Origin of the sequence: Nocardia sp. NPDC052316 (assembly GCF_044547795.1) — a bacterium.
Classification (GTDB): Bacteria; Actinomycetota; Actinomycetes; order Mycobacteriales; family Mycobacteriaceae; genus Nocardia.
Map to the genome: position 1 here is coordinate 114,179 of NZ_JBIUBB010000007.1, position 230,686 is coordinate 344,864.

Below are 230,686 nucleotides of genomic sequence, written 5' to 3' on the forward strand. Positions count from 1 at the left end.
CGCGTGCGTCTGGGGTGGATGGCTCGCCTTCTGCGCTCCCAACCGCCAATACATCGCGAGGGTCCGACGAGAGCAAGGGGTCGAAGCCGCGCTCGGCGGCGAATGGCCCGGTCTCGCAATTCGCCACCTGCCGCCACCGACCAGCGTGAGGTTGCTGGTTGGCTGGACCGGCTCGCCCGCCTCGACCCGCGAGATGGTGGCAGCACGACCCGCATGTCTTGCAAACAGCAAACGGTTTCGCCGATTTCTGGATGCCAGCGCCGCCAATGTCGCCTCGCTGATCGATGCGATCGACACCGACGACTCGGACGCCATTCGCGCGGCGATACACCGTGCTCGGGAACTTTTGGCTGAGCTGGACGCAGTCACCGGGATTGGGATCATGACGTCGGAATTGGGCGCTTTGTGCGCGGCTGCCGACGCAGTCGGCGCCGCCGCCAAACCAGCGGGAGCGGGAGGCGGCGACTGCGGTATAGCCGTTCTCGACAGCAACGCCGAGTATCGCGCTGACGACCTGTATTGCAGATGGGTGGCCGGCGGCATCCACCCGCTACCCCTCCGGATCGGCCCTACCGTCGGGAGCAATCGTGACTATTGCTGATCGCAAGAACGCGCATGTCGAACTTGCTGCAGATCAGCAGCGCCGAGCCGATGCGGTCAACGAGTTCGACGACGTAGGCTTCGTCCACCACGCCTTGGCCGGGATCGACTGTATCGACGTTTCGCTTAGCGTGTCGGTCGCTGGGATGGACTCGCCCGCACCATTTTTCATCAACGCGATGACCGGCGGAAGTGAGCATACCGGACAAATCAATCGCGCCCTTGCCATCGCCGCCAGGGCAACCGGCATACCGATCGCATCCGGATCCATGAGTGCCTATCTGAAAGACGCCTCGGTCGCCGATTCCTTTCGGGTGCTCAGGCTCGAAAACCCGGACGGCATCGTAATGGCTAATATCAACGCCAACGCCACGCTCGAACAAGCCCGGCGCGCAGTCGACCTCGTATCGGCAAACATACTGCAAATTCACGTCAATGCCGTTCAAGAGGTCGTGATGCCAGAAGGCGATCGCCACTTCGCCCACTGGCCGGGGCACATCGAGCACATCGCCTCGAACCTCGATGTCCCGGTCATGGTGAAAGAGGTCGGCTTCGGGCTGAGCAGACAAACGATCTCGCGATTACGTGACTGTGGCGTCGCGGCCGCGGATGTCGGTGGCCGCGGCGGCACCAACTTCGCACGTATCGAGAACGAACGCCGCCCCGGTTCATTGACGGACTATTCGTTCATCCGCCACTGGGGGCAATCCACTGCGGCATGCCTTCTCGATGCTACCGGAGTCTCGGGGATCGATATCACCGCCACCGGCGGCATCCGGTCGCCGTTGGATATCGCTCGGGCACTCGCTCTCGGCGCGACAGCCTGCGGTGTAGCCGGACGGTTCCTACGCGTGCTGCTCGACGAGGACGTCGACGGCCTGATCACCACGATCAACGGTTGGACCGTCCAACTCGGTCAGATCATGGCCGTCCTCGGCGCGCCGACACCAGCAGCACTGACACACAGTGACCTGGTGATCACCGGTGGACTGGCCCAATTCTGCCAAGCACGCGGTATCGCGACAGATACCTACGCGCAACGAACTCAGAAAGGGCGATCAGCACCATGATGGATCCGCATACGAGTCGAACCTCTCACGCAGCAATACCTCTGGAATGGGTGGGACCTATCCGGATCACAACCGAGACCGGCACAGAGGATATCGAGGTTCCACTAGCGACCTATGAGTCGCCACTATGGCCATCGGTGCGGCGGGGTGCGCGGGTCACGACCGATACCGAATACGGGATCGTCGCCACCGTGATCGACGATCGGATGACGCGATCCATTCTGCTCGAGGCAGATGACGCGGCCACTGTTCACCGAACCGTGGTCGATTTGAAATCTGCTCTGCCCCAATTGGAAAACGTCGTCAGACAGAGCAGTCGCCACGCCCGGCTGCTCGACATGCATTACCAGATCGTAGGCAATCTGCTGTATCTGCGGTTCGAGTTCTCCACTGGGGACGCCGCCGGCCACAACATGACCACCCTGGCCGCACAGATGTTGACCGAACATATTCTGCGGACCAGACCGGGGCTACGTTACGAGTCCATATCCGGAAACTACTGCACAGACAAGAAAGCCACCGCCGTCAACGGCATACTAGGCCGAGGCAAGAATGTCGTCACCGAACTTGTCATCCCGAGGCGCGTCATTGAACAACGCCTGCACACCACCGCCGACCGCATCGCCACACTCAACACGCGCAAGAACCTCATCGGCACCCTGCTCGCCGGCGGGATCCGTTCGGCCAACGCGCATTACGCCAACATGCTGCTCGCCGTCTACCTCGCCACTGGCCAAGATGCCGCCAACATCGTCGAAGGCTCCCAGGGCATCACCAGAGCAGAGGACCGCGACGGCGACTTGTACTTCTCCTGCACACTGCCCAACCTGATCGTCGGGACGATCGGCAATGGAAAGCAGCACTCTTTCGTCGAAGCGAACCTGACCCAGCTCGGCTGCCTGGCTCCACGTGCCGCCGGTGAGAATGCCCGGCGTCTGGCCGTGCTCACCGCCGCCGCCGTCGCCTGTGGCGAACTTTCACTGTTAGCGGCGCAGACCAACCCCGGTGAACTCATACGAGCGCACACCCGACTCGAACGAGCGGGTAAATAGAACTGAAGGAGCCCTCCATGATCAATGCCGTATCCATCGGTATCCACGACATCGCCTTCGCTACAACGCATTACGTGCTCGATCTCGACGATCTCGCTCGCCACCGCGGCGTCGACCCCGCCAAGTACCACCTAGGCCTCGGACAGGACGCTATGAGCATCCCCGCCGCCGACGAGGACATCGTAACCATGGCCGCGGCGGCGGCCGCACCGATCCTCCAACTGCACGGCACCGACAATCTCCGCACGGTTCTGCTCGCCACCGAAACCGCCGTCGACCAATCCAAGGCCGCGGCCCTCTACCTGCACCCTTTGCTGAACCTGCCCTCCACTACGCGCATCGTCGAGCTGAAACAGGCCTGCTATGCCGCCACTGCCGCACTGCAATTCGCTATCGGTCTCATCACGCGCAACCCCGCCGACCAAGTACTCATCATCGCCGCCGACATCGCCCGCTACGACCTCGACTCCCCGGGCGAGCCCACTCAGGGCGCCGCCGCGGTCGCAATGCTCGTGACCGCCGATCCGGCTATTCTGCAATTGGATTCTCCCTCCGGGGTCTACTCCGACGACATCATGGACTTCTGGCGGCCCAACCACCGAAGTACCGCTGTCGTCGACGGCGAGTTGTCCGTCCGTACCTACCTCACCGCCACCAGTCAGGCATGGGCCGACTATCGCAACAACGGTGGTAGGCAACTCGATGAGTTCAGCGCCTTCTGCTATCACCTGCCCTACACCGCCATGGCGCGCAAAGCACACAAACACCTTCTCGAGACTCTCGGGATCGAATGGCCGAATGACCGAATTGCCGCCGTTGTCGACGCCGGCACCCGCTATAACCGGACAATCGGCAACAGCTACACGGCCTCACTTTACCTCAGCCTCCTCTCCCTTCTCGACCACTCATCGGAGCTCTCTGGGCGAGCCGTAGCGTTTTTCAGTTACGGCTCCGGCTGCGTCAGCGAATGTTTCAGCGGCACCATCAGGCCCGGCTATCGGCAGCACCTGCGCACTGCTGACAACCAGCACCAGATAGCAGCCCGCACACCCATCAGCTATCCCCGGTACCGCGCTGTCCATACCGAACACGCGAACCCGTGCATTGCCGATTGCTATTTCGACCAGGACACCGCAGGACCATACCGGCTCACTGAAATCGTCAACGATAAACGCAGATATCAGAAAATATAAGCCGACCAGATCGAAATACACCATAATCACCGTACCGCATCGCGATGACACCTTTTCGACTGGACACGGATCGATTGATCGACGGGTATCAGGTTTCAGGCTGCCAAGGGCCTGGATTTAGGGCTAATAGTGGACAGGAAAGGAATGGGCGGGCGAGGCCACATCGACGACGGCGCCAGCTCTCGAACCGATCTGAACGTCGATCAACCGATACGAACCATGCTGCGGTCGGCGTACACACATGGCCGATCTGTCGAACGGAGCGCCGTAAAGCATCCTCGTCCCGACGATGTGATTCGGAGATTCCACGCTCTGCTGGAACCCTCCGGGCGCAACCGGACCGAGGTCGACGAATCGAACAAAGGACGATCCACACGCAGCGGCCTAGTCAGGTGCTGCGGCAAGCTGGATCGTGTCCGGGTTGCGAGATTGACCCGTGCGAGCCGGGGCCGCAGTCCCTTCTCAGGGTGATTGTTCCCCCGCTACGGCGAACAATCGGACTTGTAGCGCTGAAGGTCGCGTTGGGCACCTTCCAGACCCCCCGCTATGGCCATGGCTGCGCGTGCAAGAGGATCAGACGAGGAGAGCCCGTTCAATAGTCGGGTCAGCATGCGGTGATGTCCCTGCTGTTCCTCGGCGATAAACTGAGCGGCCTGCACCGGGCTCATGTAGCGCTCCATGAGGAGGGCCGCATTGCCCGGGTCTTCGGAGCGGCGTTCCTTGGTAATGCTCGCGAGGTCATTGGAGAGCCGTTGCTGGATCCCCAGATGGCGGATAACGCCGGCAACCAGTGGGTCCGCTCGCCGACGAGCGATGCCGAAGCCCCACAGCGAGCTGATTGTCGCCATCACATGCGGAATGTTGATGCTGTCGATGCCATTATCGAGATATTCGGAGTACGACCATGTTCGGCCGTACACGAGGGCGGCGTGGTCAGCAACGCAAGCGTCGTGAAGCGTGCTGTCCCACCAGGCCCGCTCGCACTCCGGGAACCGGGTACCGCCGAGCGCTGTGGACAATCGGGCCACATGATCAGCGAAGGTGAGGCCAGTCCGGGTGACCGCAGAACTGCCCGCCGCGGCATTTGTAGGTCCGCAGGCCTCGATGTGGTCGTTGACCCAGACGAGAAACGTCAGATCCGCGGCAAGTGCGAACAAGTGGTTCGGGCTACCACCCAAACCGTCGACGTGATGGCCATAGGCTTCGCCGCCGTGACAGACATAGTGGGCCATCGTGAGTCCGCCGGTGAGGTGATGGTGGCCGAAGTCCGTGCCCCGAGCCCAACTCTCGAGCCTGGCCAGCACATCGTTATCGAGCGGGATCATCATCCAATCCGTTCGAAGGCCAGCAGGCGGATCTGTAGTCCTCCACACTCCCAGGCAAGACGCATCCGCCGATGGGCGGCGATCGAAGCCCGGAGACGAGCGGCATCACTCCCCGAGACGGCTTCTTGCCTCTCGGTCCAAGCGGCGCCCCATTCCCAGAATGCCTTCGTGGGGAAAGTCAAGTCGACGTTGTCGACGAGCTGGAACCCCGCCCCCGATGCCGCCAGTTCGTAGTCGCGTACCGATCCGACATCGGTCCGCCAGTATTTGTCGAAATCAGACTTCCAGCTCGAGTCGTCCACGAAAACGTCTTCGATCAGGACCCAGCCGGAAGGCTTCAATAACTTGCGTAGTCCGGTGAACCACCGGGCCCGGTCAAAGTAGCAGGCAGCTTCCCAGGCCATCGCGATGTCGTATGGATGTGGGTCGACAAAATCATGCACGTCGTCGACGACCGCGCGCACAGCGGCCAATTCCGAGTGTTGGGCCCACTGGCTGATCAGTCGGGCGTGCTCGGCCACGCAGGTCAGTGCAGTCACCTGACAGCCTAGTTTCTCCGCCCACCAGAGACTCGCACCACCCAGACCGCAACCGGCATCGAGCACTCTGGGTCCGAGTTCAGTGAGCTCCGCCCACCGATCTACAGCTACCGCAATTAGGCGTTCCTGGGCTGCTACGAGGCAGCTTTGGAGCTCCGAAGATCCCATAGCCGGCTCTGGCGAACTAGGCGGATCGAAATAACCGACATGAAAGTGGACTCTGGGACCGGGGCCATATTTCTGGATTATCGCTGCAGTCTTGGCCTCGTAATAGTCGATAACCTCTGCGCCCGAAGCTCTCGCCACCGCGCTGTCGCGCGAGGATGAACTCTCCAATTTTCTCGAATAGTGACACATATCTACCTGCCGAACGGTATTCAAGGTTGACATTCGGATCAGACCAGCATTCCAAAAGATGTTACCGAAAAATAGATGCGTCTATTCTAGCTCATACTCACCGCACTTTCAGGGTACCCCATCCTAAAAGAAACTAGCGACAAAATTTGTTGGCAAAATCGGACAAGAACACTGGCGACGTGACGCAATTGCAGTTGTGCATCCTCCGCCGCCTCCAGCGCTCACCCGTACTGACCGTGTCGGCAGTGACCGTGCAACTCTCAACTCTGCAGTAGTCACCGCCGACCCTCGAGGTCACTTCCACGGAAAATCCCGACCTGAACCTCGATCTCCCGTGGGGCCTGCGGACCGGCGTGAGCGGTTCTGTTGTAGCTTCGCTGTTGGTGACAGGATGAGGGCAAAATCGGGTGGCGCCCCGATCCCCGGGGTCGCTGCCGGTTTCTCGAGCCCGAACCATCGACATCGGCGAACCGCAACTGCACACTCGGGCGCGGGCGCTCCTTCCGGACGATCAACCGGATGCCTTCGGGCCAGCCGTCAGTTCGACCTTATCGGCGATCTCAGCGAACTGCGCCCTGACCGTCGGCATCATAGGCGGGACCCCCACATATGTTGCGGCACTTAATTTATCGCGGCCACAAGGTGTCAGTGAGGGCAAAATCCGGCGAATACTGTGGTCGCCGCTGATGGCAGTAGGCGACGAAGTCGCAGGCGCCGCCGTCAGCGCCGGTGCGAGCCAGCACTTTCCGCCCGCCCCGGAAGTCGGCAGCAAGGCTGCTCCTCGAGGCTGCGGTCAGCATTCGTTTGTGGTCGGGGCGGTGATCGCCCCGGAATTCCCAGGGCCGCAGCAATATCGACGGCGGTTCCCGGTGCCGGGGCCTGCGAAGGTAGACTCCGCACCCCATTTGAATGTCAGGCTGATTTCTCCTCTTTCCGAATGCGCTTCGAGCAGGCTCGCATCCAGATGGATGACCAATGGGCACTCGACGTCGACACCGGGATCAGGCGCGTCGTACCCATCGTGCCTCAAGCCGTCGCCGCCGCGGCTGCATGCGCGGAGCATTGGCGGACAACACTTTCGACGCATGTATGGCCGGCACCGAGATCAGTTGGGACATGGTCGAATTTGATACCACCGAACCGAAAGCACCGGACTGGCAACGCTGGAGCAAGATGCCTGCGGTGCAATCACCCCCGATCGGGACCGCTACCGCCAGATCCAAAACCGCCTTGCCGGGATCGTAAAACGGGCTGGGGTTTGCGGCACGGCGCAACCGCCGCCGACAACTGTTGACCCAACCGGTCTGGTGCGCATGCGCGGCCGCGCGACCGCCCCCGGCCTTGAGCCACAAGGCCATACCTTGCCCATCAACTGTCAGCCACGGAAATCACGACGTGGCCTCGCACGATGAGGAAGGCGCTCCGATCCCCGCATGTTGACCCTCAGCAAGGCTGAACTTCCGCATACCAGAGTACTTTTCGCCCTTCAAGCCTCCCCACGTCAGAGCTTCTCTCCGGCGACTGCTCAAATCCGAAACGTAAGATGTTGCCCCGGAGCATGTTTCACACCGTGCGCGCATCCTCATTCGATTTGACACCGGGTGGTTGGTACCCCTGAGACGTGCCTACCGCCTCCCCTATCATGGATGACTAGACCTCGCATCTCCTCCGAGATGAACACACATTCGCCGTCATCCACCGCGGGCCAGTACTGACACGGCGTCTTGCCTCCAATTCCTTTGTTCGCCAACGCATTCGACGTACTTGTTCACTGTGGGGACAACCGCGTGCACACTGAGGACAGCTAATCCGCATCCCGAACGCTATGCTGATCGTTCATCCATCAGCAACGCGGCTGCCACGCCCGAACAGCCTCACGCGCAAAGCGTTTCGCTGCTCGGCACGAGCCACATGGGTATGGCGGGGTCTGATGAGCGACCGGAAGCATTGTTCGAGCGACACGCAGATATGCATACGCGTTTCGTCCTCAACTCCACCTCCGAAAGTCCACCTTTTCCGCACGACCTCAGCCGCTATTCACCAGCCATGAGAGTCCATAATGCATACGTCGACGTCCACCCCCCTTACCGTGGGACAACGCCTCCAGATCCGACGCAGGCAGCGAGGCCTTCCTCGACGGGTTGTAGCCAATCTTGTGGGCCGAAGTGAGGAGTGGCTGCGACTGATCGAGTCAGGACAACGTCCACTCAACAACATCGAGGCTTTGACCCGGCTGGCCGAGGTACTCCGTGTCGACGATCCAACCGAGCTCATCGACTGGCCGGCAGCCGACCCGATGCCGTCTCAGCCAGGCATGGACGATCTTCACCCGTTACGCCAAGTCCTTCTGCAACATCCGGCCCTCGGTCACCCGAACGACCGGACGGTGGATCACCTCGACCCGGCCACGCTCAGATCGGATATCGATGAATGCCAACAAATCTGGACGTCCTCACGGCAGCGATACTCGCGACTTGCCAGCGAACTACCGGCGGTGATCGACTGCGCCCGCTGGGCACGATGGCTACGCCACGACACCGAGACGGCGAAGCTGCTGTGCGACATCTACCTCCTCACCCGCAGCATGCTGGCTGCCCGTGGCGAGCACACACTCGCCGGTACGGTCGCCGACCGAGCACTGAGCACAGCGGCCCACACTCGGCTGCCGCTACTCGTAGCGGCGAGCGCATGGCACCTGGCCGCTCAGCTGCTACACACGAAGAATCCCGTGGCCAGCCATGATTGTGCGCTCGCTGCGGTGCGGCGAATCATCGACCTCACGGCCACTACCGTCGAAGCCGCCGCATTGTCGGGTGCCCTTTATCTAATGGCAGCGCACGCGGCCGCGGTCGCAGCAGATTTCGGCGAAAGCGTCCAACTGGTCGAGACTGCCCGGCGCGTGGCCGACGAACTCGGGGCCGAACATTGTGTACAGGGCATCGCCTTCGGCCCCTTCGAAGTCTCAGTCACCGAGATCGAGACCGCTCTCGTGCAGCTCAATTCTGCTCGAGCAGTGCAACTAGCGCCGAAAGTCGACCCCGTGGCCGAGCACACGCTCGACCGCCGCGCGACCTACCTCCTGTGCCAAGCACGGGCATATGTGATGCACTCCGATACGACTGCCGCGACACTCGCGCTGATGAAGGCGGCGACGGCATCCCCCGAAGAAGTGCATTACAACGTGGAGGCCCACCGCTGCCTAAGATACGTAGCCCAACGTGACAATCACCTACTCCGTGCCGAGCTTGATCAACTGGTGGAGTTGGCCGGAAATCCAACATCCCTCCCACCGTCTTGAAAGTGTGGACTACGATCGCCGACCACGAACGCACGTGATCATTGCCTACGAGTTGTCGCGAGTGACCTCACGCTCAGATGAAGTCCCACCACCAGCTGATAGCTGACGGCGGATCGACCCGATCATAAATCCGGCGCATCGACACGTCGTGGATAGGTTGCTCTCGCAGGCACCCTGACGACTCCGATTCCCCCGCGTCATTCATATTGTTGGCGTATCGCGGAAGACGACGCTGCCATTCGATGGTCCCGCTGATCATATTCGACAGCTGGTCGAGATAGCGGTTCAGATCAAGAGTGCCTTCGGCGGACAACTTTCCCTTCAAGGTGATGAACAACTCCATGACCTCTTCCAGAAGAGCACACGTCAGGTGCAGCGCCTCCTGCCGAGAGCAACGATTCTGTCCTGCGATGACTTCGACCATGTTCGACTCCAGGCTGCGTTGGTCGCGCTCCCTGGCGAACGATGCGACATCGGTCGGCACCGTCAACAAGACTCCGGCCGCGGCGGTCGCGGCCTGAACCTCGGGACGAATCCGTGTCTCGGTGTCCAACCATGAGCCTTCGGCAGCCTCGATGTGGTAGATCGAGTGCAGAAACCCCCCGTCATGGGGGCGTGCCACCAGGTGCTCGTCTACGCTGCGCAGATACTGGCCGGACCGGTCGGACACGCCGCAGGAGGCACCGAGCCCCCACCCGTAGTACGCGAGGGCGCACAGCATCGTTTGTTCCGCATTCGTTTGCTGACGAAGCCGCGTCATTATGTCCGACAAGCTCGCGGCAAAAGCGTCGAAATCATCGACGCCGAGGGGCTCACGCTGGGGGTACATGCTGTAGCCCATAAGGTTTACAGCCAGATGATTGAATGCTGTTGCGTCCCGGCTGATCGGGCCTTCGTCACAATAGTGGTCATCGAACAACAGTGCCCACATCAGCCAATCACTCAACAGCTGGACGCCCTCGGTGCCCCCTCGCGGTGCCCACATGCGCGCCAGCTCACCTGTGCACATGTCGTGCGCCAACCGCAGGGCATCGTCATCGAACCCCAATCGCCGAAAGAACTCCTCCGAGCGACGTTGGAAATCCACTCCACCGTCGCTGGAATGAAGCGGTAGTGGGCACCAGATCGGCGGTATGTCCAGTGGTTCCTGCGCGCCTTCAGGCCGTAGACGGGATGCCGTATCGCGCACACCGGCAATCGCGCTATCTGTGACGCCCGCAGGGAGGCCTCGGGCGAGGCGTGCATCGGACATACCAAGCCCGGCCGGAGCGCCCGAGAAACTCCAAGCCGTAGCATTCCAAGCAGATGAAGAGCTCAAGACTTCCTCCATATGTCGTTTCCACGAGCGATGCTGCTGCAAACTCGGTGCCGTTGTGATGCAGAGGCTGCGCTAGCGCGTACCATTCTCGACAACTGTTTCCTCGGCCGTGCCGTCGTGGTAGGACGTCATGACAACCCCTTTCACCGCCAGGACACCGCTGAGTACGACCTACCGATCCCGTTTGACCGCCAATCGCGCGAGTGCAATGAGCTCGCCGAATGATCCGTTAGGTAGTTCTGCGATCGCGGAATTCATCCATTGCTCGGCTCGGCGACTCGTTGTCTCTCGCCCACCTGCGGCCTCAATCAGGCCGATGATCTGCATCATGCCGTCGGGGCTCGAATGGCGTGGGGATACAGGCTTGTACAGCGCCGCCAGGTCGTCCCCCGGTCCGGTACCCGACGCCATGGCAGCGACGACCGGCATCGTCATGCGACCCTCGGCGATATCGCTCGCCGGCTTTCCTGCTTGCGCCGGATCCCCCCAGATGCCGATCAGGTCGTCGTTCAACTGAAACGCCACGCCCACTTGACGCCCGAAATCGTCTAGCGCCGCAACGGTTTCGTCGTCAGCATTCGCCGCGAGAGCACCCAGGGCGCAGGCGCAGCCGGCCAGGGCGCCGGTCTTACCCGTAGCCATGACAATGTATTCGTCAATCGTCACCCTGTGGCGATCAACGAAATCACAGTCTTCATATTGGCCACGGCACATTTCTATAACGGCTGCCTCAATCCGACGGACCGCATCGGAGATCCGACGCTCAGCAGCTGGCGGACGCGATTCGGTAAGGACCTCTATAGCAAGGGCATGAAGGGCGTCACCGAGTAGAAGGGCGGCGGACTCGCCCCAGATAGTCCACACTGCAGGCCGTCCCCGTCGTTCCGCGTCCCCGTCGAGGATGTCGTCGTGTATCAACGTAAAGTTGTGTACCAGCTCCACCGCCACCGCACAGTCCTCAGCCATCGGCGCCGCCTCGAACGCTGCCGCGCTGGCCAGCACAAGCGCCCCTCGAAACATCTTCCCGCCGTCACACGCAGCAGGCACGCCATGCGAATCCCGGTAGCCGAAGTGGTATTCCGCCATCAACCGCAGCGGCTCAGGCAACCGGCCCAGTGCACGTTCGAGCCTCGGTAGACAACGTCGCCTGGTACGCAACAAAATCCGGGACATGACGTCCCGTCGCTCGACGTTCGGTGGAGATACCTGTCCGTCGATCGACATGTGCGCTCCTTGTCAGATACCGAGGGCCGCCGCACGGGGCCGGGGCCGCCTCTGCGCTGTGCCCGTACTGATTCTGACCCTGCGGCATTACGGAAAGTGCAAAATAAGATGGGGTTGCAACTCGGTAGTCGATCGGCGCCAACTACTGTTGCGCTCTATACCCCACCCGTTGTTGGCTGATCCCACATACCGGCGCCATCTGCTGCGCTCCGACGCCGACGGGCATCTCCTATTCTGGCTGGACTCGTAACCAGTCCGACACGGAGCGCGTAATGCGTTCTGCCGGCACAGGCTCGGATTTATATGCTCAGGACGGTTGCAGTACAGGTATTGCGGTTGGCGCGGCACCGAGCTGGATGCACGAACTCAGTCGACAGCTATCCGGACGACCGACGCGCAACGGTCGTCTGGCACCACTTCAGTCCGCACAAAAGAGGACAATTTCGGAACGATTTGCCAGAGATTACGTACGCTATCCGAACGAGGACGGTTGATGATCCATCGCTGCCCGCGAATGCATCGGCGATTCCCACAGTGCCCGCTGCCGCCATTCCCGCGGAGTCATACCGACAGCAGCGCGAAAGCGGCGAGAAAAATGCGAAGCACTCTTGAAGCCAATTTCATGAGCGATAAATGCTATCGTCCTGTACTGCTGCGCCCGATCCGCGAGTTTACGACGCGCAATTCGCAGCCGCTCGTCGATGATGCATTGTTCCAGACTGAAGTTCGCCTCAGCGCATAGTTTATAAAGATAGCGCACCGATATGTGATGAGCTGATGCGATGCCGGCTGGCCCGAGATCAGGATCTGCAATATTCAGGCGAATATAATCTCGGACCTGTGCTATCAAGATGTCGGACGGCAATGCGGCGCCGTCACAGTTGCGCGAGGCGTCAGAAATAATCATCGCATGGACCATTTCGACCAGAGCATCGCCCATATAACTGGAGGACGGATCGGTTTCGAGAAGGTCAGCTTCGGACGCCACAACAGCGATGTGGCGTGCGATAATCTTCTGCAATGGGCTGACCGGCAACCGACGTGCGGCCCGGCGAATAGATACCGACGACATTTTTATACTGTCCAGTGGTACCTGCAGTGTCAGCACCTTCCCGCCTTGCCAGTCGGCTCGAAGTGGCCGATTCAGGTCGGCCACGTACACCCGCCCTGGAACGATTTCATCAATGTCGTCATACTGCGACCAACGTATACTACTGCTAGGCGAGACGAATAACATCAGATTCGGTGCCGGGTTGACTCTTATTCGCCTCGCACCTCGGGAAACATTGTATCCCCCGGTACAGATCTGGCCGAGCTCCACGCTTCCAATCTTCCAGACGTCGATCAGACCCGACACCTCAGCTTCCCGATCGACCATAACGATGTCGGACGGAGCACTCATCTGTTGAATGGCAGCGACAACCAGATCCGTACGATTTCCTGGTTCAACTTTCGAAGTATCGAGAACCCTCACCATCTTTACCGTCCCTCGATCCACCAGTCCACACGTTTAATGAGCTAACGAGAACGTGCAAAGCTATATTAGTACACGCAGCGACCGGGCAAGAGCTACTCGCCGCATACCGAGGGTGACTGGATAGCCTGGTCCGCCTCGGCAAACCCAACTCAGTCTTCGTGGCCTGCGCACATCTCAAACCGACGGAGCTCGAGCAACCACAACGCAGCCTCGGTAGACGTTTATGCCGATCGACCCGGCGACCTGAACTCCCCGGCGCGCCTGCTGATTCCGCATGACGCGCCAGCGATGCCAGCCGCGGCACTGCTGACTCTCGGCGGTACTGTGGCCACAAACGTCGATTCACCAGAGCGGTGCGCGGAACTTGCCGTTACACCTAATAGGGCCTTTCACGCCGGTTACGGTAGTAACACCAGCGTCTGCTCGTTGTAGGATTTGATCGGCCGATCGTAAAAAGCTCATGTTTCCGAGCAGTTCCGCCAGGAGTTATTGCTATCTATTCGACGGATGAGCTCACCTTTCACCGTGGGTGCGGTCATTTCGCAGAAAGCGGTATAGCGGTGTGTCTGACGGGCGCACTCGGAGGCGCTGATAGCGTCAGTGCCCGCTATATGCGCTCGGTCGTGTGTTCCTTTGTGGTACTTGACGTTATCCAGCAGCGGGGACGAGACGCGATGTCGGTCCGATGGGCGGCCACGGCGGGGTGGTGGGCGGTTCCTCTCGTTACCTTGATCGTTTCATCGCTCGTAGCAGGAACCACTGCTTCGGCCGAGCCACACAGAGGGTCGCCGCATTCCGTGGCTGCCGACAGCGGCGCGCCACCGGTGGACAACGTGATCGTCGGGGCACTCGGCGCGGGCTACGACGAACTACTGGGAGCAGCGGAGATGGGCTGCGAAAGAGGCAAAGAACATCTGCGGGATGTCGAACCAGCAGATTCGCGCGGTGCCGGAGAGGCAGTGCAGGCGGTTGTCCATCGATGCGATCGAACCGAACAGCATCGCTCCTGGATCCTTTCCCACCACCTACATCGCGTCGAAGCTGCAGGAATGCTCGATCTCGAGACGGGCCTCCTCGATGTGGACCGCTGGCGACCACGACTCTGTGCGTGGTGCCGACGAGAAACGCGAGTCCAAGCGCCAGGGCGCAGCCACCGCGGATGAAGCCTACTCAACAACTCGAAGGTTCGGCCAGCGGACGTCAACTCGGGGATCGTCGGCAGATCGGGCCGTCGCCGGGCCGGCTGTAGAACTCGCGTCGCATGCTAAGTCTGCGACCGACATTGAAAGGCAGTGAGAGATATCGGCGTTCCTACATATCGGCCGCAGAGAGACAGCACGTCAGCAGGCCGGAACTCATCGCTTCGTGCTGTGCACTGTGGATCAATGTCAGTGCACTCACAGCCAACTGCCCGGCTCGGGCCCGCCGTACGGTCTAGGTCGGTCGCATCGCCGAACCCCACCCGGCGATTCGCCCGACCGAGAACGCCCCTGGCAGGGTGTCCCGGTATAGGTATTCTGCTGCATGGCCCGGCATCGATGCTATGGACATGCAGCAGATCCCGATCCACTGGTCCGAAAGATGTTGTACGCGGTGCTATTTCAAACTGCATTGCCGAGTGGCAGGACACGCAGAACGGAGGGACCAGCGATAGATGCGACGGGGCGTCGACGCACGCCCCGACAGCCGCTCGTACCGCGCTCAATCGCGACATCGCCGTGCCGATGTCGCCCAAGCCGACGGCCCTGTGGACGAATCGCTCGCCTGCATGCTCGGCGGTGGCACGTCAGCCAGCAACAGCGCGTGTACGACTGCGAGTAAGGTCGGGACAAGGTCGGGCAGTCGATCGGCGCCATGGGTGAGCAGGTGGCTCGTCAGCAGGCTGACCACCGCACCGACGATTGCTCGTGCAGCGTGTTCGGACAGCTCCGGCGGCAATTCGGGATGCTTCTTCCGCCCTTCACTCACCAACTGCCGCAGCAGGGAAACGGTTCCGGCGAGATATCTTTCGTACTTCGCCCGTACGTCTGCGCCGGCCTGGGGGGCGCAGACGAGAAATACCGTGGCGAGGGCGGGTCTTTTGGCGAGGGCAACGCACAGTGCCCGGTGCCCGCCTTCGATTCGCTGATCTCGGTCGCCGCCAGCCGCCGTCGCCGTGACGACCTCGACAAGCAGTTCGTTCATACCTGAGGAAAACGCGGCGGAGAAACATGCGTCCTTGTCGGCGAAGTGCTCGTAGAAGGTGCGGCGCGAAACCTTCGCCGAGCCGATCACATCAGCGACCGTCGTCGCGCGATAGCCCTTCTCGGCAACTATCGCGATGATCGCATCGAACATGCGCGTCCGTTGCGACTCCTCCACGGCATCGCGTCCCAGTCTGTGCGGTCCCTTCGGCAGCACACCGGAGGAGCAGTCACTGTGCACATCGCTCACCGGTCTACCGTATCCACCCCGCGCTGTGCCCGCAGGTGAGCGGCTGTCGGTCACGGCGGCCGTGGCAACAGTGTGGTCCATCGGACAACTTCACGAATTCTCATCAAGATCGTTGGTCGATTGCTATAAATAGTCAGAGACATTGATGTTTCCCACTTTGGCCTCCAGGCATGGGACTTGCTGTGGCACAGCGAGTTCGGCTTGCCCCAATGTTCGCGTGCGTCGTCCTACTCGCTGTACCACACGAGTACGGCGATGGTGCGCGCCTGCGCAGGAAGTGAGCGGTGTGGACGATCTGGACCTGGCGGTGGAGTTGATCAATACACTCGATATCCGCGCGATGCCTGTCGACCGACTCGACAGCGTCGAGCACTTCCGGGTGATGTTGCGCGGCACAGGTCGAGTTCGACTAGCGGGGCAACTGCATGACTCCGACCTGCCACGGTTGCGCTGGCTACGCCAGCAACTGCGCGCCATCTTCGACACGGCGGAGGTAGCGGATGCAGCACACCGCATGAACACCTTGCTGCGCGAGATCGAGGTCGTGCCACAATTGCACGCTTCTCCCCACCGGGGACTGGCAATAGGCTGGGGCACAAACGAATCGGGTTTCTCCGAATTGGCGGCCAGATTGGTTGGCGCACTTGCCGAACATCTGATCGCCCACGGGACGACTCGGCTCGGTGTCTGTGCCGCCGCGCCGTGTCGGTGCGTGTTCGTGGATCGCACGAGACCGGGAACGCGAAAGTACTGCAAGGACGCCTGCAACGATCGAGTCGCCGCAGCAGCCTACTATTACCGACGGCGCGCGGCGCGCAGCCACGAAGCCCTGGTTCCGCATGAGTTGCGACCACAGCAACGGTGACACAGGCCCGCGTGGCCCACACCCCCGGTGGCGCCCAACAGGCGCGGGAGCCCAACGCGGATTGTCGTCGACACCTACGACAGCGAGCGCCCTCGACGGCGGAATCGCCACATGCGCGCACCACAGATCGGCGCGACTGGTCGCGCCAGTGTGTCCAGCCCATCACCTGCGGTGCGGCGCAGTCCGAGCACGACGGCTTGCACAACCCGACCGTGTCCGGCACCGCTATCTCCGGAGCCGTGACCCGCCATGACCGCATCTGAGGTCAGCCACCGCGCGGCGGCTCGATAGGACGCTGCCGCATGATCGATGCTGGTCAGCGCAGCTCCGAACGATGCACCCGCCGAAGGGCTCGGAGAGACCCAACGCGATCACCTTGCCTTCGGACAGGCCAGGCCGCGATCGCGGTGCCACGGCTGGGCTGGCGGCGCAACCCTCGAGGTTCGCGCCGACACGCCATGGCGGCCATACCGCTACTACCGGGGCACAGACACACTGGGTCCGATAACGAGCAATCCAAGCCGGCAGGGTCTCCGAATCCCCTGATGGTGCAGCGCTCGCACGAGCACGTCGCGATGCACCGGCTCGGATACAAGCGTCGCCGAAACGCAGATTCCCTGCGCCTCGGCGGCGCCCCGACTCCGCATCACCCGAGGCGACTCGCGCTCTCGTGTTCATGTCAACCGTCCCGGTAGCTGCCGGAACGCATGGGTCGCGGAATCGAGGAGGCTTTCTGACTCAACACAAGGGTTATCGATGGTGGCGTGCGTGGTTCAGGTTAAAAATCATCTGGTGTCGGGGGGTGTCACCGGAGAGATGCTCGATGCGGTGCTTTCGGTGGGCGTCGCGCCGCAGGCGATATGGTTTACTCGAGCTGTTACGGGGTGACCTTGACGTCGCTCTGGTGACTAGCGAGCGAGGCTGGGTTGGCCATCGAATCCTCGACGACCCGACCATGCCGCCGCGGTAGCAGCGCTGCGCCGGCTCGTCGTTTGATTGTGGTCCCGATGCTCGACGCGACCGTCGAGCATCCGAATTGCGCCCGTGACCGGGTACTCGACCGCACCCCCGGATACGGCCCACCAACCATTCGATGCCAACAAAATATGGGCCGCACAACATCGGGCAGTAGGTCGACATTCAGGCGTTCGTGCCCAGCCGTAATCTGTTCACCCTCATCGACCACATCCGGCACCAGCGGCAACAATCTTGAACACACCACGGCTGTCGGCATAGGTGACATAACCCAATTCGGAACGGACCGGTTCTCTGGACAGCCCCCGACAGTCGTTCAACTCGAGTATTCCGAATCCCTCGTTACGAGGTCTTGGAGTGGTTCTGGCCGAGTTGTATCGCGAAGTAGGTACTCGCGGACCGGAGAATGTCGTTCTCCCGCTGCAGGTGGGCTACTTGTTCGCGTAGCCGCTCGTTCTCCGCGGCGAGCTCACTGGTCGGCGCTTTAGGTGTCCGGCCGATGTCGGCCCGTCGTAGCCAGTATCGCAGCGCTTCGTGATGCACCCCCAATTGCTGGGCGAGATGGCGAATCGTCGGTTTCGGGTCCATGTCTTGGTAGATCCGGATCGCTTCGGCTTTCAACTCATCCGGATACTTCTTCTGCGCTGCCACGGAAAATTCCTTTCCGGCCGTTGTCGAATACTTCGAGCGCCGCGAGCGGCTGGCGTCGCGGTGGCGGCGTGAGCGAGGGGTCGGACCGCCCGTGGTGCCCTTATGCGCGGGGTGGCCGCGATGGAAGGAGGGAACCACGTCACGGCAGTTCCCTCCTCTCCCCTCCAGGGTCATTTGCGCATCGATCAGTGGATGCCGACGAGGGCGGCCGCATCCTTCGGAATCATGTTGGTGACTTCGACCGGGATCATGTTGACGACTTCGGCCGGGATCACGCCGGTGAAGTCATCTCGGATCAAGGTACTGACCGGGGCGGAGCTCGGGGTGTTCGTCGGCTCGGATGCCGTGGTGGCGGGGTCGAGCCCCGCCACCGAGACAGGGGTGGTGTCGTCGACGCGCGTCGCGACCGAATTAGCTTGTGTGACGCCGACGCGGGAGCTCTGCAGATTTGCCTGGGAGTCCGCAGTGGCGGCACCCGTGGCGGCACCGTTCGATTCGCCGATGGGCCCGCCGACGGCGCCACCGATCACGGCACCGATCCCGGCGCCGACCGCGGCCCCCGCAGCGGTGCCGACGATCGGACCGTAAACGGTTCCGGCCACGCCGACAATGATTCCGCCGATCACAGCACCGGGAAGACATCCGATGAGCAGCGCGGGCGCACCGACAACGCAGCCCAGGGCCATGCCGGTGAGCGCGCCGATGGCGGGTCCGGCGACCAGACCGGCGGCAGCGCCGGTGGCGGCACCGATTCCAGCGCCGATCCCGGCGCCGGTGGCGGCACCAAGGACGGTGCCGTTGACGCCTCCGGTGGCTGCCCCGTCCACGGCGCCGTCATGGACCGCGTCGTCGTGCAGCTGGTTACGAGCCTGATCCTGCTCGGCCTGGGACGGCCGGCTGTTCTGTGTCGCGCGGGGATTGCCCGGCATGGCGGTGCGACCGTCGTCGAGGTTGGTCCACGACGGCGGGGCAACCGGCAGATTCATCGGTGTCGGGATCGGGTTGGCCGGCGTCACTGCAGGGGGCTGCCCGGCGGGGCCGTTGTAGATGATGACATCGGCGTTGGCGTTGACTGCCGGGATAGCCCCGGCCAGAGCCGCAGCCATACACAGGCTACCGGTGGCGACACGCACGCTTGTTTTCATAGCTACTCCTACGCTTGGGCAAATTTTCAGCTATCCAGCTCTATGGATGGCCGTGACAGGTATCGGCTGTTCGCGATCCGCCAACCATCAGAACTTCGCAACCAGGCGTAAAGCAACTTGGAGATCACCCATTTACACAGCTCAACAATGGTTTACTAAGATTTACAGAACGAAAAGGGAGCTCATGGAAACAGGCAATGACGCACATCACATGTTGGTGGAGTACCTCGCCGGGGCACGGCAATCCAGAGGGGCGCCGAGTTTACGAGCAATCGCCGCCAAGACCGTCTACAGCCATACCACGGTCGCCCGGGTCTTCAACCCCGCTGCGCCGCTGCCTGCCTGGCCGATCGTCGAGCAGGTGGCCCGATCACTGGGGGCCGACACCGAGCAGGCACGCCAGTTGTGGAATCTCGCGGCTACGCCTGTTACCCCTTCCCACGCGCCGGGACGGGGGATGGCAGAGGGGGACGGCGGTGAAAGCCCCGCACCGGGGTCAAAAATAGCGTTGCTGCTCCTGGGGTTGGTGCTGTGCGTCGCCATGATCGTGATCGCCGTGACCCAGGCCGTCGACAGCAACGCGGTACACACGACCGCGTTGACCGACCTGTCACAGATCGTGTTCGGCGGCGCGGCAGCCGGGATACTGCTGGTACGTGTGTGGCGCTTCCAGCGACATGGCGATCGGCTCAACACCACCTATTTCGGGCTGCTGGCGGCCGGAGTCACCTCGTGGACCGCCGGACAGGTGGCCTGGTTCGTGGCTCGTTCGATCCATCACCAAACCATCCCCGGCGGGATCATCCACCACATCGGAGACCTCGCGATGCCAGTCTTCGTCGCGCCGGCGCTGTGGATACGCGCCCGGCGACTCGGAATTGCCCGAGTGCGTAACGACGTCGACAACGCCACCACATATTTCTGCCTACTCTGCGGGGCATATGCGGCGATGCTGTGGTTACTCGTCACTCTGCACCACCACGTCGAATCCCCCGCCACACTCCTGTTCGCCGTCTACCCGGCCGCCGACATCACCTTGAGCCTGGCCGCGCTCGGACCACTGATCTGCGGCCGCAGGATCATCGGCTCAGCCTTTCTGTCCACAGCCCTGCTCGCCGCTGGCGCCTCCGACACCGGCTATCTGCTGCTGAGAACCATGCCCGATGCTCACGGCTTCCCACCAGCAGCGGGCTTGGGCTACGTCGCTTTCACCGCGATCCTGTCGGTGTGCGCGCTCATAACCCAGCCGCTACCCCGCACATATCAACCGCCGCGAGCCATCGGCGGTTTGCCCACTCACCCGAGCCTCATAGTCGGCGCCGCCACCGGCGTCGCGGCGACTGTAACCACCACCGCCACAGCCCTCACTCTTCACCACCCCTTACCCACTTCCCTCACGACAACTCTCACGACACTGACCACCCTCTCCACATCGGCCCTGGCACTCGCCTATTGTGCGGGGACCACCCGAAGAGCGGGCCTGTCGCAATTTCGATCATGACGATGACGCACCGACGACAGGATGCGACAGGGTACTGCCCCCACGTTGGTTGACTCCTAGACCTGCTTCGGCTTTAGTTACCTGCCTTGATGTGAATTTCAGGCGGTGATGAGCTGGTTTTAGTTAGCGTAATTCGTGCTCAGTCGGCGTCCCATAGTCGAGCTGGGCGGGGCGGCGTTGCCGGTTGCAGAAGACGCGCTCTGCCCTGCCGCGCACTATCAACCTCGGCGTCCGCGCACGAAAAGCGTTGACCGCCAGCCACATGACGACCCTCGCCGCATAGTGCTCGAGAACGCCGGGCACGAATCCCGAAAAGTCTTACAGCAGTGCGGAATCAAGGCCGGCTGCCACGCCCGCACGCGCATGATCACCGCCCTGCCGTCCACGGGAACATCGGCGACGGTCCGCTCGTGATAGCAGTGCACCCTGACCGACTCCGCATCGCAGCCAGGCTGCATGCCGGACGGTCATCCAGGTCCGCACTCGCACCACGATCGTCGCGCGATCTGCTGCCATATGCTCCGCAATCAGCGTGGACAAATCCCGAAAATACTACTCCGACAACAATATCCACCTCACGCGCCGACGCATCGTGCTACCACCCGCCACTTGGAGGTGAGCTAGGCCGTTGATCAGGCGATCCCGCGCTCAATCAGCGGAGCGTCGCCAATGTGCCGGTCGATGCGCAGTTAGGTTTCTTCGTTCAGGGTTGGAGCAGCACCAATGGCGAAGACATCATGTGCTGGACGTTGAGGAATTTGCGATAGAGATCCGGGTTTTCCGGGATACGCTCGAGCAGATTCAGCATGTACTTGTTAGCAAGTGTAGCGGTGAGGGGTGCTCGACGTGGGTCCCATCCTTGATCGAGACTCGTCGACAGGATCCACGGAATAAGGATCGTCCTGCGTGTTCGTCTCTGGAACCGATGACAGCCTGCGCCGTTCCCGAACTGGTGAAGCGATCTCCCCAGTAGCAATGCCTGCTCGGCGGCGATCGTCATGCCGTGACCGTAGACGGGGTTGAGGCTACACAGCGCGTCCCCTAGGACGGCGAGGCCATCTGGCCAGTCGTGCAATCGGTCGTAGCGGTGCCAATGCCCACCGAGTCCGGCGTAGCGGTAGATGGCACTCGCTGGTGCGGCATCGCGGACGACCTCGGTTATGTAGGGATTTGCCAGGGACTCGGCGTAGGCGGTGAAACCATCGGGTTCTGTGGGTGCCATCTCACCGTCAGCACCGAACAAGCAGACGATCCAGCTGTTGTCTTCGAGCGCGTTGACGACACCACCTCGCCTCGTAGTTGGCGCGAACGTGGACTGTATGGACATGTGCCAGCGGACTCCGGTACTTCGGTGGTACAGGCGAGATGTGTAGGAAAGCCTTCCGTCCACCTGAAGTGTTCTAGGCGTGGACAGTCCCGCATCGACCAGCCAAGTAGGTAGTTGAGAGTGGCGGCCGGTGGCGATGACCACCAGGTCCGCGCTGATCTGGCGATCGCCGTCGAGCTCGACGCCGCTGATTCGAGTGGCGGCGCGAACCAATCCCGTCGTCGGTGTCCGGTCCCGCATGGTCACGTTCGGACGCGCGAGTACGCGTTTACGGATCGACGATTCCAGCAAGGTACGGCTGAAAGTTTGAACCGCGAGTCCGGTTTGGACCGATGGCGACCAGCCGGTGGGAAACCGTAGCGGGAGCCGCCCGAAGTCGGAGATCGGTGCGCCGCGGCTAGCCAGTTCTTCTCTCAGTCCGGGAAAGAGTTGTTCAAGGATCTGTGCACCGCGAGCGAGCAGCCCATGTGGGTGGCGGCACTGTGGCGTACCTCTTCTATACGCCGGGGCATCGGTGATGGCATCTCGCTCGACTATGGTCACGCGCTGACAATGGTCAGCGAGAACCCTGGCCGCGACGAGACCCGCATATCCTCCCCCTACCACCACTGCGTGACCAGTAGGTGTCATGGTCACCCCCGTTGTCGCTGGGTCAGTTCATCCGGTGCGGCTAGGCAGGCCCGGATCGTATGTGGGGTTGTAAGATTGACTCCGTGCGAACGCGGCCGTAGCCGTTCGTCGGCACCCAGGACATCGAAATCTTCGAGCCGCACTGCGGCAGCTAAGGCGAGTCGCATCTCCAATTCGGTCAGCTGCGCGCCCAGGCAATAGTGGGATCCGATACCGAAGGGTAAATACCGCATTGAGGATGGGCGCTGGTTCAGGAATCGCTCGGGCCTGAATTCGGCGTGATCGGGGTAAGTCGGTTCGTGATGGTGGGCCAGGTGTATCGCGACGATGACGTGGGTGCCTTCGGCGAAATGGAAGCCTTCAGCAGTGAATGCGGTGTCCACTCGTCGCGCTGCACTGGTGGGGGTGACAGTGGGGATGCGCAGGGCTTCGGTGCACACTGCGGACAGGTACGGCAGCGATGCGATCTCTCGCGCGGAGGCATCCTTTGGTAGCGCATGCACTTCTTCGGACACGCGTGCGGCGACATCGGGGCGATGGTATAGCCAGTACAGAGCCATGGAGATACCGTTTCCGGCGGTTGTTGTCCCGCCGGTGAGAACGCTGACGATTTGATCGCGGATATCGCGATCATTCAGCGGGCGTGGTGCGGTCAGTAGCGCACTCAGCAGCGAGTCCCCACGCTGGGCGCCTTTCATTCGCGCGCGGGCGATCTCTGCTAGAAGAACGCGATCCAGTTCGCTGCGGTGGTAGTGGTATTGGGTCTCGAGGTGGGCACGCAGCGATAGCGGGGCCGTACGTGCGTCGTGCAGGGCGTTGAGTACGGCGACGAGTTCATCCTCCAGGACATGCTCGGTAGTAGCTGGGAGGTCGTCGGGGAAAATGAAGGAGTTCATGATTCGGGCGGTGATCCTGATCATCGCTCTGGCCAACGGTTGCGGAGGCCGACCCGCAAGCTCGTTCAAGCCTTGTGTGATCAGTGCGTGAACCGTATCTGCCTTTCGCTGTAGCGAGGCGCCCGTAAACAGCGGTGTCACAGTCTGCCGTATTCGACGATGCTCGGCTCCGGCCAGCTTCAACATGCTATGCGGGCCGATCAGGTCGTTGTAAATCGTCGGTCCGAGCGCGGTAAGTTGTTGATCATGCCGTAGCAGAATGCTGCGGAAGTGGCGTGGAGAGCTGAGACATACCCGTGGTGGTTGAGAAGGCCGGTGGAGGGTGAATAGGTCGCCGTAGGAATGCCGGAACTCTTCCAGCATCGCTGGCTCCTGTTCCAACCGCCACATTTCGTCGCGATTCAGGGACGGGCCGGGAGGTAGAAGCTGCGCAGAGGTCATGTCAGGAACTTTCTGGAATAGCTGATCAACGTAGCTCGTCATGCGATTTGTGGGCTTCGCGGTCGTCCAGAGACGCTGCCGCGGTGAGGCCGTAGCGAGCGCTGTCGAGGACAGACCAATTGACTGTGGCAGCGATCCAGTCCTGACAGCCGTCGATCCATCCGGCGAGGTTGGGGCTTGCGACGTGGCGCACTGTTTCGGCCAGTTGCGCGAACGCGGCGATTTCGGCATAGGTCTGATCGGCGGCAAGATCTATTGCCTCCTGCCACGACCGGTCCAGCTCAGCTTCCTTGAGCACCGTGACCAGACTGCGCGCCGATGGCTGCTGCACTTCCACACCAGCGCTCAGCACATCGTTGGACCAGGCGATCACGTTGACCGCAAGTTGCTCCAGGCGGCGGACCTCGGGCGAGTAGAATTCCTCGGCGGTGATTGGCCCTGCGTTGGCTACATCGGCAAGGGCGATGAACGGGCTCAGCCCTGCTGTATACCGGCGATACGACACATACGAACTCGGATTCGATCGGTCAGCGCACACTTGGTCGAAAAGCTGCAGACCCACCGAGAGCAGCCATAGCCGCATCGAATTCGCCCAGCGTTGATAGTTTTCAGTAGCCGGTACCCAAGCCTTCAGCCTGCGGCAGAGATCCCACCATGCCGTTTCGCCACGCACCGGTTGGGTGCCCATTTCATCGAAATCGACCACATCCAGCATTGCGGTCAACTTGCCCACTACCGCAGTTGCGTGCTGCGGACCCTCCGCTAGACCGTCCGTCACGTCATCCAGCATGAAGAACCATTGCAGGAAGTCTGCGGACCACTGCGCGAAAACCCTATCAGCGCGGGGGCAATAACGCGCGGCCAACCACGCGAATCTATGGCTTTCGTACCGATCGCGCTCGAGTTCATTCCGAAATAGCTCGTGCCGCGCTGACCATTCGAATAATTCGGCATGTATCGCATGGACGTCGGGGCGAACAGTGCTGGCCCACGGCAACTGGAACGCCGGCAGCGAGACTTGGTTGAATTCATCGGCGTTGTTTCGCATATTCTCTGCACTTTCCCTATAGACAGCGGCACGACCGACACTTATCTCGGGGAGTTACCCCTTCGGTTGCGCACATGGTAAGGGTGTCGAAAAGCAGTGCTCGCCCTGGACAGTAGGGCACTCTCAGATCCGGCGGCAATCGGGGCCTCGGTCTTGCGTGCGACCATCTCGGACCGTGGTTGAGTTCACCGGCGCGCACGCCGCCTCTTGTTATCGACTTGACGGGCAACGGCGTGCCGAGGCCAATCAGCAACGTCGACCCCCGGAGGTATTTCGTCGCTGTCGATGCCGTCTGGAGCTCAGCGGACGTTGACAACAGACTCGATCTCGTTCGAGATTGCTTCGGTGCCGGTCGACCGTGCTGCGGACAAGATCGCCGCTTTACGGCTGCCGCCAGCAAACGTTTAAGGGTATCGCCGGAACCGTCCCGACGCACAATGCTCCCAGCAAAAGCACCCCGCCTCGGCGTGCGCCGAGCCAGCAATCCGTGGTTTGCCCGCAGCATGACTCTATCGTCGTCACCGACAACGGTCCAGCAGTCTCGGTAATGTGGTCGCAGTTCATTCCGGAGCGGGTCAGAGTTATCATCACCGGCGCCTGCATCGACTCTCCCAGAACAACGGCAATCCGCTCCATGCAATCTTGCGGTAGTACCGAAGAAACTCATACGCATCGCCTTGCAAAGAAGTCCGCCGTGTAGCCTCCATCGAAACCCGACAGGCTTCCGCGCTACCCGAATAAGGAGATATGCACCGCCGGGCCCGAGATGTGAACCAACTGTAATCGATAGCGCCCACCAAGGACCAATGAACCATAATCGTCGTTGTCCGGTACGGATATTTCAAATGAGCGTGCAAGCGAACCTCAGCGGACGGTCGGTACGGTTCCAGTCGGCGCATGTCCCTGACCTGCAGTAATGGCCCCAGCTGTTGTCTCGAACGATCTCATTCCGAGAATAGTGCGCACCCTGAAATCGCGATGCGGACCAGAATGTTATCTCAAGAAAGCGATCCGGTTGCGAGGACTGCCCCCGCTCAGAGAAGTCGGTTGGTCAGCACTGCGGCCGCGGCAGGGACCACCTCGATTGTGCGCGGGCGTGGACGGAGAGGCTCGTGCCGCACATAGCGGATCTCCCAGCGGCCGTGACAGCTTGGTAACCCCGGCTTCCTCCCCGGCGGTGGCGGTGGCGTGATCACTGATCAGTTCATGACCGACAAGCGGATAGCCGCCCACCACGTCGCAGTCGCTGACACCGAATTCCAGAGAGTTGACCAGGACTTCATTAGCGCCAAGCACTCGCGCGACGCCGCACTCGCGCGCTGGTCGCTCACCGGTAACGGGCCCGTGCCCTCGGCACCTCCGCGCCAGCAGATCGAGCCCAGTCCCATCGACGGATCCGCGGCAGCCCGGTCACATCGGCGAAGCGAGCCAGGGGTGAAGGGGCCGAAATCGGTGTCGACACGGAACGCACGGCACCGAGCGACACCGGCATCCGCGGGCCCCATCGGCGAGCAGTTGCGCATCGACCTCTAGATCCCATCGGCTCGGCAGACGCCCGGATGTTATCTGGACGCGTTGACAGCGCAGCAAAACTCTCGACGCGGCGGCGTTACGCAGGCCCCGCGACTACGCACTGCTCGTGATGGCTCTGGTGCCGGGGCTACGGGAATCGGAGCCGGCCGAGCTCGACATCGAGCGTGCAAACCGTCGACGGTGAAAGGGTCGATTCACGCCCACCCCCTTCCAACCACCGACCGAACCACTCCCTGTCCTGATGCCACGATGAACTCCCGACCGGGTCCACCCCGAACGCGTCAGCCTCCCCGAATCTGCCGACCGGCTATCGTCGAACACCATTGACCACCTCCGTGCCATCCCGACTCCAGGATCGCAGGTAGTACCGACGAAACGGGCCACGACGATTAGTAGCGGATCTCAGCGAATCGCGCCGCTACTACCTGGAAGCGGTCAAATCGAGGTTGCGCGCCGGTGAGGCACCACGGTTCCGACTCTACGACATGACCACATGCCTGACCTTGACCGCCCAACCGGTCGCCGGGTAGCGAATTCGTTGCTCCGGCACCAGGATCCGCAGGTGACGGTAGACCGCTGCGAGTGACGCATGCATTGCGCCGATACACTCGCTTGAACAGCAGTCCTGGCGAACAGCGGTATGATGCGTCGGGTGGGGTTGACAGGATCGCCATATCGAATTTTTGTTTGCTGCCGCGATGCTTTCTGGTGCCGGGTGGTGGGCACTCGATAGCCGGGCCGTCGTGAGACTGTTCGACAGTCGGGAATGTCCGCCATGATTGGTTTGCTGATCTACGGTTGTGATCTTGCCATCGCTGGGCACCCTGCCTGACAGGTATTGCACACCGATTTATCGTTCTGGGAAACTTTGCTTACACGGTGCCCGGAAGGAAAATCATGCCGCAGGACATTGGATTTGATCTGCCCTTCCCGCTAAATATCAGCCCGGACCTGGAGCGCGCCCGGAGCAGGAACCTGGATTGGGTTCGTGAACAAGGCCTGGTGGACACCGGTGAGATGTTGGCTTGGTACTCGATGTGGGACATGCCGAAACTCGCGGCGTACGGATTCCCATACGCCACAGGGGACGAACTGGACCTATGTACCGATGCAATGGCCTTCTTCTTCCTCTTCGATGATCAGTTCGACGGCCCGCTGGGCCACAGCCCGGACCGCGTCGCCCACGCTTGCCGGGGGTTTACAGACCTGATCCATGGCAATCGGTCCGGTCGATCCACCAACCCGTTGACTAACGCGTTCGCTGACGTGTGGGATCGGTGCAGGCAATCGGCATCCGCGCGTTGGCAGGCTCGGGCCGCTTGCGACTGGGAATACTACTTCGCCGCACACGCACACGAGGCGATCAACCGAGTCCGCGGAGTACCCTCGCCGATGCCCGAATACGTGGAAGTCCGACGCGGTGTCGCAGCTATGGATATCACGATTTCGCTTGGTGAACGAGCGGCCATGATCGACGTACCGCCCGCCGCCTTTTACAGCCCTCACCTGCGCATCATGCGCCAGATCGCCGTCGAACTCCCCTTCATGTGCAACGATGTGTACTCCCTCGAGAAAGAAGAATCCCGCGGAGACATGGACAACCTCGTCCTCGTCCTCGAACAGGAGCAACACATCTCCCGGACTGAGGCGATTGAACAAGCCAAGGCTGAGATTGCTCGGCGCTCCGCTCGGTTCCTATCTCTCCAGCACGGCGTCGCGGGCATGTGCGCACAGCTCGGACTCAACGACCAGCAACACAGTGAGGTGAACCGATACATCGAAGTCATGTCCGCATTCACCCGGGGCTACCATCAATGGGAAACCGAGACCCGCCGCTACACCGGGGCAGCCGACATCGTCCCCGCTTCGGGCCCCGGCTACTTCCAGGACTTACTCGATCACCAGACATAGACAGCGGCCGAGTCCGGCCGCGGAGCCACCTTGCTGAGGATCCATTGCGGTACTGAGGGTGTTGAACCAGTCTATGAACACGAACCGGCCCGCCGTCCGCGGAGCAGTCAACACACCTACCTCCCGCTGAGAATCGCGCGATGGAAGTCCCGTGCGTCGGCGATGATGTCGGCCAGCTCCGGTCGTTGCGGCTTCCAACCCAGTACACGGTGGACTTTCTCGCTGGAGGCGGTGCACACTGGCGGGTCGCCGGTACTGCGACCTTCGATCGCACCGGTGACTTCGCGGACGGTGTCGAGGACTTGCTGATTCCAATACCTTTGCCCGTTACCGACATTGAAGTTCTCGTGGCGGCCCGGCTCGACGGCGTCGAGGGCGAGCAGGTGCGCGGCGGCGAGATCGCTGACGTGGATGTAGTCGCGGATGCAGGTGCCGTCAGGGGTCGGGTAGTCGGTGCCGAACAGGGTGAAGAGGTCGCGTTGCCCGCCGGCGGTTTGCAGCAGGATAGGGATAAGGTGTGATTCGGGGTCGTGACGTTCGCCGAGATGTGTTCCGTGCGCGGTGCGGACGGCTCCGGCAGCGTTGAAGTAGCGCAACGTCGCCGCACCGAGGCTGGTGGAGGCACCGCATTCACCCGCGATGAATTGATCAACGGTGGCTTTGTTAGCCGCGTAAGGGTTTCTGGGTCGCACTTCCGCGGTTTCATCGAAGGCGGTGGTGCCGTCGCCGGTATACATCGAACCGGTAGAGGAGAAGATCAGCCGCGGCATCTCGGCCGCGCGGATCGCGCGCAAGAGCGCGAGGCTGCCTTCGATGTTGTTGTGCCAATACTTTTCGGGGTTGGTCACCGATTCACAGACTTCGATGCTGGCCGCGAAGTGCAGCACCCTGTCGAACCCGGCGGCCGTGGGGAGGACCTCGGCGACGTCGTGAACCGACATCTGGTGAAGCCGCGACTGCGGGCATATAGTCCGGTCACTGCGAGGCGGTTAGTGTCGACTCGATCCGAATGAAGCTCGGCAAACGTCCAGGTCATCGTCACTGTCAGGTGAAGGGAACGCGGCTGTATGAGCGTCACAACCGAGTCCAGTCAGCACGAAAAACCTCAACGTCACAAGGTCACCGGAGATGTTCATCTGATCATGTGCCGCGGCCACGAAGTGCTCTTCGGTCAGCGACAGCACACCGGATTCGAAGACGGTGCATGGCACCTGCTTTCGGGCCATCTCGAGGCCGGCGAATCGGTCATCGACGCTGTGATCCGCGAAGCCGCAGAGGAAATCGGCGTGACGATCGCACCCGCGGATGTGCGATTCAGTCACATCATGCACAACTCGTCCTCGGGCGGGCGGATGGCGTTCTTCTTCACCGTGCGTAGCTGGCAGGGCGAACCGGTCAACCTGGAGCCGGACAAGTGCAGCGCACTGAAGTGGTTCGCCTCGGATACGCTTCCTGATCACATGATTGGCTACTGCCGCACCGCCATGGACCACATCGCCAGCGGTACGCCATTCTCGATCTACGGCTGGTAGAGCTGTGGCGGCACGCAATGCGGTCCGATCATATGCGTCAGCTACCTCGCCCTGGTCGAACTGTGGAACGTGCCGCAGTATCCGTCCACTGATCACGGCAGCGATGTGTGCGGTACCGAGCTATCGATCGCCGCCGACGGCCCGATGACTGCCGCCACCCTCACGGCACTCGACGTGCCGACGTTACTTATTGCCAACGACATCCGCGTTCCGGTCGTGGGACCGCACCGTAGCCGTTGGCCGCCAGCCGATCCGAGAACATCCGATAGTGCCTGCGGGCTCAGTCGGTCAACGCAACGCCTCTTCGAGTGCTTCTGATGGTGTGCGGAATTCGAGGGTTTGTCGAGGGCGCCCGTTGAGTTCGTCGGCGATCGCATCGAAGTCGGTCTGGCTGTAGGTGCGTAGGTCGAGATGTCGGGGAAGGTATTCGCGCAGGAGTCCGTTGGTGTTTCATTGCTGCCGCGCTGCCAGGACTCTTCGGATCACAGAAATAGACCCGGGACGCCGGTGGCGACGGTGAAGGCGGCGTGTTCGGCCATTTCGTAGCCTTGGTCCGAGGTCAGAGACCGCCGCAACGCATCCGGGAGAGTGCAGATCCGGGCCGCCAAAGCGTCTGCGACCAGATCGGCACGCTTGCCCTCGGGCAGGGCGACCAGCAGCAGAAACCGGGTGGACCGTTCGACCAGGGTGGCGACCGCAGACATGCCGCGCCCGAACAACAGATCGCCTTCCCAATGCCCAGGCACGGCCCGATCGGCGGCCTCGGCAGGGCGTTCAGCGATGTCGAGCACGCCGCGGCGCTGACCGCGGCCGTCGGGGGTGCGCTTGGCCTTGGGCCGGTGCATGGCGCGGTGGGTGCGAAGGTGCTCGCCCCAGGCCGCGGGCGATACCGCGCAGCGAGTCCCGGGCCGCCGGCCCGCGCGAGATCTCTTCTCGTTCAGCCAGATTCAGGCGGAGCCGACCGCGGTGGCGAGGAATCGGCCGGACCCCGCCACAGCGTTCGAGTAGATCACGCACCGTTGACGGGTGCCGGACCGCCACCGCCGCCACACCTCCTCCACCTGAGCCTCGGTCAACGGGGTCCTTTCTCCGACAGTGGGTCTACTCGAAGCCATCGCGCATCACATCCGTTCCTCACCAGGAGATTCCAGTGTGTTGCGCCGACCTATTGAGACCACGTCGATGAGCGCGCGTTGGGCGGGGTTTGATTACGCGCACGCTGGCGCAGTCTGCCAATCGAATTGCGCACTTTTAGCGTCAGCACGTCATAGGCTTGCCTGGCTGTATTAGTGGTGGCTGTTTCCAACGCCCAGCCTGTTTCAACCAGTGCTGGCACACAGAAGGGAAGCCCGTCCGATGCGCATGTTCCACTCGATATCCAGAATCGTCGTGATCACCGGAGCGTGTCCGCGGACTCTTCCAGGGGGTGGGCCGCGCTTCAGCCGATGAGAGCCGTTCGTTGCGTCAGCTCGCCGCCGACCTGAGACGCCGAATGGAAGCAATGAACGTATCCGCACGACCTGGTTCGATTCTGCCAATTCCGCAGCACTCCACAAGGCGCTCGACGACCTCCTAGCCGAACTTTCGCTAGACACTCGTCACGGGCGGAACGTGCACCGCGCGGGCCCCCGTTCGAGCACGTCACGGTTGTCGGGCACGGTCTCGGGGTTGTCGATGTAGTGTGCCTTGGCCACCGCGGTGGTGTCGCGTTCGAACGCGTTTCGCCATACACCTCCGCACCCCAGGTGGCAACGGCGGCTCGGGGAACCGGACGACAAGAAATAGCTTCTACCCGACCCTTCGGTGCCCACGCTGATGAGAGATAGGCCACTCGTCTACCGCGCGAGTTACAACTCTACCCTCACGGGAGGGTAGAGTCTGAGCCGCTGACCGATTGCTGCCTGCTGCCCGGCAATGCTACGGGCCTCTTCTGCGTCGAGTTCCGCTCAGCAGCCGCTACTCACCGCCGACTTTGCTCGTGCGGCCGTGCCACGTGCGCAAAACCCCTCATGAACGGAGTTCGAATGGTGTCGAGTACCAACGGGCCGAGCACCGAAGCGTCGGTTCTGGCCGCTCTGCGCAGCCCGCGAAAGCTGCGGGTCGAGGTGCTGAGCGCTTTGGTGGTGGCGCTCGCCTTGATCCCCGAGGCGATTTCGTTCTCCATCATCGCGGGTGTGGATCCGCGGGTGGGGTTGTTCGCCTCGTTCACCATGGCGGTGACGATCGCCATCGCCGGTGGCCGACCGGCCATGATCTCGGCCGCCACCGGTGCGGTCGCGCTGGTCATCGCGCCCGTCGTACGGGAACACGGCCTCGACTACTTGATCGCGACAGTAATCTTGGCGGGCTTGCTGCAGATCGTTTTGAGCGTGGCCGGGGTGGCGAAGCTGATGCGGTTCATTCCGCGCAGCGTGATGGTCGGGTTCGTCAACGCGCTGGCGATCCTGATCTTCCTGGCTCAACTGCCACATCTGTTCGGGGTGCCGTGGCTGGTGTATCCGATGGTGGCGGTCGGGCTGGTGGTGATGGTGTTGCTGCCGAAACTGACCACGGCGGTGCCCGCGCCGCTCGTAGCTATCGTGGCGTTGACGGCGGTGACGATGGTGTTCGCGTTGAACGTACCGAACGTCGGTGACGAGGGCGATCTCCCGTCCAGTCTGCCGTCACTGCTGATCCCGCATGTGCCACTGACTTTGGACACACTGAAGATCATCGCCCCCTACGCGTTGGCGATGGCGCTGGTCGGCCTGCTGGAATCGTTGATGACGGCGAAACTGGTCGACGACATCACCGACACCCACTCCGACAAGACTCGCGAGGGCTGGGGTCAAGGCCTTGCGAACATCGTGACCGGGTTCTTCGGTGGCATGGGTGGGTGCGCGATGATCGGCCAAACCATGATCAATGTGAAGGTCTCCGGCGCCCGCACCCGCATTTCGACATTCCTGGCCGGTGTGTTCCTGCTGGTCCTCGTGGTGGGGCTGGGGGGACTGGTCGCGCGGATCCCGATGGCCGCGCTGGTGGCGGTGATGATCATGGTGTCGGTGGGCACCATGGACTGGCACTCGATTGCCCCGAAGACGTTGCGGCGCATGCCGATCGCCGAAACTACTGTCATGGCGGTGACCGTTGTGGTCACCGTGGCCAGCCACAATCTCGCCTACGGCGTCATTGCCGGTGTACTGACCGCGATGGTCGCTTTCGCGCACCGGGTGGCGCATTTCACCGAGGTGATCAAGGTGGACGCCGATAAGGACCGGGATATCGAGACCCGCGTGTACAAGGTACGCGGGGAGCTGTTCTTCGCGTCCAGCAATGACCTGGTCTACCAGTTCGACTACGTCGGTGATCCGCGCAATATCGTGATCGACATGTCCGACACGCACATCTGGGACGCCTCTACCGTGGCTGCTCTCGACGCCATCACCACTAAGTACGCGGCCAAAGGCAAGCAGGTCGAGATCATCGGATTGAACCCGGCGTCGGAAGCGCGCCACGAACGGCTGTCCGGGTACCTGGCGGGCGCGCACTGACATGCGCAACGACACCGACGGCTACCTGCAAATCGGGCAGGTAGCCGAGCGAACCGAGTTGTCGCTGAAGACGATTCGCCATTACGACGAAGTCGGGCTGGTGCAACCTTCGGCACGCTCGGCCGGCGGTTTCCGGCTTTACACCGAAGCCGATGTAGCCCGGCTACTGGTGATCCGCCGGATGAAACCGCTCGGATTCACCCTCGCGGAAATGAAACAGCTACTGGAGGCGGTCGACGCGCTCGATGAGCAGGGCACCACGAACGATCAGCGAACAGCGGCGGCCGCCTATCTGCTCGAGTACCGAGACAAAGCCCGCGACAGCGCTGAACGGCTGAGGCGACAGCTGAGCTACGCCGAGGAGTTGACCGAACTGCTCACCGCCCGCACCTCCCTACCCTCGGACTGATCCGTTTCGTCGCCCTCGGTTGACGTACTAGAGCGAGGCGCGGGTTGCGCTGGTCAGCACCACGTGTCAGCGATCGCAGCCGTGGAAGATTCACTATCCCTGCAGGTCGCGTCGGACATAGCCGTACGTTCCGAGCGCTGTCGCGGCGAGGGTTATCGCGATCATCGTGGCGCCGGCCGCCCAACCCGGTGCGGTAGCCGGGACGGCGGCGAGGTGGGCGAAGGGCGAGATAGCGCGGAGCCAGCCGGGTGCGCCGGTGCTCTGGGCCACGACGTCGAGCAGGAACCCGCCGACGACGGGTATCGCACCGATCACACCGACCGCGTCGGGACGCCAGCCCAAGGCCAGTACCGCGGCGCCGAGAGCCAGCAGGGCTACCGGAGCCACGTTGGCGGCACCGGCGAGGGCGTCACCCAGACTCAGCGGCGCACCGGCAAGTACCGCGCCCGCCCACGTCGCGCTCGCCGCGGTTACCAGCAACACCACCAAACCGCCGATGGTGACGGCGATTTCGACTCCCGCCGAGCGATACCGCGACAACGGCAGAGCATGCAGCGCGGTCCACCGGCGTGCCTTCTCGTCCGCGACCATGGCCGAGATACGACTTTCGGCGTAGCCCCCGGCCGGAAGTGCCAGCAGAGCGAACATCGCCGCCGCGAACCCGGTGGCCGATCCGAGGCCGCCGAAGCCGGCTGTCGCGGCGAGCTCGGCGAAACGCGGGTTTTCGTTAATGAATTCGAGGATCGAGGAGATCAGCGCCCCGATGAGCAGGAAGTAGGCGCCGATGCCCACTGCCCATCCGGCGGTGGGCGCTGCGGCACGCCGAACGGCGAAACCGGTCACCGAGCCGAGCAGGCGGATACGCGGAGCGCGAGTGCCGGGCACGACGATCACCGCACCGCCGAGGTCGCGGCGCTGGGCGACGGCCAACGCGCTCGCGGCCGGGACGACAACGAACAGCAACAGCACCAACAGCGGTGCGACACGGTTGTCGGCGTAGGGCGCGACCCTCGCGGCCAGGCCGAACGGGGTAAGCCACGCCACCCAGGCGAACGCGGCAACACCGTCGGCGAGCATCCGCAGCAGCAGACCCACTCCTACTACAGCCGAAGCAAGCCAGGTGGCTGCGGATCGTGTCGAAACCAGTTGCGCCGTCAGCAATCCCACGCCGCCGAAGGTTGCGGTTGTGCCGAACACGCAAGCTGCGTGCAGAAGTGCGCCCAGTGGGTCGGTACCGGCGACAACGAGCGCGGCCCCGACCCCGACCGCGATGACCGCCGCAGCCAGCCACAACGTGCCGGTTACCCGCACCAGTAGATCGCGCGGGCGCAGCCTGCCGCCGAGCAGCAGCTCCCAGTGCCCCGCGTCCTCCGCACCGCGGGTCAAGCGGGTGGCGGCCAGCAGTGCCCACACCCCGCACAGCACCAGGATCGGCGTGCCGGTGCGCCACACGGTGAATCCACCGGGATCCGACAAGGCCAGCGGCGGACCGAAAAGGACTCGGATGGCGGGGTTTTCAGCGAGCGCGTGGATCCCACCGGAGTCGATGGCATCCGCGAAGGTGGTGCGATATTGAAAGGCGACCAGCGCTGACATACCGGCGGCGATCGCCGCGACCAACATGGCGCCGCGCTGGATTTGGCGTCGGGTGAGCCGGGTGAGCGCCCGCCCCGGCGCGGACACACCTGCCAGTCCGGCTGTCGAGGTAGTCATCGTCACGCCTGCCCGTAGTAGTCGAGGAAGATCTCCTCGAGGCTGGGCTCACGCGAGGACAGCGTCGTCACCTTCGCGGCCGACAGCGCGCGCAGCGCAGGCGCCGCCGACCCCGACACAGTGAACCGGAGCCGGCCCGGCTCGGGCGCCTCGACACCCTCGACACCGGATACCCCGCTCAGCACCGGAGCTTGGCCCTCGTAGGTGACCTCGACGATGGTGCGGTGCAACCGGCGCAACTCTGCCAACGTCGCTGTCTGCACCAGCCGACCGGCGCGCAAAATCGCCACTCGATCACACACCGCCTCGACCTCACCGAGCTGGTGCGAACTCAGGAAAACCGTCTGCCCGCGATCTCGGGCCTCACCGACGCACCGCCGAAACTCGTGCTCCATCAACGGGTCCAGCCCACTGGTCGGCTCATCGAGAACCAGCAGCGGAGCCCGCGAGGCGAACGCCGCGATCAGCGCGACCTTCTGCCGATTGCCGGTCGAGTATGCCTTGCCGAGCTTGTCGACCTCGAGGGCGAACCGCTCGATCAACTCGGCGCGATACGCCAGGTCAGTGCCCGCGCCGATCCGGGCGAGCAGCTCCAGCATCTCCGCACCGGTCAACGACGGCCATAAGGCCACATCGGCAGGCACGTAGGCCAAGTGCCGATGCGCACGCCGCACATCGGCGGCATCCGAGCCGAACACCCGAACGTTCCCCGTCGAAGGACGGATCAGCCCGATCAGCATTCGGATTGTGGTCGACTTCCCGGCACCGTTGGGGCCGAGAAACCCGAACACCTCACCGGTGGCGACTGTGAGGCTCAGATCATCGACCGCGACGGTACGGCCGAACCGTTTCGAAAGATGCTCGATCGAGACGGCAGAACAAGTATCGATGGCGTGCACAGGCAACGCCGAAATAGCAGACACGGAAACACCCTCCGAGGTCAGCGAATATGACATGCCGACCAGACTTCCCGGCGCTCCTGACCACAACGCTACGCCGCCACGGCCGGCACCGTGGATTTTTGTCAAGCGCCGCAATCACTTCCCGGCGCCGTCCGGCGACGCCCTCGAGCACCTCGGTTCTTGATTGCCCACGGACCACCCGGCGCAAGCGGGGTCTTCGATGCGGCCACGTGCTGCTTTTGTTCCGCACGCTGCCTGAAGATGCCTCACTCGGGCGGCGTCAAGCGAATCGCTTCGCCACCTCGGCCTGCTTCGCTGTCGTTCAACCATGCGCCCAATGCGCGAATCAGCAGGACGCAACCGATGAACCCGGCCAGGACAGCGACGGCGCACATGGTGAGCTTCTCCTACGCGATGGCACTACCGGTCGGACCGGATTGTCCACGTGTCCGCTTCATGTCCTCGCTTCGGCGTTCCGGTGCGTTTCGTAGTAGCGGGCCATGAGCTCCCAATACCCGAGCAACAACAGCATCAGCGCGCCGATTGCGGCGGCCGCGGCGACCGGACGGCGACGCCACGCACCGAGCACCGCGGCTACCCCCGCACCGGTGGCTGCGGTGTTCACGGCCAATGCGGCATCCATGGGATGGTCGGCAAGCCAAAGTTCCTCCCCGAGAATGGCTTTCGTCGCCCAGGCCCGTTGGTCGGCAGGCGCGGGGAAGATCAACGGGTTCACCGCGAACCACGCGCCGACGGCGGCGGCGTGCGGCCAGCTTCGCTTCCACACCGGAACCAGTAGCAAGGGCGCAGTCGCCCAGCGGGACCACGCGCTCCACGGGTTCGAATGCCTGGCGAAAACCGCGCGGCGAATACCGGCAAAGGTCCTTCCGGACTTCATCTCTCCAGTGTGCTCCTTCCACAGGTGGGGTCAATCCTGTTCGGTGGGATGAGATGTTCCATCGTGGCGGATACCGTGCCGAGCTTGCGGCAATCATCAGCCTGCGCTTCCGGCGAACTGCTGAAGTAGCGCGTCGCCGAGCGTTGGTTCGCTCCCGCTCGGATGGTCGATCAGGGCGCCCGCCGTCTGCCAGAGTTTGCCTCGGTGGCAGCTTTACGGCATCTTTACGGGTGGTGCGCCGGGAAGTCTGGTCGGCAGCATGGTCTGACGTGGCGGATCGTGCTCGACTTGTGGACGGGTGGGGACGATGGCGTTGGTGCTTGCGTTCGGTGTGGTTTTGCTGGTGAGCGTGTCTCTTTCGGGGGTAGCGGCACGCACGGTGTTGTCGACCGCGCTGTTGTTTCTCGTGGCGGGTGCGCTGATCGGCGACGGTGGGCTCGGCCTGGTCGACATTTCGCCGTCGGACCCGCTGGTGGTAGTGCTCGCCGACATCGCGTTGTTCACGGTGCTTTTCACCGACGGGCAGCGAGCCAATGTGCGCGCGTTGCGCGACGGTTGGCAACTTTCCGGGCGCGCGCTGGGTATCGCCATGCCGATCACCATGGTGTTGATCGCGATCCCGGCCCACTTCCTGGCCGGATTGGATTGGCCGACAGCCCTTCTGGTGGGCGCGATCCTCTCCCCTACCGACCCGGTGTTCGCCGCGGCGATCGTCGGGCGCAGCGACATTCCGCTTCGGTTGCGCCGACTGCTCAATGTGGAGTCCGGGCTCAACGACGGACTCGCACTGCCCTTCGTGCTGATCTTCCTGGCGACCGCGCAGCACAAGGACTCCGGGATCGGCTCCATCGCATGGGAACTGGTGTTGGGCCTGGTGTTCGGGATCGCGTTGCCCGCACTGGTGGTACTGGCTTGGCGCACAAGGATTCTCACCATCGAACCACGCCTGCAGGCGTTGGGTCCGCTGGCCATCGCCGTCGCCCTCTATGGTGCTTGCCATCTCACGCACGCCAACCCGTATCTGGCGGCGTTCGCGGCCGGGTCGACCCTGGCGACACTCGACAAGGTCGCAGCCGAGCAGTACGAGCCGTTCGGCGAACTGCTCTCCGAGATAACGAAATTCGCCGCACTGCTGGTCTTCGGCGCACTGATTACACCTGAGCGACTGGGCCACCTCGGCGTCGGCGCTTGGGTTGTCGCAGTCCTCGCCATCGCGCTGGTCCGCCCGGCCGCAATGATGTTGTCGCTGATGCGCACCCCACTCACCACCGTCGAGCGAGCCACCGCCGCCTGGTTCGGCCCCAAGGGCTTCGCCTCGGTGGTCTACGGCTTGTTGGTACTACAGTCCGGAATCCCCAGCAGCGAAAACGTTTTCGATCTCGTCGCGGTCACCATCGCCCTGTCCATCGTCCTGCACTCCTCCACCGACGTCCCGGTCGCGAAAGCACTACGGGTAGAGCCGCCCGACAACCTACCGACCGGCGCCCCGGACCCCAAGCTCGCCGCCGACGACGTCGATCACGCGCCCGAGGCACGCCACGACATGCCCTAGCACGGCCGCTTCACCACCATTGGGTGATCTCACCGATCCGGCGGCCGAGTTCGGGTGCCAGGGAACGAGCGTAGCTGGCGGTGAGATGGTGCTCGTCGCGGTAGATCAACACGTTCCCCTCGACGACAAGACAACGGTCGGGACGGCAGATGGCGTCGGACAGGTCCAGCGGAAAGACGTTGGGATACCGCGAGGCCGGCAGATCGGCGGGGTTCTCCGGATCGAGCGCGGCCGCTCGGTCCATCCCGCAACTGAAGGAGCTCCCCCGGTGCGCCAGGCAGTCCACGGCACGGTAGTGCACCTCGCCACGACGCAGCCAGGGCACATCGCGGATCGCGAGGACGTTGAGTCCGCGGTCGCCCAGTGCGGTCCAGATATCGATGAATTCCGGTGGCACGTGGTCGCCGTCGTCCCAGCGTGGCCGCGTGCCGGTGGTGAAGATCCATTCCGGGCGGTGTTCGGCGAGCGAATCCAGGACCTCGATGGACCATTCGTGGCATTCGGGGAACGGCGCCACGGCATAGGAGGGCTCATCAGCCAGGGTGAGCGGACACCCCTCCTTCAGATAGGTCACGATGCGGAACTCGTGCTCGCGCGCGAGGACTTCCAAGGCCGGCAACCAGTGTTCGGAGTGTGAACCGCCGACCAAGGCGATGGTGCGGGCGGCGTTCACGTCACCGTAGGTGCAGACCCGGACTTCCCGGTTCGGGGTGATGCAGCCGTCGAAAGTCGGGGCAGGCGCGTCGCGCGGACCTTCGAACACAGTCGGCCGCATCGGCTCCGGCGCGACGGCTGCCTCCTCGAAAAGCGCTGCCGCACCGGGATATCGAGAAACGGCCAGCTCAGACGGCGGGTGGGCGGGATTCACTTTGACTACCCCTTGCCAGCTGAGCGCGGCGGCCAGCACACCGATGCCCAGTACCGACACCGCGACACCGACTCCACGCTGGTAACGCCCGGCCATACCGGAGCGGGTAGCGCTAGGGCGCAACCGCAATGGTGTCTCGATCAGCCGCTGCGTCGCCACCGCCAGGGCGAGCGAGACGGCGATGACGAAAAGCCCGCCCTCGATGCCAGGACTACTCTCGCCGTATTCGGCCAGGTAGAAAATCAGCACCGGCCAATGCCACAGATACAGCGAGTAGGCCAATGCGCCTAGTTGCACGAGCAACGGGATCGCCAGCAAACGGTTGACCCACGGGTACGGTGCGTTGCCGGTATTCATACCCGACACGATCAGCGCGGCCGCGCCGAGAACCGGATACAGCGCGGCAGGGCCGGGGAACTCCGTGGCACCATCGATGAGCAGCCCACAGGAGATCACCATCACCACACCGGCCACCGCCAGTATCGCGCGCACCGGCTTCGGAAGCCGAACCCATGGCGCGGCAACGGCCAATACCGCACCGACGAGCAATTCCCAGGCACGGGCGCCGCTGTCGTAATACGTCCACGCCTGATGTTGCGCCGACCCCGACGCCGCATACCAAAACGAGGCCACGCCGAGCCCAGCCAGCCAGACCAGCAACCGCCCACGATGTCGCAGCGTCCACGACCAGCTCCCGACCACCAGCAGCATCAGCAGATAGAACTGCCCCTGTACCGCCATTGACCACAGATGTTGCAGCGGGCTGACCGAGGGATCCGGTGCCAGATAGTCCAGCTCGGCCCCTGCCAAATACCAGTTCTGGTAGTACAACGCCGAAGCGAGCGTCTGGGCCGAGATGTCGGCCCAGCGCGTGTAGGGCTGGGCCAGCACCGTGGCAACCAGCACCGCGGCGAGGACGAGACACAGCGCGGGCAACAACCTGCGCAAGGTCCGGCGCACGGTGTATCCGAGACCGATCGCATCCGTGGTCTCGATGCGGCGCAACAACATTGCGGTGAAGAAGAACCCCGACAGGACCAGAAACACGTCCACCCCGCCGGAGACCCGGCCCATCCACACGTGGAACACCACGACCAGCGCTATCGCCAGACCACGCAGACCGTCGAGGTCGTGCCGATAGCGGGGGTCGGCCGCCGCCGCGTGCCGGTCCCCCACACGGCTGGAATCGTTCGACGCCGACCGCAGGCGCACAGCGCCGTGGACCCAAGTCATCATGCGCCGCCACCTTTTACACCGTCCACCGGCTTCGCCGCCGCCGACCTCAGCGTGAGCACCGTCCGACTCCCACCATCGCTATGACCGACCCGCCGACCGAGCCGGGTTGCCGACCAGACCTCCCGGCACTCCGCCCGCAAACCATGCCGCAGCGGGCATTGTCGAATCAAACCGGCAGCAACACCCAGCACCGCATGTCGTGGATCGGTTGCCCTGGCGCCGAGGATGTTCAAGGCTCTCGATACCTGTCAGGGATTCCATCGCCGTCCTCGTCGCGGGCTTCGTGTTCAGCGATGACGCGGTAAGCCCGGTTGCGGAACCGCAGCACCACGGTGGCCAGCAGCACGGCGGTGAAGGTGCCCAGCAGCACTCCGATTCGCGCGTGGTCACCACGCACCGGGTCCGCACTGAAGGCGAGCTCACCGATGAGCAGTGACACCGTGAAGCCGATGCCACCGAGCAGCGCGACCCCGGCCACGTCGACCCAGTTCAGGTCCGCATCCAGTTGCGCGCGAGTCAGTTTCGCGGTGAGAAAGGTGGTTCCGGTGATACCGAGGGCTTTGCCGCACACCAACCCGACCACGATACCCACTGTCACTCGGTCGCCGAGGGAATCGACCAGCCCCGACACACCACCGATGGTCACTCCCGCGGCGAAGAAAGCGAACACCGGCACCGCGAATCCCGCGGATAATGGGCGAATCCGGTGTTCGAAACGCTCTGCCGACCCGTGATCAGCGATTGCCGGTCCGGCGCCTTTGGCTGCGGCCACCGGGACAGTGAATCCGAGCAACACGCCTGCGACGGTGGAGTGGACGCCGGACTGGTGGATCAGTCCCCAGGTGAGCACCGCCAACGGAACAAGGAGCCACGGTGAGCTGATCCGCTTGCGCACCGCCACCGCGAACACCACCAACGGCACGCCCGCCAGCGCGAGGTAGCCGAGGTCGAGACGTTCGGTGTAGAAGATCGCGATCACCGTCACCGCGAGCAGGTCGTCGACCACGGCGAGGGTCAGCAGGAAGGTACGCAGCGCTGTGGGCAGATGCGAGCTGACAACGGCCAGCACCGCCAGGGCGAACGCGATATCAGTCGCCGTGGGTATGGCCCACCCGTTGAGGGCTCCATCACCGGAGTCAAGGTTGAACCCGATGAAAATGGCGGCCGGGCCGAGCATTCCGCCGACCGCAGCCACTACCGGCAGTGCGGCCCGGCGCGGATCCCGTAGATCGCCTGCGACAAATTCTCGTTTGAGCTCCAATCCGACGACGAAAAAGAAGATCGCCAGCAATCCATCGGCGGCCCACGTGCCGAGCGAGAGGTCCAGGTGCAGACTCGCCGGGCCGATCCGGTAGTCACGCACCGCTTCATACGCGCTCGACCACGGCGTGTTCGCCCACAACAAGCCGAGAGCAGCCGCGCTGATCAGCAGGACACCACCGACGGTTTCCTTCCGCAGGACCGCGGCGATGCGTCGAGTTTCCGGCCACGTACCGGGACCGAACAGTTGCAGCCGAGGCTCGGAAGAGCTCACCGGATGCCACACTCCCCCGAATTCGCCTGCGGCAGTAGGTAATACACGAGCCCATGCTGCGACCTGCGAGCACAGACAGTGCTGCCGTAGCTCTGCGACCGGGGCACTGCAGAAGTCGAACTCGCCTGCTCCGAGCACGCGAACACCCGAGCCGAAGTGTCAGCCCCGGCACACGATGCCAGCAGACTCGAAAACGCCGAAGCGGCGGAAGCGACGCGGAAATACAGGATACGCACCCATCACTGGACCGGCCCGACCCGCTCCGGGCCGGGTTGCCGACCAGACTTCCCGGCACTCCTATCGTAAAGATGCCGTAAAGGGACCCGCCGAAGCAAATTCGACAGCCCTTGCTCGAGCCCAAGGGTTACAGCGATGCGGGCGCCAACGGGCACCGTGACTCAGAAGAGCCCGACGGTGAATCCTTCGTCGCACACGCCCCGATAGCGGGGGCCCGCGAATCTGCGCAGCCCTTCATCGAGTCGCGGAACCAGGGCGTGTGAATCGGGGATGTCTCCGAACGGCAGCCGGTAGCCGTCGCGAACTCGATGGAACTCCCACAGTGGTTCCATCTCGGGGTGCCGCTGCCGGAACCCCTGATCGGCGGGGAACAGGTCGAGCCGCACCATCGCCGAAGGAACAAGCTTCCGCGGATTTCGGTTCACCGTGCGCGACACCGCGACCGCCGCCAGCTCCGGCCAGGCGACTTCCCATGAGCCGCCATGCGGATCGATCCAACGCACGCCAGCCGGTTCGATCACCAACGAACGAGGGCGGGTGATCACCTTCCACAGGAGAACTCCGGCCAACGCGATGAGCAGCAATACGCCACCGATCACTACGGCAGCGGCCGCTACGCCGTCGCCACCGGCGACCTGCCCGGTCAGCCCGGACCAGACCCCGACCGAGCCGAGCGCAGTGGAAACAACAATCGCGGCTGCGGACTTCTTCGCGACGCCTTGAGCCAAGTCGATCACCATCGGTGGTGGCTGCTGCAGATACACGCCAGCAGCGTATGCGGAAAGCGGTCGTGCAGTAGGGTTCTCAGGCTCTCCCCAGCGCGGACATGGTGAACACGAGACGTGCAGCTCGGCAGCTATCCGCGTACGTCTTCGATCGCAAACGGTACCGTTCGAGACTCATCCGTCCGGCATCAAAACAGTGGATACGATGCGTCTGGTCCGTCCATCCGCGGGTTCGTTGGCGGCGAATCGGCCGAGCAGCTGACCCAGTGCCCCCATGAATTCCGTGAGTTCTTCGTCGGAGAGCCACAGCGCGGATTGGCGGAACGCGATGCCGTCGCGCTCTGGTGCGATCTCATCGCGGGACAGGTAGCGGTCCAGGTCGCCGGCCAAGCCCGCGACGAACACGGTGAACATCGTTCGTAGCTGGTCGGGATCGACGCCTTCGCGGCCTTCGTCGCTGGCACCAGGGCCGATCGCGTACGTGCGCTCGACCGTGCCGCGGATTCGGCGCTCGGCAACGACAGTGAGCACGCCCGCGTCCGCCAGGACACCGACATGGCGATACAACGTCGTCGCGGCCACGTCGGGCAGGTGTTCGGCCAGCTCGGCGGTGGTAAGTGTGCGCCCGATCAGTGCTTGCACGATCCGCCACCGCACCGGTTGGTGCAGCAACTCAGCTAGCGAGGGTCGAGACGAGGCCATTGCCATTACTCCCAAAAGTGGTAATAATACTGTTGCTGGGATCATTCTAAGTTTGCTGGAGGAAAAGTGGCTGCAGTGTATGTGGATCGCGACGCGGTACGTATCGAGCTGCGGTGGTGGGAACGCATTTTCGCCGCTCAGCGCAGGCGCCTGGTCATACCGCTCAGCGGGATACTCGACGCCCGGCGTGTCGACCGGCCGACAAGCTGTTCCGCGACACCGGGCGGCCGCGCCGGCTTGCTGGTCACCGGAGTTGCGAAGATCGGACGCTGGGGCATCGGGACGCGCACGGCGTTGTTCGTGAGCGTGCGCCGATCGGTTCCCGCCCTTCGGTTGGCACTCGACAAGGCGACCGCTGAGGAGCTCGGCTATGACGTCATCTTGGTCAGCACACCGCAGGTCGATCAACTCGTCGACGCACTCGCCTCTGTTCCATGACCGGCACAACGCAGCCCCGGACCCGGCCTGTCGACCAGGGCGGGTGGCGTCGGGGGATGGTGGTCCCAGAGACCAGTGCAATATGAAGCATATGCGTTGTAAATCGACGCTTTTTCCGGGTTGAACGAGTCAGATATGAAGTGTTAGCTTGATTTCATGGTTGGTGATGTGGCGGACGATCTGGGTTTGGCCGAGTCACTGCGGTGGGGGGTCTCGCGGCTGTCTTCACGATTGCGCGCTGAACAGCCGGGTAGCGACAGGACGCTGACCCGCCTGGCCGCCTCGGTGCTCGCGAACCTCACGCACAGCGGCCCGTTGACGGCATCGGAGCTGGCGGCGATCGAAGGATTACAGCCCCAGTCACTCACCAGGGTGATCAACGAGCTGCACGACCACGGCCGGATTCGCCGCTCCCGCAACGACACCGACGCCCGCCAGCAGGACATCGCCATTACCGAGGCAGGGCGGGCAGCGTTGCGTGAGCATGTCCGGGACGGCAATCGCTGGCTGGCTGCCGCGCTGCGCCACACGATGACCGACGCCGAACGCGGCGTGCTCGCCATCGCCGCCGACCTGCTGCGCGAGCTGGCCGAAGCCGAGGTGAGCGGAACCGACACAGCGGGACCGCCCCGGAGTGCCCGGCGTGGCGACGGCGCGGCTCCCCCGCTGTGACAACTCCCCCCGCGGCCACCAGGGTCGGCCGCGCGGCGCCGATGCCGGGCGGGCAGCGCGTGCGGCTGCTCGCGGTACTGGCCGGCCTCAGTGGCGCCGCGCCGTTGGCCACCGACATGTATGTGCCGGGCTTGCCGGATCTGGCTGCGTCGCTGAGTTCCGATGCATCCGGCGCGCAGATGTCGCTCACCGGGTTCCTGGCCGGAATCATTGTCGGCCAGCTCATTCTGGGGCCGGTCAGCGACGCGGTCGGTCGCCGCGGTGTTTTGCTGTGGGGCACAGCGTTGTTCACTGTTCTCTCGCTGGCATGTGCGGTCGCGCCCACGATCGCGGTTCTGGATGCGGCCCGCTTCGGGCAGGGGCTCAGCGGCGCTGCCGGGATCGTCGTTGCCCGCGCCGTAGTCGCGGACTTGTTCGCCGATCAAGATCTGGCGCTGATGTTTTCCCGGCTGGGTGCGATCACCGCCGCGGCGCCCGTGCTCGCGCCCCTCGCGGGTGGCGCGTTGCTGCTGGTATTTCCGTGGCGGGCAGTCTTCGTGGTTCTCGCCCTGCTCGGCGGCGTGCTGGTCCTGGGCGTGTGGCGATGGGTCCCGGAATCACATCCACCTCGAGCGCGGCTGTCCGGTGGCGTCGCCGCAGGACTGCGCGCTATCGCAGGGCTGGCCACCCGTCGAGCAGTCGTGGGGCCGGTGCTGACGCTATCGTTCGGTGGCGCAGCCGTATTCACCTATATCGCCGGCACCACCTTTGTCTTCCAAGACATCTATCGCCTCACACCAGCGGCCGCGAGCCTGGTCTACGGAGTCAACGCGGTCGGCAACATGGCGGGCAGCCTCAGTTTCGGATATCTGGTGAACCGGTGGTCGGCAGAGGCCCTTCTCATTCTTGCGTCTGCGTCAGCACTGACGGGCGCGGCGCTGCTGACGCTCCTCACTGTCACAGCCGCTAGCTCGCTAGCCGTCACCTGGCTGTGTCTTCTGTTCTCGCTCACCGCGTTCGGCGTATTCTTCCCCGCCGTGGTCACCGTGGCGCAGCAACGCGGCCGCGCCGCCCCCGGTGCGACGTCCGCCCTACTCGGCGGCGGGCAATTCTTATTCGGTGCGGCGGCCTCCCCGCTGGTGGGTTTGTTCAGCACCCACAGCGCCACACCCATGGCAGCCATCATGACCATCCTCTTGGCCCTGGCCACCATTGCCGCGATCGACACCGCCGTTCATCGCCGTGGCCCGACCGTGTGAAGCTATCCGACCGGGAGAGATAGGCCACTGAACAGCCGCAACGGAGCCCGCGTCCACTGAGACTCAACCACAACGACTCCCCCGAGCGTGACCCGCCCGCGTGACCAGCGGTCGACGCGCAGCCAGGTGATCGAGTCGAGGTGGAACATTCTGATTCTGCGGCAGCGTCATGTCCCATCGCGCGTCTCATGATCGAATTGGTGCATGGACGAGATCATCTTCCGGTCCGCGACGATCGATGACCTTTCCGCGATGGTGACGATGCTCGCCGATGACACACTTGGCAGCACCCGCGAGTCCGCAGACGACCTGAACCTGTACCGCGCGGCCTTTGCCGAGATCGAAGACGATCCGCGACAGGAGTTACTGGTTGCCGAACACCGCGGTGCCGTGGTGGGAACGGCGCAACTGAGCTTCTTGCCCGGACTGGCTCGCAAGGGCGCGGTACGGGCGCAGATCGAGGCGGTGCGGGTGGATCGGGCGATGCGTGGCCTCGGTCTGGGATCACGGCTGATCGAGGAGTGCGTCCGGCGGGCGCGCGAACGCGGTTGCGCCCTGGTGCAATTGACCTCGCACGGTAGTCGGGTGGACGCGCATCGTTTCTACGGCAAGCTCGGATTCGAGGCCAGTCACGCGGGTTTCAAGCTGATGCTGGCCGATCCCTCGGATCGGTGAACGGGCGCAGCGGGCCAGCCACAGAGCTCAGCAGGCTCGGGTTTTCTTCCGTCGGACGGAAATATGGTAAATCGGACATATGCCTCGAAACTCCCCCATCAGTGCATGGAAGGCCCTGCGTGAGGGCAACGACCGATTCGTCAACGGCACACTGCAGCATCCCTGCCAGGGTGCGGCCGACCGGGCCAGGCTCGTCGCCGGGCAACAGCCTTCGGCTATCGTATTCGGCTGCGGCGATTCCCGAGTGGCCGCGGAAATCATCTTCGACCAAGGCCTCGGTGACATGTTCGTCGTCCGCACCGCCGGCCACGTCGTCGACTCCTCGGTCCTCGGCTCCATCGAGTACGGCGTCGAGGTGCTGGGTGTGCCGCTGATCGTGGTGCTCGGCCATGACAGCTGCGGTGCCGTGCGGGCGACCATCGATGCGCTCGATGGCGGCGATGTCCCCGGCGGGTTCATTCGCAGTGTGGTCGAGCGAGTCACCCCGTCGGTCCTGATGGGTCGGCGCGAGGGGCTCACCGGCATCGATGAACTCGAAGCCCGCCACGTCGTGGAAACCGGCCGATTGCTGATGCAGCGGTCGACGATCATCTCCGAACGCGTCTCGGCCGGTAAGTGTGCGATCGCCGGTGTCACTTACAAACTGGCCGAGGGCCGCGCGCAGTTGCGCGGTGTAGTCGGCGACATCGGCGAGGCGACCCTCGGTCTTGTCTCCTGACCCCGTCATGCCGGGCCACGCCCACCGCCAACGGCCCCGCGCATCACTGGCAATGATTTAGCGGGTCCCGACTCCCGGCGGGGTCGATCAGTGGTTCGTCGGCAAGGTAGGGCGGTGCGGGGTCGTATTGGAGGACGCGGCGGACAGCGCGGGCATGGTCGCGGCCGTGCAGCGCGCCGACCAGCCACAGGGCGCTGTCGATACCGGCCGAAACCCCTTGGCTGGTGACGAGATTGCCCGCTACGACGTAGCGGGCGTCGCGCACGACGGTGACCTCGCCGAGCCGCTCGAGGTCGTCCTCGTAGTTCCGGTGGGTGGCCACCCGGCGTCCGCGCGCCACCCCTGCGGCGTGCAGCAGGAACGCGCCGGTGCAGACACCGACCGTCCAGGCGGCGGTCGCGGCGGTGCCGGCTATCCACTCGGTGATCACCGCATTGTGCGGCTGGATCACGCGGGCCCCGTATCCGCCAGGCACCAGTAAAACGTCCAACGCCGGGTGTTCGGTCACGGAGTGATCCGGCAGCACGCGCATGCCCTTGGCGCAACGAACGGCATCCGTCGTCTCCGCTATCAGTACGGCCTTGTCTACGTCGCCACGCAGGCGCGACGAGGCGGTGAAAACCTCCCAGGGGCCTGCGAAGTCCAGCTCCTCGACCTCGTCGAAGATCAGTAGTCCGTAGGTGGTCATCTCAATTCTCCTGTGGCGCAGTGGGTTCAGGCAACTTCAACTCAGTTTTCGGTGCCTACCGAGAAGTACGGATCGTCCAGCACATATCGCCAGGATCCGTCCCTGCCACGGCGGGCGATCTCGGTGGACGCGGACCGGACCGGACCACCCACGCCGGACACGGTGGCATCGTTGGCGATCAGCGCGAGTTCGCCGGCGACATGGATCCGGCGGGAGCGCAGCTCGATCTTCGCCCCCGAGACGATCATTGCTTCCAGCGACGCCCGGATCGCCGCGGTACCGGATCGCCGCTCACCCGGACCGGCGAACAGCACTGCCGCGGGTTCGTACAGCGACATCAACCTCTCCAGGTCGCCGGAGTTGAAGAATTGTGCGAACAGCGGCGCGAGTTCGTCAGGGGTAGCCGCCCCGACACTGCCGGAAACACCGGGCACCGGACGGTCGTTCCAGCCCGCGCCGTCGACGATGTCGAACCATGTCACGGTTCCATGGGTCGGGTAGTACAGCTGACAAACCTGTCCGGGAAACGTCAACGGGCTGCCCTTGGCCGGATTGTCCCGCACCTGCCTGGCCAGCATCTCACCGAATGTGTATCCGAGGTCGTAGCGCGGCCACACCGCATGTACGCGATCGGCGAACCCGGCAGGCAACAGATCTCGGTCGCGGCCGACGATATCGACCCCGGTTCCACGCTGCACCAACGCCTCGACCGGACCGAAGCGGTGAGCGATGCCGTCAACGGTGTGCAGCGCCACTGCGTTCCACACCGTCTGCACCCTGGCCTCGGCTATCCCCCAGCTGCGCAGGAATTCCGCGGCCGCGTCGGCGCCGTCGACCTCGAAACGCTGACTGCCGTTGGCGTGCTCGGTTGCTCCGAGGTCGTGCAGCACGCTGCCGAGATAGAGCAGTTCCGCGTCGTAGTCCACGTCGGCGCGCATGCCCTCCGCGGCTGCTACCTCGCGGGCGAAAAGGTAACTGCGCACGCAATGGTTGTAGACCATCGGCGGTGATACCCGGGCGACCAACTCATCGGCAGCGACGGCGAGTTCGGAGGTGGGCAATCCGAACTGGGTCGGATCGGCGTGCTGAACGGTCATTGAGAGTCCTTTCGACGGTGCCCACTCAGTCTCCGGTCGCTGAAAGCTGCTGCCCAGTGGCTGGATAGCCACATAACCCACAATTCTGGCCATACAGCGTGGACTGAGGAACTACCCCGGCGTCCGGGTCCGGCCGCGGTGGCTGACGATGCTCGAGACTGTCGCCTCAGGCCCGTGCCGATGTCCCTGGCAGCCGTGCGCAGTGATAGCCAGAGTGGTCGCGGCGCCGAAACCGCCTTCCGCAGCGATGCGGTCGATGGACAGTCCGGTGGTATTCAGAAGCTGTTGGACACGATGTGCAGGAGCGCGTAGCAGATCATTGCAGCGTCATGGCCCCAATTCCCTTGCGGGAGCGGCGGTTCAGACCTCACACGCTGCTGCTGGCGTTCATTTCCAGGTCGGCCGGAATCGTTGGCCACAGTCCCGCTGAGAGGTTTGACTGCCTGACGCATGGGTACTCGACGTGCGACAGGCCGCTACGAGAGACACTCGACCGCTGCTGAGCCGGACGGTCGCCATTCGGAACCGGCCGCTATGCACCGGAATCAGAACAGCGTCGCTATGCGCGCAGCTAATTCCGGCTCACTCAGCGTTCCTGGCACGGTGTCGGCCTCGGTGTACTTGCTGATGGACACGAACGACGGCACAGCGGTCACCTCGAACCGCTGCCACACCGCACCGTCGAGGTCGGCGATATTCGGGAATGGCAGACCATACTTCGCGACGAAGTCACGCATCGCGGGCAACTGGTCTCCGCCGGCGACGCCGACAAAACGCACGTCAGGGTTGCCGCGAGCGGCCTCGGCGACGCCAGCGGCTTCCCGTCGACAGGTCGGGCACGAGGGCGTCCAGAACCACAGCACAACTGGCTTCCCCACCAGGCTCGCACCGTGGACCTCCCCACCATCGACGGTCGGCGCGCTGAACCGCAACGGCTCCGGCGGCGACGCACCCGATGTCGAGGTCACCGAACTGCCGGGCACCGTCGATGAGCTCGTATTGTCCTGGCTACCAGAGCATCCGGTAAGGAGCACTGCAGCGGCGAGCAACAGCGATATCTTCCACCCTACCCGCACCATCATCGACCTCCTATCCGCCCGAGGAGGGCACACCATCCGTATGCCCGCTGATCCGGGTCTTGCAACCTTCGCCGCGATGATCCGAGTCTTCGCAGCACCCGACACCTTTGTCGACGACGCGACAGCGCGAATGATCCACTCACCTCCGGGTAGCCAGCCGATGAGTGACGACTCCGAGAAGGGCGACACGATGTGCACGAGCAGCCGACCGAACAATCCAATGGCGTTGGCGGGCAACCGGTCCAGCTCCGGGAGCGGGCGGCGGCTCTCGGCCGTCGCCCTCGCCGGCGCCGCCGCACTGCTGGCCGCTTGTTCACCCGAGCAGCGGGCGAGTGAGACGACTGGAACCACGCCTGAGGTGCACACCGGTTCCACGATCCCGCTCACCACCGGCGAAACTCCGGCGTATCCAGGACATTCACCGGTGGGAACTTCCGCACGGCGGGATTCGTCGACGCGCAGGGCACTCCAGCAGGCAAGGTTACTTTTATCGAGCGGCACGGGTACGTGGAGGTGCAGACCGATGTTTCCGGAATCACCCCTGGATTCCACGGCTTTCACGTGCACGAACGTGGCGTATGCGAACCGAATTCAACGGCACCGGAGGGCGGTGCGACCGGAGATTTCCAGTCCGCGGGCGGCCATATGCAGGTGGCGGGACACACTGGCTATCCGGCGTCGTTCACGCCGCCGCCAGCAACTTCGGCAATATTCCCGAACGATATTCCCTGCCGGGCGTTGGTGCCGTCCCCGACGAACAGACCCTGACGACCGGCGATGCCGGCGCCAGGATCGTGTGCGCGCGGTCGTAAACTTTCCGACCGCGGATATCGTGCCCGCACACGGTGGCACTAAACCCGCCGCCCCTGCATACTCGGAACGCCCTGTGTAACAGCATGATTGAGGGGTCCTCCGCGCTTCATTGCTACCCGGTAGGCGCAGTTGCGGAGGCCACGACCGGTCTATCGCGGCCGCCGGCGGCACCAACGACACTGGGCCTGTGCCACAAGCGGACGTCCAGAAGCTCCGGCCGACAACATTTTCCGGGCGGCAGGCCAGAAACCGCGATTCAACGGGCCGCTGCGCCGGTTACGCCTGGCCACCGCTGAGCCACCACGCGCTACTTCCCAGCGCCTGCGTAGTGGCCGATACTCAGCCGTGCGGCGTGCCGGCTGCCGAATCCGGTGCGATCTATACGACGACGGGCCATCGCAGGCGGATCACGGAAGCGGCATCGATCTGACGACCAGGCGTTCCGTTATCGAAATGTAGCCTGGCGACGGAGATGCTCGAACGACCGTATGGCAAGGAGTTTCGACACAGTGGAGGATGTACTACGACCGCTGATCGTTCTCGGCGGAACCGTCGCGGCGACCGTTGCGGCCGGGTTGTTGATCGATCGCCTCCTGCGCTACAGCTCGGACAAACACCCGAGTAAGCGGCTGCCCGGCCTGCTGCGCCGGGTTCAACTGCCGCTGCAGGTACTGCTCGGCTCAACGGCGTTGCACGGCACTTTTCCGTTGGCCGAGTTGGACTTCCGGCAGGAACAGGTAGTCCGGAACTTGCTCGCGACTATCGCCATCATGTCCGCGGCCTGGCTCACCATCCGGGTGGCCGACGCGATGGCGGAGAACACGCTACACAACTACGCGGACCGGACAGCCGACGTCGCCAGAGTCCGCCAGCTGAACACCCAACTCGCACTCGTCCGCCGGATCGTGACCGCGGTTCTGGCACTGAGCACGGCCGCGGTGGCAATCTTGCTGCTCTTCCCCAACCTGCGCACGCTGGGTACCTCACTGCTGGCGTCGGCGGGCGTCATCGGCGTAATCGCCGGCGTCGCTGCGCAATCGACGCTGGGCAACCTCATGGCAGGTCTGCAGATCGCCTTCGGGGATTCGGTGAAGATCGGCGACACCGTGGTTGTCGAGGGCGAATGGGGCACGGTGGAGGAGATCACCCTCGCCTTCCTCACCGTGCGGATCTGGGATGATCGCAGGCTGACCATGCCGGTGTCCTACTTCAACAGCAAGCCCTACGAAAACTGGTCCAAGGGTGGACCACAGATCACCGGCACGGTCTTCCTGCATGTCGACCACAGCACGCCGGTCGCGGAGCTGCGCGAGCACCTGTATGAGTTCCTTCGAGAACGTCCGGATTGGGATGGCCGCAGCTGGAACCTCCTGGTGACCGACAGCACGCCGACGAATATCGTCTTGCGCGCATCGATGTCGGCCCGCAATGCCGACGATGTATGGACGCTGCGGTGCGCGGTCCGGGAGGAGCTCGTCAGCTGGCTCAGCCGCAATCATCCGTACGCACTGCCGAAAATCCCTACCGCCGTGGCGCCGGATGCCGGACATCTGGCTCCGGTGTTGTCCGGATCCGCCTACGGATACCGGCGCTCATCCGAGTGATGAGTGCGACAGCGTGGCAACCATTGCCGCACTGCCGGAACTACCTGCCACGCTCATCGAGCGGCCGACACCGCGCGTCGTAGCGGGAACGTGCAGACCAGTGACTGCTGGCCCGTTACGCTCGAGCAAGCCCCGCCCATCGAGTGCAGGAAGAGTCGTCCATGAGCCGGATCGGTCGCACTGTACGGTACGCGACCGCGGCAGTGCTGCTGGTCGCGGCGGCATGCGGGACCGACGACCGTACAAAACACCCGCCGTCGGATCGGACGAGCGCAGCACGGCCGACTCCGGTACCCGCGGCCGACTACACCTTCCCGATCCAATGGGCAGGTGACTACACGTTCCGATGGAGCGCCGCAGAGGGCATCGACCTCACAGCCCCGAACGCGGAGGTCGTCCGGGCCTTCGCCGAAAGCAAACGCTTGGCAAGGTCGGTCGGCAATGAATTGGCCTATCCCGGGTACGCGGCGGCGGTGTCGGGGGTGGATTGGTTGGACATTCCGGACGGTGGTGCGTACCCGCCCGGTGCCCAGCAAGGCAACTGGCAACTGCGGTGGCACGGCACGTTTCTGGCCCGGCTCGTGCGAATCCAACCCGAACCCAACGGGTTCACCGCTGCCTATTGCTTGGACACCACGAATGTCGCCGATTCGATAGACGGTGGCGCACACTACCGTTGGACCAGACCCGGCCGACGTGGTGAACTCCAACGGGGCCGACTGATCGGACTCACCGCCCGAGCCCGCTCCAGCAGCGGACCGATACCGACCGAGGCGGTTCCGGTTTCGACGAGGCACCAGGTTGATCGTGCGCCGAAATACAACGTTTTCGACGACTGGAAGATCATCGATGTCTGGGGACCGACATCGCGCGGTCCGCAGCGCTCGTCCCTCGTCGCCGCATGCGCGGCATGGGCACGCGCCAACCCACAGACCAACCCCGTGGGCATCGACAGCCTGGAGCGCCGGATTCCCGCCGATCCGCCACCGATCCCAGAGACGCCATTTCCGGGTTGGCCGGGACCGTAGGAACCGGATGTCGGGGGCCACGGGTATTCGCGGTTCGCACACCGAGATCGGGTTCGCTCGGTTACAGACCGAGTGGACTTGCTCTTGAGGGGGTCTTTACGGCATCTTTACGGGTGGAGCGCCGGGAAGTCTGGTCGGCAGTTCGGTTCACCGCGAGCCGAGCTTGGTTTACCAAGTGGTGAGGTGCTCGGGTCGTGTTGCAACGTATCGCCGCAGAGGCGTTATCCGGATTGACGGTGGCGATCGTTGCCCTGCCGCTGGCCATCGCGTTCGGTATCACCGCCACCGGCACTCCCGAAGGCGCCCTGGTCGGCCTCTACGGCGCGATCTTCGCCGGGTTCTTCGCCGCCGTTTTCGGTGGCACGCCCGGCCAGGTGACCGGGCCGACCGGACCGATCACCGTGGTAGCCACTGGCGTCATCGCAGCTCATGGGCTCGAGTCCGCCTTCGTCGCGTTCATCATGGCCGGCGGGTTTCAGATCCTGTTCGGTCTGTGCAGGCTCGGCTCGTTCATCCGGTTCATCCCGCATCCGGTGGTATCGGGCTTCATGGGCGGCATCGCGCTGATCATCATTCTCGGCGAGCTGGATCAGGCGCAGAAGAGTTTCCTCCTGGTCGCCGTCACCATCGTGTTGCTGCTCGTTTCAGCACGGCTGATCAAGTCGATACCGGCGAGCCTCATCGTTCTGGTCACCATCACCGCGATCCTTCCGCTCACCGCGGGGGCGCTGGAGAATGTCCGCATCGGACCGGTGGCGCTGAACACCGCGGTCGACTACATCGGCAAGATCCCCGAGGCCATCCCCACCCTCAACACACCCGACCTCGGCGGCTCTCTGTTGCTGACGCTGCTGCTTCCCGCGCTGAGCATCGCGCTGCTCGGATCGATCGACTCGCTGCTGACTTCGGTGGTGATGGACAACATCACCGGCACGCGGCACCGCAGCAACAAAGAACTCATCGGCCAAGGGCTCGGCAATATCGCCAGCGGGTTGTTCGGCGGCCTGGCCGCCGCGGGTGCGACGGTGCGGTCCGTGGTGAACATCAAAAGCGGTGGGCGCACGTCGATTTCGGCCGCCACCCACAGCGTCATCCTGCTGATCTTCGTGGCGGGTCTCGGCGCCGTCGTTCAATACATCCCGCTGGCCGTACTGTCCGGGATTCTGATCATGACCGCCTTCGGCATGTTCGATTGGGCGACAATGAAAAAGGCCCACGTCTCGCCGAAAGGTGATGTCGTGGTGTTGTTCGCGACGATGATCATCACCGTCCTCGTCGACCTGACCGCCGCTGTCGCCGTCGGTGTCGTGCTGTCGCTGCTCATCCACGCGATGTGGTCCCGACGACGCAAGGCCACCATCACCCAGGACGGCACCACCTACCAAATCCACGGCCCGTTGTCGTTCTTGTCCGCCGATCACGTCTTCACCACGCTGCGCACGGACAAGCCGGAGCTGACGCTGTCGCTGGCCGGCGTCAGCTACATGGACATGTCCGGCGCGAACGCGCTACTCACGTTCATCGACCACTCGGCGAAGGACGGCGTCCAACTCGATATCACCGACGTGCCGCCGCACCTCGAGTCCAGACTGACCGCCCTGGCGAACGACGAACAGCAGAGAAAATGGAGCCCCGCCATCGAATCCAGCTGACTGCGGGCAGACGATCCCGCCGATACAGCCGCTCGCTTGACGCTCGATTTTGCTCATCGGTTGCTGTCACGTTGTTAGGGCACTAACTGGAAAAAAGAAATACGGGTGCGATTGGCTCGCACCCGTATTCTTGGTGTCCGACTACGCCGTGGTCTTCACCGGGTCCTTGGTCGTCGGCTTGTAGCTTTCCCAGAACGTCGCCCCGGTAATGTTCAATGCCAACGGATCGAACACGGGGTCCTTACCCGCCCGCTGCTGACGTTCATAATCGCGCAGCGCCTTATAGGCGGGTTGTTGCAAGATGATGATGCCGATGATGTTGAGCCAGGCCATCAATCCGACGCCGATATCACCGAGCGTCCACGCCTCGGTCGCGGTGGACACCGCTCCCACCACGCAGGACACCAGGATCGCCGTCTGCAGCAGCAAGGTGAGGTTCGACCCGAGCGTGCCGCGAATCAGCGGCACGGGAATCGTCGAATACTTGCCGAGCAGGAACCGCAGGTTGGTCTCGGCCATGTAGTAGTAGGCGATGATCGTGGTCAAGCAGAAGAAGGCCAAGGAGACAGCGACGAACGTCGCTCCTGCGCCACTCCACAGCGTGTCGAAACCGACCTGCGCGAAGGCCGGCCCGACCGCGGCGTCCGATGGAAGCGCACCTCCCTCGGCGAGCACAGGGCTGGACGCGCTCTCCCCGTCGAACACTCGATAAGCGCCGGTCGACAAGATAAGGAACCCGGTCGCGGTGCAGATGAACAAGGTGTCGACATAGACCGCGAAGGCCTGCACCAGCCCCTGCTTGGCCGGGTGCGACACCTCCGCCGCGGCCGCGGAATGCGGGCCGGTTCCCTGCCCCGCCTCGTTGGAGTAAACCCCCCGCTTGACACCCCACATGACGGCGCTGCCGATGATCGCACCGAACGCCGAGTCGGCGCCGAACGCGCTGGCGAAGATCAAGCGAAAGACTTCGGGGATCTGCCCGGCGTTGGCCAGCACGATGATCAGCGCCAGCACGATGTAGACGATCGCCATGAACGGCACCACCACGGAGGCGAACGCCGCGATCCGCTTGACCCCGCCGATGATGACGAAAGCCAGCACGATGACGGTGCCGACCGCAACCACCCACTGCTGTACGCCCCACGCCTGGTGCATGGCCGAGGCCATCGAGTTGGACTGCACACTGGGCAGCAGCAGACCACACGCAAGCACCGTCACCGCCGCGAACACGATCCCGTAGATCTTGAACGGCGCGGCCACGCGGGTGTGCGCCATGGCCTTGCTGAAGTAGTAGGCGGGCCCCCCGCGATACTCACCGGTCAGGTGATCGCGAGTCTTGTAGATCTGTCCGAGGGTGCACTCGACGAACGAGGTCGACGCTCCGAGGAACGCCACCGCCCACATCCAGAACAACGCACCGGGACCGCCGAAGGCGATCGCGGTCGCGACGCCCGCGATGTTGCCGGTGCCCACCCGTCCGGACAGCGACATGGTCAGGGCCTGGAACGACGACACCCCCGACGGGGACTTCTCGCCGCTCATCATCAGCCGGATCATCTCCGGAATCTGGCGGACCTGAACGAATCTGGATCGAACCGAAAAATATACACCGGCTGCCAAGCACAAGTAGATCAGCCCATTGCTCCATATATAGCCATTGATGGTGGCCAGGAACTCACTCAAAACACATACTCCCATCGAGGTAACGACGTCGACGCAGGATACTCGCACAGACGCCGCGACAACCCGGTTACGACCGATTACCACGATGTAACGGAACAATGAATCCATACATGTCACACACACGCCATGGCGGCGGAGAGACACCGCGGGCCGCAGCGTGCGAAATCTACCTCACGATCGTTGTCAGCGCTGTGAGAATTCCGAGTGGAGACGGTGATTCGGTTTGCGTTCGCAGCTGCCGATACCTCGTCACCGGTGCGCGGGACCGCGGGGTCGCCACCGCTACCGGAGACCACTACACGGAAGAGTTCGAGGTGCGAAGTGGTAGCACGGCATACCGTCCTGGTGCACCGCACCGTTGTTGTCCGCGACGCGCGATACCGGGTAGCGATGCCCCCGTCCGAGGAATCACGATGGCACTCGACAGATCCACGCTGACGCTGCGATTTCGATCATCGGTATCCCGGCTACTGTCGCGAGTCCGAGATCAGTTGATCTGCACGGCGAGCCCACGGATCGCACCGGTCCGGATCGCCGCATCGGTCGTCCTGGTGGTCGGTGTGCTGATCGCCGGAGCGGCCGGGTTGCGGTCCTATACCACCGTCGCTGCCGAGACCCATTCCGAGACAAGCAAATACGCGATAGCAGCGACACTCATCGAAGAGCCACAGCAGGTCGCCCCGTACCGCTACCAGGCGAAGACACAGTGGCACCGTGCCGGTCGAGACGAGACCGCGACCGTCGCGGTGCCACGTACCGCAGCACGTGGTGACCGGCTGACCGTTTGGCTGGACGCCGACGATGCGCCGACCAGCGCTCCGAGGACCATCACCCACGCGGTGATGGCCGCAATCGGCGCAGCGGTCGTGGCATTGGTGTCAGCTGGGATCGCCGCGTGGGTGTTGATCATAATCTTCGATCACCGGCGCCCGATGAAACGTTTCAGAGCTTTCGACCTGCTAGTGTGATCGCCCGGAGTGCCGGGAAGCCTGGTCGGCGAGTTGATGACGCATCGCTGGACGACCTGGGAGCCTGGCATGATTTCACACCCGATTGTCATCGGTTACGGCAGCATCGGCCGCAGCGCCGCAGGCGCAATCGACGATGTCGGATCGGGATCCGATCTTGTTGTCATCGACCAGGATCCGGCACGCGTCGCGGTCGCTCGCCGCGACGGCGCCCACCCTGTCTTGGGTGACGCCTGCGACCTCGACGTGCTCCGCAGGGCCGGCACAAGCGAGGCGACTTCCGTCACCATCGCTGTAGCAGCAGACAGCGACGCTGTCCGCATCACCTCGGCGGTCCGTGGGCTCAACAGCCACGCAGCGATCTGCACATCCTTGCGCAGTGGCGGCTGGAGAGCTGTCGCCCAACACCTCGGCGCCGATCAGGTCGTCGTCACCAGCAGAATCGCCGGCCGGCTACTGGGGTTGAGTACACGCCGCCCCGGCCTGCTCGGCGAGTTCCAGCGGGCGTTACGGCATCCCCCCGAAATTGTTGTGGCCCAACGCCCGGTCCGTGCAGGCGAGATCGGACAGCACCCAACCCACTGCAGCCCGCTCGTATTGGCAGTCGTCCGCTGTGGCCGAATCCGATGGCGCGACGACCCTGAGACGCCGACACTCCGAGCACGCGATCAGCTTCTGGTCATCCGCGCCTTGTGGCCGACATCGTGACCATCGCACGACCCAGCCAATCTGTGCGGCGAGCCAGGTACGCAACATTCGACGATCTCTCAGAGGAATGGGGAACAGCTTGCTCGGCACAATCGTTGGAGCCCGTCTCGTACGTGACGAGGGCCGACCGATCCTGATCGAGATCGCGAAACCGCGCCCGGTCCGCGACGGTTACGAGTGCGGCTTCGCGATCCAGGACCGTGGGCAATGGACCAGCCGCGGACACGACGGTCTCGCTGCCCTCTACACCGCCCTGTCACAGATAGGCACCGAACTTACCCGCGCCAACGAATCCGGTAGTCGGTTCACCGTCGTCGGCCCCGCCGAGCTCGGATTCCCCGTAGTCACCGCAGACCGTGCCGCCACCACCGACCTCGCCGACGTAGCAGACGTCGTTGCAAAGCGCTCCTTCGCACACAACGATCGCCGCCACTACGTCTGCCTCGGTCACCCGTTCGCACCACCCGATCAAAACCTGGTCCTGTGTCCGTTCCAAGTCGACAACCGACCCCGCGCTTTTGCCTCCGGCGCCGACAGCATGCAAGCCCTCATCACCGCCATCCGCATGATCGGTGCTTGGCTGGGCCTGCCCGGCGACTGGCCACTCCACGGTGGGGACTGACCGATCGTGCACTCAGCACCTTCGACCATGCCAACGGCGGGTTCCACTCGGCAGCCTCCTCGCCGCCGCATTGGCCGCAGGGATCCGGGCGCCCGTGACCGACGGTGCGGTGACGAGTCGCGGAGCGCGGAAGTCAGCGGTCGCGCGGGCGATCAAGCACGGTCGCGACCGGTGGGCAAGGCGATCGCACTGACGGCGACCACGACCATAATCGCCGCGATCGCGTAGCAGGCGCGGTTGTAAGCCTCGCCCAGAACAGCCGGCACCGTGCCGTCTTCGACGTCCTGGGGAGCATGGCCGTCGATGAATGTGAGATCCGAGTCGACGCTCGAGAACTGCCGACTACCTCCAGCGTGCGCCCTGCGTGACTTGGTGCTGTCGAGACCCGACCAATTCTCCCGAGAAACAGGACCCGTTACGGGGCCACTGTCGTTTCGTCAGCAATTCTCCGACAAAACGTGCAGGCGATAACCTTTCACGATGCACTCCCCTGGGGCTCGGCCTCCCTTCGGGCCCACCACTCCGGTATCCCCGATCGTCATCGAAGCGAGTACGCCGATCAAAGCCCGCGCTCGACCGCTGCCGATGGTGGCGGATTTCGGCTACGGCTTGCAGTACCCGCTGGCGCAGGGACGCAACCGAGTGCTGTTGCCACCGGGGCGATATCGCGTGCTGCTGTACTCGCAGTACACCTGGTGGCAGGTCGGCAAAGCCCGGCTCGACATCGACACCACCCAAGGACCGATCGTGTTCTTTTACGCCCCGCCCTACACCATCTACTCCACCGGCGCAGCTGGGTTCAGCCCTCAGCAACGCCCCGGCCGCAGCGCGATGCTCGCCGTAATCGCTGCGGCCGTGCTGGTTCCGCTGCTACTGGTCGGCCTCAGTGTGCTGCTGGCACGCTGACCCCTCGGGCCGGCTGCGCAGAGTCTGATGTGCGCGCACAATTCATACGCTCTTGGACACGTCAGCAGTTGCAGTCAATCCCGACACCAGCGCCCCTGGCCCCTACTCGATACGGCTCCATAGGCCGGTACGCGCATGTGGTGACAACGCGGCGATGGAATCATTCTTCGCCCTGCTCCAACGCAATGTGCTCGACCGGTGCCGCCGGGCCACGCGCGAGGATCTGCGGTTGGCGATCGTAGGCTGGATCGAACGCACCTACCGGCGTCGTCGTCAACGTGGCCTCGGCCGCCTGACTCCGGTCGAGTACGAGACCCTCAATCCGTTCGCATTGGCGGCCTGAAATCTGGATACCCCGTCGGTCAACCGAACTCGGGACAATCCCGACCTCTCCTTGGGGTCCGTCGGAATGTTCTACCGGCTTGCATCCCCCGGCGAACTGGCCGCGTGTGGGCTCAATAACCGCGCTGTGACCGCCAGCTCACCATTTTCGTGTGTATTTCCCGCAGTGCGTGATAAGAGTCAACGTAGATCTCGTAGAGCGGGTCCAACATCTCGTTCTGCTGGCGATCCGGGACGAAGGCGCGATCGACGGCCACGGCTTCTCCTGCAGCGGTGCGCAGGTCGGGATACGCTCCCGCTCCGACGCTCGCCAGCAATGCCGCGCCGAAAGCCGCGCTGTAGTCGCGGGTCGTCAACCGCTGCAGGGGCCTGCCCAACACGTCGGCGAAGATCTGCGCCCACAGGTCGCTGTTGGCGCCTCCTCCGGAGAGCGTGATCGGCGCCAGCGGTGCGTCGCAAGCGGATTCGACAGCGGCCAAGACCTGGCGGCCGGACATGGCCACACCTTCGAGGACCGCTCGGGACATGTCCTGGCGTGTGGTCGACGCGCTGAGCCCGAGGAAGCTGCCACGAACGGCCGCGTCCCACAGCGGCGCGCGTTCACCCGAGAGGTGCGGAGTGAATACGACGCCGGACCCGCCGCGCGCGGACGCGGCGTCGACCAGAACTTGCGCGACCGTCAGGCCGCACGTACGACTCCACCAGCGCAGCGCATCCCCACCCGCCTGGGTCGGGCCCGCATGTATGTGCAGGCCATCGATCGGCGGGAAGGTGACGACACCGGGCGTTGGGCGGGCCCGATCCGAGACACCGGCGACTACAAGCGACGTGCCGCAGGAAACCATGGCGCGACGGGGCGTGGCGAGGCCGCAACCATGTGCGTCACCGAGCGCATCCATGGTGCCGACCACGACAGTCGCCGATCCGAGAAGGCGGTCGAACGGAGGATGGACCGGTTGCCCCAAGGAAACGGTTGGACCCGTCAACGGAGGGAGGCGTTCAGCGAGCCCCTCGACGAGATCGACCGCTTCGGTGAGGTAGCCGCGCGCTGCGGCGTCGACCAAGCCGATGGAGGAGTGTGCATCGGTGGCGACCTTGCCGGTCAGCCGCGCGTTGAGGTAGTCCTTCGGACTGAGCACCCACCGGGTGCGCCGCCAGACCTCCGGCTCGTGCCGAGTTACCCAGAGTGCGCGCGCCACCAGAGCCGAGGCGTCGACGGTGGATTCGTGGCCCCAGATTCTCATTTTGTCCGCAGGGGTCAGCTTTTCGTCGACTTCCCTCGCAATGTCAGCGCAGCGTTGGTCTTGCCAGGTGATAGCGGGCAACAAGGGTCGAAGATCGGAGTCCACGAACACATGGGTATTGACCTGACTCACGACACCGAGGGCCCGGACCGCCTCGGGCTCGATGTCTTCCAGTACCGACTCCACACCGCGCACGCAGCCGAGCCACCACTGCTGCGGCTCCTGCTCGGCCCAGCCTGGACGAGGACGCACCATCGCGTGACCGCCGGTATGACGGCGTAGCACGGTGCCGTGACCGGTGAACAGGGCCGCCTTTACCGCTGTCGTACCGACGTCTATGCCGACAACAAGATCGCTCGCGCCGCTCATTCGCTTACCGATTCAGCCGCCATCGCCACGATCAGCCTCCTGTTCGCTGAATCACAACCTAGCCTATGTAAATATAACCCAGAGTAACATTTAGAAATGTCGAATCCAGACACCCCAGGCCGCGCCCGAGTAACAGTGCGAACAATCACAATGCGACGCGGCGAAAATGTGACCCATATCCATTGGATCGACGCATCGAATTAGGCAGGTACTGAAGAACTCCCCGCACCATTCACAGCAATTCCCCCACTGCGCTACTAGCCGAAACAGAAGCAGGCCAGCCCTTGTCATACGGGGTGATCGAAACCGCTTCGACGACGCCTATCTGTCGGCCAAGACCGCTCACTGCTTCCGGGATCTGGGAGACTTTCCATCCCACCGGACGAAAAGGCTGGCTACGCGCTCGCCAGGAAAATCCTGACCGAACTCGCGGCCCACGCAAGCTGCGAGCAGCCCAGGACCCGGCATGGGCACAACGCCGCGACGACTACACGCAACGACGGGCCGCGCTCAAACCGTGGAATCCCTCGCCCATAGCACCGCAGCGCAACCCGCCCGGTCGTGATCAGTGTCGAGGATCTACGCGGGTTCTATCCGCAGTACCGCGCCCCGAAGAATCGGCCCGGCTGGGAACAAGCCAACCACCACCGCGTCGACTACGAGGTTCGCCGCTGGTTCATCATGGCCATGAACTACCTGCGCGCGATCGGTGCCAGCATGATCATCGATATCGATCTCGGCGGCCGCGAGTTGGCCGAAGACATCATGGACCGGATCGGCCACTCCCCTGCCGAAACCCACCATTGGTGCAGCGATCGAGGCTGCGGGGTTCGGGTAATGGTCGGTGACGATAGTGCGCCGCTCCCGAAGGAGCTGGCACACATCGACTTCGCCGTCCTGATGGAGAACGCAGTACTGATGTCACACGGCCGCCTGCCCATGGTCGTCGGGGCTCCTGATCCCGAGGCGATCGATGTCGAGCCCGCCCCCGGTCGTGGGCCGATCACCACCGCGCCCGAGGCAGATCACACCGTTGTCCGGTTTGCTACCCACGCAGCCGTGTCTGGGAATACTCGACCCGCGTCGGGCTCGTCCCGACCCACCAAAGGCGCACCGAGCTGGAGCAACAAGAGGAACGGGCGATAATTGAACCGAATCGGTTACCTGTCGGTTGCTGACGATCCACCGCCTCGCCGATAGCGACAGCGCAGCTCGTTCGTCGTGCGGGCAACCAACTCGTGTGTCGATCCAGGATCGCGCAGTCACCGATCGCCTGGGCCGCTCACCGAAAGGCTCGGCGGTAGGCGGTCGGGGCGACGCGGCGAAGGCAACGAAAACAATGGCAGGACCGCATGATTCGCCTTGGCGATTTTCCGTGGATAACTGGCAGAAAGGCCACTGGGACACGTCCGTGCGGGGAGATACCTTCGTGACCGATCCACCCTGAACCGTCACGAGGAGCCGCCCGGTCATGAACGCCGCCATCGTCAATGTTGTTGTGCCGCTGCTGATCGGCGCTGCGTACGCCCTACTGATGTCGCTGATCCGGGAACCACACCGACGCACGTTCAACGCGATCATGGTCGCCGGCGCCGGAGCCGCGTATCTGAGCGGCGGCGGCCTCGGCGCCTGGGAGTACCTGTTCGCCGCCGCCATCACCTACTGCGCATTCCGCGGCCTGAATTCATGGACGTTCATCGGAGTCGCTTGGCTGCTGCACACCGCTTCCGACGTGCTGCATCACCTCAAAGGCCAGCCGATCGTCCCCTTCGCGCACAACTCCTCGCTCGGCTGCGCGATCTGCGACCCCGTGATCGCACTCTGGTGTCTACGCGGCGGCCCCGACCTCCTCGCCTTCCTCCGCCGCCGCTCATCCGACCAGCACAGCGAGCTCGCCAGCTAGCCGTCCACGCCCGTCACCCCTGACCACTGGTCTAAACCCGGGTTCGTATCCCTCCCGTCCCGAAGAGTGCGTCGGTCAGGTCGAACTGTTGGAGTCGATCGTGGTCGGAGAGAATGTCGATGGCGGTGATGTGCTCCCCGGCGATGGTGAAACCGATGATCGAGAACGGGCTGCCCTCGACGGTGTTGACCAGTCCGGGACCGCCGTTGACCACCGCGGGGTAGATGGCGCAGCGGGTGGCCATGCGCTGGAATGTTTCGGCTTGCCCGGCGACGGCGGCGGCGCCGCGGATAACGCGCATCGCCGCACCGGCATCGGCGCGCAGTACTACGTCCGGGTCGAGCAGGCGCAGGAGTTCGTCGAAGTCGCCGCCGCGGGCGGCGGTGAGGAAAGCGTCCACGACGCGGCGTTGCCGTGCTAGGTCCGCAGCCCGGCCCGGGGTTGCGCCTTGCACTCGGCGCCGGGCTTGGCTGGCGAGCTTCCTGGCGGTTTGCGGGGTGCGATCAACGATGGGTGCTATCTGTTCGTAGGGCATCGCGAACATGTCGTGCAGGACGAAGGCGAGTCGTTCGGCCGGACTCAGCGATTCCAGTACGACCACCAGCGCCAGTCCCACCGAGTCGGCAAGCAGCGCTTCGTGTTCCGGGTCCAGCACGGTCTCACTGGCGATCATCGGGTCGGGCAGGTGCTCGGCTTCCAGTGGTTCTTCGCTGCGAGTCTTACGGGTACGCAGCATGTCCAGGCAGACCCGCCCGATGACGGTGGTCAGCCAGCCACCGAGATTGCCCACCTCGGTGGTGTCGGTGCGGGCCAGACGCAGCCAGGCCTCCTGAACCGCGTCGTCGGCGTCGGTGAGTGAGCCGAGCATCCGGTAGGCGACCGCCCGCAGGTGGGTGCGGTGTGCCTCGAACCGGTCGGTCAGCAACTGCTCATCGTGCACGGAGTCCTCCTCGATCTCTTCCTGTACCGATGACGAACCAGCCGCGGGAAACGTGACCCTCCCCCTTCGCCGACGGGTCGGGTACCGCCCGGATCCGATGTCCCCAGCGCCCGTGCGCCGCCCCTTCGCCGCTCCAGCCAGCGGTTCCGGTGTGGCGGTCACATTTTCACGATGCCGTACGTCATTGCGGCAGAACACGATTCGCGGCATCCGCCGTACCGAAGGGAAGAACACTGTGAATGCGATCGAAGTACAGGGCATTGTCGCCGCCGGGTTCGAGGAGGTGCGTGCCGAATTCGCCGCGGTCGTCGCCGAGGAGAACGGGAAGTCCGGTGCGCAACTGGCCGCCTTCGTGCGGGGCCAGCAGGTGGTGGATCTATGGGCCGGGCCGCAAGTGACGGGCACCACGCTGACCGGTCTGCATTCCACCAGCAAAGGCGCCGCCGCCTTGGTCGTGGCACTGCTGATCCAAGATGGCGCCATCGATGTCGACCAGACCGTGGCGCACTACTGGCCGCGGTTCGCCGCGGCGGGTAAGGAACGCATCACGGTGCGGGACGTACTCGTGCACCGTTGCGGGATCGTCGGTGTCGATGGCGGTTTCACCGTCGCCGAACTCGCCGACGAACGGGTCATCGCCGAACGGCTGGTGGAGCAACGGCCGCTCTTCGAACCGGGGGTAGTGCACGGCTACGGCGGATTCGTCACCCACGCCATCGTCGGCGAGGTGGTGCGCGCGATCACCGGCAGTACCATCCAGCAGCTGTTCGAGCGGCGTATCCGCGCCCCGTACGGACTCGACGTCTACCTCGGGCTGCCCGCTGAACTCGAGCACCGTTACCTGCCGATCCTGCCGTGGCAGGCGACTGCGGAGATGGAGGCGGCATTCGCCGCGAACTCGCCCAACCCCCATGGCATAGCTGGGATTTCCTACAATCTCAACGCCCGCGACTTCACCGCGGCCGACGTCATGGCACTGCCCAACAACGCCACACTGCGCCGCCTCGGCCAAGCCTCGGCCGGCGGTGTCGGCAGCGCGAGCGGCGTGGCAGCGATGTACGCGGCGGCGGTCACCGGCATCGACGGCCGGGACCCGCTGCTGTCGCTGGAAACCATCGCCACCATCTCCGCGATCCATTCCAGCGGTGCGGACCTGGTGCGCGGAGCCCGCGCCCCCTACACGTTGGGTTTCGAAGCCAAGAGCCTGCTGTATCCGTTCCTCGGCGCAAACGCCTTCGGGCACACCGGCTCTGCGGGCTCGGACGGATTTGCCGATCCGCACAGCGGTCTGACCTATGGCTATACCCGCCGCCGCGCCGCCTTCGCCTTCAACGCCCCCGAAAACACGCGCCTCGCCGCCGTGCTGCACCGCGCCGCCGTCGCGTCGGCGGCCTGACTTCTCCGCTTTCCCAACATTTTTCGACTCCAGGAGCATGAACATGTCTCTCCACACCACCTCCCTGCTGCGTTCGCGCGGCTTCAGGCTCGCGCGCTGGGTTCCCGTGGTCGCCGTGCTGGCCGAGACCGCCGTCGGCGCGTACTGGGACCTCGCCCGCATCTCCTATGTCCGCGATTCGTTCGACCATCTCGGCTACCCCCTGTACTTCGCCACCATCCTCGGCGTCGCCAAGACCGCCGCGCTCGCCGCGATCCTGACTCCCGGCCACCCGCGAACCAAGGAATGGGCCTATGCCGGACTGGTTTTCGTCTACGGCGGCGCCGCAACATCCCATCTGGCCGCCGGTGACGGCCCCGACAAGTGGGCCATGCCGCTGTTCTTCGCCGCCGCCACCTTCGCCGCCCGCGCCTGGCTCCCGCGAACACTGACCATCGAACCCGGATCGCGCGCCCTCGGTGTCACCGAGCGCCTTCGCTACTGCTGACCCGTCCGGCCTGCAGAGTTTCACCGCGATCGTCGCGAACGGGCCACCCCCGCCCTGGTCGAGGCGGTTCTGCAACCGGCGCCACACGGTGAGCGAGTGCTCGAACAGCTCTACGCCCATGCCGCCGAGCACTACGATGACACTGCCCTGGCCACCTGGCGATGGTCATCGGCCAGGTCAACTTCTTCGCGCCGCTCGCCCCTGATCGGCAAACCGCTGCCCAGCCGCTCGCCGGCCGAACAGTGGACCCCCGCGCCGACCCGATAGTTCGACAACAATCGGCGGTGGGCCGGGCGATTCTGCCCCGGCCCTTGTCGTCGGCGGGTTGCCTGGACGTGAGTAACGTCCTCCTGATGCGCTTGTCGGGCTTGGTGTCCCATCGCCGTGAGGAGGGTCCATCACAGCCTTCGCATACCGGAGTCAGGCGGGCGTGAGCGCACGTGCGGGGTCGGCGATAAAGTCGCGGGTCAGTTCGATCAGACGGGCAGGGTCGGCGAACCAATCCATGTGGCCCTCTCCCCCAATTTCGACCAGGCGGCTGCCGGGGATCGCGGCACTCAATTGCCGAGATCCGTCGATGGGGATCATCTGGTCGTCGGCGAATCCGATTACCAGTGTCGGCGCCTTGATCTCGGGCAACAGAGACCGGATGTCGACGCGGCGACCTAGATCGATCTGACGCCCGATCCCTTGCGGCGGCCACGCGTCGGCCAACGCGGCCGCGAGGCCCTCGTGGCCGAAGCGGTTCAACGCGGCGGCACTGAATCCGGTCAGGGCGGAGAAGCGTTTGAACAGTGCCCGGTCGGTCTCCAGCAGTTTTGCCCAGGTCTGGAAGTAGTACTGGTCTCGGGGCCCGGCGGAATGTACCCAGCCGCCCACCAGGATCAGGCTGCGCACCAGCTCCGGGTGCGTCGCGGCAGCCGCTGCCGCCACCACCGCGCCGAGCGAGAATCCCAGCAGATCTACCGGCCCATCCACCGCGCCTCGGCTCGCCGCGACCACTTGGTCGACGAGGTGATCGACGGTGAGTTCGGCTCCGCTGTCGGAGGTCTCACCGCTGCCGCTGAGATTTGGCCGCACCACGGTCCGGTTCGCGGTGAAGTGGCCGACCACATTGCCGAAAACCTTCTCGGCGTCACCGCCGGTGCCGTGGACCAGCACCAAACCGGGCCCTTGTCCGTCGACTTCGTAGTGGACACGGGCGTCGCGGGTCGAGGTGAAAGGCATGACAAACCACCACTTAGATCGGCTCCTATAAGATGAGCACTAAGATAATCAGCGCTCATATGACTGTCAAACTAATGAGCGCTCATCTAAATTCCCGGAGGGGTGCATGACCGACAGTGTGGCCGCAGCTATGGACCAGTGGAGCCGTCAGCGACCCGACATCGACTTCTGGCCGATCGGCGTCGTCGGACGGCTCATGCGCCTGTCCCGCATGTGGGACAAAGAGATCAAAGACTTCCTCGCCGAGCACGGCCTCGAACCCGGCGAGTTCGACGTGCTGTCCACACTCCGCCGATCCGGTGCCCCCTACGAGCTGAGCGCAGGCACGTTTCTCAAGACCTCCCTGGTCACCACAGGCGCCATCACGCTGCGCGTGGACCGGATGCACGACAAAGGTCTGGTCACCCGGACCCGCGACGAGAACGACCGCCGGTCGGTCAAGATCCGCCTCACCGATCACGGGCTGGAAGTCATCGACCGCGTCTTGCCGTTGCACATCGCCAACGAGGCCCGCCTGCTCGAAGCCCTGCCCCCCGAGGTGAACGATCAATTAGCTGTGACGCTGAGCGCCCTGCTGGAGTCATATGGCGACACAGCCGCTCAATGAACAACGATGCCGTTCTCAGCGGCCGGTTCCAGCCCCAGCCTCGCGTAGCTGCCCGGTCACCCCACGCGCGCCAACGTCCCATGTGGTGCATACGACCATCACATAATCAGCGGAGGCGGACGTTCTCACGCGCGACAATCGCCGATTTCGATGCCGGTACTGACTGCCCAGCTGGGGTGTGCGCAGTCGAGTCGCACACCCCCACCGGCCGCTTCCGGTTTTACGATGGCGGTCACGCCATCGGCGCTAGGTCGGATGCGTTGGCTGAGTGCAGGATTCGACCAGTCAGGCGTGGGCGCTGAGCATCCAGCAGGCGGCGGTGTAGCGGACCTGGTCGCCGTGCACGAAGGGGTCGAAGGCGGGGCGGACGGTGTCGACGACGCGGGCGCGAGTGGTCTCGTCCACCCCGGACAGCAGGGTGCCGACGGGGCCGAGGGTGGAGAAATACCAGGTCAGAACGTCCTCGGGCATGACGCATTCGACGTCGATCGGGTCGATGGCGACGCCGGTCCAGCCGCTGTCGCGGAGGATGCCCGCGGTACGGTCTTTGCTGGCGAGGCCGAATTGGCCGGGGGCGTCCGGGATTCGGGCGGGCAGGTCCGGCAGTAGTGGGGCGGCGGCGCGTTCGGCGGTGGTCATGAAGGGGTTCCCTTCGGGACTGCGCCAGACGATGCAGCGCAACGCGCCTGCGCCGGTCGCGGCACGGCGCAGGTTGGTGAAGGCCCGCACCGGGTCCTGGAAGAACATCACGCCGAAGCGGGACATGATCAGCTCGAAGCTCGGCTCGAAAGGGTGGGTTTGGGCGTCGGCCCGCAGGAACGTCACCGCCGGATGGGGCGCGCGGGCGCGGGCGGCGGTGATCATCGGCTCCGAGATGTCCACGCCGACAACCTGACTCGATTCCAGGGCCGCGGCGACGGCGATCGAGGTGCCGCCGGTGCCGCAGCCGACGTCGAGCACGTGCTGCGCCGACAGTGCGCGGGCCGCGTCGACCAGTATTTCCTCGAACGGCCGCAACACCTCATCGACAACATGCTGCGCCTCGACCCAGGCGTTGCCCGACTGGCCGTTCCAGCGTGCCTGCTGGTCTTCACTCCGCTGCGTGGGATCCATGCCTAGACTGTGTCAATTCAAGTCGACTTGAGGTCAACCATGGATGTTCTGGATATTGCGGAAGTCGCCCGGCGATCCGGCCTGCCCGCCTCCACGCTGCGCTACTACGAGGAGCGCGGGCTGATCGTCTCGATCGGGCGCCGGGGCTTGCGCCGCCTGTTCGATCCGGCCGTGCTGCAACAGCTTTCGCTGATCACCGTGGCGAGCGGTGCGGGGTTCTCGCTCGACGAGATCGCCCGAATGTTCGGTCCGGACGGGCAACCACACCTCGACCGTGCGATGTTCACCGACAAAGCCGACGAACTGGACCGCAAGATCGGCGAACTCACCGCGATGCGCGACGGACTCCGGCATGCCGCCGCGTGCCCCGCGCCGAGCCATATGGAATGCGCGAAGTTCCTCGGGATCCTGGACCAGGCCCCCAGCGCGGGCATCCCACGCCGGAAATCGATTCAGGACAGGTGAGTGGTAGTTCGGTAATTCGCGAGCCAGGAAGAGAATGCGGTTGCCTCGCTTCATCGTTGGGCCGAGACACCTGTTGGCCTACTGCCGGATGCGGCACTGGCGTCGGGGCTAAGCGCTCTGGTGCGCGCCTACGTGCCAGAAGGCGACGCGGACCGCGGATGAACTGGTGCCCGCACGCGCCGGTGTCGGCCCAGCCGCCAGGACGCCACCGCCGAACAAACCACCGCCGTCGTGCACCGGTTGCGGATGTCGTTGAATCGCTGGACCATTCGCGACTGGCCGATACCGATCCACGTACATCGGGCCGGCCTACCCACGGCAAGTACCAACAGTGTTGATTCGGAACCTGGCTTGCAGGTCAAGTAGTCGCCACCACCAAACCCCACTCGGTCACCCGGATGCCAGCCGGTGCGATCCGGCCGGCCTCGGTTTCGGATCTGATTTCATAGCCGCCGCTCGACAGGACATCACGGAACCGTCGCCGAAGTCCGGCGACCGCGAGCCGCAAGGGCTGACAACCCGCGAGTGCGGGTGTTGAGTCGAAGCAGCCTGACGCGACGCTAGAACATGAGCTGGCGCACGCTGATGGGCTCGCCCGGGGCCAGGGAGCGAAGTCCCGGAGCAGGCGCAAGGCCGTTTTCGCGGAGGAAGGCGCGCAGGCTGGGGCCGCTGGCGCGGCGCCGGGTTACCGACCAGGTGACGGTGTAGTCGGAGTTGCTGCCGCAGCCGTGGGCCGAGTCGTAGCCCGGATAGCGGATCGTCACTCGATAGGTGGTGCCGCCCGCGGCGTCGACGGCCCGGTCCCACCCGGACTTGTCTTTGGCAACCGAACCGATAACGACGAATCCGTCGCAGTTGGGAAAGACGAAGTCGTGTATCGACAGACCGATCCGTCGCATGACGTAGCCCGCCCAGTTGCTGCCGTCAGCGATCGAAACGCCTCCTTCGGCGGTGTAGTCGAGTTCGGGCACATCGGCATGCGCACCCGGCTGCGCCACTCGCTGACGCAGCTTGTCCATGGCTCTGTCCGCGACTTGCCCGGACAATCCATCCAGTCCGCCCCGAATCTCCCCGGTGTCGCCGTTGAAAATCACGTACGAGATCACGGCCGCTGTCGCGCTGCTCGCCAGCACCACACGATCGAATCTCAGCCCGACGCCGTGGTCGCCGTTGTTCACGTCACCAGCCGAAAAAGATTGCGAGCCAAGAGATCTGTTGCCCACAGCCAGCCGGAACTGAACGGTGTCGGTGTCCTCGTGCCGGGACCGGGTGTTGTCGATATGGAACTGTTCCAGCGTGAAGGTGTAGATACCCATCGGACGGCCACCGCTCAGCGAGGGCTGACGAGGCCTCGGCCGGAGTCCAGGGCGGTCAGCGCCTTACCGATAATGGTCCCCAGTCCGCGGCTCATGTCGGTGACCCGGCGCGCGTGGCCGGTGGTGGTCGAGGTTGTCAGCAGGTCGCCGGGGCGGATCGGGCTCTGCGTCGCGTCGGCGGCGCACCACACCTTGCCCATCAGCGCGATGTTCACACTCTCGTCGTGGCGGTCGAGCACGATCGCGGGCGTGACACCGCCTGCGCCAGAAACGATTCCGGCGACTGCGGTGTCGTATTCCCGGCGGCACGGATGCACCGCGCCGCTCTCACCGACGACCACTACCGTGCCCTCGGCGATTCCCGGCTCCCCACAGGTCAGTGCCTCCGCGTAGTCGGCTCCGGCCAAGAACAGATCCCCCGTCACGGTGATGTTGCCTTTGACGGTCACGTTCCCCTCGAAATAGCCCGCGTCGCCGCGGCCCCTGTTGTAGCCGGCGATCGCCGCGTGATTCGAACGGGTTTCACCGTGTACCCCCTCACCGCCGTGCGGCCCCCCGACGCCCCAGACCCCCGGGCCGTTGCTGAGGTTGTAACCGCCGACACCGGCATGGGCGGTTCGAGAATTCCCCGTCACACCTTCACCACCGGATTCAGCGCCCCGGCCCCACACTCCGCTGCCACCGCTCGAACTCTCGTTGTAACCCGCGACGCCCGCGGTGTTGCCGTAGCTGACACCGTGCACGCCCTCGCCGCCGCTCTTCGCACCCTCACCCCACACGCCGACGCCGCCGTTGGGGTTGTGGTTATAGCCGCCGACGCCAGCGTATTCAGTGCGGGAATACCCCGTCACACCTTCACCACCGGATTCAGCCCCGCGGCCCCACACTCCGCTGCCACCGCTCGAACTCTCGTTGTAACCCGCGACACCGGCGGTGTTGCCGTAGCTGACACCGTGCACACCCTCACCGCCGCTCGCCGCGCCCTCACCCCACACACCAACCCCACCCGCGGAATTCTTACCCGTGACGCCGGCCTGCGCGGCATCGCCGGAAACACCCTCCAAGGGCATCGACATGACAGCTCTCCCTCCCAGCCCGCCGCGCAGCGGCGATAGCCACCGGATTGTCGGCGAGCACAGTGGTCCCATGCTGGGCGCCACAATCATCGGCAGGCAAGCTCTCGGTCCGTCCACCGAACCCGTTCTCCAGCGGACGTCCGCGCACGCGCGGGTCGCAAGTGCGGGCTCAGCCCCGCCGACCGATACACGGCGATCGCGCTCCGGCGGTGTACATGCTGCTTGTTTCGTACTGTTAGTGGACAAATTCCCCTAATTTGTCCAACGAGCCTTCCGTATACCGCTATACGGTCAGTAGTGTCCGAACCGCCGGTGGATCAGCGGATTTCGGTCCGAGTGGGCACGGAGGCGTCCGTGGTTCATGGCCCACCGGCGACGGGAACCCTCCCCGTCATCTCGGATACCGAGGCCGCCCGGAGCACCTACCGGGCCCTCCGGGCGGCCTCGGCTGACCAGTGCGCTCGGCGCCGCCGAGTCGAGCCTCCGGGGCACGCGCCTCCCGGCTGCTGCTGCGGCGCGCCTCTCACCCTTTGGCGAGCAGTAGGCACGCTGATGTTGATCCCCCGATCAACTGGCTCGCCGACATGCTCTACCGCCTCGTTGCCGATAACCGGCATCGCCTGTTGTGGGTCGCGACGCTGACGGGTTCAGCCTGTTCACGGGACAGGAGGGGCGCGTGCGCACTGGGCCGGACAGCGTTGGCGGCCATGGGGATCGGTGAGGTCGCCATCTATCTGGCGTGACATTCGAGCGCAGGGTTCGTCGCAGCGCAGGGTTCAACGCCGCGTCGACCATGTGGCTGGGAGTTCTCATGTTGCGCCGTGCGCGACAGATGGCACAGCAGGACGTGTCGACGTCCCGACCGCGCGGACCCGAGCGATCCGGCCCTGCCGACCACCCGCGCCGTCCGGCCGAAACATGTTGCGGTGGCGGTGATTTGCGCAGCAATCGTACTGACAGGCGACCGCCGGACTGTTAGACTCGCATGAGCCTCGCGGACTGGACGGGTGGACGCAGAGCAATGGACAGAACTCATGTGGCGTACGCCGTCGGAGTGGTCTGCATGGTCCCCACAATCGGAGCCGTTGTTTTCCTGCCAGCCTGGACACTGGACTACTGGCAGGCATGGGTCCTGCTAGCGGTGATTGTCGTCAGCTACGGCGTGGCAATCGCGGGGTCCGTCGCGCGTGGTGAGCCGGCACCGTTGCGGCCGCGAAAGCCGGAGGGGCCGAGGCTGGAAACACCGCGGCTCGAAACACCGGCAAGTCAGCAGATCATCGTATTCCTGGTGTCGCTCGGTCTTCTCGCCTTGCTGATCGTTCCAGGCTTCGACCACCGCTACGGCTGGTCTTCGGTCCCGCCTCCGATCAGCCTCGCCGCCGACCTCCTCGTCGCCGCAGGCGTGCTGATCACCTACCAGGTAACCCAGGAGCTCGTCCGCCGCTCCTACGCCACCTCCGAACAGACGCCGGACCAGCGAATGGTCTCGACCGGCCCCTTCGCCGTCGTCCGCCACCCCACCCACGCCGGGACGCTCCTCTACCAGGCCGCGATACCCCTCGCCCTCGGATCCTGGTACGGCTTGGTTGCTTTCGCAGTCATATTGCCGCTGTCCCTGGTGCGAATCTTCTACGAGGACAAACTCCTGCAGCAAATAGTCCCCGACTACTCCGATTACACCCAGCAGGTGAAATACCGTCTACTCCCCCGCGTCTGGTGATCCGCGCCAGGCTCACATGCCGTGGAACGGCGAGGTCTGGGACTGCGGCGTGGTTGAAGTACTGCTGACGGAAGACGCATCGCCCGCACATCACCGGATTCGGCTGCCTCTTCCCGCCCTTCGCTGGTCCAGAAGATGTTCTTAGCGAAACGGAAGAAGTCGAACAGGTCCTGGCCGTTCGAATGATCCACGTAGTAGGCATTGCTATGCCACATCTCGGCCGCGTCGACTGCCCCGCGGTCATCCGCCGAGCGGGCGAGCGCGGTCATCGCAGCGACGTCGCGTGCCGCAGCGGCTCGGTAGTACAGTTCCCGGCTTCGGCCTGCCGGTTCTCCTCGGCGAGTCGTTCGGCGAGCAGGATCATCGCGTCGGTGCGCCCGAGCTCGGCGGCCTGTCGATACCACTGCTAAGCCTCGGCAGGTCGACCCCATTCTTCGAGCAGACCGGCAAGGGTAAGCATCGTTGCCGTATCACCGAGTTCGGCGGCCTCGATGTACCAGTCCTCGGCTCGGTTCACCCTGCCCAGGTCTGCGAAGAGTCCGCCGCAGGCCCATGAGGTGAGTATCGGCCTCGGCCTCGGCACGCTGGGCCAGTATCTGCTGGGTCGTCACGAACAGTCGCTGTGCCCGATCCACGAGATCTGGGTGCTCGTCCAAACTTGCTGTGTCGTCGAGCATCTCGGCCAGGTATCCGCCATCGTGTACCGACTGCAGGTGCTGCTCCATTCGCAACAGTTCGGACAGCCCGACATAGGGTTCGCGCGAAGTGATCGAGACCCGCAGCGCCTCGTATGCCTCGAGAACCGATTGCTCCGCGAATCCACCACCTTTCACCACCGCAGCCGCTGCCAACGCCACCGCAACGATGCGCGATTCCCGACTCGCCACCATTTTCTCTGCCCCCGCCGCACAACCAGCGCACGGGCCCGTCAACCACTCGCTCAACCACTTTCGAGTATCGGGTAGCCGGACGAGAACCGCGCCTGTTACCGAGACCGCGCCGGTATCGTCTTCACCTTTCCGCGACGACCGAGCCGGAATCAAGGCCCCGGCTCGGTCGGGCGGCTCAGCGAACCACGTCGCAGTGCTTCAGCTTGTGCCCTCGCGGCACCTTGGTGTTCGCGTCAGCCTGAGCTGCCGCCTTATCCTTGCCGGTGCCGTACACGACATCGCCCGTCGCTTCATTCCGTAGATTCATCAAATAGCACTTCACGGTTACGGTTTTCTTCGGCGCCGCAAATTCGGATACAGCCGCGAACTCACCGAAAGCATCGACGCTGGTGACATCTACCGGAACGGCATAGGCCGGAGCTGCTGGCATAATCATCAATGCAGCCAGCATAGAACCAGTCAGCACACGTTTGATTGCGCGAATCATTGAACCCCCCTGTTGGAATCGAACGAGACAACCGTATCAGGTCACTTCTGGTCGGACAACCCGAATTCCGCGCGATTCCTGGGCAGCAGAGCGGCCAGGCCAAGGGGAAGTCACTCGCTAACACAAGGGGCGGGTACCACGAGTTGTTCGGCTCAGCCGGACTGGTGTATACATCACTCCATGACCATGTTTCGGGGGAGCGTCCACATCTACGGCACAATGGACGACGCCGTTCGGCTCGTAGCCAGCTACGCCAAGCACATGGCGCTCGCGACCGGTGGCGAGCCGTCGTATTTCTCCGTGAAGGAGGACTGGTTCGATTCTTTCAAGCTGGTGGCGCAGTGGTTGGAATACAACGAGGACCTCAGTACGGATGACCTCCCGGAGCACCGTAAAGTTCTGGAGATCAGTTGTGTTTTCGAGCCGCTGACCGTAACGGAGCCGGACAGGTTCATCGAGAACACGATAGACGCCGCACTGGCAGAATTCTATCGATATGGCGGGCGCCCGAATTTCGGCGACCCCACCTCCATCCCCTGGGCCAGTTCGTCCGATGAACTCGACGAAGAAGGAATCGAACGTTTTCGGAAGCAATTTCCAGGCGTGATCGATTAGGGAATACTTTCTGCACGGCAGGACATTTCAACGGACAGAGATGTGGCCGAACAAGTAACCTGCTGGTCGAGCGTCGCGACACCGGCGTAACCGACAAGATGATGCCAGGCCGCCAGATGGTGACCAAGCCCGCACGCCCGCGCGAGCGGCGGACATCTGCCGCAGGCGTGCGCTATCAGCGTTTCTTCGACCAAAACGCTTTGGGCCCAGAAAGTATCGATCGCCCAGTTGCAGCACGACGCCCAGATCGCGCAGCTGGGTCAGCGGGTCGTCCGCGGTGGGCGAAGCCACCCGCGTGGGCGGCCCGCCCCGCGCATCCGGTGGGCGGCACGGGGTGGTTCCTGCGCTGAGCGATAGCGCGGTTTTCGCGCGGCGATCGGGCTCCCTCCGACCCGACTTCACCTGATCCGGCTGGGGCCAAACGAGTCTCAGCGATCACGAACAGACTAAGGTCATCGGGAGTGGAGTGTTCAACAGCCAGCACACCACTATTTGTTGACGATCCGTGGTGTGCGGCGTGTGGGTAACCGCTGTGTCCATCGGGTCGAATCGACCAGATCTGAGGACGAGGATGACGGACACGGTGGCTGCTGCGACCGGGCGGAAATACACTCCGGCGGCTACGGATCAGGTCGAGTTGCACCAGCTACTCGCGGGATTGACCGCGGTACGCGACGGTGATTTCGGCACGCGGTTGCCGATGGACGGTGACGGGCTGCTCGGCGAGATCGCGACGGTGTTCAACGGCATGGTGGATCAGCTGTCGCTGTTCACCTCGGAGGTCACCCGCGTGGCGCGCGAGGTCGGCACCGACGGGCGGCTCGGCGGGCAGGCCGAGGTGCCGGGAGTGTCGGGTACCTGGAAAGACCTCACCGACTCGGTCAACGCGATGGCGGGCAATCTGACCAGCCAGGTGCGCGATATCGCGCAGGTCGCGACGGCCGTGGCCCGCGGCGATCTGTCCCAGAAGATCGACGTGGACGCGCGCGGGGAGATCCTCGAGCTCAAGAGCACCGTCAACACCATGGTGGATCAGCTGTCCGCGTTCGCGGACGAGGTCACCCGGATGGCGCGGGAAGTGGGTTCGGAAGGGCAGCTGGGCGGCCAGGCGCAGGTGCCGGGAGTCGGTGGTGTGTGGCGCGATCTCACCGACTCGGTGAACTTCATGGCGGGCAACCTGACCGCGCAGGTCCGCAATATCGCCCAGGTGACGACGGCGGTGGCGCGCGGCGACCTGAGTCAGAAGATCACGGTGTCGGCGCGCGGGGAGATCCTGGAGCTGAAGAACACCATCAACACAATGGTCGACCAGCTCTCGTCGTTCGCCGACGAGGTCACCAGGGTGTCGCGCGAGGTCGGCACGGAAGGCATCCTCGGCGGCCAGGCGGATGTGAAGGGCGTCTCGGGCACGTGGCGTGACCTCACCGACTCGGTGAACTTCATGGCGGGCAACCTGACCGCGCAGGTGCGTTCGATCGCGCAGGTCGCCACCGCGGTCGCGGGCGGCGACCTGAGCCAGAAGATCCGCGTCGACGCGCGCGGGGAGATCCTGGAGCTCAAGAACACCATCAACACGATGGTCGACCAACTCTCCGCCTTCGCCGACGAGGTCACCCGTGTCGCCCGCGAGGTCGGCACCGAGGGCCGTCTGGGCGGGCAAGCGGACGTGAAAGGTGTCTCGGGCACCTGGAAGGACCTCACCGAGTCGGTCAATGTCATGGCCGACAATCTCACCGCGCAGGTGCGTTCGATCGCGCAGGTCACGACGGCGGTCGCAGGCGGCGATCTGAGCCAGAAGATCCGCGTCGACGCGCGCGGGGAGATCCTGGAGCTGAAGGAGACCATCAACACGATGGTCGACCAGCTCTCCGCGTTCGCCGACGAGGTCACTCGCGTGGCCCGTGAGGTCGGCACCGAGGGCAACCTCGGCGGCCAGGCGACCGTGCGCGGTGCGTCGGGCACCTGGAAGGACCTGACCGACAACGTCAATGTCATGGCCTCCAACCTGACCAACCAGGTGCGGTCCATCTCGCAGGTCGCTACGGCGGTCGCGCGCGGCGACCTGAGCCAGAAGATCATCGTTGAGGCCAAGGGCGAGGTCGCCGCGCTCGCAGGCGTCATCAACACGATGGTCGACACGCTGTCCGCGTTCGCGGACGAGGTCACCCGCGTCGCCCGCGAGGTGGGCACCGAGGGCATGCTCGGTGGGCAGGCCCGGGTGCCGAATGTCGCGGGCACGTGGAAGGACCTGACCGACAACGTCAACTCGATGGCGAACAACCTGACCAATCAGGTCCGCAATATCGCCCAGGTCACCACCGCGGTCGCGCAGGGCGATCTGACCCGCAAGATCGACGTGGACGCGCGCGGGGAGATCCTCGAGCTGAAGACCACGATCAACACGATGGTCGACCAGCTCTCCGCGTTCGCGGCCGAGGTCACCCGCGTTGCTCGCGAGGTGGGCTCCGAAGGCCGACTCGGCGGGCAGGCCGAGGTCGAGGGCGTGTCGGGGACCTGGAAACGGCTCACCGAGAACGTCAACGAGCTCGCGGGCAACCTGACCCGCCAGGTCCGCGCGATCGCCGGGGTGACCAGCGCCGTCGCCGAGGGCGACCTGACCCGCTCCATCACCGTCGAGGCCTCCGGCGAGGTCGCCGAGCTCAAGGACAACATCAACTCGATGGTGGAGTCGCTGCGCGAGACCACCAAGGCCAACCAGGACCAGGACTGGCTCAAGTCCAACCTGGCCCGTATCTCCAGCCTCATGCAGGGGCAACGCGACCTGCACGTGGTGGCCGAGCTGATCATGGACGAGCTGGCACCGCTGGTTTCCGCGCAGTTCGGCGCGTTCTACCTGGCCGACGACACCGCCGCGCAGCCGGAACTGCGGCTGATCGGCTCGTACGGCAGCCCGGAGCAGCCCGACAGCCCGACGCGCTTCACCTTCGGCCAATCCCTGGTCGGCCAGGCCGCGCGCAGCCGCCGCACGATCGCGGTGGACTCCGTCCCCGCCGACTACGTCACCATTTCCTCCGGGCTCGGCCAGACCGCGCCGGTCAACCTGCTGGTGCTGCCGATCGTGGTCGAGGACCAGGTCCTCGGCGTGATCGAGCTCGGCTCGCTGCACCGCTTCACCCGCATCCACCAGGACTTCCTCGACCAGTTGATGGAGGCGGTCGGCGTCAATGTCAACACGATCGTCGCCAATGCCCGCACCGACGAGCTGCTCGGCGAGTCGCAGCGGCTGACCTCGGAGTTGCAGGCCCGCTCGCAGGAGTTGCAGGTGCGGCAGGAGGAACTGCAGCGCTCCAATGCCGAGCTGGAGGAGAAGGCGGAGCTGCTCGCCATGCAGAACCGCGACATCGAGGCCAAGAATCTCGAGATCGAGCAGGCTCGGCAGGAGCTGGAGACCCGCGCCCAGCAGCTCGCGCTCGCCTCGAAGTACAAGTCGGAGTTCCTGGCCAATATGAGCCACGAGCTGCGTACTCCGCTGAACAGCCTGCTGATCCTGGCTCAGCTGTTGGCGCAGAACCCGGCCCGCAACCTCACTCCCAAGCAGGTGGAGTACGCGGGGATCATCCATTCGGCGGGTTCGGATCTGCTGCAGCTGATCAACGACATCCTCGACCTGTCGAAGGTCGAGGCGGGCAAGATGGACCTGACCCCCGAGCGCGTGCCGTTGCGCAAGCTGCTCGACTACGTCGAGGCCACCTTCCGGCCGATGACCACCCAGAAGGGTCTGGGCTTCCGGGTGAGTACCGCGCCCGAGTTGCCCCTCGACCTGCTGACCGACGACTCGCGGCTGCGCCAGGTGCTCGGCAATCTGCTGTCCAACGCCGTGAAGTTCACCGAGACCGGGTCGGTGCAGCTGCGGATCAAGCCGACGGACCCCGACGAGGTACCACCGGCCGCGCAACGCCACGGCCCTGCGCTCGCGTTCGAGGTGATCGACACCGGCATCGGCATCGCCGAGCATCAGTTGGAGTCGATCTTCGGCGCGTTCCAGCAGGCCGACGGGACGACCAGCCGTAAATACGGCGGCACCGGGCTGGGCTTGTCGATCAGCCGGGAGATCGCCTACCTGCTCGGTGGCGCCATCACCGCCGACAGCACTCTCGGCGAGGGCAGCACCTTCACCCTGTACCTGCCGATCGCCCGACCGGACTTTCAGCACGCCCCGTACCGCGAAGAAGAGGCCGGGCAGCTCGCGGACGGCAACCCGCACAAGGCCCTGCCCGCCGCGTCCCACCAGCAGCGCAGGCTGCTGATCGTGGAGGAACGCGCGCAGGGACTGTTGTCCTTGGTCGCCCAGAGCGCGGTGGCCGATCTCGCCGACGGTAACGACCCACGCGGTCCCGTCCAGATCGTCGCCGCGGCCGGCGCGGAGGAGGCGGTGGCGGCGCTGGCCGTCGACGCGTTCCACTGCGTGGTGCTGGAGCTGGACATGCCCGACAACACAGCGCTGCGCTTCCTAGACACCATGGCCGGAGACCCCGCGATGCGCGGCGTTCCGGTCTTGGCGCACAACCGCAGGCTCGATGCCGAGCAGGAGCGTCTGCTCCACCAGCGCACCGCGAGCCAACCATTGGAGCTGCTGTCCAGCCTGGACGAGTTGCGCGAGCGGATCGTGCTGCACGTCACGGCCGCGGCGCCGGGCGATGTGCTGCCCCTGGTGCGCCGCGAGGAGGCCGCGGCCGCACTGCCGCATCGTCCGGACGGCAAACTGGTCGGCCGCACGGTGCTCATCGTCGACGATGACGCCCGTAACCTGTTCGCCCTCAGCAGCATTCTCGAACTGCACGGCATCAACGTGCTGCACGCCGAGAACGGGCGCGAAGGCATCGACACCCTGCTCGCCCGCGCGGAGACGGACCTGGTCCTGATGGACGTCATGATGCCGGAGATGGACGGTTACGCCGCGACCGCGGCGATCCGCAAGATGCCGCAGTACGAGGACCTGCCGATCATCGCCGTGACGGCCAAGGCCATGCTCGGCGATCGGGAGAAGTGCCTGGCCGCGGGCGCCAACGACTATGTCACCAAACCGGTCGACGCGGACGCGCTGCTCGCCTGCATCCAGCGCTGGCTGGACGTCTGATGACCGATTCGGACACCCCTGACGACACCCCGACCACGGGACCCGCGGTCAACCGCCTCGCGGCCACCGTCGAGCGGCTGCGCAACGAGATCCAGCAGGCCCAGGCCACGGCCGACGGCCGCGCGCTGATCGAAATGGCCAAGGGCGTGCTGGTCGAACGGTTGCGGTGCGGGCCTGCCCAGGCGGCGCGCCAGCTCGGGGTGCTCGCCGAGCAAACGGGTGTCACCGAGTTGGAGCTGGCCGCCGATCTGGTCAATCAGTCGGCCCAGGACAAGCTCAGCGCGGCAGCGGGAGAGTTCTTGGCCCGAGCCGCCACGCCGGGCGATCCGTCCGCGGCGGTGCGGCTGCGTACCGCCGAGAGCGGGCTGCTCGCCGCGGGCGACACCCAGCGCGTGGCCAAGGCGCTGCTCGACCACGCGCTCGCGCCGCTCGGCGCGACGGCGGCGGCGATCTGGTCTGCCGGTACCGACAGATCGCTGTCGCTGCGGGGTTTCGTCGGTCTCAGCCCGGAGGAGGCCCAGCGGTGGCGATATGTGCCGCCCGGGGTGCCGACCCCGGCCAGGCAGGCGCTGGTGGAGCGAGACGCGCTGTGGATCGAGGACATCGGCGCATCCAGCCTGCCCTCGATCGGCGACCGCAGCGGTGGCCGGGTGGCGATCCCGGCGGGCACCAGCGGCAAACTGCTCGGCGTGCTGGAGGTGTGCTGGCCGCACCCGCTCGAACCGCAACCGCCGCAGATACACCGGCAACTAGAGGCGTTGGCCGAACTGTGCGCCCACGCCTTGGAGTCGGACATGGTCGGCGCGGCGGTGCGCAACCAGCCCGATGTCACCGAACTCGTTCGGCTGGCCGACGCCCTCTTCGACTCGGTCCTCGTGCTGCTGCCCCACTTCGACCACGACGGTGCCGTCACCGACTTCCGCATCCATCACGTCAACTCCCGCTTCGTCGACCTGGCGGGCCGACCACGCAGCCTGATCAACGGTGCACTATTGCTCGAGGCATACCCGATGGCAGCGGGCGCGGGCCAGATTTTCGCACTGATCGAGCACGTCTTCGCCACCGGCGAGACCTACCGCGCCGACCGGGCGCTGCTGACCGAACTGGTCGACCAGATTCCACTGACCGTCTCGGCCGCGCTCAGCATCAGCCGCCACGGTGACGCGGTACTGATGGTGTGGCAGGTCGAGGACGAGACGGTGCGGCTCGCCGCGCTGCTGCAGCACGCGCAGCGCCTCGGCCGGGTCGGCGGTTTCGAGGAGAATCCGGATACCGGTGAAATCACCTGGAGCAGCCAGCTTTTCGACCTCTACGGGCTGGCACCGACCGCGAACCCGGTCCCACTCGCCCAGCTACCCGACCACATCCACAGCGACGACGCCGACGCGGTACGACGGTTCCTGCGCACCCTGCTGCGCTACGGCAACGCCGCCTCCACCGCGTTCCGCCTGATCCGGCCGGACGGCGTCACCCGCCACATCCGGGTGATCGCCGAACCGGTGCTCGACCCGGCAGGACACCTGCTGACCATCCGCGGTGCCTACCAAGACATTTCGGCGCAACACTGGACCGAGGTCGCGCTCTCGGCCACCCGGGACCAGCTCGCGCACACCGAGCAGCACGCCGCCGAACAGAGCAGGCTGGCGCGGCAACTCCAACAGGCGATCATGCCCGCCGCGCAACCGGCCATCGATGCGTTCGGGCTGCGCATCGCGGTGCGCTACCGGCCGACCGAACAGGACCACCTCGTCGGCGGCGACTGGTACGACGCGATCGTGCTGCCGTCCAAGCAGATTCTGTTGTCGGTCGGCGACATCACCGGCCACGGGATCAGCGCGGCCACGGATATGGTCGTGCTGCGCAACGCTTTGCGCGGCCTCGCCGCCACCGGAGCCGGACCGGGCCAGCTGCTCACCTGGCTGAACCTGGTGGCCCATCACCTGACCGCCGACATCTACGCCACCGCCATCTGCGGCCTCTACGACCCGCAGACGCGCGTACTGAGCTGGGCCCGCGCCGGGCACCTGCCGCCCGTGCTGATCCGCGACCGGGAAGCGTCCGCCCTGCCGCTGCTCGACGGCATCATCCTCGGTGCGTTGGCCGAAACCACGTATGAAGAAGCCGAACTCCAGCTCGAGCCGGACGACACCCTCCTGCTCTACACCGACGGTCTGATCGAGCGCCGAGGACGGCACCTGGACGAATGTGTCGAGCGACTGCTCGCCGCGTCAGCGCGCTTCACCGGCAGCCTGGACGATCGCCTCGACGATCTGCTCGACAACAGCGACTCCGACACCGACGACGACACCTGCGTGGTCGGGCTCGAAGTGGGACCCGGGCTCGCATCGCCGAGCGGCTCATGAGGTGCCTGCTGCGACGGCACTTCGCGTGACCGATCAACTACGCCGTAATGACTGATCACGCCGTCCAACGCGTGGTGGCGACGTCAGCGGATCTTGCGGCCCCAGGTCCATTGGATCGTCCCGAGTCGGCGTGTGGCTACGCCGCTGAGTCCGAAACCCTCGACGCTATCGGCGATCTCGGTTTCGGTGAACAAGTGCGCGCCGCCGGCACCGGGTATGTAGCGGCCGATCAGCGCGAGGGGGCCGGTGCGCACGGTGGGCACCAGCACGGCCAGATAACCGCCCGGTCGTAGCACGCGGATCATCTCGGCGAGCGCAGTGTCCGGGTCGGGGATGAGCTGTAGCCCGGCTATGCAGGTCACCGCATCGACGGTGTTGTCACGCAACGGAAGTCGCTGGGCGTCGGCACGCAGGAACGCCGTGTTGCCGGCGTGGTGCCGGAGGGTGGCGCGGGCGAGCATCGACTCGGCGATGTCGATGCCGACCGCGAGTCCGGCAGGACCCACGGTACGGGCCAGGGCTGCGGTGATTTCCCCTGGGCCACAAGCGATGTCGAGCACGGTATGGCCCGGCTGAAGGTGGAGCCGCTCGGCGGGCGATTGCAGGATGCCGACGACACGTCGGGCGGCCGTGGCGGCGTGGTCGAACAGCGACGCACCGATGCGCGAGCGCCACAACGACTGCACGATGCCGGTATTGACGGCTGAACCGTCGGCGGCCGGTTGCGGGCCGAGTTGATCGAGGTAGCCGTGTGGCGTGGTCGGCACCGTCGGCGGGTCGGTGAGTAGCGACAAAACTCGTTGCACGGCAGGCGAAACGGTGTCGCTCACGCGGTCATCTCCTTGCGATCCCATACCCGGACACTAAGCCCGGACCGCTCATACCTTCCAAGACCAGTTCGGCCATGAACTCATCCGTGTGCAGGTATGAGCTGCGTAAGCAATCACCCGGCGGGCAGGCCGCAGCACTCGAGGCGCTATTCGAAGCGGGGACTACGCAGGCGCTCCGAACCCACCCTCATGCGGATGACCGGATGGGTACCGCGACAACTATTGGAGGAATCGGACAAGGGTTTCGGCGAGTTGATCCGGGTTCTCCTCCGCCATGTGGTGACCGGATTCGATGCGAGCAGATGTCAGCTCGCCGCTCACCCAGGATCGCCAGATGTCGGCGGGGTCGCCGTAGAGCTCTGCCATATCGTCCCTGGTGGACCAGGCGACCAGGGTGTCGCAGGTGATGGTGCGCCCCGCGGCTCGATCCGCCTCGTCGTTCGCGCGATCGATGGTCAGTCCGGCTCGGTAGTCCTCCAGCATGGCGCGCACGGTGGCCGGATCGCTGACCGCGCGTGTCATATCGCGAAAGTTCTCGTGCCCCATGGTGGTCTCGTCGGGCCGATACCAGGCGAGAGGGTCGGCGGTGATCACCCGCTCGGCGTGCGGGGCGGCGCCGAAGAAGAACCAGTGCCACCATTTCGTGGCGAACCGAGCGTCGGCGTGTTCGAGTGCCTCGAGGATCGGCACGCTGTCCAAGACGACGAGGCGGGTTACGGAGTCGGGGTGATCGAGGGCGGTTCGGTAGGCGACGTAACTACCGCGATCATGGCCCACCACGGCGAATCGACGATGACCCAGGCCGCGCATCAGAGTGACGATGTCGGCCGCCATGGTGCGGTCGCAGTACACCTCGTGCTTTTCGTCGGGTGTCGGCTTGGACGACCGACCGTATCCGCGCAGGTCGGGACAGACGACGGTGAAACCCGCCATGACAAGCTGCGGGGCCACTCGATGCCAGGTGGTGTGTGTCCGGGGGTGTCCGTGCAACAACACCACCGCGGGCCCGACACCCCCGCTTCGCCCATGAATGGTCACGGAGTCACCGATGGAGACGTCCCACTCCTCGAAGCTGTCGAACACCGCACCATGGTCTCACCGTCGAGAACCGACGCTCATACCGCTCCTGAGAACATGTCCCCTGGCGTTGTGACTCGATGACAAAGGGTCGGAACTGGTTCTGGCGGAAAGCGGCCCTCGATACGGTTCTGCCGTAAGGTTCTCCGTGAACTGCCGCCGCGCGATCGGAGCCTGGTCCGCCCGGCGCGCGGAGGCTGCGACGCCGAGCGCGCTCCCCCGCATCTTCGCCTGCGGCGCATGCCTTTTCGTCGCCGCGCTCAGTCGATCCGACAATGGGTTTACCGAGCGGAAGCCGGGTGCGCGTAGCAGCCCCCGCACAGGGGCTGCCCTCGTACGATGAGCGTTGTGGTAGATAGACGCGGAATCCTGGACCGCGGGCAGGCATTTCGGCACTGGCTTCGGGACGAGAATCCGCAGGCCGTGGACACCGTGGTGGCCCTGACCGTGCTCGCCGCCATGTTTCTGGTCGGCACCGCCTACCACCCCGAGGACTGGCGCCGCTTCGATCTGTCGGCGTACCTGCTGACCGCGCTGACGTGTCTTCCGTTGGCGGCGCGCAGGATCGCCCCGGTACTCACCCATGTGACCGTGTCGGTGGCGTACGTGGTCTATCTGACGGTGGACTTTTATCCGAGCCTGAATTTCTACGGCCCGATGATCGCCTTCTACACCGTCGCCACGACGAAGGCGCCGCGGGTGACGATGCCTGCTGGGCTGCTCCTCGGCGGTGTGCTGTTCTACAGCGCGCTGGTCGTGCCGGAGTTGCCTATCGCGGTAGCGGTGGCGCAATCCATCGCGCCGCCGCTGGTGCTGTGGGGGGTCGCGGGAGTATCGCGACGGTTGAGCCTGCGCAATCGGCAGTTGGCCGAGGCGACCGTGCAGCTGCGGCGCGAACAGGAGCGCCGGGTCGAGCACGCGGTCGGCCAGGAGCGCCTACAGATCGCGCGCGAACTCCATGACGTTGTCGCACACCACATCTCGGTGATCTCTATGCAGGCCGGGCTGGCACGGTACGTGTTCGACAGCGACCCGCCGACAGCCCGTACCGCGGTCGACACCATCGGACAGATCAGCCGGGAGACGCTGGAGGAGCTGCGCCGAGTCCTCAATCTCCTGCGCACCTCCGACACTCCGCTCGACACCGACACGGCGCTCCTCGACACCGAGCCCATCCCGGTTTCGCGGCGACTGGAGGAATTGGTCGAGCGGGTTCGCGGCGTCGGCCTGAACGTCGCCCTGCACATCAGCGGAGCGGTGGCGGAGCTGCCCTCCGGCCTGCAACTCACGGTCTATCGAGTCGTCCAGGAAGCGCTGACCAATGTGATCAAACATGTCGGCCCGTGCGAGGCGGAGGTGACGGTACACCGCGACTTCCGCCAGTTGACGGTCACGATCACCAACGACCGGAAGCCCGGCCCCGCGCCCACTGCCACAACCGAATCCGCCGACGGCGGCAATGGGCTACTCGGCATGCACGAACGCGCTAGGCTCTACGGCGGCACCCTCGTCACCGGACCCCGGCCGGACGGTGGGTACACGGTAGTATTGACCGTGCCTTGGCCGTAAATCGCGTCACCGGCACCCGGTAGTCGCAATGGTGAGTGATGGGTACTCGGGGGGACGCCGCTGATGATCAGCGTACTCGTGGTCGACGACCAACCTCTTATTCGCGCGGGCCTGGTTGCGCTGGTGAACGCCGACCCGGGACTGACCGTGGTCGGCGAGGCCGTCGACGGCGCCCAGGCCGTCACCGTGGCGGCCGCCGAAAAACCCGACGTGATCGTGATGGACATCCACATGCCAAGCGTCAGCGGAATCACCGCGGCCAGGCGCATTCTCGGCCACACCGAGCCCGCGCCCCGCATTCTGATGCTCACCACGTTCGATCTCGATGAATATGTCTACGAGGCGTTGCAGGCGGGCGCGTCGGGGTTCGTGCTGAAGGAGACCGACCCGGACCGACTACTCGGCGCGATCCACACCGTCGCCAAGGGCGACACCCTGTTCGCACCGACCGTCACTCGTCGGCTCATCGAGAATTACATCCAGCACAACGATCGATCCGGCGCACCGAATCGGCGCACCGAACTCGACCTGCTGACCACGCGCGAACTCGAAGTCCTGCGCCTGGTGGGCACCGGCGCGGGCAACAACGAGATCGCCCGCCATCTCAACATCAGTGAAGGCACCGTCAAGACCCACCTCAACCGCGTGATGACGAAACTCGATCTCACCAGCCGCGCTCAGGCCGTCGTCATCGCCTACGAAACCGGCTTGGTCACACCGGGAACCGTGCCCGCGGAAAGATAGGACGCGAGCGTTCACGACGCCCGTTCGACGGTCTGGTGCACCAGCCTGCGCAACGCTCGATTCGCGGGCAGGTTCGGCAGCCCGTCCAACTCGTCGAGGGCGCGGTCGACATAGTGCCGCAGTTCGTCCTTGGCCGACTTCATGCCGGGCGACCGCACCAGCAGCGCGATGGCCTCGGCCAGGTCGTCGTCCGCGTCCAACGGACGGGACAGCAACTCGCGCAGCCGATCCGCGTCCGGGCCCGACTCGCGCACCGCGTACAACACCGGCAGGGTATGGACTCCTTCGCGCAGATCCGTGCCGGGACGCTTGCCGAATTGCTCTGCCGTCGAGGCGATGTCGAGGATATCGTCGGCGATCTGGAAGGCGATGCCGACCGCGTCGCCGAGCCGGTCCATCCGTTCGATCTGACCGGCCTCCGCACCGGAGAACATCGCGCCGAAGCGTCCCGCGGTGGCGATCAGCACGGCGGTCTTCTCGTGAATAACCTGATGGTAGTGCGTGATCGGATCGGTGCCCTCGGCCGCTCCCGCGGTCTCGCGCGTCTGTCCGGTCACCAGCTCGGCGAAGGTGTCGGCGACGATCTCCAGCGCCTCGATGCCGAGTCGCGCGCCGAGCCGGCAGGCGTGCGCGAACAGGTAGTCGCCGGCGAGGATCGCGATTTTGTTGTCCCACAGCGAGTTCGCGCTCGGCACGCCGCGGCGCAGGCGAGCTTCGTCCATCACGTCGTCGTGGTAAAGCGAGGCGATATGGACCAATTCGAGCACCGCCGCGCTGATCGCGATCCTCGGATCGGCCGGATCGGGCCCGAGTTGCCCGGCCAGCACGGTGAACATCGGCCGGAATCGCTTTCCGCCGGCTCGCGCCAAATGCGTGGCCGCCTCCGCCAGCAGCTGGTGACCGCTGCAGACCTGCTCGGTGATCAGACTCTCCACCTGCGCGAGCGCCCGGTTCACCGTCGCGGCCGTTGCCGCGTCGTCCACCAGCAGTTCGGCGGCGAAGCCTCCGTTGCTCTTGCTCCGCGTCGTTCTCATCTGTCAATGCCTTTCTGCAAGAGCAGGTTCCCGGAGGAACCGCGTGCCCATCCGCTGAAAAATTGTCGGACTCGCGCGAGTCAGCGCACCGTGACCACGGGTTCGCCGGTACCCGCCGCGTCGCCCATCGTCTCGGCGATTCGCATGGCCTCCTCGATCAGCGTCGAGACGATCTGGGCTTCGGGCACCGTCTTGACGACCTCACCCTTGACGAAGATCTGGCCTTTGCCGTTGCCCGACGCCACGCCGAGGTCGGCCTCTCGCGCCTCGCCGGGACCGTTCACCACGCAACCCATCACCGCGACCCGCAGCGGCACGGCCATTCCCGCGAGACCCGCGGTCACCTCGTCGGCCAGCGTGTACACGTCCACCTGGGCGCGGCCACACGACGGGCAGGACACGATCTCCAGCTTGCGCGGCCGCAGATTCAGCGACTGCAGGATCTGCCCGCCCACCTTGATCTCCTCGACCGGCGGCGCGGACAACGACACCCGAATCGTGTCGCCGATGCCTTCGGACAACAGCGCGCCGAACGCCACCGCCGACTTGACCGTGCCCTGAAACGCCGGACCGGCCTCGGTCACGCCCAGATGCAACGGATAGTCGCAGCGGGCCGCCAACTGCCGGTACGCCTCGACCATCACCACCGGGTCGTGATGCTTGACCGAGATCTTGATGGCGCCGAACCCGTGCTCCTCGAACAGGCTCGCCTCCCACAGCGCCGACTCGACCAGGGCCTCTGGCGTCGCCTTGCCGTACTTCGCCAGCATGCGCTTGTCCAGCGAACCCGCGTTCACGCCGATGCGGATCGGAATGCCCGCCGCGGCCGCGGCTTTCGCGACCTCCCCGACGCGGCCGTCGAACTCCTTGATGTTGCCTGGGTTCACCCGCACCGCCGCGCACCCGGCGTCGATCGCGGCGAAGATGTAGCGCGGCTGGAAATGGATGTCCGCGATGACCGGTATCTGCGACTTGCTCGCGATCGTCGCCAGTGCGTCCGCATCCTCTTGGCGTGGACACGCGACGCGCACGATGTCGCACCCCGACGCCGTCAACTCCGCGATCTGCTGCAGCGTCTCGTCCACCCGGTGGGTCTTGGTGGTGGTCATCGACTGCACCGAGATCGGATGGCGGCTTCCCACACCGACATTGCCTACCTTCAATTGCCTGGTCGGTCGGCGCGGCGCGAGCACCCTCGCGGGTGCGGGCGGCATACCGAGCAGCGCGATCTCGCTCATGACAAAGCCTTTCTCGATCCGTCGGCGGTCAGAGTTCGCGCAGCTCGCGCGGGGCGCTGAAGACCAGGGTCTCCGCGGCGGTGGTGACCTCGTGCACGTCGTCGAATCCGTGCTCCGCCAGCAGCGTCAGCACCTCGCGCACCAGTACCTCCGGCACCGAGGCCCCCGAGGTCAACCCGACCGTGCGCACGCCGTCGAGCCAGGCCGGGTCCACCGCCCGTGCGGTGTCGATCAGCCGGGCGGCGCCTGCCCCGGCGCCGAGCGCCACCTCGACCAGCCGCACCGAGTTCGACGAGTTCGACGAACCGACCACGAGCACCAGATCACTGTGCGGTGCAAGGGCTTTGACGGCCACCTGCCGGTTCTGGGTGGCGTAGCAGATGTCGTCGCTCGGCGGATCCGCCAGGTCAGGGAACCGTTGGCGGAGCAGCCGTACGGTCTCGAGGGTTTCGTCGACGCTCAGCGTGGTCTGCGACAGCCAGACGACCTTGCGTTCGTCCCGCACGGTCACCTTGTCGACGGAGTCCGGTCCGTCCACCAGCTGAACGTGGCGGGGAGCCTCCCCCGCCGTGCCCTCGACCTCTTCGTGGCCGCTGTGGCCGATCAGCAGGATGTCGTAGTCGTCGCGGGCGAAACGCTTGGCCTCGTTGTGCACCTTGGTCACCAGCGGGCAGGTCGCGTCGATGGTGCGCAGTCCGCGTGCCACCGCGGCCGCGCGCACGACCGGCGACACCCCGTGCGCGGAGAAGATCACCAGCGCTCCCTCCGGTACCTCGGCCACGTCCTCGACGAACACCACGCCGCGAGCACGCAACCGCGCCACGACACTGCGGTTGTGCACGATCTCCTTGCGCACGTACACCGGCGGACCGTGCCGCTCGAGCGTCCGCTCCACGGCGGCGACCGCGCGGTCTACGCCGGCGCAGAAGCCGCGCGGGTCGGCCAGCAGCACCCGTTTGCGGGAATCCGAAGACATGGCAGTTCCTTTCGTCGTCACGAAGAGCGTCCGGTGCTCGCCGCGTCCAGCGTCGCCAGCCATTCGGTGATGCGGCGGGTGCAGGTGTCCGGGTCCAGACCGGCCTCGCGCAGCACCTCGGAGCGCGAACCGTGGGCGAGAAACCGGTCCGGCACGCCGATATTGCGCACCGGGACTCCGATTCCGGCGGCGGCGAAGCGGGCGGACACCGCCGAACCGACGCCGCCGTGCAGTACGCCGTCCTCGATCGTGACCACCAGCTGGAAATCGTCCGCCAGTTTCAGCAGCACCTCCGGTACGGGTAGCACCCAGCGCGGGTCGACGACCATCACTCGCACGCCATGCCGCTCGAGCGCGGTCGCGCTGGCAAGCGCGGTTCCGGCGGACGACCCGACGGCGACGATCAGCACACCCCCGTGCGTCCCGTCCGGTAGCGGATGCAGCACGTCGACGCCGTCGAGCTGCTCGACCGCCGAAACATCCGGCCCCACATCGCCTTTCGGAAAACGCAGCGCCGTGGGTCCGCTGTCGATCGACAATGCCTCGGCCAGCTCCGCCCGCAGCGAGCCTGCGTCGCGCGGCGCGGCGATCCGCATGCCGGGAATCAGGCCGAGCAAGGCCAGATCCCACACCCCGTGATGGCTCGCCCCGTCCGGGCCGGTCACCCCCGCGCGATCGAGCACCAGGGTCACCGGCAGGCGCAGCAGGGCCACGTCCATCAGCAGCTGGTCGAAGGCGCGATTGAGGAAGGTGGAGTAGAGCGCCACCACGGGATGCCTGCCGCCGAGCGCGAGGCCGGCGGCCGAGGTCACCGCGTGCTGCTCGGCGATGCCGACGTCGAACATCCGCTCGGGGAACCGTTCACCGAAGGCCGTCAAGCCGGTCGGTCCCGGCATGGCGGCGGTGATCGCGACGATGTCGTCGCGGCGCTCGGCCAGCCTGATCAACTCGGCGGAGAAGATCGAAGTCCAGTTCTGCGCGTTCGCGGTCGCGAGCGCCCGCCCGGTGGCGGGGTCGAACGGACCAGGTCCGTGCATCTGGTCGGCTCGATGATTCTCCGCGGGCAGATACCCCATCCCCTTCTTGGTGACGGCGTGCACGATCACGGGGCCGCCGAACGTCTTCGCGCCGCGCAGAGCGGCCTCGAGCGCGGCGGTGTCGTGTCCGTCGATCGGGCCCACGTACTTCAGACCGAGATCCCCGAACAACATCTGCGGGCTCACCGCGTCCTTCAACCCTTCTTTCACCGCGTGCAGCAGGCGGTACAGCGGTGGGCCGACGAGGGCGACGCGGGGCAGGAATCTCTTGATCGCGGCCAACATTCGCTCATAGCGGGACTCCATCCGCAGCGCGGCCAACCTGCGGGCCAGGCCGCCGATGGTCGGGGCATACGAGCGCCCGTTGTCGTTGACGACCACCACGATGGAACGGTCGCTGCCCGCAGCGATATTGTTCAGCGCTTCCCAGCACATACCGCCGGTCAGCGCGCCGTCACCGACCACAGCGACCACGCTGCGATGGGCCTGCCCGGTCAGCGCGAAGGATTTGGCCAGTCCGTCCGCGTACGAGAGCGCGGCCGACGCGTGCGAGGACTCGGTCCAATCGTGCGGGCTCTCCGCCCGGCACGGGTATCCCGAAAGCCCGTCCCGCAGGCGCAATTCATCGAACCTGTCGCGGCGACCGGTGAGGATCTTGTGCACATAGGCCTGGTGTCCGGTGTCGAAGATGAGCGGGTCGGTCGGCGAATCGAAGGCTCGGTGCAATGCCAGGGTCAACTCGACGACGCCGAGGTTGGACCCGAGATGCCCGCCGGTGGCAGCGACCTTGTGCACCAGGAATTCCCGGATCTCGGCGGCCAGCTCGACTAGTTGCGCAGCGTCGAGGGCGCGGAGATCGTCCGGGGCTTCGACGGTCGGCAAGATGTTCATGATTCACCAATCGGCCAGGACGAACAGAGCCAAAACGACGGTGCCCCAGCCCAAGACGGCGAGCACCGCCGGGACCGCCCTGGCCGCCGGACGCAGCGCCGTCACCGCCGCGTCGCGTGGGAGCCCGCCGGTCACCGCGCGCAGCCGCCAGAGATATCCAGCCGCCACCGCGGCGGCGAGTCCGAATGGCAGGAAGCCCCAGGTCATTCCGGTACGCGCGGTGACCGTCGCGACGACGATCACCGCACCGGCCACCACGAACCCGAGCGCCGCCGTCAGCGCCCGGGACAGCCCGAGCGCGACGACGAAGGTCCGGATGCCGTATTTCTCGTCCTCGGGCAGGTCCTCGGCGGCGTTGACGACGATCACCCCGGTCATCGCCAGCGCGTAGCCCGCCAGCTCGACGACCGCGGCCCAGTCCCACGGACGGCTGGCGGCGCGCAGGATGCCGAGGCCGGGGACGAAGAGCAGTACCGCGAACAGCGTCGGAATCTGCCAGATACCACGGGATTTCAGGTGCAACGGGGGCAGCGAGTACTGCACGCCCAGTAGCCCGCCGAGCAGTCCGATCAGGAGCAGATCGACGTGCCGAGAGCTCAGGACGAGCCAGGTCGCCACTGCGGCGATCACGACACCCGTGCCGACGATCTGCCGAATGACGTTGGGTACGCCCAGGTTACGGACGGCGTCGGACTGCCCCGGTTTGTACTCCTGGTCCTCCCATCGGTCGGCCAGGCAGTTCACCATATTGCCGATCTGGATACCGAGGACCACCAGGACCGCGGCCGCCACGGTCTGCCAGGACAGCACGTCGGCCCAGTCGCGGGCGCCGACCAGCAGTGGCACGAACAGTACGGTGAGGCCCATCGGCAAGAATTCGACGCGGCGGATGCGCCCGCTGTACGCCATCCGTTGCCGGAGCCCCACCGGCTGACCGGTCTCCTCCGGCGACGGGGTGAGGATCCGAGTGAGCCGAGCGCGTAGTGGCAGAGTATTCGATGTTGACGACATAATTGTTCCTCAGTGCTCGTTGATTGATGGGGTGCTCGACCGCGTTCGTGGCGCGGTGCCGCGAGAACGACTGGGCTACACCGCGGGTGTGCTCAGCGCACCCGCCGCCGCCGGCCAGCCCGAGACCGCCTCGGCCAGGCGGACCGCGATCTCGGGGGCGGTGAGAAGTTGCCCGAGCAGCGCGCGCAACGGCTCGACCTTCGGATGACCGAGCAGCAACACCTCTTGGGCGTCGACCACCGCCGCGGCGGCCCTACCGGCGGCGTGCCGCTGGTCCTGGTACGACTCCAGCAGCTCGCTGGGCGCGCGATCGGCGATGGTCGTGGCGAGCTTCCAGCCCAGGTCGATCGCGTCGTGCAGGCCCTGGTTCAACGACATGCCACCGACGTGCAGATGGCGGTGCGCCGCGTCACCGGCCAGCAGCACCCGCCCACGCCGGAACCGGTCGACCAGCCGGGACTCGTTGTCGAACAACCCGATTCGCCGCACGGTGGCGCCGGCGAGGTCCTCACCGGTAACCCGGTGCCACTCGCGCGCGAGCTCGGCCGGCTCGACCCGGCCTGCCGGTCGGTGGTACCCGTACGCGTGCACCATGACCCTGGTGCCGCCGTCCGCCCGACTCGCGGCCACCGCCAGCCCGGCAGGCAACCGCTGAAACCGCCGCGGCTCGAGCTCGATGCCGTCGAGATCGGCCCACAGCAGCGTCCGGGTGGCGGGACTGCCGGGAAACGCGAAACCGCCGTGCGTACGGACCACGCTGTCGTGGCCGTCGCAACCGACGAGATAGTCGGCGGTGATCGTCATCGGCCCGGCCGGGGCACGCACCTGGGCACGCACCCGATCGGTCGCCGTGAAGCGGAGCAGGCTGTGCGCCCGCAGCATCGGCACGCCGAGCTCGACCGCCCGAGCTTCCAGCGCCGCGGTCAACCGCGGCTGCGGGACCCGCCAGTGCCCGCGGAATCGGCTGCGTACCCCGTCCAGCGACAGCGGCAGACCACCGAAGTGCCCGGTGCCGACGCGGGGCAACGGGCCGAGCCGGTCGAGCAGATCACGCCGGTCCAGGAACTCCATGGTGCGGGAATCCACCTGAGAGGCCCTCGGCTCGTCACTCGATGCCGCGGCACGCTCGACGACCAGCACATCCACCCCGTGTAGCGCCAGTTCGGCTGCCAGGACGAGCCCGACCGGACCCGCTCCGGCAATGAGGACGCCGGTGGCCGCCGAGCAGTTCGCACCCATCCGCGCTCCTCAGAAGTTGCCGAGGCCGCCACACACATTGATCGCCTGGGCGGTGATCGATGCCGCGAGCGGCGAGGTCAAGTAGCCGACGAGCCCGGCGACCTCGGCCGGTGTCGAGTACCGGCCGAGCGGGATCTTGGCCTGGAATTTCGTCAAGACCTCGGCGTCGGTAACACCCCACGCGTCCGCGTAGTTGCGCCGAACACGCTGCGCCATCGGCGTTTCCACATACCCGGGGCACACCGCGTTCACCGTGATACCGGTCGGCGCCAGCTCGTTGCCCAGCGCCTTGGTGAAACCGACGACGCCGTGCTTGGAGGCCGAGTACGGCGCACCGAGCACGACGCCCTGCTTGCCCGCGGTCGAGGCGATATTGATGATGCGACCCCAACCTCGTTCGCGCATACCGCTGTTCAATACCGCGCGGGTGGCGTAGAAGACGCTGTCCAGATTGGTGGCGAGGACATCGCGCCACAGGTCGTCGGTCAGTTCGGCGGTGACGCCGCCACCGCTTCGCCCGGCGTTGTTGACCAGGATGTCGACCCGCCCGTATGTCGTGACCGCGGTGTCGACCAGCGCCTCGACCTGCTCGGCCGAGCGCACGTCACAGGCGAGGCCGGCCGCCTTGCCGCCCTCGGCGCTGAGCCGGTCGACCGTCGCCGCGACCGCGCCCGCGTCCCTGGCGCAGAGGAAGACCCGATCACCCTGCGCCGCGAGATGTTCCGCGATAGCCAGCCCGATGCCGCTGGTCGCCCCGGTGATGATCGCTACCCGATCGGCGACACCGGCCGAACGCCTGTCGACCACGGCCGGCTCCCCGGCCCTCATCGTGGCGCGCCGTTGAACAGTTCGAGCAGTTGGCGCGGTGTGCGGGCCTCGTCGGCGACCTGCAGATCGATCGAGCGCCCGAACTCCCTGGCCAACCGGGCATTGGCCTCCATCACCGCGACCGAGTCGTAACCCATGTCCTCGAAGTCGACGTCGAGGAGGTCGCCGTCCGGCGGCGGTGCATCCCCCGACACCTCGCGCAGCAACCGCATCAGATCATCGACCGTGATCTCAGAGGTACTCATCTGATGTTCCTTTCGTGGGTCAGCAGTTCGGCATCGGCGCCGAACCAGGTGGACAAGGCCTCGGTCAGCGGACCGGTGTCGCCGTCGCGATGGCGCAACCACGCGACATGCCCATCAGGACGCAGCAACACCGCCTCGAGCCCCGTCAGTTCTTCGTGCACGCCGGACGGGTCCGGCCGAGCGGCCACCAGGTCCACTCGGTCGGTCCACCCCGCGGCCTCGGCGCAGGCGCGCCCACTGCCGAGATCTATGAGGACGCCCCGCGCGGAACGCAGCAGCACCGTGGTGCTGGTCGACTCGCCGCCGATCCGCAGATCCTGCTGGGGCAGTCGGCGGCCGAGCAGCGGATGCTCGCCGCGGCCCATGTCGTAGCGCGCGTCCACGCCCGCGACCGCGCCGGCCAGATGGCGGGCCACCTCGTCGAATCCGGCGAGCTCACGCAGGAGTTCACGCACGGGTTCGGCGGTCGGTCCGCCGAGCATGAGGAATCCCTGTGCGCGGGTGTTCTGTAATACCTTGGCGCCGACCGGATGCCGTTCGTGGTGATAGGTGTCCAGCAAGTCATCGGAGGCGTGGCCGCCGGCTACCAGACCCAGCTTCCAGCCGAGGTTGACCGCGTCCTGGATACCGACGTTCAGCCCTTGACCACCGGCGGGCAGGTGGATGTGGGCCGCGTCGCCCGCCAGCAGGATTCGACCGCGCCGATACTGCGTCACCTGGCGGGTGGCATTGCCGAACGCGCTGGTCCACAGCGGCTGTGCCGCGCTGATGTCCTGTCCGGTCAGGCGTTGCCAGGCGGCGGCGACCTCGTCGAAGCTCGGTGCGTCGCCACTCGCCCTGGGGCGTGCGCCGCGTTCGTGCAGGATGATCCGGTAGACACCGCCCCCGAGGTGCCCGGACATCACCATTCCGCCCGGCACGTGCTCACCGAACGGGCGGCCCGCGATCTCGCAGCCGCGCAAGTCGGCCAGCATCATCTCCAGCGTGGCCGCGGTGCCGGGGAATTCGTACTCCGCGAGCCTGCGCACGGTGCTGCGGCCGCCGTCGCAGCCGACCAGGTAATCCGCGACCACCTCCACCGTCGCGTCCTGGCCCGCGATCGTGGCGACGACCTCGTCCGAATCCTGGCGCAGCGCGATCAGCGTCGCGCCGCGCCATATTCGCGCGCCGAGGTCGCGGGCCCAGGATTCCAGCACCGCCTCGGTCTGCGCCTGCGGAATCCCCTGCGCCCCATGGGTACCGAAGTGCGGGCCGTCGAGCAGGCCGAAATCCAAAGGCACGCCGCCGAAATGGCCGTACCGGTTGGTCGCGAGCACACCGAAGCGCGACAGCAGGTCGCGCTGGTCGAACACCTCCATGGTGCGCGCGTTGAAGCCGAGCCCGCGGGACTCCCCGGTCGGCTCGATCAGGGACTCCACGACCAGAACCTCGGTTCCGGCCAGCCGCAGTTCGCCCGCCAGCATCAGCCCGGTCGGCCCGGCGCCGATCACCAGCACCGTCGGATCCGCTGTTCTCATCGTCGACCTCCCGGGTCGCTCGCTCGTTCCGGTTGTCCGCCAACCATGTCCAGTAGCTCGTCGATGTCGTACTCGGCCCGGCCCGGCGAGCCGTAGCGGATCAACTTGCCGCGACTGGCCCACTGCCGGATGGTGGCTTCGGTGACGCCCGCGGCGAGCGCGGCGACCCGGGTCGGAACCCGGCGTCCGGCCTTCCGGCCGGATTCGTCGTTGTGCGCCTCCGCCAGCCGCGCCAACGGCAGGCGGTGACCCCTGGCGCAACACGCGATCGCGGGCGTCGTCCCCGCCTGGGCCGCGATCGAGATCGTCACGGGGGCGGTGCAACCGGGCTCGGCGCACAGCCGTCGCGGTGTGGCGCGGTCTCGGTCGAGTGCCGACAGCGCGGCACGGACCAGTCCGTCCATCTCCTCCATGAAGTCGGCGATGCCGGGGTGCCTGCGTAGCCAGGGCCAGTGCACGGTCAGGAACTGCGCCGCCTCGGCAACTTCGGTCCGCGCGGGTGCGGCGACCGGCCGCTCGTCGACGACGAGCGCCACCCAGGACGCGAGCACGTCGTGAATAGCCGAACGGGCCACCACGAGTTCAGGGTTCAGCGCCGTGCCGATCCGGTGGCTCCCGGATACCCGCTCCATGACAGCGAGCCGCCGGGCGGTACCCGCCATGGACTCCAGGCACTCGGCATACAGCGCGGGTAGCGCGGAAAGCCTCGCGCGCGCGTCGTTTTCGCAGCTCGCGCAGCCCGCGGCGAAGACGCCGGGCCCGCAGGCACGGCAGAACTCCAGAGACAGCATGTATTCCCACCTGTCGAATCGGTTCCGAGTACGTCGGCTCAGTCGGCCGCGATCGCCTCGACGACGTTCATGCGGGCCGCGCGCGTCGCGGGCGGCAGCGCGCCGAGCGTGCACAGCACGATGGCGACGCCGCCGTACACCAGGGCGAGCGCCCCGACGCGGAAGGTGATATCCACCGCCGTCGTCGTCGACATCAGCACGGTGGCCAGGTAATGCAGGGCGGTGCCGCAAAGCAAACCGATGGCGCCGCCGACCAGACCGACCCCGCACGCTTCGGCGATCACCGCCCGCGACATCAGCCGCCGCGACGATCCGAGCGCGCGCAGGATGCCGATCTCGCGTCGGCGCGCCAGCACCGCGAGCATCAGCGTGTTGGTCAGTGCGACCGCGGCGAGCAGCGCGATCACCCACTGCAGCGCCACCGTCATCGCCCCGACCTGCGCGATATTGCCTACCGCACCGCCGTAGCCCGCCTCGCCGGTGAATACGTAGACCGAATCCGGCACTGCCGCTCGCACTTTCGTCGCCAGTTCGGCTGGATCGTGACCTGGGCCCGCGCGCACCGCCAGCTGGGTGGCGCCCGGCCGGGCGAACCAGTCCTGCAATTGCCGCAGGCTCATCGCGATCGTGCCGCCCACCGGAGACAGCACGCTCACCACGCCCAGCAACGTTGTCTGCCTTGGTCCTTCGGGCGTCGCGATCGGCACGCTGTCGCCGACCGCGTAGCCGAATCGTTCGGCGAGCTGGCGCGAGACCACGATCCCGTCGCCTCGAATCACGCTGTCGCGCAACTGGTCCGACATCAGATGCGCGGTGACGCCGGTGGCCCCGTCGGCCAGGCCCTCGACCGAGACGCGGACACCGCGCACCGACACGAAAGCCCACTGCTCGGGCACCACCGCGGCGACACCGGGAACGCGCGACACCGCGTCGGCGACGCCCTCGGGCAGGGTAGCGCCCGCAGGCAGCACATCACTGGGACTGGTGGACACGACCACATCGACGTCCCGCAGCCCCGCGAAACTGGCCTCGGCCGAGGTGATCATGTTCGCCGTCGCACCGGAGCTCGCCACCCCCAGCGCCACCGCGGTGGCGACGGTGAGCATCATCGCCCAGGTACGGCGCGGCGCCCGGCGCATGGCCGCCCCGGCCACCGGGCCGGCGGCGCCGAGCCGGTCGGCGACCTGCGCCGACAGTTCCGCGATCGGATTCATGACCGCGACGCTGACCCCCAGGACCCCGACCACGAACAATCCCGCGGCAGCGAACACCACCGGGCTGTGCACGATCCTCGCCAGGACGAACGCCGCCACCATCGCGAGTCCGCCGCCGATCGCGGCCACCGTCGCGAACCGAACCCGGATCTGCTCCGCGGCAACGGTTTCCGCGCTCTGCAGCGCCTCGACCGGAGTGACCGTGAACACCTGCCGGACCGCCACTGCCGAGGCCGCCACCGCAGCGGCCACGCAGGCCAGCACGGCAACCGGCACCGCATACCACGGCAGGATGAACTCGATGCGGGCCGAGACCGCCTGGACCAGGAACGGCGGCAGCCGCCCGATCACGAAGCGACCGAGCAGGATTCCGACCGGCGCCCCGAGCAACCCGGCGACCAAGCCGAGCAACGCGGACTCGCTCAGCAGGTCACGCACCATCATCGCCCGGCCCGCGCCGAGCGCGCGCAGCACCGCGATGGATCGTCGGCGCTCGGCAACGGTCATGCTGGCGACGTTGAACACCAGGAACGCGGCGACCACCAGCGAGACCGCCGCGACAAGCAGCGTGATACTGCGGGTCAGCGCGATCGCATCGCCGGTCTGCGCGGAGCGCAATCCCAGCCCCGACACCACCGCGCGCCCGGCGACCGCGTCTTCGACCGCCCGCGTCACCGCCTGCGCGTCGGCGTCCGGATGCCGCACCACGTAGACCAGGTCGACGCGGCCCGGCCGGTCGGCGATGCGCTGTGCCAGTGGCAGCGGGGCGATGACGAAATACCCGCCGTTGATCTGTTCGGCGGCCGCCCCACCGACCACCGCGGCCACCCGCACGGTCCTGGCGCCGATCCGATAGGGATCGCCCTCGGCCAGGCCCATCCGATCGCCCACCACCACCCCATCCGGGGTGCGCAGCAGTGCCGACCCGAGTTGCACCTGGTCACCGACCGCGGCCTGCAGGCGGGAGTGCAGTGCCGAGATCCGCGCGTCGGCGCCGAGCACCATGACGCGCTGCGCACCGGCGGGCAACTGCACCTGCACCATCGGTACGGCGGTGGCCACCCCGGGCACCGCACCCACGGTGGCGACGAGATCCTCGGCGAACCCGGTGTCGGAGAGACCGGACACCTGCAGGTCGGCCGCGCCGGCGAGGCTCTCGGTGAGCCTGCTGACCGACCCGGCCAGCGAACCGTAGGTCCCCAGTACCGCGACCAGCAGGGCCGACGACGCGGCCAGCACCGCGACCACGGCGGCCACTCGCCCACGGAACACCACGATCTGACGCAGATTCAGTACGCGCAGCCTGCTCAGCACGCCGCCGAGGCTCATCGCGCCGCCTCCGCGATCATCGCGTCGGCCGAGCGCGTATCCGCGCGAACCTTGCCGTCCACCAACGTCACCCGCCGATCGGCCCGCGCCGCGGCGGCGCGATCGTGCGTGACGATGACCACCAGTCGAGGCTTCTCGGAGTCCTTTGCCAAAGCCCCGAGCAGGTCGAGGATTTCGCGTCCTGTCTTGGAATCCAGGTTTCCGGTCGGCTCGTCGGCCAGCACCACCGGAGGGTCCATCATCAGCGCCCTGGCAACGGCGACCCGCTGCATCTGACCTCCGGAAAGTTCGGCAGGGCGGTGTTCGGCGCGGTCGCCGAGGCCGACCGACTCGAGCAAGCGGGTCGCCGCGGGCCGGGCCGAGGCCAGGCTCTGCCCGCCGAGCAGTCGCGGCACCGCGACGTTCTCCCAGGCGGTGAGCGTCGGCAGCAGATTGAAGAATTGGAAGACGAAACCGACTCGGTGCAAACGGAATTGCGACTGTGCCCGGTCGCCGAGGCTGCCGATCTCGTCCCCGTCGAACCGCACCGACCCGGAGTTCGGCGTGTCCAGGGCGCCGAGGATGTGCAGCAGGGTGCTCTTACCCGCCCCGGACGGCCCGGTCACGGCGACGAACTCGCCCGCCTCCAGCGCCAGATCGATGCCGTCCAACGCCCGCACGTCTTCCCCGCCCACCCGGTAGACGCGTTCGACATCTCGCAGTTCCAGCAGCATGAATTCTCCTCATCCTCGGCGGTATCGGTTCGCGACCCGCCGGTGCCACAGCCACAGCAGCGGCATCCCGGCCAGTTCGGCGACCCACGCCCCGACGAACACCGGGTGTGGATGTCCGCGGCGGCCGACCCGGACGGTGCGGGCCAGGCCGCCGACGAAGGCCGTGCCGAGCAGGATGGTCATCAGCTCGGACTTCTCCTCGATGCGCGGGACGGCGGCGACCGCGCCGATGCCGCTGGCGAACCAGAACGCGTTGACGAAGGCGAACTGGTTGTCGATCGAGGCAGGCACCCCGCCGCCACCGGGAATTCCCTGCGGCCCCTTGAGCATTCCGTACAGTCCGGTCGACAGCGGCAGCACCGCGCCCGCACCCATCACCAGTTGCAGGGCACGCCGCTCGCTCAGTGTTCGCAGTATCTCGGTCATACCCGGCTCCCCTCGGCGAACTGTCGCGCGGCGCGCAGTGTCGCACCACTGTTGCCGCGCAGCGCCTTGGTCACGAACGCGCGCGCGTCGGCGACGGTCGCCGCGGGCCCGAGCACCTCGGCGACGTTCGCGGCGGCGATCCGCACGGTGTGGCCTGCCGTGGCCAGCACGCCCGACGGGGTGTCGGACAGCGTCCACCAGCCGAGGTGCAGCGACATCAGTGCGGGCAGCACCGTCTGCTTGTAGACGATGCGCTCGCTGGGAAAGCACACCCGAACGGACTCGGTGCGGTGCGTCGAACCGTCGCCGGAACGGGTGTCCATGCGCAGTATTTGGATGCCATCACCGAGCTCGCGACAGTCCGACGCGACGACATGGGGCAGCCGCCGCGACCATTCGGTCCCGGCCGCGAGGAATCCGTAGACCGATTCCCGTTCGGCGTCGATGTGCAGCGTATCTTCGATGGTAAACCGCGACTCGTCGTCGTCCAGCTCGAAATATGCCGCCAGCGCGGACAATTCGGACACACTGTTGCGCTCGACCGCGGTAGCGATCCAGTCCACGGCGGCCGGGTCGTCGTCGACGGCGCGGAAGCGGTGATCCAGCCGCACCAGGCACCCGCCCGCCGCGCGGGGCTCGACCCACCAGTTGCCGCTCATCTCGGCGACCGGCGCCGCCGAGCGTTCCTGCCGGAAATCGATGCGGCGGTCGGCGACGTGGAATTCGCGGCGTGAGGTCCAATTCTTGACGCTGTCGTTCGCCGTCGCCCAGATGCGCAGGCGCTCGGTCGTTTTCGTCTTGTTCAGTACCTCGACGTGCACGGTCGGCGGGAACAGACACGGCCAGCCGGCGGCGTGCGCGAGCGCCGCGTACACCTGGTCGGCCGGGGCCGCGACCTCGATGTCGTGCCGAGTGACGTGATTCGTTGTCACAGTTGTCCCTTCGCCGATTCGGTCTGCTCGGCGGCCACGACGACCGCGGAGTTGAAGCCGCCATAACCGCGGGCCAGCACCAAAGCCGCCCGCACCGGCTGCTGCCGCGGCTCGGTCACCAGGTCGATGCGGTATGCGGGCGCGGCGGCCGAGCGCATCGTCGGCGGGACGACGCCGTCGCGGATCGACAGCAGTGCCGCCACAACGTCGACCGGGCCGCCGCCGCTGCCCATTCGACCGGTCATCGTCTTCGGCACGGTGACCGGAACGCCGTATGGACCGAATACGTCGCAGATCGCGGCGGCCTCGTGCCGGTCCGCGTCCGGCGATGCCGCACCGTCGGCGAACACCACATCGATGTCGGCGGGCGCGAGCTCGGCGTCGGCCAGCGCCAACCGCATCGCCGCGGCGAGTCCCGGTGGGCGATCGCTGCCCGGTCGTGGATCGAAGGTGGCGGCGTACCCGGCGAGCCTGCCGTAGACGCGCGGGGCCGCCCGGCGCCGAGCGGCCGCTTCGTCCTCGAGCACCAGCATCGCGGCGCCTTCGCCCGGTACGTAACCGCTTGCCGCGGCGTCGAAGGGTCGATAGGCGAGATCGGGGTCGTCCACCCGGCTCATCCGGTCGTTCGCCACGTGCGCGGCCCACCCCCACGGACACAGCGAACTGTCCGCGCCGCCCGACAATGCCAGCTCCGCGCCGCGGCGCAATTGCCTGCGCGACTGGGCGAGCGCGTCGAGGCCGCCCGCGTGGTCGGCTACCACCACGCCGGTCGGCCCGCGTAGGTCGTGCCGAATGGCTATCTGTCCGGTGTTGACCGCGTAGAACCAGGCGAAGGACTGGAACGCGCTCACGTGGTCGCTGCCTTGGCTCCAGAGATTCTGCAACTCTCGCTGCCCGAACTCGTAACCGCCGGATGTCGCGGCGGTGACGACGCCGACCCTGCCGCGGTCGATGGCGGCCGGGTCGAACGCGGAATCCACCAGTGCGGCCTCGGCCGCGGCCAAGGCGAAACGGGTCATGCGATCGGTTTGTGGCAACAGCCGCGCGGGCACGGCTCGCTCGGCGTCGAAATCGCGCACCTCCCCGGCGCATCGGGCCGGGTAGCGATCGGCGTCGAAGGCGGTGAGTCTGCGGATCGCGGCGACGCCGCCGCGACAGGCGGCCCAGAAGCTCTCGACGTCGAGACCGGTGGGCGCGATCACGCCGACGCCGGTGATCACCGTGCTCACGACGCCGCCCAGTGATAGAAGCGGGTGGCCATGGCGTCGGCAGGCGATCGCCAATTCGGGTCGTAGGCGGTGATATACGGGCGCAGATCGGCACTGATCCGCACGAAGCGCGCGTCCTGCTTGGCCGACTCGATGCGGTCGGCGCCGTGGTCGGACTCGAAGTCCTGCAGATGGAAGTACAGACCTCGATAGGTGAACAGCTCACGCCGTCGGGTGCCCATCGCACCCGGCATATCGGTGCTGTCGAAATCGGCGAATATGGCGGCCACCCTGGCCGCCGACGCCGGATCCATCTTGGCGACAATGAGACTGCTGAACACGTGAATACTTCCTCTTCGAGATGGTCCCAACGGCGTTGCCGCGTCAGGGCATGCGGGTCAGGCGGTACCAGCGTGGCGGAGCGCCGGATGGGTGCGGCCCAGGCACTGAAGCCGGTGCGGCGGTGGGGGTTTCGCCGACCTGCCAGTCCGGCAAACAACGCTCCAGGTCGGCTCGGCTCGCACCGTGCGGCATCGGCCCGCGGCGCCCCGGCGCGAAGGCGAACAACAGCAGCGTCGCTCCCGGCTTGGTGAGCGCGGTGATCTCGGCGCCGTAGCGCCACCGTTGGCGGGCGCCGAGGCCGTGGAAACAACCGATGTCGAGCAGTAGCCGGTAGTCCCGGCAGGCCGCCGACGGCAGCGTCCGACGCAGGTCGGTGACGTCGGCTCGATGGAATTCGGCGGTGACGCGGCGGGTTTCGGCCAGTTGCCGAGCCGTACGCAGTGCGGGCGCCGCGGTGTCGATGCCGCACGCTCGCCAACCGCGCTCGGCCAGCTGCACGACGTACTCGCCCGTGCCACAACCGATGTCCAGCGCCGGGCTACCTTCCGGATGGGTCAGCTCCTCGGTGCGCAGCAGCGCGGCGAGGCGGTCGGCGAGCACGGGTCGCGCCCGCGTCCACGGCGTGAAACCCACCCGATACAACAGTGCGTACGGTATCGCCATCTGAATTACCTCTCCGCCGTTGCTTTCGGGCAACCGCGTGCTCGGGGTCAGTCCACCTGCCGTTGCGCCGCGACTACGGCGTCGGTCGTGACATGACGCAAGGTGCCGTCTTTGCCGTAGATTTCGGCGGTGCCGGTGCCCGAATAGGTCGTCTCGGCGAGTTCGGCGGCGACCTCGATATCGACGTGCGAGAACGGAAGATCGGAGGTGCCGAGGTGCTCTCGAATGCGGTAGCCGAAGCGACGGTCGCCATCGGCCGACCACTTTCCGGTACCGGTGCTGATCGGGGTGGTGAGCACGACCGTGCCGTCCACACCGAAGACGATGGTGAACGGATCGGCCTTGCCGTCGTGGGTCGCGGTTCCGGTCCAGACCCCTACCGGGGTGGGTTGTTCGGACATCGTGTCACTCCTTACTGTGCACCTGTCGATTTCGTACCGCCCGCGTATCACGCACGGCGGCAAGCATTTCGGACGCTCCGGCGACCCGGCGGTGCCCCGCGCGCACCCACGAGTGGGCGCGAGCATGCACCGCGAGTCCCGCGCCGGGCCCGGTGTCGCTCAGCACCGCGTCGGTGCTGAGCAGAAGATCGGATAGCGCGTGCCAGAACAGCACCGGCGCGGTGACCTGTCCGGCCCAGAATTCCGGCCGTACCGCCTCGTCCGGGCGCACCCGCCGACCGGTGCGTCCCGACCACAGCGGTATCGCCGGGACCGCACGCGCCTCCGCCGCCACGGCGGCCTCGAGCTCCGCGGCAACGGCGGCCATGCCTGGGCTGTGCCACGGTTGCCGCGCGCCGATCCGGCGCACCGGGAAACCGACTGCGCGCAAATCGGCTTCGGCGGACGACAGCGCGACCTCCGGACCGGCCAGCACCGTCCGGCGCGGTGCGTTCACCGCGGCGACGCACACCCCGGCACGCCGCCACCGCGGCGACAGGTGCGATCGCACCTGCTCGGGCGTCGCCGCGACCGCGGACATGCCGCCCGCGGGTGCTCGGTCCATGGCGCGCGAGCGAACGTCGACTATGCGAGCGGCCGCCCCGAGGTCGAACACCCCGGCCAGGGTCGCGGCCGCCAATTCGCCGATGCTGTGGCCGAGCAGCGCGGCGATCCGCACGTTCGAACGCAGCACCATGGCACCGAAGGCGTATCCCACCGCGAACAGCAGCGGCTGAGCGATCCGGCCGTCGTCGAGGTCCGGACTGCCCGACAACCACCGTCGCCGCACCAGCGCGCCGTCGTCGAGCAGCGCCAAGAACTCGTCGGCGGCGTCGGCGAATTCCGGCTCGCCGCCGTATAGATCCCATGCCATGCCGACGTGCTGGCTGCCCTGGCCGGGTAACAGCAGCGCGATCTCGCGAATGGTCATCCGGTCCCCCGCGATCGGGCGGCGACGCCGGGCGCGAGCTCGGCGACGGTGATCTCGAATCGGCTCGCATCGCCGGTGCCGAAGAACTCCGCGTCGGGCCGAATGCGCCGCCCCAACCCACTGAGCACCTTGCCCGGCCCCACCTCGACGTAGCGGGAAACGCCCGCCGCGGCCATCGTCATCATGGTGTCCACCCACCGCACCCGGTCGATCAGCTGACGCCGCAGCGACAGCACGACCTCCGCCGCCGTCCCCATCGGCGCACCGCTGACGCTGGACACCACCGGGATCTCGGGATCCCGGATGGGTATATCACGCAGCGCGGCAGCGAATTTCGGCTCGATCTCACGCATCAAGGTGCAATGCGCCGAGCCGCCGACCTCCAGCACCACAGCGCGTTCGGCCGCCGTGTCCTCGACCAGTGCCATGAACCGATCGACCGCGGCCGTCTCGCCGGACACCACGACCTGCCGCGGGCTGTTGTGATTGGCGATCTCGATCACCCGGCCGGTCTCCGCGGCCGCCCGCGCGCACAGCGCTTCGACGCTGTCCAGCGACAGTCCGAGGACCGCGGCCATCCGGCCCGGTACCTCCCGGTTGAGCTCGGCCATCAACGCCCCACGCAGCCGAACCAGCCGCAAGGCGTCGAGCCAGTCCAGTGCGCCGGCGCACACCAGCGCGGTGAACTCGCCCATGCTGTGACCGGCCACCATGTCAGGGCGAATCCCGTACCGCCGCAGGACATGCCACGCCGCGAGACTGGTCAGCAGCACCGCGGGCTGAGTTATCGGCATCTCGTTCAACGCCGCTGCCGGGCCGTGCAGGCACAGCTCGGTCAGGCCGAATCCCAGCTCCGCGTCGGCGGTTCGATAGAGCGGCGCGAGTAGTTCCGGCGCCAGATCGAGCAGTTCCTGCCCCATCCCGACCCGCTGTGCGCCCTGGCCGGGGAACACGAAGGCGACGCGGCTCATGCCCGCAGCCGCACGGGAAGGGTTTGCAGGCCCCGAATAACGTTGTGCAGCCGCCACTGCGGTGTACCGACCTCGATCGTGCGCACCCGCGCGACGAGCGCGCGAAGCAGCGCATGCCCTTCCAACCGCGCCAGCGCCTGACCGACGCACACATGGATGCCGTGGCCGAAGGCCAGCTGGTTGCCCGCGTTCGGCCGGTCGACGCTGAACCGGTCGGGCTCGGCCCAATACCGCTCGTCGCGATTGGCCGACCCGTAGAGCAGCAGCACGCGCGAGCCCCCGGGCACCGGGGTGTCACCGATCGTGGCATCCTCGGTCAGCAGTCGGGTAAACCCACGCAGCGGTGATTCCAGGCGCAGTATCTCGTTGAACGCGTTGGGGATCAGCGCCGGATCTGCGCGCAGCGACTCCCACTGATCCGGATGCGTGCCGAGCAACCACAGGGTGCTGGCCAAAGCGCTGACCGAGGTGTCCATCGAGGGCGCGAGGAAGTCACCGAGCAGCGCGGGCAGCAAGCGCTCGTCGACCTTTCCCGCGCTCGCCTCGGCCACCAGTTCGGCACCCCAGCTGCCGGGTCGGAGGTTACCGGGCATCGACATGCGGCCGAGGAACTCCCCCATCTCGGCCAGCAGAGGAAACCCGGCCATGGTGCGTGCGTTGAGCGGCCCCAGTGCGTTGAAACCCGCTGCGGCCCAGTCCAACAGGCGGGCCCGTCCCTCATCGACGGGCCAACCGAGCAACTCGGGTACCACCGCGAGCGGAAACGCCTGACCGAAGTCCGCCACAGCGTCGAAGCCGTCCCGGTCGATCAGCTCGTCCACCAGTTGATCGGCCCACTGCTGTACCAGGTCCTCGATGTCGTTGATCGCCTTCGGGGTGAGGTGCCGGGACACCAGTCCCCGCACCATCGTGTGATAGGGCGGGTCGCTGGTCAGGCTGCTGCCGTGTTGAGCCCGGTTGAGCTCCTCGGTGATCCCGACACCGGAGGCCGAGGAGAACGTCCGATGGTTGCGCAGCGCGAGCCGCACCTCGCGGTAGCGGGCGACGGCGAACACGCCGTGGGCGTCGAGCCGAACCACCGGGCCGAGCCCGCGCAATCGGCGATAGTCCGGGTAGGGGTCCTGGATCGAGGCGTCGCTGTACGGATCGATGTCGGTGACCGGGATTGTTGTCTGCACGGGGCCTCTTCTCCGAATTAACTTGGCTCAGTGGTTGATTCGCGCCGGACCGACCAGCACGAGCGCGCTCTGGAAACCGCCGAAGCCACTGCCCTCGGTGAGTACCGTGTCCACCCGCAGTTCCCGGGCGGTCAGCGGCACATAGTCCAGATCGAGCAGCGGATCGCGGGTGTGCAGGTTCGCAGTCGGCGGGATGACGTCGTTCTCGATGGCCAGCGCCGACGCGGCGATCTCGATGGCGCCGACCGCGCCCAGCGAGTGTCCGATCATCGACTTGATCGAACTGATCGGCACCCGGTACGCGTCGGTGCCGAGACTTCGTTTCAGCGCGGCGGTTTCGTGGATGTCGTTGCGTTTGGTGCCGGAGCCGTGCGCGTTGACGTAGTCGATCCGGTCCGGCGAAATGCCGCCCTGGGCAAGCGCGGCGTCGATGGCCGCGGCCATCTCGACGCCGTCCGACCGCAGCCCGGTCATGGTGTAAGCGTTGCTACGCGTGGCGTAGCCCGCGATCTCGGCGTAGATGTGTGCGCCGCGCCTGCGCGCCGCGGACAGCTCCTCCAGCACGAACATCGCCGCACCCTCCCCCAGCACGAAGCCGTCCCGAGTCGCGTCGAAGGGTCGTCCGGCATGCTCGGGGTCGTCGTTGCGCGCCGTCGTCGCCCGGATCGCGTCGAACGACGCGACCGTGATCGGCGAGATGGGGGCCTCGGTGGCACCGGCGACGACCACGTCGGCCGTGTCCTCCTGGATCAGCTCCGCCGCGGCCCCCACCGCGTCGATGCCCGCCGTGCAGCCGGTGGAGACCACCGTGCACGGTCCCTCCGCGCCGACTATCCAGGCCACCTCTGCCGCAAAGGAACTCGGCACGAAGTGGTGATAGAGCTGCCGGGTGGTGTAGCGGTGGTCGACCAGCCAGTCCCGCCCGTCCGCGCTGGCCGCCCGGTACTCCCGCTCCAGGCTCACCGTCGCGCCGACCGCGCTGCCCACCACCACACCGACCCGGTGTGGATGCGCGCCGGTGAGCGGGTCGAGGCCGCTATCGGTGACGGCCTCACGCGCCGCGACCACCGCGAACTGGGCGGCGCGATCCATCCGCAGGATGTCCTGCACATCGAGACCGTGCGCGGCGGGATCGAAATCGACCTCGGCGGTTACCCGCGAGCGAAACCCGGACCCATCGAACGCGGACAGGGTGCGCGTCGCGGTCCGGCCGTCGGTCAGTTGTTTCCAGAACTCTTTGACCCCCGTTCCGCCGGGCGCGAGTACACCGATACCGGTGATAACAACTCGTCTCTGCACAGTTCCTCCCGAAACAAAAAGATCACCGGGCGCGATCGGTGAGCTCGCGGAATGGCAATGCCATCAATGGATCGATGACCGTGCGCACGTTTGCGACCTGAAGGACTTCCGAAACCTGTTCCGCTGGAACAGGATCGATCCGGTGGAAGTCATAGCTGTGGCGCTCGAACAGCGTGACACCGCGCAGCCGAGGGGTCAAGGTTACGGCCGGAACGGACGAATTCCGCAGCAGCACCGGCTATATCGCGGAAGGACGCGGAATCGATCATCGGCCTGCACACGCACACGAAAACGCCGAGGTGTGCTGACACCTCGGCTGAATTCGATAGTTGCTGTCGCAGTGACTATTCGGCGGGCGAATTCGCCCCGTCCGGCGCGCCGCGCGCCTCCAGGACTCGTGCGAATTCGAGCAAGGCCTGAGCACGCTGCCTGGCGAGCTCGACGACCGCGCCGACGTGATAGTCCGGCAGGTTGCGCACCGCCGCCTGTTGATTCGCCGGATCGAAGCCCGGCATGTCGAGCCAGCGCAACAGGTGCCTGCCGGACTCGGTGCGCGCGACCGACGGGTCGCGGCGCAAACGCTGCAGCACTGCCGACACGTCGACGCGTCGCCGCGCAACGGCCGGCTCGGCCGCGCGGAACCCGTCTGCTGACGCGGAGCGCAGTCGATCCGGTAGCGGGTCCACACCCCGCCGCAGCCGTTGCCGCGCGTCCTTCACCGTGGTCTCGGAGATGCCCGCGGCGCGCGCGACCGCGCGGACCGTCGCACCCGGGTCGACGCTGAGTAGTTCGACGGCGCGCAAACGGCCGCGAGCAGTATCCAGGCGATGGACCACACCGTTGCGCGCGACTCGGTCGGCGGACTGCGGAATCTCCGCGGTCGACCGCCGCCGGACCGCGCCAACGGTCTTGTCCGAGAGACCGACTATCGCGGCGACGGCCCGATCCGACCAATTCGGGTGTGCGCACAGAATGCGCAGCGCCGCGGCCTTACGCTCGGCCACGGTCAGCGGCAGTCCCTGTGCCACATTGAGTTGCACAGCGAGCACGAAGGCGTCGCACTCGTCGCCCTCGAAGTAGACGGCCGCGATCGTCTCCTGCCCGCGCAGCCGGGCGGCCACTACCCGATGCGCACCGTCGATGATGCGCATCGAGCACCGGTTCACCAGGATCGGCGGCAACGGGGCCGCCGATTCGGCGAGCACCCGCGCATGCGCGGCGTCGATACCGCCGAACCGCGGTGAGTCCGGCGCGGCAAGGTCGCGCAGCGCGATCTGAACCACCTCGTGCGGGCTCTGCGAAATCCTCGTCACGTCTATCCACACCGCTCATCCAGCCGACCTGCCGCTCCCGCGGGTCAAGTCGTAAGTCGTTGCCGTCGACCGGGGTTCAGCTCGTCGCTGCCTTCCTGTGCGGCCCGCCGTCGGACTTCTGCCAAATTACCCGCGCCCGTGGACTCGGGAAATCAACTGAGGTTGTCTCTTCGGTGCACCGACTGAGTAGCGCGGCGCGGGGGGTCAACCATGGGCATAGTCAGATGTGCCCCACCGGTTGATGACTGCTCGACGTGCTCCGGAATATGGTGACCTCGTGCGGACCGTAGCAGCGGGGCAGCGATGGTGGAGTACGGCGTTCCCGCAGATCGTCGACGCCGCAGGCCCGATCGTGGTCACCGCGGTGGTGCTGCTCGCCGCCAGCGGGAACAACGCGGGCGGCCTCAAACAACTCGACCTGCTCGGTGCCGGTCTCATCGTTGTCTCCAACCTGCCCACCGCTTTTCGACGCCGGGCACCCCTGGTGACCCTGCTGGTGTGCTGCGCGGGGATGGCCGCCTTCGCGGCGACGGGATACTGGGAGGCCTTGAACGTCATGGGCTCCCTGCTGGCGCTGTACACCGTGGCCGCCCGCTACCCGCCGACCACCTCCATTCCCGCGGCCGCACTGCAGGTGGCCACCGCGGTATCCGCCGCGTTCGTCACCGGAGCGGTCACGTTCTGGATCGTCACCATGTTGACCCCGCAGTTCAGCTCGACCGCATGGATTCTGGGCAACCGCGCGCGAATCCTGGCCCGCCACAAGGAAAAGCCGACCACGCTACTCGATCACAGCAGCACCCATGGCACTGGCCGCACGATAATCGAGGAACGGGTCCGACTGGCACGTGAACTGCACGGCATAGTGACACACCACCTGTCATCGATCGCGCGTCGAGCCGGTCTGGCCCGATACTCCTTCTATACCGATCCCGAAACCGCCTATGCCGCAGTCCGATCCATCGGTGACGCCAGCGGCCAAGCCCTCGAAGACCTCCGGCGACTACTCACCCTTCTTCTCGACCCCACCCGGCCGGACGCCGCCGAGTTGGTCGGCGTCGCCCTCGGCGTCGACCGGCTCAGCTGGCTCGTGGACAACCTCACCGCCTCCGGCACCCCGATCACCCTCACCGTCACCGGCGTCACCCGCCGTCTCACCCCGGGCGTCGATTTATGCCTCTACCGCATCGTCCAAACATCCCTGTCCACCGCCCACTCGGGCGCCGCCGTCACCGTCGACTACCACCCGACCCGAGTAGTCGTCCGCATCACCGACAACGAACCGTCCCCCACCCACCCGGATACCCCCGACTTGACCAACCTCCGCGAATGGGCCGAACTCTACGGCGGCACCCTGATCATCCGCGCCTCGCCGCAGCACGGACGTCAGGTCGTGCTGACCCTCCCGATCGCCGACCCCGCAGACACCTGACGCACGCGACTGCCTGCCGCACCGCGACCAGACACTTCCCCGCAAAGGACATCGGTAATGGCTCTTCCCGGAAACAATGATCGTGCAAGTAGGTTGAGCGGGGGCGTCCATGGGGTTTGATCCCGGTAGGGGCAGCGACGATGAGACGTCGTCCGAGGAAACGGAAGCCCGCATCTGGTTTTTTCGGCGGAGTTGTGTCGGGCTGGCATTCGCCCTATGGGTGGCGGCGTTGACACAACCGCTGGCCGAATTCACCAGAGACGGCTGGGGAGTGATCCGAACGCTCGGGGTCTACCCTTTCGCAGCTTGGGACGCGGCCCCGAGCCTGGCTGTCCTCCTCGTCGACTGCAGTTTGCTGGGCATTATCGCGGCGGGGGTCGCGCTGGTCGCCATCTCCTCGAGTAATGTGAACGTCCGGGCTTACGGTTCGGTCATCGGCTATCTTGTATGCCTCTCGTCCGGCGGTGGCATCGCCATTTTGGTGGAAACGTTCCGTATTGGCACGCCATTGGCAGGCATGTGGATGCTCGTGGTAGCCACCACATTGCTCGGAGCGGCCATGCTGACCTTCGCCCGCGAGTAGGGAACCTAGCGATCCATACTCCTTCTCCGATCTGCACCGCGGTGCACGCCGCGAAGATCACGAGACGTCACCCAACCCAGTACTGCTGCGCGACGCACGCCTAGCGGCCGTTCGGTTCGGGTGCCTCGTCGCCCCCCTTCGAGTCGGGGCGTTGGTTCCTACCGCTCGGGGCGTTGTTGCTCGACGGGGAATTCGGGGTCCGCGAATGGTTCGATGATTCCGGCGCACTTGCCGAAGGTGTCGATGATTTCGGCACATTCGCCGAAGGTGTCGACGACGTCGGCGTGCTCGTCGACGGTGTCGAACCGTTAGTCGTCGGCTGCGTCCCGCCGTCGGTGCCGTTCTGCGGGGTCGTGGTTGTCGGTACCCGGCTCTCACTGGGCGGCACTGTCTCGTCGTCTCCGGTCGACGGGTTGTCGGGCTGGCCACCGCCGCCACCCCACAGGTGACCGACGGTGGTGACCTCGTCACCCGAGATCGACTTGCCGGTGACGCCCTCGAAGCCGGTGATCATCAGGATCGCGATGAGGAATCCGACCACGCTGGTGCCGGCGATCAGTGGCCAGTGCAGGCGATACCGGCGGCGTTGTTGCTCTTCGCCGGATTCAGCGCCGACGGCGGGAGACCGGAGATTCAGCTGGGGAATGGCCACGGTGGGTTCCTCGCCAAAGGACCGCCCAGCACCGGGTCGCGGCACCCTGTTGTTCGCGGGCGGTTGATACCCGGCAGGAAATCCTGGCCGCACGTCGTGCCTCCGGCTTGTCCACGCCTGCGTGGGCGGATGGTGAGTGTCCCTGCGTTGTCCGGACGCCTGCCGTGGTTGCTGAACCGGCCCGGCCTGCTGCCTGGTACTGGAATCCGTCAGCGCCAGCGCCGCTTCCCTGGTGCGCTGCGCCGCCTCTTTCGTCTTGCGCATCGAGCGCAGATACAGCTCGCCGCCGACCGTGGACACCACGCTCGCGATCCCGGCACCCGCCACGGTGCCGGCCACTCCCAGTGTCGATCCCAGAAAAGCCGCGGTCACCGCCGCCAGTGCCGCCGCGGTGACCTGCGACGGTTTGATGCCGTCCTTCTTGTCAGAGGTACCATCCCGCTCTTCGCCCATTATCCCGATCTGCTCGCATCGTCACCGTTCCAATTTCTCAACGGTATAAGCCGAGCGGACCAGTAGTCCCGCTGCCGGGACTACTTGTGACACAACGCATTCCAGCGGCTTAACGAACATAAAGTCGACCTAACAAGCACGAGCAATCCGGCCTTCAGCAACCCCCGCCTCGTCCAGCGGCGACCCCGTCTGGCTCGGGGAATTCGTACTGCCGCCGGGCCCCTGGGGATCGCGGAGGGACTGGCCGGTACCATGTAGCCATCCCGGTGACGGGCACCGTGGCTGCGTTTCTACCGGAATCTGCCGTGAGTGAGCGAGATACGAGGGTCCCGGAGAGCACCGCGTCAATCTCGACGGCCGGGGACTTCTCGCCGAACACTGTGACGGAGTGGATTTTTCGGTCGATGCGGCCGAGGTGGTCTGCTGGGCGAGTCCGTGGCAGGCGGCCACCGAGGTGCAACGGGCAGTGCATTTCCTCATCGAATTTCCCTTTCCTTGTTGCGGGTGAGTTCGTCGGCGCGGTCGACCTCCGCCAGGTCGATCCCTCTGGTTTCGCGGGCACACAGCACGGCGAGCACCGTGACGCCGGCGGCTGCGGCCAGGTAGATCGCGATCGGCACCGAGGAGCCGTACACGTCGAGCAGTCGCACCGCGATGATCGGTGCGAGGGAACCGGCGACGATCGAGGTGACTTGATAGCCCAGCGACACACCGGAATAACGCATCCGGGTGGGAAACATCTCCGCCATGATCGCGGGCTGCGCGGCGTACATGAAGGCGTGGAATACCAGGCCGATGACGATCGCTCCCACGATCGCCGCATTGTGTCCGGAATCCATCATCGGGAAGGCGAAGAAGCCCCAGCTCGCGGCGGTGACCGCGCCGACCAGGTACACCGGCCTGCGGCCGTAGCGGTCGCTGAGCCGCCCGGCGAACGGAATCGCCAGGAAGTGCGCGACGTGTGCGGCCAGCAGCCACCACAGGATCACCTTGGTGTCCGCGCCGACGTGCACTTTCAAGTAGGTGATCGAGAAGGTGACTACCAGGTAGTACATGATGTTCTCGCCGAGGCGCAGGCCCATGGCGGTGCACACGCCGCGCGGATACCGCCGCACTACCTCGAGTGCGCTGAACGAGGCAGCCTTCTCCTGTTCGGCGATCTGTTGCGCGGCAAGGAAAATGGGCGCGTCGGTGATTTTCGTGCGCACGTAGTAGCCGATCAAAACCACCACCGCCGACAGCCAGAAGGCCACGCGCCAGCCCCAGCCCAGGAAATCCGCGGCCGACAGTGTCGAGGTCAATGCCAGCAGTACCACGGTGGCGAGCAGGTTGCCGACGGGTACGGCCGCTTGCGGCCAGGACGACCAGAAGGCCCGGCCGCGGCTTGGACTGTGCTCGGCGACCAGCAGCACCGCCCCACCCCACTCGCCCCCGACCGCGAAGCCCTGCAGGAATCGCAGGGTCACCAGCAGGGCAGGCGCCAGATAGCCCACTTGCGCGAAGGTCGGCAGGCAGCCCATCAGGAAGGTGGCGGCGCCGACGAGAATCAGGCTCAGCTGCAGTAGCTTCTTGCGGCCGTACTTGTCGCCGAAGTGGCCGAATACCAGGCCGCCCAGTGGACGCGCGGCGAAGCCGACGGCATAGGTGACGAAGGCGGCCAGGATGGCGTCGAGGTCGCTTACGCCCTTGGCGAAGAACACCTTGTTGAACACCAGGGTCGCGGCGGTGCCGTAGAGGAAGAATTCATACCATTCGACCACGGTGCCTGCCATGGACGCGGCAACGACCCGCCGGAGTCCTTGCGGCGCAGGCTCACTCGCCGTAGCGTTGTCGAGCTCTATTTTGCTACTTGTCATTTAGCTACCTTCGGCATTGCTGGGTGCGTTTCGCGCACAGCGGTTCGGCCCCTGACGGATTCGATGAGGGGCGGCAGTAGGAGGTGTCAACTGTCGATGGCCGCGACGATCGGCGGCGCGCCGGTCCGGTGCGCGTACAACTCGACGAACGGCGCCAACGCCTCGGGGTCGGCCAGCACACCTGGGGCGGAGACAGTTTCGGGAAGCTCGCCGCGCAGAATCCGTTTCACCGGCACCTCGAGCTTCTTCCCCGACAGCGTGCGCGGAACCTCTCGGACGCAGTGAATTTCGTCGGGCACATGCCGCGGCGACAGCTCACCGCGCAGCCGTGCGGCGATCCGCTCCCGCAGGGGTTCATCGAGGACGCGGCCCGCGTCCAGCACGACGAACAAGAGCAGCTCGTCGGTTCCAGTGTCGTTGTCGGACAGGTGAATGACGAGGCTGTCCCGGATCTCGGGCAGCGACTCGACGGCGCTGTAGAACTCGGCGGTGCCCAGCCGCACGCCTCCTCGGTTGAGGGTGGCGTCGGATCGTCCGCCGATCACGCAGCTGCCGTCCTCGGCGATGGTTATCCAATCGCCATGGCGCCAAAGACCGGGGAGCGCCGCGAAGTACGCGCTACGGTAGCGCGCCCGGTCCGGGTCGCCCCAGAACCCGATCGGCATCGAAGGCATCGGTTTGCCGATCACGAGTTCACCCTCACGGCCCAGGACCGGCCAGCCGTCCTCATCGATCGAGTGCACGGCGGCGCCCAGCGCACGGCACTCCATCACCCCCGCCCGTACCGGCAGCACGGGCGCGCCGCCGAGGAAGGCGGTGCACAGATCCGTCCCGCCGGAGATCGACGCGAAATAGATGTCCGGGGCGACATGCTCGTACACCCAGCGGTAGCCCTCGGCAGGCAGCGGCGCACCGGTGGATCCGAGGCCGCGCAACGCGGACAGATCAGCGGCGGCGCGCGGTGAGACGCCGGCCTTGCGGCACGCCAGCAGAAATGGCGCGCTGGTGCCGAGATAGGTGGTGTGGCTCAGCGACGCGAGCTGCCACAGCCGAGTCGGATCCGGGTAGGCGGGATCGCCGTCGTACATGACTACTGCGCTGCCGACGGCGAGTCCGGACACGAGATAGTTCCACATCATCCACCCGGTCGTGGTGAACCAGAAGAAACGGTCGCCCGGTCCCAGATCATGATGCAGCGCAAGCGATTTCATGTGCTCCAACAGGATTCCACCGTGCCCGTGCACAATCGGCTTGGGTAGCCCGGTGGTGCCCGAGCTATAGAGCACATACAGCGGATGCTCGAACGGGACCGGCTCGAAGGTCAGTTCGCCGGTGTGCGCGACGAGCTCGTGCCAGCTGATCGCCCCTGGCTCCGGTGCCGCCGCCGGATCCAGGTACGGCAGCACGACGAGCTGGCCGAGCCCCGGCAGCGCGGCGCTGATTTCGCGGATCTCCGCGGTGCGGTCGATCAATTTCCGGCCATATCGATAGCCGTCGACGACCACGAGGACTTTCGGATCGATCTGACCGAGGCGGTCGAGCACCGACCTGGCACCGAATTCCGGTGGGCAGGAGGCGAAGGTCGCCCCGAGGCTCGCCGCGGCCAGCAGCAGCACCAGCGTCTCCGGGATGTTCGGCAGGTAGGCCGCGACCCGATCACCGCGCCGCACGCCGAGCCGGAACAAGCCCTGCCTGGCGCGGGCCACTTGTTCGCGCAGCTCCCCGGCGGTGTAGTGCACGGCTCGTCGAGTCTGGGAGTGCGCGATCACCGCGGTATCGCCGTCGGCCAGGCCGGGCATGCGCAGCATCGCCTGCGCGTAGTTCAGCGTGGCGCCGGGAAACCATCGGGTATCGGGCATCCGGTCCGCGTCGGCGAGGATCTCGGTGGGCTGGGAGTAGGCGGGCACGTCGAAGTAATGCCAGATCGCGGACCAGAATCCGGCCAGGTCCTCGACCGACCAGCGCCACAATTCGGCGTAGTCGGCGAAGTCGGTCTCGCGATCGCGGGCAACCCATTGCATGAAGTCCCCCATCCTGGTGCGTGCCCGGGCATCCGACGGCGGGCTCCACAGCACTTCCTGGGTGGACTTGTCCGCGGTATTCATTGCACTCCTAGTGATGCGTTGCCGCCGAGCGGCGATGGCTTCCGGTGCGTTCGGGCACCGAAGCCATCGCCCACGGCTGTCTCAGGAATCGGCCGGTTCAGGAACAGGCGGGGTCGATCACGTAGTAGTTGTCGCCGGTCTTGCGCAACTTCGTCGTGCCGGAGACGACATTGAGCCCCATGTCTTGGTTGGACCCGTTGGCCAACGCGCGGCCGCCGCCGTTGTCGTGCGCCCGCCCGGCCTGCACGTGCCGGTAGTTCGAGTCCGCGAAGCAGGGCTGGACCGGCGGGGTGGTGGTCGAGGTCGGCGGGGTGGTCGTCGACGTCGGCGGCGTGGTGGGGGTCGGCGGGTTGTCATCCTCGTGCGCGATGATGAAGTCGCGCATGATCTTCAAGGCCTGCGCATCGGTGATGATGTTGAAATGGGTCTGGGTGGTCAGCAGCCGATTGTCGGCGCCCTCGAGTTTCGCCGAATCGGTCGGCGCCACATTCCAATCACCCGATGAACGCAGCGTCAGATAGGCGACCTTGTCATTGTGCGGAACCTCGGTACCGGCGTTGAGGGCGGTCAAGAACGGCGTATTCGGTGCGGCGAACTGCTGGCAGGAGACGTACTGCTTGCAGTGATTGAACGTCGTGCCGTGATGCGGCCCGGCGAACGAAATGTACTGCGAGACGGTGTCACCGCCGCCGAGATTCTTGATGTAATAGCGCGCGGCGAGGGTGGATGCGGACCAGGTCGCCAGCACCACTTTGTTCGCGCCGGTCTGCTGCCGGACCTGGTTCACCTTCGCGCCCAATTCTTTGGCCGCGACCGCGAGATCCTGGGTCATCTTGCTGCTGTCGGTCCAGGTGAACAGCCGGTCCGCCGACCAACCGTTGGACTGCAGATTCTGCTTCATCGGATCCATGTTCCCGACGTCTCCGGTCATCCCCGGAATCATGATGACCGGATCATGGTTGGGCGCCGCGGCATGACCCGTTGGCACCGTGGCCACCACGGCCCCACCCGCACCGATCAACGCCGCGATCGACAATGCCGCCAATCCTCGACGCACCCAGCCAGCGGGATTGGTTGCGGAATCTGCCGAACGTTGCTTGCGTGAATGGAAAAGCATCGTTGCCTCCTGCCCCGCCGAAACACGGCACGCGGAAGATGTGTGCTCGTCGCCCCGGGATTCGACGGGTTTGTGATGCGGAACACCCGAGGTGGTTTAGACCATAGGAATGCTCGACATGGCTGACGATAGGCACCGGCGACACAATCCCGGCATCGCCGATGTGCAGTTCACCTCGTGCCGGGCCGTATCGCCCCGGTTGCCTCGCGAAATTCGCGATCGGCCGCACCCACAACATATCCGTGCGATTTTCTGTGTGCTCACTGCACATTGAGGGCCGCTATGGGCGGCGATAGCGTACGGCTGTCGCCACTTATGCGGAGGATCGTGCACTTGGCCGCCACCGACCCCCGGTGGGAAGTCCGGTGAATCGGCACTCCCGTCCACCCGGTGACATCTAGGGTTCGATCAAGACCCTCCGGACCCAGTCCGTGCAGTAACCCTCGGAGGAGCAATGACGGTCATCCAGGGCAGTTCGATGCTCGATCTGCTGCTCGAAGACGCCGATATCAGCGCATACGACGCGGCGTTGGAACGGGCCAGGCAGGCCGGTGCGCCGGTCGAGCGGATGATCGAACTCGAGCACGAACGCACCGTCGCGATGCGGCTGCGGGAAAAGCTGCTCAACCATCGGCGCAACGAGGCCGAGCTGCAGTTGCTCAACGATACGGCCAACGATCTGGCCGCCATGCGCGATCCCGACTCGATCCTGCAGGCGATCGCCGACCGGGCGCGACGGCTATTGGGTTGCGACCTGGCTTACATCAGCCTCAGCGACCGCACCCGCGGCGACTGTTTCATCAAGGCCGCCTCCGGAAACATCTCCGGTCTGCTGAACGAGTTGCGGCTGCCACGCGGCGCCGGCGTCGGCGGCAAGGTCGCGCGAACCGGCGAACCGTACAGCGTCTCTTCGTATTTCCACGACGACACCCTCGAGCGCACCCCGGAGATCGACGCGACAGTAGAGGCCGAGCGGATCGAGTCGCTGCTGGGGGTTCCGGTCAAACTCAAACAGGACATCATCGGCGTGCTGCTCGCCGCGCACCGCAGCCAGCGACCGTTCAGCAGCCGCGATATCGGTGCCCTGGTGATGCTGGCCGCGCACGCCGCGGTGGCGATCGAGAACTCGCGTCTGCTCACCGCCACCCAGGCCGCGGTGGCGGACCTTCGGGTCGCCAATGCCACGATCCAAATCCACCTCGCCGAACTGGAGCGCACCGCAGAGGTGCACGAAAGACTGACCAAGCTCGTCATCGAGGGCGTCGACGTGGCCGCGGTCATCGAGGCGACCGCGGCAGCGGTGAGCGGGGAGGTGGTGCTGCTCTCCCCCGAGACCGATCCGCCGGCCTCGACCGGCCGGGTCGAGGCGCTGGCCCGGCGCGCACATGCCAAGGGGCACAGCGTCGTCGAGGACCGGTTGTGCGCGGTCCCGCTGATCACCGAGTCCGAATCCCTCGGCACCTTGGTCCTGTTCGGCTCGGTCGCCGTCGACGACACCGACCGGCGCATCCTCGAACGTGCCGCCTTGGTGGCCGCGCTGGTTCTCGTCACCCGTCGCCGCATGGCCGAAGCCGAGGCACGGGTCCGCGGTGAACTGCTCGCGGATCTGCTCTCCGCCCAAACCCACGACCACGATCTGCTTCGCCGCCGGGCCGCCCTGCTCGAGGTCGACCTGGACAGCTGCCATGTCGTGGTGGTCGCCGAGCTCGAAACCGAGCCGAGGGAACCGGTTTTCGCCGCGATCGCCGCGCTGGCTCGGCGCCTGCGCTGTTTGGCTACGGTCCGGCACCGTTCGGTGATCCTGCTGCTGCCCGGCACCGACGCCAGAACCATCGCCTGCGACGCGGCGCGCGAGTTGACCCGCATCACCCGGGCACCGGTCACGGCAGGCGCCGCGACAGCCGAGGGTCCGGCCAGCATCGCTGCGAGCTTCGAGGAAGCGGCGCGCTGTACGCGGGCATTGATAGCGCTGGATCGCGTCGGCGCGGTAGGCGTCGCCGCCGATCTCGGATTCGTAGGCACGTTGTTCAGTGGTGAGCCCAACATCTCCGGATATGTCCGCTCCGTTCTCGGCCCGGTATTGGATTACGACCGAGAGCGCGGGGCCGGACTGCTGCAGACGCTCGACGTCTTCTGCGCCACCGGCCAGAACAGCACCAAAGCCGCGCAACTGCTGCATCTACACGTCAACACCGTGACCCAGCGATTGACCCGCCTCGCGCAACTGCTCGGCGACGACTGGCGCGAACCCGAGCAACTCCTGGAAATCCAGGTGGCGCTCCGTCTGTTGAAAGCACAAGGCGCGTAACACAATTAAACTGGGCAGTGCCGACCCCTCGGCATCAACTGCTCCACCAGCTCGTCCACGGCCCATTCGAACCGGGGTGATGCGACCGGCCCGGGAGACAAAGACGCCGCCGCATGAGCCGTCCTGCCCGACGGGCGCACACCGTGGAGACCCGATTACGGCCGAAACCTGGGCCGGCCATCCGTGGTCGGCCGACGCGCGGATGTGATCCTGGTCAATAAACCCTAACAGTTACTGTTGAGTTACCGATAGGCGAGTTGTCCGTGACCAGTTTCGAGGAGTCTCCACAGGAGGATCGCATGAAGCAGCGTGTAGCGATACTGACCGCAGCGGTGAGCACCGCCCTTGCGGCGCCACTGTTGATGTCCGCTACTGCCAGCGCCGACGTGTGGCAGCCGGTCCCGGGTATCTCGATCCCGCTGCCCGACGGCGTGTTCCGTGGCCTGCCCGGCGTCATCGCCACCCCGCCGCCCGGACCCGCGCCGACCGAAGGCGCGCCGTGCGAAGGTGACGGTCATTGGGTGCACCTCGAGGGCGGCAACGCTGCCCACTACGGCACCGAATGGCTCTGCGCCCACAACTGATACCCCGAATGGTCCGCAAACCATTCGCAAACGCTCCGGCGCTTTGTCCCGGCTAGCGCACGTACTGCACGATGAGATGACCTCGATCGCCCGCCGCGGAATCCCGGGCGGGAGATCGAGGTCATCTTTACTGGCCGCTCAGCTCACAGCCGCGTCCGCATTCACCTCGCGAGCCACACCGCGGTCCACCCGTCCGCACCGAAGTCCCTGCAGTCGTACTGATGGCTATCGTTGCGCTTCTCCGTCAGCACCCAGTTGAAGCACGACTGCCACGACGAAAAGCCGGTACGGACCGGGAACTCGGCGCCGGCCGAGGCGGGCCCGGACGTAGCGACTCCCATGACCGCGAGGCCGGCGATCATTGCGTCCGCCACCTATGGCGTGGCCGACGAGGTGATGGGCTGCCCGGCCGAGTCCGGCACCCCTGTGTAGTCCGGCAGCTCGACTCCGTTGATCGCGCGCTCGATCAGTTCGGTGAACCATTCGCCGGTGAAATCGACGCTCGGCTCGGCGTCCGGCCCGGCGACCTCGCGACTGCGCGCGTTCAACCGGCCGATCTCCTGGTTGGCCTCGACGAACGAGCGCATCCGCGTCTCGTAGGCGGCGAATCCGGCTTCCGGGTCCCACCCGGCGGCGGCCAGCTCGCCGGCCAGCAGATAGGCGCCGACCAGGGCCAGGCCGGTGCCCGCACCGGACAGGGGCGATGAGCTGAACGCCGCGTCCCCGAGCAGCACCACCCGCCCACTCGACCAGCGGTCCATCACCACCTGGGCGACCTGGTCGAGATAGAAGTCAGGAGCATCGTCCAGGTGCGCGAGGATGTCCTGGGTCAACCAGCCGAAGCCGGCCATTCGCTCACGCAACAGGCGCTTCTGCGCCTCGACGTCGCGGTAGTCGACGTCGAAGTTCCCCGCGGGGAAGGAGAACATGGCCATCGCCCGGGTGGTGTCCGGGACGGGCCGCAGGCCGGCGGAGCGCCCGGACTCCTGGTAGTCGATGAGCCAGCGGTCAAGCTGGAACTCGTTGGGCACGCTGTAGAAGGCCAGCACGTGCCCGAGGTGGCGGATGAATTCCTCGTGCGGCCCGAAGACCAGCGCTCGTAGCGCCGAGTGCAGTCCGTCCGCACCCACCACCAGGTCGAAGCGCCGCCGGTCACCGCCCGCGAAGACCACGTCGACGCCGTCCGCGTCCTGGGCGAGTTCGGCGATGCGGTCGCCGAAGAGGTATTCGACACCGTCATGGGTGTCGTCATAGAGCACCTGGGACAGGTCGCCGCGCAGGATCTCGATCTCCGCGATGAACCCGTCGCCACCGTGGTCGTCGGCACGGTAGGTCTCAAGCACGTTCCCGTCCGCGTCGACGGTGTACGCGCCTGCGGTATCGGTGCGGGCCGCGCGCACCGCCGCGTCCAGCCCCATCCGCCGGATGACCTCCTTGGCCACCCCGCGCGCATCCACCGCCTGCCCGCCAGGACGCAACACGGGCGCCCGCTCCACCACGGTCACCTCGGCGCCCCACCGGCGCAACCAGTGCGCCAGCGCGGGCCCCGCGATGCTCGCCCCCGCCACCAGCACCCGGGGACCGCTTCCCCGCGCCCCCGGTTCACTCGGCCGGGTCGCGTGCTGGTGCGCAGGGTTGTCGACGCTCATCGTTGCCTCCAGTTGTTTCCTCCCGCGCTGGAACGGTTCCAGGGCAGACCCACCGCTGCCGGTGCTTCCAGCCATACCGACTACGGACCGACCCGAAATTCATCGGTCCGGCCGAATCCTGTCGCCTACCGCACCGACCGAGCGTCTGCTGCACGTCCATGCTCAGCCGACTAATCGGCTCCGAAGATTCCACTAAGCATCGGGTTCTACGGTTGTCTCAGCAATTCGGAATCGACCGAAAAGAGTGGGAAATGGCAAGTGCTGACTGGGATTTCGAGCGAATGCCGAGCGTCGGCCGGTGCACCGCGGCGAACCGAGAAGAGCTGCGCGCCGAGCTCGCGGACCTGCTGCAACACGATCCCGCGACCCTTACCGATACCGCTCGGCTCGTCGACGACCTCGGCATGGACAGCCTCGACATGATGACCGTGTCGACGTGGCTGGACTCGCGCGGCGTGCGCGTACAGACCGATCAAGAGCGTCGCGGCACCGTCGGCGATGTCCTGGCGCTCGCGGAAACCGTTGCGAGCAAACGTGTTCAACTCACCATTCGCGCCGGGAACGGGGCATCGTCAGGCCCGCACTCCGTGCCGGAACTGCCACCGCCGCACCCTGATCCGCTCGCCCCTGTCCTGCAGAGCCCGATGTTCCGGCTCGACCCCCTCCAACCGGGCGACACCGAATACCTCTATGCGCTCGCGGTTCGCCCGGAGAACTGCTTCCGCTGGCGATACCGCGGGGTACCGCCCGCGCCCGAACGCTTCGTCGAAGAACTGTGGGCGCAGGTGGTCACGCAGTACGTCGTGCGGCGCGTCGACGACAACCGACCCGCCGGGCACGTCGTCGCCTACAGCGCCGATCGCCACGGCAGCCACGCCTACGTCGGCGCCGTGTTCGAGCCGGCCTACGCCGGAACCGGACTGGCGGCCGAGGTGATCACCCTGTTCGTCCGATACCTGTTCCATACCTTCCCATTTCGCAAGCTGTATCTGGAGGTCCCCGGCTTCAACTGGCCGCAGCTGAGCAGCGGCGAGGGTCGCTACTTCCAGGTCGAGGGTCGACTGCGCGACCACGTCTACTACGCCGGGCGCTACTGGGACCACTACCTCTGCGCAATCTACGCAGATCGAACGTTCGAGGAATCGACCTCGGATGGTGAGGAAAGGAAACTGTCATGAAGTCAACTGTTCGTCGCAGCATGCTCGTCGGCGCATCGAGCCTCGGTATCGCCGCCGCGGCGATCGCGCCGTCCAGCGCGTACGCCCAGAATGCCGCGCCCTCGGCACCGGAACCGTTGGCGGCGGCGCAGTTCGACGACGCCGCGGCTCGAACGCCGCTGCCCGCGTGCGTCGATGTCCGGCATTCGACGGATTGGCGCCAGAACAAGCTGGACGTCACGAACAACTGCGGCTATGGGGTCAATTGGTTCGTCGACAAGGAAGGCCCCAACCTGGATTGCCGGCACACTCCCGCAGGCGGGCGCGACCGTGTCACCTGGGGTATTCAAGACGCCTATCACGGCACCTACAAGTGCGGATGATCGAGTGGGCGAATCCCGGTGCCAGGCATCGGGATTCGCCCTATCCACGGACCAGCGCACACCTATTCGCTCGACTGCTCCTCGGCGAGCATCTCGACTCTCATTGCGGTCGAACCGATTCGGATCGTATCGCCGTCGGCGAGCAGGGTGCCGGTCACGATTTGCGCTCCGTTGACATAGGTTCCGTTCGCCGAGCCGAGATCGACGAGCAACATCCCCGCCTCGCGAACGACGAGCCGCGCGTGATGCCGGCTGACGCGCGTGTCGTCGAGGACCACATCATTGTCCGGTAGCCGGCCGATCCGAACCCCGTTGTCGAGCTCGACGGTCCGCCCATCCGACAACTTCAGCACCGCACGCGGCGCGGATTGCGTGGCCTCCGTGGTGGTTTTGCCGCGCGGTAACTCGATCGGCCGCAACGGCTGCTGGTGCCGGACCTGCTGCTCGAGGGCCAAGGTGACCGGATCGGGATCCAGCCCTTCCTGCTCCGCGAGATTCCGCCGTAGCCGCCTGCACGCGTCGAGTGCCTCGGCTTGCCTGCCTGCGAGGTACAGCGCGGTGACGAGTCTGCGCCACACGGCCTCGTTCACCGGATGATCGGCCGCCAGCGAGGTCATCGGGCCCACCGTCTCGGCCGCACGCCCCAGGGCAATCTCGGCGTCGACGCGGCTCAGCACCGTATTCAGGCGGCGGTCGGCCAGCTCGGCCGCGAAGTTGTCGGCGAAGGCGAGGCCACGCAGATCCGCGAGCGGGTCGCCGCTCCACTGCGCCAGCGCCGTATCGAAGTGCGCGAGGGCACCGGCGTGATCACCGGCCGCGGCCGCCGCGCTGGCAGCGGCCCGCTTCGATTCGAAACGCGCTGCGTCGCAGCAGTTGTCGGCGAGTTCGAGCCGATAGCCCGGGGTGACCGTCCGAAGGATCTCCGCTGGGTCGGCCCCCGCCGTCCGCAGGGCTTTGCGGATATCGGCGACGAACACGTGCAGCGTGGGAGCGAAACGGCGAGGCGGACGGCCGTCCCAGATACCGTTGGCCAGCGCGTGCGACGACACCACCCGGCGCCGGTTGACGGCGAGCATCCCCAGCACCGCCCGAGGCTTGGTGCCGCCGATATTCAGTGCCGAGCCGTCGACCAGCAGCTGTACGGGTCCGAGCAAGCGCACTTCCACCGACGGCACAGTCTCGTCGGGCATCTGCCAAGGATAGGCGGTGGCGCCGGAACGCAGCGGGTATTCTGGAATGCGTTCTCGTGCAGGAGGTGCAGTATGGCCGCCCCCTCCTTGCTGCGGGGTACGGTTTTCGCCGACCACCTCATCGTGGAACGTCTCGGCTCCGGCGGTATGGGCACGGTGTACCTGGCACGCCACCCGCGCCTGCCCCGTTCGGTGGCGTTGAAGGTGCTGGATCCCGAGCTGGGTTCGGATCCCCGCTTCCGGGCCAGGTTCGAGCGGGAAGCCGAACTGGTTGCGCAACTCGATCATCCGAATATCGTCGGCATTCACGACCGCGGCCTCGAAGAGGGGCTGCTGTGGATCTCCATGCACTATGTCCCCGGTGGTGACCTCGCGCGCCTGCTGCGCCGGCATCGGCGCGGACTCGATCCGCACCGCGCCGTGCACATCGTGACCGAGGTCGCCAAGGGCCTCGACCATGCCCACCGGCGCGGCATCGTGCACCGAGATATCAAGCCCGCCAACATCTTTCTCGGTGACGAAGATCGCGTCCTGATCGGGGACTTCGGCATAGCCCGCACCACCGACGCGGATGCCACCCAGACCGTCGGCCCGCCGGTGCTCACTCGGGCCTACGCCGCACCGGAGCAGTGGGCCGGCGACGCCACCGACCGGCGTACCGACGTCTACGCCCTCGGGGTCACGCTGCACGAACTGCTCACCGGTCGGCTCCCTGGCGCCGGTGTCGCACCATCACTCACGCCGCGCCTAGCGGCCGTCGTCGCGAAGGCTTCGGCGTCCGACCCGGCCGACCGCTACCAGTCCTGCGGCGACCTGGCCGCCGCCGCGACCGCCGCGCTGTCGACAAACCATCGTCGCCACCTCGCACCGATCGCCTTCGGCACCACCGTGACCGTGGCCGCAGCCCTGGTTGCCTGGGATACCTTGCGCCCCAACCTAATTGGTGGCGACCCGTGGCCCGCACCGGCCCTGGTGGAGATACCCGGCCCGCCGTTCCCACTGCAATGCCCCACGCCGTACCTGAAGTCCGACCGCGGCCCCAAAGGACTCTGCACCGCAGTGGATACCGCCAAGGGCGAGGCGACCTTCTACTTCTACTACCCGCGCACCAACGAACGGGAGCACCGGGAAGGCCCCTTTTCGATCCAGAACCCGAGTGAACCGGTCAAAAAGCAAAAGGACGGCACCACTTACGTGAGCGGCCCCACCGTGAAGTCGTCGTTCGCGGGCGCGGTCAATGTCGGACACCGCTACGACGCCGACCGTGCACACGGAGCCTTCGCCCGAGACACCTTCGGCGGCCTGCTGCCTTTCCTAGCCACCTTCGAATCACTACCGGTATGCCGCACGGTCGCGGACTGCTGACCCGCACTGCGCGACGGGTGATTCACTCGCTGCTGCCGCCCCCGGCGTGGAATTCCGAGGAGGAGCCGCTGGTCCCCCCGCTGCGCCTGGCGGCACGGCCAGCCGGGCCGGGCTCATCGTCGCGGTTGCGGCGGCGGAAGACTCCGATGACGCCGACCGCGACCAGCGCGACGGCGACGAGGGCACAGACCCCGGCGGCGACCGGAGAGAAATCCACCAGTGCGGCGGCGGCGATCAGCACCACTCCTGCGATGACAAACGACATCCGGCCCTCCCGGTGAAAGCAGTGAGTTCAGCATAAGAACTTACCGCTTCGGCCATTTTCATTCTTGCGAAACAGACTGCCCGGACGGCAATTTCGGTACACTAGCCGGTGGTGAAAGGGGCGGAAGTCACCTCTACTCGACTGAGCTACGCGCCCAGATTTCTTCATCGAACGCTGTTTGACGCTCTATTCCGAGTGATGGGAAGCGAAATGAGTATCAGTCAAAAGATTACCGCCGGTGAACTGAACGATCTCACGTTTCACGGCAAGCTCGTGGACGGTCACCTGGTGCCCGGTGGCCTGCTCGGTGACCAGGCCGCGATGGACGACATCGAGGTCGGGATGTACGTCCTGGAGAAGGACGGCACCCTGATCGCCTGCAACAAGACCGCGATCGGAGCGTGGGGGCGCAGCCCCGAACTCGGTAAGAGCGAGAAGTACTGCGGTGCGTTCCGGCTGCGTTACCCCTCCGGCGAGGTGATGCCGCATGAGGCGGCCCCGCCGTCGGTGGTCATCAACAACGGTGGCACCGTGCGCGACGCCGACGTCATCTGTGAACAGCCCAATGGTTTCCGGCTGCTCGCGCTGGTCAACGTCTTCCCGATCCGCGACGAGTCCGACGAGGTAGTGGGCGCGGTCAACATCTTCCGCCACAACACCACGAAAACCGTTCCAGGACTGCTGGAGTCGGCAGACGCCGGCTGAGCGCCAGCGGCCGGGCAGCGCCTCTTTTGAGCGCTCCGACCGCGACCGGTGACCTGCGGGCCAGCCGAGCAGCCGTGCTGCGGGCCTCATCCAGTAAGTCGGCCGGCGCGACCAACCGGTGCACGAGGCCGATGTCGCGGGCGCGGGCGGGAGTGATCGGGGCACCTTCCAGGCACAGTTCCAGCGCACGGGCGGCACCGAGTACCCGCGTAAGCAGCTGCGTGCCACCGCCTCCCGGGATGATCCCGACCAGGATCTCCGGTTGACCGATCTCGTAGGGCCCGTCGGCCATCAGCCGGATGTCACAGGACAGCGCCAGCTCGCAGCCGCCACCGAGCGTGCGGCCGTTGAGCGCGGCGACGAATACCTTGTCGGAGTCGCGCATTCGGCGACACACCTCGTGGTAGCGCCGCAGATCGGCGACGCCACCCGCACCGGCGCGGGCCAGCGCCGCCTGGCCGCCCGGAACATGGTCGGCCGCGCGGCTGGTGTGCAGTGCCGCGGCGGCGGCACGGCGGGTCAGGGTGACCGGCGACGCCGCTGCGCCGGCGAGGATTTCGGCGACATCGTAGTGACTGACGAACACATCCTCGACCGCGCTGGTGAGCACCACCGCGCGACGGCGTCCTCGCGTTCGAGCGAGCCGAGCAGCTCCGCGAGCGCGGTCATGATCTCGCTGGTGAGGAAGTTGTAGGGCGGATTGTCCAGCCACACCGTCAGCACGGCACCGTCACGTTCGGTACGGATCATGATTTCTCCTCTGCCGTAGGTCTTTTCACTGTCGGACGCGCCGGAGTCCGAGCCTGATCACCGTCGGCATCACCCGCTGATAGCCGACCGGGAACAGTCGCTGGACGACATCCATCGCGACCGCGTCGGCGCCGATGCGGACTCTCGCCTTTCCGCGCCGGATTCCGTCCACGATCGCCAGTGCCGCCTGTTCCGGTGTGGTCCGCGCCATCCGGTCGAACGTCTCGACATTGGCTGCGGCCGAGCCGGCCCGAGCGACGCCGGTGCCCTCGATGCGATGTCGGCCAGGGCCACAACGGCACCACGGCGGGCGAATTCGACAGCCGTCGCCGCCCCGATCCCCGACGCCGCGCCGGTCACCACCGCCACCTTGCCGTCCAGCCGCCTACCAGACATGTTGCAGCCCTTCGCTCGGATCCACCGTCGCCACCAATAGAGAACGATCGCTCCCTAAAGTAGCGATAGACCCGTCCGCGGAGCAAGACCGTCCGCAGACGCAGCCGAACGCACCGCCCGTCGATTCCGCGCACCCGAATCGACGCCTCCCGCGGTGTTCCGGCGAGCCGAGTTGTGGCCCACCCGGGCAAAAATGCGTGCCGGAGCCGACTTTCACACGGATGAGTTGATCGCCGGTGGGCGCTGTTTCAACGTGCTACCGTGATCGACAGCGCGACGTTCTGAAGTCAGTGCAAGTTCAATTCGTCGGTCCTGCAACGCATATGGCCGGCGGTGTGGGGAAGGGGAAATGCTCATGCCTTTGCCGACCGAACCGATTGGAAGCATCCCTCGGCCGACAGCGTTATTGACAGGAATGCAAGACCACGCCGCCGGGCGGATTACCGATGCGGCGCTGGCCGATCTCTACGACGCGGCGGTGCAGGACACCATTGCGCGTTTGGAATCGCTCGGCTCGCCCGTGGTTACCGACGGTGAGCAGAGTAAGCCCAGTTTTGTGAGCTATCCGCTGGCCGGGTTGACGAACCTCAGTCCTGATGGTGCGGTGATTCCCTTCGCGGACGGCCACACCAGGCAGCTGCCGCGGTTGACCGCCGGGCCGTTTCGGTACGCGACCTTCAGCGCGCAGTATCTGCAGGCTGCCCGGAAGTATGCGACGGCACCGGTCAAGCAAGCCGTGATCGCCGCTTCCGCCATGAGCCTGTTGTATCCCGCGGACGGCATCAGCGGGTACTCCCAGGAACAGTTCCTCGACGATCTCGTGGACAACGTGGAAGCCGATATTCGCGGCGCGTTCGATGGTGGCGCCCACTCGGTCCAACTCGACTTCACCGAGGGGCGATTGTCGCTCAAACTCGATCCGTCCGGTGGAGTACTCGACTCGTTCGTCGCGTTGAACAATCGCGTGCTCGACCGCTTCACACCGGACCAGCGGCAGCGGATCGGCGTGCACACTTGCCCTGGCGGGGACCAGGATTCGACCCACAGCCTCGACGTCGACTACGCAGAGTTGTTGCCGAAACTGTTCGGTATCCATGCCGGCCAGTTCTACGTCCAACTGGCCAGCGAACCCGACCCCGATCGGGTACTGCGCGTCATCGCCGAGCACTTGCCCTCGGATGCTCGAATCTTCGTCGGTGTCACCGATCCGATCGATCCGACCATCGAGACGACCGAGCAGGTGCGGGACCGGGTGCTCAACGCAGCTCGACACCTGCCCGTCGACCGGCTCGGCACGTGCGACGACTGCGGTTTCGCACCATTCGGCGACGACGTCTCCACATCGCGAGAGACCGCGTTCGCGAAGATCAGTGCCCGCCTTCAGGGCACCGCGGCGGCATCCCAGGCACTGGGCGTGTGAGCTGACAGCCCCGCCGGAGCAGAGCTTGCTCCGGCGGGAGCTCCATGCTGATCAGCTACGCGAGCTCTGTTCGGCCCGCCCCATCGGTGGGTCAACGGTGGCGCACGGCATCGGCCCATGTGCGCCGTCATGGCGTGCGACGAACTCCGCGACCAAGTCGCAGACCTTGTCGGGTTCCGTGAAGCAGACGAAGTGACCGGAGTTCGCTAGTTCTACATACTCGGAATCGGCAATGCAGCGGTGGATGAACTGCCCGGTGGCCACGCCGACCACCGAGTCGTGCCGCCCCTGAACTATCAAGGCGGGCACCGACACCGACGACAGTTTGTCGGTGAGATCCGATCCTTTCGCGAACAGATCCAGATAACGCAGCCCGGTACGCGGATCCATACTCTCGGACTCCATCAGCAGGTCACTCACAGCTCTTCGTACCTCGCCGCCCAATGCGACACCCCCCGCTTCGATCGAGTCGAAGTCATCGGCGATCACCTGGTCGAGTTTGTCTATGCGTCCCTTGCGATTAGCGAATTTATAGGATCCGCCCAGCAGAGCGAGCGAAGCCACCCGATCAGGATGAGCCAACGCCATCCACTGGGCGAAAATCGACCCGACGGAGGCGCCGCCGACATGGAACCGGCCATGAATACCGATGCGGTGGAGAACCCGAATTTGCAGGTCCACCAGTCCATCGAGACTCAGGCTGCTGGTCGTCCTGGTGCGGCCGACACCAGGCTGGTGGATCACCACAATGCGGCGATTCCGAGCCAGCCTCCCGAACTGGTACGCGAACATGCCCGCCCCGATATTGAACGGGTGCATCAGCACCAACGGCAGCTCACCCGTCCCTGCCTCGAACACTTCGACCTGCCCCTCATCGTCCTCGACGAGTGCGGCCCGCACCGATGGACAGAAGCGTTGAAGGACACGAAGATTGCCGGGCACGGTGGTCTCGTGGTCGCTGCGATCGGACAGATGGGTCAGGTAGGTCTCCCGCAGTTGTCCCAACTGGTTCGCGAACCACGGCGCCGCTGCATCGTCCTCAGTGACAGCACGCAGGACGGTTCGCTGCTCGTGTATCCCTGCGATCGCGGTCGCCACTGCTGCCATCTTTACTCGAACCCGATCCGCATAACCGATCGGAACGGCCACGCGCACCTGCCCATCGAGCCCTGGATGGACGGGACTGGCCAGATGCGGACCGACGCGAACGCCGGTCTGCTGGTACAGAGAGCTCGCCAGCCCCAGCGCAGCGTCCTCATCCGACCCGGCGGACGGCACGCAGACAGCGAAGGTGGGCTCGGCCGGAACGGTCGGGACACCGTAGGACCTAATCATTCGCGCGAACTCGGCGACCAGCGCCTGACGCTCGACAACCAACCGATGAGCGGTGGTGAGGTCGGCGAGACCGGCCTTCATCACCGCACGTCCTAGGGCCGAGAACTCCCCTTTGCCGCCGTCGGTCTGGCGCCGAAGCCCGGTGCTCAGTGCCGCATCCGAGGTGGCGACCAGGCCGCCTGCCGTCAGCGCGAAATTCTTCGACAGACTCATGGTGATCGTGTCGGCGTGGCCCAAGGTCGCTTCGAGGGTCTCGGCAAGCGTCGCCGGTTTCATCCCGGGGACGACCACATTGTCGACGACCCGAGTAGCGTCGAGCACCAAAGGAGTTTCGGCTCGGTCACATGCCGCCCTGATCCGCGCCAGCTGATGGTCCGGTATCCGAACGCCACCAGCCGAATTCGGGCAGAGTTCGATCAGCACGAAGGAAGGCCGTCCGGGCAGAGCCGCCAAGCCCTTTTCGACGGCGACCGCGAGTCCATCGGCGCCGACCCGGTCGAGAGCCCTTGGCGTGAAACGATTTTCAGCCAGCGAACCCAACCAGGTGGGGAAGACACCGTTGTGCAACACGGTGCCGCGGGGGCCTGGCCAAGCGCGGCACAGCAACGACTCGGCTTCGCGACCGCTTGGCGCGAGCACGACCTCCTCGAACGGCAGCCACGACGGTTCCGCCCGCTCGGCGGCCAACAACTCGGACAGACGGGCGCGCACGATGGGGTCGTCGCGGTCGGCCCAGGAGTCGGAGATCAGGTCGAGCTCTATGTCGGCCTGCTCGAGTCGCAAGACATTTCCGGAAGGCCGACCGACCCGATCGGCCACGACCTGCCCACCGGGCGCAGGCGCGGCCGACGGACGAGTAGCGGGCGTATCCCGGGTTTCCAGCTCCGGATCACCGATCAAGAGCAAGATCTCCGCAATACTGCTGCGCTCACCGCGGGGCTGACACAGGTAGATCGCCGACTCGGCCGGTTTGAACTTCCGCTTGAAGTGGTAGTTCCCGAGCGGCGTCAGACCGGCGTCGCGCATGCCCGCGAGTTCGTCGACGAGGGCGGGATCGGCGTTTGCCGATTCTCCCACCGGCACTGCGAATATCGCCCCCAGGCTGAAGATCTCGACCCGTTCCGCGCGAAGTCGGTCGATGATCTCGGTCACCGTGTATTCCAAACAGCCGGTCGGGGTGTGCCCATCGTAGAACTCGACGTCCAGCAGATAACCGTTCTGCACGCCGAGCCGGGAGATCACCACCGCCGCGACGATGACATCGTCGGCGAAGGTCAGGAATACCCGGTGGCCCGGGGGCAGTTCGCCTCGCGACACTTCGGCGCGAATAGTGGCGACGTACGGGTTCACGTTTTTCTTGCCGTCCGACCAGGCATCGATGAGCCGAACGATGTCGCGGTCGTGCCCGGGCGCCGCGCCGACCTGATATTCCTCGACCCGAACCTGGCCTGCCCGCTGGAATTTACCGATGATGCCGCGCAGTCGACGCTTTTCGCCGCCGGTGACGGTGAACGACGCGATGTCGCCGATCTCCTGCATCACCCCGAACGGAGTCGCATGGAACTGCCTGTCGTGCACCGTGTCCAGCGGATCGGGCCACAGCACGCTCAGTCGCGCACCCGCCGTCGAGACGACCGCATCGAAGTCCGCCACCGCGTCGATCGCGGAGTCCGCAGGACCGGTGTAGCCCCAGACCAGAACGACGTCGCCGATCCACCCGACATCCAGGTACCACTTCTCGTGGTCCGGCAGATAGATGAAAGGCGCGATGTCGCGACCCGCCAGGGCATCCTCGAGGCGATACGTCTTCGACAGTTCGGTCACCGCGGCCGCCAGCTTTCCGTGCAGTGGCAAGTCGGCACGCCGAATCATCCGTCCGCCGAACATCTCGGTCACCTCCCCCGCGGCAGGCACCGGAGCCGGCTCGGTGGAGTACGTGACCGAAGCGGCGGTGAAGCCGGAAACCACGTCGGCTGTGAAGGTTTGGCGGAAGAACTCCGCCAGGCTCGTCGTCGACGGGTAATCGTAAAACAGCGTTTTCGGCAGCGGACCGAAGTGGGACTCCAGGCAACCGACGGCGCGCAACCTGTCGATCGAGGACAGGCCGACGGAGTCGAAGTCGGCCGGTGCCGTGACCGGCGAGCTTGTCAGGTGGCCGAGGAACAGGGCCAGCTCTCCCGCCAAGCTGTGCTGCGAGGTCGGCCGCGCGCCATCGGACTGCGCGGTGAGGTGCGCTTCGAGTCCTTCGACCGTCGCCGACTCCACAACGGCGGTCGCCGTCACGTCGATGCCGAGCTTGCCGGTCAGTCGCTCGGCCAGGTCGACGGCGAATATGGAGTCCAGTCCGAGGTCTCGCCACGTGCGCGAGGTGTCGAGTGCGCCGACTGCCAGGCCGAGAATCGCGGCCACCTCGTCACGCACCGTGCCCGGCTCGAGGGGAGATGTGGGCACGCCCGCCACATCCGAATCCACGATGGGCCGGTCCGTTTCGCCGAGTGCCGACGTCGGCGGGGCTGGCGCCTCGGCCTCCTCGAACCAGTGCCGGACCGGCAGGAACGGCGGCGCCGGGAGTGTGGTCAGCGCAGCGGCCACCGGCCAGTCGACGGATTGTCCGGCCAGCCAACGGCCCACCGGTTCCGGCGCGGCCACACCCTGCGTCGAGCCGTGCAGACAACGTCCGTGCGGCTGCCCCGCGCCGAGCGCACCCGCCGCCGCGCGAAAATCGCCGATGTCGCGACACATCAGTACCGCTCGGACCCGCCCGCCACGGTGGCGCCGCCGCAGCGTGGCTGCGACGCGCTCGATGGACTCACCGTCGGTGCCACCCGCGGCGAGGGCTCGGGCGTAGGCCGCCAACCTCTGCTCGTCGTGCGCCGCCACCGGTATTGCGAGCTCCTGCTGCCGATTCCCGGTCGCGACCACCGGCGCTGTCGGAGGCGCGGACGCGAGCACCACGTGCGCATTCGTTCCCCCGAACCCGAAAGAACTGACCCCGGCAATGATCTCGCGGTCGGTCGGCAGGTCGACCGAGTCCGTCGGAATGTGCAGGGCCGTATCCGCTATGTCGATCTGTGGGTTGAGCGTCCGCAGATGCAGCTGACCCGGAACCTTGCGGTGCCGCAGAATCTGCACGGTCTTGACCAACCCGGCCATGCCCGCGGCGGCCTCGAGATGGCCGACCGAAGCTTTGATCGAGCCGAGCAGCACCCGCCCGCCCGCCTCGGATCCCAGCGCCTGTTTGATGCCGTCGATCTCGACCGGATCACCGAGCCGCGTGCCGGTTCCATGGGTTTCGATGTAGTCCAGCGCGGCGAGTTCGGTGGCGGCGTCCCGATACGCCGCCCGGATCACCGCGCCCTGCGCCTGCGGTGCGGGCGCCGTCAGCGACGCGGTGCGCCCGGTGTGGTTCACCGCGCTCCCTCGGATGATCGCGTGCACGCGATCACCGTCCCGCAGGGCATCCGACAGGGGCTTCAGCAGCAAGGCACCCGCACCCTCACCGCGGACATACCCATCCGCTCCGGCATCGAAAGTGGCGCAACGACCTTGCGCACTCAACATTCCGGCGTCGGTGAAGGCCCGATACAGGCCCGCCGTCAGCGTGAGATTGACCCCGCCGACCAACGCCTGCGTGCATTCCCCGGAACGCAACGCACGAATCGCGCGATGCACCGCGACGAGCGAGCTGGAGCACGCGGTATCGATCGCCTCGCTCGGACCGTGCAGGTCCAGCAGGTGTGACACGCGGTTGGCGAGAACAGCGTGCGAAAGTCCTGTTGCGGAGTGGGCGCGATCCGGTACCCCCCGCGCTGACATCAAATCCTGATAGTCCATCGTGGACACCCCGGCGAACACCCCGGTCGCGGTGCCCCGCAGGTCTTCCGGTGCCAGAGCCGCGTCCCAGATCGCCTCCCAGCACACGGTTGCGAACAGGCGCTGCTGCGGGTCCATCACCGCCGCTTCGCGCGGCGCGATGCCGAAGAAGTCGGCGTCGAAATCCGCTGCGCTGCTGAGGAAACCACCGCGGACCCCGGCCATTGCCGGATCGTCACACAGCTCGTGCCGCCCGGCCGGCACCGGACGCACGAGGTCGTGCCCCGCGAGCAGCGACTCCCACAACTGTGCGCTGGAAGCGGCGGCGGCGATCGTCGCGGCCATACCGATGATCGCGACGTCCTGGATGCTGTCACGGTCGGCGGATATGGGCGACGGCCGACCCGCGGCGGCACCGCGAAACCCCGAGTCCGACTGCGGATTCGGGGGTGGCGCATCGGCCGACTCCGCGAAGTGGGCGGCCAGACGCAAGAGGGTGGGATTGTCGAAAACAGCCGTCGGCCGCACGCTGGTGCCGAAGACGGCGTTGAGCCGCTCGACCAGTTCCGTCAGCGAGATCGAATCGAAGCCGAGCTCGAGCAGCTCGGCGTCGAGATCGACCTCCGACGCGGGCACCAGCAGAAACTCCGCAGCGTGCCGCCGCACTTCCGTGAGCACCTGCTCGGCAGGCGCCGGTGCGGCAGGCGGGTCCGCAACCATTGGTGGGAGGGACCGTTGCGTCTGCAGCTCGGTCACCTGAACGACGGGATACTCGGACCTGAGCGCCCTGGCGAGCGCTTCGAAACCCGCCACGGTCGACATCGGAACCATGCCGTGGAGCCTGCGCAGCCGCTCGACGACCGCCGCAGGCATGCGCATGCCGCCCGCCGCCCACAGCGGCCAGCCGATCGACACCGTCTTGCCCGATCGCTGCCCTGCCCGCCGTAGTTGCGCGCGCTGCAGGCAGGCGGCGTCGAGATAGGCGTTGGCGAAGGCGTAGTCGGACTGGCCGGGACTTCCGTTGCGCGACACCAGGGACGAGTACGCGACGAAGAATTCGAGCGGGTCCTGGGCGGTGGCCGCGTCGAGAATCCGCACTCCGGTCACCTTCGGCGACAGCACCAGCGCGATGTCGGACGCGGTCTTCTCCGCGGCAGGTGCGTCCCGCAGCAGCCCTGCGGCGTGTACGACGCCACGCAGCGGCCCGGCAGCTCTTGCCTCGTCGAGCACGCGTCCGACGGCGTCGGCATCGGTCACGTCGACCTGCCGGAACCTGATCCGGCCCGCACCATAGCGACTGGTGAGCGCGCGCACTTCCGGGCCGGCCGCGGAACGGCCCAGCAGCCATACCGTGCCTGCCCCGGCGTCGGCGAGCCATGCCGCGGTCGCGAGCCCGAGTTTCCCGCCCCCGCCGCTGATGACGTATGAACCGGGCCCAGCAGTCCACGCAGTGCCCGCCAGCATGTCGACCTCGACCATTGCCGCTATCTCTCGGGCGGAAGCGTGTCCGTCTCGGTAGCGCACCTCGGCCGACTCGTCCCTGCCCACCTCGTCGAGCAGGACGTCGACGGCCGCCGAAGCATCCATCGCGCCCAAATCGATGGAGCTGGCCGACAATCGCCGCTCAGCACCCAGTGCGCGGAGTAGACCGGCGGTAGCGGGGCCGGCCGGGTGTGTCGCGGTCTGCCACGCGCACACCAGTTTCGGTGGCACGGAACGCCCGGCCGGTGTCTGCTCGACGACTACCCGAATGATGTTGTCCGCCAGCATGACCGGATCGAGCAGCTCGGGATCGAAGAGCAGCACCAGCGCGTCGACGCTTTCGGTCCCGGCCGCACCATCCAGTGCATGCGCCCGAATCCCCCGCTGCCGAGCCGCGTCGATCAGCTCGACGGCCAGCGGCCGGTCCCCCTCGGTGAGTACCAGCACGCCGAGCGATTGCACCGCACGGCGAGAACCACCGAGCGGCGACGGTCGCCACGTCGGGACTTCGTAATGCACTTGCGTCGCCGCACCAGGGTCGCTCGACGGAGCCGACGATTCCGCCACGGATTCCAGGGCCGGATTCGGAACGCTGTAGAAGGTCCGCCGCAAGGGGACTCCGGGGTAGGCGAGTTTGCCGGGATGCTTGTGCCACAGCTGTTTCCAAGCGATACGCGCCCCATCGACCCACAACTGGGCCAGCCGTTCGAGGTCTCGCCGCCGCAGCGCTTCGTCGTCGACGGCATCCTCCGCAGCGGCTCTGCGCGTACCAGGTGTACCTACGAAAATCCCATCACCGGTCCGGGCGTCGGCCGCAACCGCGAAGCTGCGTAGTTGCCGGGCAAGTTCGTCGCCACTCGCACACCGCACCGCCAGCCGGTACCCGAATGAGCGCCGACCGGTTTGACTGGTCCATGCCATCCCGGCGATCTCGCTCGAACTCAGGCCAAGCGCGAAATCCGCGATATCTGTGGCATATTCGCGCAGCCTCGCCATATCGGGGCAGGACAGCAGCACAAGGAACGGGCCGTCGACTGCCGTCATAGCCCGTCGAGCTGGTGCTTCTTCGACGACAACGTGCACGTTTGTCCCGCCCGCTCCGAATGAGCTGACACCCGCGCGGAGTGGCTGCCCATCCGGGCCCGGCAGCCAGCCGGTCAGGCTGCGCACCGGCTGCGTCCCGACCTCGTCGAACGGAATGCGCGGATTGACGGTGTCCAGACCGACCATCGGCGCCAACGTTCGGTGCCGCAGCTGCAGCACGGTCTTCGTCAGACCGGCGATACCCGCCGCACCCTCCAGATGACCGATATTCGACTTCACCGACCCGACCCAGGGCGGCGCGGATGCGGACCCGAGCCGCCGGAATGCCGTGCCGAGCGCGGAGATCTCGATGGGATCGCCCAGCGCGGTTCCGGAACCGTGCGCCTCGACATAGGAGATCGACTCCGGCGCCGTCCCGGCCTTCCGGACAGCGGAGGTTATGACCTCCGCTTGGGCTTGCGGGTTGGGCACGGTGAACCCGCTGGTGTGACCACCGGCATTCACCGCGGTCCCCTTGATCACCGCCCAGACATCGTCGCCGTCCCGCAGTGCCGCGTCGAGCGGCTTGAGTAACACAGCACCGACGCCCTCACCGGGGACATAACCGTCCGCCGCGTCGTCGAATACCTTCACGTGGCCGTCCGCAGCCAGCATGTTGCGTTCGCCGAGCGACATCAGGTGGGAAGGGTGTGCGATGAGATTGACCCCGCCCGCCACGGCGATATCGCATTCACCGTCGCGCAGGCTCTGGACCGCGAGATGCACTGCGGTGAGGGACGACGAACAGGCGGTATCCACCGCCATACTCGGCCCGGAAAGGTTCAACGTGTAGGAGACGCGGTTGGCGATGGACCAGTACGCCGTGTGCGCACCGTTCGGCGTGCCGTGCTCGGCCAGCCTGGCGCCGACCTCGCCGTAGCCGCCGTACATGACACCGACGAACACCCCGGTGGCGCAAGCCTGCGATTCGTCGTTCAGATAGCCCGTGCGCTCGAGCAGATCCCAGCTGGTCTCCAAGAAGAGCCGCTCCTGCGGATCGATGTCCTCGGCGACCTTGGGTAGTACCCCGAACAATCCAGTATCGAAGCAGTACGGGTCGGTGAGGAAGCCACCCCATGCCTGGTAGGGCTGTAGACCCCGGCGCGGGTCCGGGTGCCGCCGCCAATTCCACCGCTCGGCGGGCACCTCGGTCAACGAGCAGACGCCCGAGAGCAGGTTCTGCCAGTAGGTGGCGATGTCGGGAGCGCCCGGGTACCTCCCCGCCAGGCCGATCACCGCGACGTCCCCGCTCGAGCTCGCCTTCCGGGAGTCGACGGCGGCGTCGGCGGCCTGCGAAACCTGTTGCTTGCCAACAGGGCCGGCAGTCTTCTGCGTGTGCTCGTTGTCGGCCAACTTGCCGGGGTACTCGCCGGCGATGCGGTCTGCGAGAGCCCGGATAGTCTGCTCTTCGTAGAGCAAGGTCGGTGGCAGCGGGCCGATGTCGCGCTCGAGCCGTTCCAGGAGCTGGACGCCCACTACCGAACTGACGCCGTAGGTCTCGAAGGTCGCGTCCAAGCTCAGTTCATCCTCGCCGAACCCGAGCACCTCACAGAACGCCCGCCGAATGCAGTGTCGCGCTTGCTGCACTCGGCCGGCCGCGTCGCTGCCGACGGACATCGCAACAGTTTCGCTGCTACGCAACGGCTTTGGTACCTCATCGATACCGAAATGGCTGAGCCCCTCGGCGTTTGCGGCGAGGACGAGGGCCTGCCCGTGCCCCGCCGCCAGCACCTCGGCCAGAGCTGAGATGGCCTGGTTCGCGGCCAATGGCACGATCCCGTCCGCGGCCATGAGCGCGCGGTGGTAGGACGTCGACGCGACACCGACATCCCAATAGCCCCAATTGACGACGGTGACGTCGCGCCCGCGCGAACGGGCGGCCACCGCAATGGCATCCAGTGCGCAGCAGGCCGCCGCGTAGTTGGCCTGGCCACCGGAGTCGACGAACGCCGCGGCCGACGAAGTGACCAGGAATTTCGGATCCGAATGATCGAAGTTGTGCGCGAACAGGTTTCGCATGCCGTCAACGCGCGGCCGCAGGACCGCCGCGAAGTCCTCGTCGGTGAGGTCCGCTATCCGGCGATCGCGCAGCTCGCCCGCGCAGTGAACAACCGTATCGATCGCTCCGAGAAGCCGCTCCGCCTCGCGCAACGCCGGACCGATACTCGCCGTATCCCCGACATCGGCTTGCAGGTAATGGACCGAGCCGCCCGCGGACTCGAGGTGCTCGGCGACCTGCTCCGCCGATCTGCGCCCGATCCACACCTGGGTGCATGGACCCTGCGCCGCCGCACAGATCGTCCGGCCGATCGCGCCGGTCGCACCGATCACCACCAGGCGTCCGCCGAGCGCGAGGCGCTGCCCGCCGTCGCCGGGCGACGCCCGGAATACTCGGCGAAAAAGTCGCCCCGCACGCAGGGCGAGGACCCGGTGCGACGAGTCGTTCGGAGTGTGGATGAGCATGGCCTCGCGGACTTCATCGAGGTCCACGTCGTCGTTCAGCACATCGATGCAGCGCACCGCCCAGGTCGGCTGCTCGGCGGCGACCGCGCCAGCGAACCCGTGCACAGCACTGTTCAGTGCGTCGGGCACCTCGCGCTCGGCGATACGAACGCCATGTCGAGTGATCAGCGACAGCTGCAGCGGGTCCGAGCCGAACTCGTCACGGAGAACGCGATACCAGGTGCCGAGCAGCGACAGCGTGTCCGACAATGTGGTGGCCCGGGCACTTCCGGGTAGCACGATGACCGAGCGCACGCTCGCGCTCAGCGCACCGGGTGACGGCTGCTCGAACGGAACAAGGGTCGCCCTGCCACCGGCGTCCTGTAAGAGCGCCCCGCCTAGTTCGTACCGGGACCGTTCCGCGACGACCAGGACTTCTCCGTCTTGCGCACGGTCCATCGGACTCTCGTCGAGCGGTACCCACGCCGGCGTGTACACCAACCCGGGTGTGCCGCGATCGACGACCGGAATCGGTTGCCGCGCTTGCTCGATGCTCATCGGGTACAGTCGCAACCCGTCGAATTCGAGCAGCGGCACGCCATTCGAGTCCGCGAGCACCACCCGGTAGGTGGTGCCGGTCCGCTCGCCGACCACGGTGGTGGCGCGAGTCGCCGGTCCCCAGATCGAGATTCGTTGCGCCGCAACCGGAACCAGAGCAGACCCGTCGCCGAGTCCGGGCAGGGCACCGAGCGACTGCAGGGCCGCATCGATCATCGCTGTTTCCGCGCCGAACCCGGCGACTGCCGGATCCAAGGTGCCTACTACGAGATCCTCCCCCACCAGGACCTCGGTCAGCCTGCGATAGCGTGGACCGTACGCCAGACCGGCGTCGGCGAAGTCGGCGTACAGGCGATCGGTGAAGACGCTGCGTCGGCATCTCGCCGAGAGCTCAGCGATGTCGAGGGTTCGCGGTCTGTCGCTGGACGTGCCCGATAGCTCCAGTGACGCTGTCACAGCAGGTACTTCGCCCGCCGACTGGATCGAGATCGAGCGACTCGCCGAATCCGTATCGCCGTCCGGCAGTGCGGCGTTCACCGTGACGACCGCGGTGTCATCGACGATCACCGGGGCCCGCCAGCGAACCCCGTGCAGGATGAATTCCGCGTCCGACTGCGCACTCAGCAGGGTTCGGGTGAACTCGACGGTCGCGGCGGCGGGCAGCAGTCGTTGTCCGACCACCACATGCTCGGAAACGACGGGGTCGTCCGCCGCGAGGCGGATACTCGACACATTCGTCCGGTCGGCCGAGATCTCTTCGGCCGCATCGGCCCGCCACGGCAGTGACGGGGCGACATCCTGAACTATCGCAACGCTGTTCGTGCCCGAAAAACCGTAGCTCGCAACCACGGCTGTCCGCGGGACTGCCGAGTGAAATGGCCACGGCTGCTTCCGAGTTGGTATCCGAAAGCGGCCGAGGTCGCCGATCGCCGGGTTCCGGACGCCGTGATTGACCAGTGGCGCAACGATCTCCATCTGCATGCACAAGATGGTCTTGATCAGACTAGAGATGCCCGCCGCGGTGGTCGTGTGGCCGATATTCGCCTTGACCGAGCCGAGCCACGCGGGCTGGTCGGCGGCGAGTGACTCGATCAGGCCCGAGATTTCGATCGGGTCTCCCAAAGGTGTACCCGTACCGTGGGTTTCGACGAAGGAGACCTCACCCGGCGCGACACCGGCACGCCGCAACGTACGCGTCATCAACTCGGCCTGAGCCGCTGCGTTCGGCGCGGTGATCCCGTTGGTGTGCCCGTCGCCGTTCACGCCGGTGCCGCGCAGCACCGCGAGGACCTGATCACCGTCGCGCAGCGCATCCGACAACCGGCGCAGCACGACGACGCCGACGCCCTCGCCCAGCACGATGCCGTCCGCCGCGGCGTCGAAGGGGGCGCTGGTCCCGGTCGGCGACAGCATGCCCACCTGTGACGAACGCACCTGCAGCGACGGCGTTTCCATTACCGCGACCCCACCGGCGACGGCCGTGTCCACCTCTGCGGTCAGCAGCGCCTGGCAGGCGAGGTGGACCGCGACGAGAGACGAGGAGCATGCCGTGTCGACGGCGATCGCCGGTCCACGGAGGTTGAGAAAGTAAGCGATCCGCGCGGCGAGAATCGAAGCCGAACCGCCGAGAAAGGCTTGGGCCGTCTCGTGCTTGTCCACGGGCCGCAGGCGCTCACCGTGGTCGCCGGGCGCACAGCCCACGTAGATGCCGGTGCAACCGCGACCCCGGGCATCGGACAGATGCCCCGCGGCCGCGAGCGCCTTCCACGACTCGGTGAGAAAAAGCCGCTGCTGGCAGTCCATGGCGGCGACGTCGAGCGGCGACAGGTTGAAGAACGCATGGTCGAAGCTTTCGACGTCGTTCAGCAGCGCGGCCCAGCGGCTGGACGTCTTGCCCTCGTGGCGGCCGGGCGCGTACAGCGCGGAAAGATCCCACCTGCCGCGGCTCACGTCGGTGATCGAGCTCCGCCCCGCCGCGATATTACGGGCGAACTGCTCCACGTCGTCGGCGTCGGGCCACCGCCCGGCCATGGCGACGACGGCGATCGCGCCGTCGGCAGGGTGTTTCGCCGCGGCGGGCTCGGGCTCGACGGTCTGAGCAGCCATTCGGCCCACGACGGAAGCCTCCGGCGCGGGTGCCGATGTTCCCGCGACATCCGGCGCGGGTACCGGTGGTGCTCCGGCCTCCGGCGCGGGTTGCGTTGCGCGTGCGGCATCCGCCAGGAAGGCGGTGGCTTGCACCTCACTCGCCAGGTACTCCGCGAGCTCTTCGACGGTCGGGTGCTCGTAGACGACCGTCGACTCGAGATCGGTGTCGAATCGCTCGTTGAGGTCACGGACCAACTGCACCGCGCCCACCGAGTCCAGGCCCTGATCGCGGAAGGACACCCGGCCGTCGATCTCGTCCGGCTCGGCGAAGAGAATGTCGGCCACACTGGCCACAATCGCTTCGGTCAAGTCCGGCACCGCCACCCGATCCGCCACGCGGGGATAGCTCTGCGCGGCCGCCACGGGCTCCGTCTCGGCGCGCATCGACAGTCGCCGATGCATGTCCATCTCCGCCGCGATCGTGGTGGGCAGGTCCTGCCGCGACGCGGACGAAAGGTGCGCCTTCAGCTGCTGTACCGCGGCCGGTGGATGGCCTGCGACGGTGCGTGCGAGCGACATCGCCTCGGCCACCACCTGATCGGGGTCGCAGAAGTTGACCGACGCGCCGCGGCGTTCGAGCTCGCGGCCGGAATACTCACGGCCACTCATGAGCATCTCCTGGGACAGCGGGCCGCCCATCCGCCGCTCGAGAATGTAGGTGGCGCCCAGACCGGGGGTGATCCCGTAGCGAAGGAAGTTCGCACTGTAGTAGGCGTCGCGCGACATGACGACGAGGTCACCGTAGAGACCGAACGCGAGGCCGCCGCCGAACGCATTGCCCGCCAAGGCCGTAACGACGGGTTTGCGGCACGTCGCCAGGCCTTCGTAGATCACGGCGGCATCGGCGAACGTGGTGCGCTGGGTGGCGACGTCGCTGACCGCCTCGGGTGTGCCGCCCAAGCAGAACTCTGTGCCGTTGCCACAGATGACGAAGACCCGCACCGCGTCGTCGGCCTGGACGCGCTCGAGCGCTGTTGCGAGCAGCGCGAGCAGTTCATCGGTCAGCATGTTGTGCGTCTCGGGTGAGTCGAGCCGAAGCAGCGCGATGCCGTCCGGCAGCAACGAAAACGAGTGGCCTGAAACGGATTCGGGTGATTGCGGCATCTCTGAGACCTGCCCTTCGACGGCCGCGGAGCGCGGGGGCTCGGGCGGGCTGTTGCGGTTGTGCCAGCCGCCGAGCCGGCATATCTCCGTCTCCAGCGGCGCTATCGGCAGACTCAATCGCCGCCCGGCCGGCGCGAGGTCCGGATCGAGCGGAACTCCGGCGCACCACGCCAGCGCGAGATCGCGGGCTCGGCCTCTTCGCGCGACGCCGTCGACGGCGTTCGTCGCCGCGCCGCTGTGATGATGCGGGCCCTCGTCCTGCCCCTCGGCGTAGGCACCGAGGGCGGCCGCCAGTTGGTCCAGCGTGGTGCAGGTGACCGCGAGTCGCACCTTGCGGGGTCGCCGGCCGACACGGAGCGTGTACGCGATGTCACGGAGCAGCGGATCGCCGGTGGGTGCGGTCATCAACGCACGCAAGGTGAGGCTCGCGAGATCGTGCTCGGCCCACTGGTCGAAACTGCCGGGGCCGGCAACGGCCTCCAGCATCGTCCGATCGAATCCCAGGTCCGCCAACGCCCAGTCGACGTCGATCTCATGACCGGGCACGCCGAGAACGGCCGCGGCTCGATCGAGGACAGCCGGGTCGACGGCGTCCTGGGACACCGCTTCCGCGCTGTGCAGCCACCGGCGCAGATCCGTGGCGAAGGTGCGCAGCGACACAACCGAATCGGCCGAAAGGAGCACCGCGACTTCACGATCGATCCGATCCCCGGGCCGCGACGCACTGCGTTCGGGGGCGGCCTCCACGATCACGTGCACATTCGTGCCGCCGGCCCCGAAGGCGCTCACGCCGGCGATGCGGGAAGCGTAGTGGGACGGCCACGGAATGCCGCGCTGCGGAAACTCGAGCGACGGCGCGGCCTCGACGACGGCGGCGTTGAGCTCGCCGGAGTGCAGCGTCGGGACGATCCGGCCGTGTTCGATCTGCAGAATGGCCTTGGTCAGGCCCGCGATGCCTGCCGCGCTCTCCAGGTGCCCGATATTGGTCTTCACCGAACCGACGGACAGGCGCTCGGTATCCGCGCGGCCGGAAGACATCTCACGCTGAATCGCAGTCGCTTCGATCGGATCGCCGAGGGCTGTCCCGGTACCGTGCGCCTCGAGATAGCCGACCTCGGCAGGTTTGACGTCGGCGGCGCGCAACGCCGCGGCGATCAACGCCGCTTGCGCCGCCGGATCGGGGACGGTGAATCCGGCCGAACGACCATTGTGATTCATCGAGGTACCGCGAATCACCGCGTGCACGATGTCCCCATCGGCCACGGCTCGACGCAATGGTTTCAGTACTACGACGCCGACGCCGTCGCCGGGCACGTACCCATCGGCGCCCGTGCCGAAGGTCCGGCACTTGCCGGTACGCGACAAGAAGCTGTCCGCGGACAGTTGCACGTACTTGTGTGGGTGCGTCGTGATGTTGACACCACCGGCCAGCGCCATGGTGGACTCGCCGCTGCGCAGACTCTGCACCGCGAGATGCACGGCGACAAGGGAACTGGAGCACGCGGTATCCAAGGCAATGCTCGGTCCGGTGAAGTCGAAGGTGTAGGAGACCCGATTCGGTATCGTCGAGTGCAGCGCCGACGGAGAAACGCCGTCGGCGTCCTGATAGAGCTGGTAGTGGTTCCACATGACGCCGCAGAAGACACCGACGGTCTCCGCGCGCAACGACTCCGGTGGTCGAGCGGCATCCTCGAGCGCCCGCCATGCGGTCATCAGGAACTGCCGCTCCTGCGGGTCCATCGACTCGGCCGCGCGGCGGCTGATGCCGAAGTACGCGGGAGCGAAATGGTCACGCTCGGAGAGCAATCCACCCCAGCGGCCGTAGGACGTGCCGCGCGTGCCTGCCGCACTGTAGGGCAGCGGCTCGGGCCAGGTATCGTCGGGAATCTCGCTGACCGCGTCCTCGCCCGCCTGCAGCAGCTGCCAGAAGGCACGCAGATCCGCCGCGCCCGGGTAACTTCCGGCCAGCCCGATGACCGCGATCGGTTCGGCCGCACCGATCGAGTTGTCGGAGGTGCCTTTTCCGGTGGCGTACTCGGCAGGTTCGGCTGCCACCGGCTCGAAGTGCGCTGTCGGGTAAGCCACCATCGCCGCCTGCGCTTCGTCAGGGGCACCGTAGGTGACGCACAGATGCCGAGCACCGTTGCGCCGCAACAGCTTTTCGAGCAGTTGCAACCCGGTGCCGGTGGGCAGGTCGGCCGACCGACCACCGTTGGCGCTCCCGGAGCGCATGCCCCCATCCGCCCAGTAGGGCCATGCGATGGTCCGCACTTCGCACGAGGTGTCGTGCTCGGCGAGGCTCCAGAAGTCGAGGCTGGAGTTGGCGTAGGCATACGCACTCTGCCCTGGGTTCGCCAGCACACCGGAGATGGACGTGAAGGACACGAAGAAGTCCAGATCCGCACCGTCGAACGCGCGCCACAGCTGTCGCGCGCCACCGAGTTTGGGTGCGGCTACGGCGCGGGTTCGCTGCGTCGATCCCGTGATGAACACCGAGTCGTCGAGCACACCCGCGAGATGAAAGACACCATCGATCGCGCCGTGCTCGCGCGTCAACGCGGCAACCAGGGCGACGCAGTCTTGTGCGTCTGCGACATCGCATTGCGTATAGGTGACGGTCGCACCGCTGGATCGCCATGTCGCGTGCCGAGCGTCGACGGCTTGGCCAACCGGCCTGCGACCGGTGAGGTGCACTGCGGCGGCGTGCGTAGTTATCAGGTATTCGGCCAGGCACGTGCCGAGCCCGCCGGCCCCGCCGGTGATGAGGTACCGACCACCGGCGCGCAGGAGCGCGGATTCGGCGGCGAAGTCGGCCGGGCGATAGTCGAGTGTTTGCAGAACTCCTCGTCGCAGCCGGAAAAGGCCGGACTTCTTCGTGCGCAGCACAGTCGTGAGGCCCGCAACGACGGCGGAGAGCTCCGTAACGGTGTCCGCCGCGATGACCGCCGCTGACAGCGTTCGGATTTCCGCAGTCGCGGTACGGCAAAAAGCACCGGTCCCGAGCAGTTCCGGCGCAGGGTCGTCCCCTATGCCGAGTACGACGGCGGCGGACGGCTCGGCTGCTCTGCGGCCCAGTTCGCGGACGAGATCCTGGTAAGCCTCGACCGCGGCCACCTGATCGGCGGCGGCCACCACACACCAGGCGATCGCCGGATCGGGCGCCTGTGGCACAGCGGAATACTCGATCACCGACCATCCCGCGAGCTCGAGCGCCCCCCGCAATGGTGCCCGCGCCCCGGGGTCGGAGATCACCAATCCGATCGCGCTGTGACCGCCGGAAGGCCGAGTGCCCTTGTCGTCCAGGTCCACCCAGCACGGTTGCCACGCCTGCGCCTCGGGCTGCGCGAGGGACGAGGGTTGCTCCCGCTGCACGTCGGCGACGGCCTCGAAGTCTCGGTGGTCGAGCCGGTGCTCGCTCATCAGGTGCTCGGCGAGGTCGTCGACGGTGCCGAATTCGAAGAGCACCGTGGGATAGAGCCTGACACCGAGCTTTTCGCCGATGATCGCGGACAATCCGAGCAGCGCGACAGAATCCAGCCCGAGGGCATAGAATCCCGCGCCGGTGTCGATCGACTGCGCCGGAACCCCCAGCCGCGCTGCCACTTCCGCGCGCACGCAGTCGCGGATGGATGCTGCGCCGGCCGGCCGCGACGGCGGGCCGGACGCCGACGGCGATGCGACGACTCCTTGCGACCCGTCGATATCGTCGTCGGTGAGGCCGGAGATCAGCAGCGGATGACGGATCCGTTTACACGCAAGCCGCTCGATGCGGGCGACCAAACCGCCTGTCGCATCGAGTATTTCGTAGCTGTTGTGCATCACATCCGAGGTATCGGCGTGCACCTCTTCGGCCGGTACCCACACCCGGCACCCGGGTTCGGAGATTGGAGCTACCAGCGTCGCTGCCGCGATCGTGATCGGGATGTAGGGGTACTCGAGCTTCGGGGTGTGCGCGAAGGCGATCAGGGTCGAGGCATCCAACAGTGCGGGGTGCAGGTGGAATCCCGACGGTGCCGGATGGGCGGGATCGAGCGCGATATCGGCGATCAGCCCGGCGCCGGTGTCGCGCAGTTCGCCGGAGACCCGCATCGGCGTGCCGTGCACGATGTGCTCGGATCGAGCCTGCGCGTACAGGTCCGCCATGTTTTTGAAACGAGTACCGTCGCGGGCGGGCGGGGCGGCACTCGGCGGAGCCTCGGCGAGGATCCGCATCGTCGCGGTCATATGGCGCCGGACGGTCCCCGCAATGCCATTGCCGCGCACCGGCACACTCGTGATGAGGACGTCGAACTCTCCCTCCCGACGGGTGAGTCCGAGTCGCAGGCGCCGGTCGCCGTGCTGGTCGGTGACCACCGGCTCCTCGAACACGATGTCATCGACTCGAATGCATCCTTCGATCCCGCGCGCCCGTGCGAGCCGCCAGAGCAGATCGAGGAAAATCGCGCCCGGCAGCACGCTCGTACCGTGCACGTGATGGTTGGCCATCACGAAGTCCTCGCGGGACAACAGCACAGACGCGCTCAAATCGGCAGGGACCGTGCTCACCACGCGACCGGAAGACTCTCTACCCCGTAGAGGCCGACCGACGGCGGACGCATGGTGACCTCGGCGCTCGGCACCGCGAGCCGCAGACCGGGCAGCCGCGCGAACAAGCGGGAGAAGACCTCTTCCAGTTCCATTCGGGCAATGGCGTGCCCCAGGCAGTGGTGCGGGCCGAAGCTGAAGGACAGGTGATTGCGCGGGTTGCGCGAGATGTCCAGCACATCGGGCTGGTCGTACGCTCTGGGGTCCCGGTTCGCGGTTTCCAGGACCATGACGACGCCCTCGCCGACACGGATCGTTTCTCCGTCGATCTCGATGTCGGCCGTGGCGACGCGCTGCACCGGATTCTGCACGATCGTCTGGTGGCGCAGCAGCTCCTCCACCGCCGAGGGCCACAGGTCGGGTTGCGCCTGCAGCTTTGCCAGCTGTTCGGGATGCTCGAGCAGCGCGAATACGCCCAAGCCGATAATCGTGGCCGTGGTCTCGTGACCGGCCACCAGCAGAATGAGTGCGATCTGCACGAGCTCCGGCCGCTCGATCCGGCCCGCAAGCAGCTGTTCGTGCACCAGGCGACTGAGCAGGTCGTCCGCGGGTTCGGTCTCTTTCCTGGTCAACAGCCCGTCCAGGTAGCCCATGATGGCCCCCATTGCCCCCATGACCTGTTCCTGGGTGCTCGCGATGTCGATCATCGCGCGAGTGTTCTGCTCGAAGACCGGCCGATCCTCGACCGGGACACCCAAGAGTCGGCAGATCATGCTCGACGGCACCGGAAACGCGAACGCGGAAACCAGATCGGTTGTGTTACCGCCTGCTTCCATTGCATCGATACACGCATCGACGATTGTCCGCACCGCCGGCCGCAGTTCGCCGGCCCGGCGCGCGGTGAATTCTTTGGCGAGCATGCGGCGCACCCGCAGATGCGATTCCCCGTCGGTTCGCATGAAGGTGTCTTTGAGCGGCGAGGCGAACGCGCCCTCATATAGGAAGGGGTAGCCTGGCACGCCCTCGTCCGAGCTCAATCGGTCGTCGTCCAACAGACGCCGGACGTGTTCGTGTCGCGTGACGAGCACCGCCGGTAGCCCGCTGGCCAGTCGAACCCGCTGGAAGGGCGCCGTCGCCTGCAGCTCCGAGTAGGCAGCCGGCGGATCGAACCGTGCGGTGCGACGGGAGGGAAAGGGACACAGGTCGCTGTCGCCGACTATCTGACTCATGCACCTCAGTCTGCTCACGGCACCCTGTTACGCCGCACAATTCTGTGCACCCCGGCCCGCGTCATCATTTGGCGCACAGCCACTTCGAAAGCGACGGCAAACAGCCGATATCCAGCCGAGACATGCGGTCGGATCCGCATGGGCGCGCCGCGTTATCGGACCCGCCGCCATCGATTGCCGAATAGTGAGCATCGGTGTCATGGACGAAGTGCTGGCATGACTGAACAGGCAAGCACTGACTGGAGGCACACATGACCGGATCGGCACCGGCCGACGAGGGTGGCACGACCGGCTTGCGTTCGGTCGGCGTCACCCGGGTGCACGGCAGGACCATGCTGGAGCACATCGGTGGCCCGGCGAAGGTCCGCGAATTGGCCGAGCTGTTCCACGCCGCCGTACTCGACGACGATCTGCTGCACGACATGTTTGCTCGCGGGTCACGCAATCACGCGCTGCACCTGTCGCACTTTCTCGAGGAGATCATGGGCGGTCGGCGCCTCTACACCGATCTGCATGACGGAGTCCGTGGCTTGTTCGAGGCGCACAAGAACCTGCACATCACCGAGGACCAGCGCAGGCGGTTCATCGAGATTCTGCTGTCCCTGCTCGACCTGACCGACTTCCCCGGTGACGATCGGTTCCGAACCGGATTTTCCGCCAGAGTCGAACAGGGCTCGCACTTTTCGAAGAACCTCTCGCAACCTGGTGCTGAACCCTTGGATCCCTGGCCGCCGGTGGGCACGTGGGATTGGTGACGGCAACCGAACTTCTCGGGTTCAGGCGAAGCGGTAGTGCCGTTCGAAGCCTTTGATCGATTCGAGTACCGCTGACCCCGTTCCGGCCAAGCATTCTTCGTACAGGTCCCGATACGGCTCGACTGCGATGTCGGCGTGCTCGACGCCGCTGAATCGCTGCTCCGCGAGTTCGCTGATGAGTTCGTAGGTCGCCATATCCAGTTCGCGCCGCTGTCCGATCGCGCCGTTCATTCCGATCGGGCCCGGCGCACCGGCCGCGTTCTCACCCAGTGTGCCGCTGTAGAACTCCGAGCAACACCCAGAGCCGTAGGAGAACAGCCCGATCCGCTGACCCGCCTCCACTTTTCCGTGCACGAGCATCGAACACAGCGCCAAGTAGAGCGAGGCACTGTAGGTGTTGCCCACTTCCTGAGCCAGAACCAGGCTGCTCGCGACGGCGTCGTGAAAGTGTCGCGTTACCTCGTCTCGGGACAGGCGTGCGTGCTTGCGGGTGAGCGTGCGGTGCGCGCCGACCACCATGCCCGCAAAGGGCGTGTGGAAGACCATCCGATCGAAGGAATCGAGGGTGCTGCCCGGATTCCGTTGGCAGTACATCGCATACGTCTCGTCGAGACAGGTCAGGTAGGACAGCAGCGACAGATCGGAGTTGCCGGACTCGATCTCCGGCCGGGGCCGCAGCGTGTCCATCACGTGGAAGGTGAACAGACCGCTGCGACCGAGATCGATCTCCAGGATCGCCGGATCACGCCCGACCAGCATTGCGATCGCACCCGCCCCCTGCGACGGCTCCCAGTAGCTGTCGACGTCGATCCGCGCCGCCGCGTCGGTCGAGATGACCAGCGCCCGTGCGTGGGGATTCGCCGACGTGGCAACCAGTGCCGCCGCAGCGTGCAACGCGGCCGTCGCGCCGTAGCAGGCGTGCTTTACTTCGAAAGAGCGGCAGCGCCTTGGCAATTCGAGCAAGTCGTGAATGTAGGTACTGATCGGCTTTCCGAAGTCGAGCCCGGACTCCGTGCCGACGACGATCAACTCGATGTCGGCGATGTCGGCCGGTGACATCCTTTTCAACAGCGGTAGCGCGGCGTTGACGCCATTGGTCACCGGATCCTCGCACGGCAGGTTCACCGACTTGCGGTGCATCATCAGATTGGTGAGCCGACCGCGGTCGAGGCCTCTGGCGTCGAACAGCATCCCGACATCGAGGGACGCGCGCCCGATATACCCGTCTATATCGTGGATTCCAACGGTCATCGTGGCGTAGGCCCTTCCAAGTCGTCGTACATGGCCGAGAGAATCGCGGTGCCGTGCTCGCGCAGGTAGAAGTGGCCGCCAGGGAAGACGCGCGCACGGAACGAGTTCGTGGTGATGTCGCGCCAAGCCAGCACATCGGTCACCGACACGGCGGGATCCTGTGCGCCGGTGAACGCCGAGACCGGAAGGGGCAGCGCGGGATTCGTCGGTGCCACATAGGTTTCGTGGACGGTGAAGTCGGCACGCAGGCTGGGCAGAAAAGCTTGGAGCAGCGCGGGATTCTCGACGACTTCGCTCGGGATTCCGCCCAATCCCACCAGGTAGTTCAGGAATGTCTCGTCGGAGGCGGCGTGCACCGGCGGCCAGATCGGCGCGCGGTTCGGCGCGCGGCGACCGGACACGGCCAACAGCCGAGGCAGCCGGCTGCCCTGCTCGTGCAGCCTGCGGGTGAGCTCGTAGGCCACGCCGGCCCCGAAGCTGTGCCCGAAGAACGCGTAGTCACCCACCAGTCGCGGACCGAGAGCGCCGACCAGGTAGTCGATCACCTCCGTCATGCGGGTCGGCATGCGTTGCTGTCGGAGCGCCTCTCGACCGGGCAGCACAACGGGAATCACGTCGAGCGCTGCGGTCGGATGGCGCCAGCCGCGGTAGGCCAGTGACCCGCCGCCGGCATGTGGGAAGCAGAAGATTCGCATCACTACCTGCCGAGCACCAGGCTGGTATTGAAGCCGCCGAATCCGTAGCTGTTGGTCAGCGCCACGGCATCCGGAGCAAGGGGCGTCCCGAGGCTCGGATGGCGCAAGTTCGCCGAGATCGGCGTGGCCAAGCCGATCGTGGGGTGCAGTACGCCCACCTCCAGTTGGGTCAGGGTGGCGATACACTCGACCAGCCCCGACGCGGCAAGCGTATGGCCCGTAATCGATTTCGTGGCATTGAGCCAAGGCGGTACCGCTACCTCGCCGAATACCTCGTCCAGCGCGGTCATTTCAGCGCTGTCGCCGACCAGCGATCCACTCGCATGCGCGTTGACATAACCGATGCGGTCAGAAGTTATACCGGCGGCCGCTATTGCTCGGCGCATGACATCGGACTCGACGTCGGCATCGGGTTCCGGGCCGGCCGAGGCGTGCAGGCGATGGGCCCACCCGCGCACCTCGCCATAGGTGCGGAGCCGACCCCGCCTCGACGACGAACTCCGCTCCAGGACAACCGCGGCGGCCGCCTCCCCCGGAATGAACCCGGCTCGGTCGGCAGACAGCGGAACGCTCATCGCGTCCCAGCTCAAGGCCCCCGCGTTCGCCAAGGCCCGCAGCTCGACCAACGCCGGTGCCCCCACCGATCCGACAACAACGCAGATGTCCGCCTCATCGGTCGCGAGCAAGCGGCAGCCGGCGATCAGCGCCGCGTTCCCGCTCGCCGAAGCCGCACCCACCTGCAGCCCTGGACCGGTGATCCGGAGCACCTGGCTCACCACCGAGAGCAGGTGCGAATCCATCAGGCTCAACGACATTCGCGGCGACACGTACGTCTCGCGGCCGGCGAACCTGGCGCCGGCCTCGTGCATGGCCGCGGAAGTCAGATTATTGCCCGCCGCCACCAGCGCGATTCGCTCCGGCGGCACAGCGCCGTCGAGCCCCGCGTCGTCCCACGCCTCGAGCGCGGCCAGCACACCCGCACGCACCGTTGCTCCGGATCGCGCGCAGGCGTCCCGGGCGCGACCGGCGATTTCCGCGTTCGGGTACCGCGCGAGCGCGCCCGCGAAGTCGAGCGGGGGCAGCGGCGCCCGGTACGCGGGGCCGTCCGGTTCGGTCATCGCACGGATGCCGGTCCGCCCGCCGAGAATCGCCGCGGCGAACGCCGCCCGGCCGACGCCGACCGCGCTGACCAGACCTAACCCGATCACGCGCGGGTACGGACGACTCATGCGCCACCACCGAGCAATGCCGAGATCTCGCCGAGGGTCATCGTCTTGGCGAAGTTCGACACCGGAATCTTGACGCCGAGCGACTCCATGGCGCGGATCAGGACCTCGGCCCGTTCGATGCTGGCCAGACCCAGGTCGGACAGGGTGCTGTCCGCTCGGACCGCGGCTGCGGGCACCTCCGGCGCGACCTCGGCAACGGCGCGCACAAATTCTCCGAGCAGCGCGGGCTCTGGCTCAGGATCCAACGGTTCCGAGCCGAGTTGTGCGGCGCTCGGGGCCTCCGCCAGGTCGAGCAAGAGAAGGGAGGTTGTTCTTGCGTCGGAGTAGCCGGGTCGGCCATTCGATGCGGGGCGTGCCGCGACCGGCCGTTCCCTCGGTAGCGGCTGCGGCACCGTCGCCAGTGCGGATTCGGTTGCCGCAAGCCACATTCGAGTCCGGCGGTAGACCGGTGCCGCCAGTGGCTTGCGGACGCCGCGCCAGTCCGGGTCCGGTGCGGAGATGACGGCGTGCGCATTGGTGCCACCGAGACCGAACGCGGAGACACCGGCCACCCGTTCGACGTACCGATCGGGCCACGGGATCGCCTCGATCGCCGGAAAGAACGGCGAGGCGGCGAAGTCGAACCGCGGGTTCGGCTGGTCGCAGTGCAGCGTCGGCGGGATGATGCCGTGCTGCACCGCGAGAATCGCCTTGACCAAACCCGCCGCGCCCGCGGCGCCCAGCAGGTGCCCGATGTTGGACTTCACGCTGCCGACCGCGCACGACTGCGGCGCCACGGCACCGTCGAACACATTGCTGAGCGCTTTGAGCTCGATGGGATCACCGATCAGGGTCGCCGTGCCGTGCGCCTCGACCATGCCGATCTGCGCGGGCGTGCGACCGCTCGACCGCAACGCGCGCCGGACAACTCGCTCCTGACCGTCGATGCTCGGCGTGGTCAGACCCATCGTCCACCCGTCGTTGCCGACCGCGACACCGTCGACGACCGCCCGAATCGTGTCGCCGTCGGCGATCGCATCCTCGAGCCGCTTCACCAGCAGCACGGCGCACCCCTCCCCCGGGACGAAACCGTCGGCCTCGGCCGAGAAGGTCCGGCACGCACCGTGACTCGACAACGCGCCCATCGCCGAGAACTCGAGATAGGGCTGCTCGTCGAGCAGGTACTCCGCGCCGCCCACCAAGGCGACCGAGATGTCACCCTCGAGCAGGCTCTGCCGGGCCAGCGCCAGCGCGGTCAGCGGCGATGAGCACGCGGTGTCGACCACCAGTGCCGGGCCGTGCAGGTCATAGACGTGCGCGGACAACGCGGCGATGAAGTTCTGGTCACCTCCGGCACCCGCGTGACCGTGCTGCCGGATCGAGCGCCTGCGGTAGTCCGACATTCTGGCGCCGATGAAGACGCCGGTGGCGGAGCCTGCGATCTCTTCGCGCCGATAGCCTGCGTCGGCAAGGCAGGCGTCCACACCTTCCAGCACCAGCCGTATCGTGGGATCGATCGAGATGCCTTGCGCCGCGGTTAATCCGAACGCGTCCGGGTCGAAAGTGTCGACACCCGAGACAAACCCACCCCACCGGCTGTTGGTCCGGCCCGGGCCGGACGCCGCCGCGTACACCGATTCGACGTCCCACCTGTCCCCGGGTACCTCCTGGATAGAGTTAATGCCGCTGAGCAGGTTCGACCAGAACTGCTCGAGCGTGTCGGCGCCCGGGAACCGGCACGACATCCCGACGACGGCCACGCGCCCCCGGCCGGGCTCTCGCGTCACCCGCGCACCGATGTCGGAGTGAACCTGCCCCGCAGCGGGATTCGCGGTGACCGGCGGAGAGTCACCGAGCATGCCCGCAATCCCACGCAGCGTAGGGTGTGCCAGCAGATCCGTGGGCGCCACCGGCCGGTCGAGCAATTTCTCCAACGCGACAGTGAGTTCGGCGAGCGCGACCGACCCGACGCCGAGGTCGTGCAGCGCGGCGTCCGGGTCCAGGTCGGCACCGGCGAGTCCGAGCACCTCCTCGAACACCTTCGTCAGCGCAACGGGGATCTCGCCGGTCGATTCGTACTGCGGGCCGGCGGCCGCATCGGGTTCGCGTGCCGTTACCCGGGGCAGCTCGAGCAGCCTGTCGAGTTCGTGGCGTGCCCGCCCGGTGACCACCACGGTGTGCGATGCCAGTCGCCCATCCATCGCCAAGTCCAGCACCGCCAGGCCGTCACCGACGCTCAACACGTCCAGGCCGATGCCACGGGTGTCTCCACCGACCATCCCTCCGGTCTCCCACTCGGGCCAGGCAATGGCGACGACACCGGGTAGCTGGTGCCGTACCGCCGTCTCGTCGAGATAACAGTTGGCCGCCGCGTAGGCGCTGACCCCGGCTGCCAGGGCAGGGACGGTGGCCGCAACCGAAGAGAACAGAATGATGAAATCCGGCTGTTCCCTTTCGATTTCGGCGCGGTTCGGCGATTGCCAAAGTCCGCATTTGGCATCGAATACTCGCAGCTGCTCCGCCAGGTCCGCGGTGGCGAGCTCGCCCACCCGCGGCATCAGGCCCGCGCAGTGCACCACGCCCGCCCATGGTCCCCAGCTGTCGGTGACCCGCCTGCACAATGTCGCCAGCTCAGGCGCGGCGAGGTCGCCGATGTACAGCTCGACCTGCACGCCCGCCGCGCGGAGCTGATCGATCCGGCGGTGGATGCGCTCCGCGCGCTCGCCGCTCGCACGTTCGGGAACGACACGAGCACCGCACAGCACGATCCGCCGAGCCCCGCGCGCGGCGAGGTGGCTCGCCACCAACAGACCCAGCCGACCTGTTCCTCCGGTCACCAGGTAGGGCCGCTCCGGATCGAGCGGGCGAGCTCGGCCCTCCCGGGGCGCAACGCTCGCCAGCGTTGCGAGATGCCTTATGCCGCTGCGATATTCGACGCGGAATTCCGGACTTCCGACCTGGGCTTCGATCCGGCGAATCAGATCGGGACCCGTCTCATCGGTGGACAGCAGGGTGCCGTGAAAGGTCGGCGCTTCCGCGGTGAGCGCCGAGACCAAGCCGGCCTGGCCGGATGCCGCGGCATGGCGCTCGTCGGCGTGGCCGATGTGCAGCCAGCGAACCCGGCGTCTCGAACGCGCGGCTGCTCGCACCAGCTGCCATCGCGCGCCGCGGTGGGTACCCGAATCGTCGCCGAGATCGCAGATATCGACGATGGCGTCTGCTCTGCGGCTGAGATCGTCGAGGAGTTGCCGCGCCGCAGCGTGATCCGTGGGAAGACTGTCGACGATGAGGTGCCCCGCGGCGGCGATGTCGGTGCGCAAGCCGTGACCGGGGTCGGCCGCGACGAAGACCAAGCGCGGCCTGGTGTGCGGAGCGGCGGGTTGCGCGGCCTGCGGAACCCATCGCACCTCGGCCAGCAGTACCTCCGACGACAGTCCATGGTTCCCATGGCCTTTCGACACGTCGTCCGCCCAACCGGTACCCGGGTACCGAATTGCGGGGTTGTACCAGTGCGGCTCGGGCTCGAACGGATAGGTCGGAATATCGATTAGGCAACCGGACGAATTCGCGGGCAGCGCGGCCCAATCGATCGACTCGCCGGAAAGCCATCGCGCACATAGCAATTCCGCCTCGGTCCTGGCAGAATCAGGCTTCGCGGGTGTGGGCGACCCGGTGAGGAAGAGCCGAAGCGAGTCGCGGACTTCCGCGATCGAGGACGACACGACGGCGAAGCGCTCGACCATGGGCTGGCGGCCGACTTGCAGGGTGAACGCGAGGTCGCGTAGCCGCACATCTTTGTCGCTACGCCGAGTACCGACCGCCGCAGGTCTTGCCGACCGATCACCCAGAGCGCGGGCGATCTCAAAGGCCAGCTGGTCCGGGCGCGCCGACTCGAGCAGCTGCTCGATCCGTTCGAGTACCACCGAATCGCTCTGGCGCGCCGCGGGATCGACCACCTCGACCGCGCCGCGGTCCAACCACGCGAGCAGCCGCTGCGCGCTCCGCCGCAGCGCCGACGCGCTCTTGGCGGACAGCACGATGACCTCGGGTCCCGCATCGGCCACCGCAGGCGTGGCCCGGACGACCGGCGCCTCGGCGACGACGACGTGCGCGGTGGCGCCACCCGCGCCGAATGAGCTGACACAGCCCACCCTCGGCACTTCGGTGTGCCCGTCGGTGGCGCTCGCCGGCCACGCGGTTCCGTACTGCTGCACGTGGACGGCGGCGGCGGTCCAGTCGACGAGCGGATTCAGCTCTGCCGCATGCAGTGTCGGTGCCAGCCAGCGGTGCCGCAGCTGCAGGATCACCTTGATCAGTCCGGCGATGCCCGCAGCTCCCTCCAGATGACCGATATTCGACTTCACCGACCCGATCGGGCGGGTCGGGCGGCCCATTCCGAGCACCCGGTTCACCGCCTCGACCTCGATCGGGTCACCGATCCGGGTTCCGGTGCCGTGCGCCTCGATATAGCCCACCTCGGCGGGCTCGACGCCCGCGTTCGCGAGCGCGGTTCGCATCACGGCGGCCTCGGCCGCGGGATCAGGCACCTGATAGCCGTTCACCCGGCCGGTGTGCCCCACCGCCGTTCCGCGGATGACGGCGTGGATGCGGTCACCATCGGCGACCGCCCGCGCGAGCGTCTTGCAGACCAGCACTCCCGCGCCCTCGCCCGGCACAATGCCGTCGGCGCCCGAACCGAACGGCTGACAACGGCCGCGCGCCGACGCCATCCCGAGCTGGCGCTGCTCGATGAGGCGCATCGGGTGGATGACGAGGTTGACACCCCCGACCAGCACGACGCCGCACTCGCCCGCATGCAAACTCTGGCAAGCGAGGTGCACCGCGGTGAGCGACGCCGAGCACATCGAATCCACGGTCATGCTCGGTCCGTGCAGGTCGAAGGCGTAGGACACCCGATTGGCTATTCCAGCCGTGGACGAACCGGTGCTCACCAGACGGCCCTCGGTTCGTTCCTCGACTCCGACGAACGAGTAGTCGCTGTACATCGTGGCGGCGAAGACACCCACCGAGCCGTCGCACGCACGCTCGAGGCGAGCCGGCGGATATCCCGCGTCCTCGAGCGCCGCCCAGGCGACCTCGAGAAACACCCGCTCCTGGGGATCCATCAGGTCGGCGTCCATCGGGGTGATGCCGAAGAACCCGGCGTCGAACTGCTCGGGCGCATCGAGGAATCCGCCGCGCAGAACTTCTTCGGGCCATTCGTAACCCTTGCGACCCGGCGGCATGGACCCCACGGCATCGACTCCGTCGCGCAGCAGTCGCCAAAAGGAGTCGAGATCGGAGGCGCCCGGGAAACGGCCTGCCATTCCTACGACGGCAATATCGGCAGCGGAACTCGCGACAGGTTTCGGCTCGGTGCCGACCATGGTTTCGCGCTCGACCGAGACGGCACCGGCGACCGCCTCGCGCAAGGTGCGATGGGCGAAGAACGCGGTCGCCTCGATCGGCAGGTCACGAGCGGTCAGCGCGGCGGCGAGACGCTCGAGCGTAAACGACGACCAGGCACTCGACTCCAATGGTGTGTCCAGTTCGCCTTCGTGCGGCTGTCTACCGGTTGCTTCAACGAAGGCGGCTACGAACCGTGCCGACACTTCGCCGTCCAGGTTCCCCACTGCCGCGGCACCTGCGGGGACTGTGCGGCGATCCTGCGGTAGTCGCGTCCGTAGCAGCGCCGTCCTCGGCAGCGGGATGAGTTGGCCAGGCGCGGTGTCGGGAGTCCAGCTCGCGAGCGATCCCCGCAACCACAGCTCGAGGCGTTCACCGTCGTCGCGTCCCGGCTCGAGCTGGCCGCGGCGGGTGTGGTGGGCCAGGTGCTGATCCGGAAACGCCAGCGCGGCTTCGATATTCGCCCGCAGTTCGGCGACGGTCCGGGCCTGGCAGCCCCACCGCCAGTGCAGCGCCGTCCGCCCGCGTTGGGTGCTGAACGCCAGGTCGTCCAGCGAGACATCTGCGGCGGCATCGGTGGCCAGCCACTCGCCGAGCCGGCTCAGGGAAGCGATCAACTGGTCACGAGTGGCTCCGGACCAGACCACCGCTCGCGGCCGACTCGGCTGCGCATCGCGGTCACCGCGATCGTTGTGCCGATGGTGCGCACGCAGCAGCAGATGGGCGAATCCACCGCCGGCAGCGAAACCTTGGACGACAGTGAGCGGTGTGCCCGCGCTCAACGGCTCACCTGTTCGGCTGACCCGCACCGGAAGATACGGCCATGGCACCATCGGATTCAGTTCGTCCGAGGCCGGTGTCGGCAGAATCGTGCCGGTGCCAATCTGTGCGACGACACGGGCGAGCTGCGCTATCCCCGAGGCCGCCTCCGCATGCCCCAGAGTTGATTTGACGGTGCCGATCGGCAGGGGCGCACCTTCGGCGGCTCGCTCACCGAGCACCCGCGAGAGCGCCTCCACCTCGGCCGCGTCGGCCAGCGCCGAACCCGCGGCCGCGCACTCGACGTATCCGATGTCGTCCGCTGTGGCGCCGGCCCGGGCGAGCGTCTCGTGCAGCGAGCGGACCATGCCTTCGACCGACGGTGATTCGAACCGCTGCCCGCCGCCGTGGTGGCCCGCGTGCGAGGCTTCGATGACAGCGAGCACGGTGTCGCCGGCCGACTCCGCCGCGGGCAACGGGCGCAGCACCACGGCACCGACCGCTTCGCCTGGCAGCCACCCGTTCGCCGCCGCGGCGAACGCCGGAAGATAGTCCGCGTCGGGATGCTCGGCTACCAGCGACCATTCGCGAAGCAGATCGAGGTGACTGTCGTGCAGAATCAGATTCGCTCCGACGACCACCGCAGCCGAGCACTCCTGGTTCGCCATGCTCTGGCGAGCGAGATGGATCGCGGTCAAGGTGGAGCAGCACCCCGCGTCGACCGCGATACTCGGGCCGTCGAAGCCGAAATGGTGCGAGATGCGCTGGCAGATATCAGAGCTCAGCGTGCCCGCCCGCCCGTGCGTACCGGCGGCGTCTCCGCTCTTGTCGAAGTCGTGCCACATGGTTGCCACGAAAACGCCGATGCGACCGGCCGAGCGCGTCAGCTGATCGCTGGTGTACCCGGCGTCCTCCAGCGCCGACCACACGCTCTCGACCGCAAGCAGCAGCTGCGGATCGGTCCTGGCTGCTTCCAGCGGAGTCAGGCCGAGCAGCTCGGCATCGATGCGGTCGACGGAGTCGAGCCAGCCGCCTCGACCGCTCACTCCGCCGGATCGTCCCGGCCCCAAACCACTTCCGCTCGTCTCGAGCAACGTCGCCAGACCGACCTCCTGGCAGCCCGGCAGCATGGCGCTGAGGCCGATCAACGCCGAGGTCGACTCGTTCATCCGTGCCGTAGTGCTGCGAGACCTTTCGTCCCCGCCCGACGCGACTGGAACCCGCGTGGCGCCCCCGAGCAGCGAGCAGAGAAACAGGTGGTGTTCGCCGAGGTCGAGTGCGGCTCGCAGCGGGGCGAGCGAGACCTCACCGATCGGGCACAGACCGAGGCCGAGCTCGGCTTGGTGTTCCTGCAGCAGCTGCGTCATGCACCCGGCTTCGATCGCTAGATACCGAGCAGCGTTTTCGCCGTAGAGGGGCTCGATACTGTCGAGGGCGCCGACCAAGTAGATCTCGAACGCCGCGTGATCGAACAGCTCTCTGTTGTAATAGAAATGGGCCTCGCGGGGCAGACCGGCTCCGACGCGTTCGAACTCGTGCGTCTCCGGCCGGTAGTAGTAAGTGCCGGGCGCTATACCGTTCACTCGGCCGTCGCGCACGAGCACGTAGGTTTGCACCCCGTAGCAGTCACCGGCCGAGGGGTAGCGAAAGCGCTGCACTCCGGGCGAAGGTGCCGCCAGCAGGGCAAGCAGTTCGCCCAGTACGGCGACTTCTATTGTGCCCTCTGCGAATTCGCGAATGCTCTGACGAACGGTCTGGTCGCCGCCGGTGCGCCGAGCAAGCGGAATCGTCGATCGGCCCGGTTCCGCGCGGCGTCTGTTCCGATGCTCCGCCTTGAACGCGGCACGGCTGGCCGACGAGAAGAAGTCGATCTGCGCCGTTCCGCTCACAGCAGCGGCTTCAGCTATCTCGTCCGCCGCCGCATCCGGTAGGTGCGCAACCTCATTCGCCGACGCGGCCGGGCCGGAGTCCGCCAACGCGGCGGCGATGCCGCGCAAGGTGGGCTCCGCCAATACCTCCGCGACGCCGATCGGGCGCCCGAACAGGCCCTTGACGTCTTCGGAGACCTTCACCAGGGTGAACGACGTCGCTCCTTGATCCCAGATGTCCGCGTCGGGATCGATCGGATAACCAAGGGCCGCAGTGAAAGCCGCGACCAGTTCGTCGAGTGCCGCGACATCGCCGTACCGCCGCACCGGATCCGGCGCATACTCGGCGCCCCGTACCGGCCACGGCAAGGCGTCGCGGTCCAGCTTGCCGTTCGCGGTGACCGGAAAGACCTCCAGGCAGACCAGGTGGTTCGGCAGCATGTATTCGGGCAGGGATTCCTTGCAGGAACTTCTGATCGCCGCCAGGGTGACCGTCGCCGCCGAAGTCCGCACGTAGGCAACCAACTTGGTGTCGCCGATGTCGTCTCGCCTGGCCAGCACCACCGCATCCAGCACGTCGGGGCACTGACGGACGTGGTGCTCGACCTCGGCCAGTTCGACCCGGTAACCGCGGATCTTGACCTGATGGTCGGCGCGCCCCGCGAAGACGAGCTGCCGGTCGGCTCCGAGGTAGGCTCGGTCGCCGGTGCGGTACATGCGGGCACCCGGCCGATCTCCGTGCGGGTCCGCGACGAACGCGCGAGCGGTCAATGCGCTTGCGCCCCAATACCCCGCGGCGAGGCAATCGCCGGCGATGTAGAGATCGCCCTCGGCCCCGATAGGGCACGGCGCCAGGCCGTGGTCGAGCACGTAGTACCGGGCGTTGTCGATCGGTCGGCCATAGGGGATGCTGCGCCACTGCGGGTCCACCTCGTCGACGGTGAAACGATTCGACCAGACGGTGGCTTCGGTCGCACCGCCCAGGCTCTCCACCTGAACGTCCGGGCTGACCTGGCGCAGCGCCGCGGGCAGATCGAGCGGGGTGTAGTCGCCGCTGAGAAAGATCAGTCGCAGCTGCGGAAGCGGGTCCCGCAGTAGTGGGCGCAGTTGTGCCAGGGCCGCCGGCGCGGAGTTCCACAACGTAATGCCCGCAGCCAGGATCCGCTGCAGCGCCGCCGGGTCGCGACGCTCCCGCTCGTCGGCGACGTATATTCGCGCGCCGACACCGAGCAGCCCGAAGATGTCGAAGACGGACAGATCGAAGCCGAGCGCCGCGACCGCAAGCCCGTAGTCCGCGCGGTTGAATGCGTATGTGCGCCAGCACCATTGCACCAGATTCGCCACACAGCGGTGACTGACGGCAACGCCCTTCGGCGTGCCGGTCGTGCCCGAGGTGAAGATGACATACGCGAGCCGCTCCGGGTCGTGCCTCGGCGCCGTCCACCCGCCGCGCACGGCGGCGTCGCCGTACCGTGCGGGAGAAACGTCGACATGCCGGACCGCAACCTCCGGCCAGGATGCGGCGCTCGTGTCGCCGAGCGCGATCGTCGCGCCGGTCTGCTCGAGCACCGAACGCAGCCGCCCGATCGGAATCGTCGGCTCCACCGGCACGTATGCGGCACCGACCTTGAGAACGCCGAGGACGGCGGCGACCATGGCGGCGCCACGGTCACATCCGACCACGACGAGATCGCCTGGCACCACGCCGAATTCGTGCAACTCGGCGGCGATCCGGTCGGCCCACCGGTCCAACTCGCGGTAGGTGACCCGATCCGACGCGGTGACGATCGCGACAGCAGCGGGCTCGGCGGCCGCCGCCTGTTCGAATCGGGCGTGCGCGGCGAGTCCGGCGTCGAAGGAGCGCTGAGTTCGATTGAACGCGTGGATCACCTGCCGGTACTCGGCGTGCGTCAGCCGACCGCGCGGCGGAGTCGGCGGCGCAACATCCGCAGCCAAGCTGTGCACCATCCGCGAGTAGCGCGCGAACGCGGCCACCTCCCAGCCGTCCGCGAAGGCAGCCGGATCGATATCCCAGCCGAACCGAAGAACCTCTCCCGCACTGACACTGACGCAATCGAGGTGCACGCCCGGCGTCGCGCTGCCCCACGCGGCCAGCCGATAGTCCTGAGCCAACGTCCATCGCGCGGCGTCGACATCGCAGGTGAAGACCAGCGTCGCAGCCGCAGCCCCGGTGGCTGCTCCGCGGTGCAACCGGCGGCGCACGCGTAGTCCTTCGACCTCGTCGGCCGCCAGGTCGGCGGCGAGCATCGAGTGCAGCTCGGCGGCGAGCTCGCGCACCGGCACGGCCGGTCGGGTGGCGGCCACCCAGCTGAGGCGGGTCAGGCCGGTGGAATTGGGGTGCTCCCCCCACCGCACGACGGTGACCGGCACCTCCGTGTCCAGCTCGTCGGCGCAGGCGGTCAGGAACGCCGCCAATAGCAGAGCGTCGACCGTGCAGCCGACGTTGTGGGCGGTGTGCCGCAACCCGGCCAGGTCGGCAGGCACACCTTCGAGTCGCATGCGCCCTGCCGATGTGCCGTGCACGCTCGGCGCTACCGCGTCGCCGAACCGGTCGTGCAGCGCGGTCAACCGCGCCTCCCAGTGGTCCGATCGGCAGGCCGGTGGGCCGGCCCGCTGCTGGTCGAGTATGTCGATCGGCGGTCCAGCCAATCGGCCCAACGGCTGTGCGCCACTGAGCATTCGCATCAGCTCACGGGAGAGGAAGTGACACCAGGGCGCGTCGACCACCGAGATATCGAGAGCGATATGGATCTGTGCGTGGCGTTCGTCCACGCTCGCAGCGACCGTTGCGGCGGGCCACGCACCCAGAGGTCGGCTACGTCGCAGCAGCAGTGCGCGCACCGCGGTGTGCACATCGGCACGCTGCACACCGTCCGCAATTATTCTGTCCCAACCGATTTCATGGACCACCGGCACCCGCCAGGCCGCCGGTGGCTCGGCGAGCTTCACCAGGCTGCCGTTGCGCGCGAGCCCGACTGCGAGGAGTTCGTAGGTGCCGAACCAAGCGGCAACCGTCTCGTCCAGCCGGTCCAACGCGGCCGACGGCACGTCATAGGAGAACGTGACGTTGCAGCCTCGAGCCGTGTCGGCGTCGGTCCGGGCAACGACGTAGGACTCCTGCAGAGCGGTCGGAGCAACCGGTAGTGCGACGGTTGACGCACCGAAACTGCGCAGCAGATTCTCGAAATCGGCCATGGCGATATCGATCGGCGTCGGCCAAGCCCGGGGATCGGCTACATCCCACCGAAACCGCAACGCACCGTTGTCCTGCCACACTTGGCAGTCGAGGGCGATGCCCGCGGTCTCCACGGACTCCCACTCGATGCGATGGGCGAAGCTGTCGGCATTGCGGGCCGGAACGGCGTCGATCATGCTGGTGAAGGCGAGGCCGATATCGTCGATCGCTTGGTGCGCAAGGTCTTTCGCCGATCGCCGGGCCGCGCGTGCCACCGCTACCGCAGACAGCTGCGGATGCTCCAGGCCGCGCCACACCTGTCCGTGTACAGCCGCCACCAACTCGGCCAGCTCGAGCCGATCGTCGGCGACAACCGGGATCGACGAGCTGAAGGGGCCCATCGACGTCTCCGATCCCCGGGCGAGCCAGGGACGGCTGCTCAGCGTGACAGCAGCGAGCACGCTGCCGCCGAGAGCCCGCACCTGACTGACGAGGAAAGCCGCCGATACCGCGCTGGACGCGCTGATCTCGTGCTGCTCGGCCCAGCTGCGCACCGCCGCCCACTCTGCCGTTGTCAGCGACCCGGCCACACTGTCGCGCCGCTGGCCCGATGGTTTGGGTGGCGCAACGCAACGTGGTGCTATACCGCGCAGCTCGTCGAGGACTTCGCCGCACACTGGATCGAGTGGTGCCGTTGTCCGGGCAGTCACAGTGTCGATGGCGGAACGGATTCCGCCGACGGGTGGGGCGGGCAGTGGCCGCCCGCCGTACAGCGCCCCCCACTCGGCCAGCAGCAGCTCAGTGCTGTAACCGTCGAGCAGCAGCATGTCGAGCGTCAGGTGCACGACCGCGTCACCACGCTCGTCGACGACAACCATGGCGACCACCGCGGGGTACTCCGACGCTGCACCCGGGCGGTCCGGTGTGTCGGGCCGGGACCGGGCATCCGGGTCCGATGGCTTGCGGACAACGGTCAACAGCTGCCCCGGGTCGACGGCGTCGACCTCGAGCAGGCCTGCGGCGGTCACCACCGACCGCAGCGCCTGGTGCCGCGCCGCCAGCGCATGCCACGCGGTGACCAGGTTGTCGATGTCCACGGCGGGCAGCCGCAGCCTGACGTACTGCCGGCAGCCGACGGCGTCGACGGTCAGTGTCGCGTTCGTGCCGATCAAATAGGCCTCTTGCTGTGGGAGCAACCCGTTTCCGGCCGTGGGTTCGCCGCCGATGTCGGGCTCGATGGTCCCCTGTCGCGTCGCCGTGGCCGCGGCCACCTGCCTGCTCAACTCGTCGAGTCCGGCGACCCCGGTCAGGGCTTGCAGGTCCAGCTCGACGCCGAACTCGGTCTCGAGCTCGACCCAGAAGCGGGTGACCGCCAGCGACGAGCGCCCGGCGAGCAAGGACCTACCGTCATCTAACGGATCGATGCCGAGCGTTTCCCGAACGACTGCTTCGACGCGGGTTCGCACCTGCTCGAGATCCATCCGGCAGCCTCCTGAGCCACTCGAGTTTCTTGGGACAGCGACGCGCGCGACCACCGCACAACTAGGGTGCGGGCGGCTTCCCAGAGCCTCTCCCGCCGACGCCCGATCGGTCGGCCCGGAGTGGGCTTCCTGAGCGGATGCACATTTTTGCGCCCTCCGGCATGTGGTGCGCTTGGCACGATGTGGTGTGAACCTCTATTCACACGCGAGCTGGGGGCCATAGTGGCAACAATCGGATCCGGCACTGACGCCAGGGAAAAGCTGCAACCGCGCAAGCCGGATTCCTGGGTCGCCCAGATCAACTCGGAGAAGCACTACCAAGCGCTGAAGGTATATATCGCGATCATCGTCGCGCACTGGGTGGAGCACGTCGTCCAGGCTTTCCAGATCTACGTGCTGGACATGCCGCGACCGAAAGCAGGTGGCTTCCTCGGCTATATCGTCCCGGTGGTCAACAAGAACGAGTTGTTGCACTGGACCTATGCCGTGCTGATGATCGTCGGTTTGCTCCTGCTGCGCGGCGGCTTCCAGGCACGGAGCCGGAAGTGGTGGACCATCGCCCTCGGTATTCAGACGTGGCACTTCGCCGAGCATTCCTTCTTGCTCACGCAGTACTGGTCCGGGCTGAATTTTTTGGGAAAGCCCGCGCCGACCAGCATCATTCAGACGTTCTTCCCCCGGGTCGAGCTGCATCTCGTTTATAACATGGCCGTCATGCTGCCCATCCTGGTCGCATTGAGCCTGCATTGGTTCAGCCCCAAGTCCGCTGGCTCGCAGGGCGATTGCAACTGTCGAGCGCATTTCCGCTGAGCATGATGAACGCGCTGAGCCAGTTTCTGGCCGAACACTTCCTTCACTTGATTACCGGCGGATTCATCATCTGGTTCCTGCGCAAGGCTGTGTCGAACGCTGTGCGCCCCGCCGAGGAAGACAGTGCCTCCGCCGACGAGGACACCGAAGCGAACGAGCGCGCAGGCGAGAGCGCTCTTGGATGACGGTGACCGCCCGCGTGATGGTGGCCGGCTGCTGGGCTGCGATAGTGACCGGAGTCTTGCTTGCCGGAGCACAACTCACCGGAATCGCCGAGCCGCCACCGCCGGAGCTGATCGCCTTCGACCCGGGGCCGGTCACCAGGTGGGGCACTCCGTTGCTCCGCTTTACCGGGACGACAGCGGCCGTCCTGGCGGTCGGCACGCTGCTCGGGCTGGTGATACTCGACGGGCTCCCCCGCCATCGCACAGCAGTGGTGTCGCTGCGACGCGCCACGCGCCTGCTCGCCTTCATCGCTGTGGTCGCGCTGATTTTACAAGTGATGCTGGGCATTTCGGCCATCGTCGGCAGGCCCGCCCACACCATCGCGGTGGCGGACTACCTCGCGTGCCTGACCATGCCCGGCATCCTGTATTGCCTCGGGAGTATCGCGGGATTTCTCTGCTTGGCCATACTGATCCGCACCGGGACGACGCCCCTGAATCTGCTCGTTGTCGGCATGGTGGCTACCTGCTTGCCCTACGCGGGTGGACACCCGAGCTCGGCGTCGAATCACGTTGTCAGCCTGGGGATGATCGTCCTGCATGTCCTCGCTGCGGCGCTCTGGGTAGGCGGCTTGGCGATGCTGCTGATCGTAGGTGGGGTCCTCGGCGATCGGGTTGCGGTACGGACCGTGCTGCCGAAATTCAGTCGGCTGGCACTGCCCTGCGGGATCGCGACGGGGATCAGTGGACTGGGCAGCCTGCTTGCCCAGGCGCCCGAAGTAGGCGGCTACTCCCGGAATTATCTCTTGCTCGTGCTCATCAAAGCGATCGGGTTGATCGGACTATTCGGTTTCGGCGCGTGGCATCGCCGGCACAGTGTGCCCGCCACCGTGCCCGACCCGTTGGCCGCGGGCTTTCTGCGGACAGGATTGCGGGAGGTGGCGGTGATGAGCGCCATTATCGCGGTGGCGACCGTGCTGTCGCGTACGCCCCCTGGGACGTTCGAATGAAACCGACCGCTGCCGCACTGCGGCCCGCCGTAACCCTCCGCACGCACGAAGCCCACGTGTGGATCGCCGCCACCGACGAAGTCACCGCCCTCGGCTGTTTGAGCCCCGAGGAGCTGCGCCGGTGGAGTCGGATTTTGCCACGCGAGCCGCGCCGCGCGTTCGCCGCCGCTCATGCGCTCACTCGCCACGCGCTCAGTTGGTGCGTTCCCGCGGTGCGTCCCGCGGAATGGCAACTGCGAGCGTCGAAACCACACGGGCGTCCCGAGATTTCCGCACCATGGCCGGCCGAGCATATCCGGGTCAATCTTTCGCACACCGACGACATGGTTGCCGTCGTGGTCACCCGCGCGGTGCCGTGTGGGATCGATGTCGAGCGACGAACCGATCCATCGACGGTCGCGCGCCTCACGGACCGAGTTCTCTCGGCTGCCGAGTCGGCCAGGATGCACGAGCTCGCGCCGGACACCCGCGCCGACCACTTCTGCCTGCTCTGGACGCTCAAGGAAGCAACAACCAAGGCGCTCGGGAAGGGCTTGAGCCTGCCGTTCGCGACAGTCGGCTTCGATTTCGATGAGCGCGGCCAAGCTCACCGGGCCGACGGGGACCGCGACTGGTCCGTGCGGTCCTGGCGCGCTTCGCCGCAGCACCATGTGTCGGTTGCCGTGCATGCCCCGGCTTTCGACTTCGTTGTCCATAAATTTCCGGAAGAGATCCGTGTCTGAATCACCGCCCTCCCCACTAGTTTTCGTCAACGCACTCGGCCAGGGCGCGGCTGCATGGTCGCGACTTCGTGACCGGATCGGCCACCGTGCGACCTCGGTCTGGAGTCCGGAGTTGGCGTGGACCCGAACCCAGCAGGAAGAACAACTCGCGCGCCTGCTGTCCGGTCGCACAGCTCATCTGGTGGCGTGGTGTACCGGCCCGAAGACCGCACTGCGCGTCGCGGCGGACTACCCGGCCCTCGTCCAATCGCTGGTCTTGCTCAACCCGTCGTTCAAAGGCCCTGGGCGGCCGCTGACTGTCGATACCGAATACGAGTCGGAGTTGGTGGATTTGCTCACTACCGTACGGGCGCGCCCGCGCACGGCCGCGCGTTGGATCGACGCGCTCAACCGCCGTCGCTCGACCGATCCGAGCTCGTCCATCGGCCTGCCCGCGGAACTGGACGACCCGGCTACCTCGGTCTTTCGCGACCCGCCCACCCTGATCGCTTACGCGGAGCGGCATCTGGAATTCTGGGCAGACGATCCCCTCCTGGATCCCCGCGTGCAGGCGGTCGATATACCGATCACCGTGGTGTCCGCAGCGGCGGATGTGGTGGTTGCGGCCTCGGATGCCGCCCGGGTCGCGGCCGCGTTTCCACACTCGAACTCCGTCGTGGTCGGCGGCGGCCACTTCGCCCTGTACACCCACAGTGACCAAGTCGCGCAGGCTATTTCGACCCATCTCGGCGCAGCGAATACCCGGCCGGGATCGCTGTCACTCCCACGGTAGGCGACCCGTCCGCGTCCACCGCTCGATCCGCGGCACGACACCCGGTGCCCGCATCGCACCCGCCAGCGCGGTAGCCGCCCTGGTTCGGGCATCGGCGGGCAGTGGGTCGTAGGTGTTGGTGTACGCCTTTATCCGGGCGATCGTTTCGCGGTCGATCCGCACGGTCTGGCGCGTCGCGGCGGTCGCCGCATGCTCGAGGCGGTCACTCACCTCGTCTACCAGACCAAGCCGGGCAGCGTCGACGGCGGTCAATGTTCGGGCCGACAGGGCCAGGTGGCGCGCCGGTCCCGGTCCGATCCTGCGGCGCAGGAACGGGTACACCGCGGCGGGCAGCAAGCCCCAGAGTGCCTCTGGCAGAGCGAAGGTGGCGTCGGAGGCGGCCAGCACGGTGTCGCACGCGGCGACCAGTCCGACACCGCCGCCGGCGACCTGTCCGCCGACGACCGCGATCGTCGCGACGTCGCCGCAGGCGATCCGTTCGAGCACGGCGAAGAACTCGCCGGCGTCCACTGCCGGTTCGGCGCTGCCGTCCAGGTCGTCGAAGTCCATGCCCGAGCAGAACCATGGACCGCGATGCCCGAGGCGCAGAACCCGGACCTCGGGCGAACGCTCGACGACATCGAGCGCCCGATGCAATGCCGTGATCAACGCGGAGTCGATCGCGTTACGCCGATCGGGCCTGTTGAGAGTGAGCGTGGCAGCAGCCCCCTTGACCACCAGGTCGAGAGGGCTGCCGACGTCCATACCCATTGCCGGATCGGATGATTCGGGGCCGAGGCCTCAGTTCATCGGAGGGGCAATACAGAACGGGTGCCCGGCCGGGTCGAGGAAGACGACCCAGTAGTCCCCGCCCGGCTGGTATTCCGCCTTCACCGCGCCCGCCGCAAGCAACTCTTTCTCGGCGGCCGCAAGGTCTTGGGCTTCGAGGTCGAGATGGAACTGCTGGGGAATCTCGCCCTTGGGCCAGACCGGCGCCGCGAAGTTGTCGACCTTCTGAAATCCCAGTTTGAGGCCGGCATCGTTGGCCAGATACGCCACGTTGTCGTCGCGGTGAACGACATTCCAGCCGAGAACTTTGGCGTAGAAGCCGGACAGGGCGTCATGGTCCGGGCAGTCGAGCGTGGTGCAGGTGTACGACGCGATCATGGGTGGCGACCTCCTGGGTCAGTTGTCAGAGAAATATCCGATGTGCACTTCATAACGAATCAGGCGCGCTTGCTACGGAGCGCCTTGATCACCTTGAGTTCTGCGGACTCGAGGTACTTGCCGTACTCCGGTGAATCCTTGGCGCACAGGGCGATTCGGCCCTGCTCGTCGAAGACCATGCCCCAGCCGTGCGTCCTCGTCAGGGGCGAGGTCCGCAGGCACGGCTGTTCCTTCGCGAAGAACTGGGCGCGCAGGTCGGCCTTCTCCGCCGCACTCACCTCTAGGTCCTGGCGGGCGAACCAGGACTCGAACAGCACGTCTTCCTGCGTATATGTGAAAGGGTGCTCGGAGAGCATCTCGTATTGGATCTGCGCGACGGATCGTGCCGACCCGCGCGGGACCGGCGTCTTTCCGTAATCGACCTTGCAGTCGTCGGCGACTGCGATGAAAGTTCCGGTGTAGTTCATGGCGCCTCCTTCGGCACAGCTGACAATTGGCTAACTTCGACTCACACGACTCAGCAACGCGGTGAGGGCCGCGCCGATACTCAAAATTCCCACCAGAATGATGGCGATAAATGCCGGGGCGAGCGCCGAGGCATTCCAATCCTCGCTGAGCAGGCTGCGCAAGGCCTCGAGGATATAGGTGACCGGGTTGACCGTCGCTACCGCGCCGAGCGCACCGTTCAACTGCTCCTTCGGCAAGAAGGTGGTGGTCAGGAAGGCGAACGGGAAGAACAGAATGGTTGCCGACGCCACGGCGGCCGGACTGGCCGTCTTGAAGGCGATCGCGTAGGTGAATCCCGGGAATACCATGCCCCACAGCGCCGATATCGCTATGAAGACCAAGAATCCGAGGATGCCGTTGTAGAAACCGACGCCGACGATGAACCCCAAGCACAGCACCGGCAGCGTCATCATGGCGACGAGCACGAAGTCGGCGGCCATGGTGCCGATCAGGAGCGCGAGCCGGGAGACCGGCGTCATCAACAGTCGATCGAAGTAGCCCGAATTCAAGTCCGCGACCAGCGAGGCCCCTCGGCTGATGCCGGTCACCGCGAAGACAATGCCGACGGGTAGCTGAAATGCCTTGTAGTCGATCGCGAGTGCCGACTCGGTCAGTTTCTCGAGCGATCCGATATTGACCGCCATGAAGAAGACCGGAATCATCAGCGCCGGGAAAACCGCCTCCGGCTCCCTGGGTAGCTGCCGGATCGACCGCCTGGCGATAACAACGACGTCGCGCAGAAAAGACGAACCCCGCGGCTCGAGTTCCGGATCGACCGCGAATTCTTCGCCGCCTGTTCTGATTTTGCCTTCAGTGGACTGGCTCATGCTCATCCTCCGTGATATGGCCGCCCGTGAGTTCCATGAACACGTCGTCCAAGGTCGGGGTACGCAGTGTGATATCGGTGAGCTCCAGCCCGGCCTGCTGGATCGCGATGGCTACCGGACCGATCGCCTGCGCACCGTCGGAGACCCTGGCCTCGATGCGCTCGCCCACCGTCGATACCGATTTGACCCCGCGGATGGCGGCCAATGGCGCCTCCGCCTGCCGGGCGTCACCTTTGATGTTGGCCACGACGATGTCGTCGCGAACCGTCCGCTTCAACTCCAGCGGACTCCCCTCGGCGACCAGGCGACCGTCGTTGATGATGCCGAGCCGGTGGGCCAGGAAATTGGCCTCTTCGAGGTACTGCGTTGTCAGCAGGATCGTCACCCCGAGCTGTTCGTTGAGTCGGCGAACCTCATCCCACATCTGCTGTCTGCTCCGCGGATCCAGGCCCGTCGTCGGCTCATCCAGGAAAAGCACTGGGGGACGGTGCAATATCGCCGTGGCGATATCGAGGCGGCGCTTCATACCACCCGAGTAGGTGGAGACGCGCTTGTCGAAGTCGCTCCCCAGATCGATGAGGGACTCCAACTCGGCGATCCGCTTCTTGGCTGCCGCAGGCTGCACGTTGTACAACTGCGCCTGCAGGGCCAGCATCTCCCGGCCGGTCTGCAGACCGTCGATCGCCGTGGCCTGCAACGCCGCGCCGATGCGGAGACGGACCTCATTGGGGTGATCGGCGATGTCGTACCCCGCCACCATCGCTCGGCCGGTGGTCGGCAGCAACAACGTGCAGAGAATCCGTACCGTGGTCGATTTGCCCGCACCGTTGGGTCCGAGCAGTCCGTAGACCTCACCGCGCGGGATCTCGAGGTTCAGCCCCTCCAGCGCCACCTTGTCTCGGTAGCTGCGCCCCAGGTTCTCCGCAAGAATCGCGGGAGTCATCGTCTCTTCCTCACTGTCGGTTGAGTCCTGATGCGTCTGGTCGTCACAGCTGGAAGAACAGCCAGTCGTTGGGTTTGCCGAGCATCGCCTTCACGGCCGATTCGTACCTCGCTTGTGAAGCGAAGGCATGCTGGCTGATGGTGTGCGCATCCCGGAAGTACTTCTCCAGTGGACTCGACTCGCGAAAGCCGGTCGAACCCGCGATCTCATGGGTGATCTCACTGATCTCGCGCGCCGTCTCGATCACGAAGCACGCGGCCAGCTGCATGGAGACGCCGTGCTCGGTGGTGACGAACTCCCCGGTCAGCTGGTGCTGCCACAGCTCATCGACGGTGTCGTACAGATAAGAGCGGGCGGCACGGTGCTTGGCCTCCGCCTTACCGAGCTGGCGCTGTACCGAAGCACTATCCCCCAGCAACTCGGTCATGAAGTTGCCCCTTTTCGTCTGGACCAGCCTGGTGACCTCGTCCAAGCTGGCTCTCGCGACACCCAGTGCTGTCGCCGCGAAGGCCGAATGCCCCGACCATAGCCGTGACCGGTACAGCGGTGCAGTGAAATAGCGATTTGGCTCACCGAGCGTCAACGGCGCGACCCGCGCGGCGGGGACGAATACCTGCTGGTAGTAGTAGTCGTGGCTACCAGTTCCCTTGAGCCCGAGCACATCCCAGTTATCGACGAGTTCGCAGTCACGCCGGTCCATCGCGGCAAGCAGCATGACGGGGCCGGCCGGCGTCATCTTCGGCTGACCGTTCTCGATGAGCATGGCGTACGCGGTCACCCAGCTGGCGATGTGCGCGCCGGAGGCGAACGAAGCGCGGCCGGAGATCAGGTAGCCGCCCGGCGCCTCGACCGCCATCGCGGGCGGAAACGCACCACCGCAGATGACCGCGCCCTTGTCGGCGAAGACCTCCTCGACACCCTCGGCCGACAACGCCATCATCGCGAAGGCCTGGCTGTTCATATTGCCCACCAGGAAGCCCGCGCTCGGGTCGACCTTGGACAACTCCTCGACCAAGCGGGTCGCCTCCAGCGGGTTCAATTCCAAGCCGCCCAGCGACTTGGGCACCTGAACCTGAAAAGCGCCTGCCTCGACCAGCGCCGCGGCGACTTGTTCCGGGAGCCTGCGCTGCACCTCCCCTTCGGCGGCGCTCGTCTGCAAGACCGGAATCAATTTCTCCAGCATCTCGTCGACGATCTGCGCTGAAGAGTCGATCCCTGAATCGCGCAAGGCATGTTCGATCAAGGTCATGTTTCCCCACTTGTGGTTCTAGGCGTCGCCTGTCCCTCGGAAGATTAGGGGCGGCAGCCGGACGGGACTGCGCAGAATTGAGCTTTCCGACCAGGTGCGTCCGGCGCTCAACCTTGAGCCACGCACGCACCGCTCGCAGTCATAACCTGCGGTGACAGTCCGTATCCCGGCCACAGTGAGGAGCTTTCCGTGCGTGAGCAGTTGCTGCACGACCTGCTCGATCGTCGGGCGAAGCTGTCGCCGTCCAAGACCGCGCTGCGCTCCGGCGACCAGACGTGGGGTTACGGACGGCTGCGCCAGCTCAGCCTCGGCATGCACGGCTTTCTGCGCGATCTCGGTGTCGATCGCGGCGAGCGCGTCCTGTCCCTCGCCTCGGCGAGCGCGATGGCGGTCCCGCTGGTCTACGCATGCTCCCGCGGCGGCCTCGTTTACGTTCCGGTGTCACCGGAGCTCAAACCGCAACAGCTGCGGATGATTATCGAGGACTGCGGACCGGCCGTAGTGGTCGTCGACTCGGCGACCACCGGCCTGGCCGAGGAAGCGGCGCCCGCCATGCGGCGCATCGACATCGATGAACTCGCCGATGTCCACCGCAGGTCCTCGCCGGGGATACCGCGATCCTCGATATCGTGCGATCCGGTCTGCTTGATCTACACCTCGGGCAGCACCGCGGCACCGAAAGGCGTGTTGTCGACCCATGCTCAAGTTCTCTTCGCCGCGAAGGCAATTCAAGCGCGCCTCAACTACACGTCGAACGACAGAGTCCTCTGTGTGTTACCGCAATCCTTCGATTACGGCCTCTACCAAGCATTCTTGACCACCGACGTCGGCGCGACGCTGTGCCTGGAGCCGCGCGCGGCGGTCGGCGCCTCGATTCTGGCGACGCTCGAAAGAACCGGCGCGACAATACTTCCCTGTGTTCCCACGCTCGCCCAGATCCTGCGACTGGCGGTGGCGCGTTCGGGCGAGCCGCCCGCCCGCCTGCGCATGATCACCAACACCGGCGCGCCCCTCGCTCCGGTAGTGATTCAAGACCTCACCAATCTCATTCCAGGGTTGGCCGTCGTGCGCATGTTCGGCCTCACGGAGTGCAAACGCGTGGCCATCATGCCCCTGGACCGGCTCGGCGAACGCCTCGACTCGGTCGGCTACCCGCTCGAGGACACCGAGTGCTACGTCGTCGACGAACAAGGCAATCGCTTGCCGCCGGGCCAGGTGGGCGAGCTCGTCGTCCGCGGAGCGAATGTCATGTCGGGGTACTGGAACGCCCCTGAGCTGACCGAACAACGATTTCGCCGCAATGTCATGGGCGAGACGCTGCTGTGGACCGGCGACCTCTGCCACCTGGATGACGACGGCTATCTGTATCACCACGGTCGGATAGACGAGCAGTACAAGCAAAACGGGTTCCGCGTGTCGGCAGCCGAGATCGAGGCGGCCGCGCTCGACATCACCGGAGTGCTGCAGGCCGCGCTGATCCCCCCGCACAACGGTGACCAAGCCTGTCTCGTCGTGGTCCGCGAGCCCGACTTGGCGGTGCGCGACGTCGTGGCGCAGCTCGCCGACCGGGTCGAACGAAGCAAGCTGCCGCAGCGCACCGTATTTCGGGACACGCTGCCGATGAGCGTCAACGGCAAGGTCGACAAGAGACTGCTGCGGGAGTCGTTGTGACCGGCGGCCGGTACACCGATCTGATCCGGGAATACGGAACCCCGTTGTATGTCTACGATTTACGCCGAATTCGAAGCTCGTGCGCGGCACTGCGCACGATCCTCCCCGCGGGGAGCAGGCTGTATTACTCACTGAAAGCCAACCCGCACCCTGACATTGTCCAATGCCTGCTGGACCAGGGCTGCGACGTGGAGGTCAGCTCGGAAGGTGAGATCGACGCCGCGCACGCGGCCGGAGCCGACGCCGCACAGGTGCTGTTCACCGGTCCCGGCAAGACCCGATCCGCGGTCTCGCACGCGTTACGGACCGGGGTGCAACGCTTTTCGATCGAATCGGCGGCCGACCTCGACCGGGTCGCCACCGAAAGCCTGGCGAACTCGACCGAGGCAGAGTGCTTGATCCGAGTAAACCGCGACGCTCGGCTCACCGGGAGTTCGTTGACGATGGCAGGCGTCTCCTCGCAGTTCGGCGTGGACGCCTCGGCGCTGCTGGCGCAACCGGATCTCTTCCGCTCGCGCCCAGGTGCGAAAGTCGTTGGATTCCATCTCTTCTCGGGCTCGAACATCACCGCTGCGGACAGACTCGCCGACCAGCTTTCCGACAACGCCGTCCTGGCCGCCGAGCTGGCCGCCGCCATCGGCGTCGAGCTGCGTGAGGTCGATCTCGGCGGCGGCTTTCCCGCGCCGTACGCCGGCCGGGGCGCAGCCATGGATCTGTCGGCGCTGCAAGGACTGGGTGACCGCATCGCCGCGGTGTGGTGCGGTAGCGCCACGCCGCCGCAGATCAGCTTCGAATCCGGCAGATACCTGGTCGCGACCAGCGGATCGCTGATTTCGCGCGTGGTCGACAGCAAGGTGTCCAAGGGCCACTCGTATGTCGTTCTCGAATCGGGTGTGAACCACCTCGGCGGGATGTCGGGGCTGCGCAGGCTCGCCCGGCCCAATCCTGCCGTCGAGATACTCGGACAGCACAACGGTCTGGTGCGTGGATCGCTCGTGGGCCCCCTGTGCACGCCCATAGATTGTCTGTCCAGTGACGTCGAGCTGCCCGCGGTCGCCGAAGGCGCGATCGTCCGGATCCCCGACGTCGGTGCCTACGGGCTCACCGCGAGCCTGATCGCCTTTCTGGGGCACCCGGCGCCGATCGAGGTCGTCATCGACGGCGATGCGGTCGTGTCGGCCAGCAGATTGACCGTCACCCGAGAGCCCGCTCGAACCGCGCTAGGAGCACTACATGAATGAGGAGTTCGTCTCCATTATCCGTGCCCGCCTTCCGTTCCTGACCGACGAGGAGCCGCTGCTACCCGATGCGAACCTCACCGATCTCGGACTCGATTCGCTGCGGACGGTGTCGCTGCTGCTCGATCTCGAGGATGCCCTCGCGATCTCGCTGCCCGACTCGGTCGTCGGGGATCCCGAAACCTTCAGTACCCCACAGCGATTGTGGAAAGCCATCGACGAGGTGCGTGCGAACTCATGACCACACGATCATTCCGGGCGTTCGTCGGAACCGCCGTTGCCACTGTCGCACTGACCGCCTGCGGCAGCACCGATACCGCGACGACTTCCGCGAAACCGACCGTGCCGCAAGTGCAATTGCTGCCCGAGGCCGCCGATTTCCCAGCAGGGACCGAGTACCAGCAGATGAACTCGGCGGCGATCGCCGCGACGTTCACCGAGAGCTACACGCCGCTGCTCACCGGCAGCGTCACCCCGCCGCACTGCGACCAGGCGGCAAAGGCCAACGCCACCAGCGAAATTGCGCTTGCCGAGGCGGCCGATGCCGCGACCGCGATGGACCCGGCGAGCGGAAGCTTCTACATTGTCGAGATCTCCGCCGGGCCTTTCGATTTCGACACCTACGTCAAGAATCGGTCCGGCGCCTGCGCCGAGGTCACCGGACCGATGGGCGTCGGCGGTCGGGTGGTCAGCAGCCACAATCGCATCACGGCGGAGACGGTGCCGGGGCAGCTCAGCGCTGCCGAGGCGGCGATGTACAGCGAGGAGGCGCGCGACACCGCGGCGGATGGGACGACCGCAACGACGCGCAGGCTGGTCGGCATCGCGGCCGTCCGGGGTTACACCTTGTTCGTGGTGGTGCAGGGCGAAAACGTCGCGCAGCAGCGTGGCACCTTCGAGGCGCTCTTCGCGAAGTCCGTCGCGAAGGTCGAGCAAGCGAAGTAGCCGGATAGCGCCGGCGCTCGAAAAAAAGTCGTCGGGCCGAAGCGTGTCCAGGCGAACTAGGCAACATCCATCTGGGCGACGGGCGCGGAAAAGTACCGCAGGGTGGCGTCGTCGGCATCCGAAGCGACGAGTGCCCGGTAGCCCGCGTCGTTGGCGCGGTGGACGAAGTTCCACGTGAGCGACAGGCTCGGCGACAAGGCGACCGCGGCGTGTGGATGGTCCTGCGGGATATAGATGCAGTCGCCGGGTGCGAGAACCACGTCGATCAGCGGCTCGGCCGGCCAGCCGGGCGGCAGTGCGTCGGGCGTATCGATGACACTGCCCAGTGCCTCCGGGTCTCGTGGGGCCGCCGTGCCCGGCCGATACAGCAGAATGCGCTTGTGGCCGATGACCTGACACAGGTACGCATCGCTGCGCCACGGGTCGACATGCCAGCGCGTCATTCCGCCCCGTCCGCACACGAAGATGCCCTTGGCCGGGAACGACTGCCGCACGACATCGGTCCGCCCGCCATAGGCAGGAAAAACAAAGCCGTCGGCCGGGAGCCACTGCGGCGCGTGCCAAAAGTCGGCCAGCGCATCGAAAGCGCTGTCCGCCCACGGCAATCGGGCCTCGGATTGCCTTGTGTACCAACGCAGATAGGCGGGTTGCGCTGTCGGCGCAGCGGAAGTCAGGAAGCGATCGTGGTAATTCCGAAACGTCGATAAGCCGATGAAATCGAACAGGCTGCCGTAGAGCGGGACCCGCTGATCACCAACTCGGGCAACGAGCGTGTCGAAATTCCATGGCGGCGCAATGCGCCACGTGTTCAGACCCTGCCGCACAACGAGCGGTCGTGCAACGGCCAGATGGCGATCGACGAATTCTTGCCTGGTCGGTGGTGTACTGGTAATCATTCGATGTCTCCTGAATGACTGTTATTCGGTCTCCGCCTGCGCAGTGGCCGCCAAATATTGTTCGAGCGGCGTCCGGAACCGCGGCGACACCTTGCGACCGGCAAGGAAGTGCATGACTCGATCCGCCTCATCGGCGATGGCGGTGCGGGCCGCAGCGGTCAGCGCAACGAGCGACTCCCACCGCACGATTCCCTGGGCGTCCTGGCCCCAGCCGCCCACGACGGCACCGCCCCACCACACCGTCGGACCGACATTGCCGGTGCGATCGATGAGACTGTCGGCCATCGCCGGATCCAGATACCAGTCGCGGTGTTTCCAGCCCATGACACTCGGATCGAGGGAAGGCAGCAGGACCGCGCGTCCGGTATCGACGAGACCGTCCTCCGCGACATCGCCGAGAAGCACCATGCCGGTTCGGCCGTGTTCGAGTTCGACTGTGCGAGTGTCGATCTGGGCCAGGGTCCGGGTGAGCAGCGCCTTGCCCCACCCGGTCCACCAGGCCATGTCCTCCAGCGTGGCAGGCCCGTACTGCGCGAGGTAGCCGGCCAGCAGCCACGCACAGGCGGCGGCTCGGTCCACGGGTGCCGAGTCGGTCGACCGCAGCCAGCTGACCTGATTGCTCTGCCACGATCCCATCGGGCTGCCGCGCTCGATCTGCCCTTCCATCGCGAGCAGCCCGAGCACCCGGCTACCGACCGAAACCCATTTCGCCGAGGCTCTGCCCGGTGCCCGAACCTGTTGCGTGAGGCGGGGTTCGAGCTTGCCCAACGCCGCGCCGGACCGCGGTACCCCGTCGGCGAGTACGGCACAGATCGAGTCCGTTACCGATTTCAGCCAAGCTTCACCGAGGTCGGCCGAGGTCAGGAGCTGCAGGATCGCCCGGCGCTCCTTGACAGCGAGGTCGAGGACTACGGCCGCACGCAGCATCGGGACATCGGCACGACTGACGACGAAGACGGTGCGGCGCATCGCATGCATCTTCACGAAATTCCCGGAGCCGAACAGGTCGTCCGACAAGGACTCGGCCGACCCGGGTGCCAACCGGGCGGCCAGCCCCAAGTGCACAGTGGCGGGGTCCGTGGCGTGAAAAGCGACCACCGAGCGGACTGCTTCCGCTACCGAGGCGAATGGCCGCGTCGTGAGACCGTGCCGATGTTGCAGACGCGCGCGCCGCATTCCGTCCGTGCTGCTCGGATTCACCATAGGCGTTGCGGCGCAGGGACCTTCGGCCTCATAGGGCCGCCTGCAGGGGGTTGTGACCGGTCTCCGGAGCGGTAACACGCTCGGCGACGATCACCGGCTGGAGCGGGGGTTTGCCTTCGACGGTGATCGTTTTGTTGAAGTAGTCCGCGAGCGTCTGTCCCTTGCGGTCCCGGAACGGCCGGAACCAGCCGTAACCGAGCGAGAAATAATCGAGGAAGTGCGTGTTCTCGCGAACAAAGGCCTTCCATATGCCGATCGGTTTCCCGCGCCGCTCATCGACGAGCGATATGTCGAAGAACTTGCGTCCCCACGATTGACCTGTGCGCCCCATCCAGATGCACCGATTCACGAACCCGACCATATACCAGATCACGTAGGCCACCGTGGTGATTGCCACGGCCGCCCCACCGCCGATATTGTTCGAGCCCCACGTGCTCACCACGTAGGCGAGAACCAGGGCGATCATGCTGACGTGCATGTCGATGAGCCAGGCGAGGGCACGCTTCGACCAAGGCGCGACTACCATTTCGAAATCCTCCGGGTAGATACCGTCGATGGCTGAAGCGTCTCCCGGATTGCCCGCCGGGGCTGCTCAAAGTTATCCAATCGGATCGGGCACTCGATCGAGATCGGACCGAGCGTTTCCCGTGGTACGGCCGTCGCGGCTGTCGGCTCGGACCGCCGCCAACAATGCATCCGCGATCGTGTCGACGTGTCGGTTTCGCCAATCCTGCAGTGCGGATCCTTGCGCCCATTCGTTGAAGGCGCCGAGCGCGGGCCCGCAATGGATCTGAAAGTCCGAGGCGAGCGCGGCGTCGCCCTCGATGGCAGCGACAGTGGTGTGCGCCAGGTACGTCTTGAAAACCGCCGCCATCTGCTGCCGCTGATCCTGCTCGAGCAACCTCAGCCGGTCGGCCCGATTCTGCAGAAGGTAGCGGGACCGCACCTTCTCCAGGACATTGTCGTAACTGTCCTTCAGGATCCGTCGTTCGATGCTGGACCGGGTGGGCGGATCGACATCGTCCCAGCGCCCGTGCTCGCGGTATACCCGTTGTAATCGGTTGGCCCGCGCGGCGAAGAGCGTACCTTTGCGAACCACCTGCACCTGCCCGTCGACCTCGAACAGGTCGGCGGCCGGTGCCAGCGCCATGTCGTGCACGCCGAGGGTCGCCAGCAGGTCCTTGACCGAGTCCGAGGTACCGGCCTGCGGGGTGCACTGGTTTATCGAGCCGGTGAGCACGAACTCGGCGCCGAGGGTCAATACCGCGGCGATAGCCGACGGCGTGCCGAGCCCGCCCGCGGCACCGATGCGCACCTGCCTGCTCGCCGGGGACGACGATCCGATGTGGGTACGCAGGCCGACGATGCTGGGTATCAGAATCAGTGCGCTGCCCCGATCGGTGTGCCCGCCGGAATCGGACTCGACACAGATATCGGAGGCGACCGGCACCACTTCGGCGACCCGCGCTTCGGCAACGGTCAGCAGGCCTTTCGCCCGAAGATCGTCGACGATCTCCCTTGGCGGCGGCAACAGAAACTTCCGTGCCACCTCACCGCGCGACACCTTGGCGATTATTCGGTTCGGTACGTGGGGCGTTCCCGCGGTCATGCGACTACCGGAGTATCGGTACTGGACGAGCGGGGCGGACAGCGTGGTGTAGGCGGACGCTTCCACAACCGTCACCTTGGCACGCAGAGCCGCGTCGACGACCCACTGCTCTGCCTGCGCACGCTCGGGTTGACTGAGTATGTTGAGCCCGTAGGGCAGGCCGGCGCAGGTGCGGGCGAGCCGCGAGACGGCGCTGTCGATCTCCGTCCTGGAGATTCCCCCGCTGCCGAAGAACGCCAGATAACCCGACTTGGCCATTCTCTCGACCAGCTCCACCGACGAGATCGCTCGGTACATCGAGCCGGCCACATAAGCGTGGCGAACACGGTAGGCGGCACAGAAGTTTCCCGCTGCGGCAGGCGCGTCGACCACGATCGGCGAGCCGTTCGACCGGGGTCGGTCCTCGCCCGGGTTCGCAGCCCAGAGTTTGCGCAGTACTCCCCCTGGCCCGACCTCCTCGATCTCGGTAACGCCGCGCCGCCGCAGCGCCTGCATGCAGTCGCTCCAGCGCACCGGTTCGCGAACCTGCCGTGCCAAGAGTCGAGCGGCATCCTGTGGCGTGTACTCGAGTGCCGTGACATTGCTCAGCACCGCGACTGCTCCGGGCTCGAACACGATGTCGGAGAGGAACGCACCGAGCGAATCGGCGGCTTCCGCCATATACCGCGAATGGAAAGCGGCACCGACCTTCAGCGGAATCAAGATGCCGCCGGCCGCGCGAACGGCGTCTTTCAGCAGCGCGAGGTCGGACACGGGTCCGGACAGGACGGTCTCGGTGCCGGAGTTCCAGTTGGCGACGTCTATCGTCGTCAACCCGCTGGCCTCGAGCACTGCGAGGAGCGCGGGCCTTTCGATCCGCACCGCGGCAGCCATGCCGCCGTCGCGGACTGCGTGCATCAACCGGCCACGCGTCGCGACCAATCGCAGACCTTGCTCGAAGTCGAGGAAGCCCGCCACCACGAGGGCGCTGATCTCGCCGAGACTGTGCCCTGCCATCACCGCAGGCAAGTCCTGGGTCTCCTGGAGGGCCCGCGCATGCAAGTAGTTGACCGTATACAGCGTCGGCTGTAGATGATCGGTCCGATCCAGGTGACCGTTTCGGCCCGCGCACGCCTCGGCGATATCGAAGTCGAGGACCGAATCGCACACGCGCCGTACGTCGGTGAATCGTGCCAGCAGGTCGATTCCCATTCCGGCGACCTGCGCTCCCTGGCCGGGAAAGAGCCAGGCGCGGTGGGCGTTTCCGCGCTCAACCCTGGACAAAGCGTCGCAATACTTCCATGTGCAGGACGAGCCCATCAGTGGATTTGGAGACCATGCCCATCTCGTGGAACCGATTGATGAAGTATCCGATCCGCGAGCGGGTGGTGCCAACCATCTGGCCGAGTTCCTCATGGGTCAGCGAACATCGCAGGCGCGTGGCGGCATCGTGGGTGATTCCCCAATTGGTGCCCAACTGCACGAGCGTTGCCGCCAGCCGTCGCTCGCTGTCCAGCGTCACGAACGAGATGATCGTGCGCTGCCTTTCGCTCATCAACTCGATCATGTGCCTGCGCCACTGCGCACCGAACAGCGGAGTGGCCAGGAAGCGTTCGAAGTCGGCGCGCGGCACGACGTTGAACTGCACCTCGGTCTTCGTCACGATGTCCTCGCTGCGAGAACCCTTGGCATCCTTGGCCACTCCGAGGACCGAGCCCGGTCCTTCGATGCCGAGGACGCAGAGCTTGCCCTGCGGTGAGGTACTGAGTGTTTTCGCCCAGCCGATGCGGATCAGGCAGATCCAATCCGAGGTATCGCCGCGCCCGTAGATGCGGCTACCCGCGGGCACCCGGCGGACCGGGCCACGGATTCGGCCGGTACTTATTTGGTCGGCCAACGTAAGACCCAGCGAGAGATCATTGAGCTGAGAGCGATATTGTGCCTTGGGCAACGGCAGCTGTTGCCTGGCCAGCGGACTACGAGACAAATTGACGTTCAAGAGTTCCCCAGAAATGTGAACCGACGAGCGGCTTTCCGGACTATCCCCGGAGAAAGCTACCGTTGGATCGGGCAAATCACGGGAACGAAAATATCCGACTCTATGCAGTTCGACTGCATCAAAAAATTACTATTGCGCTACGCGCTGAAAGGCGCTTATTCGATCGTCTGCACCTGAGACTGTGAATTCATCCTCAGATTCCCTCCCGCGAACAACTAGACGTTCCCGCATTGAAACTATCAATCTTCGCTTCCCTCGTCAATACCGGAGAGAAGGAGGGATATCCTCTCCAACTCACCGAAACACGAAGGGCCGCAACGACGCTTACCCAGCAAGACACCGCGGCGTTGCCTCGCTCCGGCCGTACCCCCGCGACCGTCGGATTCCCTCCTGTCGCATCACCGAGGCGAGGACGACACCCAACGAGCATTGGTACTTCGGTCATCGTCAGGCGCCGATCGATCGTTTCAGAATGACGCTCGCTCATCGTCGCGTGTGGCGTTCTGCCGCTGACAGACCCGAAAACTGGGTGCTGGACTCCAAACGCGCGCAGGCGCAGTCTGATCGAGACTGCCGCGCCCGGACCCTGCACGCCGTCACCGCGTGGCCACGGAACCGTCGTGCCCGACGGCGCCCGCTGGCGCCCGCTGGCGCCCGCTGGCGCCCGCTGGCGCACGAAGGGTGCCGTCGGGCACGATGACGTGGTGCGTATCGAGCCGACCGATCTCGCCGACGTCCTGGTTCTCACCCCGGAACCGTTCCGCGACGATCGAGGCCTGTTCACCCGGACCTTCGACGCCGTCGAATTCGACGCCTATCTAGGCGCCCCCGGGACGGCGGCGACGTTCGTGCAAGACTCCCAATCCCGTTCGGTCCGTGGCGTGATCCGTGGCATGCACGGACGATCCGGGCCGGGCGAGGCGAAGCTGGTGCGGTGTGCGCACGGCGCCGTACACGATGTGCTGATCGATATCCGGCCGCAGTCGCCGACTTTCGGACATCGACAGGCTTTCCTGTTGGACGACAACGACTTTCGGCACCTGTACGTACCGCCCGGCTTCCTGCACGGATTCCAAGCGCTCACCGATGTCTCCGACGTGTGCTATCGAATCGACCGGCCGCATGATCCGGCGCAGGACATCGGCGTGGCCTACAGCGACCCCGACCTTGCTATCGACTGGCCACAACCGGTGACGGTGGTCTCGGCCCGTGACGCCGCGGCGGGCAGCTGGCGCGAGTTGCTCGCCACGCTGCCGCGGGTCGAGCACTGACGCGACAGTCCGCTCGACGACGCTCCATCGCGGCCGTCGCCCACCACCACGGCTTCCGCGATCAGGTCGTGCACGTCGTCGTCCAACGCGGGCAGCGGGACGGTCAACTCGAAGCGGGAAGTCGGGTGCGTACGCCAGCCGCACTATTACACAAAACCGGGGGAATGGGCCTCCATCAAGTACGGTGTGAGTTCGCCGCGGAGCGGTCCACTGGGTCGGAACCGCCTACGCCGGAGGTGAATTCGTTGATACGCAGCGGACCGCCGGCGTGCCGTGCCAGCGGCGGAGTGTCGATCTCCGCCGACGTGCGGATGCCCTCCAGCAGCTCCTGCACCGCGTCCAGTGAGCTGTGGCGCGGCTGCCATTCGAGTTCGGTGTGTGCTCGGGTGGTGTCCAGAACCGGTATTCGCAGGAACGCGTCGAGGAGCTGGGGTGATACCGGGAGCAGTCGGAGGTGCCAGGCGGCGGCGAGCCCGGAGCGCAGTAGGCGGGTGGGGATGCGCACCCGGCGCGCGCCGAGGAGTTCGCTCAGGCGGGCGGTGTCGAGCACTGGTTCGGCGGCGATATTGAAGGGGCCGGCCACCTTTCGAGTGACGGAGAGCCGGAACGCTTCGCCTGCGTCCGCGGTGTGCACGGCTTGGAACAGCAGTTCCGGGATATCGGGCAGTAGCGGGATCAGGTCCGGGCGCACCAACCGGTTGGGCAGCAGCGGGCCTGCGAACAGGCGTCGCTGCGCGCTCGCGGAACCGCGCTGGAAGATGAACGCGGGGCGCAGCCGGACTACCCGGCACTGCGGGTGCCGCTGTTCGAAAGTGTCCAGCAGGCGCTCGACGTAAGCTTTTTCGCGCGTATACCCGGCCAACGGCCAGCCATTGGTCGGCCAGCTCTCGGTGACCGGGCGTTCGTCGCGCCGCGGGGAGTAGGCGCCCACCGATGAGGCATACACCAATGCCGGAACCTGTTCGGCGGCAACGGCTTCCAGCACTCGGGAACTGCCGATCGCGTTGGCCTCCCAGGTTGCCGTCGGCTGGTGCGTCGGCTGGAACAACCACGCCAGATGGACCACGGCGTCCGCACCGCGGAACAGGGCCGCCAGATCGTCGGTCCGCACGTCGGCCGCGGCCCATTGCGTCTTGGCTACCGCACGGTCCGCCTTACGTCGCGCGAGTCCGAGAATCGACGTCACCTGCGGATCCGCGGCCAGTGCGTCGACCACTCCGGTTCCGACATTTCCGGTGGCACCCGTTACGACGACACGCATGTGAACTCCTCGTCCCGAGAACATCCTCCGCTCGCGGCATACCCGCATCCGCGCTCAGAACACCTCGACGCGCGGAAGTCCGGCATCGGTCGTCGTCGGGTCCGGGCGAAGAGCGTTACCGCGCGCCGGCCGGGTGCACGACCACGCAACAGCGATCCGGATGCGGCGCCAATTCCGCGCACGCGTCGGGCTGGTTACTGCCGGCGATCGCGCCCTCGATCAACCGCAAGTTCAGCCCGCACACCAACTCCCGATGGTCCTGGGCAACCAGATGAAAAGGGCAGTTACGCAGGTTGATATCCCCGTCGTCGACGTGGGGCAAGTACCCACAACTCCGCAACGCCGCCAGCAGATCACCACCGCTGGCCGCGGCCGCCCGCCGACCCTCGGCGAGCGCGGCCTCGTGCACCGCCGCCCGCACGGCACCACTGTCGTCCTGCTCGACCGACGAAACCATCAGCCGGGCCAGCAGCTCGTAGTCGCGCGGTGGCGCGCTGAACGCAATTTCCTTCGTGGCCCGCGCATAGAACTTCGCGGGCCGCCCCGCGCCGGGCCCGCCGCGACCGGCCGGGCGCTGGTAACTGACCGTCACCAACTCGGCCTCAGCCAGCTTGTCCAGGTGATACGCCGCCAGTGTCCGGCCGATCCCCGCGGCAGCGGCGGCCTGTTCGCGCGAGACGGGGGCGTCGCTCTCGATCACATGCTCGTACAGCTTGCGCCGCACCGGGTCGTCGAGGTTGCTGAGCGCCGCCAGCACCGCTGGAACGCCAGAACGCGGAGTGGGCATGCCCAACTCTAACACCAATCAGTGTTGACAAATGAGCGGCGAGGGCAGACTCTAAAAACACATCTCATTATTCTTACAGAAGGGTTTCCGTGATGAACGCTTCGACCTCGCTCCCCTCCCGCAACCTCGGCGAAGCTGTGCGCCGCGCACGCAGCGAACCCGCGTACGGCGCGTTTCTGCTGCTGCGGATCGGTTTCACCGTGCTGCCGATCGTCTTCGGCCTCGACAAGTTCACCAACGTGCTCACCACCTGGGAGAACTACCTGGCGCCGTGGCTCGTCGACCTCGTTCCGTTCAGCGCGCAGCAGACGATGTGGATCGTCGGGGTGATCGAGATCGTCGCGGGCCTGGCGGTCGCGGTCAAACCGCGCTACGCCGCCTTCGTCGTCGCCGCATGGCTCGCCGGCATCATGCTCAACTTGCTGAGCTACCCGGGCTTCTACGACGTGGCATTGCGTGACTTCGGGCTGCTGCTCGCCGCACTCACCTTGGGCCGGTTGGCCTTCGTCTACGACCCGGCCTGGCATCGGCGCACCGTACCCGCCGGCAAACTCAGCGCCGCCTAGCCGGATCTCGCTGCGCCGCTTCATCTTCGGGCGCAGGCAATCAACGTCCACCTGGCAATGCCACCCTGGCTTCGCCAGGTGGACCCCACCCAGTTTTCCGCGGAAGGAACCATCATGGGCTCGCACGCGACACTGCGCGTTCTCCACCAGGCACCGGGCCGGGACATGGCGGCGGCCGAAAACGCGGCGGCCGCCTTTCTGACGGCTCTCGGGATCGAGCTCGACTCCGAAAGCCTGCGCGACACGCCCCGCCGCATGGCGCACGGCTACGCCGAGTTGTTCACGCCCCGCGCCTTCGATCTGACCACCTTCCCCAACGACGAGAACTACGACGAACTCATCCTGGTCCGCAACGTCGCGCTGCGATCGGTGTGCGAGCACCATCTGCTGCCGTTCGTCGGCACCGCGCACATCGGCTATCTGCCCGGCGAGCGCATCATCGGGCTGTCCAAACTCGCCAGGGTGGCCGAGCATTTCGCCTGCCGACCCCAGTTACAGGAACGGCTGACCAAACAGATCGCCGATTGGCTCGCCGAACACTTACGACCCCGCGGAATCGGCGTGGTCATCCAGGCCGAACACAGCTGCATGACCTTGCGTGGGGTGCAGTCGATCGGGTCGGCGACTGTGACCTCCACGCTGCTCGGCACACTTCGCGCAGACCCGCGTTCCCGTCAGGAGTTCTTCGCGCTCACCGGCGTCAACCCCTGATCAGTCGGTACCCGCCGCGCGCGGCGCGGTGAAAGCACCTGCCGCCGCGGCGAGCGCTGCGCTCACGGCCGCGCGGTCGGGCAGGTGCGGATCGGGCGGCGTGCGCAGCAGCACCAGCTGGTGGTAGAGCGGTGCGGTAGCGGCGATCAGCAGGGCACGCGCGTCGACCTCGGGCGCGAGTTCGCCGCGCCGCACCGCGCGCTGAATGATGATCTCGGACTGCGCGTATCGGTCCTCCCACAACCGCCGCAGCGCGCGAGCGGCTTCCTCGGAGCGGAACGACACCGCGATCAGCGCCACCGCGATCGAGGACTCCTCGCACAGCGAATCCTGGATCTCCTGGTTGAGCGCCGCCAAATCCCCACGCAGCGAACCGGTGTCGCGCGGCTCCCACGGCTGCTGGGTCGCCGCGTCGAAGACATCGGCGAGCAGCCCGCCGACATCGCGCCAGCGGCGATACACCGTCGCACGGTGCACACCCGAGCGGGCGGCGACAGCATCGATGCTCAACGCGTCGTACCCATGTTCGGTCAGCTCCGCGCTGACCGCTTCGAGCACTTGGTCACGGATGCGGGCGGTCCGCCCACCCGGGCGACGGGCCGGCTCGGCCGGCGATGGTGCGGAATTCATGGTCGGCAGTCCGATTGCTTGACGGGATGGCGACCCCACGATACCTTAGTGCGACAGTCGTCGTATTAAGTGAGGGTGCCGATGTTCTTCCGAAGCGTTTCTCCGGCCCTGCGGTCCCCGGTGACCGCGTCGTCCTCGAATGCTTCGGAGCGTGCATATGCCAACCCAGATCACCGCGCGAGCGGTCAGCAAATCCTTCAACGGCACAACGGTTCTCGATGAGGTGACGTGTGCGCTCGCCGCGGGCGAGCGCACCGGGATCATCGGCGAGAACGGATCCGGCAAGACCACCCTGCTTCGTCTGTTCGCCGGGCAAGAGCAGCCCGATCACGGCGAGATCGTCGTGCACGCCGAAGGCGGCATCGGCTACCTCGCCCAGGAAGAGCAGCTGCCACCGCACGCGACCGTGCAGGAGGTCATCGATCGTGCACTGACCGAGCTCCGCGCACTCGAACAACGGATGCGCAGGCTCGAGGTCGCGATGGCCGACGGCGACGAGTCCGGGATTGCCGAATATGGCGAGCTGACAACAGTTTTCGAGCTGCGCGGCGGCTACGACGCCGACGCCAGGGTGGAACGCGCCCTGCACGGCCTGGGCTTGAGCCTGGTCGACCGCGACCGCACGGTCGGCGAGCTGTCCGGCGGCGAGCAGGTCCGGCTGCGCCTGGCCGCGATCCTCGCCGCCGGTACCGAGGTACTGCTGCTGGACGAGCCGACCAACCATCTCGACGGCGACGCGCTGACCTGGCTCGAAGATCACCTGCGGACACGCCGCGGCACCACGGTCATGGTCTCGCACGACCGTGCCTTCCTCGAGCGGGTCGCGACCAGCCTGCTCGAGGTCGACGCGGACCGGCGGCGAGTCATCCGCTACGGCAACGGCTACGCGGGATTCCTGGCCGAGAAGGCGGCGGCGCGGCAGCGGTGGGTCCAGTCGTATACCCAATGGCAGACCGACACCGACCGGCTCCGTGAACTCGCCGCAACCACCGCCCGCGACGTCGCACCGGGCCGGGCCATGAAGGACAACAACAAGATGGCCTACGACCGGGCCGGTGGGCGGGTGCAGCAGTCGCTGGCCAGCCGGGTTCGCAATGCCGAGGAACGACTGCGCCGCCTGCTCGCCGACCCCGTTCCGCCACCACCACAACCGCTTCGGTTCGCGCCAACCCTGCGAGCCGGTGGTGCGCGCGGCACCGTGCTGGATGCCACCGATATCGCGGTCCATGGCAGGCTCGACCGGACCGGGCTCACGGTCACCGCGGGCGACCGGCTGCTGATCACCGGCCCGAACGGCGCGGGCAAGTCCACGCTGTTGCGGGTGCTGGCCGGTCGGCTCGCGCCGGACACCGGCACGATCGTTCGCCACGGCAAGGTCGGCTACCTCGCGCAGGAGCCGCCGCCCGCCGAGCCAGGGCAAACGTTGCTGGCCGCCTTCGCCCGCGGCCGCACCGGCGACCCCGACTCACACGCCGAACAATTGCTGTCCCTCGGCCTATTCGACCGTGCCCGCCTGCGGACGCGCGTCGAGAATCTGTCCACCGGGCAGCGGCAGCGTCTCGCCTTGGCGCGACTGGTCACCGAGTCCGTCGATGTGCTGCTGCTCGACGAGCCGACCAACCACCTGTCACCGGGCCTGATCGAAGAGCTGGAAACCGCGCTGGCCGAATACCGTGGCGCCCTGGTGATCGTCAGCCACGACCGCCGCCTACGCGCCCGCTGGCGCGGTGCTCATCTCGAACTGCGCGCGACGGCATCCGTCTGATCGCCGACACCACCCACCCCCGAAGGAGTTTCGCGTGCCCGACCGCCCCCGCCCCGCAGACCCGATGGTGTTGCACCCCATGCCCGGCCAGCCGCGCGTGGTGCTGCTGAAGCCGCTGGTCACCTCGCCGCTGATCGAGGTCGGCGAGTTCTCCTACTACGACGACCCGGACGATCCAACAGCCTTCGAAACCCGAAACGTGCTCTACCACTACGGACCCGAGAAACTGATCATCGGAAAGTTCTGCGCCATCGGCACCGGCGTGCGCTTCATCATGAACGGCGCCAATCACCGCATGGACGGCCCCTCCACCTTCCCCTTCCCCACCATGGGCGGGTCGTGGTCCAACCACTTCGACCTGCTCACCGGCCTACCGAGTCGAGGCGACACCGTCGTCGGCAACGACGTCTGGTTCGGCAACGGCGCGACCGTCATGCCCGGCGTGCGAATCGGCCACGGCGCCATCATCAGTACCGGCTCTGTGGTCGTCGGCGACGTACCCGACTACGGCATCGTCGGCGGCAACCCCGCCCGCCTCATTCGCAGCCGATACAGCGACGCGGACATCGCCCGGCTGCTGGCGGTGGCGTGGTGGGACTGGCCCCTCGACCGCCTCACCGAACACGTGCCGACCATCATGTCCGGCAGCATCACCGAGCTGGAAGCCGCCGGACGCGCAGTACACCGGTCGACATCGGGAGGGTGAACTCGCCACTGGAGGTCTCCGGCCTGCTCGCGAGAAAAGCGCGGATGCGGCCGAGTGTGGCCTGTCGTTCCTCGTCCGGCATCACCAGCACGCCCGCGCGGGTTCCGAGTGTCGCGACGAGGGAGTCGGCCGTGCGACGCTGCCCGTGTGCGAACTCGCTTTGCTCCGGGGAGCCGAACCGGGGGTTCAGGGCGGCTGCGGGCAGGTACAACCGCTTCGTCGCGGCCCGCCAACTGCTGAACGTGTCGCGCGGACCGACGGCCGCACTCCCGCCGACCCGCGCGAGGCCGGCAACCCAGTCGACCCGATCGTCCATGACGTTCCACAATCCGGCGAGGATGCCCCCGGGCGCGAGAACTCTGGCTATCTCGGGCCCCGCGACAGCCATATCGAACCAATGCAGGGCATTGCCCGCCAGTACGATATCGACCGACCCATCCGGCAGCGGTATCTCCTCGGCGCTGCCGGGTAGGGCGCGAACGGCAGGCAGTACGCGGCGCAGCTCGGCCAGCATCGCCGGATCCGGCTCGACCGCAACAACATCGGCACTCAGCGCGACCAGCGTGCCGGTCAGCTTCCCGGTCCCCGCGCCGAGATCAAGCACCCGCGGTCCCGGCGCATCTTCCATCGCCCAGCGCACCGCGGCAGTCGCGTAGTCCGGCCGGTGCTCGGCGTAGGCGGGCGCCGCCGTACCGAACGACGAGGAATGCCGCAGCCGCACATGGTCTTCCATGCAGTCACCCTAGTCGCCCACCGAACGATCGCGCAGGCCGCAACGAATGCTCGCACCAGGCCGGAAGATACCTAGCTCAGGCCGCTGCGTTCCCACTCCGAACTGGTGATCTCGTAGCGAACCTCCCCGTGCTCGAAGCCTTCGATCAGGGGTAGCTCCGGGTGGTACGTCTTCACATGGGTCATGCCGAGCTTCTCCATGACATGCCGCGAACCGCGGTTGACGAACATTGTTTCGGCCCAGACCATGCGCACGCCGAGTTCGCTGAACGCCTTGCGTAACAACGCCGTCGATCCCTCGGTCGCGAATCCTTTGCCCCAGGCCGTCTTACGGAATCGATAGCCGAGTTCGACCTCGTCGAGCGGGCCGTCGGCCGCGGGGCGCAGGATGAACCAGCCGATGAACTCGCCGTCGGTCTTCGCGTGCGCGGCAATCGTGCCGTAGGTGTTGTTCCACTTCTCGTATTGGCCCAGTATCCGGGGAATCGTTTCCCTGCGGATCCGCTCCGGCGGCGTCGGCACGCCACCGGAGAGGTAGCGCATCACGTCGGGATCGCTGTCGAGCTCGATGAGCAGCTCAGCGTCGTGCTCGGTGAAGTGGCGCAGCATCAGTCGGTCGGTCTCGAGGTAGACAGCCATACGCGATGCTCACATGCGGCGGATCGAACGATCCAATGATTTTCCGACCCTGCTACCTGACCACGATCTCCGCAGCCTCGATGACAAACGTGCGCGGGGACAACGGCTTGCGGGCCGGGCCGCGCACCGCCGATCCATCGCTGATGCTGAATCCGCTACCGTGACAGGCGCATTCGATGGCGCCGTCGCGGACGCGGGCGACCAGGCAGCCCTGGTGCGGGCAGGTGGCCGAGAAGGCTCGGATATCACCGGCGGCCGGCTGGGTGACGACGAGGTCCTGGTGCGGATAGATCCGTCCGCCACCGACGGGGACCTCGGCCAGCGGTATCCGAGCCGGTGCGGGCTCCGCGTCACCGCGGCCGCAGCCCGCCGCGGTTGCCGCAACGGCTACCGCGGCACCGACGAGCACACTGCGCCTGGTGCAGCCGACACAGGATGGCGGGCGGGAATCCGATGCGTCGATCATGCGGTTACCAGCAACCCGGTCGCATACATCACCAGCAGCCCGATCGCGACACCACCGAGCGTCGACACCGCGACCCCACCCTTCCCGTCCGGTTCCCGCAGGCTCGGCACGATCTGCACGATCACCTGGACGATCGCGCCGACCCCGACCCCGAGCAACAGCGCGGACAGCTCCGCGTTGTTGACCGTCGCGCCGAGCACGGCACCGACGATGGCCGGTGCCCCCGCCACCAGACCGAGTCCGAGCAGGGTCAGCAGCGGCGGTCGCCGCTCGGTCAACGGTGCGACAACGGCGAGCCCTTCGGTGGTGTTCTGGATGGCGAAGCCGATCACCAGAAACGTCCCGAGCGCCAATTCCCCTACGGCATAGGCAGATCCGATGGCCAGCCCTTCACCGAGATTGTGCAGTCCGATTCCGACGGCGATCATCAGCGCCAATCGCACGCCACCGGCCCCCTGCACCGCGGCCGACTGCCTGCGGCTGCGCAGCCACTGATCCACCGCGGTCAGGCCGAGGAAAGCCAATACCGCACCGAGCACGACCAACGCGGTACCACCGAACGCGCCACCCGATCGACCCGCCAGCTCGAAGCCCTCGCTGGTTCCCTCCCACGCCAGAAAGGCGAGCAGCCCCACCGTCACGGCGAGCAGTACCCGCACGACCCGGCCACCGGCGGCCCGCAGCACCGGCAGGAACAGCATGCCGAGCACGACCGGAATGATGCCGACATAGGTCCCGAGCAGGGCCATCAAGCCGAAGAACGACGCAGTGGTGGCGGGTGTCTCGACCGCGGCGGGGATGTCGTGCTCGATGACCAGCCCGGTCGAGGTGAGCATCGACACCAAGTAGGGCTGACCGTCCTGCCACGGATAGTCCAGCCGCACCCGCGCCGAGTCCAAGCGCCCGATCGGCTCGTCCGGACCGGTGAAGTCGACGTAGGCGTCGTTGACGAAGATCTGCGCCACGGCGACCGGGTCGGGTCCGATGTTGCGCACCGTCAATTCGATAGCACCCGGCTCGAGCCTGGTCTGCTCGACCGCGATCTCCTCCACCGGCGGCCCGGTACGCTCCGGCAGGCTGCGCCCGCCGAGCACGGCCAAGCCGACCAACGCGATCGCCAGCAACGCGACGGAGACCAAGCCGAGCAGCCACGGCCTGCGGGTGCGCTCGATGTCCACCATGGCTACTCCGTCACCTCGAACATGCCCATCCAGCCGAGTTCGGCGAACTCGGTCTTGTGCGCGTGGAACATGTACTGGCCCAGGTGCGGAAACCGCAGCTCACAAATGCCGCGCTGGCCTTGCCCCTGCACGATGGTGTCGGTGAACTCCGATGGCTCCAAACGTGTTCCGGTCGGGAAGTAGTCGAAGAAGTTGCCGTGGATGTGGAAGCTGTTGATCGGGTCGTACTCGAGCACGTTCACCAGGTAGATGCGGACCAGCGCATTGCGTTTCACTCGGATCGGCTCGTGCATGTAGTGGAACGGAATCCCGTTCACCGCGTAGAGCTGATTGCCTTCGCCGTCGAAGGTCGTGTTGTAACCGTGCTGCACCATGACCATCTCGTCGGCGGCCGGGCGCGGCTGCGGCGGGTCGACGATGAACGTGCCGTACATGCCGCGGGCGATGTGCTCGGCCAGCGGCCCGACGTGGCAGTGGAACAGGTGCAGCCCGAACGGAGTGGCGTCGAACTCGTAGGTGAAGCTCTCCCCCGGGTTGATGATGCCGCGGCCGAGGCCGGGGATGCCGTCCATGTCGGCCGGGTGGATGCCGTGGAAGTGCAGTGTGTGCGGATGTTTCGAGCCATTGGTGAAATTGACCCGCAGCAGGTCGCCTTCCCGGCAGCGCAGGGTCGGTCCCGGAATCCGCGAATTGAGCGTCCACGCCGGAAAACTCACCCCCGGCGCGATCTCGATGTCCTCGTCGCTGGCGTACACATCCCATTCCCGCAGCGTGCGACCGTCCGGGCGGGTGGTGACCCGGCCGTAGTCGAAGTCGCGCAGGATGGCCGACGGATCGAATCCGTTCGCCTCGTGGTCGACGACGCTGCCCTTGCGAAATGTCGGTCCGGAAGCTCCCCCGCCGTGCTGATCCGCACCGTGCTGGTGCACCGGCCGGTCGCGCTCCCGCGCCCGAGCCGGTGCCGTGTCCAGGACCCCACCGGCCCCTAGAGCCACCCCGACCGCACCGGCTGCGGCCCCGCCGGCCAGGAATCGACGCCGAGTCGGAATGTCCATTCAGGTGTGCCTTACTTCGTGGATCGATGGAACGGTAGGTAAAGTTTGGGCTACCGAACTCTAAAATTCAACCCATCGAACCATGCAGCTCGAATCGACACCCCGCCGACATCGAAGCGAGCGGGAACCACCAGCTCAACCGGTGTTAAATGCTCCGCATCCCGCCGAAGAACCCGACGATCCGGCGAATCCGCCCCTCCGGCGAGACCTCGACGAAGTCCACACCGTCCGGCAACGCCGTGCCGTCGGCCTGCACCAGCCGCCAGCCGAACCGAGCCATTCCATGGTGCGCGTCGATCTGGCTGACCCGCAGCACCCGCATCCCCGGCTGCTGCGCGAACACCCCGTCGATATGTGCCGCCAACTCCTCGACACCGGCCACGTGCACGGTCGGGTCGGTATACGTCGCCCCCGCCGCCAACGCCGCGCCGAGAAATTCCCGCCGCCGCGCCGGATCGGGGTCGCTCCATCCCAGACAATACGTATCGATCAGCGCATCGAGCGGACCGTCGACTTCAGCCATTCCGTCTTCCTCACCTGCTATTCGACAATGTCACCCAGTCTGCCTCAACCGGTGTATTCGAGTGGCCGGGACGCTACGGCGACATCCGACAACCGGGGAGTCACTGGGGACACATCGGTGCGAATCGCGGGTCGACGCCAGTTTCCTTGAGGCACTGGCGATCCCGACCAGAAGTCAATGAAAGTTGCACTTCCCTCGACACTCGTCCCCTTGCTCGGCTCGCCGTGCGCGACCTATCGTCATTGTCACATTCGAACTCGAAATGCCTTCGCCGACAAGGTGTTTGGTAGCCGAACAGCGCTTCAGCCCCGCTGTTCCGGTTGCGCGGAGCGCAATGACCGATCGGATGTAAACAACCCGACAGTCCCGCCAGGAGATCCCCATCATGACCACCGAACAATTTCCGGATGACGACACCGAACTCCCCCAGGCGATCACCCGTAAACGCCTGCTGCAACTGGGTTTACTGGCCGTGCCCGCCGCGGCCGCACTGACCGCAGGCGCCGCGTCCAGCAGCGGTAGCCCCGGCGAAGCTCCGCAGGCCCTGCCCGCGGATCTCGAACCAACCCCGGCCTGCCACGACGGGGACGCACCCACAATTTCACAAACCGAAGGCCCCTACTTCAAGCCGAACTCGCCGCTTCGCAGCGATCTGGTGATCCCCGGCTCCCCGGGCACCCGGCTGACGGTCAGCGGCTATGTGTTCACTCGTTCCTGCCGCCCGGTGGCGCAGGCCCTCCTGGACTTCTGGCAGGCCGACAACGCAGGCGCCTACGACAACGCGGGCTACAAGTGGCGGGGTCATCAATTCACCGACGCGAACGGCCAATTCAAACTGTCGACCATCGTGCCGGGCCTGTATCCTGGCCGCACCCGCCATATCCACGTCAAAGTGCAGGCGCCCAATCAGCGGATACTGACCACCCAGCTCTATTTCCCCAACGAGCCACGAAACAACACCGACTCCATCTTCGATCGTCGGTTGCTGATGACGGTCCGCACGGTGCCCACCGGGCGGGAGGCGACCTACGACTTCATTCTGAATTTCCGCTGACGTGCCGAAGCTCGCGCGCTCGACCTCGACCCGAGGTCGAGGTGCACGTGCGAGACGGCGGTCCCCGACCTCGACTGGGGACGCCACTGGTGATCATTCGCTTGTGGCACAGACCGACCGGTCCTACGGTGGGATCCGCTATCCACCGATCGGAAGGAAGTCGAATGCGCAAGTCGCGGTTGACAATTGCCGGTGTCCTGATCGCCGTCGCCGGTGCGGTCGTCGGTGCGGTCCCAGCCGGCGCGGACACATCCGACGCTCATAAACTCTCCGTGGCGAACGCGGCGCGCGCCAAGTACGGAGCTCCCGCGCTGACCTGGAACTCCGGCTTGTCCCCCGACACACAGCAATACGCCGCGGCGTGCAAGTTCCAGCACTCGGATTCGCGCGGCCGTTACGGCGAAAACCTGTACGCGGGCACCGGCAACCGCACTTTCGAGGACGCGATGCGGAGCTGGATGGCCGAGGCCGGCAAATACGACTACAACAATCCCGGCTTCTCCCCCGAGACAGGACATTTCACCCAGGTGGTGTGGAAAGCCAGCACACAGCTGACGGTCGGCATCGCCTCGTGTCCGGCGGGCACCATCTTCTCGCAGCCAAGCACCTTCGTAGTCGCTCGGTTCACCCCGCCGGGGAATGTCAGGGGCCAGTTCCCGCAGAACGTCGGCCGTCCGCAGAACTGAGCTGCTTCGTCTCCGATGGCGTAGCGACACGCGAAAGGGCATTGGGCCACCAGATTTTCGGTCCGGTGAGACTGAAAAGCGCTGGGATCACCACGGTTCGAACCAGGAAGGTGTCCAACAGAATTCCCAATCCGACGATGATGCCGAGCTGCGTGAGGATGATCAGCGGCAGGACCCCGAGCACACAGAACACGGCGGCCAGGACGATGCCCGCACTGGTGATGACAGCACCGGTGGCGGAGACGGCACGGACGATGCCCTGGGTACTGCCGTGCTCGGGCGTTTCCTCACGCGCTCGGGTCACCAAGAAGATCGTGTAGTCGATACCGAGGGCAACCAGGAAGAGGAAGGCATACAGCGGCGCACTGGTGTCCAGCGCCGGAAAACCGAAGACGTGCAAGCCGATCCAGGCCCCGAGCCCGAGCGCGGCCAGTGCGCTGAGCACCGAGACACCCACCAGCAGCACCGTGGCGGGGACGGCTCGCAGCAGGGCGAGCAGGATGACCGACACGACGGCCAGGATCATCGGGATCACCACGCGCTGATCGTGTTCGGCGGCTTTCCTGGTGTCCAACCCCTCCGCGTCGCCGCCACCGACGAGTGCCCCCGGCACCGACGACAGCTCGGCCCGCATCGACTCGATGGTCGAGAAGGCTTGCGGCGAACCGGGTTCGGCGTTCAGCACCACCGACCACCGCATCAGCCCGGACGGCGCGGTTCCGGTGGGCGTTACCTCGGTGACCCCCGGCATGGCGCGCAGCTTCTGCTGGACCTCGGCCCCCGCATCGGCCTTCGCCAACACGACCGTCGGGTTGGCCGCGCCTGCCGGGAAATGCGCGGCGAGGGTGTCGAAGCCTTCGACTGATTCAGCGCGGACCCGGAATTGATCGGTCTGCGATAGCCCCACCTCGGTCCCGATCAACCCGGCCGCGCATCCACCGAGCACCACCAGCGTGCCGCAGGCGACGATCACCGGCTTACGCACCACCCACGCGGCGATCGCGTGCCACATCCCCTGCTCGGCCGCCGCCCGATCGTCGGCCTGCGGCACGAACGGCCAGAAGACATTGCGTCCACACACAGCCAGCGCGGCAGGCAGCGCCACCAGAACGAACACCAGCGCCACCACCAACCCGGCGGCGGCGCCCACACCGAGACTGCGGGTGTTGGGCAGCGAAGCCAACAGCAGCGTCAGCAGCGCGGCGACGACGGTGACATTGCTCGCCAGGATCGCCGGTCCGGCGTGCCGGACCGCGTGGCGCAACGCCGTTCGATGGTCGGCATTGCGGTGCAACTCGTCGCGGTAGCGGGAGACCAGCAACAGCGCATAGTTCGTCCCCGCGCCGAAGACGAGCACGCTGGTGATACCCGAGGTCGAGCCGTCGAAGGCGAGCCCGGTCACCCGGGCCAGTCCGGTGCCGACGGTGGCCGCGACCCGATCCGCCGAGCCGACCACGAGCAGCGGCACCAGCCACAGCACCGGCGACCGGTAGGTCACGATGAGCAGCAACGCGACGACGGCCGCGGTCACCGCCAGCAGCGTGACGTTGGCTCCGGCGAAGGAATCGGCGATGTCACCGCCGAACGCGGGCCCGCCGGTCACCTGAATGTTCAGATCCGCCGGTTGCCCGGCCTTCACCGACTCGCGCAGCTCATTGATGCGGTCGGTCAACGCGAATCCGCTCAACTTCGCGTCGACCGGCAGCCGTCCGATCGCGGCCTTCCGATCGGGCGCAATGGCCAGCTCACCGAACCGGACCCGCAGCTCAGCCACCTCTTCAGCACCCAATTCGGCGCCGTCTGCGCGGGTCACCACGACCACAGCGGGTGCGGTACCCGCATCCGGGAACTGGGTGAGTAATTCTTTGACCCGCGCCGATTCCGCGCTGCCGGGCAGGGAGTTCGGTGCCTCCCCCGCGGCGTCGTTACCGCCGATCCCACCGATCAGCCCGGCCGACACGGCGGCGAGCAACAACAGGAGCAACCATGACCTACGGGCGGTGACCGCGGTCGCGAACCGATCCCACATGCGCATCACCACACGATGGCAGAACCGCTGCCGAGGCGCGCGTTGTCACCCCGGCCACGTGGGCATGATCACCGTCACGTCCGCGCGGCGCAGCCACAGTGCGTCAGTTGAATCCGTAGATCTCGGCGACCTGCATCCGCTCGGGGTCGAAGGTCGTCGTCTCGAGCTTCCCTGAGCCCGGATTGGTGAGGCTGATCGTCGTGTCTCCGATAAAGGAGACGCGCTGCGGGCAATCGTCCTCGTTCCAGACAGTGGCCTGCCTGCTGAACAGCCCGCCCCGCTCACGCAGCACGACGCGGCATCCGGGCGGGTGGTTGTAGATCTTGTGCGTCTCCGTGACGACTTCGTGGCTGCCGTCGGGACTCACCTCGACGGCCACCACCTTGCTGTCCTCGGCGACGAACCCGTCCACGAACATCGAAACGGCCCACACGGGCACCAGCACCAGCCCCAGGGCGCCGGCGACCGCAATCCGCCCCGGACTGCGGCGCGGACCCAGCCTCGGCACAGCGAGCAGGATCACGGCGACCGTCCAGCACGCCGCCGGAGCCCATACCGGGACCCAGTCGAATCGATAGAAGCGAAGTGATTGAAACCATGCGGGCCCTGCGGCGACTCCCAGCGCGAAAAGCGCGAAGACGCCGAGCAACCAGATGGTCCGCTGTCGGCGCAGCGACCGATCCGTACCGCTGCCCGCGTCGTCCGGCACCGGTGACGCCTCGTAGTTCGCCGTATCGGTCATCAGACTGCCCACCCTTATGCACATCACGTCCGACGCTGTCGGTTCGAACACAAGGCGATCGTAGCTGAATCATCGAGAATGTAATGGGGGCAACATAACTCGGGGCGTGCGGGCGGGTTCTGCCGCCGGATAACTTGATGGCATTCAGCAGCATCCACCGAAGGAGATCGAATGCCAACCTCTCGAACGGCACTGCGCAGCGCTTTCGTCGGCGCCGTCTTCGTGACCATGACCGCGATCACGGGAGCGAGCGCCTATGCCGAATCGACGGCTCCGACGCAGCCGCGACCCGCAGAGCCGATCAACTGCGATCCGAACAATATGAATTGGGCAGCATGCCTGCTCAGCGGCTCGTCCTCGCTGTCAACGAAATAACCTGACTGCCATGCGGTCCCGGCTCGAAGCACGCTGCGCAGCCGGGTGACCGCATGAACAGTCTGGTCGGGTCCGATCAGTGGCCGACCACTCCGCTCAGTTCATTCGGCGTGGCGGCCAGTGTCGCGCTCGCGGCCACCGCGCCGGTGCCCAGGTCGATCCGGTGCACCTGCTTAGTCGCCGGGTCGGACACGTAAGCCATTCCGTCGCGGCTGAACAGGGCCGGCCGCGGATCCTGCCACTTCAGCGGTTCCTGCCACGGCGCGAGCACCGGAATGGAACGCGTGACGGTACCCGCCACGGGGTCGATCACGTGCAGGCGGCCGTCGGTGCCCAGAACCAGCGCCTCGCCTTGCGGGCCACGGGCCAGCGAGCGGAAGGTGTAGCTGGTGCCGATATCGACCAGGCGCAACGAGCCACTGACCGTGTCGATGAGCGAAATTTGCTGGGGGCGTTCGAGTTCAGCGTCCTTGTCCTGCTTGTAGTCACCGAGCACGATCGGCGAGACATCGCTGCCCGCCGCATTCCCGATGCGGCCGTACGGAGTCGGGCTGGTGACCTTGGTAATGGCGCCGTTGCGGTAGACGAGAACACCCGTCTGGCAGCCGATGACGATCGCCTCGTCCTTGGCGGCGGCCTCACCGTGCACGCCGGGGCAGTCCTCGTTGCGGGCGATCTCCTTGCGCTGCGCGTCCAGCACCACGGCACCGACCCGCTTCTCTTCGGTGCCGAGCGTGACCAGCAGGTTGCCGTTCGCCAGCTGCACCGCCACACCGTGATGCGGTGCGGCGGAACGGTAGACCTCGGTGGCGGGCTTGCCGGAGCCGAGCGCGGTGGAATCGAAGGCGGTGACCTCGCCGGTGCCGTCGGCGAACAGCACCGTGCGGCCCGCGTGGCGCACCACGTGACCGGGCTTGGCGGCCGGGAACTCGGTGCCGGTGAACTTCGTGGCGGCCGCGTCGAAAACCTTGAAGCCGTCCTTGACCGTCACCATCAGGTGCCGGTCGTCGCCCGCCGGGTTGAGCCGGTTGAAGCCTTCCAGCTGCACCTCACCGGTCTTGGCCAGCGTGGTCGGGTCCAAGACGTAGATGCCGCCGTCATAGGTGATCGCGATCGGTTCGGCACCGTGCGCGGGCGCCGCCGACTCGGTGGAATCGTTTGTGCCGCAGCTGCTTACGGCAACTACCGAGGCGACGATTCCGGATAGAGCCACTGTCTTGGTGGCTCGTGACCGCATGTGCATGTACTACTCCGTGTTCTCGTGGGGTATCAGGTGGGAGGTGCGGTGAGACCGCGCACGATCGCCGCGGTATTCGCGCGCGTCATCTCCAGGAAGGTGGCCGCGCCGCCGCCCGGCGCCGTCAGCGACTCGGTGTGCAGCCCGATGACCTGCACCCGCACCCCGGCCCGGTCGGCCAGCACGCGAGCGAGCTTGTCGGGTTGGGAGGAGTCGACGAAGATCGCGCCGACCCCGGCGGTCCGGATGGCATCGGACAGCGAGCTCAGATCCGACGAGCTCGGGGAGGCGAGCGTCGTGCCGCTGGGAATCACCGCCCCGACCACCTGGAAGCCGAAACGCTGTGCGAGATAGCCGAAGACGTGGTGGTTGGTGACCAGCTTGCGGCGTTCGGTGGGAATGCTCGCGAACTGCTCGGTGACCCAGTGGTCGAGCTGGTCGAGCTCGGTCAGGTAGCGATCGGTGTTGGCACGGATCGCCGTCGCATCGACGCCGTCGACGTGCTCGATGATCGAGGCGGCGATCGTCTCCACCGCCGCACGCACCCGCTTGGGATCGGTCCAGAAGTGCGGGTCGGGGCGGCCCGCGGATTCGTCGGAGGTGTAGCTGATCGGATCGACGTGCTCGCCGACCGCGACGGTCGGAACCCCCGAACTCGCCGCGGCCGCCACATGGCGCGCCACGCCTTCCTCGAGACCCAAGCCGTTGTGCACGACCAGCGCGGCGCGGTCGAGCTTCGCGGCCTGCTGAGCGGAGGCCGCGAACGAGTGCGGGTCGGCGTCGGGGGCCATCAGCACCGTCACCTCGGCGGTGTCGCCGGTGATGACGCGGGTGAGATCACCGAGGATGTTGGTGGTGACCACGATTCCGGTGCGATCACCGCCGCTTCCGGTGCACCCGACGAGCAAGGGAGCCAGGACGGCCAGCGCGGCGAGCACGCGCAGCAGGGTTTTCATTCGCCGGTCTCCGTCAGGTGGGTCGGCGCGAGGTCGGCGGTGAAGGTGCGGGCCAGGCGCAGGTTGTCGTTGTAGGCGATCTCGTAGACCTTCCCGCGGGGTGCGTCGTTGACGTACGCGCGCTGGGAGTCGACCAGGATCGCCGGTGCGGCGGCACCGTCCACCAGTGGTTCGAGCAGCGCGACCTGCGCTGTCTCCCTTGCCGTTGCGGCGTCGAAGCTGTGCAGCACACCGTCGCGGGTCAGGGCGAGCAGCGCGGCACCCTCGCCCGCGGTGTTCACCGCGACGATCGGGCCGACCGGCGTCAGCGTCCAATTCTTCTTCCGCACGTCGAGCGTCCAGAATCCCCGCTCCCCGGCGCGGGCGGTGAGCGTCGCGCTGCCGGGGCGGTGAGTGAACTCCACCGCGCGGTCCGCAGCGGTGGCCTCGGCCGGGTAGCGGATCTTCTGGCCGGTGAAGTTGCCCTCTTCCCCGGTCACGGCCAAAGCGCCGTCGGCACAGCCGAATACAACGCCGCGGCGGGTCACCGCACGGCCGCGCGGGTCCGGGCACGGTTCGGCGATCGTGGACACCGCGGTGTTGTCGCGGGTACGCACCTCGACCTTGTCACCTGCGGCGACCAGCAGGTGCGCGGCGTACGGAAGCGCGGCGCCCCCGGCGATCCGGCCGCGCTCGACGATCGAGCCCTGATCGAGCGCGGGGCGGTCCAGCAGCACCGTCGCGCCGTCGTCGAGCACCAGCGCCGTCAGCACTGGATCGCTGTGCGCAGCCACCACTTGACCACCGAGGGTGCCGACTTCACGGACCGCGGCACGGTAGTAGTGCACGTGATCGCCGTGATCGACCATCCAGCCGCCGCTGTCCACTATGCGCGTCGAATTTCCCACGCTCACATAGCCATAGCGGCCGTCACCGACGATGCGGCGCGCGCCCTCGGCCCGGCCCGCGTCCACACTCTTCTCGGTGGTCAGATCCAGCACCTTGATCGCGCCGGCGCCACTGTCGGCGAGGATCAGTCGTGATTGCGGCTCGGCGGACTCCTCCGCGCCTGCCACATAGCCGTGCGGCATCTCGACCGGCGGGGCCGTTTCGGCGCTCGTTCCACAACCGGCCAGCGGGACCACGGCGAGTGCGCTCGCCGCTACCGCCGCTGTGCGAACCCCCTTGCCGCGCAGCCGGTCCCGTGCCGCTGCGGCCAGTGCGGACAGGAAGAACAAGGCAACCGCCACGGCCGCGATCGTCGCCCCGCCCGCCGTGCCCGCGTGCCAGGAGATCAGCAGCCCGGTCACCGTGGCCACACCGCCGAGCACCGCGGCGAGCACCATCACCATCGAAATCCGGTCCGCCCAGTACGTGGCGGCGGCGGGCGGTGCGATGAGCAACCCGAAGACCAGCAGCGTGCCGACGATATGGAACGACGCGACGATCGCCAGCGTCACCAATCCCACCAGTGCCACGTGCGCGAGTTGCGGACGCAGGCCCAGCGTGTGCGCCTTGCGCGCATCGAAGGTCAACGCCACGAACGCGCGGTGTCCGAGAGCCGTGATGAGCAGCGCGATCCCCAGCGCCACAACGAGATACAGCAGGTCGCGGTCGCGCACCGCCAGCACGTCACCGAACAGGAATCCGGTCAGGTCGACCGCGAACGACTGCGAGCGGGACACGATGATGACACCTGCCGCGAGCATGCCGACGAACAGCAAACCGATACCGGTATCGGCCGACAATCGTTTGTTGCGGCCGATCGCGGAGACGCCCACCGCCATTGCCGCGCAGCTGATCGCGGCGCCGAGCAGCAGATTGCCGCCGAGCAGCGAGGCCACCGCGACGCCGGGCAGCATGCCGTGCGCCATCGCGTCCCCGAGAAAAGCCATGCCGCGCACCACGACCCAGGTGCCCGCGAGGGCACAGATACCCGACACGAGCAGGCCGCCCCACAGCGCCCGTTGCACGAAAGCCACCTCGAACGGGGCGAACAACCACTCCATGCGCACTACAGTAGAATGAAAACGATTGTCATTACAAGTGAGGTGAAATGGTCCACACGCAGACCCCGAGCGCCCTGCGCCTGCTCGGCCTGTCCGCGGGTTACGCCGGTCGCACGGTGCTGCACCAGGTGAGCGGGGTGATCCCGGCCGACAAGGTCACCGCGATCATCGGCCCGAACGGATCCGGGAAATCAACGTTGCTCGCGGTGCTCGCCGACGTACTCGCCCCCTCGGCGGGGACGGTCCAGCGGACCACCGACCGCAGGCCTGCCTTCGTGGTGCAGCACACCGCGGTGCCCGCGACCTTGCCGATCACGGTGCGCGAGACGGTGGCGATGGGCCGCTGGGCACACCGCGGCCCGTGGCGGCGGCTGACCAGGACCGACCGCGCCCTCGTCGATACCTGCCTCGAGCGTCTCGACATCACCGACCTGGCGGCTCGCCGACTCGACACCCTCTCCGGTGGTCAGCGGCAACGTGCCCTGCTGGCCCAAGCGCTGGCGCAGGAGGCCGAGGTACTGCTGCTCGACGAGCCAGCCGCCGGACTGGATTCCGGTACCCAACAGGAGATTTCGCGCGCCCTTCGGGAGATCAGCGCCGGCGGGGTGACCGTCGTCCAGGCCACCCACGACGCCGAGGAGGCGGCCCGCGCCGACCACTGCCTCTACCTGCGCGACGGCACATTGATCGCCGAGGGCGCGCCCGATGACGTCCTCATCCGATACCGCGCCGTGCCAGCCACAGCGGACGAAAGGACCCTAGAATTGACGTGACGGAAAGGGGCTCCGCGTGTCCGACACCTTCCCCTGGCGAACTCGGCTGCTCTCCACCACCGCGCCGACCGCGACCATCTGGATCCGCCTGTATGTAGGCGTGGTCTTCTTCTTCGAAGGCATCCAGAAATTTCTCTACCCCGACACTCTGGGCACCGGCAGATTCGACAAAGCAGGCATCCCGGCCCCGGGCTTCTTCGGGCCACTCGACGGTGTATTCGAGATCGCCTGCGGCGCTTTGATTCTGGTCGGTCTCCTCACTCGCGTCGCAGCGGTGCCGATGATCGTGAACATGCTCGGTGCCCTACTGATCACCAAGCTCCCGATCCTGTGGGGTGACGCGCCCCTGTTCAGCGGTAAGTCCGGCTGGTGGGACTTCATCCACGACTCCCGCACCGACCTCGCCCAACTGTGTGGCAGCGTATTCCTCCTCATCGTCGGCGCCGGAGCCTGGTCGATCGACGCACGCCTCACCCGCGGTCCCCGGAACTCCGCACCGGATCTCGGGGGCCGCACTCACTAGGGGCGTCCCTGACGGGTGCAGATCCCGAGCGTAGGTGCGGATTTGCTGCTGCAGCGCCTGCCGTCCGGGGCACTGGGACAGGTACTCAGGTCTGCTGGACGGGCTCGTAGATTTCTGCTCCGAGGCCGAAGGTCCACGCGACTCCTTCGCGGGCGGTGCGGGTCGCCGGAGGGACGCGCAGCCAGTAGGTGCGGTGGGTGCCGTCGGGTTCCGGGGTTGAGTTGACGACTTCGACCATTACCACGTCCTCGTCGCCGACCAGCTCGATCCGCCAGAGCACACCTGTTTCGTCGCGGTGTATCGGTTGCGCGCCCGATTCGTCGAGATAGCGATCGTAGCCGTAGTACTCGAGCATGATTCGGCGCAGCTCGGCATTCTCTTCCTCGCGGATCTGCGCCGGAGTCAATGACCGCAAGCTGTCGAGGAATTCGGCGCTGACGGACATGCCGCGCCATGCGTGTAGTTCGAAGCCGTCGGGGTAGGCCAGCGCGGGGCCGTCGCCGCGGTCGAGGCGGCCGGCTTCGTCGCGGTGCAGTGCGATGGGGCGTTCGCTGATCACGGCGATGTTCTCGTACGGCCACCACCAGCCTGCTTCCCGTGCCACCGCGGCCAATCCGGCGAGCGGCGAGCCCGGGGTGGTGTCGAACGCGCACAGCCACGCGGAATCATGGTGGCCGAGTACGGCATCCAGCAGTAGCAGGCGAACCCCAGTGCGCTGCGCAGGCGTGCTCGCGGCGGCGTCGATGACACCCTCACGCACCCGGTCGACAACGGTCTGCGTCAGCTCCCACAGTCCCGCTCCGGTGGCCTGCCAATGTTCGTTGAACGCCTTCGACCCCAATTCCGCGTGCACGCGGGCACGTTCGACCGCCCACGGCGCGCTACGCACCGCTTCGCGCACACTGGCACCGCGCTCCCCCAACTCGCCGTCCGACAACATACGCACCGCCGCCAAAGGCGAACCGGCCCACACGATTCGCGCGGGCTCAGCCAGTCCCGCCTGCCGGTAAGCCGCGCGCACCCCGGCCTCCGCCGCCGCTCGATCGCCGGCACCGGTCTTCGCCGAAACCGCCCGCCACACATCACGTTCCGTCACGTCTTCACTCTTTCCGTGCTCGTAAGGTCTTCTGACGCTGTGATGTTCAGTCGGCGACGATTCGTACCGACCCCGGCACGTACTCCCGTTGGCGCACCACCCGATACCACCCCTTCGGCAGTGTGATGGGCGCGTGTTCTTCGTGCACGACGCGCCCGCCCTCGGGCAGGTCCAGCAGCATCGGCCCGAACGCACTCGCCTCGCGAATCAATCTGCCGGGACCGGCGATCGCGTGCGCGTGCCCGGTGACTTCGCCGAGCGCGAGGACCAGTCGCCCGCGGCCGTCGCGGGGTTCCGACACCGCGTGCACGGCCGTTTCGGGTACCGCGCTCGCAGCCAACGGAACGATCAGGACGTCGCCTTGCCGATACATGATTTCTCCTCCCACCGCCGGCCCGAGATCGGTGCCGTGCCGAGGACGGTAGCGGCGGGCACCGACAAACCCCGCCCGCTGCGCCGGATGTCGGTGGGGCTTGGTAGAACTCACCCCATCACTACCGAAACAGGACAGAAGGGGCGGGGACGTATGAGCGAGCGAATCGTGTCGCAATGCGCGACGCGCAGGCCGGAGCCGAGCGTCGGCGAGGTGCGGGCATGAGCGTCGGCGATCACTTGCAGGAGTTCGGCGGCTTGCCCGCGTACGACTTCCCCACCGCCGATACGGGAGGCCCGGGGAAGTCCGCGGGCGTCGTACTGCCGGTCACCGACTCGGTCGCCTGGCGCATCGGGGTCCCCTCGTACGAACCGGAAGAATCCTGGGCCGCGGCCTTCGCGGAGTTTCTCGACACCGTCGACTCCACCGAAGTGCGGGCACTCATCGTGGGTTGCTGGACCGAGGCGTACGAGACCAAGCCGGATGAGGTGTTCGACGCCTTGCTCGAGGCCAAGAATCGGTTCCCCGCCCTGCGCGCATTGTTCCTCGGCGACATCGTCGGTGAGGAGTGCGAGATCTCCTGGATCCACCAGGGCCAACCGACGGTGCTGCTCGAGGCCTTCCCGGAGCTGACCGAGCTCGGTATCCGCGGCGGTCAGGAACTGGTGTTCCCGGCGATCCGGCACGAACGCCTGCGCAAGCTGACCGTGCAGACGGGCGGGATGTCCGCCGAGGTGGTGCGCGGGATCGCCGCGAGCGACCTGCCCGCACTCACCCACCTAGATCTGTGGCTCGGCACCTCGGAGTACGGCGGCGACGCGGGCGTCGCCGATCTCGCCCCGATCCTGGCCGGCACCCGGCTACCGAGCCTGCGGCATCTCGCGTTGCGCAACAGCGAGATCCAGGACGAGATCTGCGCCGCGCTGGCGTCGGCGCCGGTGCTGGCCCGCCTCGACGTGCTCGACGTTTCGATGGGCGTGCTCACCGACGACGGCGCCGCAGCCCTGCTCACCGGGCAGCCGCTCACTCACCTGAAATTCCTGGACCTGCACCACAATTACTTGTCCGCGGCGATGTGCACCCGGCTGACCGAGGCTCTGACGCCTGCCGGGGTGAAGCTGGATCTGGATTCCGACGACGCCTACTCCGACGAAGATGAGGACGGGGGCACTGTCTGGCGCTTCGTCGCGGTCGGTGAGTGAGTCGCGGCGCTGGGTAGTCGTCGGCAACAACGCGAATCGCCGGGTCGGCTTGTTTCTCGACGCCGCGCGCGCGGCGGGTGTGGCCGCGCCGCGGGTCGTCGAGTGGCGGGACGTGCTGCGCGACGGCGGGCACGACTTCACCGACGACGAGATCGTCCGGCTCGATTCGCCCGGGGAGAACCCGGAGGTGGACGAACTGCTACGCGGTACGCAAGACCCGACCCGCGTGGAAGGTTCCGCGCGGTGGTACGCGCGATTCCGCACCGCGGTCGGATCGCTGCGCGGTGGTATCCGCTTGGACGATCCGGCGGAGCTGGCGCTGCTGTTCGACAAGCGACTGTGCCATGCCCGCCTCGACGCCGCGGCCGTACCGGTGCCGCGCTCGCCCACCTCCGGTACCGCGGCGCCCGTACAAGGCTGGACCGACGTGCGAGATCGCATGCGCGACGCGGGTCTACCCCGCGTCTTCGTGAAGCTCGCGCACGGATCCTCCGCATCGGGTGTGCTGGCGATCGAGTCGACCAGCACAGGTCGGCTGCGGGCCACCACTTCGGTGGAGGTCGCGCCCGGTGGCCTGCTACACAACTCGCTCAAAATCCGCTGCTACACCGGCGAATCCGAGATCGCCGCGATCGTCGACCGGCTCGCACCCGATGGGCTGCACATCGAACAGTGGGTGCCGAAAGCCGCGTTGGACGGCCGGACCGCCGACCTACGGGTGCTCGTCGTCGCGGGCCGCGCCACCCATGCGGTGGTGCGCACGAGCCGAGCGCCGATGACCAATCTGCATTTGGGCGGCGCCCGCGGCGACCTCGCCGCCGTTCGCGCGGCGGCGGGCGAGCACTGGGGCGAAGCGCTGACGATCTGCGAGCGGGCCGCCGCGTGCTTCCCCGGAACGCTTTGCGTCGGTGTCGATCTACTGCCCGCGATCGGCTGGCGGCGGTTCACGGTCGGCGAGGTCAACGCGTTCGGTGACCTGCTCCCGCGACTCACCGGACTACCGGAAGGCCCCGCCGCAGGACTCGACACCTACACCGCCCAACTGCTCGCGGCACCAGATTTCGTTGCCCGACTGCGCGATTCATCGAAGGAGAAGTATGCACCGGCCTGATATGAACGAGGTCGTCGGCCGCGATGATCTGCTGCTACTCACCCTCGACACCCTGCGCTACGACGTTGCGGTCGAGCTCGCGGCCGCCGGTAAACTACCGAACCTGTCCGCCCATCTTCCCGGCGGCACGTGGGAGCGGCGGCACGCTCCCGGCAACTTCACCTTCGCCTCCCATCAGGCGATATTCGCCGGATTCCTGCCGACGCCCGCCGCGCCGGGCCCGCACCCGCGCCTGTTCGCCGCCCGTTTCGCCGGTAGTGAGACGACCGCCGACGGCACCTTCGTGTTCGACTCCTCCCCCGACCTCGTGACCGCGCTCGCCGACCGTGGCTATCACACGGTGTGCATCGGCGGCGTCGGCTTCTTCAACAAGCAAGGCGCCCTCGGCAACGTGCTGCCCGGGTTGTTCGCGGAAAGCCACTGGGAGCCGGACTTCTCGGTGGCATCGCCGAGTTCGTTCGAAGCACAGGTGGCCTGCGCCGAGAAGGTGGTCGCCGATCTCCCCGCCGAGCAACGACTCTTCTTGTTCCTCAACGCCTCCGCACTCCATCAACCCAACTGGTTCCACCTACCAGGAGCCACCCGGGAAACCGGGGACAGTCGCGAAACACACGCTGCCGCTCTGCAATACATCGACGGACAGATTAGCCGCCTGTTCGACGCCGTGCGCTCGCGGCGGCGCTGCTTCGCCATCGTCTGCTCCGACCACGGCACCGCCTACGGCGACGACGGCTACACCGGCCACCGGCTCGGCCACGAATCCGTCTGGACCGTCCCCTACAGCCACTTCTTCCTGGAGTCCTCCGCATGATCGACACCATCGCGCTACCGCGGCCCTACCAGAACTACGTATACGCGTATCCGCACAAGACGGCGTATCGGCCCCTGACGCCGAGTCCCGCGCTCGCCGATCTGTGGGCAGACCAACCGAGACAAGCGCTTTCGCTGTATCTGCACATCCCGTTCTGTGAAGTGCGCTGTGGCTTCTGCAATCTGTTCACCCGGGTCGGCGCGCCGGACGGTCTCACCGGCCGCTACCTCGACGCCCTCACCCGGCAAGCGCGAGCGGTGCGGGCGGCACTCGGCGACCGAGAACCCGTGCGTTTCGCGAACGCCGCGTTCGGCGGCGGCACTCCGACCTATCTCGAGGCCGCCGAGCTGTCGCGACTGTGCGACATCGCCGAGGTACTGATGGGTGCCGACCTGCGGTCCATCCCACTGTCGGTCGAGACGTCGCCTAGTACCGCGACCGCCGATCGACTCGCCGTACTCGCCGAGCGAGGGACCACCCGGGTGAGCATCGGGGTGCAGAGCTTCATCGACGAAGAGGCCCGCGCCGCCGTGCGACCCCAACGACGCGCGGAGGTCGAGGCGGCCCTCGGACGCATCCGCGACACCGGCATCCCGGTCCTCAATATCGACCTGATCTACGGCATCGACGGTCAGACCGAGGCGAGTTGGCGACTGTCGCTCGATGCCGCGCTGGCCTGGCGACCCGAAGAGATCTACCTTTATCCGCTCTACGTGCGCCCGCTGACCGGACTCGCCCGGCATGCCGATCCCGCTGTCGCAGAGTTGGATTGGGACGAGCAACGGCTGCGCCGCTACACCGAGGGCCGCGATCATCTGCTCGCGCACGGCTACACCCAGGTCTCCATGCGCATGTTCCGGCGAGCCGACGCACCGCCACAGGGACCCGACGATTACGCCTGCCAGACCGACGGCATGATCGGACTCGGTTGCGGCGCCCGCTCCTACACCGGCGAACTGCACTACTCGTTCGACTACGCGGTCTCCATGCGGGAGGTTCGCGCCATCATCGATACCTACACCGCCACAACTGATTTCAGCCGCGCCGTGCACGGGCGCGCGATCGATCAGGACGAAGCGAAGCGCAGGTTCCTGCTCCAGTCGCTGTTGCAGGCCGACGGCTTCGCGACCGCGGACTATCGACTTCAGTTCGGCAACGACCCGTGGCGGGACTTCCCCACCGAACTACGGACGCTCGACGACCGCGGGTGGCTGTCCGACACCGAACCCGGCCGCCTGCGCCTCACCCCAGACGGCCTCGCCTACTCCGACGCCATCGGCCCCGAATTCTTCTCTGCCACAGTGCAAGCGGCGATGGCCGCCTACGAACTGCGATAACCGTGGACCTGACCATCCTCTACCGCGGGCCACTCGCGTCCTGCGACTACGACTGCCCGTACTGCCCCTTCGCCAAACGCAGGGACAGCACCGAGCAACTACGCGCCGACCGGGCCTGCCTCGAACGATTCACCACCTGGGCGCACCAGCAGGCCGGCGACCGGCTGTCCCTCCTGTTCACCCCGTGGGGCGAAGGCCTGGTGCGCTCCTGGTACCGACGCGCACTGGTCGAGCTGTCCCACGCCCCCCATATCGACCGCGTGGCTATCCAGACCAATCTCAGCTGCCGCACCGACTGGTTGTCCGACGCCGACCCCGCCACCCTCGCCCTCTGGTGCACCTACCACCCCGGCCAGACCCCCTACCACCGCTTCCTCGACAAAACCCACCAGCTCGCCGGCGCAGGTATCCGCTTCAGCGTCGGAATTGTCGGCGTCCCAGCGCATCTCGAACACGCGCAACAGCTACGAGCAGATCTCCCCGATCACGTCTACCTCTGGGTGAACGCCGCCGAAGGCCACACCTACACCGACGCCCAAGCCGAGTACTGGACCGCCATCGACCCCCTCTTCCCCGTCAGCCGGCACCCTCACCACTCCGCGGGACAGGCCTGCCGCACCGGTTCGTCCGTCATCTCCGTCGACGGCGACGGCACCGTCCGCCGCTGCCATTTCGTCCGCGACCCCTTGGGCAATCTCTACGACAACTCCTACCGCACCGCATTGACGCCCCGACCCTGCCCGCTCACCCTCTGCGACTGCCACATCGGCTACGTCCACCTCGAAACGCTCCCGCTCTACGATGTTTTCGCCGGTGGTGTCCTCGAACGTATCCCCGCCCAAGGCAACCCAACCGACCTCGCACTCCCGCAGTGGCACGGACCTTCCTGACCGTCGACGTCGGACGCCCAGGTCTAGGGCCGGTCCCCGGGTTCCTGCGCAGCCAGGTGGATGACGATGGCCGTGGCATTATCTTTCCCGCCTGCGGCATCAGCAGCGGAGAGCAGCCGCCAGACCATCACGTCGGGTGAGCTCCGCTCGTTCAGTATCTCCTGGATCTGTTGGTAGGCAACCTGATCGGCGATACCGTCACTACACAGTAGAAACCGGTCGTCCGGTCGTACAGCCACGCTCAGTACGTCCGGCTCCGGATGCGCGTCGTGCCCGACATATCGGGTGAGGTGATAGCGCGCGGCGGCGGCCTGGGGTGAGTCCATGGGGTACCAGCCGTGGATCACGCCTAGCCAGGCCATGGTGTGGTCCGTGGTGAGCAACTCCAACAGTCCTTCTCTCAGCCGGTAGACCCGGGAGTCACCGATCTGGGTGATCCAGTACCCGGTCGCCGACCCGACGAGCGCGGTGAGGGTGCATCCGGCCAGCCCGCCGACCCGCCGACCGATGTCCCTCACGCGCTGCTGAGCAGCCGCAACAGCCGCACGCAGGACTTCCGGAGAGACGTTGCCGTCGGCGGCAGTCACGTGCTCGATGAAGGTGTCCACTGCTGCCCGTCCGGCGAGCGCGCTACCTTCACTGTCGCCCATGCCGTCCGCGACGACGGCGAGCAGGGGCTCCTGATCCAAGCGCATGACATCGAAATTGGCGCGGTAACGATTCCCGGTCTCACTCCCGCCCGCGGAGCTGATCTTCAGCCTGGTCATAGCACCACTGTGCCAGTACTCCTACTCTGCTCGCCGACTCGAGATCGCTGTGGCCACGGCAGTTACCACTCGCGGGTGGCGGTCAATTCTTCTGGATCCGCGTCTTCGAATCCGTATGCGTCAGCGACGAAACAGAATTCCTCGCAGATCTCTTCTCGCGCGGTGGTTTCGATACCGCTGCCCGCCGCCTCGAACTCCGCTTCCAACGCGTTGAACTCCTCCGTGGCGCGCTGGGTGAGCTCATACAGTCGGTGGAGGTCGGCAGGCTGTTCCGCTTCGATCCGTTCGCACAGCCGCCGCAGAATCTGAGTTCCTTTGTCCAGCACGTGGTTCGGGAAGAATGGGTCCTCGTACATCATCTCCAGGAACGCATGCTCGTTCACCTGCTGATTCGCGATCGACCACTCTCTTCTGCGGTTCGAATCGGCCACCGGCCTTCGGCAACTGTAGCGAGGTATCCGCAGCCGACCCGCCCGCGCCGGGATCGTCCGATGCGCGGGGAATGCTGCCATTGCTCCCCTCGGCAGGGGACCAACGGCCCTGCCTACCGATCGCGATCTGCGCGAACCTGGAACAGACCGGCAAGAACAGCTTCCCGGAGCGGAATTACCCACCGACCGCCGACAAAGGTGGCCGGTTGTGTCGACAACTTCTGATCACGAAGGGCAACAAAGACTATGGCTACCCAACACGGCAACCCGCACCGACTAGCCAAAGCGCCGGTCGTGGTCGGCGTGGACGGGTCACCGGGCAGTGACCTGGCCCTGCGATGGGCCGCCGAGGTCGCCGCGCAACGTGGCCGCACCCTGCTCATCACCCACGGTCTCGACCTTGCGGCCATGCCGTCGGTGGTCGGCGGCTACGACGTGACGGCGTCCTCGATCGTCGATGCCGCCCGCACCGAGGCCGCGAAGATCGTCGCCGACGCCCACGGACTCGCCACCGAGGTCGCTCCCGACCTCGACATCACCACGGAGACGACCGACGTCTCCGCCGCCGAAGTGCTGATCCAGCATTCGCGCACCGCGTATCTCGTCGTGATCGGCGCCACCGGCAATCTGGGCACCCTCGCTCACCTCGGCTCCACACTGCTCGCCGTGGTCAGCCACGGGCACGGCTCGATCGTCGTGGTCCGCGACACCGGCACCGCACAGTACCTCCGAAAAGACGGACCGGTGGTGGTCGGCATCGACGGCGGCCCGGTCAGCGAGGCCGCGATCGGAGCAGCCTTCGCCGAGGCGTCCGCCCGCGGCACCGACCTCATCGCCACTCACTCGTGGAACTACTGGCAGCTGGGCGATTTCGCGGGTGAACCGTACGTCCTGGTGACCGGAGAACAGATCGAGTCGACCGAAGACGCGATCCTCACCGAACGCCTTGCGGGATGGCAGGAGAAGTACCCCGACGTCACCGTCACCCGCAAGGTGTACCGGGCCGAACCCACCGAGCAACTAGCGGAATGGTCGAACACGGCCCAGCTGATCGTCGTCGGCAGCCGCGGCCGCGGCGGATTCACCGGCTTGCTGCTCGGCTCCACAAGTCACTTCCTCGTCCAGCACGCACACTGCCCGGTACTGGTCGCGCATCCGGTGTAGGCGAGGCGGACAACACGGCGGGTGCCGCGCAGCATCCACCGCCACCGCTCTCCTCGGTCGGCGCGTCGAAGAGCCCGGACCCACCGCAAACCCCCGTCTCGGGCAGCACCAGTTCCACCCGTTCGGCGGCCTCCTGATCACCGGCCAATGCGGCCGCGATCGAGCGAACCGGCTCGTACCCGGTCATCGCCAGGAAGGTCGGCGCACGACCGTAGCTCTTCATCCCGACCAGGAACACCCCCGGCTCGGGATGCGAAAGTTCCCGCACGCCATGCGGATACACCGTCCCGCAGGAGTGCACGTTCGGATCGATCAGCGGCGCGAGCAGTATCGGCGCCTGCAAGGTGGCGTCCAAGCCGAGCCGCACCTCCGCCAACCAGGACAGGTCCGGACGGAATCCGGTCAGCGCCACGACCTCGTCCACCCCGCGCACCGCTTGCCCCTCGGCGGGGATCAAGACCAGGCGGCCGTCGGCGGCGCGCTGCACGGTTTCGGTGCGGAATCCGGTGACCACGCCGATGTGCCCGGCCGCGACCGCCTCCTGCGCGCGGAGCCCGAGCGCGCCGCGTGCGGGCAGTTGGTCGGCGGCGCCGCCGCCGAACGCGGCACCGATCTCCCCGCGGCGCAGCAACCAGGTGACCCGCGTGCCGGGGTGCTGCTCGACGAGCCCGGCCAACACGATCAACGCGGTGAGCGCGGAATGCCCACTGCCCGCGACGGCAACATGTTTACCCGCGTACCGCGCCACACCGGCGGCACCGGAGAGATCGGGGACACGGTACGAGATGCGCTCTGCCGCAGCGGCTTCCCCGATCGCAGGCAACCCGTCGCCGCCGAGGGGGTTGGGGGTGGTCCAGGTTCCGGACGCATCGATCAGCGCGCGGGCGGTGATCCGTTCGTCGCCGTGGGCGGTGCGCACGTGCACGGTCAGCGGCTCGCTGTCGCGCCCGGCGTCCACCACCCGGTCGCGGCCACGCCGGGCCACACCGATCACCTCGGCCTCGAACCGCACCCGGTCGCCCAGGGCGACACCGAGCGGACGCAGGTACTGCTCGACCCATTCGGCACCGGTCGGATACGAGTCCGGGTTCGGCTCCCGCCAACCGTCGGCTGCCAACAGCGTCCGCGCTGCCGGTGCGATGAGCTCTCCCCATCGGGAGAACAGCCGCACATGGTTCCACTCGCCGACCGCCGCCCCGGCGTGCGCGCCCCGTTCGAGCACCAGCACGGGCAGTCCGCGGACGGTGAGTTCGGCGGCCGCGGCCAGCCCGCTCGGGCCCGCTCCGACGACAACAACAGGGAGAGTACTCATGACCTTCTCGCTTCCATCGATCCGTATCGATTAATCGCGACAGTATCGACCACGGTCGATGAATGCAACCATCGATGCACATCGATATACTCGGTGGCATGCCCATCGCACTGCCGCAAGCTCAGGTCCTGCCGCCGAGCGAGGCCGCCACCTACGCCGAGTGGTTCGCCTGCCTGGCCGAGCCGGTGCGGGTGCGACTCCTGCACGCGGTGGCGACCACACCGAAGGGCATCACCGTCGGCGCGCTGACCGAGATCCTCGGCACCAGCCAGTCCACGACCTCCCATCACGTCCGCAAACTCGCCGACGTCGGCTTCGTGCACCTGCACAAGGAGGGCACGGCCACCATCGTCACCGTCAACCAGGCCTGCTGCTCCGGGCTACCGCACGCCGCCGACGCCGTCATGGGTTTGCTCGCGCCGCGCCCCTGCTGCCCCGACGACGTGCCCGCCGATGTCACCGTGCGCGCCATGCGGGCCGCGGACTGGACCGCCGTGCGTCGCATCTACGCCGAAGGCATCGCCACCGGCCTGGCCACCTTCGAGACCACCGTGCCGAGCCGCACCAGCCTCGAATCCCACTGGCTGCCCGACCACCGCTGGGTCGCCGAGCTCGACGGCGAGGTCGTCGGGTGGGCCACCGCGAGCCCGGCCTCCACGCGGGCGCACTACTCCGGCGTCGCGGAGACCTCGGTCTACGTCGGCGCGGAATACCGCGGTCGCGGCGTGGGAAAAGCGTTGCTGCACAAGCAGGTCACCGCCGCCGACGCCGCGGGCCTGTGGACATTGCAGTGCTCGATCTTCACCGAGAACCGCACCGCACTTGCTCTGCACCACAGCGCCGGGTATCGCACCGTCGGCATCCGCGAACGCGTCGCACGACTCGACGATGTCTGGCACGACACTGTTCTCCTCGAACGCCGCGCACCGGTGAACTGACCGCGCACCGGGGTTGGTTCGTCAACCGGGGTGACTTCAGAGCGATGGTCAACCGCTGAATGCTCGGGCCGAAACCCGTTGCAGCACCGAGAACCCCACGGTGACGTCTTGGCTGTCGTTGAGCACCTCGCCGTACAGCTCTGTCCACGAGTGGAAGGAATAGCTGGGGTTGGTGGACGTCCGCTCGCGCGCGACGATGACTTCAGCCGGTAGTCCGATGGCCGAAAGATACGTTCCCAGTGAGAACGACCGCGGCAGACAGAGCCCGTTCGGCTGCAGTGTGCGTAAAACCAGTTGGCTGAACAGGATTTCGCGGCGGACAAGCCGGATCGCCTCCGCCGGAGCCAGTTCGGCACACGCCTGCCAGCCTGGTCCGGGCCGCAGGTCACGCAGGTAGCGATGAGCCGGTCCCCACCCCTGTGTACCGAGCAGGCGTAGCGCCCGCCAAGTGCTGCGCACCGCGTAGCCGCGGAGCCGATACGACGGGCGCGGCGGCACCGGTACGCCATCGATATCGGACAGCATGGACTCCAATTGACGTGCCAGCTCGGTCATTTGGCGGCATCCGTTCGCGCGAGGAGCCGGTGTTCGGCGAGCTGGTCGACCAGTTTGCCGAGGCCGGCGCGCAAGGTCTCGGCGCTCGCATCGATGTGCTGCTCGAGCTCGCGGACCGCGTCTTCGACGGTGTCGCAGCTCATCGCGGCCTGAACCATCAGCGTGGCAACGGGATTGAGTTCGAAGTAGACCCCCGCCCCGGAGTCCATGATGACGCCGACGCCGTCGGTGGTGTCCAGGATGGCGTCCTCGCCGAGTTGCAGCAGTGGCATGGTGATCAGCTCCTCACCGGATGTGCGGTCCGGCTTTCCAGACTGCGCAGGAATAGTTCGGTCATGGCCGAGCAGATGAGGCTCTGCGCATGGCGGCGGGTCGACAATGGGTGGCCGAGGACGGCGACGACCTGCGCCGGGTCGACGATGTTCAGCCGAGCAAGCAGGGAGTCGGGCCCGAGTAGCGCGGCGAGCACCTGCGGGTGGTTCAGGCAGTAGTTCTCGTGCGGCGAACCCAGCCACAACCGGCCGTGCCGCCGCCAAATCAACGGCGGCAGCCGATCTTCGAGCATCAACCGCTGCACCGGTTTGTTGATGTTGCGTCCGCCGTAGGAGATACACCGGTACGCCACCGGCATGCCGGTCATCAGCTCGTACAGTGCCCGATCGGCCATCGGCGAGCAGAACTGAACGCCGTGCGGCCAGGCCAGGGCCAGATCGGTGGTCTGTTCCTCGGGCACGAATTCCGGATCGGGCAACTCGAACCGCACATTCGGCATGGGAACGAGAAAGTCAGGGCGCCGGGTGTAATCGCCGAAGGCCGCGGCATCGATCGCCAGCGAATACGAGCGACGGACGCTCTTCAGCAGATCTGTCACCGTCCAGCGTGAACAGAGCAGGCCCCGCAACATCAGGCGCTTCTCCGACAAGCTCAGCCGCCCCCACAGCACATCACGCACGCCGTAATTCGGGGCCGGACTGAACAGCAGGTCACCGTCGCGACCCCAGGTGAGCAGTGCGATGCCGTCCTGGTGGACCCGCTGCACGATCTGCTCCAACCAGCGAAACCCGGTGTGGTTGTACGGGTGGGAGAATTGCCAGTCCTCGTTCACGTGCCCGGCACCGGTGTCGGTCATGATCGGCACGAACGGGATGGACAGATGCCGGCACACCGCGCGGGCGTACTCGGACTCGTCGGCGAGCGGGTCGTCGGTGCCCAGGTGGTAGGCGGTGACGTCGGCGCCGTTGGCGGCCAGCGCGGCGGCCACGGCCGAGGAATCCATGCCGCCGCTCAGCAGTAGTCCGACGGGACCGGCCTGCGCGTATGGGCGGGTCGCGGCGAGGAGGAGTTCCCAGGCCCGCTCCGCGTAATCCCGCGCGGTGCTGCCGCGCGGCAGCGGCTTCGGCCTGATCCGGTCGTACTGGACGACCTCGGTGGAGACACCGTCGAACACCAGCAGGTGGCCGGGGCGCAGCAATCCCAGCTCGGGATAGGCGAAGATGCTGTCCCCACGGCAGATTCGCCAGAGGGTTTCCCGGTCCAGCCGGTCGAGGTCGTCGGGGACGAGGTCGGCGGGATCGCTGGACCAGGCCAGCGTGTGGCCGGACTGCTGGTAGAACAGGGTGTCCCGGGTGAACAGGCTGCGGAACAGGAAGACTCGATCGGCGGTGACGAGGCAACCGACCAGGTCGCCCGGTAGCTCGGCCAGCTCGGCGTACCGTCCGCTCCGGAGCGTGGCGGTAATCCGTTCGGTGAGAGCCTCGTCCAGGACTCCGGTGAGGGTGCCGCCCAGCGCGAGATAGGCTCGATCAGCCGTGTGCGCGGGTAGCGCAGTCGGGTGTGTTCCCGCTCTTGTCCACTGCCGCAAGTAATTCGGGCTCACGGGGACGCTACGCGCGAGGAAGGGCACGCAGGCGTAATCGACGGGGGCCCCGTCGCGCGGCACGCTCGCTCGGCCGGCGCAACCGAGGTAGTCCACGGTAAGTGGGGAATGGTCCATGATGGCGGAACCTCTCAAAATCGCCGAGAAATGTGGTCCCCTCCCCCGTCACGTGCCGATGGGAGGGGACCACGGGTCGATCACTGCGTGCGGCTAGACCAGGTTGCCGTGGCTCACCAGATCAGGCACGCCGCGGAAGAGGATCGTGGTGTGGTCCTCGACCGCGCCCAGGCAGATCACCAGGGGCTCGATGTAAGGCATCTTCGTCATTTTTGTCACCTCCTTTCCTTTATGTCGTTCTCTCGTGGTCTTGGGCAGCGCAATACGCACGGCCAGGGACTGGTCGAATTGTGCGGGAATTCTCATGACAACGAGACGGTGCGCAACAATGTTTCAGCTGCGGTGAATCAACCCCAATGCATACCGACCGCTCGAATTCGTAAGGTGCCCAATGCGATGCGGCGATCCAAATATTCGACATATGGGGACATGACTCCACCTAAATACACAGAGGTGGTCGACTGCTGGGACCAGGCAGCGGACTTCGGTGCCCCGCAATACTTCTCGGCGTCGAGTCTGATTCGGGACTGGGGCTGGTAGGTCACAACCATAGTCCCCCACCGCCTTTGCGTCGACCCCTACTGCGCACTTGAATTGCGCCGAATTGGTAAGCACGCCGAATGAATTTATCCGACCGGGCGATGCCGACTGGTCGGCAGGTATGGTCGCGCTCAATTATCCACGGATGAAGATATTCACAATGGAAGTTAGACGCACCCGCCCGACCGAGCGCAATGACCCGCGGTGCCGTAGTCACGCGGGGCTCGGCCGCCTGCCGGAGCGCGGGCGTGGTGCCACGCACTCATCGGCAGGTCGGCGTCGTGCACACTGCTCAACACAGCTGTCCAACGAGATCGTCCTCGGCCGCGACCAATTCTCGGTGAGGAGGGAACGAACTCCTCAGTTGGTCGGCTGCGGACTGAGGGTGACACTGAATTTGTTCTCCACCGTCTGCTGCCAATCCCGTTCGCACTGATCGATTTTCGACTGATCGTTACCGGCGTCGTTCACACAGTCGGTGAACTCGTCACCGCCGGTGTAAGTGAAAAGCGCGAAACCGACCGCGATGGCGATCGCCGTCACGACCAATGCAATTATGCTCAACACCAAGCCCGTTATCGCCATGGCGGAACCCTCGGCCGCTCCCTTGCGAGCCCGTGCCGCGGCGATGATGCCGATGACGAGCCCGGCGAGGCCGAACAAGATGCCACCGATCACGGTCCAGAAGGTGAGCAGCGCGAGGATGCCCAGCACCAGCGCGGCAATGGCGAGGCCCTTGCCCGGCCGCCGATGAGAACCAGGGACCGGCGGCGGGTACTGGCCCGGCGCCGTATAACCGGGGGGAAATTCCTCCGTCATAGCTGTCCTTTCTTGGCTTCGATTTACACTGCGCCCGTTCGATGGCCTATCGAATGCTAATGACATTCGAGCCGAGCGCACGCGTGCCACACGCAGCCTTATCGAAAAGAATGGTCAGTGACGTGTGCTGGATGCCGCCGATCAGGTCGGCTCGGCAACGAGGTGAAGATAGGCAGTGTCGAGCGGGATGTCGACTGCGTACCAGGCGGCCGGTCGCTCGTCGTCGCGGGGACACCAGGCACACGCGATGCACAGCCGGGCTGCTTCCCCGGCGGCCAGGCCGGGCAGATGCCACGCGATCGAGGCCGAATCCGGGTAGCGCACAACGCATTCGGTGGTGGTGTCGGCCACGCCGGTCGGCACCAGGTGCGCCCAGCGGGAGGGCATCAGCCGGCCATCCGCGGCCTGCATGGCGAGCAGCTCCGCATCGGGACCGCCGATCGACACCATGAAGTGCTCGTTCTCTACGCTCACCGCCGCGAGGCATTCGGCGGAGTCCTGGCCGCCATAGGCGTCGGCGGGCAGGTCGGTCAGCGCGGCCGAGACGATCAGTCCGGACACCTCCGCGCACGCCTGCACCTGCCAGATCCCGGCCCACACCGGGACCGGTGCGCCGCCGTCCCATGGCTTGACGTCGATGCCGCCGAGCAACAGGTCGACCGTAGCGGTTCGGTGCTGCCACCGATGCAGATGCGAGCCATTCGCCAACCGCCATAGGGTATTCGACTCGGCCGGTAGCACGTCCGCCGCGAGCGTGACGGAGAACTCGACGGTGCCGAGGGGCGTATCGATCACCGCTGGGCGACGGTCCGCCTGGGTCAGGCGGTCGGTGGGAAGCATCCGACCATCATCCAGGGTTGCCGGCCCGCGCATCCCCGGATACCCGAACGTACCGCAATCCGACTGCTCGTCGGCGTCCAGCATCGCAGACGGTATGGTCTGAATCCGGCGTAGGGAACACCGGTGCGAATCCGGGGCTGTCCCGCAACTGTCACCGAGGAGCGATCCGCCGATTCATGGTCACGGCCTACCCAGGCTGGAAGACCGGCGGGAAGCGTTGATCCGGGAGCCAGGATACCTGCGCCGTGGTACACGGGATCTCACCCCACGAGGATGGCAATGGACAAGTACACAGCGGTGCGGCCCGGGCTCGGTCGCCGTTCCTTTCTGCTCGGGAGTGCGGGTGCGCTCGCGATGGGCGGGCTGCTCGCGGGTTGCGGCACCGACGGCGGCCCGGCGGCCCCGGATGGACCGCCACGGCCCGGCGGGCGCCTGCGGTCGGTGATCGCGGGGCGCTCGGCGAGCGCGGATGTGCTCGACCCGCACGAGGCCGGTAGTTCGGCGGGTGGCGCGGTGTCGAAGAACGTCTGGGACAAGCTTGTCGCGTACAACAACGATCTGACGCTGCGCTATCGGCTCGCGGAGTCGTTGGAGCCCAATGCCGATGGCAGTCAGTGGCGGATCACGCTGCGCCGGGGCGTGGTGTTCAGCGACGGCTCGTCGCTGACGGCCCGGGACGTGCTGTGGAGTTTCGAGCGGATGCTCGACCCGGCCAAGAAGTCCTCCGGCGATCTCGCCAACATCGATATGTCACGCACCCGCGCGGACGGCGATCTGGGCGTGCTGGTGACGATGAAAACGCCGCTGGCCGACTTCGGTTCGGTACTGGCGGGCTGGTATTGCTACATCGTGAAGGACGGTACCGGCACCATCGACGGGTCGTCGCTGCCGGTCGGCACCGGCCCGTTCGCGCTGGCGCGGTGGTCGCCCGGTGACCGAACCCTGTTGCGGCGCAACGATCGATACTGGGACGGTCGCCCCCTGCTCGACGAGGTGGAGATCATCCAGATCGCGGAGACCGAGGCCAGGGTCAACGCCTTCCTGTCCGGCGAAGCCGATGTGGTGCACGAGATCTCGTACCTGCAGGCGCGCACTCTGGAGCGCGACCCTGGTACCACCGTGGTGGTCCCGCCCGCCGGCCTGATGGGCGCGTTCCAGATGCGCGTGGACACACCGCCGTTCGACGATGTGCGGGTCAGGCAGGCCATGCGTCTCGCGGTAAACCGTCAGGCCATGGTCGACTCGGTGTATTACGGCTACGCCGAGCTCGGCAACGACGTCTACGGCAAGGGCGCACCGTTCTATCACGACGGTCTGCCACAGCGGACCTACGACCCGCGGCGCGCGCGAGAGCTGTTGCGGGAGGCGGGCAAAGAGAACCTGACGGTCACGCTGCCGACCGCCGACGGCTCGCCGGGCATGCTCGACTCCGCGACCTTGTTCGCCGAGCACGCGAAGGCCGCCGGGATCGACATCCGGCTCGAATCGGTGCCTGCGGACACCTACTTCTCCCAGGTCAGCGGTAAAGCCGCACTGTCGCACATCGGTTGGTGGAACTACAGTCTCGACTACTTCTACGGCCAGACCATGACCAGCGCCTCCCCCAGCAACGGCACCGGCTGGCGGCGGCCAGGGTGGGACGCGAAGTTCGCCGAGGCCCGCGCCGCGATGGACCCGCAGCGCCGCCGCGCGCTGTATCGGGAACTCCAGGAAGAACTCTGGAACGAGGGCGGGTACATCCTGCACAGCTTCGCCAAACGGCCCGACGCGGCGAAGAATCACGTGCGCGGCGTACGCAACGGGGTGCCCGGCACCGACGACTGGGCCAACTACGCCACCACCTGGCTGGCGACGTAGCAGCGCCGTGATCGCCTATATCGCACGGCGAGTCGGCGGTGGGATCGGTGTGCTCTTCGCCGTCGCGCTCGTGGTTTTCTGCCTGTTCGAAGCGCTGGACTCGGACGCGGCAACGGTGCTGCTGTCCCGCGACGGCGGCGGTGACCCCACGCCCGAGCAGTTGACCGCGCTGCGCGCCGAGCTCGGACTGGACCGGCCTGCACCGGTGCGCTTCGCCGAGTGGCTGTTCGCCTTCCTGCACGGCGATTTCGGCCATTCGCTGATCTCGGGGCGCCCGGTGAGTGATGTGCTGCTCGGCCGCGCGACCAACAGTGTCACCCTCGCGCTGCTCACCGCCGCGCTGTTGATCCCGCTGGCGATCGTGCTCGGACTGGTGGCGGGAGCCCGCGCCGGGACCCGGACCGACCGGGTGATCAGCGCCGTCGCGCTGGCGGCGGAATCGGTGCCGTCCTTCGTGTTCGGTGTGCTGCTGGTGGCGACGGTGTCGCTGTCGCTGCACCTCTTGCCCGCCGTCTCGCTGCTGCCGACCGGCGCGACCGCGTGGCAACGGCCGGAGATCCTGGTGCTGCCGGTGACCTGTCTGCTGATCGGGCTGGCACCGCATCCGGTGCGGATGGTGCGGGCGCAGACCGCGGAAGTCATGGCGGGCAACTACATTCGGACCGCTCGCCTCAACGGCGTCACCGGCCCGCGGCTGCTGCTGCGGCACGTCGCACCCAACGCGGTGTCGGCGTCGATCTACCCCCTCGCCGGTTCGGTCGTCGGGTTGATCGGCGGTGTCGCGGTGGTGGAGACGCTGTTCAACTATCCAGGCCTGTCACAGGAACTGTTGCGCGCCATCTCCGCTCGCGACTTTCCCTTCGTCCAATCGGCCGCGGTGTTGATGGCCGCCGTCGGGATCGCGATCTACCTGATCGCCGATCTGCTGACCCTGCTGGTGAGCCCGCGGGCTCGCCGGCTGGCCCTGACGGAGCGCGCATGAGGGCGCTACGCCGGGTTCGCTCCGGCTGGCTGCTGGTCACCGTGCTGGTGCTGCTCGTCGTGCTGCTCGGTCCGGTGTTCGCGCCGTACGCGCCGACCGCGGTGGTCGCGCCACCGTTCCAGCCGCCGACGGGGCGTCACCTCTTCGGCACTGATGTGGTCGGCCGGGATGTGCTGTCGCGGGTGCTGCACGGCGGGCTGCCGCTGCTGTCGCTCGCCGGGTTCGTGCTGATCGTGGCGTACGCGCTCGGCCTCGGGCTGGGATTACTCGCGGGTCTGCGCCGCGGCCTGGACCGCTGGATCATGCTCCCGGTCGACGCGATCGTCGTCGTGCCGTGGTTCCTGCTGCTCGCGGTGATCGCGACCGCGCTCGGCGCCGGGCCGGTCGCGATCGTGGTGACCGCGACGCTGGCCTCGGTGCCCTGGATCATCCGGATCGTTCGCACCTGCGCGCTGGAACTCGCCACCACCGGGTACGTCGAGTCGGCCCGCGCCAGAGGTGAACCGCTGTGGCGCCTCGCGGCGGTCGAGGTGCTGCCGAATCTGCGATCGGTGGTGCTGGCCGATGCGGGAGTGCGGATGTCGGCGAGCATTTCGATGGTCGCGGTCAGCGGGTTTCTCGGACTCGGACTGCGCCCGCCCTCCCCCGACTGGGCGCTCATGATCACCGAGAATCGGCCGGGATTCGGCGTGCAGCCGTGGGCCGTGCTCGCGCCGGCGCTGTTGATCATGGCGCTGGTGGTGTCGGTCAACATGGTCACCGACCGGGCCTTCGAGGTGAATCGCTCGGCGTCGCCGGGCCTTTCGGCGGCCTCGACCACCGATGGGCTGACGGTCGACGGACTCACGGTTCACGATGCCGCCGGAACCGTTGTACTGGACAATATTTCGCTGCGTGTGCCGTCGGGGCACGGCCTTGCCGTGGTCGGTCCTTCCGGAGCGGGCAAGACCACGTTCGCGTTGGCGGTGCTCGGCGCGCTACCCGCCGGGCTGACAGCCTCCGGCACGGTCGGTCTCGGCGGCGCAGGCCGCACCGTCGGCTATGTGCCGCAGGACCCCGCGACCGGTTTGAATCCGGCCATGCGCATCGGCACCGCCCTGCGGGAAATCGCCCGCCTGCGCGGCACATTCGATACCGACGCGGTCGCCCGTGCGTTGCGTGAAGTGGATCTACCCGTTGACCGTGGGTTTCAGCGGCGCTTCCCCCATGAGCTCTCCGGCGGTCAGCAGCAGCGGGTCCTGCTCGCGATGGCACTGCTCGGCAAACCCGCACTCGTGGTGCTGGACGAGCCGACCACCGGATTGGACGCAGCGACCCGCGAACAACTGCTGCGCACACTGCGCACAATCAAGGACACCACCACCCTGCTCGTCATCACCCACGATCTACCCACCATCGCACCGCTGGTCGACGAGGTGCTCGAACTGGACCGGGGCAAGGTGGTGGGGATGGCACCGCGCCACGACCAGAAGCCCACTGCGCCGACCTCATCGCGCACATTCCGTCCGAAGACTCCACCGGTGCTGCGGGTCGAAGGACTCGCCGTGACCCACCGCAACTCCCGTCCGGTCGTGGACGGCGTATCCTTCACGCTGCACCCCGGCGAGTGTCTTGCCATCACCGGCCGTTCCGGTGCGGGCAAGACAACGGTCGCTCGGGCGCTGGCCGGACTGCACGCACCGGCTCGCGGCCTCGTCGAACTCGACGGCGCGCCACTGCATCCCAGCGTCGA

The 230,686-nt window shown here is 66.3% G+C and carries 186 protein-coding genes, 2 pseudogenes and 1 riboswitch (2 of these 189 cut by a window edge); of the genes and pseudogenes, 79 read left to right on the plus strand and 109 right to left on the minus strand.

Going from position 1 to position 230,686, the window contains the following annotated elements; translation table 11 throughout:
- The 4 genes in view from ACIHA7_RS32175 to ACIHA7_RS32190 are tightly spaced (at most 17 nt apart) and all read left to right on the plus strand, a layout consistent with a single transcriptional unit that may run on beyond the window.
- A protein-coding gene (locus ACIHA7_RS32175; RefSeq protein ID WP_397294759.1) for a phosphomevalonate kinase crosses the window boundary here: on the plus strand, positions 1-601 show its 3' portion. 506 nt of this gene lie to the left of the window's left edge; the window shows 601 of its 1,107 coding nt (coding positions 507-1,107); its start codon lies off the left edge, out of view; its stop codon occupies positions 599-601.
- A complete protein-coding gene (fni, locus tag ACIHA7_RS32180; RefSeq protein ID WP_397294761.1) occupies positions 588-1,670 on the plus strand; it encodes a type 2 isopentenyl-diphosphate Delta-isomerase in 1,083 nt (360 codons plus the stop codon). The genes ACIHA7_RS32175 and fni overlap by 14 nt, the downstream gene beginning before the upstream one ends.
- Positions 1,667-2,722 (plus strand): hydroxymethylglutaryl-CoA reductase, encoded by a 1,056-nt coding sequence (locus ACIHA7_RS32185; protein ID WP_397294762.1) that lies wholly within the window; start codon positions 1,667-1,669, stop codon positions 2,720-2,722. The genes fni and ACIHA7_RS32185 overlap by 4 nt, the downstream gene beginning before the upstream one ends.
- A gap of 17 nt (positions 2,723-2,739) precedes the next feature.
- Positions 2,740-3,915 (plus strand): hydroxymethylglutaryl-CoA synthase, encoded by a 1,176-nt coding sequence (locus ACIHA7_RS32190; RefSeq protein WP_397294764.1) that lies wholly within the window; start codon positions 2,740-2,742, stop codon positions 3,913-3,915.
- A 482-nt stretch (positions 3,916-4,397) separates the two neighbouring features.
- Here the strand turns inward: ACIHA7_RS32190 and ACIHA7_RS32195 are convergent, their stop codons facing one another.
- Complete coding sequence (locus ACIHA7_RS32195) at positions 4,398-5,240, minus strand: terpene synthase family protein (RefSeq protein ID WP_397294766.1); 843 nt, start codon at positions 5,238-5,240, stop codon at positions 4,398-4,400.
- Entirely contained in the window at positions 5,240-6,169 is a 930-nt protein-coding gene (locus ACIHA7_RS32200; protein ID WP_397294767.1) for an SAM-dependent methyltransferase, read from the minus strand. Before ACIHA7_RS32200 ends, ACIHA7_RS32195 begins: the two co-directional genes overlap by 1 nt.
- A 2,026-nt stretch (positions 6,170-8,195) precedes the next feature.
- Here ACIHA7_RS32200 and ACIHA7_RS32205 point away from each other — a divergent pair.
- Positions 8,196-9,434 (plus strand): helix-turn-helix domain-containing protein, encoded by a 1,239-nt coding sequence (locus tag ACIHA7_RS32205; RefSeq protein ID WP_397294768.1) that lies wholly within the window; start codon positions 8,196-8,198, stop codon positions 9,432-9,434.
- 73 nt (positions 9,435-9,507) lie between these two features.
- Here ACIHA7_RS32205 and ACIHA7_RS32210 read toward each other — a convergent pair whose 3' ends face one another.
- The 3 genes from ACIHA7_RS32210 to ACIHA7_RS32220 form a co-directional block, all read right to left on the minus strand.
- A complete protein-coding gene (locus ACIHA7_RS32210) occupies positions 9,508-10,764 on the minus strand; it encodes a terpene synthase family protein (RefSeq protein WP_397294769.1) in 1,257 nt (418 codons plus the stop codon).
- Between the two features lie 159 nt (positions 10,765-10,923).
- Positions 10,924-11,976, minus strand: coding sequence for a polyprenyl synthetase family protein (locus tag ACIHA7_RS32215; protein WP_397294770.1), 1,053 nt, complete (start codon positions 11,974-11,976; stop codon positions 10,924-10,926).
- A gap of 472 nt (positions 11,977-12,448) precedes the next feature.
- Positions 12,449-13,450: a helix-turn-helix domain-containing protein gene (locus ACIHA7_RS32220; protein WP_397294771.1), complete on the minus strand. Its 1,002-nt coding sequence runs from the start codon at positions 13,448-13,450 to the stop codon at positions 12,449-12,451.
- A 924-nt stretch (positions 13,451-14,374) separates the two neighbouring features.
- Here ACIHA7_RS32220 and ACIHA7_RS32225 point away from each other — a divergent pair.
- Entirely contained in the window at positions 14,375-14,749 is a 375-nt protein-coding gene (locus ACIHA7_RS32225; protein ID WP_397294773.1) for a hypothetical protein, read from the plus strand.
- Positions 14,750-15,154: 405 nt separating this feature from the next.
- On the opposite strand, the gene ACIHA7_RS32230 is transcribed toward ACIHA7_RS32225, so the two are convergent.
- The gene (locus ACIHA7_RS32230) at positions 15,155-15,886 is read right to left on the minus strand and encodes a TetR/AcrR family transcriptional regulator (RefSeq protein ID WP_397294775.1); all 732 of its coding nucleotides are present in this window, start codon (positions 15,884-15,886) and stop codon (positions 15,155-15,157) included.
- A 286-nt stretch (positions 15,887-16,172) separates the two neighbouring features.
- Here ACIHA7_RS32230 and ACIHA7_RS32235 point away from each other — a divergent pair, with 286 nt between their 5' ends.
- On the plus strand, positions 16,173-16,751 hold the full coding sequence (locus ACIHA7_RS32235) for a CGNR zinc finger domain-containing protein (RefSeq protein ID WP_397294776.1): 579 nt from the start codon (positions 16,173-16,175) through the stop codon (positions 16,749-16,751).
- Between the two features lie 1,317 nt (positions 16,752-18,068).
- Here the strand turns inward: ACIHA7_RS32235 and ACIHA7_RS32240 are convergent.
- Both ACIHA7_RS32240 and ACIHA7_RS32245 read right to left on the minus strand, forming a co-directional pair.
- Entirely contained in the window at positions 18,069-18,377 is a 309-nt protein-coding gene (locus tag ACIHA7_RS32240; RefSeq protein WP_397294777.1) for a transposase, read from the minus strand.
- A gap of 185 nt (positions 18,378-18,562) precedes the next feature.
- On the minus strand, positions 18,563-19,522 hold the full coding sequence (locus ACIHA7_RS32245; RefSeq protein WP_397294779.1) for a hypothetical protein: 960 nt from the start codon (positions 19,520-19,522) through the stop codon (positions 18,563-18,565).
- A gap of 184 nt (positions 19,523-19,706) precedes the next feature.
- On the opposite strand from ACIHA7_RS32245, the gene ACIHA7_RS32250 reads away from it, so the two are divergent.
- On the plus strand, positions 19,707-21,023 hold the full coding sequence (locus tag ACIHA7_RS32250) for a hypothetical protein (RefSeq protein ID WP_397294781.1): 1,317 nt from the start codon (positions 19,707-19,709) through the stop codon (positions 21,021-21,023).
- Positions 21,024-21,726: 703 nt separating this feature from the next.
- On the opposite strand, the gene ACIHA7_RS32255 is transcribed toward ACIHA7_RS32250, so the two are convergent.
- From ACIHA7_RS32255 to ACIHA7_RS32265, 3 genes are read right to left on the minus strand one after another with little or no spacing between them, the layout of a single operon-like run.
- A complete protein-coding gene (locus tag ACIHA7_RS32255) occupies positions 21,727-22,980 on the minus strand; it encodes an FAD-dependent oxidoreductase (RefSeq protein WP_397294783.1) in 1,254 nt (417 codons plus the stop codon).
- Positions 22,981-22,982: 2 nt separating this feature from the next.
- Entirely contained in the window at positions 22,983-24,317 is a 1,335-nt protein-coding gene (locus ACIHA7_RS32260; protein WP_397294785.1) for a cytochrome P450, read from the minus strand.
- A gap of 25 nt (positions 24,318-24,342) precedes the next feature.
- A complete protein-coding gene (locus ACIHA7_RS32265; protein WP_397294787.1) occupies positions 24,343-25,365 on the minus strand; it encodes a terpene synthase family protein in 1,023 nt (340 codons plus the stop codon).
- Between the two features lie 2,430 nt (positions 25,366-27,795).
- On the opposite strand from ACIHA7_RS32265, the gene ACIHA7_RS32270 reads away from it, so the two are divergent.
- Positions 27,796-28,809, plus strand: a complete 1,014-nt coding sequence (locus tag ACIHA7_RS32270) for a terpene synthase family protein (RefSeq protein ID WP_397294789.1) — start codon at positions 27,796-27,798, stop codon at positions 28,807-28,809.
- Positions 28,810-28,925: 116 nt separating this feature from the next.
- Here ACIHA7_RS32270 and ACIHA7_RS32275 read toward each other — a convergent pair whose 3' ends face one another.
- The gene (locus ACIHA7_RS32275) at positions 28,926-29,777 is read right to left on the minus strand and encodes an NAD-dependent epimerase/dehydratase family protein (protein WP_397295535.1); all 852 of its coding nucleotides are present in this window, start codon (positions 29,775-29,777) and stop codon (positions 28,926-28,928) included.
- Positions 29,778-29,876: 99 nt separating this feature from the next.
- Between ACIHA7_RS32275 and ACIHA7_RS32280 the strand changes: the two genes are divergently transcribed.
- Positions 29,877-30,341 (plus strand): NUDIX domain-containing protein, encoded by a 465-nt coding sequence (locus tag ACIHA7_RS32280; RefSeq protein WP_397294790.1) that lies wholly within the window; start codon positions 29,877-29,879, stop codon positions 30,339-30,341.
- 482 nt (positions 30,342-30,823) lie between these two features.
- Here ACIHA7_RS32280 and ACIHA7_RS32285 read toward each other — a convergent pair whose 3' ends face one another.
- Together ACIHA7_RS32285 and ACIHA7_RS32290 are read right to left on the minus strand one after the other, a co-directional pair.
- A complete protein-coding gene (locus ACIHA7_RS32285; RefSeq protein WP_397294792.1) occupies positions 30,824-31,186 on the minus strand; it encodes an IS30 family transposase in 363 nt (120 codons plus the stop codon).
- Positions 31,187-31,288: 102 nt separating this feature from the next.
- Positions 31,289-31,417 (minus strand): hypothetical protein, encoded by a 129-nt coding sequence (locus ACIHA7_RS32290; RefSeq protein WP_397294793.1) that lies wholly within the window; start codon positions 31,415-31,417, stop codon positions 31,289-31,291.
- A 948-nt stretch (positions 31,418-32,365) separates the two neighbouring features.
- Here ACIHA7_RS32290 and ACIHA7_RS32295 point away from each other — a divergent pair.
- Both ACIHA7_RS32295 and ACIHA7_RS32300 read left to right on the plus strand, forming a co-directional pair.
- Entirely contained in the window at positions 32,366-33,874 is a 1,509-nt protein-coding gene (locus ACIHA7_RS32295) for a SulP family inorganic anion transporter (RefSeq protein ID WP_397294794.1), read from the plus strand.
- 1 nt (position 33,875) lies between these two features.
- Positions 33,876-34,283 carry a MerR family transcriptional regulator gene (locus ACIHA7_RS32300; RefSeq protein WP_397294795.1) on the plus strand — a complete coding sequence of 136 codons (408 nt, stop codon included), beginning with the start codon at positions 33,876-33,878 and terminating at the stop codon, positions 34,281-34,283.
- Between the two features lie 93 nt (positions 34,284-34,376).
- Here ACIHA7_RS32300 and ACIHA7_RS32305 read toward each other — a convergent pair whose 3' ends face one another.
- The 3 genes from ACIHA7_RS32305 to ACIHA7_RS32315 all read right to left on the minus strand — a co-directional run bounded on the left by ACIHA7_RS32305 (position 34,377) and on the right by ACIHA7_RS32315 (position 37,796).
- Positions 34,377-35,996: a polyketide antibiotic transporter gene (locus ACIHA7_RS32305; RefSeq protein WP_397294796.1), complete on the minus strand. Its 1,620-nt coding sequence runs from the start codon at positions 35,994-35,996 to the stop codon at positions 34,377-34,379.
- Positions 35,997-35,998: 2 nt separating this feature from the next.
- The gene (locus ACIHA7_RS32310) at positions 35,999-36,910 is read right to left on the minus strand and encodes an ATP-binding cassette domain-containing protein (protein ID WP_397295537.1); all 912 of its coding nucleotides are present in this window, start codon (positions 36,908-36,910) and stop codon (positions 35,999-36,001) included.
- A 442-nt stretch (positions 36,911-37,352) separates the two neighbouring features.
- Positions 37,353-37,796, minus strand: coding sequence for a DUF6653 family protein (locus ACIHA7_RS32315; protein ID WP_397294797.1), 444 nt, complete (start codon positions 37,794-37,796; stop codon positions 37,353-37,355).
- A gap of 307 nt (positions 37,797-38,103) precedes the next feature.
- Between ACIHA7_RS32315 and ACIHA7_RS32320 the strand changes: the two genes are divergently transcribed.
- Entirely contained in the window at positions 38,104-39,348 is a 1,245-nt protein-coding gene (locus tag ACIHA7_RS32320; protein ID WP_397294799.1) for a cation:proton antiporter, read from the plus strand.
- A 10-nt stretch (positions 39,349-39,358) separates the two neighbouring features.
- On the opposite strand, the gene ACIHA7_RS32325 is transcribed toward ACIHA7_RS32320, so the two are convergent.
- The 4 genes from ACIHA7_RS32325 to ACIHA7_RS32340 all read right to left on the minus strand — a co-directional run bounded on the left by ACIHA7_RS32325 (position 39,359) and on the right by ACIHA7_RS32340 (position 44,590).
- On the minus strand, positions 39,359-41,452 hold the full coding sequence (locus ACIHA7_RS32325) for an acyltransferase family protein (protein ID WP_397294801.1): 2,094 nt from the start codon (positions 41,450-41,452) through the stop codon (positions 39,359-39,361).
- A gap of 229 nt (positions 41,453-41,681) precedes the next feature.
- Positions 41,682-42,986 carry a Na+/H+ antiporter NhaA gene (gene nhaA / locus ACIHA7_RS32330; RefSeq protein ID WP_397294803.1) on the minus strand — a complete coding sequence of 435 codons (1,305 nt, stop codon included), beginning with the start codon at positions 42,984-42,986 and terminating at the stop codon, positions 41,682-41,684.
- Positions 42,987-43,384: 398 nt separating this feature from the next.
- On the minus strand, positions 43,385-43,987 hold the full coding sequence (locus ACIHA7_RS32335) for a hypothetical protein (protein WP_397294805.1): 603 nt from the start codon (positions 43,985-43,987) through the stop codon (positions 43,385-43,387).
- A 135-nt stretch (positions 43,988-44,122) separates the two neighbouring features.
- Complete coding sequence (locus tag ACIHA7_RS32340) at positions 44,123-44,590, minus strand: helix-turn-helix domain-containing protein (protein ID WP_397294807.1); 468 nt, start codon at positions 44,588-44,590, stop codon at positions 44,123-44,125.
- 126 nt (positions 44,591-44,716) lie between these two features.
- On the opposite strand from ACIHA7_RS32340, the gene ACIHA7_RS32345 reads away from it, so the two are divergent.
- The 5 genes from ACIHA7_RS32345 to ACIHA7_RS32365 all read left to right on the plus strand — a co-directional run bounded on the left by ACIHA7_RS32345 (position 44,717) and on the right by ACIHA7_RS32365 (position 48,391).
- On the plus strand, positions 44,717-45,088 hold the full coding sequence (locus ACIHA7_RS32345) for a hypothetical protein (RefSeq protein WP_397294808.1): 372 nt from the start codon (positions 44,717-44,719) through the stop codon (positions 45,086-45,088).
- Between the two features lie 156 nt (positions 45,089-45,244).
- Positions 45,245-45,760, plus strand: coding sequence for a MarR family winged helix-turn-helix transcriptional regulator (locus tag ACIHA7_RS32350; RefSeq protein ID WP_397294810.1), 516 nt, complete (start codon positions 45,245-45,247; stop codon positions 45,758-45,760).
- 59 nt (positions 45,761-45,819) lie between these two features.
- Positions 45,820-46,998 (plus strand): Bcr/CflA family efflux MFS transporter, encoded by a 1,179-nt coding sequence (locus ACIHA7_RS32355; RefSeq protein ID WP_397294812.1) that lies wholly within the window; start codon positions 45,820-45,822, stop codon positions 46,996-46,998.
- A 204-nt stretch (positions 46,999-47,202) separates the two neighbouring features.
- On the plus strand, positions 47,203-47,673 hold the full coding sequence (locus tag ACIHA7_RS32360; protein ID WP_397294814.1) for a GNAT family N-acetyltransferase: 471 nt from the start codon (positions 47,203-47,205) through the stop codon (positions 47,671-47,673).
- A 79-nt stretch (positions 47,674-47,752) separates the two neighbouring features.
- Positions 47,753-48,391, plus strand: coding sequence for a carbonic anhydrase (locus tag ACIHA7_RS32365; RefSeq protein WP_397294816.1), 639 nt, complete (start codon positions 47,753-47,755; stop codon positions 48,389-48,391).
- A gap of 43 nt (positions 48,392-48,434) precedes the next feature.
- Here the strand turns inward: ACIHA7_RS32365 and ACIHA7_RS32370 are convergent, their stop codons facing one another.
- The 3 genes from ACIHA7_RS32370 to ACIHA7_RS32380 all read right to left on the minus strand — a co-directional run bounded on the left by ACIHA7_RS32370 (position 48,435) and on the right by ACIHA7_RS32380 (position 51,492).
- Positions 48,435-49,079: a DJ-1/PfpI family protein gene (locus tag ACIHA7_RS32370; protein WP_397294818.1), complete on the minus strand. Its 645-nt coding sequence runs from the start codon at positions 49,077-49,079 to the stop codon at positions 48,435-48,437.
- Positions 49,080-49,120: 41 nt separating this feature from the next.
- Positions 49,121-50,176 carry a nuclear transport factor 2 family protein gene (locus ACIHA7_RS32375; protein WP_397294819.1) on the minus strand — a complete coding sequence of 352 codons (1,056 nt, stop codon included), beginning with the start codon at positions 50,174-50,176 and terminating at the stop codon, positions 49,121-49,123.
- Positions 50,177-50,721: 545 nt separating this feature from the next.
- Entirely contained in the window at positions 50,722-51,492 is a 771-nt protein-coding gene (locus ACIHA7_RS32380; protein ID WP_397294821.1) for a TlpA family protein disulfide reductase, read from the minus strand.
- Positions 51,493-51,768: 276 nt separating this feature from the next.
- Here ACIHA7_RS32380 and ACIHA7_RS32385 point away from each other — a divergent pair, with 276 nt between their 5' ends.
- The 4 genes from ACIHA7_RS32385 to ACIHA7_RS32400 all read left to right on the plus strand — a co-directional run bounded on the left by ACIHA7_RS32385 (position 51,769) and on the right by ACIHA7_RS32400 (position 56,352).
- Complete coding sequence (locus ACIHA7_RS32385; protein WP_397295538.1) at positions 51,769-52,023, plus strand: superoxide dismutase family protein; 255 nt, start codon at positions 51,769-51,771, stop codon at positions 52,021-52,023.
- 554 nt (positions 52,024-52,577) lie between these two features.
- A complete protein-coding gene (locus ACIHA7_RS32390) occupies positions 52,578-53,672 on the plus strand; it encodes a mechanosensitive ion channel family protein (protein WP_397294823.1) in 1,095 nt (364 codons plus the stop codon).
- Positions 53,673-53,833: 161 nt separating this feature from the next.
- The gene (locus tag ACIHA7_RS32395) at positions 53,834-54,700 is read left to right on the plus strand and encodes a hypothetical protein (RefSeq protein ID WP_397294825.1); all 867 of its coding nucleotides are present in this window, start codon (positions 53,834-53,836) and stop codon (positions 54,698-54,700) included.
- Between the two features lie 194 nt (positions 54,701-54,894).
- Positions 54,895-56,352: a SulP family inorganic anion transporter gene (locus ACIHA7_RS32400; protein WP_397294827.1), complete on the plus strand. Its 1,458-nt coding sequence runs from the start codon at positions 54,895-54,897 to the stop codon at positions 56,350-56,352.
- Positions 56,353-56,493: 141 nt separating this feature from the next.
- Here the strand turns inward: ACIHA7_RS32400 and ACIHA7_RS32405 are convergent, their stop codons facing one another.
- Positions 56,494-58,035, minus strand: a complete 1,542-nt coding sequence (locus tag ACIHA7_RS32405) for an alanine/glycine:cation symporter family protein (protein WP_397294829.1) — start codon at positions 58,033-58,035, stop codon at positions 56,494-56,496.
- Between the two features lie 560 nt (positions 58,036-58,595).
- On the opposite strand from ACIHA7_RS32405, the gene ACIHA7_RS32410 reads away from it, so the two are divergent.
- The 5 genes and pseudogenes from ACIHA7_RS32410 to ACIHA7_RS32430 form a co-directional block, all read left to right on the plus strand.
- On the plus strand, positions 58,596-59,003 hold the full coding sequence (locus ACIHA7_RS32410; protein ID WP_397294830.1) for a hypothetical protein: 408 nt from the start codon (positions 58,596-58,598) through the stop codon (positions 59,001-59,003).
- A 69-nt stretch (positions 59,004-59,072) separates the two neighbouring features.
- Positions 59,073-59,711 (plus strand): NAD(P)-binding protein, encoded by a 639-nt coding sequence (locus ACIHA7_RS32415; RefSeq protein ID WP_397294832.1) that lies wholly within the window; start codon positions 59,073-59,075, stop codon positions 59,709-59,711.
- A 67-nt stretch (positions 59,712-59,778) separates the two neighbouring features.
- Positions 59,779-60,333, plus strand: a complete 555-nt coding sequence (locus ACIHA7_RS32420) for a DUF6968 family protein (RefSeq protein WP_397294834.1) — start codon at positions 59,779-59,781, stop codon at positions 60,331-60,333.
- A gap of 480 nt (positions 60,334-60,813) precedes the next feature.
- Entirely contained in the window at positions 60,814-61,239 is a 426-nt protein-coding gene (locus ACIHA7_RS32425) for a hypothetical protein (protein WP_397294836.1), read from the plus strand.
- 127 nt (positions 61,240-61,366) lie between these two features.
- Positions 61,367-61,582: pseudogene (locus ACIHA7_RS32430) on the plus strand (IS3 family transposase); the annotation flags it as partial.
- Positions 61,583-61,694: 112 nt separating this feature from the next.
- Here ACIHA7_RS32430 and ACIHA7_RS32435 read toward each other — a convergent pair.
- Complete coding sequence (locus ACIHA7_RS32435) at positions 61,695-63,194, minus strand: FGGY-family carbohydrate kinase (protein ID WP_397294838.1); 1,500 nt, start codon at positions 63,192-63,194, stop codon at positions 61,695-61,697.
- A gap of 561 nt (positions 63,195-63,755) precedes the next feature.
- On the opposite strand from ACIHA7_RS32435, the gene ACIHA7_RS32440 reads away from it, so the two are divergent.
- Positions 63,756-64,340: a hypothetical protein gene (locus tag ACIHA7_RS32440; RefSeq protein WP_397294840.1), complete on the plus strand. Its 585-nt coding sequence runs from the start codon at positions 63,756-63,758 to the stop codon at positions 64,338-64,340.
- A 325-nt stretch (positions 64,341-64,665) separates the two neighbouring features.
- Complete coding sequence (locus ACIHA7_RS32445; RefSeq protein ID WP_397294842.1) at positions 64,666-65,097, plus strand: DUF6010 family protein; 432 nt, start codon at positions 64,666-64,668, stop codon at positions 65,095-65,097.
- 31 nt (positions 65,098-65,128) lie between these two features.
- Here ACIHA7_RS32445 and ACIHA7_RS32450 read toward each other — a convergent pair whose 3' ends face one another.
- Positions 65,129-66,037, minus strand: coding sequence for a sigma-70 family RNA polymerase sigma factor (locus ACIHA7_RS32450; protein WP_397294844.1), 909 nt, complete (start codon positions 66,035-66,037; stop codon positions 65,129-65,131).
- 235 nt (positions 66,038-66,272) lie between these two features.
- On the opposite strand from ACIHA7_RS32450, the gene ACIHA7_RS32455 reads away from it, so the two are divergent.
- Together ACIHA7_RS32455 and ACIHA7_RS32460 are read left to right on the plus strand one after the other, a co-directional pair.
- Entirely contained in the window at positions 66,273-67,433 is a 1,161-nt protein-coding gene (locus tag ACIHA7_RS32455; RefSeq protein ID WP_397294846.1) for a serine hydrolase domain-containing protein, read from the plus strand.
- A 43-nt stretch (positions 67,434-67,476) separates the two neighbouring features.
- A complete protein-coding gene (locus ACIHA7_RS32460) occupies positions 67,477-67,920 on the plus strand; it encodes a DoxX family protein (protein WP_397294848.1) in 444 nt (147 codons plus the stop codon).
- A 420-nt stretch (positions 67,921-68,340) separates the two neighbouring features.
- Here ACIHA7_RS32460 and ACIHA7_RS32465 read toward each other — a convergent pair whose 3' ends face one another.
- Entirely contained in the window at positions 68,341-69,147 is an 807-nt protein-coding gene (locus ACIHA7_RS32465) for an alpha/beta fold hydrolase (protein ID WP_397294850.1), read from the minus strand.
- Between the two features lie 106 nt (positions 69,148-69,253).
- Here ACIHA7_RS32465 and ACIHA7_RS32470 point away from each other — a divergent pair, with 106 nt between their 5' ends.
- Positions 69,254-69,754 (plus strand): MarR family winged helix-turn-helix transcriptional regulator, encoded by a 501-nt coding sequence (locus ACIHA7_RS32470; protein WP_397294852.1) that lies wholly within the window; start codon positions 69,254-69,256, stop codon positions 69,752-69,754.
- 285 nt (positions 69,755-70,039) lie between these two features.
- Here the strand turns inward: ACIHA7_RS32470 and ACIHA7_RS32475 are convergent, their stop codons facing one another.
- Positions 70,040-70,867, minus strand: a complete 828-nt coding sequence (locus ACIHA7_RS32475; RefSeq protein ID WP_397294853.1) for a class I SAM-dependent methyltransferase — start codon at positions 70,865-70,867, stop codon at positions 70,040-70,042.
- A 39-nt stretch (positions 70,868-70,906) separates the two neighbouring features.
- Between ACIHA7_RS32475 and ACIHA7_RS32480 the strand changes: the two genes are divergently transcribed.
- Entirely contained in the window at positions 70,907-71,332 is a 426-nt protein-coding gene (locus ACIHA7_RS32480) for a helix-turn-helix domain-containing protein (RefSeq protein WP_397294855.1), read from the plus strand.
- 560 nt (positions 71,333-71,892) lie between these two features.
- Here ACIHA7_RS32480 and ACIHA7_RS32485 read toward each other — a convergent pair.
- Positions 71,893-72,648: a hypothetical protein gene (locus tag ACIHA7_RS32485; protein ID WP_397294856.1), complete on the minus strand. Its 756-nt coding sequence runs from the start codon at positions 72,646-72,648 to the stop codon at positions 71,893-71,895.
- A 14-nt stretch (positions 72,649-72,662) separates the two neighbouring features.
- Positions 72,663-73,724 carry a hypothetical protein gene (locus ACIHA7_RS32490; protein ID WP_397294858.1) on the minus strand — a complete coding sequence of 354 codons (1,062 nt, stop codon included), beginning with the start codon at positions 73,722-73,724 and terminating at the stop codon, positions 72,663-72,665.
- A gap of 985 nt (positions 73,725-74,709) precedes the next feature.
- Here ACIHA7_RS32490 and ACIHA7_RS32495 point away from each other — a divergent pair.
- Together ACIHA7_RS32495 and ACIHA7_RS32500 are read left to right on the plus strand one after the other, a co-directional pair.
- Positions 74,710-75,444, plus strand: a complete 735-nt coding sequence (locus ACIHA7_RS32495) for a methyltransferase family protein (protein WP_397294860.1) — start codon at positions 74,710-74,712, stop codon at positions 75,442-75,444.
- 283 nt (positions 75,445-75,727) lie between these two features.
- Positions 75,728-76,000 carry a hypothetical protein gene (locus ACIHA7_RS32500; protein WP_397294862.1) on the plus strand — a complete coding sequence of 91 codons (273 nt, stop codon included), beginning with the start codon at positions 75,728-75,730 and terminating at the stop codon, positions 75,998-76,000.
- Between the two features lie 509 nt (positions 76,001-76,509).
- Here the strand turns inward: ACIHA7_RS32500 and ACIHA7_RS32505 are convergent.
- Positions 76,510-76,821, minus strand: a complete 312-nt coding sequence (locus tag ACIHA7_RS32505) for a hypothetical protein (protein WP_397294863.1) — start codon at positions 76,819-76,821, stop codon at positions 76,510-76,512.
- Positions 76,822-77,001: 180 nt separating this feature from the next.
- On the opposite strand from ACIHA7_RS32505, the gene ACIHA7_RS32510 reads away from it, so the two are divergent.
- From ACIHA7_RS32510 to ACIHA7_RS32520, 3 genes are all read left to right on the plus strand, one after another.
- On the plus strand, positions 77,002-77,436 hold the full coding sequence (locus tag ACIHA7_RS32510; protein WP_397294864.1) for a hypothetical protein: 435 nt from the start codon (positions 77,002-77,004) through the stop codon (positions 77,434-77,436).
- A 583-nt stretch (positions 77,437-78,019) separates the two neighbouring features.
- On the plus strand, positions 78,020-82,534 hold the full coding sequence (locus ACIHA7_RS32515) for a HAMP domain-containing protein (RefSeq protein WP_397294865.1): 4,515 nt from the start codon (positions 78,020-78,022) through the stop codon (positions 82,532-82,534).
- Entirely contained in the window at positions 82,534-84,897 is a 2,364-nt protein-coding gene (locus ACIHA7_RS32520; RefSeq protein WP_397294867.1) for a SpoIIE family protein phosphatase, read from the plus strand. Before ACIHA7_RS32515 ends, ACIHA7_RS32520 begins: the two co-directional genes overlap by 1 nt.
- A gap of 83 nt (positions 84,898-84,980) precedes the next feature.
- On the opposite strand, the gene ACIHA7_RS32525 is transcribed toward ACIHA7_RS32520, so the two are convergent.
- Entirely contained in the window at positions 84,981-85,727 is a 747-nt protein-coding gene (locus ACIHA7_RS32525) for a methyltransferase domain-containing protein (RefSeq protein ID WP_397294869.1), read from the minus strand.
- Between the two features lie 219 nt (positions 85,728-85,946).
- Positions 85,947-86,810 (minus strand): alpha/beta fold hydrolase, encoded by an 864-nt coding sequence (locus ACIHA7_RS32530; protein WP_397294870.1) that lies wholly within the window; start codon positions 86,808-86,810, stop codon positions 85,947-85,949.
- Between the two features lie 342 nt (positions 86,811-87,152).
- On the opposite strand from ACIHA7_RS32530, the gene ACIHA7_RS32535 reads away from it, so the two are divergent.
- Positions 87,153-88,373, plus strand: a complete 1,221-nt coding sequence (locus tag ACIHA7_RS32535; protein WP_397294871.1) for a sensor histidine kinase — start codon at positions 87,153-87,155, stop codon at positions 88,371-88,373.
- A gap of 63 nt (positions 88,374-88,436) precedes the next feature.
- On the plus strand, positions 88,437-89,117 hold the full coding sequence (locus ACIHA7_RS32540; RefSeq protein ID WP_397294873.1) for a response regulator: 681 nt from the start codon (positions 88,437-88,439) through the stop codon (positions 89,115-89,117).
- An 11-nt stretch (positions 89,118-89,128) separates the two neighbouring features.
- Here the strand turns inward: ACIHA7_RS32540 and ACIHA7_RS32545 are convergent, their stop codons facing one another.
- From ACIHA7_RS32545 to ACIHA7_RS32660, 24 genes are all read right to left on the minus strand, one after another.
- A complete protein-coding gene (locus ACIHA7_RS32545; RefSeq protein WP_397294875.1) occupies positions 89,129-90,151 on the minus strand; it encodes a polyprenyl synthetase family protein in 1,023 nt (340 codons plus the stop codon).
- An 80-nt stretch (positions 90,152-90,231) separates the two neighbouring features.
- Positions 90,232-91,389 carry a flavodoxin-dependent (E)-4-hydroxy-3-methylbut-2-enyl-diphosphate synthase gene (gene ispG, locus ACIHA7_RS32550; RefSeq protein ID WP_397294877.1) on the minus strand — a complete coding sequence of 386 codons (1,158 nt, stop codon included), beginning with the start codon at positions 91,387-91,389 and terminating at the stop codon, positions 90,232-90,234.
- Positions 91,390-91,417: 28 nt separating this feature from the next.
- Positions 91,418-92,365, minus strand: a complete 948-nt coding sequence (locus tag ACIHA7_RS32555; protein WP_397294879.1) for a 4-hydroxy-3-methylbut-2-enyl diphosphate reductase — start codon at positions 92,363-92,365, stop codon at positions 91,418-91,420.
- A gap of 17 nt (positions 92,366-92,382) precedes the next feature.
- Positions 92,383-94,293, minus strand: a complete 1,911-nt coding sequence (gene dxs, locus ACIHA7_RS32560; protein ID WP_397294881.1) for a 1-deoxy-D-xylulose-5-phosphate synthase — start codon at positions 94,291-94,293, stop codon at positions 92,383-92,385.
- 3 nt (positions 94,294-94,296) lie between these two features.
- Positions 94,297-95,304, minus strand: a complete 1,008-nt coding sequence (locus ACIHA7_RS32565; protein WP_397294883.1) for a UbiA family prenyltransferase — start codon at positions 95,302-95,304, stop codon at positions 94,297-94,299.
- Between the two features lie 75 nt (positions 95,305-95,379).
- The gene (locus ACIHA7_RS32570; RefSeq protein WP_397294885.1) at positions 95,380-96,543 is read right to left on the minus strand and encodes an FAD-dependent monooxygenase; all 1,164 of its coding nucleotides are present in this window, start codon (positions 96,541-96,543) and stop codon (positions 95,380-95,382) included.
- A 9-nt stretch (positions 96,544-96,552) separates the two neighbouring features.
- Positions 96,553-97,350, minus strand: a complete 798-nt coding sequence (fabG, locus tag ACIHA7_RS32575) for a 3-oxoacyl-ACP reductase FabG (protein WP_397294887.1) — start codon at positions 97,348-97,350, stop codon at positions 96,553-96,555.
- Positions 97,351-97,367: 17 nt separating this feature from the next.
- A complete protein-coding gene (locus ACIHA7_RS32580) occupies positions 97,368-97,616 on the minus strand; it encodes an acyl carrier protein (protein WP_397294888.1) in 249 nt (82 codons plus the stop codon).
- Entirely contained in the window at positions 97,613-99,133 is a 1,521-nt protein-coding gene (locus ACIHA7_RS32585) for an FAD-dependent monooxygenase (RefSeq protein ID WP_397294890.1), read from the minus strand. The genes ACIHA7_RS32580 and ACIHA7_RS32585 overlap by 4 nt, the downstream gene beginning before the upstream one ends.
- Positions 99,130-99,924, minus strand: coding sequence for a hypothetical protein (locus ACIHA7_RS32590; protein ID WP_397294891.1), 795 nt, complete (start codon positions 99,922-99,924; stop codon positions 99,130-99,132). The genes ACIHA7_RS32585 and ACIHA7_RS32590 overlap by 4 nt, the downstream gene beginning before the upstream one ends.
- A 38-nt stretch (positions 99,925-99,962) precedes the next feature.
- Entirely contained in the window at positions 99,963-102,467 is a 2,505-nt protein-coding gene (locus tag ACIHA7_RS32595; RefSeq protein ID WP_397294893.1) for an FtsX-like permease family protein, read from the minus strand.
- Positions 102,464-103,180, minus strand: coding sequence for an ABC transporter ATP-binding protein (locus ACIHA7_RS32600; RefSeq protein WP_397294895.1), 717 nt, complete (start codon positions 103,178-103,180; stop codon positions 102,464-102,466). Before ACIHA7_RS32600 ends, ACIHA7_RS32595 begins: the two co-directional genes overlap by 4 nt.
- Positions 103,181-103,189: 9 nt before the next feature.
- Positions 103,190-103,606, minus strand: a complete 417-nt coding sequence (locus ACIHA7_RS32605) for a DUF4345 domain-containing protein (protein ID WP_397294897.1) — start codon at positions 103,604-103,606, stop codon at positions 103,190-103,192.
- Positions 103,603-104,538 (minus strand): aromatase/cyclase, encoded by a 936-nt coding sequence (locus ACIHA7_RS32610; protein ID WP_397294899.1) that lies wholly within the window; start codon positions 104,536-104,538, stop codon positions 103,603-103,605. Before ACIHA7_RS32610 ends, ACIHA7_RS32605 begins: the two co-directional genes overlap by 4 nt.
- Positions 104,535-105,767 carry a ketosynthase chain-length factor gene (locus ACIHA7_RS32615; protein ID WP_397294900.1) on the minus strand — a complete coding sequence of 411 codons (1,233 nt, stop codon included), beginning with the start codon at positions 105,765-105,767 and terminating at the stop codon, positions 104,535-104,537. Before ACIHA7_RS32615 ends, ACIHA7_RS32610 begins: the two co-directional genes overlap by 4 nt.
- Complete coding sequence (locus ACIHA7_RS32620) at positions 105,764-106,087, minus strand: TcmI family type II polyketide cyclase (RefSeq protein WP_397294902.1); 324 nt, start codon at positions 106,085-106,087, stop codon at positions 105,764-105,766. Before ACIHA7_RS32620 ends, ACIHA7_RS32615 begins: the two co-directional genes overlap by 4 nt.
- Before the next feature lie 43 nt (positions 106,088-106,130).
- Positions 106,131-106,751, minus strand: a complete 621-nt coding sequence (locus ACIHA7_RS32625) for an SAM-dependent methyltransferase (protein ID WP_397294904.1) — start codon at positions 106,749-106,751, stop codon at positions 106,131-106,133.
- 47 nt (positions 106,752-106,798) lie between these two features.
- Positions 106,799-107,152: a hypothetical protein gene (locus tag ACIHA7_RS32630; RefSeq protein ID WP_397294905.1), complete on the minus strand. Its 354-nt coding sequence runs from the start codon at positions 107,150-107,152 to the stop codon at positions 106,799-106,801.
- 4 nt (positions 107,153-107,156) lie between these two features.
- Complete coding sequence (locus tag ACIHA7_RS32635) at positions 107,157-108,122, minus strand: acyltransferase domain-containing protein (protein ID WP_397294907.1); 966 nt, start codon at positions 108,120-108,122, stop codon at positions 107,157-107,159.
- A complete protein-coding gene (gene fabD / locus ACIHA7_RS32640; protein WP_397294909.1) occupies positions 108,119-109,093 on the minus strand; it encodes an ACP S-malonyltransferase in 975 nt (324 codons plus the stop codon). The genes ACIHA7_RS32635 and fabD overlap by 4 nt, the downstream gene beginning before the upstream one ends.
- A complete protein-coding gene (locus ACIHA7_RS32645; RefSeq protein WP_397294910.1) occupies positions 109,090-110,271 on the minus strand; it encodes a cytochrome P450 in 1,182 nt (393 codons plus the stop codon). Before ACIHA7_RS32645 ends, fabD begins: the two co-directional genes overlap by 4 nt.
- Positions 110,272-110,298: 27 nt before the next feature.
- Positions 110,299-111,570 (minus strand): beta-ketoacyl-[acyl-carrier-protein] synthase family protein, encoded by a 1,272-nt coding sequence (locus ACIHA7_RS32650; protein ID WP_397294913.1) that lies wholly within the window; start codon positions 111,568-111,570, stop codon positions 110,299-110,301.
- Positions 111,571-111,592: 22 nt separating this feature from the next.
- Positions 111,593-111,805, minus strand: a complete 213-nt coding sequence (locus ACIHA7_RS32655; protein ID WP_397294914.1) for a hypothetical protein — start codon at positions 111,803-111,805, stop codon at positions 111,593-111,595.
- Positions 111,806-111,914: 109 nt separating this feature from the next.
- Positions 111,915-112,883 carry a helix-turn-helix domain-containing protein gene (locus ACIHA7_RS32660; RefSeq protein WP_397294915.1) on the minus strand — a complete coding sequence of 323 codons (969 nt, stop codon included), beginning with the start codon at positions 112,881-112,883 and terminating at the stop codon, positions 111,915-111,917.
- Between the two features lie 277 nt (positions 112,884-113,160).
- Here ACIHA7_RS32660 and ACIHA7_RS32665 point away from each other — a divergent pair, with 277 nt between their 5' ends.
- Together ACIHA7_RS32665 and ACIHA7_RS32670 are read left to right on the plus strand one after the other, a co-directional pair.
- On the plus strand, positions 113,161-114,315 hold the full coding sequence (locus ACIHA7_RS32665; protein ID WP_397294917.1) for a sensor histidine kinase: 1,155 nt from the start codon (positions 113,161-113,163) through the stop codon (positions 114,313-114,315).
- A gap of 109 nt (positions 114,316-114,424) precedes the next feature.
- Positions 114,425-114,898: a hypothetical protein gene (locus tag ACIHA7_RS32670; protein ID WP_397294919.1), complete on the plus strand. Its 474-nt coding sequence runs from the start codon at positions 114,425-114,427 to the stop codon at positions 114,896-114,898.
- Between the two features lie 100 nt (positions 114,899-114,998).
- Here ACIHA7_RS32670 and ACIHA7_RS32675 read toward each other — a convergent pair whose 3' ends face one another.
- The 4 genes from ACIHA7_RS32675 to ACIHA7_RS32690 form a co-directional block, all read right to left on the minus strand.
- Positions 114,999-116,003, minus strand: a complete 1,005-nt coding sequence (locus tag ACIHA7_RS32675; protein WP_397294921.1) for a hypothetical protein — start codon at positions 116,001-116,003, stop codon at positions 114,999-115,001.
- A 476-nt stretch (positions 116,004-116,479) separates the two neighbouring features.
- Positions 116,480-117,859 carry an MFS transporter gene (locus tag ACIHA7_RS32680; RefSeq protein WP_397294923.1) on the minus strand — a complete coding sequence of 460 codons (1,380 nt, stop codon included), beginning with the start codon at positions 117,857-117,859 and terminating at the stop codon, positions 116,480-116,482.
- Between the two features lie 86 nt (positions 117,860-117,945).
- Positions 117,946-119,964 (minus strand): acetoacetate--CoA ligase, encoded by a 2,019-nt coding sequence (locus tag ACIHA7_RS32685; protein WP_397294925.1) that lies wholly within the window; start codon positions 119,962-119,964, stop codon positions 117,946-117,948.
- A 97-nt stretch (positions 119,965-120,061) separates the two neighbouring features.
- Positions 120,062-121,081 carry an esterase/lipase family protein gene (locus ACIHA7_RS32690; protein ID WP_397294927.1) on the minus strand — a complete coding sequence of 340 codons (1,020 nt, stop codon included), beginning with the start codon at positions 121,079-121,081 and terminating at the stop codon, positions 120,062-120,064.
- A gap of 454 nt (positions 121,082-121,535) precedes the next feature.
- Between ACIHA7_RS32690 and ACIHA7_RS32695 the strand changes: the two genes are divergently transcribed.
- Positions 121,536-123,389 (plus strand): helix-turn-helix domain-containing protein, encoded by a 1,854-nt coding sequence (locus ACIHA7_RS32695; RefSeq protein ID WP_397294929.1) that lies wholly within the window; start codon positions 121,536-121,538, stop codon positions 123,387-123,389.
- 299 nt (positions 123,390-123,688) lie between these two features.
- On the plus strand, positions 123,689-123,973 hold the full coding sequence (locus tag ACIHA7_RS32700) for a hypothetical protein (RefSeq protein WP_397294931.1): 285 nt from the start codon (positions 123,689-123,691) through the stop codon (positions 123,971-123,973).
- A 374-nt stretch (positions 123,974-124,347) separates the two neighbouring features.
- On the opposite strand, the gene ACIHA7_RS32705 is transcribed toward ACIHA7_RS32700, so the two are convergent.
- Entirely contained in the window at positions 124,348-125,622 is a 1,275-nt protein-coding gene (locus ACIHA7_RS32705; protein WP_397294933.1) for an FAD-dependent monooxygenase, read from the minus strand.
- A 251-nt stretch (positions 125,623-125,873) separates the two neighbouring features.
- Between ACIHA7_RS32705 and ACIHA7_RS32710 the strand changes: the two genes are divergently transcribed.
- Both ACIHA7_RS32710 and ACIHA7_RS32715 read left to right on the plus strand, forming a co-directional pair.
- The gene (locus ACIHA7_RS32710) at positions 125,874-126,800 is read left to right on the plus strand and encodes a GNAT family N-acetyltransferase (RefSeq protein WP_397294935.1); all 927 of its coding nucleotides are present in this window, start codon (positions 125,874-125,876) and stop codon (positions 126,798-126,800) included.
- The gene (locus ACIHA7_RS32715; protein WP_397294937.1) at positions 126,797-127,162 is read left to right on the plus strand and encodes a hypothetical protein; all 366 of its coding nucleotides are present in this window, start codon (positions 126,797-126,799) and stop codon (positions 127,160-127,162) included. The genes ACIHA7_RS32710 and ACIHA7_RS32715 overlap by 4 nt, the downstream gene beginning before the upstream one ends.
- A 62-nt stretch (positions 127,163-127,224) precedes the next feature.
- Here ACIHA7_RS32715 and ACIHA7_RS32720 read toward each other — a convergent pair whose 3' ends face one another.
- Complete coding sequence (locus ACIHA7_RS32720; protein ID WP_397294939.1) at positions 127,225-128,352, minus strand: BTAD domain-containing putative transcriptional regulator; 1,128 nt, start codon at positions 128,350-128,352, stop codon at positions 127,225-127,227.
- 72 nt (positions 128,353-128,424) lie between these two features.
- On the opposite strand from ACIHA7_RS32720, the gene ACIHA7_RS32725 reads away from it, so the two are divergent.
- Positions 128,425-129,717, plus strand: a complete 1,293-nt coding sequence (locus tag ACIHA7_RS32725; protein ID WP_397294941.1) for a serine/threonine-protein kinase — start codon at positions 128,425-128,427, stop codon at positions 129,715-129,717.
- 22 nt (positions 129,718-129,739) lie between these two features.
- On the opposite strand, the gene ACIHA7_RS32730 is transcribed toward ACIHA7_RS32725, so the two are convergent.
- The gene (locus tag ACIHA7_RS32730) at positions 129,740-129,982 is read right to left on the minus strand and encodes a hypothetical protein (RefSeq protein WP_397294943.1); all 243 of its coding nucleotides are present in this window, start codon (positions 129,980-129,982) and stop codon (positions 129,740-129,742) included.
- 210 nt (positions 129,983-130,192) lie between these two features.
- Between ACIHA7_RS32730 and ACIHA7_RS32735 the strand changes: the two genes are divergently transcribed.
- The gene (locus ACIHA7_RS32735) at positions 130,193-130,687 is read left to right on the plus strand and encodes a PAS domain-containing protein (protein ID WP_397294944.1); all 495 of its coding nucleotides are present in this window, start codon (positions 130,193-130,195) and stop codon (positions 130,685-130,687) included.
- Here the strand turns inward: ACIHA7_RS32735 and ACIHA7_RS32740 are convergent.
- The 3 genes and pseudogenes from ACIHA7_RS32740 to ACIHA7_RS32750 form a co-directional block, all read right to left on the minus strand.
- Entirely contained in the window at positions 130,620-131,300 is a 681-nt protein-coding gene (locus tag ACIHA7_RS32740) for an enoyl-CoA hydratase/isomerase family protein (protein ID WP_397294945.1), read from the minus strand. The two genes, ACIHA7_RS32735 and ACIHA7_RS32740, sit on opposite strands and share 68 nt — an antisense overlap.
- A 162-nt stretch (positions 131,301-131,462) precedes the next feature.
- Positions 131,463-131,648: a hypothetical protein gene (locus ACIHA7_RS32745; RefSeq protein ID WP_397295558.1), complete on the minus strand. Its 186-nt coding sequence runs from the start codon at positions 131,646-131,648 to the stop codon at positions 131,463-131,465.
- A 104-nt stretch (positions 131,649-131,752) separates the two neighbouring features.
- Positions 131,753-131,833 (minus strand): annotated as a pseudogene (locus ACIHA7_RS32750) (SDR family oxidoreductase); the annotation flags it as partial.
- 355 nt (positions 131,834-132,188) lie between these two features.
- Here ACIHA7_RS32750 and ACIHA7_RS32755 point away from each other — a divergent pair.
- Positions 132,189-133,253 (plus strand): 5-methyltetrahydropteroyltriglutamate--homocysteine methyltransferase, encoded by a 1,065-nt coding sequence (locus ACIHA7_RS32755; RefSeq protein ID WP_397294947.1) that lies wholly within the window; start codon positions 132,189-132,191, stop codon positions 133,251-133,253.
- Between the two features lie 51 nt (positions 133,254-133,304).
- Here ACIHA7_RS32755 and ACIHA7_RS32760 read toward each other — a convergent pair whose 3' ends face one another.
- Both ACIHA7_RS32760 and ACIHA7_RS32765 read right to left on the minus strand, forming a co-directional pair.
- Entirely contained in the window at positions 133,305-151,766 is an 18,462-nt protein-coding gene (locus ACIHA7_RS32760) for an SDR family NAD(P)-dependent oxidoreductase (RefSeq protein ID WP_397295540.1), read from the minus strand.
- On the minus strand, positions 151,760-152,971 hold the full coding sequence (locus tag ACIHA7_RS32765) for a cytochrome P450 (protein ID WP_397294949.1): 1,212 nt from the start codon (positions 152,969-152,971) through the stop codon (positions 151,760-151,762). Before ACIHA7_RS32765 ends, ACIHA7_RS32760 begins: the two co-directional genes overlap by 7 nt.
- 251 nt (positions 152,972-153,222) lie before the next feature.
- Between ACIHA7_RS32765 and ACIHA7_RS32770 the strand changes: the two genes are divergently transcribed.
- Positions 153,223-153,726 carry a hypothetical protein gene (locus ACIHA7_RS32770; RefSeq protein WP_397294951.1) on the plus strand — a complete coding sequence of 168 codons (504 nt, stop codon included), beginning with the start codon at positions 153,223-153,225 and terminating at the stop codon, positions 153,724-153,726.
- A gap of 21 nt (positions 153,727-153,747) precedes the next feature.
- Here the strand turns inward: ACIHA7_RS32770 and ACIHA7_RS32775 are convergent, their stop codons facing one another.
- Genes ACIHA7_RS32775 through ACIHA7_RS32790 form a run of 4 tightly spaced genes read right to left on the minus strand, consistent with a single transcriptional unit; the run spans position 153,748 to position 169,590 of the window.
- Positions 153,748-154,977 carry a hydroxymethylglutaryl-CoA synthase family protein gene (locus ACIHA7_RS32775; protein WP_397294953.1) on the minus strand — a complete coding sequence of 410 codons (1,230 nt, stop codon included), beginning with the start codon at positions 154,975-154,977 and terminating at the stop codon, positions 153,748-153,750.
- On the minus strand, positions 154,974-155,672 hold the full coding sequence (locus ACIHA7_RS32780; RefSeq protein WP_397294955.1) for a thioesterase II family protein: 699 nt from the start codon (positions 155,670-155,672) through the stop codon (positions 154,974-154,976). The genes ACIHA7_RS32775 and ACIHA7_RS32780 overlap by 4 nt, the downstream gene beginning before the upstream one ends.
- A 2-nt stretch (positions 155,673-155,674) precedes the next feature.
- The gene (locus ACIHA7_RS32785) at positions 155,675-156,901 is read right to left on the minus strand and encodes a beta-ketoacyl synthase N-terminal-like domain-containing protein (protein WP_397294956.1); all 1,227 of its coding nucleotides are present in this window, start codon (positions 156,899-156,901) and stop codon (positions 155,675-155,677) included.
- On the minus strand, positions 156,898-169,590 hold the full coding sequence (locus tag ACIHA7_RS32790; RefSeq protein ID WP_397294957.1) for an amino acid adenylation domain-containing protein: 12,693 nt from the start codon (positions 169,588-169,590) through the stop codon (positions 156,898-156,900). Before ACIHA7_RS32790 ends, ACIHA7_RS32785 begins: the two co-directional genes overlap by 4 nt.
- Before the next feature lie 222 nt (positions 169,591-169,812).
- Between ACIHA7_RS32790 and ACIHA7_RS32795 the strand changes: the two genes are divergently transcribed.
- Genes ACIHA7_RS32795 through ACIHA7_RS32815 form a run of 5 tightly spaced genes read left to right on the plus strand, consistent with a single transcriptional unit; the run spans position 169,813 to position 173,068 of the window.
- Positions 169,813-170,400: a hypothetical protein gene (locus tag ACIHA7_RS32795; protein WP_397294958.1), complete on the plus strand. Its 588-nt coding sequence runs from the start codon at positions 169,813-169,815 to the stop codon at positions 170,398-170,400.
- 5 nt (positions 170,401-170,405) lie between these two features.
- Entirely contained in the window at positions 170,406-170,585 is a 180-nt protein-coding gene (locus ACIHA7_RS32800; RefSeq protein ID WP_397294959.1) for a hypothetical protein, read from the plus strand.
- Positions 170,582-171,574, plus strand: a complete 993-nt coding sequence (locus tag ACIHA7_RS32805) for a copper resistance D family protein (RefSeq protein ID WP_397294961.1) — start codon at positions 170,582-170,584, stop codon at positions 171,572-171,574. Before ACIHA7_RS32800 ends, ACIHA7_RS32805 begins: the two co-directional genes overlap by 4 nt.
- A 56-nt stretch (positions 171,575-171,630) precedes the next feature.
- A complete protein-coding gene (locus tag ACIHA7_RS32810; RefSeq protein WP_397294962.1) occupies positions 171,631-172,296 on the plus strand; it encodes a 4'-phosphopantetheinyl transferase family protein in 666 nt (221 codons plus the stop codon).
- Positions 172,289-173,068, plus strand: a complete 780-nt coding sequence (locus ACIHA7_RS32815) for an alpha/beta fold hydrolase (protein ID WP_397294963.1) — start codon at positions 172,289-172,291, stop codon at positions 173,066-173,068. The genes ACIHA7_RS32810 and ACIHA7_RS32815 overlap by 8 nt, the downstream gene beginning before the upstream one ends.
- Here the strand turns inward: ACIHA7_RS32815 and ACIHA7_RS32820 are convergent.
- The 6 genes from ACIHA7_RS32820 to ACIHA7_RS32845 are packed head-to-tail and all read right to left on the minus strand — an operon-like array spanning position 173,054 to position 177,740.
- Positions 173,054-173,818 (minus strand): enoyl-CoA hydratase/isomerase family protein, encoded by a 765-nt coding sequence (locus ACIHA7_RS32820; RefSeq protein WP_397294964.1) that lies wholly within the window; start codon positions 173,816-173,818, stop codon positions 173,054-173,056. The genes ACIHA7_RS32815 and ACIHA7_RS32820 overlap by 15 nt on opposite strands.
- 30 nt (positions 173,819-173,848) lie before the next feature.
- Positions 173,849-174,214, minus strand: coding sequence for a VOC family protein (locus ACIHA7_RS32825; protein WP_397294966.1), 366 nt, complete (start codon positions 174,212-174,214; stop codon positions 173,849-173,851).
- 59 nt (positions 174,215-174,273) lie between these two features.
- Complete coding sequence (locus ACIHA7_RS32830; RefSeq protein WP_397294968.1) at positions 174,274-174,681, minus strand: DUF6157 family protein; 408 nt, start codon at positions 174,679-174,681, stop codon at positions 174,274-174,276.
- 30 nt (positions 174,682-174,711) lie between these two features.
- Complete coding sequence (locus ACIHA7_RS32835) at positions 174,712-175,548, minus strand: ABC transporter permease (RefSeq protein ID WP_397294971.1); 837 nt, start codon at positions 175,546-175,548, stop codon at positions 174,712-174,714.
- Complete coding sequence (locus tag ACIHA7_RS32840; RefSeq protein WP_397294972.1) at positions 175,532-176,491, minus strand: ATP-binding cassette domain-containing protein; 960 nt, start codon at positions 176,489-176,491, stop codon at positions 175,532-175,534. The genes ACIHA7_RS32835 and ACIHA7_RS32840 overlap by 17 nt, the downstream gene beginning before the upstream one ends.
- A gap of 43 nt (positions 176,492-176,534) precedes the next feature.
- On the minus strand, positions 176,535-177,740 hold the full coding sequence (locus ACIHA7_RS32845; protein WP_397294973.1) for an acyl-CoA dehydrogenase family protein: 1,206 nt from the start codon (positions 177,738-177,740) through the stop codon (positions 176,535-176,537).
- A 189-nt stretch (positions 177,741-177,929) separates the two neighbouring features.
- Here ACIHA7_RS32845 and ACIHA7_RS32850 point away from each other — a divergent pair, with 189 nt between their 5' ends.
- From ACIHA7_RS32850 to ACIHA7_RS32865, 4 genes are read left to right on the plus strand one after another with little or no spacing between them, the layout of a single operon-like run.
- On the plus strand, positions 177,930-179,411 hold the full coding sequence (locus ACIHA7_RS32850) for a class I adenylate-forming enzyme family protein (RefSeq protein WP_397294976.1): 1,482 nt from the start codon (positions 177,930-177,932) through the stop codon (positions 179,409-179,411).
- Positions 179,408-180,652 carry a type III PLP-dependent enzyme gene (locus ACIHA7_RS32855; protein ID WP_397294978.1) on the plus strand — a complete coding sequence of 415 codons (1,245 nt, stop codon included), beginning with the start codon at positions 179,408-179,410 and terminating at the stop codon, positions 180,650-180,652. Before ACIHA7_RS32850 ends, ACIHA7_RS32855 begins: the two co-directional genes overlap by 4 nt.
- Positions 180,645-180,890, plus strand: a complete 246-nt coding sequence (locus tag ACIHA7_RS32860) for a phosphopantetheine-binding protein (RefSeq protein ID WP_397294980.1) — start codon at positions 180,645-180,647, stop codon at positions 180,888-180,890. Before ACIHA7_RS32855 ends, ACIHA7_RS32860 begins: the two co-directional genes overlap by 8 nt.
- Positions 180,887-181,594, plus strand: a complete 708-nt coding sequence (locus ACIHA7_RS32865) for a hypothetical protein (RefSeq protein WP_397294982.1) — start codon at positions 180,887-180,889, stop codon at positions 181,592-181,594. Before ACIHA7_RS32860 ends, ACIHA7_RS32865 begins: the two co-directional genes overlap by 4 nt.
- 56 nt (positions 181,595-181,650) lie before the next feature.
- On the opposite strand, the gene ACIHA7_RS32870 is transcribed toward ACIHA7_RS32865, so the two are convergent.
- The 5 genes from ACIHA7_RS32870 to ACIHA7_RS32890 form a co-directional block, all read right to left on the minus strand.
- Positions 181,651-182,490: a cupin-like domain-containing protein gene (locus ACIHA7_RS32870; protein ID WP_397294983.1), complete on the minus strand. Its 840-nt coding sequence runs from the start codon at positions 182,488-182,490 to the stop codon at positions 181,651-181,653.
- Between the two features lie 21 nt (positions 182,491-182,511).
- Positions 182,512-183,588, minus strand: coding sequence for a DNA glycosylase AlkZ-like family protein (locus ACIHA7_RS32875; protein ID WP_397294985.1), 1,077 nt, complete (start codon positions 183,586-183,588; stop codon positions 182,512-182,514).
- A gap of 133 nt (positions 183,589-183,721) precedes the next feature.
- A complete protein-coding gene (locus ACIHA7_RS32880; protein ID WP_397294987.1) occupies positions 183,722-184,219 on the minus strand; it encodes an RDD family protein in 498 nt (165 codons plus the stop codon).
- Positions 184,220-184,291: 72 nt separating this feature from the next.
- A complete protein-coding gene (locus tag ACIHA7_RS32885) occupies positions 184,292-186,601 on the minus strand; it encodes a PfaD family polyunsaturated fatty acid/polyketide biosynthesis protein (protein ID WP_397294988.1) in 2,310 nt (769 codons plus the stop codon).
- On the minus strand, positions 186,552-187,355 hold the full coding sequence (locus tag ACIHA7_RS32890; RefSeq protein WP_397294989.1) for a Crp/Fnr family transcriptional regulator: 804 nt from the start codon (positions 187,353-187,355) through the stop codon (positions 186,552-186,554). Before ACIHA7_RS32890 ends, ACIHA7_RS32885 begins: the two co-directional genes overlap by 50 nt.
- A gap of 629 nt (positions 187,356-187,984) precedes the next feature.
- Between ACIHA7_RS32890 and rfbC the strand changes: the two genes are divergently transcribed.
- Positions 187,985-188,551 (plus strand): dTDP-4-dehydrorhamnose 3,5-epimerase, encoded by a 567-nt coding sequence (rfbC, locus tag ACIHA7_RS32895; RefSeq protein ID WP_397295541.1) that lies wholly within the window; start codon positions 187,985-187,987, stop codon positions 188,549-188,551.
- Positions 188,552-188,726: 175 nt separating this feature from the next.
- Here rfbC and ACIHA7_RS32900 read toward each other — a convergent pair whose 3' ends face one another.
- Positions 188,727-189,812, minus strand: coding sequence for an NAD-dependent epimerase/dehydratase family protein (locus ACIHA7_RS32900; RefSeq protein ID WP_397294991.1), 1,086 nt, complete (start codon positions 189,810-189,812; stop codon positions 188,727-188,729).
- Positions 189,813-189,927: 115 nt separating this feature from the next.
- Positions 189,928-190,599 (minus strand): helix-turn-helix transcriptional regulator, encoded by a 672-nt coding sequence (locus ACIHA7_RS32905; protein WP_397294993.1) that lies wholly within the window; start codon positions 190,597-190,599, stop codon positions 189,928-189,930.
- Between the two features lie 92 nt (positions 190,600-190,691).
- Here ACIHA7_RS32905 and ACIHA7_RS32910 point away from each other — a divergent pair, with 92 nt between their 5' ends.
- Both ACIHA7_RS32910 and folE read left to right on the plus strand, forming a co-directional pair.
- A complete protein-coding gene (locus ACIHA7_RS32910; protein WP_397294995.1) occupies positions 190,692-191,165 on the plus strand; it encodes a hypothetical protein in 474 nt (157 codons plus the stop codon).
- Between the two features lie 114 nt (positions 191,166-191,279).
- Positions 191,280-191,876 (plus strand): GTP cyclohydrolase I FolE, encoded by a 597-nt coding sequence (gene folE / locus ACIHA7_RS32915; protein WP_397294997.1) that lies wholly within the window; start codon positions 191,280-191,282, stop codon positions 191,874-191,876.
- Here folE and ACIHA7_RS32920 read toward each other — a convergent pair whose 3' ends face one another.
- Positions 191,877-192,506, minus strand: a complete 630-nt coding sequence (locus ACIHA7_RS32920) for a TetR/AcrR family transcriptional regulator (protein ID WP_397294998.1) — start codon at positions 192,504-192,506, stop codon at positions 191,877-191,879. It lies immediately after the preceding gene.
- Positions 192,507-192,663: 157 nt separating this feature from the next.
- Here ACIHA7_RS32920 and abc-f point away from each other — a divergent pair, with 157 nt between their 5' ends.
- Positions 192,664-194,271, plus strand: coding sequence for a ribosomal protection-like ABC-F family protein (abc-f, locus tag ACIHA7_RS32925; protein WP_397295542.1), 1,608 nt, complete (start codon positions 192,664-192,666; stop codon positions 194,269-194,271).
- Between the two features lie 64 nt (positions 194,272-194,335).
- Positions 194,336-194,977, plus strand: a complete 642-nt coding sequence (locus ACIHA7_RS32930) for a CatB-related O-acetyltransferase (protein ID WP_397295544.1) — start codon at positions 194,336-194,338, stop codon at positions 194,975-194,977.
- On the opposite strand, the gene ACIHA7_RS32935 is transcribed toward ACIHA7_RS32930, so the two are convergent.
- From ACIHA7_RS32935 to ACIHA7_RS32960, 6 genes are all read right to left on the minus strand, one after another.
- A complete protein-coding gene (locus ACIHA7_RS32935; protein WP_397294999.1) occupies positions 194,922-195,710 on the minus strand; it encodes a class I SAM-dependent methyltransferase in 789 nt (262 codons plus the stop codon). The two genes, ACIHA7_RS32930 and ACIHA7_RS32935, sit on opposite strands and share 56 nt — an antisense overlap.
- Before the next feature lie 71 nt (positions 195,711-195,781).
- On the minus strand, positions 195,782-196,348 hold the full coding sequence (locus tag ACIHA7_RS32940; RefSeq protein WP_397295000.1) for a GNAT family N-acetyltransferase: 567 nt from the start codon (positions 196,346-196,348) through the stop codon (positions 195,782-195,784).
- A 52-nt stretch (positions 196,349-196,400) separates the two neighbouring features.
- Positions 196,401-196,814, minus strand: coding sequence for a Rieske (2Fe-2S) protein (locus tag ACIHA7_RS32945; RefSeq protein ID WP_397295002.1), 414 nt, complete (start codon positions 196,812-196,814; stop codon positions 196,401-196,403).
- The gene (locus tag ACIHA7_RS32950) at positions 196,811-197,995 is read right to left on the minus strand and encodes a ZIP family metal transporter (protein ID WP_397295004.1); all 1,185 of its coding nucleotides are present in this window, start codon (positions 197,993-197,995) and stop codon (positions 196,811-196,813) included. Before ACIHA7_RS32950 ends, ACIHA7_RS32945 begins: the two co-directional genes overlap by 4 nt.
- Positions 197,996-197,997: 2 nt before the next feature.
- The gene (locus tag ACIHA7_RS32955) at positions 197,998-199,050 is read right to left on the minus strand and encodes a multicopper oxidase domain-containing protein (protein WP_397295006.1); all 1,053 of its coding nucleotides are present in this window, start codon (positions 199,048-199,050) and stop codon (positions 197,998-198,000) included.
- Between the two features lie 145 nt (positions 199,051-199,195).
- On the minus strand, positions 199,196-199,573 hold the full coding sequence (locus tag ACIHA7_RS32960; protein ID WP_397295008.1) for a hypothetical protein: 378 nt from the start codon (positions 199,571-199,573) through the stop codon (positions 199,196-199,198).
- Positions 199,574-199,958: 385 nt separating this feature from the next.
- Between ACIHA7_RS32960 and ACIHA7_RS32965 the strand changes: the two genes are divergently transcribed.
- Together ACIHA7_RS32965 and ACIHA7_RS32970 are read left to right on the plus strand one after the other, a co-directional pair.
- On the plus strand, positions 199,959-200,627 hold the full coding sequence (locus ACIHA7_RS32965) for a dioxygenase (protein WP_397295009.1): 669 nt from the start codon (positions 199,959-199,961) through the stop codon (positions 200,625-200,627).
- A gap of 164 nt (positions 200,628-200,791) precedes the next feature.
- The gene (locus ACIHA7_RS32970; protein WP_397295010.1) at positions 200,792-201,313 is read left to right on the plus strand and encodes a CAP family protein; all 522 of its coding nucleotides are present in this window, start codon (positions 200,792-200,794) and stop codon (positions 201,311-201,313) included.
- On the opposite strand, the gene ACIHA7_RS32975 is transcribed toward ACIHA7_RS32970, so the two are convergent.
- Positions 201,270-203,342, minus strand: coding sequence for an MMPL family transporter (locus tag ACIHA7_RS32975; RefSeq protein WP_397295546.1), 2,073 nt, complete (start codon positions 203,340-203,342; stop codon positions 201,270-201,272). The genes ACIHA7_RS32970 and ACIHA7_RS32975 overlap by 44 nt on opposite strands.
- 103 nt (positions 203,343-203,445) lie before the next feature.
- The gene (locus tag ACIHA7_RS32980; RefSeq protein ID WP_397295012.1) at positions 203,446-204,084 is read right to left on the minus strand and encodes a hypothetical protein; all 639 of its coding nucleotides are present in this window, start codon (positions 204,082-204,084) and stop codon (positions 203,446-203,448) included.
- Between the two features lie 171 nt (positions 204,085-204,255).
- Between ACIHA7_RS32980 and ACIHA7_RS32985 the strand changes: the two genes are divergently transcribed.
- Positions 204,256-204,459: a hypothetical protein gene (locus ACIHA7_RS32985; protein ID WP_397295013.1), complete on the plus strand. Its 204-nt coding sequence runs from the start codon at positions 204,256-204,258 to the stop codon at positions 204,457-204,459.
- Between the two features lie 76 nt (positions 204,460-204,535).
- Here the strand turns inward: ACIHA7_RS32985 and aztD are convergent, their stop codons facing one another.
- The 3 genes from aztD to aztB are packed head-to-tail and all read right to left on the minus strand — an operon-like array spanning position 204,536 to position 208,640.
- Positions 204,536-205,702, minus strand: coding sequence for a zinc metallochaperone AztD (aztD, locus tag ACIHA7_RS32990; RefSeq protein WP_397295015.1), 1,167 nt, complete (start codon positions 205,700-205,702; stop codon positions 204,536-204,538).
- A gap of 26 nt (positions 205,703-205,728) precedes the next feature.
- Positions 205,729-206,652: a zinc ABC transporter substrate-binding protein AztC gene (gene aztC, locus ACIHA7_RS32995; protein WP_397295017.1), complete on the minus strand. Its 924-nt coding sequence runs from the start codon at positions 206,650-206,652 to the stop codon at positions 205,729-205,731.
- Complete coding sequence (gene aztB / locus ACIHA7_RS33000) at positions 206,649-208,640, minus strand: zinc ABC transporter permease AztB (RefSeq protein ID WP_397295018.1); 1,992 nt, start codon at positions 208,638-208,640, stop codon at positions 206,649-206,651. Before aztB ends, aztC begins: the two co-directional genes overlap by 4 nt.
- A gap of 47 nt (positions 208,641-208,687) precedes the next feature.
- On the opposite strand from aztB, the gene aztA reads away from it, so the two are divergent.
- Together aztA and ACIHA7_RS33010 are read left to right on the plus strand one after the other, a co-directional pair.
- The gene (gene aztA, locus ACIHA7_RS33005) at positions 208,688-209,413 is read left to right on the plus strand and encodes a zinc ABC transporter ATP-binding protein AztA (RefSeq protein ID WP_397295020.1); all 726 of its coding nucleotides are present in this window, start codon (positions 208,688-208,690) and stop codon (positions 209,411-209,413) included.
- 16 nt (positions 209,414-209,429) lie between these two features.
- Complete coding sequence (locus ACIHA7_RS33010; RefSeq protein WP_397295021.1) at positions 209,430-209,936, plus strand: DoxX family protein; 507 nt, start codon at positions 209,430-209,432, stop codon at positions 209,934-209,936.
- An 85-nt stretch (positions 209,937-210,021) separates the two neighbouring features.
- On the opposite strand, the gene ACIHA7_RS33015 is transcribed toward ACIHA7_RS33010, so the two are convergent.
- The gene (locus ACIHA7_RS33015) at positions 210,022-211,032 is read right to left on the minus strand and encodes a DUF6745 domain-containing protein (protein WP_397295023.1); all 1,011 of its coding nucleotides are present in this window, start codon (positions 211,030-211,032) and stop codon (positions 210,022-210,024) included.
- Between the two features lie 46 nt (positions 211,033-211,078).
- Complete coding sequence (locus ACIHA7_RS33020; RefSeq protein WP_397295025.1) at positions 211,079-211,405, minus strand: hypothetical protein; 327 nt, start codon at positions 211,403-211,405, stop codon at positions 211,079-211,081.
- A 221-nt stretch (positions 211,406-211,626) separates the two neighbouring features.
- On the opposite strand from ACIHA7_RS33020, the gene ACIHA7_RS33025 reads away from it, so the two are divergent.
- From ACIHA7_RS33025 to ACIHA7_RS33045, 5 genes are read left to right on the plus strand one after another with little or no spacing between them, the layout of a single operon-like run.
- Complete coding sequence (locus ACIHA7_RS33025; protein WP_397295026.1) at positions 211,627-212,607, plus strand: STM4015 family protein; 981 nt, start codon at positions 211,627-211,629, stop codon at positions 212,605-212,607.
- Positions 212,600-213,718 carry an STM4014 family protein gene (locus ACIHA7_RS33030; RefSeq protein ID WP_397295028.1) on the plus strand — a complete coding sequence of 373 codons (1,119 nt, stop codon included), beginning with the start codon at positions 212,600-212,602 and terminating at the stop codon, positions 213,716-213,718. Before ACIHA7_RS33025 ends, ACIHA7_RS33030 begins: the two co-directional genes overlap by 8 nt.
- Positions 213,705-214,529, plus strand: a complete 825-nt coding sequence (locus ACIHA7_RS33035; protein WP_397295029.1) for an STM4013/SEN3800 family hydrolase — start codon at positions 213,705-213,707, stop codon at positions 214,527-214,529. Before ACIHA7_RS33030 ends, ACIHA7_RS33035 begins: the two co-directional genes overlap by 14 nt.
- The gene (locus ACIHA7_RS33040) at positions 214,526-215,866 is read left to right on the plus strand and encodes an STM4012 family radical SAM protein (protein WP_397295030.1); all 1,341 of its coding nucleotides are present in this window, start codon (positions 214,526-214,528) and stop codon (positions 215,864-215,866) included. Before ACIHA7_RS33035 ends, ACIHA7_RS33040 begins: the two co-directional genes overlap by 4 nt.
- 2 nt (positions 215,867-215,868) lie before the next feature.
- A complete protein-coding gene (locus ACIHA7_RS33045) occupies positions 215,869-216,756 on the plus strand; it encodes an STM4011 family radical SAM protein (RefSeq protein WP_397295032.1) in 888 nt (295 codons plus the stop codon).
- 23 nt (positions 216,757-216,779) lie between these two features.
- Here the strand turns inward: ACIHA7_RS33045 and ACIHA7_RS33050 are convergent, their stop codons facing one another.
- Positions 216,780-217,523, minus strand: a complete 744-nt coding sequence (locus tag ACIHA7_RS33050; protein ID WP_397295033.1) for a PP2C family protein-serine/threonine phosphatase — start codon at positions 217,521-217,523, stop codon at positions 216,780-216,782.
- Positions 217,524-217,585: 62 nt separating this feature from the next.
- Positions 217,586-217,954: a DUF5713 family protein gene (locus tag ACIHA7_RS33055; RefSeq protein WP_397295035.1), complete on the minus strand. Its 369-nt coding sequence runs from the start codon at positions 217,952-217,954 to the stop codon at positions 217,586-217,588.
- Between the two features lie 246 nt (positions 217,955-218,200).
- Here ACIHA7_RS33055 and ACIHA7_RS33060 point away from each other — a divergent pair, with 246 nt between their 5' ends.
- Positions 218,201-219,118 (plus strand): universal stress protein, encoded by a 918-nt coding sequence (locus ACIHA7_RS33060; RefSeq protein ID WP_397295037.1) that lies wholly within the window; start codon positions 218,201-218,203, stop codon positions 219,116-219,118.
- Here ACIHA7_RS33060 and ACIHA7_RS33065 read toward each other — a convergent pair.
- Complete coding sequence (locus ACIHA7_RS33065; protein WP_397295039.1) at positions 219,036-220,430, minus strand: NAD(P)-binding domain-containing protein; 1,395 nt, start codon at positions 220,428-220,430, stop codon at positions 219,036-219,038. The two genes, ACIHA7_RS33060 and ACIHA7_RS33065, sit on opposite strands and share 83 nt — an antisense overlap.
- Before the next feature lie 98 nt (positions 220,431-220,528).
- Here ACIHA7_RS33065 and ACIHA7_RS33070 point away from each other — a divergent pair, with 98 nt between their 5' ends.
- Positions 220,529-221,368: a helix-turn-helix domain-containing GNAT family N-acetyltransferase gene (locus ACIHA7_RS33070; protein ID WP_397295041.1), complete on the plus strand. Its 840-nt coding sequence runs from the start codon at positions 220,529-220,531 to the stop codon at positions 221,366-221,368.
- Positions 221,369-221,416: 48 nt separating this feature from the next.
- Here the strand turns inward: ACIHA7_RS33070 and ACIHA7_RS33075 are convergent, their stop codons facing one another.
- From ACIHA7_RS33075 to ACIHA7_RS33095, 5 genes are all read right to left on the minus strand, one after another.
- Entirely contained in the window at positions 221,417-221,923 is a 507-nt protein-coding gene (locus ACIHA7_RS33075; protein ID WP_397295043.1) for a lasso peptide biosynthesis protein, read from the minus strand.
- Complete coding sequence (locus tag ACIHA7_RS33080) at positions 221,920-222,195, minus strand: PqqD family protein (RefSeq protein ID WP_397295045.1); 276 nt, start codon at positions 222,193-222,195, stop codon at positions 221,920-221,922. The genes ACIHA7_RS33075 and ACIHA7_RS33080 overlap by 4 nt, the downstream gene beginning before the upstream one ends.
- A gap of 5 nt (positions 222,196-222,200) precedes the next feature.
- The gene (locus ACIHA7_RS33085; RefSeq protein WP_397295047.1) at positions 222,201-223,916 is read right to left on the minus strand and encodes an asparagine synthase-related protein; all 1,716 of its coding nucleotides are present in this window, start codon (positions 223,914-223,916) and stop codon (positions 222,201-222,203) included.
- 900 nt (positions 223,917-224,816) lie between these two features.
- Entirely contained in the window at positions 224,817-225,275 is a 459-nt protein-coding gene (locus ACIHA7_RS33090; protein ID WP_397295048.1) for a DUF4190 domain-containing protein, read from the minus strand.
- A gap of 141 nt (positions 225,276-225,416) precedes the next feature.
- Positions 225,417-226,115, minus strand: a complete 699-nt coding sequence (locus ACIHA7_RS33095) for a hypothetical protein (RefSeq protein WP_397295050.1) — start codon at positions 226,113-226,115, stop codon at positions 225,417-225,419.
- A gap of 56 nt (positions 226,116-226,171) precedes the next feature.
- Positions 226,172-226,376, plus strand: a riboswitch (cobalamin riboswitch).
- Between the two features lie 18 nt (positions 226,377-226,394).
- Between ACIHA7_RS33095 and ACIHA7_RS33100 the strand changes: the two genes are divergently transcribed.
- The 3 genes in view from ACIHA7_RS33100 to ACIHA7_RS33110 are tightly spaced (at most 7 nt apart) and all read left to right on the plus strand, a layout consistent with a single transcriptional unit that may run on beyond the window.
- Positions 226,395-227,972: an ABC transporter substrate-binding protein gene (locus tag ACIHA7_RS33100; RefSeq protein ID WP_397295052.1), complete on the plus strand. Its 1,578-nt coding sequence runs from the start codon at positions 226,395-226,397 to the stop codon at positions 227,970-227,972.
- A gap of 7 nt (positions 227,973-227,979) precedes the next feature.
- Positions 227,980-228,954 carry an ABC transporter permease gene (locus ACIHA7_RS33105; protein ID WP_397295053.1) on the plus strand — a complete coding sequence of 325 codons (975 nt, stop codon included), beginning with the start codon at positions 227,980-227,982 and terminating at the stop codon, positions 228,952-228,954.
- Positions 228,951-230,686: the 5' portion of an ATP-binding cassette domain-containing protein gene (locus tag ACIHA7_RS33110; RefSeq protein WP_397295055.1), read on the plus strand. The gene runs 508 nt beyond the window's last position; 1,736 of the gene's 2,244 nt are visible here — the first part of the coding sequence; the start codon lies at positions 228,951-228,953; its stop codon lies beyond the right edge, outside the window. Before ACIHA7_RS33105 ends, ACIHA7_RS33110 begins: the two co-directional genes overlap by 4 nt.

Excerpts from the sequence above, each read along its gene's own strand:
- folE (WP_397294997.1), top strand. The coding sequence starts at position 191,280 with ATGGGCTCGCACGCGACACTGCGCGTTCTCCACCAGGCACCGGGCCGG.
- ACIHA7_RS32495 (WP_397294860.1), top strand. The coding sequence starts at position 74,710 with ATGAGCCTCGCGGACTGGACGGGTGGACGCAGAGCAATGGACAGAACT.
- ACIHA7_RS32965 (WP_397295009.1), top strand. The coding sequence starts at position 199,959 with ATGACCACCGAACAATTTCCGGATGACGACACCGAACTCCCCCAGGCG.
- ACIHA7_RS32270 (WP_397294789.1), top strand. The coding sequence starts at position 27,796 with ATGCCGCAGGACATTGGATTTGATCTGCCCTTCCCGCTAAATATCAGC.
- ACIHA7_RS32885 (WP_397294988.1), bottom strand. The coding sequence starts at position 186,601 with ATGGGCTCGTCCTGCACATGGAAGTATTGCGACGCTTTGTCCAGGGTT.
- ACIHA7_RS33040 (WP_397295030.1), top strand. The coding sequence starts at position 214,526 with ATGATCGACACCATCGCGCTACCGCGGCCCTACCAGAACTACGTATAC.
- ACIHA7_RS32735 (WP_397294944.1), top strand. The coding sequence starts at position 130,193 with ATGAGTATCAGTCAAAAGATTACCGCCGGTGAACTGAACGATCTCACG.
- ACIHA7_RS32460 (WP_397294848.1), top strand. The coding sequence starts at position 67,477 with ATGTCTCTCCACACCACCTCCCTGCTGCGTTCGCGCGGCTTCAGGCTC.
- ACIHA7_RS32745 (WP_397295558.1), bottom strand. The coding sequence starts at position 131,648 with ATGGCGCGGACCACACCGGAACAGGCGGCACTGGCGATCGTGGACGGA.
- ACIHA7_RS33085 (WP_397295047.1), bottom strand. The coding sequence starts at position 223,916 with ATGGACCATTCCCCACTTACCGTGGACTACCTCGGTTGCGCCGGCCGA.
- aztC (WP_397295017.1), bottom strand. The coding sequence starts at position 206,652 with ATGAAAACCCTGCTGCGCGTGCTCGCCGCGCTGGCCGTCCTGGCTCCC.
- ACIHA7_RS32285 (WP_397294792.1), bottom strand. The coding sequence starts at position 31,186 with ATGCACCGGCCCAAGGCCAAGCGCACCCCCGACGGCCGCGGTCAGCGC.
- ACIHA7_RS33035 (WP_397295029.1), top strand. The coding sequence starts at position 213,705 with ATGCACCGGCCTGATATGAACGAGGTCGTCGGCCGCGATGATCTGCTG.
- ACIHA7_RS32600 (WP_397294895.1), bottom strand. The coding sequence starts at position 103,180 with ATGCTGCTGGAACTGCGAGATGTCGAACGCGTCTACCGGGTGGGCGGG.
- ACIHA7_RS32715 (WP_397294937.1), top strand. The coding sequence starts at position 126,797 with ATGAAGTCAACTGTTCGTCGCAGCATGCTCGTCGGCGCATCGAGCCTC.
- ACIHA7_RS32765 (WP_397294949.1), bottom strand. The coding sequence starts at position 152,971 with ATGAGTCAGATAGTCGGCGACAGCGACCTGTGTCCCTTTCCCTCCCGT.
- aztB (WP_397295018.1), bottom strand. The coding sequence starts at position 208,640 with ATGGAGTGGTTGTTCGCCCCGTTCGAGGTGGCTTTCGTGCAACGGGCG.
- ACIHA7_RS32945 (WP_397295002.1), bottom strand. The coding sequence starts at position 196,814 with ATGATCGACGCATCGGATTCCCGCCCGCCATCCTGTGTCGGCTGCACC.
- ACIHA7_RS33095 (WP_397295050.1), bottom strand. The coding sequence starts at position 226,115 with ATGCTTCCCACCGACCGCCTGACCCAGGCGGACCGTCGCCCAGCGGTG.
- ACIHA7_RS32255 (WP_397294783.1), bottom strand. The coding sequence starts at position 22,980 with ATGACACCTACTGGTCACGCAGTGGTGGTAGGGGGAGGATATGCGGGT.
- fabD (WP_397294909.1), bottom strand. The coding sequence starts at position 109,093 with ATGAGCCGCGTCGCCTTCGTGTTCCCCGGCCAGGGCGCACAGCGGGTC.
- ispG (WP_397294877.1), bottom strand. The coding sequence starts at position 91,389 with ATGAGCGAGATCGCGCTGCTCGGTATGCCGCCCGCACCCGCGAGGGTG.
- ACIHA7_RS33060 (WP_397295037.1), top strand. The coding sequence starts at position 218,201 with ATGGCTACCCAACACGGCAACCCGCACCGACTAGCCAAAGCGCCGGTC.
- ACIHA7_RS32985 (WP_397295013.1), top strand. The coding sequence starts at position 204,256 with ATGCCAACCTCTCGAACGGCACTGCGCAGCGCTTTCGTCGGCGCCGTC.
- ACIHA7_RS32190 (WP_397294764.1), top strand. The coding sequence starts at position 2,740 with ATGATCAATGCCGTATCCATCGGTATCCACGACATCGCCTTCGCTACA.
- ACIHA7_RS32770 (WP_397294951.1), top strand. The coding sequence starts at position 153,223 with ATGACCGGATCGGCACCGGCCGACGAGGGTGGCACGACCGGCTTGCGT.
- ACIHA7_RS32365 (WP_397294816.1), top strand. The coding sequence starts at position 47,753 with ATGCCTCGAAACTCCCCCATCAGTGCATGGAAGGCCCTGCGTGAGGGC.
- ACIHA7_RS32215 (WP_397294770.1), bottom strand. The coding sequence starts at position 11,976 with ATGTCGATCGACGGACAGGTATCTCCACCGAACGTCGAGCGACGGGAC.
- ACIHA7_RS32545 (WP_397294875.1), bottom strand. The coding sequence starts at position 90,151 with ATGAGAACGACGCGGAGCAAGAGCAACGGAGGCTTCGCCGCCGAACTG.
- ACIHA7_RS32820 (WP_397294964.1), bottom strand. The coding sequence starts at position 173,818 with ATGGGTATGGACGTCGGCAGCCCTCTCGACCTGGTGGTCAAGGGGGCT.
- ACIHA7_RS32475 (WP_397294853.1), bottom strand. The coding sequence starts at position 70,867 with ATGGATCCCACGCAGCGGAGTGAAGACCAGCAGGCACGCTGGAACGGC.
- ACIHA7_RS32950 (WP_397295004.1), bottom strand. The coding sequence starts at position 197,995 with ATGGTGGACATCGAGCGCACCCGCAGGCCGTGGCTGCTCGGCTTGGTC.
- aztD (WP_397295015.1), bottom strand. The coding sequence starts at position 205,702 with ATGCACATGCGGTCACGAGCCACCAAGACAGTGGCTCTATCCGGAATC.
- ACIHA7_RS32555 (WP_397294879.1), bottom strand. The coding sequence starts at position 92,365 with ATGTCTTCGGATTCCCGCAAACGGGTGCTGCTGGCCGACCCGCGCGGC.
- ACIHA7_RS32200 (WP_397294767.1), bottom strand. The coding sequence starts at position 6,169 with ATGTCAACCTTGAATACCGTTCGGCAGGTAGATATGTGTCACTATTCG.
- ACIHA7_RS32905 (WP_397294993.1), bottom strand. The coding sequence starts at position 190,599 with ATGCCCACTCCGCGTTCTGGCGTTCCAGCGGTGCTGGCGGCGCTCAGC.
- ACIHA7_RS32195 (WP_397294766.1), bottom strand. The coding sequence starts at position 5,240 with ATGATCCCGCTCGATAACGATGTGCTGGCCAGGCTCGAGAGTTGGGCT.
- ACIHA7_RS32835 (WP_397294971.1), bottom strand. The coding sequence starts at position 175,548 with ATGAGCCAGTCCACTGAAGGCAAAATCAGAACAGGCGGCGAAGAATTC.
- ACIHA7_RS32975 (WP_397295546.1), bottom strand. The coding sequence starts at position 203,342 with ATGTGGGATCGGTTCGCGACCGCGGTCACCGCCCGTAGGTCATGGTTG.
- ACIHA7_RS32970 (WP_397295010.1), top strand. The coding sequence starts at position 200,792 with ATGCGCAAGTCGCGGTTGACAATTGCCGGTGTCCTGATCGCCGTCGCC.
- ACIHA7_RS32790 (WP_397294957.1), bottom strand. The coding sequence starts at position 169,590 with ATGGATCTCGAGCAGGTGCGAACCCGCGTCGAAGCAGTCGTTCGGGAA.
- ACIHA7_RS32445 (WP_397294842.1), top strand. The coding sequence starts at position 64,666 with ATGAACGCCGCCATCGTCAATGTTGTTGTGCCGCTGCTGATCGGCGCT.
- ACIHA7_RS32420 (WP_397294834.1), top strand. The coding sequence starts at position 59,779 with ATGGGGAACAGCTTGCTCGGCACAATCGTTGGAGCCCGTCTCGTACGT.
- ACIHA7_RS32780 (WP_397294955.1), bottom strand. The coding sequence starts at position 155,672 with ATGCGAATCTTCTGCTTCCCACATGCCGGCGGCGGGTCACTGGCCTAC.
- ACIHA7_RS32710 (WP_397294935.1), top strand. The coding sequence starts at position 125,874 with ATGGCAAGTGCTGACTGGGATTTCGAGCGAATGCCGAGCGTCGGCCGG.
- ACIHA7_RS32785 (WP_397294956.1), bottom strand. The coding sequence starts at position 156,901 with ATGAGTCGTCCGTACCCGCGCGTGATCGGGTTAGGTCTGGTCAGCGCG.
- ACIHA7_RS32320 (WP_397294799.1), top strand. The coding sequence starts at position 38,104 with ATGGCGTTGGTGCTTGCGTTCGGTGTGGTTTTGCTGGTGAGCGTGTCT.
- ACIHA7_RS32670 (WP_397294919.1), top strand. The coding sequence starts at position 114,425 with ATGGGGTTTGATCCCGGTAGGGGCAGCGACGATGAGACGTCGTCCGAG.
- ACIHA7_RS33070 (WP_397295041.1), top strand. The coding sequence starts at position 220,529 with ATGCCCATCGCACTGCCGCAAGCTCAGGTCCTGCCGCCGAGCGAGGCC.
- ACIHA7_RS32415 (WP_397294832.1), top strand. The coding sequence starts at position 59,073 with ATGATTTCACACCCGATTGTCATCGGTTACGGCAGCATCGGCCGCAGC.
- ACIHA7_RS32315 (WP_397294797.1), bottom strand. The coding sequence starts at position 37,796 with ATGAAGTCCGGAAGGACCTTTGCCGGTATTCGCCGCGCGGTTTTCGCC.
- ACIHA7_RS33065 (WP_397295039.1), bottom strand. The coding sequence starts at position 220,430 with ATGAGTACTCTCCCTGTTGTTGTCGTCGGAGCGGGCCCGAGCGGGCTG.
- ACIHA7_RS32870 (WP_397294983.1), bottom strand. The coding sequence starts at position 182,490 with ATGATTACCAGTACACCACCGACCAGGCAAGAATTCGTCGATCGCCAT.
- ACIHA7_RS32695 (WP_397294929.1), top strand. The coding sequence starts at position 121,536 with ATGACGGTCATCCAGGGCAGTTCGATGCTCGATCTGCTGCTCGAAGAC.
- ACIHA7_RS32590 (WP_397294891.1), bottom strand. The coding sequence starts at position 99,924 with ATGCTGTCTCTGGAGTTCTGCCGTGCCTGCGGGCCCGGCGTCTTCGCC.
- ACIHA7_RS32465 (WP_397294850.1), bottom strand. The coding sequence starts at position 69,147 with ATGCCTTTCACCTCGACCCGCGACGCCCGTGTCCACTACGAAGTCGAC.
- aztA (WP_397295020.1), top strand. The coding sequence starts at position 208,688 with ATGGTCCACACGCAGACCCCGAGCGCCCTGCGCCTGCTCGGCCTGTCC.
- ACIHA7_RS32305 (WP_397294796.1), bottom strand. The coding sequence starts at position 35,996 with ATGACTACCTCGACAGCCGGACTGGCAGGTGTGTCCGCGCCGGGGCGG.
- dxs (WP_397294881.1), bottom strand. The coding sequence starts at position 94,293 with ATGAACATCTTGCCGACCGTCGAAGCCCCGGACGATCTCCGCGCCCTC.
- ACIHA7_RS32300 (WP_397294795.1), top strand. The coding sequence starts at position 33,876 with ATGCGCAACGACACCGACGGCTACCTGCAAATCGGGCAGGTAGCCGAG.
- ACIHA7_RS32900 (WP_397294991.1), bottom strand. The coding sequence starts at position 189,812 with ATGCGTGTCGTCGTAACGGGTGCCACCGGAAATGTCGGAACCGGAGTG.
- ACIHA7_RS32625 (WP_397294904.1), bottom strand. The coding sequence starts at position 106,751 with ATGGCGATACCGTACGCACTGTTGTATCGGGTGGGTTTCACGCCGTGG.
- ACIHA7_RS32680 (WP_397294923.1), bottom strand. The coding sequence starts at position 117,859 with ATGACAAGTAGCAAAATAGAGCTCGACAACGCTACGGCGAGTGAGCCT.
- ACIHA7_RS32775 (WP_397294953.1), bottom strand. The coding sequence starts at position 154,977 with ATGACCGTTGGAATCCACGATATAGACGGGTATATCGGGCGCGCGTCC.
- ACIHA7_RS33080 (WP_397295045.1), bottom strand. The coding sequence starts at position 222,195 with ATGCCACTGCTGCAACTCGGCGAGGACGCCATCCTGGACACCACCGAC.
- ACIHA7_RS32370 (WP_397294818.1), bottom strand. The coding sequence starts at position 49,079 with ATGACCACCTACGGACTACTGATCTTCGACGAGGTCGAGGAGCTGGAC.
- ACIHA7_RS32510 (WP_397294864.1), top strand. The coding sequence starts at position 77,002 with ATGACCATGTTTCGGGGGAGCGTCCACATCTACGGCACAATGGACGAC.
- ACIHA7_RS33090 (WP_397295048.1), bottom strand. The coding sequence starts at position 225,275 with ATGACGGAGGAATTTCCCCCCGGTTATACGGCGCCGGGCCAGTACCCG.
- ACIHA7_RS32960 (WP_397295008.1), bottom strand. The coding sequence starts at position 199,573 with ATGGCTGAAGTCGACGGTCCGCTCGATGCGCTGATCGATACGTATTGT.
- ACIHA7_RS32485 (WP_397294856.1), bottom strand. The coding sequence starts at position 72,648 with ATGGGTATCTACACCTTCACGCTGGAACAGTTCCATATCGACAACACC.
- ACIHA7_RS32505 (WP_397294863.1), bottom strand. The coding sequence starts at position 76,821 with ATGATTCGCGCAATCAAACGTGTGCTGACTGGTTCTATGCTGGCTGCA.
- ACIHA7_RS33020 (WP_397295025.1), bottom strand. The coding sequence starts at position 211,405 with ATGTATCGGCAAGGCGACGTCCTGATCGTTCCGTTGGCTGCGAGCGCG.
- ACIHA7_RS32825 (WP_397294966.1), bottom strand. The coding sequence starts at position 174,214 with ATGATCGCGTCGTACACCTGCACCACGCTCGACTGCCCGGACCATGAC.
- ACIHA7_RS32210 (WP_397294769.1), bottom strand. The coding sequence starts at position 10,764 with ATGGAGGAAGTCTTGAGCTCTTCATCTGCTTGGAATGCTACGGCTTGG.
- ACIHA7_RS32840 (WP_397294972.1), bottom strand. The coding sequence starts at position 176,491 with ATGACTCCCGCGATTCTTGCGGAGAACCTGGGGCGCAGCTACCGAGAC.
- ACIHA7_RS32595 (WP_397294893.1), bottom strand. The coding sequence starts at position 102,467 with ATGAGCCTCGGCGGCGTGCTGAGCAGGCTGCGCGTACTGAATCTGCGT.
- ACIHA7_RS32865 (WP_397294982.1), top strand. The coding sequence starts at position 180,887 with ATGACCACACGATCATTCCGGGCGTTCGTCGGAACCGCCGTTGCCACT.
- ACIHA7_RS33050 (WP_397295033.1), bottom strand. The coding sequence starts at position 217,523 with ATGACCAGGCTGAAGATCAGCTCCGCGGGCGGGAGTGAGACCGGGAAT.
- ACIHA7_RS32630 (WP_397294905.1), bottom strand. The coding sequence starts at position 107,152 with ATGTCCGAACAACCCACCCCGGTAGGGGTCTGGACCGGAACCGCGACC.
- ACIHA7_RS32185 (WP_397294762.1), top strand. The coding sequence starts at position 1,667 with ATGATGGATCCGCATACGAGTCGAACCTCTCACGCAGCAATACCTCTG.
- ACIHA7_RS32730 (WP_397294943.1), bottom strand. The coding sequence starts at position 129,982 with ATGTCGTTTGTCATCGCAGGAGTGGTGCTGATCGCCGCCGCCGCACTG.
- ACIHA7_RS32800 (WP_397294959.1), top strand. The coding sequence starts at position 170,406 with ATGAACGCGCTGAGCCAGTTTCTGGCCGAACACTTCCTTCACTTGATT.
- ACIHA7_RS32935 (WP_397294999.1), bottom strand. The coding sequence starts at position 195,710 with ATGGAAGACCATGTGCGGCTGCGGCATTCCTCGTCGTTCGGTACGGCG.
- ACIHA7_RS32540 (WP_397294873.1), top strand. The coding sequence starts at position 88,437 with ATGATCAGCGTACTCGTGGTCGACGACCAACCTCTTATTCGCGCGGGC.
- ACIHA7_RS33075 (WP_397295043.1), bottom strand. The coding sequence starts at position 221,923 with ATGACCGAGCTGGCACGTCAATTGGAGTCCATGCTGTCCGATATCGAT.
- ACIHA7_RS32425 (WP_397294836.1), top strand. The coding sequence starts at position 60,814 with ATGCACTCCCCTGGGGCTCGGCCTCCCTTCGGGCCCACCACTCCGGTA.
- ACIHA7_RS32350 (WP_397294810.1), top strand. The coding sequence starts at position 45,245 with ATGGTTGGTGATGTGGCGGACGATCTGGGTTTGGCCGAGTCACTGCGG.
- ACIHA7_RS32480 (WP_397294855.1), top strand. The coding sequence starts at position 70,907 with ATGGATGTTCTGGATATTGCGGAAGTCGCCCGGCGATCCGGCCTGCCC.
- ACIHA7_RS32880 (WP_397294987.1), bottom strand. The coding sequence starts at position 184,219 with ATGGTAGTCGCGCCTTGGTCGAAGCGTGCCCTCGCCTGGCTCATCGAC.
- ACIHA7_RS32295 (WP_397294794.1), top strand. The coding sequence starts at position 32,366 with ATGGTGTCGAGTACCAACGGGCCGAGCACCGAAGCGTCGGTTCTGGCC.
- ACIHA7_RS32375 (WP_397294819.1), bottom strand. The coding sequence starts at position 50,176 with ATGACCGTTCAGCACGCCGATCCGACCCAGTTCGGATTGCCCACCTCC.
- ACIHA7_RS32605 (WP_397294897.1), bottom strand. The coding sequence starts at position 103,606 with ATGACCGAGATACTGCGAACACTGAGCGAGCGGCGTGCCCTGCAACTG.
- ACIHA7_RS32635 (WP_397294907.1), bottom strand. The coding sequence starts at position 108,122 with ATGACCATTCGCGAGATCGCGCTGCTGTTACCCGGCCAGGGCAGCCAG.
- ACIHA7_RS32325 (WP_397294801.1), bottom strand. The coding sequence starts at position 41,452 with ATGATGACTTGGGTCCACGGCGCTGTGCGCCTGCGGTCGGCGTCGAAC.
- ACIHA7_RS32910 (WP_397294995.1), top strand. The coding sequence starts at position 190,692 with ATGAACGCTTCGACCTCGCTCCCCTCCCGCAACCTCGGCGAAGCTGTG.
- ACIHA7_RS32260 (WP_397294785.1), bottom strand. The coding sequence starts at position 24,317 with ATGACCTCTGCGCAGCTTCTACCTCCCGGCCCGTCCCTGAATCGCGAC.
- ACIHA7_RS32565 (WP_397294883.1), bottom strand. The coding sequence starts at position 95,304 with ATGTCGTCAACATCGAATACTCTGCCACTACGCGCTCGGCTCACTCGG.
- ACIHA7_RS32435 (WP_397294838.1), bottom strand. The coding sequence starts at position 63,194 with ATGAGCGGCGCGAGCGATCTTGTTGTCGGCATAGACGTCGGTACGACA.
- ACIHA7_RS32250 (WP_397294781.1), top strand. The coding sequence starts at position 19,707 with ATGGAAACAGGCAATGACGCACATCACATGTTGGTGGAGTACCTCGCC.
- ACIHA7_RS32675 (WP_397294921.1), bottom strand. The coding sequence starts at position 116,003 with ATGGGCGAAGAGCGGGATGGTACCTCTGACAAGAAGGACGGCATCAAA.
- ACIHA7_RS32490 (WP_397294858.1), bottom strand. The coding sequence starts at position 73,724 with ATGTCGATGCCCTTGGAGGGTGTTTCCGGCGATGCCGCGCAGGCCGGC.
- ACIHA7_RS32930 (WP_397295544.1), top strand. The coding sequence starts at position 194,336 with ATGGTGTTGCACCCCATGCCCGGCCAGCCGCGCGTGGTGCTGCTGAAG.
- ACIHA7_RS33025 (WP_397295026.1), top strand. The coding sequence starts at position 211,627 with ATGAGCGTCGGCGATCACTTGCAGGAGTTCGGCGGCTTGCCCGCGTAC.
- abc-f (WP_397295542.1), top strand. The coding sequence starts at position 192,664 with ATGCCAACCCAGATCACCGCGCGAGCGGTCAGCAAATCCTTCAACGGC.
- ACIHA7_RS32700 (WP_397294931.1), top strand. The coding sequence starts at position 123,689 with ATGAAGCAGCGTGTAGCGATACTGACCGCAGCGGTGAGCACCGCCCTT.
- ACIHA7_RS32520 (WP_397294867.1), top strand. The coding sequence starts at position 82,534 with ATGACCGATTCGGACACCCCTGACGACACCCCGACCACGGGACCCGCG.
- ACIHA7_RS32580 (WP_397294888.1), bottom strand. The coding sequence starts at position 97,616 with ATGAGTACCTCTGAGATCACGGTCGATGATCTGATGCGGTTGCTGCGC.
- ACIHA7_RS32685 (WP_397294925.1), bottom strand. The coding sequence starts at position 119,964 with ATGAATACCGCGGACAAGTCCACCCAGGAAGTGCTGTGGAGCCCGCCG.
- ACIHA7_RS32470 (WP_397294852.1), top strand. The coding sequence starts at position 69,254 with ATGACCGACAGTGTGGCCGCAGCTATGGACCAGTGGAGCCGTCAGCGA.
- ACIHA7_RS32705 (WP_397294933.1), bottom strand. The coding sequence starts at position 125,622 with ATGAGCGTCGACAACCCTGCGCACCAGCACGCGACCCGGCCGAGTGAA.
- ACIHA7_RS32690 (WP_397294927.1), bottom strand. The coding sequence starts at position 121,081 with ATGCTTTTCCATTCACGCAAGCAACGTTCGGCAGATTCCGCAACCAAT.
- ACIHA7_RS32585 (WP_397294890.1), bottom strand. The coding sequence starts at position 99,133 with ATGAGAACAGCGGATCCGACGGTGCTGGTGATCGGCGCCGGGCCGACC.
- ACIHA7_RS33100 (WP_397295052.1), top strand. The coding sequence starts at position 226,395 with ATGGACAAGTACACAGCGGTGCGGCCCGGGCTCGGTCGCCGTTCCTTT.
- ACIHA7_RS32280 (WP_397294790.1), top strand. The coding sequence starts at position 29,877 with ATGAGCGTCACAACCGAGTCCAGTCAGCACGAAAAACCTCAACGTCAC.
- ACIHA7_RS32805 (WP_397294961.1), top strand. The coding sequence starts at position 170,582 with ATGACGGTGACCGCCCGCGTGATGGTGGCCGGCTGCTGGGCTGCGATA.
- ACIHA7_RS32940 (WP_397295000.1), bottom strand. The coding sequence starts at position 196,348 with ATGGCTGTCTACCTCGAGACCGACCGACTGATGCTGCGCCACTTCACC.
- ACIHA7_RS32360 (WP_397294814.1), top strand. The coding sequence starts at position 47,203 with ATGGACGAGATCATCTTCCGGTCCGCGACGATCGATGACCTTTCCGCG.
- ACIHA7_RS32570 (WP_397294885.1), bottom strand. The coding sequence starts at position 96,543 with ATGGGTGCGAACTGCTCGGCGGCCACCGGCGTCCTCATTGCCGGAGCG.
- ACIHA7_RS32845 (WP_397294973.1), bottom strand. The coding sequence starts at position 177,740 with ATGACCTTGATCGAACATGCCTTGCGCGATTCAGGGATCGACTCTTCA.
- ACIHA7_RS32980 (WP_397295012.1), bottom strand. The coding sequence starts at position 204,084 with ATGACCGATACGGCGAACTACGAGGCGTCACCGGTGCCGGACGACGCG.
- ACIHA7_RS32955 (WP_397295006.1), bottom strand. The coding sequence starts at position 199,050 with ATGGACATTCCGACTCGGCGTCGATTCCTGGCCGGCGGGGCCGCAGCC.
- ACIHA7_RS32720 (WP_397294939.1), bottom strand. The coding sequence starts at position 128,352 with ATGCCCGACGAGACTGTGCCGTCGGTGGAAGTGCGCTTGCTCGGACCC.
- ACIHA7_RS32725 (WP_397294941.1), top strand. The coding sequence starts at position 128,425 with ATGGCCGCCCCCTCCTTGCTGCGGGGTACGGTTTTCGCCGACCACCTC.
- ACIHA7_RS32395 (WP_397294825.1), top strand. The coding sequence starts at position 53,834 with ATGAGCCGGATCGGTCGCACTGTACGGTACGCGACCGCGGCAGTGCTG.
- ACIHA7_RS32245 (WP_397294779.1), bottom strand. The coding sequence starts at position 19,522 with ATGAAAACAAGCGTGCGTGTCGCCACCGGTAGCCTGTGTATGGCTGCG.
- ACIHA7_RS32860 (WP_397294980.1), top strand. The coding sequence starts at position 180,645 with ATGAATGAGGAGTTCGTCTCCATTATCCGTGCCCGCCTTCCGTTCCTG.
- ACIHA7_RS32920 (WP_397294998.1), bottom strand. The coding sequence starts at position 192,506 with ATGAATTCCGCACCATCGCCGGCCGAGCCGGCCCGTCGCCCGGGTGGG.
- ACIHA7_RS32265 (WP_397294787.1), bottom strand. The coding sequence starts at position 25,365 with ATGCGAAACAACGCCGATGAATTCAACCAAGTCTCGCTGCCGGCGTTC.
- ACIHA7_RS32225 (WP_397294773.1), top strand. The coding sequence starts at position 14,375 with ATGTCGAACCAGCAGATTCGCGCGGTGCCGGAGAGGCAGTGCAGGCGG.
- ACIHA7_RS32830 (WP_397294968.1), bottom strand. The coding sequence starts at position 174,681 with ATGAACTACACCGGAACTTTCATCGCAGTCGCCGACGACTGCAAGGTC.
- ACIHA7_RS32205 (WP_397294768.1), top strand. The coding sequence starts at position 8,196 with ATGCATACGTCGACGTCCACCCCCCTTACCGTGGGACAACGCCTCCAG.
- ACIHA7_RS32755 (WP_397294947.1), top strand. The coding sequence starts at position 132,189 with ATGCCTTTGCCGACCGAACCGATTGGAAGCATCCCTCGGCCGACAGCG.